At 62.8% G+C, this 230,686-nt stretch carries 178 protein-coding genes, 2 tRNA genes and 4 pseudogenes (1 of these 184 cut by a window edge); 71 read left to right on the top strand and 113 right to left on the bottom strand.

Features of this window, described 5'->3' with window-relative positions; all coding sequences use genetic code 11:
• Positions 1-441 carry the start of a PAS domain-containing sensor histidine kinase gene (locus tag L338_RS06315; protein ID WP_022697527.1) on the bottom strand. It extends 1,269 nt beyond the left edge of the window, so the window shows 441 of its 1,710 coding nt (coding positions 1-441); its start codon is at positions 439-441; the stop codon falls past the left edge of the window.
• Positions 442-641: 200 nt separating this feature from the next.
• Here L338_RS06315 and L338_RS06310 point away from each other — a divergent pair, with 200 nt between their 5' ends.
• From L338_RS06310 to L338_RS06300, 3 genes are all read left to right on the top strand, one after another.
• Complete coding sequence (locus L338_RS06310; protein WP_022697526.1) at positions 642-1,805, top strand: hypothetical protein; 1,164 nt, start codon at positions 642-644, stop codon at positions 1,803-1,805.
• Between the two features lie 139 nt (positions 1,806-1,944).
• Positions 1,945-2,229: a hypothetical protein gene (locus L338_RS06305; RefSeq protein WP_022697525.1), complete on the top strand. Its 285-nt coding sequence runs from the start codon at positions 1,945-1,947 to the stop codon at positions 2,227-2,229.
• 48 nt (positions 2,230-2,277) lie between these two features.
• The gene (locus L338_RS06300) at positions 2,278-2,715 is read left to right on the top strand and encodes a SufE family protein (RefSeq protein ID WP_022697524.1); all 438 of its coding nucleotides are present in this window, start codon (positions 2,278-2,280) and stop codon (positions 2,713-2,715) included.
• Here the strand turns inward: L338_RS06300 and L338_RS06295 are convergent.
• Positions 2,704-3,921, bottom strand: coding sequence for a DUF2336 domain-containing protein (locus L338_RS06295; protein ID WP_022697523.1), 1,218 nt, complete (start codon positions 3,919-3,921; stop codon positions 2,704-2,706). The genes L338_RS06300 and L338_RS06295 overlap by 12 nt on opposite strands.
• 192 nt (positions 3,922-4,113) lie before the next feature.
• Here L338_RS06295 and msrB point away from each other — a divergent pair, with 192 nt between their 5' ends.
• On the top strand, positions 4,114-4,527 hold the full coding sequence (gene msrB, locus L338_RS06290) for a peptide-methionine (R)-S-oxide reductase MsrB (protein WP_022697522.1): 414 nt from the start codon (positions 4,114-4,116) through the stop codon (positions 4,525-4,527).
• A gap of 88 nt (positions 4,528-4,615) precedes the next feature.
• Positions 4,616-6,766: a S9 family peptidase gene (locus tag L338_RS06285; protein WP_022697521.1), complete on the top strand. Its 2,151-nt coding sequence runs from the start codon at positions 4,616-4,618 to the stop codon at positions 6,764-6,766.
• Between the two features lie 54 nt (positions 6,767-6,820).
• Here L338_RS06285 and L338_RS06280 read toward each other — a convergent pair whose 3' ends face one another.
• From L338_RS06280 to L338_RS06245, 8 genes are all read right to left on the bottom strand, one after another.
• On the bottom strand, positions 6,821-8,236 hold the full coding sequence (locus L338_RS06280) for a tetratricopeptide repeat protein (protein WP_022697520.1): 1,416 nt from the start codon (positions 8,234-8,236) through the stop codon (positions 6,821-6,823).
• Between the two features lie 158 nt (positions 8,237-8,394).
• Complete coding sequence (locus L338_RS06275; protein ID WP_022697519.1) at positions 8,395-9,009, bottom strand: energy transducer TonB; 615 nt, start codon at positions 9,007-9,009, stop codon at positions 8,395-8,397.
• Between the two features lie 20 nt (positions 9,010-9,029).
• Entirely contained in the window at positions 9,030-9,431 is a 402-nt protein-coding gene (locus L338_RS06270) for an ExbD/TolR family protein (protein ID WP_022697518.1), read from the bottom strand.
• Between the two features lie 39 nt (positions 9,432-9,470).
• Positions 9,471-9,893, bottom strand: coding sequence for an ExbD/TolR family protein (locus L338_RS06265; RefSeq protein WP_022697517.1), 423 nt, complete (start codon positions 9,891-9,893; stop codon positions 9,471-9,473).
• A 16-nt stretch (positions 9,894-9,909) separates the two neighbouring features.
• Positions 9,910-10,440 carry a MotA/TolQ/ExbB proton channel family protein gene (locus L338_RS06260; protein WP_022697516.1) on the bottom strand — a complete coding sequence of 177 codons (531 nt, stop codon included), beginning with the start codon at positions 10,438-10,440 and terminating at the stop codon, positions 9,910-9,912.
• A 12-nt stretch (positions 10,441-10,452) separates the two neighbouring features.
• On the bottom strand, positions 10,453-11,844 hold the full coding sequence (locus L338_RS06255) for a MotA/TolQ/ExbB proton channel family protein (RefSeq protein ID WP_022697515.1): 1,392 nt from the start codon (positions 11,842-11,844) through the stop codon (positions 10,453-10,455).
• Positions 11,845-11,862: 18 nt separating this feature from the next.
• Positions 11,863-12,801, bottom strand: a complete 939-nt coding sequence (locus L338_RS06250; RefSeq protein WP_022697514.1) for a DUF3450 domain-containing protein — start codon at positions 12,799-12,801, stop codon at positions 11,863-11,865.
• A gap of 510 nt (positions 12,802-13,311) precedes the next feature.
• Positions 13,312-13,385 (bottom strand) — tRNA-Gln (locus L338_RS06245).
• A gap of 161 nt (positions 13,386-13,546) precedes the next feature.
• Between L338_RS06245 and L338_RS06240 the strand changes: the two genes are divergently transcribed.
• Positions 13,547-13,623: transfer RNA gene (locus L338_RS06240), tRNA-Pro, on the top strand.
• 136 nt (positions 13,624-13,759) lie between these two features.
• Positions 13,760-15,553, top strand: a complete 1,794-nt coding sequence (gene sppA, locus L338_RS06235) for a signal peptide peptidase SppA (protein WP_022697512.1) — start codon at positions 13,760-13,762, stop codon at positions 15,551-15,553.
• A 1,144-nt stretch (positions 15,554-16,697) separates the two neighbouring features.
• On the opposite strand, the gene L338_RS06230 is transcribed toward sppA, so the two are convergent.
• Positions 16,698-19,643 (bottom strand): TonB-dependent receptor plug domain-containing protein, encoded by a 2,946-nt coding sequence (locus tag L338_RS06230; RefSeq protein ID WP_022697511.1) that lies wholly within the window; start codon positions 19,641-19,643, stop codon positions 16,698-16,700.
• A 342-nt stretch (positions 19,644-19,985) separates the two neighbouring features.
• Here L338_RS06230 and L338_RS06225 point away from each other — a divergent pair, with 342 nt between their 5' ends.
• Positions 19,986-22,016, top strand: a complete 2,031-nt coding sequence (locus L338_RS06225; RefSeq protein WP_022697510.1) for an alpha/beta hydrolase family protein — start codon at positions 19,986-19,988, stop codon at positions 22,014-22,016.
• A gap of 82 nt (positions 22,017-22,098) precedes the next feature.
• Here L338_RS06225 and L338_RS06220 read toward each other — a convergent pair whose 3' ends face one another.
• The 7 genes from L338_RS06220 to L338_RS06190 form a co-directional block, all read right to left on the bottom strand.
• On the bottom strand, positions 22,099-23,292 hold the full coding sequence (locus L338_RS06220) for a DUF3667 domain-containing protein (RefSeq protein WP_022697509.1): 1,194 nt from the start codon (positions 23,290-23,292) through the stop codon (positions 22,099-22,101).
• A 49-nt stretch (positions 23,293-23,341) separates the two neighbouring features.
• Complete coding sequence (locus L338_RS06215) at positions 23,342-25,021, bottom strand: peptide ABC transporter substrate-binding protein (RefSeq protein WP_022697508.1); 1,680 nt, start codon at positions 25,019-25,021, stop codon at positions 23,342-23,344.
• 193 nt (positions 25,022-25,214) lie between these two features.
• On the bottom strand, positions 25,215-26,009 hold the full coding sequence (locus L338_RS06210) for a DUF1295 domain-containing protein (RefSeq protein ID WP_022697507.1): 795 nt from the start codon (positions 26,007-26,009) through the stop codon (positions 25,215-25,217).
• 28 nt (positions 26,010-26,037) lie between these two features.
• On the bottom strand, positions 26,038-26,799 hold the full coding sequence (locus L338_RS06205) for an SDR family oxidoreductase (protein ID WP_022697506.1): 762 nt from the start codon (positions 26,797-26,799) through the stop codon (positions 26,038-26,040).
• Positions 26,796-27,347 carry a nuclear transport factor 2 family protein gene (locus L338_RS06200; RefSeq protein WP_022697505.1) on the bottom strand — a complete coding sequence of 184 codons (552 nt, stop codon included), beginning with the start codon at positions 27,345-27,347 and terminating at the stop codon, positions 26,796-26,798. Before L338_RS06200 ends, L338_RS06205 begins: the two co-directional genes overlap by 4 nt.
• 9 nt (positions 27,348-27,356) lie before the next feature.
• Positions 27,357-29,219, bottom strand: coding sequence for an AMP-binding protein (locus L338_RS06195; protein ID WP_027068326.1), 1,863 nt, complete (start codon positions 29,217-29,219; stop codon positions 27,357-27,359).
• 121 nt (positions 29,220-29,340) lie between these two features.
• Positions 29,341-31,557, bottom strand: a complete 2,217-nt coding sequence (locus L338_RS06190) for a TonB-dependent receptor (RefSeq protein ID WP_022697503.1) — start codon at positions 31,555-31,557, stop codon at positions 29,341-29,343.
• A gap of 433 nt (positions 31,558-31,990) precedes the next feature.
• On the opposite strand from L338_RS06190, the gene L338_RS06180 reads away from it, so the two are divergent.
• The 6 genes from L338_RS06180 (at position 31,991) to L338_RS16430 (ending at position 40,152) form a co-directional block, all read left to right on the top strand.
• Positions 31,991-32,920: an NAD(P)H-dependent flavin oxidoreductase gene (locus L338_RS06180; protein ID WP_022697501.1), complete on the top strand. Its 930-nt coding sequence runs from the start codon at positions 31,991-31,993 to the stop codon at positions 32,918-32,920.
• A complete protein-coding gene (locus L338_RS06175) occupies positions 32,898-34,643 on the top strand; it encodes a class I adenylate-forming enzyme family protein (RefSeq protein ID WP_022697500.1) in 1,746 nt (581 codons plus the stop codon). The genes L338_RS06180 and L338_RS06175 overlap by 23 nt, the downstream gene beginning before the upstream one ends.
• Positions 34,643-35,239: a 2-hydroxychromene-2-carboxylate isomerase gene (locus L338_RS06170; protein WP_022697499.1), complete on the top strand. Its 597-nt coding sequence runs from the start codon at positions 34,643-34,645 to the stop codon at positions 35,237-35,239. Before L338_RS06175 ends, L338_RS06170 begins: the two co-directional genes overlap by 1 nt.
• A 17-nt stretch (positions 35,240-35,256) precedes the next feature.
• On the top strand, positions 35,257-36,495 hold the full coding sequence (locus tag L338_RS06165; protein WP_022697498.1) for an acetyl-CoA acetyltransferase: 1,239 nt from the start codon (positions 35,257-35,259) through the stop codon (positions 36,493-36,495).
• The gene (locus tag L338_RS06160) at positions 36,496-36,906 is read left to right on the top strand and encodes a nuclear transport factor 2 family protein (protein ID WP_022697497.1); all 411 of its coding nucleotides are present in this window, start codon (positions 36,496-36,498) and stop codon (positions 36,904-36,906) included.
• Between the two features lie 123 nt (positions 36,907-37,029).
• Entirely contained in the window at positions 37,030-40,152 is a 3,123-nt protein-coding gene (locus L338_RS16430; protein ID WP_051122715.1) for a beta strand repeat-containing protein, read from the top strand.
• 11 nt (positions 40,153-40,163) lie between these two features.
• Here L338_RS16430 and L338_RS06150 read toward each other — a convergent pair whose 3' ends face one another.
• Positions 40,164-41,042 (bottom strand): SDR family NAD(P)-dependent oxidoreductase, encoded by an 879-nt coding sequence (locus tag L338_RS06150; protein WP_022697495.1) that lies wholly within the window; start codon positions 41,040-41,042, stop codon positions 40,164-40,166.
• A gap of 80 nt (positions 41,043-41,122) precedes the next feature.
• Here L338_RS06150 and L338_RS06145 point away from each other — a divergent pair, with 80 nt between their 5' ends.
• Both L338_RS06145 and L338_RS06140 read left to right on the top strand, forming a co-directional pair.
• Positions 41,123-41,593, top strand: a complete 471-nt coding sequence (locus tag L338_RS06145; protein ID WP_022697494.1) for a limonene-1,2-epoxide hydrolase family protein — start codon at positions 41,123-41,125, stop codon at positions 41,591-41,593.
• Between the two features lie 49 nt (positions 41,594-41,642).
• Positions 41,643-42,950, top strand: a complete 1,308-nt coding sequence (locus L338_RS06140; protein WP_022697493.1) for an MFS transporter — start codon at positions 41,643-41,645, stop codon at positions 42,948-42,950.
• Here the strand turns inward: L338_RS06140 and L338_RS06135 are convergent.
• Entirely contained in the window at positions 42,947-43,372 is a 426-nt protein-coding gene (locus L338_RS06135) for a lipocalin-like domain-containing protein (RefSeq protein ID WP_022697492.1), read from the bottom strand. The two genes, L338_RS06140 and L338_RS06135, sit on opposite strands and share 4 nt — an antisense overlap.
• Positions 43,372-45,066: a phenylacetic acid degradation protein PaaN gene (gene paaN, locus L338_RS06130; protein ID WP_022697491.1), complete on the bottom strand. Its 1,695-nt coding sequence runs from the start codon at positions 45,064-45,066 to the stop codon at positions 43,372-43,374. Before paaN ends, L338_RS06135 begins: the two co-directional genes overlap by 1 nt.
• A gap of 444 nt (positions 45,067-45,510) precedes the next feature.
• On the opposite strand from paaN, the gene L338_RS17925 reads away from it, so the two are divergent.
• Positions 45,511-46,164 carry a TonB-dependent receptor plug domain-containing protein gene (locus L338_RS17925; RefSeq protein ID WP_152485828.1) on the top strand — a complete coding sequence of 218 codons (654 nt, stop codon included), beginning with the start codon at positions 45,511-45,513 and terminating at the stop codon, positions 46,162-46,164.
• Between the two features lie 115 nt (positions 46,165-46,279).
• Entirely contained in the window at positions 46,280-47,836 is a 1,557-nt protein-coding gene (locus L338_RS06120) for a TonB-dependent receptor (RefSeq protein ID WP_241762237.1), read from the top strand.
• A gap of 458 nt (positions 47,837-48,294) precedes the next feature.
• On the opposite strand, the gene L338_RS06115 is transcribed toward L338_RS06120, so the two are convergent.
• From L338_RS06115 to L338_RS06085, 7 genes are all read right to left on the bottom strand, one after another.
• A complete protein-coding gene (locus tag L338_RS06115) occupies positions 48,295-48,828 on the bottom strand; it encodes a nuclear transport factor 2 family protein (RefSeq protein ID WP_022697488.1) in 534 nt (177 codons plus the stop codon).
• Positions 48,825-50,330: a carotenoid oxygenase family protein gene (locus tag L338_RS06110; protein WP_022697487.1), complete on the bottom strand. Its 1,506-nt coding sequence runs from the start codon at positions 50,328-50,330 to the stop codon at positions 48,825-48,827. Before L338_RS06110 ends, L338_RS06115 begins: the two co-directional genes overlap by 4 nt.
• 27 nt (positions 50,331-50,357) lie before the next feature.
• Positions 50,358-51,098, bottom strand: a complete 741-nt coding sequence (locus L338_RS06105) for an SDR family oxidoreductase (protein WP_022697486.1) — start codon at positions 51,096-51,098, stop codon at positions 50,358-50,360.
• 9 nt (positions 51,099-51,107) lie between these two features.
• Positions 51,108-51,647 carry a nuclear transport factor 2 family protein gene (locus L338_RS06100; RefSeq protein ID WP_022697485.1) on the bottom strand — a complete coding sequence of 180 codons (540 nt, stop codon included), beginning with the start codon at positions 51,645-51,647 and terminating at the stop codon, positions 51,108-51,110.
• A gap of 3 nt (positions 51,648-51,650) precedes the next feature.
• Entirely contained in the window at positions 51,651-52,079 is a 429-nt protein-coding gene (locus L338_RS06095) for a nuclear transport factor 2 family protein (protein WP_022697484.1), read from the bottom strand.
• Positions 52,080-52,109: 30 nt separating this feature from the next.
• Positions 52,110-53,165 (bottom strand): NAD(P)H-dependent amine dehydrogenase family protein, encoded by a 1,056-nt coding sequence (locus tag L338_RS06090; RefSeq protein WP_022697483.1) that lies wholly within the window; start codon positions 53,163-53,165, stop codon positions 52,110-52,112.
• 148 nt (positions 53,166-53,313) lie between these two features.
• Positions 53,314-54,288, bottom strand: a complete 975-nt coding sequence (locus L338_RS06085) for a winged helix-turn-helix transcriptional regulator (RefSeq protein WP_022697482.1) — start codon at positions 54,286-54,288, stop codon at positions 53,314-53,316.
• A gap of 216 nt (positions 54,289-54,504) precedes the next feature.
• Between L338_RS06085 and L338_RS06080 the strand changes: the two genes are divergently transcribed.
• Complete coding sequence (locus L338_RS06080) at positions 54,505-55,701, top strand: acetyl-CoA C-acyltransferase (protein WP_022697481.1); 1,197 nt, start codon at positions 54,505-54,507, stop codon at positions 55,699-55,701.
• On the opposite strand, the gene L338_RS06075 is transcribed toward L338_RS06080, so the two are convergent.
• Genes L338_RS06075 through L338_RS06065 form a run of 3 tightly spaced genes read right to left on the bottom strand, consistent with a single transcriptional unit; the run spans position 55,698 to position 59,442 of the window.
• The gene (locus tag L338_RS06075; protein WP_022697480.1) at positions 55,698-57,011 is read right to left on the bottom strand and encodes a spinster family MFS transporter; all 1,314 of its coding nucleotides are present in this window, start codon (positions 57,009-57,011) and stop codon (positions 55,698-55,700) included. The genes L338_RS06080 and L338_RS06075 overlap by 4 nt on opposite strands.
• On the bottom strand, positions 57,008-57,985 hold the full coding sequence (locus L338_RS06070) for an SDR family NAD(P)-dependent oxidoreductase (RefSeq protein WP_022697479.1): 978 nt from the start codon (positions 57,983-57,985) through the stop codon (positions 57,008-57,010). Before L338_RS06070 ends, L338_RS06075 begins: the two co-directional genes overlap by 4 nt.
• Positions 57,982-59,442: a carotenoid oxygenase family protein gene (locus L338_RS06065; protein ID WP_022697478.1), complete on the bottom strand. Its 1,461-nt coding sequence runs from the start codon at positions 59,440-59,442 to the stop codon at positions 57,982-57,984. Before L338_RS06065 ends, L338_RS06070 begins: the two co-directional genes overlap by 4 nt.
• A 191-nt stretch (positions 59,443-59,633) precedes the next feature.
• On the opposite strand from L338_RS06065, the gene L338_RS06060 reads away from it, so the two are divergent.
• Positions 59,634-61,190 carry an amidohydrolase family protein gene (locus tag L338_RS06060; RefSeq protein ID WP_022697477.1) on the top strand — a complete coding sequence of 519 codons (1,557 nt, stop codon included), beginning with the start codon at positions 59,634-59,636 and terminating at the stop codon, positions 61,188-61,190.
• Here the strand turns inward: L338_RS06060 and bla are convergent.
• From bla to L338_RS06020, 8 genes are read right to left on the bottom strand one after another with little or no spacing between them, the layout of a single operon-like run.
• On the bottom strand, positions 61,187-62,194 hold the full coding sequence (bla, locus tag L338_RS06055; protein ID WP_022697476.1) for a class A beta-lactamase: 1,008 nt from the start codon (positions 62,192-62,194) through the stop codon (positions 61,187-61,189). The two genes, L338_RS06060 and bla, sit on opposite strands and share 4 nt — an antisense overlap.
• Positions 62,195-62,212: 18 nt before the next feature.
• A complete protein-coding gene (locus L338_RS06050; RefSeq protein ID WP_022697475.1) occupies positions 62,213-63,346 on the bottom strand; it encodes a YkvI family membrane protein in 1,134 nt (377 codons plus the stop codon).
• Entirely contained in the window at positions 63,343-64,365 is a 1,023-nt protein-coding gene (locus tag L338_RS06045) for an N-acetyltransferase DgcN family protein (protein ID WP_022697474.1), read from the bottom strand. The genes L338_RS06050 and L338_RS06045 overlap by 4 nt, the downstream gene beginning before the upstream one ends.
• On the bottom strand, positions 64,362-65,402 hold the full coding sequence (locus L338_RS06040) for a dipeptide epimerase (RefSeq protein WP_206740795.1): 1,041 nt from the start codon (positions 65,400-65,402) through the stop codon (positions 64,362-64,364). Before L338_RS06040 ends, L338_RS06045 begins: the two co-directional genes overlap by 4 nt.
• A gap of 18 nt (positions 65,403-65,420) precedes the next feature.
• Entirely contained in the window at positions 65,421-67,457 is a 2,037-nt protein-coding gene (locus L338_RS06035) for a serine hydrolase domain-containing protein (RefSeq protein ID WP_022697472.1), read from the bottom strand.
• A gap of 9 nt (positions 67,458-67,466) precedes the next feature.
• The gene (locus tag L338_RS06030; RefSeq protein ID WP_022697471.1) at positions 67,467-69,467 is read right to left on the bottom strand and encodes a serine hydrolase domain-containing protein; all 2,001 of its coding nucleotides are present in this window, start codon (positions 69,465-69,467) and stop codon (positions 67,467-67,469) included.
• Between the two features lie 41 nt (positions 69,468-69,508).
• On the bottom strand, positions 69,509-71,731 hold the full coding sequence (locus L338_RS06025; RefSeq protein ID WP_081639498.1) for a TonB-dependent receptor: 2,223 nt from the start codon (positions 71,729-71,731) through the stop codon (positions 69,509-69,511).
• A 46-nt stretch (positions 71,732-71,777) separates the two neighbouring features.
• Entirely contained in the window at positions 71,778-72,998 is a 1,221-nt protein-coding gene (locus L338_RS06020) for a dipeptidase (RefSeq protein WP_022697469.1), read from the bottom strand.
• Between the two features lie 278 nt (positions 72,999-73,276).
• On the opposite strand from L338_RS06020, the gene L338_RS06015 reads away from it, so the two are divergent.
• On the top strand, positions 73,277-73,939 hold the full coding sequence (locus L338_RS06015; RefSeq protein WP_022697468.1) for a helix-turn-helix domain-containing protein: 663 nt from the start codon (positions 73,277-73,279) through the stop codon (positions 73,937-73,939).
• On the opposite strand, the gene L338_RS06010 is transcribed toward L338_RS06015, so the two are convergent.
• Both L338_RS06010 and L338_RS06005 read right to left on the bottom strand, forming a co-directional pair.
• Positions 73,936-74,844, bottom strand: a complete 909-nt coding sequence (locus L338_RS06010) for an acyl-CoA thioesterase (RefSeq protein WP_081639497.1) — start codon at positions 74,842-74,844, stop codon at positions 73,936-73,938. The two genes, L338_RS06015 and L338_RS06010, sit on opposite strands and share 4 nt — an antisense overlap.
• Before the next feature lie 74 nt (positions 74,845-74,918).
• Entirely contained in the window at positions 74,919-76,349 is a 1,431-nt protein-coding gene (locus L338_RS06005; RefSeq protein WP_022697466.1) for a phospholipase D-like domain-containing protein, read from the bottom strand.
• A gap of 177 nt (positions 76,350-76,526) precedes the next feature.
• Here L338_RS06005 and L338_RS06000 point away from each other — a divergent pair, with 177 nt between their 5' ends.
• The 7 genes from L338_RS06000 to L338_RS05970 all read left to right on the top strand — a co-directional run bounded on the left by L338_RS06000 (position 76,527) and on the right by L338_RS05970 (position 86,161).
• Positions 76,527-77,411 (top strand): YihY/virulence factor BrkB family protein, encoded by an 885-nt coding sequence (locus L338_RS06000; RefSeq protein ID WP_022697465.1) that lies wholly within the window; start codon positions 76,527-76,529, stop codon positions 77,409-77,411.
• A gap of 138 nt (positions 77,412-77,549) precedes the next feature.
• A complete protein-coding gene (locus L338_RS05995; protein ID WP_022697464.1) occupies positions 77,550-79,727 on the top strand; it encodes a TonB-dependent receptor in 2,178 nt (725 codons plus the stop codon).
• 44 nt (positions 79,728-79,771) lie between these two features.
• A complete protein-coding gene (locus L338_RS05990) occupies positions 79,772-80,326 on the top strand; it encodes a hypothetical protein (protein WP_022697463.1) in 555 nt (184 codons plus the stop codon).
• Between the two features lie 13 nt (positions 80,327-80,339).
• Positions 80,340-81,758 (top strand): PepSY-associated TM helix domain-containing protein, encoded by a 1,419-nt coding sequence (locus L338_RS05985; RefSeq protein ID WP_022697462.1) that lies wholly within the window; start codon positions 80,340-80,342, stop codon positions 81,756-81,758.
• 145 nt (positions 81,759-81,903) lie between these two features.
• Entirely contained in the window at positions 81,904-83,802 is a 1,899-nt protein-coding gene (locus L338_RS05980; protein ID WP_022697461.1) for a TOL_0244 family TonB-dependent receptor, read from the top strand.
• Between the two features lie 50 nt (positions 83,803-83,852).
• Positions 83,853-84,383 carry a TOL_0243 family YfiR-like periplasmic protein gene (locus tag L338_RS05975; RefSeq protein WP_161624604.1) on the top strand — a complete coding sequence of 177 codons (531 nt, stop codon included), beginning with the start codon at positions 83,853-83,855 and terminating at the stop codon, positions 84,381-84,383.
• Positions 84,380-86,161 (top strand): ATP-binding protein, encoded by a 1,782-nt coding sequence (locus tag L338_RS05970; RefSeq protein WP_022697460.1) that lies wholly within the window; start codon positions 84,380-84,382, stop codon positions 86,159-86,161. Before L338_RS05975 ends, L338_RS05970 begins: the two co-directional genes overlap by 4 nt.
• Here the strand turns inward: L338_RS05970 and L338_RS05965 are convergent.
• Entirely contained in the window at positions 86,158-86,568 is a 411-nt protein-coding gene (locus L338_RS05965) for a response regulator (RefSeq protein WP_022697459.1), read from the bottom strand. The genes L338_RS05970 and L338_RS05965 overlap by 4 nt on opposite strands.
• A gap of 146 nt (positions 86,569-86,714) precedes the next feature.
• Between L338_RS05965 and L338_RS05960 the strand changes: the two genes are divergently transcribed.
• From L338_RS05960 to L338_RS05950, 3 genes are all read left to right on the top strand, one after another.
• Complete coding sequence (locus tag L338_RS05960; RefSeq protein ID WP_022697458.1) at positions 86,715-87,941, top strand: patatin-like phospholipase family protein; 1,227 nt, start codon at positions 86,715-86,717, stop codon at positions 87,939-87,941.
• Between the two features lie 61 nt (positions 87,942-88,002).
• A complete protein-coding gene (locus L338_RS05955; RefSeq protein ID WP_022697457.1) occupies positions 88,003-89,199 on the top strand; it encodes a BaiN/RdsA family NAD(P)/FAD-dependent oxidoreductase in 1,197 nt (398 codons plus the stop codon).
• A gap of 81 nt (positions 89,200-89,280) precedes the next feature.
• The gene (locus L338_RS05950; protein WP_033310648.1) at positions 89,281-89,907 is read left to right on the top strand and encodes a trimeric intracellular cation channel family protein; all 627 of its coding nucleotides are present in this window, start codon (positions 89,281-89,283) and stop codon (positions 89,905-89,907) included.
• A gap of 43 nt (positions 89,908-89,950) precedes the next feature.
• Here L338_RS05950 and L338_RS05945 read toward each other — a convergent pair whose 3' ends face one another.
• Genes L338_RS05945 through L338_RS05925 form a run of 5 tightly spaced genes read right to left on the bottom strand, consistent with a single transcriptional unit; the run spans position 89,951 to position 97,619 of the window.
• The gene (locus L338_RS05945; protein WP_022697456.1) at positions 89,951-90,652 is read right to left on the bottom strand and encodes a TetR/AcrR family transcriptional regulator; all 702 of its coding nucleotides are present in this window, start codon (positions 90,650-90,652) and stop codon (positions 89,951-89,953) included.
• 39 nt (positions 90,653-90,691) lie between these two features.
• On the bottom strand, positions 90,692-92,332 hold the full coding sequence (locus tag L338_RS05940; protein WP_051122714.1) for an AMP-binding protein: 1,641 nt from the start codon (positions 92,330-92,332) through the stop codon (positions 90,692-90,694).
• Positions 92,323-93,981: a carboxylesterase/lipase family protein gene (locus L338_RS05935; RefSeq protein ID WP_022697454.1), complete on the bottom strand. Its 1,659-nt coding sequence runs from the start codon at positions 93,979-93,981 to the stop codon at positions 92,323-92,325. The genes L338_RS05940 and L338_RS05935 overlap by 10 nt, the downstream gene beginning before the upstream one ends.
• On the bottom strand, positions 93,978-95,342 hold the full coding sequence (locus tag L338_RS05930; protein WP_022697453.1) for a spinster family MFS transporter: 1,365 nt from the start codon (positions 95,340-95,342) through the stop codon (positions 93,978-93,980). Before L338_RS05930 ends, L338_RS05935 begins: the two co-directional genes overlap by 4 nt.
• A 3-nt stretch (positions 95,343-95,345) precedes the next feature.
• Positions 95,346-97,619 carry a TonB-dependent receptor gene (locus L338_RS05925; protein ID WP_022697452.1) on the bottom strand — a complete coding sequence of 758 codons (2,274 nt, stop codon included), beginning with the start codon at positions 97,617-97,619 and terminating at the stop codon, positions 95,346-95,348.
• 278 nt (positions 97,620-97,897) lie between these two features.
• Here L338_RS05925 and L338_RS05920 point away from each other — a divergent pair, with 278 nt between their 5' ends.
• The 4 genes from L338_RS05920 (at position 97,898) to L338_RS05905 (ending at position 103,474) form a co-directional block, all read left to right on the top strand.
• Positions 97,898-98,593 carry a TetR/AcrR family transcriptional regulator gene (locus L338_RS05920; protein WP_022697451.1) on the top strand — a complete coding sequence of 232 codons (696 nt, stop codon included), beginning with the start codon at positions 97,898-97,900 and terminating at the stop codon, positions 98,591-98,593.
• 199 nt (positions 98,594-98,792) lie between these two features.
• Entirely contained in the window at positions 98,793-100,460 is a 1,668-nt protein-coding gene (locus L338_RS05915) for an MFS transporter (RefSeq protein ID WP_022697450.1), read from the top strand.
• Positions 100,453-101,781 carry a hypothetical protein gene (locus L338_RS05910; RefSeq protein WP_022697449.1) on the top strand — a complete coding sequence of 443 codons (1,329 nt, stop codon included), beginning with the start codon at positions 100,453-100,455 and terminating at the stop codon, positions 101,779-101,781. The genes L338_RS05915 and L338_RS05910 overlap by 8 nt, the downstream gene beginning before the upstream one ends.
• Before the next feature lies 1 nt (position 101,782).
• Complete coding sequence (locus L338_RS05905) at positions 101,783-103,474, top strand: carboxylesterase/lipase family protein (protein ID WP_022697448.1); 1,692 nt, start codon at positions 101,783-101,785, stop codon at positions 103,472-103,474.
• Positions 103,475-103,520: 46 nt separating this feature from the next.
• Here the strand turns inward: L338_RS05905 and L338_RS05900 are convergent, their stop codons facing one another.
• From L338_RS05900 to L338_RS05870, 7 genes are all read right to left on the bottom strand, one after another.
• Positions 103,521-104,837, bottom strand: coding sequence for a pepsin-like aspartyl protease (locus L338_RS05900; RefSeq protein ID WP_022697447.1), 1,317 nt, complete (start codon positions 104,835-104,837; stop codon positions 103,521-103,523).
• 25 nt (positions 104,838-104,862) lie between these two features.
• Positions 104,863-105,651 carry an avidin/streptavidin family protein gene (locus L338_RS05895; RefSeq protein ID WP_051122713.1) on the bottom strand — a complete coding sequence of 263 codons (789 nt, stop codon included), beginning with the start codon at positions 105,649-105,651 and terminating at the stop codon, positions 104,863-104,865.
• A 155-nt stretch (positions 105,652-105,806) separates the two neighbouring features.
• Entirely contained in the window at positions 105,807-107,084 is a 1,278-nt protein-coding gene (locus L338_RS05890) for a cytosine permease (protein ID WP_022697445.1), read from the bottom strand.
• A gap of 1 nt (position 107,085) precedes the next feature.
• Entirely contained in the window at positions 107,086-108,759 is a 1,674-nt protein-coding gene (locus L338_RS05885; protein WP_022697444.1) for a hydantoinase B/oxoprolinase family protein, read from the bottom strand.
• A complete protein-coding gene (locus tag L338_RS05880) occupies positions 108,756-110,849 on the bottom strand; it encodes a hydantoinase/oxoprolinase family protein (RefSeq protein ID WP_022697443.1) in 2,094 nt (697 codons plus the stop codon). Before L338_RS05880 ends, L338_RS05885 begins: the two co-directional genes overlap by 4 nt.
• 99 nt (positions 110,850-110,948) lie before the next feature.
• Entirely contained in the window at positions 110,949-113,144 is a 2,196-nt protein-coding gene (locus L338_RS05875; protein WP_199285738.1) for a TonB-dependent receptor, read from the bottom strand.
• A gap of 193 nt (positions 113,145-113,337) precedes the next feature.
• Complete coding sequence (locus tag L338_RS05870) at positions 113,338-116,076, bottom strand: helix-turn-helix transcriptional regulator (protein ID WP_022697441.1); 2,739 nt, start codon at positions 116,074-116,076, stop codon at positions 113,338-113,340.
• 93 nt (positions 116,077-116,169) lie between these two features.
• Here L338_RS05870 and L338_RS05865 point away from each other — a divergent pair, with 93 nt between their 5' ends.
• Complete coding sequence (locus L338_RS05865; protein ID WP_022697440.1) at positions 116,170-117,102, top strand: gliding motility protein GldB-related protein; 933 nt, start codon at positions 116,170-116,172, stop codon at positions 117,100-117,102.
• A gap of 47 nt (positions 117,103-117,149) precedes the next feature.
• Here the strand turns inward: L338_RS05865 and L338_RS05860 are convergent, their stop codons facing one another.
• From L338_RS05860 to L338_RS05850, 3 genes are all read right to left on the bottom strand, one after another.
• Entirely contained in the window at positions 117,150-118,694 is a 1,545-nt protein-coding gene (locus tag L338_RS05860) for a C69 family dipeptidase (RefSeq protein WP_022697439.1), read from the bottom strand.
• Between the two features lie 169 nt (positions 118,695-118,863).
• The gene (locus L338_RS05855) at positions 118,864-121,746 is read right to left on the bottom strand and encodes a TonB-dependent receptor domain-containing protein (protein WP_022697438.1); all 2,883 of its coding nucleotides are present in this window, start codon (positions 121,744-121,746) and stop codon (positions 118,864-118,866) included.
• Positions 121,747-122,129: 383 nt separating this feature from the next.
• Positions 122,130-122,600 (bottom strand): Lrp/AsnC family transcriptional regulator, encoded by a 471-nt coding sequence (locus tag L338_RS05850; protein WP_022697437.1) that lies wholly within the window; start codon positions 122,598-122,600, stop codon positions 122,130-122,132.
• A 187-nt stretch (positions 122,601-122,787) separates the two neighbouring features.
• Between L338_RS05850 and L338_RS05845 the strand changes: the two genes are divergently transcribed.
• Together L338_RS05845 and L338_RS05840 are read left to right on the top strand one after the other, a co-directional pair.
• A complete protein-coding gene (locus L338_RS05845; RefSeq protein WP_033310680.1) occupies positions 122,788-124,728 on the top strand; it encodes an isoaspartyl peptidase/L-asparaginase in 1,941 nt (646 codons plus the stop codon).
• A gap of 85 nt (positions 124,729-124,813) precedes the next feature.
• Positions 124,814-125,989, top strand: coding sequence for a cystathionine gamma-synthase family protein (locus L338_RS05840; RefSeq protein WP_027068312.1), 1,176 nt, complete (start codon positions 124,814-124,816; stop codon positions 125,987-125,989).
• Positions 125,990-126,114: 125 nt separating this feature from the next.
• Here L338_RS05840 and L338_RS05835 read toward each other — a convergent pair whose 3' ends face one another.
• The 3 genes from L338_RS05835 to L338_RS05825 form a co-directional block, all read right to left on the bottom strand.
• Entirely contained in the window at positions 126,115-128,586 is a 2,472-nt protein-coding gene (locus tag L338_RS05835; protein ID WP_022697434.1) for a TonB-dependent receptor plug domain-containing protein, read from the bottom strand.
• 209 nt (positions 128,587-128,795) lie between these two features.
• Positions 128,796-129,869 (bottom strand): membrane dipeptidase, encoded by a 1,074-nt coding sequence (locus L338_RS05830; RefSeq protein WP_081639491.1) that lies wholly within the window; start codon positions 129,867-129,869, stop codon positions 128,796-128,798.
• Positions 129,870-129,944: 75 nt separating this feature from the next.
• On the bottom strand, positions 129,945-130,568 hold the full coding sequence (locus L338_RS05825; protein ID WP_022697432.1) for a helix-turn-helix domain-containing protein: 624 nt from the start codon (positions 130,566-130,568) through the stop codon (positions 129,945-129,947).
• A gap of 380 nt (positions 130,569-130,948) precedes the next feature.
• Here L338_RS05825 and amaB point away from each other — a divergent pair, with 380 nt between their 5' ends.
• The 3 genes from amaB (at position 130,949) to L338_RS05810 (ending at position 134,511) form a co-directional block, all read left to right on the top strand.
• Entirely contained in the window at positions 130,949-132,478 is a 1,530-nt protein-coding gene (gene amaB / locus L338_RS05820) for an L-piperidine-6-carboxylate dehydrogenase (protein WP_033310678.1), read from the top strand.
• A 29-nt stretch (positions 132,479-132,507) separates the two neighbouring features.
• Positions 132,508-133,497: a tetratricopeptide repeat protein gene (locus L338_RS05815; protein WP_022697430.1), complete on the top strand. Its 990-nt coding sequence runs from the start codon at positions 132,508-132,510 to the stop codon at positions 133,495-133,497.
• Between the two features lie 87 nt (positions 133,498-133,584).
• Positions 133,585-134,511 carry a tetratricopeptide repeat protein gene (locus L338_RS05810; protein WP_022697429.1) on the top strand — a complete coding sequence of 309 codons (927 nt, stop codon included), beginning with the start codon at positions 133,585-133,587 and terminating at the stop codon, positions 134,509-134,511.
• 14 nt (positions 134,512-134,525) lie between these two features.
• Here the strand turns inward: L338_RS05810 and L338_RS17920 are convergent.
• The 8 genes and pseudogenes from L338_RS17920 to L338_RS05770 form a co-directional block, all read right to left on the bottom strand.
• A pseudogene (locus tag L338_RS17920) lies at positions 134,526-135,874 on the bottom strand (aminotransferase).
• 10 nt (positions 135,875-135,884) lie between these two features.
• Positions 135,885-137,099, bottom strand: a complete 1,215-nt coding sequence (locus L338_RS05800) for an MFS transporter (protein WP_022697428.1) — start codon at positions 137,097-137,099, stop codon at positions 135,885-135,887.
• Positions 137,096-139,243, bottom strand: a complete 2,148-nt coding sequence (locus L338_RS05795; protein WP_022697427.1) for a serine hydrolase domain-containing protein — start codon at positions 139,241-139,243, stop codon at positions 137,096-137,098. The genes L338_RS05800 and L338_RS05795 overlap by 4 nt, the downstream gene beginning before the upstream one ends.
• Positions 139,243-140,826, bottom strand: coding sequence for a tetratricopeptide repeat-containing sulfotransferase family protein (locus L338_RS05790; RefSeq protein WP_022697426.1), 1,584 nt, complete (start codon positions 140,824-140,826; stop codon positions 139,243-139,245). Before L338_RS05790 ends, L338_RS05795 begins: the two co-directional genes overlap by 1 nt.
• A 70-nt stretch (positions 140,827-140,896) precedes the next feature.
• Positions 140,897-143,275: a TonB-dependent receptor gene (locus L338_RS05785; protein ID WP_022697425.1), complete on the bottom strand. Its 2,379-nt coding sequence runs from the start codon at positions 143,273-143,275 to the stop codon at positions 140,897-140,899.
• Between the two features lie 16 nt (positions 143,276-143,291).
• Positions 143,292-144,212: a carbon-nitrogen hydrolase family protein gene (locus L338_RS05780; protein WP_022697424.1), complete on the bottom strand. Its 921-nt coding sequence runs from the start codon at positions 144,210-144,212 to the stop codon at positions 143,292-143,294.
• A gap of 87 nt (positions 144,213-144,299) precedes the next feature.
• A complete protein-coding gene (locus L338_RS05775) occupies positions 144,300-146,150 on the bottom strand; it encodes an aminotransferase-like domain-containing protein (RefSeq protein WP_051122718.1) in 1,851 nt (616 codons plus the stop codon).
• Positions 146,151-146,242: 92 nt separating this feature from the next.
• Positions 146,243-147,364: an NADH:flavin oxidoreductase/NADH oxidase gene (locus tag L338_RS05770; RefSeq protein WP_022697422.1), complete on the bottom strand. Its 1,122-nt coding sequence runs from the start codon at positions 147,362-147,364 to the stop codon at positions 146,243-146,245.
• Between the two features lie 138 nt (positions 147,365-147,502).
• On the opposite strand from L338_RS05770, the gene L338_RS05765 reads away from it, so the two are divergent.
• Positions 147,503-148,627: an NAD(P)/FAD-dependent oxidoreductase gene (locus L338_RS05765; RefSeq protein WP_022697421.1), complete on the top strand. Its 1,125-nt coding sequence runs from the start codon at positions 147,503-147,505 to the stop codon at positions 148,625-148,627.
• An 11-nt stretch (positions 148,628-148,638) separates the two neighbouring features.
• Here L338_RS05765 and L338_RS05760 read toward each other — a convergent pair whose 3' ends face one another.
• From L338_RS05760 to L338_RS05740, 5 genes are all read right to left on the bottom strand, one after another.
• Positions 148,639-149,376, bottom strand: coding sequence for an amino acid ABC transporter ATP-binding protein (locus L338_RS05760; protein ID WP_027068307.1), 738 nt, complete (start codon positions 149,374-149,376; stop codon positions 148,639-148,641).
• Entirely contained in the window at positions 149,354-150,043 is a 690-nt protein-coding gene (locus tag L338_RS05755) for an amino acid ABC transporter permease (protein ID WP_022697419.1), read from the bottom strand. Before L338_RS05755 ends, L338_RS05760 begins: the two co-directional genes overlap by 23 nt.
• Positions 150,043-150,717 (bottom strand): amino acid ABC transporter permease, encoded by a 675-nt coding sequence (locus L338_RS05750; protein WP_022697418.1) that lies wholly within the window; start codon positions 150,715-150,717, stop codon positions 150,043-150,045. The genes L338_RS05755 and L338_RS05750 overlap by 1 nt, the downstream gene beginning before the upstream one ends.
• Positions 150,718-150,761: 44 nt before the next feature.
• On the bottom strand, positions 150,762-151,571 hold the full coding sequence (locus tag L338_RS05745) for a transporter substrate-binding domain-containing protein (RefSeq protein WP_022697417.1): 810 nt from the start codon (positions 151,569-151,571) through the stop codon (positions 150,762-150,764).
• Positions 151,572-151,725: 154 nt separating this feature from the next.
• Positions 151,726-153,441 (bottom strand): FAD-dependent oxidoreductase, encoded by a 1,716-nt coding sequence (locus L338_RS05740; protein ID WP_022697416.1) that lies wholly within the window; start codon positions 153,439-153,441, stop codon positions 151,726-151,728.
• A 104-nt stretch (positions 153,442-153,545) separates the two neighbouring features.
• Between L338_RS05740 and L338_RS05735 the strand changes: the two genes are divergently transcribed.
• Positions 153,546-154,517, top strand: a complete 972-nt coding sequence (locus L338_RS05735) for a 3-hydroxyacyl-CoA dehydrogenase (RefSeq protein WP_022697415.1) — start codon at positions 153,546-153,548, stop codon at positions 154,515-154,517.
• Here L338_RS05735 and L338_RS05730 read toward each other — a convergent pair.
• Both L338_RS05730 and L338_RS05725 read right to left on the bottom strand, forming a co-directional pair.
• Positions 154,514-155,296 (bottom strand): IclR family transcriptional regulator domain-containing protein, encoded by a 783-nt coding sequence (locus L338_RS05730; RefSeq protein WP_022697414.1) that lies wholly within the window; start codon positions 155,294-155,296, stop codon positions 154,514-154,516. The two genes, L338_RS05735 and L338_RS05730, sit on opposite strands and share 4 nt — an antisense overlap.
• Positions 155,297-155,339: 43 nt before the next feature.
• Complete coding sequence (locus L338_RS05725) at positions 155,340-156,800, bottom strand: NAD-dependent succinate-semialdehyde dehydrogenase (protein WP_022697413.1); 1,461 nt, start codon at positions 156,798-156,800, stop codon at positions 155,340-155,342.
• Between the two features lie 194 nt (positions 156,801-156,994).
• On the opposite strand from L338_RS05725, the gene L338_RS05720 reads away from it, so the two are divergent.
• The gene (locus tag L338_RS05720) at positions 156,995-158,383 is read left to right on the top strand and encodes an aminotransferase (protein ID WP_022697412.1); all 1,389 of its coding nucleotides are present in this window, start codon (positions 156,995-156,997) and stop codon (positions 158,381-158,383) included.
• A 99-nt stretch (positions 158,384-158,482) separates the two neighbouring features.
• Here the strand turns inward: L338_RS05720 and gcvPB are convergent, their stop codons facing one another.
• Together gcvPB and gcvPA are read right to left on the bottom strand one after the other, a co-directional pair.
• Complete coding sequence (gene gcvPB / locus L338_RS05715) at positions 158,483-160,030, bottom strand: aminomethyl-transferring glycine dehydrogenase subunit GcvPB (protein ID WP_022697411.1); 1,548 nt, start codon at positions 160,028-160,030, stop codon at positions 158,483-158,485.
• Positions 160,027-161,436: an aminomethyl-transferring glycine dehydrogenase subunit GcvPA gene (gene gcvPA / locus L338_RS05710; RefSeq protein WP_027068305.1), complete on the bottom strand. Its 1,410-nt coding sequence runs from the start codon at positions 161,434-161,436 to the stop codon at positions 160,027-160,029. The genes gcvPB and gcvPA overlap by 4 nt, the downstream gene beginning before the upstream one ends.
• Positions 161,437-161,629: 193 nt before the next feature.
• Between gcvPA and L338_RS05705 the strand changes: the two genes are divergently transcribed.
• Together L338_RS05705 and L338_RS05700 are read left to right on the top strand one after the other, a co-directional pair.
• Positions 161,630-162,796 carry an ATP-NAD kinase family protein gene (locus tag L338_RS05705; protein WP_022697409.1) on the top strand — a complete coding sequence of 389 codons (1,167 nt, stop codon included), beginning with the start codon at positions 161,630-161,632 and terminating at the stop codon, positions 162,794-162,796.
• Positions 162,797-162,845: 49 nt separating this feature from the next.
• Positions 162,846-163,676, top strand: coding sequence for a 3-oxoadipate:acetyl-CoA acetyltransferase (locus tag L338_RS05700; protein WP_022697408.1), 831 nt, complete (start codon positions 162,846-162,848; stop codon positions 163,674-163,676).
• Positions 163,677-163,758: 82 nt separating this feature from the next.
• On the opposite strand, the gene L338_RS05695 is transcribed toward L338_RS05700, so the two are convergent.
• Positions 163,759-165,453: a DUF885 family protein gene (locus L338_RS05695; RefSeq protein WP_022697407.1), complete on the bottom strand. Its 1,695-nt coding sequence runs from the start codon at positions 165,451-165,453 to the stop codon at positions 163,759-163,761.
• Between the two features lie 84 nt (positions 165,454-165,537).
• Positions 165,538-168,432: a TonB-dependent receptor domain-containing protein gene (locus tag L338_RS05690; RefSeq protein ID WP_161624603.1), complete on the bottom strand. Its 2,895-nt coding sequence runs from the start codon at positions 168,430-168,432 to the stop codon at positions 165,538-165,540.
• 377 nt (positions 168,433-168,809) lie between these two features.
• Between L338_RS05690 and L338_RS05685 the strand changes: the two genes are divergently transcribed.
• The 5 genes from L338_RS05685 to L338_RS05665 all read left to right on the top strand — a co-directional run bounded on the left by L338_RS05685 (position 168,810) and on the right by L338_RS05665 (position 175,050).
• Positions 168,810-169,577, top strand: coding sequence for an SDR family NAD(P)-dependent oxidoreductase (locus tag L338_RS05685; protein WP_022697405.1), 768 nt, complete (start codon positions 168,810-168,812; stop codon positions 169,575-169,577).
• 178 nt (positions 169,578-169,755) lie between these two features.
• On the top strand, positions 169,756-170,700 hold the full coding sequence (locus tag L338_RS05680; RefSeq protein WP_022697404.1) for a dihydrodipicolinate synthase family protein: 945 nt from the start codon (positions 169,756-169,758) through the stop codon (positions 170,698-170,700).
• Between the two features lie 57 nt (positions 170,701-170,757).
• On the top strand, positions 170,758-172,404 hold the full coding sequence (locus tag L338_RS05675; protein ID WP_022697403.1) for a DUF885 family protein: 1,647 nt from the start codon (positions 170,758-170,760) through the stop codon (positions 172,402-172,404).
• On the top strand, positions 172,382-173,374 hold the full coding sequence (locus L338_RS05670; RefSeq protein ID WP_022697402.1) for a class I SAM-dependent methyltransferase: 993 nt from the start codon (positions 172,382-172,384) through the stop codon (positions 173,372-173,374). The genes L338_RS05675 and L338_RS05670 overlap by 23 nt, the downstream gene beginning before the upstream one ends.
• Positions 173,375-173,388: 14 nt before the next feature.
• Positions 173,389-175,050 (top strand): DUF885 family protein, encoded by a 1,662-nt coding sequence (locus L338_RS05665; protein WP_022697401.1) that lies wholly within the window; start codon positions 173,389-173,391, stop codon positions 175,048-175,050.
• A gap of 8 nt (positions 175,051-175,058) precedes the next feature.
• On the opposite strand, the gene L338_RS05660 is transcribed toward L338_RS05665, so the two are convergent.
• From L338_RS05660 to L338_RS05630, 7 genes are all read right to left on the bottom strand, one after another.
• Positions 175,059-175,958 carry a polysaccharide deacetylase family protein gene (locus tag L338_RS05660; RefSeq protein WP_022697400.1) on the bottom strand — a complete coding sequence of 300 codons (900 nt, stop codon included), beginning with the start codon at positions 175,956-175,958 and terminating at the stop codon, positions 175,059-175,061.
• 20 nt (positions 175,959-175,978) lie between these two features.
• Positions 175,979-177,331, bottom strand: coding sequence for a M24 family metallopeptidase (locus tag L338_RS05655; RefSeq protein WP_022697399.1), 1,353 nt, complete (start codon positions 177,329-177,331; stop codon positions 175,979-175,981).
• A gap of 37 nt (positions 177,332-177,368) precedes the next feature.
• The gene (locus tag L338_RS05650) at positions 177,369-178,976 is read right to left on the bottom strand and encodes a DUF885 family protein (RefSeq protein WP_022697398.1); all 1,608 of its coding nucleotides are present in this window, start codon (positions 178,974-178,976) and stop codon (positions 177,369-177,371) included.
• Positions 178,977-179,294: 318 nt separating this feature from the next.
• Positions 179,295-180,125: an alpha/beta fold hydrolase gene (locus L338_RS05645; RefSeq protein ID WP_022697397.1), complete on the bottom strand. Its 831-nt coding sequence runs from the start codon at positions 180,123-180,125 to the stop codon at positions 179,295-179,297.
• Between the two features lie 105 nt (positions 180,126-180,230).
• On the bottom strand, positions 180,231-181,031 hold the full coding sequence (locus L338_RS05640; protein ID WP_022697396.1) for an alpha/beta fold hydrolase: 801 nt from the start codon (positions 181,029-181,031) through the stop codon (positions 180,231-180,233).
• Positions 181,032-181,067: 36 nt separating this feature from the next.
• A complete protein-coding gene (locus L338_RS05635) occupies positions 181,068-181,847 on the bottom strand; it encodes an SDR family oxidoreductase (RefSeq protein WP_022697395.1) in 780 nt (259 codons plus the stop codon).
• Positions 181,844-182,167: a nuclear transport factor 2 family protein gene (locus L338_RS05630; protein WP_022697394.1), complete on the bottom strand. Its 324-nt coding sequence runs from the start codon at positions 182,165-182,167 to the stop codon at positions 181,844-181,846. Before L338_RS05630 ends, L338_RS05635 begins: the two co-directional genes overlap by 4 nt.
• A gap of 101 nt (positions 182,168-182,268) precedes the next feature.
• Between L338_RS05630 and L338_RS05625 the strand changes: the two are divergent.
• Both L338_RS05625 and L338_RS05620 read left to right on the top strand, forming a co-directional pair.
• Positions 182,269-183,174, top strand: a pseudogene (locus tag L338_RS05625) (LysR family transcriptional regulator).
• A 256-nt stretch (positions 183,175-183,430) separates the two neighbouring features.
• Entirely contained in the window at positions 183,431-184,177 is a 747-nt protein-coding gene (locus tag L338_RS05620; protein ID WP_022697393.1) for a hypothetical protein, read from the top strand.
• Positions 184,178-184,461: 284 nt separating this feature from the next.
• Here the strand turns inward: L338_RS05620 and L338_RS17565 are convergent, their stop codons facing one another.
• From L338_RS17565 to L338_RS05585, 8 genes and pseudogenes are all read right to left on the bottom strand, one after another.
• Positions 184,462-184,923 carry a protein-disulfide reductase DsbD domain-containing protein gene (locus L338_RS17565; protein ID WP_022697392.1) on the bottom strand — a complete coding sequence of 154 codons (462 nt, stop codon included), beginning with the start codon at positions 184,921-184,923 and terminating at the stop codon, positions 184,462-184,464.
• Between the two features lie 13 nt (positions 184,924-184,936).
• The gene (locus tag L338_RS17560) at positions 184,937-186,397 is read right to left on the bottom strand and encodes a thioredoxin family protein (protein WP_022697391.1); all 1,461 of its coding nucleotides are present in this window, start codon (positions 186,395-186,397) and stop codon (positions 184,937-184,939) included.
• 45 nt (positions 186,398-186,442) lie between these two features.
• Positions 186,443-189,178 carry a TonB-dependent receptor gene (locus L338_RS05605; protein ID WP_081639487.1) on the bottom strand — a complete coding sequence of 912 codons (2,736 nt, stop codon included), beginning with the start codon at positions 189,176-189,178 and terminating at the stop codon, positions 186,443-186,445.
• Between the two features lie 144 nt (positions 189,179-189,322).
• Positions 189,323-190,339: a FecR family protein gene (locus L338_RS16425; protein WP_161624602.1), complete on the bottom strand. Its 1,017-nt coding sequence runs from the start codon at positions 190,337-190,339 to the stop codon at positions 189,323-189,325.
• 33 nt (positions 190,340-190,372) lie between these two features.
• The gene (locus L338_RS05595) at positions 190,373-190,918 is read right to left on the bottom strand and encodes an RNA polymerase sigma factor (RefSeq protein ID WP_161624601.1); all 546 of its coding nucleotides are present in this window, start codon (positions 190,916-190,918) and stop codon (positions 190,373-190,375) included.
• A 472-nt stretch (positions 190,919-191,390) separates the two neighbouring features.
• The gene (locus tag L338_RS16945; RefSeq protein WP_081639485.1) at positions 191,391-191,612 is read right to left on the bottom strand and encodes an amidohydrolase family protein; all 222 of its coding nucleotides are present in this window, start codon (positions 191,610-191,612) and stop codon (positions 191,391-191,393) included.
• Positions 191,613-191,669: 57 nt separating this feature from the next.
• A pseudogene (locus L338_RS18190) lies at positions 191,670-192,342 on the bottom strand (IS6 family transposase).
• Positions 192,343-192,451: 109 nt separating this feature from the next.
• Positions 192,452-192,850, bottom strand: coding sequence for a GreA/GreB family elongation factor (locus tag L338_RS05585; RefSeq protein ID WP_022697387.1), 399 nt, complete (start codon positions 192,848-192,850; stop codon positions 192,452-192,454).
• 320 nt (positions 192,851-193,170) lie between these two features.
• On the opposite strand from L338_RS05585, the gene fdxA reads away from it, so the two are divergent.
• Complete coding sequence (gene fdxA / locus L338_RS05580) at positions 193,171-193,512, top strand: ferredoxin FdxA (RefSeq protein WP_022696366.1); 342 nt, start codon at positions 193,171-193,173, stop codon at positions 193,510-193,512.
• A 147-nt stretch (positions 193,513-193,659) separates the two neighbouring features.
• On the opposite strand, the gene L338_RS16940 is transcribed toward fdxA, so the two are convergent.
• A complete protein-coding gene (locus tag L338_RS16940; protein WP_241762232.1) occupies positions 193,660-194,055 on the bottom strand; it encodes an RrF2 family transcriptional regulator in 396 nt (131 codons plus the stop codon).
• Between the two features lie 24 nt (positions 194,056-194,079).
• Here L338_RS16940 and L338_RS05575 point away from each other — a divergent pair, with 24 nt between their 5' ends.
• Positions 194,080-194,637: a hypothetical protein gene (locus L338_RS05575; protein ID WP_161624600.1), complete on the top strand. Its 558-nt coding sequence runs from the start codon at positions 194,080-194,082 to the stop codon at positions 194,635-194,637.
• 748 nt (positions 194,638-195,385) lie between these two features.
• On the opposite strand, the gene ccoS is transcribed toward L338_RS05575, so the two are convergent.
• The 8 genes from ccoS to L338_RS05540 all read right to left on the bottom strand — a co-directional run bounded on the left by ccoS (position 195,386) and on the right by L338_RS05540 (position 203,779).
• Positions 195,386-195,586, bottom strand: a complete 201-nt coding sequence (gene ccoS, locus L338_RS16935; RefSeq protein ID WP_081639483.1) for a cbb3-type cytochrome oxidase assembly protein CcoS — start codon at positions 195,584-195,586, stop codon at positions 195,386-195,388.
• Positions 195,586-197,799, bottom strand: coding sequence for a heavy metal translocating P-type ATPase (locus L338_RS05570; RefSeq protein ID WP_152485825.1), 2,214 nt, complete (start codon positions 197,797-197,799; stop codon positions 195,586-195,588). Before L338_RS05570 ends, ccoS begins: the two co-directional genes overlap by 1 nt.
• A 60-nt stretch (positions 197,800-197,859) precedes the next feature.
• Positions 197,860-198,678: a DUF2189 domain-containing protein gene (locus tag L338_RS05565; protein WP_027068300.1), complete on the bottom strand. Its 819-nt coding sequence runs from the start codon at positions 198,676-198,678 to the stop codon at positions 197,860-197,862.
• Positions 198,679-198,887: 209 nt separating this feature from the next.
• Entirely contained in the window at positions 198,888-199,769 is an 882-nt protein-coding gene (gene ccoP, locus L338_RS05560) for a cytochrome-c oxidase, cbb3-type subunit III (protein ID WP_022697383.1), read from the bottom strand.
• Complete coding sequence (locus L338_RS05555; protein WP_022697382.1) at positions 199,760-199,930, bottom strand: CcoQ/FixQ family Cbb3-type cytochrome c oxidase assembly chaperone; 171 nt, start codon at positions 199,928-199,930, stop codon at positions 199,760-199,762. The genes ccoP and L338_RS05555 overlap by 10 nt, the downstream gene beginning before the upstream one ends.
• A 16-nt stretch (positions 199,931-199,946) precedes the next feature.
• On the bottom strand, positions 199,947-200,699 hold the full coding sequence (ccoO, locus tag L338_RS05550; protein WP_022697381.1) for a cytochrome-c oxidase, cbb3-type subunit II: 753 nt from the start codon (positions 200,697-200,699) through the stop codon (positions 199,947-199,949).
• A 5-nt stretch (positions 200,700-200,704) separates the two neighbouring features.
• Positions 200,705-202,348 (bottom strand): cytochrome-c oxidase, cbb3-type subunit I, encoded by a 1,644-nt coding sequence (gene ccoN, locus L338_RS05545; protein WP_022697380.1) that lies wholly within the window; start codon positions 202,346-202,348, stop codon positions 200,705-200,707.
• A gap of 204 nt (positions 202,349-202,552) precedes the next feature.
• Positions 202,553-203,779, bottom strand: a complete 1,227-nt coding sequence (locus L338_RS05540) for an NnrS family protein (RefSeq protein ID WP_206740790.1) — start codon at positions 203,777-203,779, stop codon at positions 202,553-202,555.
• 685 nt (positions 203,780-204,464) lie between these two features.
• Here L338_RS05540 and L338_RS05535 point away from each other — a divergent pair.
• From L338_RS05535 to L338_RS17905, 6 genes are all read left to right on the top strand, one after another.
• Positions 204,465-205,565 carry a PAS domain-containing sensor histidine kinase gene (locus L338_RS05535; protein WP_022697377.1) on the top strand — a complete coding sequence of 367 codons (1,101 nt, stop codon included), beginning with the start codon at positions 204,465-204,467 and terminating at the stop codon, positions 205,563-205,565.
• A 2-nt stretch (positions 205,566-205,567) separates the two neighbouring features.
• A complete protein-coding gene (locus tag L338_RS05530; protein WP_022697376.1) occupies positions 205,568-206,155 on the top strand; it encodes a response regulator transcription factor in 588 nt (195 codons plus the stop codon).
• Positions 206,156-206,203: 48 nt separating this feature from the next.
• On the top strand, positions 206,204-206,584 hold the full coding sequence (locus L338_RS05525) for a response regulator transcription factor (protein ID WP_022697375.1): 381 nt from the start codon (positions 206,204-206,206) through the stop codon (positions 206,582-206,584).
• A gap of 88 nt (positions 206,585-206,672) precedes the next feature.
• Entirely contained in the window at positions 206,673-207,239 is a 567-nt protein-coding gene (locus L338_RS05520) for a Crp/Fnr family transcriptional regulator (RefSeq protein WP_022697374.1), read from the top strand.
• 35 nt (positions 207,240-207,274) lie between these two features.
• Entirely contained in the window at positions 207,275-207,727 is a 453-nt protein-coding gene (locus tag L338_RS05515) for a group III truncated hemoglobin (RefSeq protein WP_022697373.1), read from the top strand.
• 109 nt (positions 207,728-207,836) lie between these two features.
• The gene (locus tag L338_RS17905; RefSeq protein WP_022697372.1) at positions 207,837-207,962 is read left to right on the top strand and encodes a hypothetical protein; all 126 of its coding nucleotides are present in this window, start codon (positions 207,837-207,839) and stop codon (positions 207,960-207,962) included.
• An 18-nt stretch (positions 207,963-207,980) separates the two neighbouring features.
• Here L338_RS17905 and L338_RS05510 read toward each other — a convergent pair whose 3' ends face one another.
• Both L338_RS05510 and L338_RS05505 read right to left on the bottom strand, forming a co-directional pair.
• Positions 207,981-208,682: an IS6 family transposase gene (locus tag L338_RS05510; protein ID WP_022697371.1), complete on the bottom strand. Its 702-nt coding sequence runs from the start codon at positions 208,680-208,682 to the stop codon at positions 207,981-207,983.
• A 153-nt stretch (positions 208,683-208,835) separates the two neighbouring features.
• Positions 208,836-209,225, bottom strand: a complete 390-nt coding sequence (locus L338_RS05505) for a hypothetical protein (protein ID WP_022697370.1) — start codon at positions 209,223-209,225, stop codon at positions 208,836-208,838.
• A 277-nt stretch (positions 209,226-209,502) separates the two neighbouring features.
• Between L338_RS05505 and L338_RS05500 the strand changes: the two genes are divergently transcribed.
• The 6 genes from L338_RS05500 (at position 209,503) to L338_RS05475 (ending at position 217,135) form a co-directional block, all read left to right on the top strand.
• Positions 209,503-210,444, top strand: coding sequence for a helix-turn-helix transcriptional regulator (locus L338_RS05500; RefSeq protein WP_022697369.1), 942 nt, complete (start codon positions 209,503-209,505; stop codon positions 210,442-210,444).
• Between the two features lie 119 nt (positions 210,445-210,563).
• Entirely contained in the window at positions 210,564-211,397 is an 834-nt protein-coding gene (locus L338_RS05495) for an SH3 domain-containing protein (RefSeq protein ID WP_027068297.1), read from the top strand.
• A gap of 12 nt (positions 211,398-211,409) precedes the next feature.
• Entirely contained in the window at positions 211,410-211,964 is a 555-nt protein-coding gene (locus L338_RS05490; protein ID WP_152485824.1) for a hypothetical protein, read from the top strand.
• A gap of 5 nt (positions 211,965-211,969) precedes the next feature.
• Positions 211,970-215,770 carry an Ig-like domain-containing domain gene (locus L338_RS05485; RefSeq protein ID WP_022697366.1) on the top strand — a complete coding sequence of 1,267 codons (3,801 nt, stop codon included), beginning with the start codon at positions 211,970-211,972 and terminating at the stop codon, positions 215,768-215,770.
• Between the two features lie 157 nt (positions 215,771-215,927).
• On the top strand, positions 215,928-216,626 hold the full coding sequence (locus L338_RS05480; RefSeq protein ID WP_022697365.1) for a cytochrome c oxidase assembly protein: 699 nt from the start codon (positions 215,928-215,930) through the stop codon (positions 216,624-216,626).
• Positions 216,623-217,135, top strand: a complete 513-nt coding sequence (locus tag L338_RS05475) for a CopD family protein (protein ID WP_027068296.1) — start codon at positions 216,623-216,625, stop codon at positions 217,133-217,135. The genes L338_RS05480 and L338_RS05475 overlap by 4 nt, the downstream gene beginning before the upstream one ends.
• Here L338_RS05475 and L338_RS05470 read toward each other — a convergent pair.
• On the bottom strand, positions 217,105-217,620 hold the full coding sequence (locus tag L338_RS05470; RefSeq protein WP_022697363.1) for a DUF2231 domain-containing protein: 516 nt from the start codon (positions 217,618-217,620) through the stop codon (positions 217,105-217,107). The two genes, L338_RS05475 and L338_RS05470, sit on opposite strands and share 31 nt — an antisense overlap.
• Positions 217,621-217,695: 75 nt before the next feature.
• Here L338_RS05470 and L338_RS05465 point away from each other — a divergent pair, with 75 nt between their 5' ends.
• The 4 genes from L338_RS05465 (at position 217,696) to L338_RS05450 (ending at position 221,580) form a co-directional block, all read left to right on the top strand.
• Complete coding sequence (locus L338_RS05465) at positions 217,696-218,304, top strand: cytochrome c oxidase subunit II (RefSeq protein ID WP_022697362.1); 609 nt, start codon at positions 217,696-217,698, stop codon at positions 218,302-218,304.
• Complete coding sequence (ctaD, locus tag L338_RS05460; RefSeq protein ID WP_022697361.1) at positions 218,301-220,787, top strand: cytochrome c oxidase subunit I; 2,487 nt, start codon at positions 218,301-218,303, stop codon at positions 220,785-220,787. Before L338_RS05465 ends, ctaD begins: the two co-directional genes overlap by 4 nt.
• Positions 220,784-221,116 (top strand): hypothetical protein, encoded by a 333-nt coding sequence (locus L338_RS05455; protein WP_022697360.1) that lies wholly within the window; start codon positions 220,784-220,786, stop codon positions 221,114-221,116. Before ctaD ends, L338_RS05455 begins: the two co-directional genes overlap by 4 nt.
• Positions 221,117-221,355: 239 nt before the next feature.
• On the top strand, positions 221,356-221,580 hold the full coding sequence (locus L338_RS05450; protein ID WP_152485823.1) for a hypothetical protein: 225 nt from the start codon (positions 221,356-221,358) through the stop codon (positions 221,578-221,580).
• A 235-nt stretch (positions 221,581-221,815) separates the two neighbouring features.
• Here L338_RS05450 and L338_RS05445 read toward each other — a convergent pair.
• The 7 genes and pseudogenes from L338_RS05445 to L338_RS17555 form a co-directional block, all read right to left on the bottom strand.
• A pseudogene (locus L338_RS05445) lies at positions 221,816-222,418 on the bottom strand (flavodoxin family protein); the annotation flags it as partial.
• Positions 222,419-222,679: 261 nt separating this feature from the next.
• Positions 222,680-223,849, bottom strand: coding sequence for a zinc-dependent alcohol dehydrogenase (locus L338_RS05440; RefSeq protein WP_022697357.1), 1,170 nt, complete (start codon positions 223,847-223,849; stop codon positions 222,680-222,682).
• Positions 223,850-224,168: 319 nt separating this feature from the next.
• On the bottom strand, positions 224,169-224,354 hold the full coding sequence (locus L338_RS05435) for a DUF3008 family protein (RefSeq protein WP_022697356.1): 186 nt from the start codon (positions 224,352-224,354) through the stop codon (positions 224,169-224,171).
• A 37-nt stretch (positions 224,355-224,391) separates the two neighbouring features.
• A complete protein-coding gene (locus L338_RS05430) occupies positions 224,392-225,243 on the bottom strand; it encodes a glucose 1-dehydrogenase (protein ID WP_022697355.1) in 852 nt (283 codons plus the stop codon).
• A gap of 298 nt (positions 225,244-225,541) precedes the next feature.
• On the bottom strand, positions 225,542-228,817 hold the full coding sequence (locus L338_RS05425; RefSeq protein WP_022697354.1) for an error-prone DNA polymerase: 3,276 nt from the start codon (positions 228,815-228,817) through the stop codon (positions 225,542-225,544).
• Complete coding sequence (locus tag L338_RS05420; RefSeq protein WP_161624599.1) at positions 228,814-230,334, bottom strand: DUF6504 family protein; 1,521 nt, start codon at positions 230,332-230,334, stop codon at positions 228,814-228,816. The genes L338_RS05425 and L338_RS05420 overlap by 4 nt, the downstream gene beginning before the upstream one ends.
• A gap of 72 nt (positions 230,335-230,406) precedes the next feature.
• Positions 230,407-230,686: hypothetical protein (locus L338_RS17555; RefSeq protein ID WP_033310640.1), on the bottom strand; the 280-nt coding region annotated here is incomplete at its 5' end.

Here is a 230,686-nt window from a genome sequence, read left to right as displayed (position 1 = left end):
GCCAACGCCCGCTACCGGCGACAGGGTGACGCCAAAGGCCTGCATCGCGCTCATCACGGCCAGTCCGATCAGGGACAGGGCCGAGGCTTCGCTGATCAGGGCGCGGCGCGGAAACGCCATCGCGGCGACAGCCGGGGCGACGAACCAGGCCGCCGCGCCGGAAACAACGCCGGTCACGAAAACCGCGCTCATCGCCAGTATCGTCCAGGAAAACACGGTCAGAAGCTGCGCCCATTCGCGGCGCGGCGCGGCCAGCGCCAGAACGCTTATAATGGCGGGGGCGACCCCGGCGGCGGCGATAACCGCGCTCTGGGGCCATGTCAGCAGCCCGGCAAGGCTTAATCCGCTCACCGCCAACGCCAGACTCGCGGCCCAGGCGAGCGGCGCCACGAGGCCGGTCCGCCAGGAGTCCGGACGGCGTTTATTTGCGGTTTCGTTCATTTGGCAATCAGCGATTTTTACCACGCCGGAGAATCGACTCGGCGCATTACTGAGTCTTCGCCTTCGCCGTTAACAAAGTCTGAATCGTTAACGCGCATATGTTCATATCTCATCGGAACATGATTTGTTTAATAGGTCCGGCTTTGTGCTTGCGTTATGTTCGCGCAAATAAAGCTAAAGGGGATGAGGAAACCACTTCCATGACGTTTTCCCGCTATCTAGCCGCTTTCGCACTTTTCGGCGCGGCGAATGCTTATGCCGCGCAAGCCGATGACTCCGCCGGGACCGCGCAAGCCGCGCCCGCCGAAACACCCGCCGCAGACGGTGAAGCAGCCGCCGCCGAAACGCCTGCCGCGCCGCTGCCGGCGCGCGCCGCCAATCCTATGGTGCAGGCCGCCGCCGATTATGCGCATTTCCGCGGCGATCTGGCCGTTGTTGGCCAGACGGAGCTTGTTTCCGGCGAATCCATGGACAGCGTGATGGACCGTCTGGCCTCTCACGAGCCGCAACGTCTGTCGCGCGCCTGGCTGGCCTATTCCGCCATGATCGCCACGCAACATGCCCCGTTCGTCGATCAGGTGAAGACGGTGGCCGATTTCTATGGCCGTGAAAACGTCATCAAGGGTCTGCTGAACGAGCCGGAATGGGCGATCACCTTCAAGAATTCCGCCGGCGCCGCAGACGCCGTGGCCGAAAGCGCGATGCAGGAATCCGATGACCTCTACACGCTGGGCCAGCGTTTCAAGCAGCAATCCTACGATCTGCAGCATTTCAGCTGGGCCAATGTGGTTACCGATCGCGGCGGCCGCCTGGACCTGATCGAGCTGCCGGAACGTCATGGCGACGCGCCGGAATCGCTGGTGGTGGCCTTGAGCGGCGCCGCCCCCGTTTCCTCGGCCGATACGGATATCGAATCCCAGACCAAGCGCGAGGCGCTGTGGGAAATCTTCGACCCGCTGCACGCCTCCATCACCGCGCAGGAGGAAGCGGCCACCGACGCCACGGTTCTGGGCAGCGAAGGGCAGGATGAGGCCGCCGGCCTGACCACCCCGCTGGAGGCGATCAGCCCCGCCACGGCCGAGGCCTTTTCCCAGCCGGTGCAAACCGTGGGCGCGGAAGAGGAAACGCTGGGCCGGATCCTGGCTCTGGCCGCGCTGGACGTTCTGGACGCCGGCGGCGACCGCCCCGACGCCATGATGACGATGATGACGTCGCAGCCCACCGAATCCTGTCTGGCCTGGGCGCATTCGCAGCTGAAAGTCTGCGTCGCCGCGGGTCATTTCAAATATGAGGACGCCTTCTGCATTTCGGAGCACCAGCTGACCGACACGGCGCAGTGTTTTGGCGCTCTGGTCGGGAACTGAGATTCAATAAAATTTGAATCGAATACGCCTCAAGCTTTCGTCTAATTGCGATTTCCGGCTTAGCGCAGCCTTATCCCAGCGCCGGTATGGTCCTTGCGAACTCGGGCGTAGAACCCGGCTTTGAAAAGGAACGCTACCGATGCGATTCATACTGAAAGCCATACTGTCACTCGTGATTGTAGGCGCTTTCATGCCCGCTGCGGATCATCGCGACTTTACGATTCCCGAACTGAATTGGGACGGCGGCGAAGCCGTGTCTCAAACCGGGAAGCTTTGCGAACGCTCTGAAAGCGTCTGTGACGCCGTCGCCGAAAGCGCCGTTCTGGCCGATATTGCGGGCTCCATCGCCCGCAACAGCCTGGACCGCGCCATTGAAGCCTATCGCGGCGAACAGGAAGAGGCCGAGGCCGCGACCGCCAGCTAGGGCGGTTCACGCCTTGCCGAACGGGCCAAGGCCCCTTAGGTCCTGCGCATGATGACTGCGCAGGACAGAATCCAGACTCTGGTCGATGAATTCGAGCTGCTCGACGATTGGGAAGAGCGGTATCGCTATGTGATCGAGCTCGGCCGTGAGCTGGAGCCCCTCGCCGAGTCCGAACATGACGAATCGCACCGCGTGCATGGCTGCGCCTCACAGGTCTGGCTGGTCGCCGAACCCTCCGGCGCCGCGCCCGGCGCGCTGAAATTCCGCGGCGACAGCGACGCCCATATCGTGCGCGGGCTGATCGCCATTCTGCTGCGGCTTTATAACGACCTTCCGGCTGAACAGATTCTGGATCTCGACCCGCGCGCGGTTTTCACGCGCATCGGCTTGTCGGAGCATCTTTCCAGCCAGCGTTCAAATGGCGTGAAGGCAATGACCCGGCGTATTCAGAAAGAAGCCGGGGCGGCCGCCGAGTCAGCGGTTTGAAAAGACCAGGGCCGCGGAGCGGGCCGCCTCTGACAGTGTTTCGTCATCAACGTCCGGCGTCTGCTGGATGGAATTCATCAGCGTGGACGACACCGCGGACGTCAGCGCCCAGTTCCAGTAGCGCAGCACGGTCTGGGCCTTGTCATTGGACAGGCTGTCATAGGTGCGCATGACGCGGTCGAACACCGCGTCGAATTCCTCGTCCGTATCCCGGCGCAGAGCGCGCCAGAGCTGCGCCAGCGCGGCGCGTTTCAGCCCGGTCGCCTTGCATAGAACGGCCAGTCCCTCGCCGCCCAGATCGGTGAATATCTGCGCGCCGGTCGCCGGCTTCACGCCGGACAGATAGCTGATCTCTTCCGCCACATCGCGCGTCATGCCGCTGACCTCCGCCGCCGCAATGGCGTCTTCAAGGCTGGCATAGGGGCTTTTATCGATCGCTTCGCGATTGCGCTGGCGGCGTTCGATGAATTGCAGGGCCTTTCGCGCGGGCGGATCGGCCCAGTCTTCCGGCTGCGCCATCTTGAAAATATCGCCCGCCGCCTCCTGCAACAGCGTGCGCGCCACGGCGAAGCGTTCCAGGATGCGCGCCCGTTCCTCCGGCCCGCACCACCAGAACATGGCCAGCGCCTGCGCCGGGCGCAGCTCCAGCCGGCGCATCAGCAAATGGCAATAGGTCGTGGTCTCGCGTGAGGAGGCGACCAGAATGTCCACCGCCCGATTGGACAGTTTCGCGCCATCGTTCAGCAGCATGGCGCGCACGACTTCGGCCTCGTCATGCTCGGCCAGGGCTTCGCTGACGATTTCGCCCACCGTGTCGCGCTGGGCGATCAGCTTGCGGTGCTGGGTCGTGGTGCTGCGCGCAATCTCAACCAGGTCGGCCTGGCTCAGCGCAACGCTGTTTTCCAGGATTGGCGCGGCGATCTCGAAACTGTCACGCGCCAGCATTTTCAGTAGCCGCGGCGGCGGATCGACCAGCTGGCTCAGCCGGCGCGCCACGCGCAGGCGCAGCGGCGGGTCGGCCTCGCGCAGCATCTCGTAAAGGACATCGCCGGCCATGTGCCGCTCCTGCGGCGTGATCTCGCTTGAGGGCAGACAGACAATATCGGCAATGCGCTTGGCCAGCGCGATCCGTGCGCGGGGCTCGCGCTCGGTTTCCGCATAATCCTCGGGGGCGGCGCTCTCGTCGGCCGCGTCCTCAGCCAGCATGGTCTTGGGCCGTTCCGTCGCTAGACACAGGGGTTCACCGTTCAGAATTTAACCATGACCGCCTTAACGCTTGGTGACCGCGCGCCCTTCAATGCGCGCAGCCTGGATGGAGCGCGGCGCCGCGAGGGGCGATGAAATTTGCCCCGGCTCCGCCTATATAGAGGCGCGTACGCCAACCGCAGGAGTTGCCCCATGGCCGAAGACCGGCCCGTCAGGAAAGACCTCACGCCCGAACAGCGCGCCATCGCGTTCGAGGAACAGACGGAACCGCCATTCTGCAGCGCCCTGAACCATGAAAAGCGGCCGGGCGTGTATCGCTGCGCGGTGTGCGGCGAAACGCTTTTCGTCTCGGACGCCAAATATGAGTCCGGGTCGGGCTGGCCCTCCTTCTTCCAGCCCGCCTCCGACACGGCGCTGGGCATGAAGATCGACCATCATCTGCGCATGCCGCGGACGGAGATTCACTGCAATAACTGCAAGGCGCATCTGGGCCATGTGTTTCCGGACGGCCCGCCGCCCGCGGGCAAACGCTATTGCGTCAATGGCGGCGTTCTGGACTTCGAACCGGCCGGCCCGCCGCCGGACGATCCTCCCGCCGCGGCTTGATAGCTTCGCCGGGCTTTCCTCTTTTTCAGACCATACTCACCATTGAAAACGGCCGCCCGGACAGGCGGCCGTCAGACTGGAAACCGCCATGACCGACACGATTTTTGACGCCGCGCGCGCCGCCGTCCCGCCCCGCGCCCGCAAGCAGCCGCTTCAGGCCGAGCAGCTGGGCCGCACGCGCACCGATGATTATGCCTGGCTGCGCGACGACAACTGGCAGGCCGTAATGAAGGACCCTTCCGTCCTGAAGCCGGAGATCCGCGAGCATCTGGACGCCGAGAACGCCTATCTGGACGCGGTCATGGCGCCCACCAGGGACCTCCAGAAAACCCTGTTTGAGGAAATGAAGGGCCGCATCAAGGAGGATGATTCCTCCACGCCCCTGCCCGACGGTCCGTTCGAATATTTCGTGCGCTACCGCGAAGGCGGCCAGTATCCGGTCTTTGCGCGCCGTCCCATCGATCCCGCCGCGCAAACCCCGTCCGGCGATGAGCAGATCCTGCTGGACTGCGACGCGGAGGCCGAGGGCGTTGAATATTTCGACACCGGCGATGTCTCGCACAGCCCCGATCACCGCTATCTGGCCTGGACCGTGGATACGCGCGGTTCGGAATATTACGAGCTGCGCATCCGCGACCTGGAGACCGGCAAGGACGTCGCCGTGCTGGCCGACGAGAGCGCCGGAGACCTCGTCTGGGCCAATGACAGCCAGACCCTGCTCTGGGTCTGGCGCGACGCTCACGGGCGGCCCAAGCGCGTCTATCGCGCGCGTCTGGGCGGCGGCGAGAGCGCGCTGGTCTATGAGGAGCCCGATGACGGCTTTTTCCTGCACCTGGGCAAGAGCGACGGCGATTCCTGGCTCATCATCGCTTCAGGCTCGCACACCACGTCGGAGCTGCGGCTGATCGACGCCAATGCCCCGGACAGCGACCCGGTTCTGGTGGCCGAACGCGAAACCGATGTCGAATATGACATTATCGAAGGTCCCGATTGCCTCTATTTCCTGACCAATGCCGGCGGCGCGACCGATTTCAAGATCGTCACCGCGCCAACCGCCGCGCCGGGCCGCGAGAACTGGCGCGACTATGTCCCGCACCGCCCGGGCGTTCTGGTGCTGGCCGTCGAAGGCTTCCGGGAATGGCAGGTGCGGCTGGAGCGTGAAAACGCCCTGCCCCGCATCGTCGTTCGCCGTTACGAAGACGGCGCCGAATACGAAATCGCCTTTGACGAGGAAGCCTATGCCCTGGGCATGACCGGCGGATACCAGTTCGACACCGACATGCTGCGCCTGTCTTACGAATCCCCGGCCACGCCGGAGGAGACCTACGACTTCAATATGGCGACGCGCGAGCGCACGCTGCGCAAGCGTCAGGAAGTGCCCTCGGGCCACGATCCGGCCGACTATGTCGTGCGCCGCATCATGGCGCCCGGCCATGACGGGGCGGATATCCCGGTCACGCTGCTCTACCGCAAGGGAACGCCGCTGGACGGCTCCGCGCCGCTGCTCCTCTATGGCTATGGCAGCTACGGCATCACCATTCCCGCCGCCTTCCGCATAAAGCCTTTATCGCTGGCTGATCGCGGCATGATCTTCGCGGTCGCGCATATTCGCGGCGGCAAGGCCAAGGGATATCAGTGGTATCTCGACGGCAAGCTGGACAAGAAGACCAACACGTTCCGCGATTTTGTCGCCGCAGGCGAGGCGCTGGCCGATCAGGGCTTCACCGGACGCGGCCGGATTGTCGCCATGGGCGGGTCAGCCGGCGGATTGCTGGTCGGAGCCGCGGTCAATATGGCGCCCGACCTGTTTGCCGGGGCCCTCGCGGCCGTGCCCTTCGTGGACGTGCTGAACACCATGTCGGACGAAACCCTGCCCCTGACGCCGCCGGAATGGCCGGAATGGGGCAACCCGCTGGAAGACGAAGCCGCCTATGACGCGATCGAGGAATACAGCCCCTATGACCGGGTCGCGCCGGGCCGCTATCCGCATATCCTAGCGACGGGCGGCCTGACCGATCCGCGCGTCACATACTGGGAGCCGGCCAAATGGGTCGCCCGCGTGCGTGACCGGCGGACCGATGACGGGCTGACCCTTCTGAAGATGGAAATGGGCGCCGGGCACGGCGGCAAGACTGGGCGTTTCGACGCGCTGTGGGATGACGCGCTGGAATACGCCTTTGCACTCTCCGCCGCAGGGGCTGGCCGCGCGCTAGCTCTTTGCCGTGCAAGCCTGCAATGAAAAAGGCCCCGGCGGATCCGCCGGGGCCTTTTCGTTTGGTTTGTGGAAGAACGGTCAGCCGCCCATATCCACGTATTTGGTGTATTCCTCGCAACGTTCCGGAATGGAGGAGACGCCTTCGCGGCCCTCGAGAACGTCGTCGCGGCGAATACGCTCGATCGTGATGATGCACTCTTCACGTTCGACCGTTTTCTGGAATTCGGCGCGCGCTTCCACGGCGCGTTCCTCTTCCCGGATAAAGCCGAGCCAGCCGCGCGCCGTCGATGCGGAATGCGAGAACTGGGTGCCGCGCTCAAACGCCTGCTTGGCGCCGGCAATGTCATCCCGCTCATAGCGCGAGTTGCCGATCAGGACCCAGCTATCGCCCGGGCGGCTCAGGCCGCCCTTATCAAGCCCGTTCAGACAGGCGCGTTCGGCCTTGGCATATTCGGCTTCGGAATAATACGCCTCGCAAAGCTGCTCATAGAGCTTGCCGTTGCCGGAATTGGACGCGGCCGTCTCCAGCGCCGGAATGGCCTCGTCATATTCCCGGGCCTGACGCCACAGATTGATCATCAGCTCCAGGTTTTTCTGGTTGCGCTCAACCCGGCCCGCATTCATCTCGCGCTCGAGAATCTGGGCGCCGCGATAGGGCACTTCGTAATAGCTGTAATACTGGACCAGGCGGATGATGTCGCTTTCCGTATCGAGCATGCCGTTGAGGTACATGATCTTGTTGACCTCGAACGCCTCCTCGTTGCGGTTGCCGTTGGCCAGCATCGAAACCCAGCCGTTCCAGAGATTCTTGTCGTCCGGCCAGCGGTTCAGCATCTGACGCAGAATGTCAGCCTGCTTCTCAGGCATGTCGAGCTGGGTGTAGATGAAGTTCAGCAGGTCGAAATGCTTGCGCTCTTTCGGGTCGGCAATCTCGAACGCCTGCTCCGCATGCGGCAGCGCCTGGCGGAACTGGTCGTTCTGCGCATAGGCCGAAGCCAGCAGGATCAGGATGTTTTCCTTGGGCGGGTTGTTCTGCAGCCAGCGCTCCAGAATCTGCGCGCCTTCCTGCACCCGGCCCTCGACGATCAGAAGCTGGCCGATATTGACCTGCAGGCTGGACGCCGCGTCCGCTTCCAGCATGCCGGTATTGATCGCGGCCTGCCAGTCATTGATCGCGCGCTGCGCCTGTTCGGTCTCGTAATAGGCCTGGCCGCGCATCTGCAGGATCACCGAACGCTCATAGTTCGACGGCTCCCGGTCCATGGCGCGGTTCAGCTGGTTGATCGCTTCCTGAGGATTTTCGTTCTGCAGGTTTTCCTGAGCTTTCAGAACGATCTCGCCAATATCGCTGGAGAAGGAGCGTTCCTCGCTCTCTTCTTCCTCGTCATCCTGGACAAGGGCGTGCGCGGGCGTGGCGGCGCCAAGGGCCAGCACGCTGACGGCCATCAGGCCGCCAATGCCCAGCAGGCGCCAGTCGCTGCGGAAGGATCCCATAAGTCTTAACACGTTCGTCTCCACACTCATCTTTCGCCGGACGCGCGCGGCTTTATTCGCCACCTTGCGCGCCTCGTAGCGCCATCCCGTCCCTCGCATCTTGATATAAGACAGCGAAAAGAGGTTTCAATTCAGACCGCTTGCGGCCCGCGCAGTGTCTAATCAGCCAGTTGATAGGTCAGCCGGGTCTGCACGCCGGAACGGGACACAGCCACGCCATCAACAATTTTCGGCGCGTATTTCCACTGCTCCACCGTACGGATGGAGGTGCGCTCGAAGATGCTGTTCGTGCAATTCGCGTTGATGTTGTACGGCGCGCCTTCCGGCGTCACGCCGAACTGCATGTCGCAAGACCCTTCAATACCCCGCTCGGCGGCGCGCGGCGGATAGGTCACGGCGACCCGCACCATCGGCTGCGCGTCCCGGTCGGACACGTTGAAGTTCACATCGCCCCGGCCGATGTCCGGCGTTTCAAATTCCGGAATCTGGCCGCCAATATTGGTCAGCGCCTCGCTCGGCTGTTGCGCCTTCTGCTTGGTCACCTGCGGCGGCGGGGGCGGGGGATCGACCTGCTGCACCTTGTCCGGCGTCATGTCGCGCTTGGCGACTTCGATATCCTCAACCTCCTGGTTGATCTCGATCTTGGTCGCCTCACGCTCCTCATCGAGTGGGATTTCGCCCATCGCGATGAGGGCCCGCATGAGGAGAAACAGGATAACCGCAACCACTGCGGCCAGCGGAATCCCAATAATGGCTCTGAGGATCAAAGGCATTGTTCTAAGTCTCCTCTTGCTTATTGCGGTTCAGTGTTCACGAAGACCGGAATCTGGAGAGAGGTAATAACCTCCTGCACTTCCAGAACGGTGCCAATCTTGGCTTCCTGGTCGCCCTGAAGAACAATTTCCAGTTCCGGATTCTGGTCTTTCAGACTTTGTAGAACCGGCTGGATGTTCTGAACCGTGTAGCTGGTCTTGTCGATCCAGACCTGATCGTTCGGCATGACGGCCACCAGCACGGACGGGTTACGCTCGTCGTCCTCGCTGATCAGCGGCTTTTCGATATCCACGCCTGGGCGCTTTACGAACACCGCTGTCACGATGAAGAAAATCAGGAGGATGAACACAACGTCCAGCATGGGCGTCATGTCCAGCTCGATCTCTTCCTCGTCCTGTATGGCCCGGCTTTTCGCTCTCATAGCTCTATTCGCTCACTAATATAGCACAAATGACCGGCTTTAGCCGCCCTGTTCGCCCTGCTCGCGCGGCTGAATGTTCACGCCGCGCGCGCCAACCTGGTTCGCCTGGTCCCAGACAGTGACCACGATACCGTGTTCAGCATCCGGATCAGGTTCGATCAGAACGGGGCTGTCCGGGTTCTCCGAACGGAAACGTTCGATCCGGGCGCCCACGCGCGCAATATCCGTTGCCTGCTGATTCACGAAGATCGTTCCGTTCTCCAGAATCTGCACCAGGATCAGCGGCGGCGGGTCTACCGGCGGCTCTTCCGAAGGCGGCGGCGGAACCAGATCGATGCCGCGCTCCCGGACGAATGTCGCGGTCACAATGAAGAAGATGAGAAGGATGAAGACGATGTCGAGCATGGGGGTCATGTTGACCCCGGCGTCATCGCCTCCAGCCTTCTTGAATCGTCTGCGCATTTGAGTTCCGCGCCCCTTAGCTTGTTCTGATGTCGAGCTTGTCGGCCAGCTTCGCGGTTTCCTTCTTCGCGCTGCTTTCGAAGCGATAGACGAAGAAGAGCCCCGACAAGGCCACGACCATGCCCGCCATGGTCGGAATGGTGGCGCGTGACACGCCCGCCGACATAGCGCGGGCGTCCGAAGAGCCCGAAATTGCCATGGCGTCGAACACAGTCACCATGCCCGTCACCGTTCCCAGGAGCCCCAGAAGGGGGGCCAAAGCGACCATGGTCTTGATGAACTCGACATTCTGATTGGTCTTCAGCTTCACCTCTGAGATCAGCTTGTCGCGAACCGCATGGGCATACCACGACTTGTGATCTGAGCGGTTGTCCCATTCACGGATTGCGCGCTGGACGTTACCCCGGTGCGCAAGTCCGTAATAGAGAAGCCGTTCCAGGATCAGCGCCCAGAGGACGAAGGTGGCAAATAGGATGACCACCAGGACAGGACCCCCCATTTCGAGGAACTGCTGTAGGCCATCCCATGCCGCATTGAGCCCTAGCATCGGCTCGCCTCCTTAACCCGCGGTCCGGCGCTCGGCGCGCTGCGCCACCAGGCCGGCCGCCTGCTCATCCAGAGTCTGCTGCGAAGAGCGCGCGGCGCTCGCGGCAAACGAATGGAGCAGAAGGATCGGAATGGCGGTCACAAGACCAAGCACGGTGGTGATCAAGGCTTCGGAGATACCGTCGGCCATGATCTGCGGGTCGCCGGTACCGAAGAGAGTAATTGCCTGGAAGGTCCGGATCATGCCGGTCACCGTACCGAGGAGACCCATAAGCGGGGCCACGGCGGCGATCAGCTTCAGGAAGTTCAGGCCCATCTCCAGCTTGGCGTTCTCGCGCAGGATCTGTTCGTCCAGCTTGAGCTCCAGCGTCTCGATGTCTTCGTCCTTGTTGTCCTCATAGACACGCAGGACACGGCCCAGCGGATTACCCTTCTTGGGGTTTTCCGGGTTGGACGCCTGGCTGCGGACAGCCATGGAGGTCATCAGAAGCATGATCAGGCGAAGCACGCCCAGCACCAGGCCGACAGCCAGCACCACAAGAATGATCTTGCCGATCACGCCGCCGGCATCGATACGCTCGGCTAGGGTCGGTACGTCTTTCTGGATAGCCAGCAGCGAACCGCGGGACGGATCTAGCGGACCCTTCACGATTTCGCCGGGCTCGGCATTGGCGACGCGCGAAGCAGCGCCCGTAATACGACCGGGAGGCTGACGCTCCAGAACAGACAGCAGATTATTGGAGCCGTCATATTTCAGGAATTGCGGGCCGCCCTGGGTGGTGAACAGGACAAACGGACCGACGCGATAGACCGGCGCTTCGCCGCCATCACCCAGGTTCGCAACCGAGCGATTGAAGACAACAGAATTGCCCTGCTCGATCATCTCGCGAAGCATGGTTTTCCACAGCGCGTCCAGCTCTTCGCGGGTCGGCAGCGTGGTGGAGTTGGACAGACGGTCCAGAACGCGGTGACGCCCCGGATACTGAGCCGAGACGGCGGAGCTGCGGATAGCGGCGGCAAATTCGCCGGCCGTCTGGCGGGCGACGCCAAACAGCTCGCCGAATTCACCCTGCGCTTCACGCAATTCGGCATCCAGTTCGTCAATCCGCGCCTGGTTGGCGTCGAACTGCGCCTGCAGCGAAGAGGCCTGGCCCTGGAGCGTGGAAAGCTCGGACCGCGCCTGATTCAGCAGCGCCTGCTGCTGACTGCGCGCTTGCTGGAATTCCTGCTCGCGCTGCTGGAAGGACTGGGAAGCCTCGCGGCTGTCCTGCTGCACGCGATTAAGCAGCTCGGACAGGGACGAAGCCGGTTCACGGTCAGGCTGGGCCGCGGCCGCGCCGGTGGCGACAAGGCCGATGGAAGCGGCAGCCATAACCAGGGTACGGGTAAAGTTCATCTTTTTCATTGCTCTAACGAACTCCGCTTACTGGTTGTCAGCGGCATCGCCGCCTTCAGTGTTTTCGGAAGCCTCAGCGCCTTCGGCGGACGCTTCGTTTGCGCCCTCCTCGGTGCCCTCTTCAGCCGGAGCGGCCGGAGGGGCGGACGGCGCAGGCGCGCTGGACTGCGGCGGAAGCGGCGCGGCGGCTTGATATTCAGCCTGAACTGGACCGGGCACCGGCGCCAGAAGGATTTCCGGGGCCGCGGCGTTACGCGCGATACGGAAAGCCTTGCTTAGCTCCAGACCGTAATTGCCCGGCAACGGCTGCCAGGAACCCGACTCGCGATCCCAATAGCCATATTCATCCGCGTCCTTGCGGCTATAAATCAGCATCAGGCGGCCAATGCGGAGAAAATCAACCACATCCTCGCCGCCCTCGGTCAGCGGACCTTCATAGGCGTTGATGCCGCGGCCGTAGGAGGCCTCGATCTCGTAAGCGTTCAGGATAACGCGATAACGCTCGGCGACGCTCACTTCGGCGTCGTCCAGATTGTCATACAGACGCTGCACGCGCTCCTGACGCTCAACCATGTTGAACGGCAAGTCCAGCTCAACAAAATTGGCCAGGTTATCGACCATTTCGCGCATCATCGGCAGCAGCTCGACTTTCACGTTCTCCACGCGGCCGATCTGGGCCTGCAGGGATTCGATCTCGTTCTGCTGGGAGCGCAGGAAGACGCGCTGCTGGTCCACGAACAGACGCTGACTTTCGATCTGCTGCAGAACCGCGCGATATTCGCGGGCCAGATCGGTGCGTGAATCGTCCAGTTGTTCCACGCGGTCTTGGGACTGCTGCCCGGCCTCGGTGGATTGCTGAGCGACCTGAACGGCGCGCTCAAGCTGCGCGTTGGCCGCTCCGCCCGCGGCCATGCCGGCCACCGCGCCGACCAGCCCCGCGCGAAGAAGGAATGAGAGTTTCGACATACTCGCCTCGCAAGATGCGACGCCGGATTTATTGGCTCCGGCGCCTTCCAAATCGATCAAACTTGTCCGCCACAATCATTAACGCCGCTATGCGCCTCGATTGTGGCGGCGGATAATTATTTCAGCTGGAGTGGTTGAACCCCTTCAACCCATCCCCGACTGCAGCCCGCGGCGGTTGGCCCGCCGTCTTCTCCGGGAACAATTATGATCCGTGACCGGACCCGTCCCTCTTGTTTCTGGAAATGACGCTAGCACCGGCTGTGCGAGGATAGCAACCTCGCAGACATGAAGATTGCGCCTTACTCGCCTGAGAGGCGATTCCTGAGCCAGATTCGCGAACAAGCGGTCCGCGCTGCGGCCTGCGGCGACCCCCTGACAGACGTTCCGGACGAATGTTCGCGAAACAAGGCGCGGCGGCGGTTTGCGAAGGATCGCGGCCCGCAGACCGCGCGTCCCGGCGGCCGCGCCGTGAACGCGTATCGTACGTCACTGCAATTTTTCTGGGAAGGGTGGCTGGGGCGCCAGGATTCGAACCTGGGATCACGGGATCAAAACCCGGTGCCTTACCGCTTGGCTACGCCCCAATAATCCGCCGCGCGGCGGAGAGCTTTGCGCGGGAGGCCGGGGCTATAGCGCGGCCCAACGGCCATTGCAACGCCCCCGCTACACTGCCTGTCACACACCCGACTACAGACGCGCCGTTGCGCTTGGCTTCAAGGCGGGCTATACGCCGCGGCCTTGCTTACGGAGTATAGCTCAGCCTGGTAGAGCACCGTCTTCGGGAGGCGGGGGTCGCAGGTTCAAATCCTGCTACTCCGACCAATAATTACAGATAGGCGCCGCGGCGAAATGTCATTTTCACCGTTGGCGCCTTTTCTTTATCGAAATTCGCATATATCTTATCGAATAACAGTAAGGTCAGGGCCGCAAGCGGTCCGCGAATTGCGAGTTTCAAATCATGAAGCAGTTTCTCTTTAGCGCGCTGGGCGCCTTCGTCGGCGTCTTCCTGTTCGTGCTTCTGTCTCTTTTCATGCTGGGCGCGCTGATTGCCGCGGCGGTCAATGCGGCCGGGGACAACTCCGCCGCCGAGCATTCGGTCGCCGGGGACAGCCTGGTGCTGGAACTCGACCTGCGCGAACCGATGCTGGATCAGCCCTCCGGCGCGCCTTTCGCATTTGGCGAAACGCCGTCCCTGACCACCACCATCGAAGCCCTCGCCCGCGCCGAGACCGACGAGAAGGTCAAAGGCGTCTTCATCCGGGCCAATGAATTTGGCATGCCGCCCGCCCAGGCCGAGGAGATTCGCGACGCGATTCTCGGCCTCCGCGGGGCCGGGAAATTCGTCATCACCCACAGCCAGGGCTTCAACTCCACCTCCGTGCTGCCCTATCTGGCGGTCAGCGCCTCTGACGAGCTGTGGCTGCAGGACACGGCCGGCTTCAGCGCGACAGGCCTGGCCAGCGAGACGCCGTTCTTCGGCGGCGCGCTGGAGAAGTACAACGCGCAGTCTCAGATCTTCAAAATCGCCGAGTACAAGACTGCGGCCAATTCCTATAACGAATCCGGCTACACCGACGCGCACCGCGAATCGCTGACGGCGATGCTGCAGTCCATCTATGATTCGTCGCTGACGCAGATCGCGCAGGATCGCGATCTGACGCCGCAACAGGCCCGCGCCATTCTGGACGCGGCCCCCTACTCCACCGAAGCGGTGGTCAGCACCAAGCTGGTCGACCGCATGGGACAGGTCTCCGAAGCCCGCAACGCGGCGCTGGAGCGCGCCGGCGGCGGCGACCTGGTCGCCCTCACCGATTATGCCGAAGCCCGCGGCAGCGCCTGGAAGAAAGGCCCGGTCATCGCGATGATTTCCGGCCAGGGCGCGGTTGTGACCGGCGAAACGCTGGACTATACCGGCCCATTCGGCGGCGGCGACTATATGGGCTCTGACACTATCGCCCTGGCCATCGACGAGGCGGCCAAGGATGAATCGGTCAAGGCCATCGTCTATCGCGTCGATTCGCCGGGCGGCTCCATTGTCGCCTCGGACCAGATCTGGGACGCCGTGGAACGCGCGCAGGAAGCCGGCAAGCCGGTCGTGATTTCCATGGGCACGCTGGCCGCTTCCGGCGGATACTATGTCTCCGCCGGGGCCGACCACATCGTCGCCAACCCGACCACGCTCACCGGCTCAATCGGCATCTTCGGCGGCAAGATCGTCGTCGACGGCACGCTGGAAATGGTCGGACTGAATGTCGAGCCGCTGGCTGTCGGCGGGGACTTCTCGGGCGCCTACACCGCGCAGCGCGTCTTCACCGAAAGTCAGGAAGCCGCCGTCCGCGCCTATCTGCAGGATGGCTATGACGAGTTCACCACCCGCGTCGCGGAGGGCCGCGAGATTCCGTTGCCGCAAGTGCTGGAAATCGCCAAAGGCCGCGTCTGGACGGGGCAGCAGGCCATGGAGCGCGGTCTGGTGGATGAGCTGGGCGGCCTTCGCACCGCCATCGACGCCGCCAAGCGGCTGGCCGAGATCGAACCGGACGCCAGCGTGACGCTCAAGCACTTCCCGCGGCCGCTGAAAGGCTTCGAGGCGCTGCAGGCCTTCTTCGGCGTCTCCAGCGAGGCGGCGCAGGCCATGATCACGCTGAACAATGTCGCCCAGTTGCCGGAAGTGCAGGCGGCTCTGCAGGCCCGTCAAGCCTCCGAACGCCGCGGTGAGATCCAGGCCCGCTCGGAGTTGCCGGACGTCCGGTAGCGATAGCAGACCTAACCGCAGAAAGAGCCGCGCCGGCGATCCGGCGCGGCTCTTTCTGTCTGGAAGCCATCGGCCGGAACGCTGAACGATATCCTCGCGCATGAGACGCGGCGGTCGCTTCTTCCCTCTCGCCCCCTGATAGGGGGAGAGAGCTTTGAGCGCCCATGGCGCGTGAGCGGCTTGGCTTTGCGCGAAAAGGGAGAGGGGAACCTCTCCGGATTGGCGCTTTGTTCTGAAGCCACCCCCTCTCCCATTCCGTCATCCAAAGCCCTTGCGGCCTTTGGGACGTCATTACCCTCTACCCCCTTTAAGGGGGCGAGGGTTTTCTCTTTCGCCCCCGCCTCTCTCAACCGTCATCCTCCGGCTTGACCGGAGGACCCAGGGATCGTGAGGCGCAAAGATTTCAACTGGGTCCTCCGATCTCCGCTTCGCTCCGTCGGAGGATGACGGGGTTGGTTGGGTTTTCGTTGCGCGTTTGGCTCCACGGCGCATCCGCCGCAGAGGTTGGGGAAAGCAAAAACACGAGGGTGGCGCGGCGCGTCTTTCGGGACGCCGGTTACCGTGTGTTTGTATGTTTCGCGTCTTTGAGACGCGCCGCGCGGTTCTTTTGCGGAGGGCGGGAGTCGCCTCGACCGGCCTCTCCATCCGCTGCCGCCAGAGTCTTAATAGCCAGGGCATTTCAGCCTCAGACTGGCGCCTGGCGGTGCGCCGGGACGTGAGCCCTCTGGTCAGAAGACCCCGTATCCCGGGAACCGCGTTCAACTCCGTCCCTCGGGCGACCGGATCCGAAGCCCCTCGCATGACGGCGAACAGGGACGAGCTTACGCCGTCCCGGAGGCCGGTCTGATATTTTCGGGGTTGTCCCTGTTTTCAGAGCCCTTCGAGACGCCGCGCCCTCGGCGCGGCTCCTCAGGGGAAGGGTGATGGAAGCGGGTGGAGAAACAATAGCTTCCCACCCCAGACCTTAGCCTGAGGAGCCCTTCAGGGCGTCTCGAAGGCGGCGGCCTGAGAGCGCGAATTTCCGAAGGACATTTGTCCCTGTTTCCATGACGAACGAAATGGCCCGGCGGAACCGTCAGTTTTGCCGCATAAAAAAAAGGCGGGTCCCGGAGGACCCGCCTTTCTTCTGTTTTGCAAGACCGTCTTAGAAGGTCTTGTTGACGCGCAGGAACGCGGTGCGGCCCAGGAGGCTGTACTGCGTGCCCGAGAGCGGCACGTTGCCACGGCGCGTGGCGCCGGCGCCGGTCGAGATGATCGGCGGCTCTTCGTCAAAGATGTTCTGGATGCCGAACGTGACGGCCAGCTTGTCACCCGACCAGCGGATGGACGGAGCGTGGTACCAGATCGCTTCGGTTTCGACCTGACGGAACGCCGCCCGGCCGAAATACGTGAAGTCGTCGTTCGCGAACGGCTCGTTCGAGGTGTGACCGATGAAGTCCATGAACCAGGAATAGGTCCAGTCGCCACGGTCAAAGCGCAGGTCGAGGTTCGCAACGACATCCGGGTCACCAATGGTGCGGTTGAAGTCGTTGTTGTCGAAGCTCGACGTCGCCGCCGGGTCGAACAGCTGCAGGACATCTTCCAGGGTCCAGGTCGCTTTACCGTCAACGGTCAGCGTACCGAAGTCGAACTCACGCTGATAACGCGCCGTGAGGTCGATGCCGCGGGTGGTCTGCTCGTTGATGTTGATGAAGCTGTCACGGATCTCGGTGATCGCGAACGGGCTGTTCACATCGCCACGGTCGAACAGGTTACAGAACTCGTTCGGGAAGTTCGTAGCGTTGTAGCAGCCGCTCAGGATGCCGCCGGCGCCAAGCTGGGCGATCTGATCGTTCACTTCGATTTCGAAGTAGTCGACCGCGACGCTCAGGTTGGTGAAGGACGGCGTCAGGATCACGCCGATCGTGGAGGCGTCAGACGTTTCCGGCTCCAGGACGCCAACACCGCCGCCGGTGATGATCGTGCCCGAAGAGGCGCCGCCCTGATAATCGGCCGGAATGCCTTCCGCCGCACAGTTCTGACGGATCAGCTCGTTGGAGCTGTTCTGATAATCCACGCACGGATCGTTCAGCTGATCGAAGAACGCGGTCTGGTTGCCCAGATACAGTTCATACAGCGCCGGCGAACGGTAGGACGTGCCCATCGTGCCGCGGAAGCGGACGGCCGGAACAACCTGCCAGTTGAAACCAACTTCCCACACTTCGCCGCTGCCGGTGCTCTTGTAGTCGAAAACACGACCAGCAGCCGAGAAGGTCAGCTCTTCAAAGCCCGGCAGGCCCGCAAGAACCGGAACTTCGATCTCGCCGAAGGCTTCCGCCACATTGTCGCTGCCCTCGGTAACCTGCGCGGAGGTGAAGCCCCACAGATTGCCATCCTGGGATTCCTGAGACGGCGTGTCTTCGATGGAGAAGTCACGATATTCCGCGCCCAGCACGACGCCGACATCGCCAGCCGGCAGGGTGAAGAGCGGGCCGGTCACGTAACCGGTCGCGGTCCACTGCTCGTAGATCGTGTTGCCAGTCACGTCGCCGCCGATGAGATCGTAGAAATCATCGCCGTAATTGCCGCTCAGGAATGCATTCGAGAACGGATCGTACATCGGAGCGTCGTCGTCGTAGCGCACATCGCCCGAAAGGTCGTTGAAGATCTGGTTCTTGTTCGTGTATTCGCCGTCCGAATAGGAGTAGACGCCGCTCAAGGTCCAGGTCCAGTCGCTCAGGAAGCCGGTGGAGCCGAAGCCGCCGTCCAGCTGCGAGGCGAAGTTGTAGTAATCAACCACGACTTCCGTGTCGCTCGGATACGGAGCAACCGGCTGCAGAACGCTGAGGAACGGGTTCTCGTAGGCCGGGTCGTTGTTATAAACATAACCCGTAAAGCCGCCGAACAGGTTCTCCGTGTTCGCGCCGCCAATCAGCGGGAAGAACTGACGGGAGCCTTCAGCCGTCGTTTCACGACGCGTGAAGAGGGCTTCGTTCACCCATTTCACACCGCCCAGGACGTCGAAATCGAAGTCGGCGACGCCATAGAGGCTGAAGCGTTCGTTGCGGTTGATCGCATCGGAACGGCCAACCAGCGGGTGATACAGCACGTCTTCATAGAAGGCCGGCACGCCATCGCCATCGTCATAGGTGCCGTTGGCGCGCGGACGGTAACCCGCCAGCGGGCCAACCGTCACGCCATCCGGCGACGGGATGTAACGGGTGCCGAACGCGGCGTCGATGATCGTGTTGTGGTACAGGCCCTGACAACCGCCATTCTTCGAACCCGCCAGGATCGACCGGTCTTCACGGTCAATGCGCTCGCCGGTGGAGGCGTCGTAGACATAGTCCTGCTGGCAACCCAGATATTCGCGGTCGCCCAGCGACAGGTCTTCCTGCAGGTTGTATTCGGCGGCCAGCGCGATGCTGCCCGTGTCGAAGTTCAGGCCATAGGCGCCATTGATGGAGAACTGTTCCCCGCCGCCTTCCAGAGGCTGGTTGTACTGGAAGTTCAGCTCAGGCTCTTCAACGGAGGTGCGGGTGATCACGTTGACCACGCCGGCGACGGCGTCAGAACCGTAAACCGAAGACGCGCCATCCTTCAGGATTTCAACGCGCTGGATGATGGAGGTCGGAATAACGTTTAGGTCGAACGCGCCAACCTGGCCGCGCGTGCCCGACGGGCCCGGACGACGGCCGTTCAGCAGCACCAGCGAGCGCTGGGCGCCAAGACCGCGCAGCGAGATCGAGTTGATGCCCGTGCCGCCTTCGACAACAAAGCCGCCGAACTGGTTGTTGAACTGGACGGAGCCGGCCGCGATGGACGAGCCCTGAATGATGTCCGCGGTGTCGATCAGGCCTTCCAGGGACGCGGATTCCGCGTTCAGGACCTGGATCGGCGAGGCCGAGGAAAATTCATCACGGCGCAGACGCGAACCGGTGACGATGATCGTGTCGTCGCCGGAAGCAGCGGCTTCAGCCGCCGGGCTTTCCTGCGTTTGCTCGACCTGGGCGTCGTCCTGCTCGTCCTGAGCAAGCGCAGCGCCTCCAATCATCGAAATCCCGGCAACGCTCGCGAGCAGAAGCCCGCGGCGGTTCATAGTTCTAATCATGTTGTAACCCCCAAAAAGGTCGACGAGGAATCCCCAAAGTTAACCAACCATACATTTCCCGGTTAGTTTCTCTCCGGTTTGTCACCTTTGTCGAACCGGGCCGCAAGGCGCCGGAGTGACGAAAATGTGATTTAAGCGGCTGTAATGTGGTCACTGTGTCCTGACAGTCACAATTTTGGTAATGTTGACGCACAGATTGCCGCACCCTGTCCGCGCCATTAACACCCGGACGCTTGTTTCTGTCCCGGCCTCGCTGTTAACTCCGCCCACAGAGACGGCGGACCGTTCAGGGACGCGGCGCGCGCCGTTTAAAAATCAAGGGTATAGGGGAGCTCATATAAAATGAGACTGCTAGGACGCATAGGCGCACTCATGGGCGGCGCCGCCGGACTGCTGGCCGTGACCAGCGCGAACGCCCAGATTCCGGTCGAGGATCTGGCGCGCACGCCGGCCGTGACAAATGTGACCATGTCGTCCGACGGATCGTATCTCGTCGGACTCATGACGCCCCCGGGCGATAAGGGCGAAGAGCTGGCGCTCGCCGTCTGGGACCTGGAAAATTCGCAAGGCCCGGTCATCACCCCGGGCAATGACCGCATGCGCTTCATCGCCGCTCAGGCGCTGAAAGCCGACAAGCTGTTCGCCGTCGGCCGTCAGGCCTGGACCGGCCCGGCCGGCCGTTGCGGCATTGAAGGCCGCAGCATCGGCAACACGCGGACCTTCCTGACCAAGCTCTACATGACCTCGACCGACATGGACGATTTCGAAGAGCCGTTCCAGAAGGCCCAGAACATGCTGGGCACCAGCGAGGCGACGCAGCTCTGCTTCGAGCTGACCGGCACCGCGGGCCTGCATCAGGATCTGCCGCTGGACCCCAATGACGTGATCGCGCAGCGCCTGAACACCGCCTCGCTCAACGCCGAATATATCCGCGTGGATCTTGAGAGCGGCCGTGAAGAGCTGATTTACCGCGAGAATTCGCGTGAAGCGGCCGGGCTGTTCGATTCCCGCACGGGCGAGCTTCTGACCCAGTCCCGCATCGAGCCGACGGGCGGCGGCGACTATGATTTCGAAATCCTGCTGAAAAACCCATCCACCGGCGCGTTCGAGGTCCATGACAAGCTGACCACGACGGCCTCCGGCCGCCACAGCGTCAGCATTGCCGGCCGCGACGAGGAAACCGGGAAATATTACGTCATCACCGACCTGATGTCGGACGATCTGGCGGAAGTCTATTTCTACGATCCGCAGACGCGCGAATTCGATGACGAGCCGATGTTCGCCACGCGCGATTTCAGCGCCACGGGCGTCATCCTCGGCTCGACCGAAGCGGACTTCAACCAGCTGCTGGGCTTCACCTATGGCGGCGCGGTTCAGAAGACCTACTACGTCGATCCGGAATGGGATTCGATCCAGAAGGGCCTGGAACAGGCTTTCCCGGGTCAAAATATCAGCTTCGGCAATTACACCGGCGACAAGTCGAAGATCATGTTCACGGTGTCCAGCTCCACCAACCCGCCGACCTATTATCTGCTGCGCGACAAGAGCCGCACGGATGTCATTGGCGCGGCGCGTCCGTGGATCAAGTCGGACCAGCTTCGCGCGACCGAACTGGTCAATTACCAGGCGCGTGACGGCATGAAGATCCCGGGCTTCCTGACCCTGCCCGCCGGCTGGGAAAAGAGCGACGGACCCCTGCCCAGCATCGTGCTGCCGCATGGCGGTCCCTGGGCGCGCGACAGCGCCGGCTGGGACAGCTCCGGCTGGCCGCAATTCCTCGCCTCCCGCGGCTATGCCGTGCTGCAGCCGCAATATCGCGGCAGCACCGGTTTCGGCCGCAAGCTGTGGATGGCCGGCGACGCCGAGTGGGGCCAGAAGATGCAGGACGACAAGGATGACGGCGCCCAGTGGCTCGTTGAGCAGGGCATCGCCGATCCGAACCGCATGGCGATCTTCGGGTACTCCTATGGCGGTTTCGCCGCCTTCGCCGCCACGGTCCGCGAAAACGGTCCGTTCCGCTGCGCCATCGCCGGCGCGGGCGTCGCGGATCTGGCCAAGCTGGACAACAGCTGGAGCGAGAACCGCCTGCAGCGCGCCCTTCAGGGCCGCACGGTGAAGGGCATGGATCCCATGAACAACACCAGCAAGGCGAATATCCCGATCCTGATCTATCACGGCGACCGCGACACCCGCGTGCCGCTGTTCCACTCTCAGGACTTCTACAACGCCGTTAAGGACAAGGTGAACGCGAAGCTGGTCGTCATCGACGACATGCCGCACAGCCTGCCCTGGTGGCCGGAACAGCACCGTGAATCGCTGAGCGAGATTGAAAGCTTCCTCGCCAGTGATTGCGGCATGAACCCGGCGGGCTGATCGCCGGTTCATCGCTGAAAAGAAAGCCCCGGAGCGAACGCTCCGGGGCTTTTTTCATGCGCGGTCAAAGACGGGGGGCGGCTCAGACGAAAGCCACGCCCAGGAAGAACAGGATGACCAGGGAAAGCGTCAGAACAATCATATAGACGAAATCCAGAACCAGCGTCCGCAACATGGAGGTCAGCCGTCCGTGGCGATAGACGCGGCGGTGCATGCGATAGATGTAGAAATTGCTCCAGATGATGAAAATCGTCGTCGTCAGGAAGCCGCCCAGACCGATGCCGGCGATGATCAATCCCGTCATCAGCAGGAAGAAAAAGGCGTGCGCGTGCAGCGACACGACCAGATGGTCGTAGAACACGAAATCCCGCCGCCAGAAATGCATCCCCGCCAGGATCAGCGCGTAAACCGGCAACAGGACGAACAGCAGGCGCGGCGCCCAGCGCTCCATGGCGTCGCCCAGCCGGGACGGATCGTCAATGATCCGGTTGATACGCGTGACCAGCCAGCGGCGCTGCTCCAGCGGCATGGACTCCGCGCCGCTGAAATTAAGGTCCGCGCCGTTTTCCTCGGCCTCCTGCAACTCCGACTCGCTGACGTCCTCCGGGGTCAGGGCCGCGCGCACGTCGCGCTTCCAGGTTTCCCGCGTCATGGTGTTCCCGATTTTCTCGGCGGTCTCGAGCTGGGTTTCGCTGTCCGCCATGGCGCGCTCGGTCGCCGCGCGCGTTGAAATCAGCATCCGTTCGGCGACGGCGATTCCCGCCGCTTCCTCGGCATTGCCGGATTCTTCAGCCCTCTCCCGCGCTTCCGACAGCTCCTGCGCCGCCTGATCGAATTCCGCCTGCGCTTGCTCGGTGTTCATCCGGTCGGCCGGATTCAGGCTGAAATCGCCAAACAGCGCCAGCATCACGAAGAAGATAAGACTGGCGATCAGATAGAGGCGGAACGGGGCGACGAAGCGCGCGCGTTCGCCGGCCAGATAGCGGGTCGTCACATGCCCCGGCCGCCACATCAGCGGGGGGATCGTGTTCAGGACACGGCCGTCCAGCGCGAAAAGCCCTTCGATAACCTCTCCGGCCAGGGCCCAGATCGGTCGCCGCAGATCGTCGTCATACTGGCCGCATGCAAAACAATACGGCCCCTCCAGCGGCGCCCCGCAATTGGCGCAGTGTTCGCCCACGCGGCTGCGGCCGCCCTTCAGCTCCGACCCTACGGCGTCCGCCGTGACGGCGGTCTGGGCCGCATTGGCCGCTTCTTCCAGTGCGTCACCGGTCATTCGCCCCTCCCCCGATTACAAGGCGCGCCGCGCGCGAAATGCCGGCGCGTCAGCCCCCGGCCGCGTCCGCTTCGGCCTCCGACACGGCGCCGGCGCCGGCCGGGGCGGCGTCTTCGAAGCACAGATAGCGCGAGCGGTGAATATCCACCACATTATCTTCCCAGCCGGTCACTTCCGGGCTGACCAGGTTCTTGGTCACGAAATACCACATCGGGATGATGGGCATGTCGTCCAGCATGATCTGCTCGGCCTCATGCAGCAGCTGCGCGCGCTGCTCCATGTCCAGCGTGCGGTTCGATTCCTCGATCAGCGCGTCATAGCGGGGATTGGAGTATTTTCCATAATTCATCTGCCCGGTCTTGGTCTCCAGCAGATAGAGGAAATTGATCGGATCGTTGAAATCCGACGCCCAGGCCGCATCGCCCACATCGAAATTTCCCGCGCGCAGATTGTCGTAATGGATCTGCGTCTCGACGCCGGTGATCTCCACGTCCACCCATTCGGCGATGTCCTCCCAGTCGGCCTGCACCACCGGGGCGACGCGGGGGTTATCGCTGGTATTTCGGTGGGTGTATTCGAAACGCAGGGGGTTTTCCGGGCCATAACCGGCCTCTTCCAGCAGCTCCCGCGCGCGCGCCTTGCGCTCGTCCATCGACATATCCCACCAGTCCACCTTGGCCCCGTCGCCGTAATTGGCGATTCCCGGCGGCACCAGGCCCGGCGCCGGAAGCTGACCGGTCTTCAGGATCTCGTCGACCATGAACTCGCGCCCCAGCGCCATGGCCAGCGCCTGGCGCACCCGCGCATCGTCGAAGGGCGGGCGCTGCACGTTATAGACGTAATAGACCGTCGCCAGGAACGGCGAGACCCGCACATAGCCCGGCAGCTGCTCGCGCAGCTCCTCGATCTTCTGTCCGGGAAACTCGCTGTTGATATGCAGCTCGCCCGCGCGAAGGCGGCGCACGGCGGCGTTATTGTCGTTGGTCGGGTAGTAGTAGATTTCGTTCAGGCAGACATTGTCCGCGTCATAGAACGTCTCGTTCTTGGCGACGTGAACATAGTCATTGGTGCGCCACTCGGTCAGTTTGAACGGTCCATTCACCACCACATTGCCGGGCTGGATCCAGGCCGCGCCATATTCGTCGATCACGTGCCGGGGCACGGGAAACGCCGTGTGATGGGTCAGCAGTCCGGGAAGATACGGGGCCGGATATTCCAGCTCGATCCGCAGGGTCTTCTCGTCCACCGCCGTCACGCCCAGCTGTTCGGGGTCCATCGCCCCTTCGTTCACCGGCTGCGCGTTCTTGATGACATAGAGAAGCGAGGCGTATTGCGACAGCGTGCTGGGGTCCATGATCCGGCGGAAGGCAAATTCGAAATCATTGGCCGTCACCGGCGTTCCGTCGGACCACTGCGCGTCGCGCAATGTGAAGGTCCAGGTCTTGCCGTCGCTGGAGACGGTATGATTCTCGGCCATGCCATAGATCGGCTCGGCCTGCGCATTGTCGGTATAAAGACCCACAAACATGTCGCCGATAATGGCGTCTTCCCATTTCCCCGCGGCCTTGTGCGGGTCCAGGGACAGAGGTTCGGCCGTATTGCCGCGATGCAGGATGCGTTTGTCCGCCGCCTGTTGAGCCAGCGTTTCTCCGGTGTCCTCGCCGCCGCCGCAGGCCGCCAGAAACAGCGCGCCGGCCGCCATGGCCAGTCCGAATGCATTCCTGTTCATCGTTTCCCTTTCTCCGCACATCCCAAGGGCGCCGCCGGCTTTGCGCCGGGAGCGTCGTCCAATGCTCTTCCCCGATTTGGGTGAAGATAACCCTAAGCAACGATCATGGCATAGTTCGGACAGATCTAAAGAAACGGCCCGGACAAAACCTGTCCGGGCCGTTGTCTGTGCCGTAAAACAGACCTGAAACCGGCTAGGCGTCTTTCAGCTTCTTGGGCGGCATGGGAATGAAGCCGCTGGTGCGCCGCACATATTCCTCATAGCCGGGGCGGGAGCGCTTGAGCTTGCGCTCCAGCAGCGGCACGCCGCTCCACTTGACCAGAAGATAGGTCAGCACCGCCGGACCGATCACGCTGAACAGGCCGGGCGTGGTCTCCGCCGCGATCAGGAACAGGCCCCACCACACGCAGGCGTCACCGAAATAGTTCGGGTGCCGCGTATAGCGCCACAGCCCCTTGTCCATGACCTGGCCCTGGCTGGCCGGATCGCTCTTGAACTTCGCCAGCTGCCAGTCCCCGACCGATTCGAAGATGATCCCGATGGCCGCCAGCGCCGCGCCGATCCAGGCCAGCCAGCCCAGCGCCGCGGGCTCCGCCGCCACCTGTCCCAGCTGCACCGGCAGCGACACCACCCACAGCAGGATGGCCTGCAGGCCGAACACCTTGGTCAGGCTGAACAGGTGCACATTGCCGGGCGCCTTGTTCAACAGGGCGACATAGCGCTTGTCCGCGCCTTCCTTGCGCCACCGCCAGAACAGGTAACCGCCCAGCCGAAGCCCCCACACGGCCGTCACCGCCAGCAGCAGCGCGGAGCGCGCGGCCGAGCCGTCGGCGATCAGATAGGTCGACCCCGCCATGACGATAAAACCGATCGCCCAGAAGGAATCGATGAAGCTGACGTCATTCAACGGAATGCTCAGCAGCCACAGCACGAACATGCACGCGCAGATGACGCCGAAATTGATGGCAAGAATGCTGACCGCTTCCATGACGGCTCCCCCTTGTTCCCTCGGTTTCCTACCGGCCCGTGCTGACCTTGCCGGCCTTCAGGCCGCGCGCCATCTGGCGCTCCAGCCATTTCGGATCGCGCTGGATATTGGCGCGGACCTGAACGGCCATGGCGTCGGTATCCAGTTCGTCCAGCTTGTGCTTGATCGCGGTCAGGCCGACCTTGGCGATATCTTCCGGCCGCTCCTTGGCGCCCTCGACATGCTCGGCCATGCGCGTATCCACCGACCCCACGATCAGCGCCGCGACATGCGTGCCCTGATCGGCCAACTCGGCCCGGATAATGGTGGAGGCCGCGCGCGCGGCGAACTTGGACGGGCTGTAGCCGCCCATGTTCGGCACCGCGACGATCCCGCCCGCGGAAAGCACGTTCACGATGGCGCCACCGCCATTGGCTTTCAGCACCGGCGCAAAGGCGCGGGACATGTTCAGGACGCCGAAATAATTGACCTCCATCTCCATCCGCGCCTTGGAAATATCGGGCGAGCCGATCAGCAGGCCGTGCAGGAACGCCCCGGCGTTGTTGATGACGATATTGACGTCCGTGGCTTCCTTCGCCGCTGCCTCGATCTGGCTTTCGTCGGTCACGTCCAGCTTCAGCGCCACAACCGCGCCACCGAATTCGTCGACCAGGTGTTTCGCATCGTCGGGATTGCGCGCGCCGCAATAGACCTTCGATGCGCCGGCCGCGACCAGCGTGCGAACAAACCCTTCGCCAATGCCCCGGTTACCCCCGGTGACCAGCGCGACAGACCCCTTGATGTCGGTCATCGGCCACCCCCCATCAGATAGAGAATATCCTCGGGCTTTTTCTGGCCGCGCACGACTTCCTCGGCTTTCGGGTCGGGCAGGATCATGCCGCCGGCCCAGCCTTCGTTGGAATCCATGTCGCGGTTCCATTCCCAGCTCATGCGCCGGGCCGCGATGCGCCAGTCGCCGTCGCGCTTCTCGAACCGGTCCACCGTGCGCGCGCAGGTCAGCGTGTCGGTCTTCTTTCCGTCCAGCTTCATGCGCGCAAAGGTCAGGATGTAGGATTCGACAATGGCGCTCTTGCCGTCGTCATTCAGCTCGACAATGCAATTGCACAACAGGTGAGTCATGCCCTTGGCCAGCGCCAGCCCGTCGGAAATCTTGTCCAGATAATCCGCCGCCGAACCGTCGAACGTGCCGCCGTGATGCTCGGTCGCGTCCGGGTGGTACATCGTGCGCAGAAGCTCCACGTCGGCGCGGTCAACGGCGCGGCTGTACAGCGCCATCTTTTCCTGGATCGCCTGCTTGTCGATGACGGCCTGGATGGCCTTCGGATCAATCTCTGACATCGGGTCTGCCTATTCGTCGGGTGTGATGATGTTCGCCGCCATCGGGTCGGCATAAAGCCGGTCGATGTCGTCGGCACGCAAATTCTTGGCGATGGCCTGGTTGACCGTGCCCTTGTCGGACAGCTCATGCGCCTCCGGGTCGGGCGGGCGGGTCAGGAACATCAGGCGTTTGACCTGGGCGCTCTTGCCCGGGTTTTCGTCATTATGGCTTTTCAGGCCCGCCGCGATGTGCGCGCTGACCGCCGGGTCATCCAGCAGGCTGGCCGCATCGGCGTCCGGCTTGCCGGCGATTTTCTGCAAGCCCTTGGCGTCCGGCCAGGCCAGGATCGCCACATAGTCGCGGTTCTCGCCGCAGATCACCGCATCGCTGACCGCCGGGGCCAGCGCCTTGACCAGCTGGGCGCGCAGGTTTCCGCCCGCCACCCAGGTCCCGGTCGCCAGCTTGAATTCCTCGGCCAGACGCCCGGCAAAGGCCAGGCCCTGCTTGGGATCGTTCTCGTCGATGAAGGTGACCGTGTCGCCGATCTTGTAGAAACCTTCCTCGTCGAAGATTTCCTTGTTCTTCTCCGGCTGGGCGTAATAGCCGGACATCACCATCGGACCCTTGAAGCGGATCTCGTAGCGGTCGTCCGCCGGGACCAGCTTGATCGTCAGGCCCGGCATGGGCAGGCCCACGCCCACCTTGTCGGTCGGCCAGTAGATCGCCATGCAGCCCGAAGCCGTTTCCGTCGCGCCATAGCCGGTGGTCATGAAGATGCGGTGGCCCGTGGTTTTCACCGCCAGGGTCTGCAGCCGGTCCAGCACCGGTTGCGGCAGGCCCGCCCCGCCATAGAGCATCATCCCCAGCTTGGAGAAGAACGTCTCCCGCAACTCGTCATCGGCCTCCAGCGCATCGACCAGCATGGCGTAGCCGGTCGGCACATTGGTGAAATATTTCAGCGGGATTTCCCGCAAATTCCGGACCGACTCGTCGAACAGGCCCGGCAAAGGCTTGCCGTCATCAATATAAAGCGTGCCGCCGAAAATCGCCGCGGCCATGGAGGTAAACGCCCCCGACACGTGGCTCCACGGCAGCCATTCCAGCAGCACGTCGTCCCAGCCCGAAGCCTTGCCCAGCGTCTGCCAGCCCTGGCTGAGATTGGTAATCAGCATGCGCTGGGTCTGCATCACCGCCTTGGGCCGTCCGGTCGAACCGGAGGTCAGCATGTAGGCGGTCGTCGCGTCCGGATCGATCGAGGCGATGGATTTCTCCACCGCATCGGTCACCGGCGTCGACAGAACCTCGTCATAGGCGACCGCGTCGCAATCCAGCGCGTCCGGATTGCGGCTGACCACCGTGACCCCGGACAGGTCCATCGCGTTCAGCGCGCCGTTCTGCGCCGCCCCGTCCTCGGCGAACACCACGGCCGGCTTCACCAGGTCGAAGACATATTGCAGCCGGTCATAGGAGCCGGGAATCCGGGAATAATTGATGCTGACCGGGCTGACCGGGACATGCGCGGCAAACGCGCCATAGCGCATGGTCGCGTGCGCGATGGAATTGCCCGACAGGATCATCACCGGGCGTTCGGCCGGAATGTTCTTGTCCAGCAGCCATTGCGCGACGGCGTCGCTATCGCGTTTGACTTGAGAAAAAGACCGCATCCGCCATGCGCGCTCGCTTCCGGCGCGCTCGGCGAGATGCGGTTTATCAGGCTGGAGGGAGGCCTGACGAGCCAGACCGGCCGGCACGGAGTCGGCCGCGATTTCGATGGGCGTGTTGTGGCGGATCAGAATCTCGCCATTGTCCCGGCGCTCGACGTCCAGATCGACATCCGGCAGCGGGACCGGGCGCAGCGGCGCGCTTTCCGGCGCCTTTACCTCTTCACTCACCATATCTCCTGACGGCTTCTTATTGCCGAGCCATTTTCAATATTGTCTGCGTCGCCTGAAAGATGTGCGGGGCCGGTCACTACCGGACAATGACCAGCCCCGTCTGAAAGAACGTGCCCGCCTAGAAGCGCGCGCTCAGCTCCACGCCATAGGTTGCCGGCGCGCCGTACCGCGAGAACTCATCCCCGGCGAAGGGAATGATGCCCAGACGGTACAATTCGTCGGTCACGTTCTTGCCCCAGATTGCGACTTCCCAGTTGCCATCCTGCGGACCGAAGGAAACCCGGCCGTTCAGCAGGCCATAGGAGTCCTCGAAATTGATGTTCTCCGGCAGCCAGAAGAACTCGTCCTGCCACGAATAGGTCGCCCGCGCGCCCACCATGTAGGTGTCGTTCACCGGCTGCTCGAAATCGAAACCGACCGTGTAGGAGAATTCAGGCGTCCGGTTGATCTGGTTGCCCGAAAGGTCCCGTCCCGTGGAGTCGATGAAGTTCTCGTACTCGGTGTCCAGGAAGGACGCCGTGCCGAACAGCTGAAGCTGCTGGACCGGCTGGAACACGGTCTCGAGCTCGACGCCGTTGATCTTGGCGTCCGCGGCGTTGGAGACCACCAGGGTCAGGCCGGTGTCGTCCAGAACCTCGACCTGCAGGTCGCTGAAGTCCGTCTTGAAGACAGAGGCGTTGAAGCGGAAGCGGCCATCGGCCCAGTCCGTTTTCACGCCCGCCTCATAGGTCCAGGCGGTTTCCGGGTTGTAGGACAGCAGCGCCGCGGTCTCGTTCGCCGGCTTGCCCTGCCAGCCGCCGCCCTTGAAGCCGCGCGTGGCGCTGGCATAGGCGAAGACGTTTTCCGTCGCGCGCCATTCGGCGGCGAATTTCGGCGTCAGCTCCGACCAGTCGTCCTCGGTCTGGATGTCGAACTGATCCTCGGCCGGGCCAAGCGGCGCCACGCAGAAGATCGCGCCGGGCGCGCCGTAATCCAGGCAGTTGACCTTGTTCTTCAGTTCCTTGTCGTCGACCGTGTAGCGCAGGCCGGCGGTCAGGGTGAACGCATCGGTCACGTCGTAATTGACCTCGCCGAACGCGGCCAGGTTCTGGGTCTTGGCGGACTGGGTGTAGATAGAGGTCCCGTCCAGGATATCCCCGGTCGTGCCCGGTCCGGCAAAGATGAAGGAAGACGCGCTGTTCGTGTCCTCGCGGTTCGTGGTCTCGTTGTAATAGTAGAGACCGCCGATCCAGTTGAGCGGACCGGACGAATTGGAGGTCAGGCGCAGCTCCTGCGTATAGGCGCTGTATTCCTCATACTGGCCCACGATCGAGTCCGTCAGCGAGGGCGGCGAGGCCAGGCCCGACTGCGAGAACTTGTCAGACGCATTGCCGTAGCGCCAGGCGCTCAGATAGGTCAGCGTCGCCCAGTCCATGTCGTAATCGAACCGCGCCGTCAGGCCGTAGGTCCGGGTCTTCTCGAACAGGTCGAACGGGTGGTTGGACGTGCGCACGTCGTCGGTCGCCGGACCGCCGAACCCGCGCACCGTGCCCGGTCCGTCAATGCTGACCGCGTCCACCGGATAGCGCGACTGGCCGTCATTCTCGGTATAGGACCACTCGCCGGTCAGCTGCAGGCTGGCGCGTTCGTTGAAATCAACGTCCACCGCGCCGCGCGCGCCCCACTGGTCCAGGTTCTCCAGCTCGTCGCCGGTCATGATGTTATCGGCATAGCCGTCGCGGCTGGACTGGAAGAAGGCCAGGCGGCCGGCGATGCCGTTGGCCAGCGGCCCGGTCACGTAACCGTCCGACTGGATCGCGTTGTAATTGCCGTAGGAGGCGGAAAGCGCGCCGCCAAACGTGTCTTCCGGGCGCGCCGTGATCAGGTTCACCGCGCCGCCGACCACGTTCTTGCCGTAGAGCGTGCCTTGCGGGCCGCGCAGGACTTCCACGCGCTGCAGGTCAAAGACCGGCGGCGTCGCCGTGCCGCGGCGGCCGATATAGACTTCGTCAATGAACAGGCCCACCGACGGGTCGGCGGAGGCGCTGTCCAGGCGGATCGTGCCGATGCCGCGGATGATCAGTTCCTGCTCGGTCGAGTCCGCTTTCTGGAAGGAGAAGCTGGGCGTGCGGTCCGCGATCTCGGAAAGATCCTGGATCCGGCCCTTCTCCAGTTCTTCGGACCCGAACGCGGTCACGGCCACCGGAATGGACTGGACGCTTTCGGAACGCTTGGTCGCGGTCACGACGATCTCGTCGATCTGGGCGCTGGCCGGCGCTGAAATCAGCGCGGCAGAGAATGCGATAGCGGCGGTGCTGACGCCGCGAAGTGCGATGGTTTTCGCCTGAGACTTCATATTTTCCTCCCCCGCCCGGATGGCTGCTTCGCCGGGCTCCCTATGGGTATTATTGTGCAACTCACGGAATTGATAAGCGGCATGCGCAAAGCCTGTCAATCGAGACATTTTCGCACCCTTGAGCTAAATATTTGATTTAACTGACATTAAATTTTCACAAGAAAGTTTTTTCTGAAATTTTCTGTGCAGCATCGCGGGTTTTTTCGGCAACCGCCTTATCCGGCGCGCGCGCCCTGAAGCCGGGAAGCGCCCCGCCGCGCGCCCTGCCGGCGCAGGTCTTTTGCGCCGGCCTCCGGGCGCTCCGCAATGGCCCGCCACGACAGGCGAAACGGAATTTTCTCCGGAACGCCGCCCGGGCCGGATACAGGTCCGGGCCTCTTGAAGGTTTTATTTTGCAAGCTACGATCCGCGTCCCATTACAGACGGAGCGCCCGTGTTCGACGTTCAATCCTTCAAGGCGAAACTTCGCTTGCCCGCCATTGCCGCCCCCATGTTTCTGGTGTCCGGCCCCGATCTCGTGATCGCCACCTGCAAGTCCGGCATGGTCGGATCCTTCCCCGCGCCCAATGCGCGCGACGTCTCCATCCTCGACGACTGGATGAGCCAGATTTCCAGCGCGCTGGACGGCGATGAGGACGCCGCCCCGTGGGCGCTGAACATGGTGGTTCATTCATCCTATGACCGGCTGGACGATGAACTGGCGCTGGTCAGCAAATACAAGCCGGGCGTGGTCATCACCGCGCTGGGCGGTCCGCAACGCGTGATTCCCGCCGTGCATGATTATGGCGGCGCGGTCTTCGCCGACGTGAACAGCCTGGCCTTCGCGAAAAAGGCCGCCGCGGCGGGCGCGGACGGTCTGGTCCTGGTCTCTTCCGGCGCCGGCGGCCATACCGGCGAGATGTCGGGCTTCGCCTTTGTCGACGCGGTGCGCCAGTTCTTTGACGGCCCCATCGTGCTCGCCGGCTCCATCGCCACGGGCCGCGCGGTGCGCGCCGCCGAAATCCTGGGCGCGGATCTGGCCTATGTCGGCACGCAGTTCATCGCCGCGGCCGAGAGCATCGCCGATCCCGCCTATAAGGAGATGCTGGTCTCCGCGACCATTGAGGATATCCAGCGGTCGGACGCCATCACCGGGGTCCCCGCCAACTGGCTGAAACCCAGCCTGAAAGCGGCCGGCATCGATCTGGATCAGCTGAAGGCGGCCAGCAAGGGCCCGAACTTCAAGGACGCCGGGAATCCAGCCAAGGCCTGGAAACATGTATGGTCGGCCGGACACGGCGTCGGACAGATCGATGCGATCCGGCCCGCCGCCGACATCATCGACCAACTCGCGAGGGAATATGACCACGCAAAAACCCTCTAGCTCCGGCGGCTTCCTGTCCGCCCTGTTCGGCGGCGGCAAGGCGAAGGGCGGCATACCGCTCAGCCCGCCCGCCCGCGTGAAGGACTATTACAAGCGCGGCTGGTGGACCGGCCGCACCGTTGACGACGTGTTCCGCGAGGCCGTCGCCGAAAGCGGCGATTATCCCGCCATTGTCGATCCGCTGAACCGCGCCGACCTGCTGGGCAGCGAGCCGCAGCGCTGGTCATTCGGCGAGCTGAACGGCCGGGTGAACGCGCTCTGCAAGTGGTTCGCGGCGCAAGGGCTGAAGCGCGGCGACCGCGTGGTCATGCAGCTTCCCAATATCGTGGAGGGCGTCGCCGTCTTCCTCGCCTGCGCCCGTTCCGGCCTGATCCTCAGCCCGGTCGCGGTGCAGTACCGCAAGCACGAGCTGGCCCAGATTCTGCCGCTGATCGAACCCAAGGCCTTCCTCACCGTCACCAGCTTCGCCGGCCACGCTTACGCGGAGGGCGCGCTGGCCGCCTGCGCCGCCCACGCGCCGGACGCGGTCGTCGCCTGCTGGGGCGATAACGCGCCGGACGGCGCGGTCAGCCTGGATTCTCTGGGGACCAGCAGCACGGACGCCGCCCCACTCGGCGGCAAGGACATCGACCCGAACGAGGTCCTGACCATTTGCTGGACGTCGGGCACGGAATCCGCGCCCAAGGGCGTGCCGCGCCATCACAATCACTGGGTCTTCAACGGCGAAATCATGCTGGAGGCCGCCACGGTGAAGAAGGGCGAGGCTTTCCTCAGCCCCTTCCCGATGATCAATATCGCCTCCATCGGCGGCATGGTCATGCCGTGGCTGATCGCCAAAGGCGTGCTGGTGCAGCATCACCCGTTCGATCTCGGCGTCTTCCTGCGCCAGATCGCGCAGGAAAAGGTCGTCTACACCCTGGTCCCGCCCGCGGTTCTGAACCAGCTCCTCAAAGCGCCGGAGATTCTGGAGAAGGCGGACATTTCCTCTGTCCGCCGCGTCGCCTCCGGCTCCGCCCCCCTCGCCCCCTGGATGGTGAAGGGCTGGCAGGAGGAGCACGGCGTCACCGTCATCAATGTGTTCGGCTCCAACGAGGGCGCCTCGCTGGTCACCACGGGCGAGATCGCCCCGGACCCGGAAACCCGCGCTGCCTATTTCCCGCGCTTTGGCGATTCCGATGTCTGGCCCAGCCGCGTCGGGACCAGCGTCCGCACAAGGCTGGTCGATCCGGAAACGGAAAAGGACATCAAGAAACCCGGCGAGAAGGGGGAGCTGCGCATCGACGGCGCCATGACCTTCGACGGCTACTGGCGCAAGGACGGCATCGACACCTCCTGCTTCGACAAGAAGGGCTATTTCCGCACGGGCGATTTGTTCGAGCTGGTGGACGACAAATTCTACCGCTTCGTCGGCCGCTCGAAGGAGATCATCATCCGCGGCGGCGTGAACATCTCCCCGGCGGAGGTCGAGGCCCTTGTCGAGAGCCACCCCGCCGTGCGCGAGGCCGCCTGCGCCTCCTATCCCGATGAGCGGCTGGGCGAGCGCGTCTGCGCCGTCGTCGCCCTGCATGAGGGCCAGTCCCTGACGCTGGAGGAGCTCACCGCCTTCCTCAAGGATAAGGAACTCGCCGTCTACAAGCTGCCCGAGAAACTCAAGACCGTGGACGCCCTGCCCCGCAACTCGCTGGGCAAGGTGGTCCGCCGCGAACTGAACGAGGCCCCGTAATGGCTGATCCCGTCCATTTCTATTTCGACTTCTCGTCGAGCTATTCCTATTTCGCCTATGACCGCATCGGCGCGGTCGCGGGCAAGCATATGCGCGACCTGGTGCACCGCCCCATCGCGCTGGGCGCGATCTTCAAGGAGCGCGGCCACGCCCCGGACATGCCGGGCACGGACAAGGGCTCATACATCTTCCATGACGTGGAGCGGCAGGCCGCCCTGCTGGGCAAGCCTTACGCCTGGCCCAAGCCCTTCCCTTACAATTCCATTCCCGCCGCGCGCGGCTTCTACTGGCTGGACGCCAACGCGCCGGACCTCGCCCAGCCCTATGTCGCCGCGGTTTTCGAGACCGTCTTCGGCAAGGGTCAGGCCGTCGATGATCCGGACACGCTGGCGGACGCCGCAAAATCGGTCGGCGCGGACGCCGCCGCCTTCAAGGACGGCATCGCCGAGCCCGCCATCAAGTCCCGCCTGATCGAGGAAACCGAGGCCGCCAAGGCCAAGGGCGTCTTCGGCGCCCCCAGCTTCACCGTCGGCGACGAGTTGTTCTGGGGCGCGGACCGCCTCGATTCCCTCGACGCATGGCTGGCGCAGAATTAGGCCAAAGGAGGCTTTAAATGACCCGTCCCGTTTACATTCTTGGCGGCTGGCAAAGCGATTTCAGCGAAAACTGGATGCGCCAGGACAAGGACATCATGGCCGCCTTCAAGGACGCCGTGGACCACGCGCTGGACGCCACCGGCATCGACCCGGCGGATGTCGAGACCGGCCATGTCGGCAATTTCGTGGGCGAGCTTTTCAACCATCAGGGCCTGATGGGCGGCTTCTTCGGCATGTGCCGGGAGGAATGGGCCGACCTGCCCACCGGACGCCACGAAGCGGCCTGCGCCTCGGGCAGCATCGCCCTTCTCGCCGCCTCGGCCGAGATCGAGGCCGGACGCTATGACCTCGCCTGCGTCGTCGGGCTGGAGCAGATGCGCAATGTCCCGGGCATCGAGGCCGCGGGTCATCTGGGCGCGGCCATCTGGTCGGGCCACGAGTTCGAGGGCGTGGCCATGCCCTGGCCGCACATCTTCGCCAAGCTGGGCGACGAATATGACCGCCGCTACGGCCTGAAGCATGAGCATCTGGCCGGCATCGCGAAAACCAATTTCGAGAACGCCCGCCGCAACCCGAACGCCCAGACCCGCAAATGGGAATTCACCGAGGCCAGCTTCACCACGGACGACGAGGCCAACCCGGTCATCGACGGGCGCATCCGCAAACAGGATTGCGGCCAGATCACCGATGGCGTCGCCGTCGCCTTCCTGGCATCCGAGGACAAGGCCCGCGCCTACGCCAAGCAGCGCGGCCTGAAGCTGGAGGACCTCGCCAAGATCGAGGGCTGGGGCCATCACTCCGCCCCCATCGCCTATCAGGCGAAGATCGATGCCGGCGGCAACAGCCCCTATATCTTCCCCCATATCCGCCAGACCGTGGTGGACGCCCAGTCGCGCGCGGGCACGACGCTGGACGCGGTGGACGTCATCGAAACCCATGACTGCTTCACCACCACCGAATACATGGCCATCGACCATTTCGGCCTGACCGCGCCGGGCGAAAGCTGGAAAGCGGTGGAGGACGGCGTTATCGCCATAGACGGCGAAAAGCCGATCAACCCGTCAGGCGGCCTGATCGGAACCGGCCACCCGGTCGGCGCGACCGGCGTGCGCATGGCGCTGGACGGTTTCAAACAGGTCACCCGTCAGGCGGGCGGCTATCAGGTGGACGGCGTGGAGCGCGTTCAGACCCTCAATATCGGCGGCAGCGCGACCACGGCGGTCAGCTTCGTCATCGGCCGCGGAGAGGCAGCTTAAATGGCGCATATCGACACCATCCAGACCGTCATCGATTGCTGGAAAAAAGGCGACCTCGACGGCGTTCTGGACCAGCTGCATGATGATGTCGTCTATCACTACCACGTCGGCTCCCGCCCGCTGGAGGGCAAGGACTGGGTGCGCCGTTTCCTGGAAAAATTCGGCGCCGGCCAGACCGAGATCCGCTGGTTTATCCGCCACTGGACCCAAGACGGCGACCGCGTGATGGTTGAAGGCGTGGACGATTATGTCGACGCCGAAGGCACGCGCATCCAGACCCCCTATATGGGCGTCTTCGAATTCGAGGACGGCAAGATCAAAAACTGGCGCGACTATGTCGATCTCGGCCTAGTCAAGATGATCAAGGACGGCGACGGCCTGCCCGAATGGGTGAAGCCGCTGGTCGGTTAAAGTGCAAACACAGGTGCGACAAATCGCGCACGGAATCATAGCGGGTATGCCTAACATCCGTTCTGTGTTTGTGACATTCTGCGGCGAAATTCCATCTTGTCATTTCAGCAGGTGCCGCCGCCCATGCTCTTTACTTTTCTTGAAACCGAACCCGGCCAGTTTCCTGTCCTCGACCGGATCCGCGACCGCATAAACGACCGCAAGGACGCCGCCGGCGTGAAAGCCCGGGACGACGCGCTGGACGCGGACGCCGACGCGGTGCTCAATGGCGACCTCTTCGCCGACAACGGCTCCGGCGCCGATAGCGAACAAACCATCGGCGACCTGGAGATTGCCTCGGTCAACGGGTCCTTTGCCGATGTTGGCGAGACCATCACGCTGGATTCCGGCGCGCTGCTGACCGTCTATGAAGACGGCACGTTTGATTACGACGCCAACGGCGCCTTTGACGATTTGACGGACGGCGAATTCGCTACCGAGACTTTCACCTATCAGGCCCGCAGCACGTCTTCGCCCTTCGCCATGGACCAGGCGACAGTGACAATCACGGTGGGCGGGGTGAACGGCGCTCCCGTGATCACCTCGGGCGGAACGGCCTCCTTGGCGGAGAACGAAACCGACACCGGTTACACGGCGACTGCCGATGACGACCCGGGCTCCGTCATAAGCTTCTCCATTACCGGCGGCGCGGACGCCGCCCTGTTTTCCATCGACTCCGATACGGGCGAGCTCACCTTCAACGTCGCCCCGGACTTCGAAAACCTCGGCGATGATGACGGCGACAATGCCTATGAGCTGGTCATCACCGCCACCGACGATGATGCGCTGAGCGGCAGCCAGAGCGTAACGGTGACCGTGACGAACGCCGACGAGACGCCGGTCATCACCTCCGGCGGCTCGGCCAGCGCGGCGGAAAACCAGACAGACGCCGGCTACACGGCGGCGGCGCAGCCCGACGCGGGCGACGATGTTGTCTTTTCCATCTCCGGCGGCGTGGACGCGGCGCTGTTCTCCATTGACGCGGACACCGGCGAACTGACCTTCAATGCCGCGCCGGATTTCGAGAATCCGGGCGATGACGACGGCGACAACGCCTACGAGGTCGAAATCACCGCCACCGATAATGGCGGGCTGACCGATGCGCAGGCGGTCACCATCAATGTGACCGATCAGAACGAGGCGCCGGTTCTGGCCGCGGGCGCGGCGGAGATCATCGACGTGGAAACCCTGTCGCCGCAGCAAGGTTTCATCCTGCGCGGTGATACGGCCTACGACATCTTCGGGATCAGCTCATCTTCGGCCGGAGATATCAATGGCGACGGGTTCGACGACATGATCGTCGGCGCCGCCTATGGCTATGACGGCGGCATCATCGCGGGCGAGGCCTATGTCGTGTTCGGCGGCGACAGCGGCTTTGGAACCGCTGACGGATCCGGCCGCAACGTCCTGGACATGACCAGTCTCGCGCCGGATGAGGGTTTCATCCTGCAGGGCGCGAACGGCTATGACATTACCGGGGCCTCGGTTTCCTCGGCGGGCGACATCAATGGCGACGGCATCGACGATATGATCGTCGGCGCGCCGTATCTGAACGGCTTCTTCGGCGCGGGACCCGGCAAGGCCTATGTGATCTTCGGCTCCACGGAGGCCCTGGGCGCGGTCGACGGCACGGGCCGCGCGGTGATTGACCTCGCGGACCTCGACGCGGAAGACGGATTCATCATCCAGGGCAGCGCGGATTATAACTCCACCGGGTTTTCGTCGGCTTCAGCCGGAGACGTCAACGGAGACGGCCTCGACGATGTCATCGTGGGCGCTTTCGGCGCCAATAATTCTGAGGGCGAGGCTTATGTTATTTTCGGCTCCGAGGACGGGTTCGGCGCGATCGGCGGATCCGGCGCGGACATTGTAAACGCCGCGACCCTGACCGCCGATCAGGGTTTCGTCATCAAGGGGGACGCGGCGGACGACTCGATGGGCTACTCGGTTTCCGGTGCCGGCGACATCAATGGCGATGGTCTGGCCGATGTGATCGTCGGCGCCGATTACGGCGGCGACGGCGGCGCGATGGCAGGCGAGGCTTATGTCATCTTCGGGTCTGACGGCGGATTTGGCTCCCCCGACGGCGACGGGCGGCAGGTCATAGATCTGACGAACCTGGCCCCTGAGGAGGGATTCATCATCCAGGGCGATGAGAGCCTTGACGGGCTGGGCCGGTCCGTTTCCAACGCCGGGGACATCGATGGCGACGGCTTCGACGACATCATCGTCGGGGCGCCCGCCGGCGGTGATGGCGGTTCTTACGCCGGCGAGGCCTATGTCCTGTTCGGCGGCGATCAGGGCTTTGGAACCGTGAACGGCACGGGCCGGTCGGTCGTGGACATGACGGGCCTTTCACCTGAAGCCGGCTTCGTGATCCAGGGCGTCGCGAACAACTATACCGGCATTGCGGTGTCCTCCGCCGGCGACATGAATGGCGACGGGTTCGATGATCTGATCATCGGGGCCGCGCTTCCCTTCGGCGGATCCATCGGCAAGGCCTATGTCCTGTTCGGCGGCGATAACGGCTTCGGCTCTGTGGACGGGACAGGCCGGCAAGTGGTCGATCTGGACAATCTGACCGGCGATCAGGGTTTCGTGATCGACAGCGATATTCTCGGCTCCTCGACCGGCTTCGCGGTTTCCGCGGCGGGCGACATCGATAATGACGGCTTCGACGACATCATTGTCCCGGCCCCGGGCGAGGGCGATGCCTATGTCATCTATGGCCGCGCCAATGTGGCCGCGGACGCCTATGTCTCGGTCGGCGAAGGTCAGACCGATACAGGCTATTCCGCCGCCGCCGCCGACCCAGATTCCACCGATACGCTGACCTACTCGATCACTGGCGGCGCGGACGCCGCCGCTTTCGTGATCGACGCGGCCACAGGCGCGCTCAGCTTCGCCTCGGCACCGGATTTCGAGACGCCGGGCGATGCGGACGGGTTCAACGATTATGAAGTTGAAATCTCGGTCACCGATAGCGGCGGTCTGACGGACAGCCAGCTTGTCGCGGTCACCGTTACCGACGTGAGTGAAGGCGCCGGCGCCGAAGCGGCCCTAGCCGCCCTGGCCCGGCCGGACGATCCGGAAGATGCGGGCGGCGGAGGCTTCGCAGGGGAAACGACCGCTGCGCCTCTGCCGGACTTTGCGGACGCGACCCTGTTTCATGCGCCACACGCCGATATGGACGCCTGGCTGTTCTGACGCGGCATGATCTAGAGCGTATTCAACAGTTCCAGGAAATCGTCCTGCGCCGTCCCGGCTGAATGGGTGGCGTCCTTGTGGGACGCTTCCTTCATGCCGGCGTCGGTTGCCTCGTCGCTGGCGTCGGCCGGGATGATCACCGCCTCCGAGGTCAGGAAGCGCGCCCGGCGCACGCGGTCCGCGCCGGCGATGAAGACTTCACCGTTCGCCGTGCAGGCGGGGCTGGCCAGCCATGTCGCGCACAGCGCCGCGCGCTCCGGCTCCACGCCGTGCTTGGCGTTGGGCGGCATGTAATCGTCCGTCATCTGGGTATGGGCGTAGGGCGCGATGGAATTGACCTTGACGCCCCGGCCATCGCCCTCGAACGCCAGCGCCCGGGTCAGGCCGTACAGCGCGGATTTGGAGCTGGAATAGGCCGCCATCCCCGGCGCGCCCAGTATCCCGGCGGTCGACATGGAAAACACGATGCGTCCCGCGCCGCTCTCTTCCAGATGCGGCAGCGCCGCCCGCGCCAGATCGGCGGCGGCAAAGAAGTTCAGCTCGAAAATATCGCGGAAAGTTTCTTCCGGCTGCTTGGTAAAACGTTTCGCCTCGCCCACGCCGGCGTTGGAAATCACATAGTCCAGCCGCCCGAACGCCTCGCGCGCCTGCTCCACCATCTTCGCCGCCGCGCCTTTTTCCATCGCATCGACATGGCTGATCTCTGCCTTGCCGCCAGCGCTGCGGATTTCCTCGACCACCGCGGCCGCGCTGTCGGGCGCGCCTTCCCGCACGCGGTTATTGACCAGCACGGCGGCGCCGCGTTTGGCCAGCGCCAGCGCATAAGCGCGGCCCAGACCCTTGCCCGCGCCCGTGATCAGGCCGGCTTTTCCATCGAGTTCGAGATTCATTTGTCGGTTCTTGCTTGACGGCGCACGGTATGTGCGGGAACTATGACTTGCATAAACAAACCTTATCGGGAGGAATTCCAATGCGCAATATTCTAGGCGGCGTCGCCGCCCTTGCCGTGCTCGCCATCGCCGCTCCGGCCTTTGCCGACACGGACGAAGAAAAGCTCGCCGTCGCCAATGAAATGATCCAGGCGTGGAACGATCAGGACTGGGACAAGGTCGTTGACCTGTTCGCCGAGGACGGCTCGCTTCACTCCATGATGGTCGAGCCGATCGTCGGCCGCGAGGCCATTGGCAACCGCATCGGCCACATGGCCGAGGGCATCGAGGAGATCGAGCTGAAGATCCAGAATCTCGGCGTGATCGACGGCGTGGTTTTCATGGAGCGCATCGACGACTTCACCTATAACGGCCACGCGGGCGAAGTGCCGGTCGTGGGCGTTGTCGAGATCGAGGACGGCAAGGTTCAGGAATGGCGCGAATATTATGACCGCGCCGAACTTCTGGAGGCCATGGGCGTCGAAACGGACTTTGATTCCGAAGCACGCTAGGCTTCAATTTCCGACCTGACTCACACAGACAAGAAGCGAACCGTCGCCCATGACCGAGACTGAGACCGCCGCGCGGGACGATTCCTATCCGCGCCCGATCATCGCATGGGCGACGGTCGCAATTCTTTTCTTCGCCTATATCTTTTCCTTCATCGACCGGATGATCATCAGCCTTCTGGTCGAACCCCTGAAGGCCGAATTCAACGTCACCGACACCCAGATCGGCCTCCTGATGGGGCCGGCATTCGCCCTGTTCTATACTATCGCCGGCCTGCCCATCGGCCGCCTGATCGACCGCACGCGCCGCTTGCGCGTGGCGGGCATCGGCGCCGCCATCTGGTGCGCCATGACCGCGGCCTCCGGCATGGCGGGCAGTTTCTGGCAGCTTTTCGCCGCCCGGATCGGCGTCGGCGTGGGCGAGGCCACGCTCTCCCCGGCCGCCTATTCCGTCATCTCCGACAGTTTCCCGAAAAAGCGCCTGGGCCTGGCCATGGGCGTCTACAGCCTCGGCTCCGCCACCGGCGCCGGGCTGGCCTTCCTGCTGGGCGGCATGGTGGTGGCGCTGGTCACGAACGCCGGCTCGTTCAGCCTGCCGCTGGTCGGACAGCTGGAGCCCTGGCGCGTCGTCTTCATCGCGGTCGGCCTGCCGGGTCTGCTGATCGCCGCCATGCTCTGGATGCTGCCCGAACCGGCGCGCAAGGGCGTCGTCACGGACGGCGACCACGCCACGCTGCGGGACCTGTTTGCCTTCCTGAAGTCGCGCGCCGGCTTCATCTCCATGCATTTCCTCGCCGTCGGCATGGTCAATCTGGCCGTGTTCGCCGCCGTCTCATGGACCGCCGTCCTGTTCGTGCGCGTGCACGGTTTCGGCGTTGCGGAGTCCGGCTATCTGACCGGCGCCGCGCTGATCGTCGGCGGCATGATCGGCCTGATCGGCGGCGGCTGGCTGTCGGACAAGGCCGGCGGCTCGGTGAAGGCCCGCATGGCGGTTTGCGGCGGCGCGGCCGTGGTCGGCGCGGTCTGCGCCGCGTTCTATTCGCTGGTCCCCAATCCCTGGCTGGCCGCCTTTATTTTCGTCTTCTTCTTCGCCGCCGGCGCCACGCCCATCGGGGTCGCCGCCGCCGCGCTGCAACAGATCGCGCCCAACCGCATGCGCGCCACCGTCTCGGCGGCCTATCTGTTCGTGGTGAATTTCGTCGGGCTGGTGATCGGCCCGCCGGCCGTCGCCGCGCTCGCCGACATGATGTTCCCGGGCGAGGAAGGCATCCGCTATTCCATCGCCATCATCTCGCCCGTCGGCTACGCGGTCGCCATCGTCTGTTTCTTCCTGGCCATGCGCTTCGCGGGCGAGGACTAGCGCCGCTTCCAGACCAGGGCGTGATGGCGGGCCTTGGCGCCCGTCCCCTCGTCCGCTGACAGGGTCAGCGTCTCCCCCTCCAGCAGCACGTCGCGCACCTGTGTCGTGCCGACGAAGTCGGGGTTCAGGGCCAGCGTCACCTCGTGCCGCACCTGATCGCCGTCCAGCGTCCAGCGCCCGGCGTATGAGAAATAGGAATCGTAAGCGGCGGCCCGCTCGCCCTCCGGCGCATTGCGGATATCGGCGCGCCCGAACAACGGCCGACCGCTACGCGCAATCGCCGCCGACATCGCCCCGTCCGCGGTATAGAGGATCATCCCCTCCGGCGCCTCGCCGAACGGATGCGTCTTGCGCCCGTCGGGATAGGAAATCGTCCAGCTGACCAGACGCCAGCTCCCGATCAGATCCTCTTCGCGCGCCATCACGCCGCCGCCGGTTCGCGGAACTGCACGATGCGGAACCGGTTGGCAACGAACGCCAGATCCGCCAGGCACGCATTGCCCGCCGGGTTTAGCCCCGTGACGTGATAATCGCTGTACGCGGCGGCGAAATTGATCGGCATGTTCGCCGGCATGTTGCACCAGAGCGAGGCCCCGGCGTCGGCAAACGCGTTCTGCGCTTTGCTGAGATAATCCGGCTGCGCCGAGTAAAGGTAGGAGCTGATCGCCCCCTTCTCCCGCGCCAGCCGCGCGGCGTTGGACAGCGCCGCATCCGCGTCCGCCTCCCGGATCAGGAAGGCGACCGGCGCGAAATGCTCCTCCGAATAAAGCTCGGAATGATCCGCATCGGTCTCGATCACCAGCGGCGTCGCGGTGCGCGCGTCCGGAAACTCCGGGTGGTCATAGGGGCGGCTGTCCAGCCGCACGCGACCGGCCTTCCCGGCCGCCCCGCGCAATTTCTCGATCAGCTCCAGCGAGGCTTCCGCCTGCACCGCCGCGCACAGCGCCGCGGCGCGCTTCGGATTGCCCGTCCGCTCGGCAATCGCCTCTGTCAGCCGGTCCGCGAAATCGTCGAACGTGATCCGCTCGCCGTCCGCGACAATCCCCTCCGCCGGCACATGAATGTTCTGCGGCGTCGTGCACATCTGGGCCGAGAACCCGCACAGCACATTGGCGAGGCCATTGATCAGCCCGTCGAGATCGTCCGTCGACTCGATCACCACGCCGTTGCATCCGGCCGTTTCCGTATAGACCAGCTTGTCGCGGCAATTCTGTTCGATCCACGTCCCGAAGCGCTGGCTGCCGGTATAGTCGATGATCGCGCAATCGGCGTGCTGGATCAGGTCGATCGTCGCCGGCGCCTCCCGCGTATCGGCGGCCAGCAGCACAAGGTTCGGGTCGAACCCGGCGCCCGCCAGAACCTCCCGGCACCGCTTCACCGCCATCGCCACCGGCAGGATGCCATTCGGGTGCGGTTTCAGGATCACCGGATTGCCGGTCATCAGGTTGGCGAAGATCGCCGGATAGGCGTTCCACATCGGAAAGGTCGCGCAGCAGATCACCACCGCCACGCCGCGCGGCCGCGTGCGATAGGTCTTTTTCAGGCGCACATCCCCGCCCGCGCCGAAATTCTTTTCCCATTCGGCTTCCTGCGGGATGTCCTTCAGCGCCTTGTAGCCATAGGCCAGCGCCTCCACCCCGCGGTCCAGCGCGTTCGCCCCGCTGCCGGAAAACGCCATCAGATAGGATTGCCCGGCCGTGTGCATGGTCGCGTGCGCGTTGGCGAAGGCCTGGTCTTCCAGCCGGAACGCCATCTCCAGGCACACCCCCGCGCGTTCCTCGGGCGTCAGGGCGTTCCAGCCCGGCATCGCCGCCCTGGCCGCCGCGAACAGCGCATCCGGGTCCGCTTTCGGATAATCGATGCCCAGCGGTTTCTGCGTATAGGGCGAAACCTCGTATCCGGTCCGCCCGATCTCCCCCGGCTGGTCCAGCTCGAAAGGCTTGCCCAGCATCGCCTCGAACGCCGCCTTGCCTTCGGCCGGCTTCTCATTGCCGTGAATCTTGCTGGAGGGCGACTCCTTGAACGGGCTCCAATAGGCGCGCGTGCGGCAGGCCTCCAGCGCCTTCTCCAGGGTGACGGCGTGCGTTTGCGCCAGATCGGCGGCCTGTTGGGTCATGGGGTCTGTCTCCTCGACAAGAAGGAACGATTTTTGTCGTCCTTGGTATCCGTTATGCAAGTCGCGTTAAAGCCCGTTGGCGCGGTGCGGCGCGGCAGTCGCGCAGGCATAAGCCCAGCCCCGCCAATGCCGCAAAGCACAATAAAAAATGTTGCATCGCAACAATATATACTGGCTTTCACTCAATAAAGTTGCCGTTAGGGTAAGAGGAAACCGTTGAACCGCAGCGATTTCAACCCTCGGGCGACGCTTTGCTTCGTGCATCCTTGCCACACCCCGCCCCTATCCTTGGGGCTTTTGACTTTTTCACTTGCATTTCCAAACCCTCTCTGATGACAATTGATTGACGCCGAGTCAGTGACTCGGCGCATCAATAACGCCGGGCCGGGCAAAACCGGCCAAGCCGCGGCAGTTACGCGGCCCGGCAACGGGGAGGAAAAATTCATGCGTTCCAGCATCACGCCGTCTCTCATTGCGCTTGCCGCCGCCCTGGCCGCCGCGCCGTCCGCCGCCATGGCGCAGGACCAGGGCCCGCCCGCCCAGGACCAGGCGCAATCAGGCTTCGCGCTGGACGAAATCATGGTCACCGCGCAACGCCGCGAAACCGGCCTTCAGAACACCTCCGTCGCCGTCGCCGCCGTGACCGGCGAAAATCTGGAGAACGACAATATCCAGTCCTATGAGGATCTGGCGCGCAGCGTCGCCTCGCTGTCCTTCACCGCGCTGACCCCGCTGGACAACGAATACAATATCCGCGGCATCACCAATACGCGCCTCGACTCGCCCTCGGCCGACCAGTCGATCGGCATTTTCATCCACAATGTCTATGTCGGCCGTTCCGGCCTTCTGAACACCGATTTCTTCGATATCGAGCGCGTCGGTCATTCGCGGGCCGCAAGGCGTGCTGCTGGGCCGCAACGTCGTCGGCGGCGCCATTTCCGTCATCACGCGCGAGCCGGAGTTCGAACCCGGCGGCGCGATCCGCGTCGGCTACGGCAATTACAGCTCCAAATTCATTTCCGGCCACTGGACCGGCCCGATCACCGACACGCTGGCGACGCGCCTCTCCGTCCAGTACCGCGACCGCGACGGCTATAACGAAGACATCCTCCACGGCCGCGACCTCGACGACCTGAAATCGGCGCAGTTCCGCGGCCAGCTCCTCTGGGAGTCTGACCAGAGCGACGCCCGCGCCCGTCTCGTCTTCGACTATATGAATGACGAATCCAACGGCTTCCATTCGGTTGGCCTGGACGACCCGAACCTGCCGGGCCAGGGACCGTGGAGCGCCACCCGCGCCCTGATCGACAGCGTGCGGGAGGGCGGTCTGGACCTGCGCGAAGGCCTGCCCGAACACCCGACCTACAAGGGCGATCTGGACCCCACCTCGCAAGGGCTGGAGCGCGAGGCCTTCGGCGTGACGCTGGGCATCGACGTTCCGGTCGCCAATAACAACGCGACCCTGTCCAGCATCACCGGCTATCGCGACGGCGAAGCCCACAATATCTACAGTCAGACCGGCCTTGGCCCGGACAGCCCGTTCGGCGTCGCCAGTCCGCTCACCTTCGAATTCCCGGTGAACGAGAAGGAGGCCATCGTTCAGTTCAGCCAGGAGCTCCGCCTGACATCGTCGCTGGGCGACAGCCCGTTCGACTGGATCGCGGGCGTGTATTTCCAGCACGACGACGTGAAGAAATACGACAAGTTCTGGGTGGAAAACCTTCTGGGCCTGCCGACGCTGAACGGCGAATCCCACTGGGACAACAAGGCGAACACCACCTCCTACGCCGCCTTCGGACAGGTGGGCTACACCTTCAACGACATGTTCCGCATCGTCGGCGGCCTGCGCTATTCGCACGACAAGAAGGAAGGCACGGTCACCGGCACCGCCGTCGAAACCGGCGACAAGTTCAACCCGGATGACCCGGTCGCGGCCACGCCGCTCGCCGCCACCTTCCTGGAGGGCGAGTCCTTCACCGCCGATTATGACGACAGCTGGTCGGAGCTGACCCCGCAGATCACGGCGGAGATCACCCCGACCGAGGACCTCTTCCTCTATCTCACCTATTCGCGCGGCTATAAGGGCGGCGGGTTCGAGGACGACCCGGCCAACGCCATCGCGGCCCAGACCTCCTACGACCCGGAAACGGTCAATAACTTCGAGGCCGGCGCCAAGTGGGACTTCTTTGACGGACGCGCGCGCCTGAACCTCGCGGGCTTCTTCATGGAGTACAAGGACCTGCAGGTCACCCAGACCGATGACGGGTGCCTGTGCAACATCACCGACAACGCCGCCGACGCCGAAATCCTCGGCTTCGAGGGCGAGTTCCAGCTGCAGGCGACCGAAAACCTCTTCCTGTTCGGCGCGGTGACCGTGCTCGACACCGAATATCTGGAGTTCATCGACTCCAACGGTCTCGACGCCTCCGGCAACAAGCTGCAGCGCACCCCGGAATACCAGTATAATATCGGGGCGGAGCTGACGCTGGACGCCGGCCAGTGGCGCGATGCGCTTACCGCCCGCGTGACCTACGCCCATCAGGGCGAGCTGTTCTGGTCGCCTGAAAACATTCAGAAAGAGGAAGCCTACGGCCTCCTGAACGCCAACCTCACCCTGTCTCCGCCGGATCAGCCCTGGGGCGTGTCCGTCTGGGGCCGCAACCTCACCGACGAGTTCCACCGCGTGAACCTCATTCCGTTCCTCGGCGACGAAATGTCCCGCCTCGGCGCCCCGCGCACCTATGGCGTGGAGCTGAGCTACCAGTTCTAGCGAACAGATCCGTAAAAGGATCTTTTGCGGGGGGACGACCGCAGGCCGCCAACGGCCTGCGGTCTTTTCTTTTGCGGGGAAGTTTCGCGGAGTTTGCCGGGAAGTTTGTGCTTTCTGGACCTCGCCTTCGAGACGCTGCTCCGCAGCTCCTCAGGCTAAGGTTTGGGGATTGAAAGCATTAATGGTCTAACCCCCGCTCCCATCACCCTCACCCTGAGGAGCCGCGCCAGAGCGCGGCGTCTCGAAGGGCCGTCACAAAGGCAACGCGCGCTCGCTATCACCCGGAGGATGACGGTGGAGGCTGGCGGTGGGCGAAAGAGAAAAACCCTCGCCCCTTAAGAAGGGGAGAGGGTAATGAAGTCCCAAAGGCCGCAAGGGCTTTGGATGACGGAATGGGAGAGGGGTGGTCAGGCGGCTACACGCAATCCTGCCAGCCCCCCGTAAAAGAAAAAAACCGCCTAAAACCGCGTATAGGTCAGGTCTTGTCCGTCGCGGCCCCACATATTCATCTTGGGGTCTTCGGGGTCGAACACCCCCAAGCACCAGCCCTCGGCGGAGGGCGCGTCGCGGTTCCAGTCGAAGGTCATCTTGCGGTGGGCGATCTTCCACTTGCCGTCGCGCTTTTCGAACTTGTCGAACAGCCGCCCGCCGGTCAGCGTGTCATAGGGTTCGCCGTCCTTTTCGAACCGCGCAAAGGTCAGGACATAGGTCTCGACGAAGGCGGTATCGCCGTCCCGCTCCACATGCGTGTTGCAGATATAGTGCGCCATCGGGTGCGGGTTCTTCTTCATCCGCGCCACCGCGCCGTCGATATAGGGGTGCGCCGGGCCGGCATAGGTGCTGCCGTGCTCTTCCTGCGCGTCCGCGTGATAGCAGCTTTTCAGCAGCTCGCCGTCCGCCCGGTCGATGCCGCGCGCATAGCGGGCCAGCACGTCGCGGATGTCTTCCTTGGCCAGCAGGTCTTCGGTCGTGTTCGGGGCGTCCAGGCTCATGCCGCCATCTCCCCGGCCGTGATGCCCAGCCGCGATTGCGTCTCGCGCAGGCGCGGGCCGTCAGCCCAGGTGGCGTGCGTGCCGCTGGAAATCCGGCGCGGCAGGATGATCCGGCACACCGGGCCATCCTCGATATTCTTGGCGTCGATCAGCACGCATTCCGAGCGGTTCTCGTTCATGTCGGTGATGAAGCTGACCAGATAGCCGTCATCCTCGTCCTGCGCATTCTGGCGCGGGGCGAACGGCGCCTCGCTGCCGAAGCGGTTGTCGCCAAAGCTTACGGACTGGGACTGGCCGGTCTCGAAATCATGCTTGACCACGCCGTCGAACAGGAACCAGCCCGGCTTGGTGGTGGTGGAATAGAGATAGCGTCCCTTGGTCCCGCCAATGTCCTGATTGAAGGAGCCGAACTCCAGAATGCGGTCGTCCAGATGCTCTTCCTTCGTCTCGCCCGTCTTCAGGTTGAAGCGCCAGCGATGAAGTTTCGGACGGAAGGAATGCTCGTCCAGGAACGCCATCATCTGCCCCAGCTCCGGGTGCATGTGCTCCAGCGGCTGCGGCTGCGGCTCCTCCTGGAAATAGCCGTCCAGGATAATCTCGTCGCCCTCCTCATAGGCGTTCATCCAGTGCAGCACATAGGTCGGGTCCGCCTCGAACCACTTGATGTCCTCCGGCTGGCCGTGGCGCGGGATGATCGCAAAGCGCGTCGGCAGATCGCGGAAGAAGCGGCTGGCGTGAAAACCCTTGGCCAGCGCGTCCGGGTCCCAGAACAGCGGCAGGTCGGCCAGGATGGAATAGTTTTCCGTATAGGCCATGTCATGCGGCAGGCGCGGCCCCGGCAGCTCGATCGGCACGTAGTGCGTCAGCTGGTTATCCTTGTCCACGACGCCGTAATGCATGTACGGCGCTTCCTTGGAGTAGTTGAAAAACATCAACTCCCCCGTCCGCTCGTCCACTTTGGGATGCGCCGAAATGCCATAATCGGACGGCACCCAGCTTTCGGGACCGGACTGATCCAGCGTGTACGGGTCCAGCCGGTAACCGTCGCCGCACTGATAGAAGGTGCTCAGCACCCGGCCGGCATGGACCACTACGTCGGTGGAGGACGAATCCTTCAGCCGGCCCTGCGCGCCCCAGCCTTCGCGCTTGGATTTTTTCGGGTTCTCGGCGATGCCGGCCCAGATGGCCCCGCCTTCCTTCATTTCCTCCTCGAACGCCTTGGTGCGGACGAAGCGGTTGCGGTAGAAGGCCTTGCCATCGCGGAACGACATGATGTGGATCATGCCATCGCCGTCGAACGGGTGATACGTGCCGATCGGCTTGTGGATCGGGTTTTCCGTGTTCCGCACATAGACCCCGTCAATGTCCTTCGGGATCTCGCCGATGACTTCCATGTCATGGGCGTCATATTCGTCGAAATTCGGCGTCCAGGCCCCGGTCATATAGGGGTGGTCGGTCGGCTCCAGCGTATGGGGCACGGTATTGATGAGGTGCGCAGTCATAATTCGCGTCCTGACCTCTCGTCTCGATTAGGAATTCAGCCGTTCGGCCATGTCGCGCTCCAGACCCTTGGGATCGCGGGCCAGCGCGGCGCGTATGGCGACGGCGTGTGGATCGGTGTCGTGCTCGTCAATGCCGGCGGCGATGGCTTGCAGCCCGGCTTTGGCGATGTCTTCCGGCGGCGTCTTGTGCCGCGTGACGTGGGAGGCCATGCGCGTATCCACGGCCCCGACGATCAGCGCGGTCACCTGCGTGCCCTGCGGCATCAGCTCGGCCCGGATGGAATTGGAGGCCGCCCGCGCGGCGAATTTGGACGGGCTGTATCCGCCCATGTCCGGCACGGCGATGATCCCGCCCGCGGACAGGACATTGATGATCGCCCCGCCGCCATTGGCGCCCAGCGTCTTCGCAAAGGCCCGGCACATGGCGACCAGACCGAAGAAATTGACTTCCATCTCCTGCCGAAGGCCGGACATGTCCTCCGCCCCGATCAGCCGCTTGTGCGCATAGGCGCCGGCATTGTTCACAAGGATGGAAACATCGGTGCAGCGCTCGGCCGCCGCGGCCACTTCGTCCGCGTTCGAAACATCCAGCTGGATGGGGACGATGCGGTCGTCCCCGCCCGCCGCCTCTTCCGCGTCGGACAGCTTGCGCGCGGCCAGATAGACCTTGGCGGCGCCCGCCTCCAGCATCTCGCGGACAAAGGCGTTTCCGATGCCGCGATTGCCGCCGGTGACCAGCCCCACAGCCCCTTTCACATTCATGCCCATGGCGGAACCCTAGCCTCCCATCTCGTAGAGAATGTCGTTCGGCTTCTTGCCGCCCCGGACAAGCGCGGACGGGTCGGGCGCGGTCTGGCCGCGGCTCCAGGTTTCCTTGGTCTCCATCTCGTGGCCCCATTCCCAGCACATGCGGCGATGGGCGATGGCCCATTTGCCGTCGCGCTTTTCGAACTTGTCGACGGCGCGGCAGCAGGAAAGATGGTCGAACGGCTCGCCATTTTCCTCGCGCCGGGAGAAGGCCAGGAAATAGCATTCGGTCAGCGCCTTGTCGGGGCCTTCCAGCTCGATGGCGATATTGGTGATCAGGTGCGTCATGCGCGGGGCGGTCGGGAAGACCTCCCGCAGCATGGCGACATATTCCTCGCCCGTGCCCAGGAACGTGCCGCCATGATCCTCGATCGCGCCGGGATGATAGGCGGCGGCGATCAGGTCCGCATCGCCGCGGTCGGCGCCGCGGCAATAGCTGACCAGCACTTCGTTGATGGCCTGCTTGTCCAGCAGCGCCTGAATCTCGGGATCGCGTTTCGTCTCGCTCATGACTTACACCGCCGGCTTGTCGAGAAGGGCTTTCGCGTAGTCCGGCAGTTCGTCATCGCCGGACATGTCGGCGACGCCGCGGTCGAAATAGTCGCGCCAGCTGCAGATCTTGTCGCCGCGGAATTCGTAGATGCCCATATAGGGCACCGCCACATGACCGCCTTCGGCCAGGTCAAACTCGTCCACGCCCTCGACCAGAAGCTGGTCGCCTTTTTCGGCGTAGTTGAAGATGCGCCAGTTCGGATTGCGAACCTTGGCCTTGTAGGCGTCCAGGAATTCCCTCGCCCCGTCCTTGCCGTGCTTGGGCGGCTTGGTGACGGCGGAATAGTGCCACTCGATATCGTCGGTCAGGAATTCCAGGACCGCGTCGATGTCCTGCGTCTCCCGCCACACATCGGTGAGGCGTTTCAGAATCTCGATTTTTTGACCCATCGTTTTTCTCCTCCCCAGGAGTTTTCTTCTTTATTTGAAGTGTTTGTGGTGCAGCGTGATCCCCGGCGCTTCCACGACGCCCGGCGGGGCGGCGCAGACCAGCGGAATGGAATTGAGCACGGAGCCCGCCACGCCGAACTGCTCGGCATGGGTGCGGGCCTGGATATGATCCGGCTTGGTCATGTCCAGACGGATGCGGATATCCGGCACGCCCGAAATCTCGACCTTCCACAGGCTCTCGTCCGGGTTCTGCAGGTGCGTGTCGTCCATCATCCAGTCGATGGCCAGCGTCACCAGCGTCTTGCCCTCCGACACGCCCAGCCAGCGCCAGCCGGTGTGGCTGACCGTTCCCGCCGGAATCGTGCCGGCCGCGGTGGGGACGTCCGTCTCGGCGGCGAACATCTCGTGCGCGGTCTGAACACGATCCAGCGGGCGGCCAAGGCGGTGCACCATCTGGGCGACCACCTCGGTGAACATGACATTGAGCATCTGCGCCGGCGGCCAGTCCGGATCGTTGGGATCCACCGCGCCCGGCGTGGAGCCGAAACCCAGCACGTCGAAAATATATTCCGGACTGGGAATGGAATTGCAGAGCACGGTCTCGCTGACCTTCACATGGTCAAGCTGCGTGCAGAGGCCGGTGGCCGCGGCCGCCATCTTTTCCATCGCCCACCCCGGGTTCAGGCCCGCGCCCAGCAGGCTGGTCCCGCCCTCCTTGCAGGCGTCCTCGAACGCCTTGAAGTGGCCCCCGCCCCAGTGCTGCGGCCAGGTATGGCCGTTGATGGATATGACATTCTTGCCCGACGCCAGAAGGCGCTGGATGTCGCCGTCATGGCTGCCGGCCGGCGGCGTGATGCGCGGCGCATGGATCACCACGTCGGCGTCCAGCTTCAGAATATCCTCGATATCCATCACGGCCTTGACGCCCGTGGGATCGCGGCGGGCGATATCGCCCGCATCCGCGCCAACCTTTTTCGGGTTGTAGACTTTCAGCCCGACCAGCTCGAGATCGGGATGATCGATGACGCCGCGCAGACAGGTCTTGCCCATCGCGCCCGTCGCCCACTGGATAACGCGATAGCCCATCAGCGCGCGCCGTCCCCGCCCCCGGCCGCGTTTCCGCGGGCGCAGGCGTCATAATTCGTATCTGTGTAAACCACCATCGGCCCGAGATTAACGACTCGGGTTCGATAATGAAAGTGACTTTTCTGACGCGTGCCGATGCGCCCCGGCTTCAGGACGCCTCGCGGATCGACTCATCTGCGTCGTCGCTGGCCCCGGCGGCTTCCTCGACCGTGAACTCGACATCCTTCGGATCGATCGGCTCGCCACAGGCCGAGCATGTCACTTCGGTCTGAAGTTCGTTGCCGCACGGACGATGCTGAAGGATCAGCGGCGGGCCTTCCGGCGCGGCGTACCAGGAATCGCCCCACTGCATCAGCATGAGCAGGACCGGATAATAATCGATGCCCTTCTCGGTCAGCCGGTACTCGAAACGCTGCGGCGAGGTGGAATAGGCATGCGGCTCCAGCACGTCCATATTGACCAGCCAGGACAGGCGCTCGGACAGGATATTGGTCGCGATGGCCGTATCCTTGCGGATCTCGTCGAACTTGCGCAGACCGGTGAAGACCGAGCGCAGGATCAGGCTGGACCAGCGATCGCCCGTAAGCTGCGCCACTTCATCCATCAGCGTCGTGCGCGCTTCCGATCCGCCCAGATCACGCTGCCGGCGGCGGCGGCTATAGGTGGCCGCCATCCAGCCCACGCCCGGACCTTCTTCCCAGTCCACGTCGCGGGCCACGACTTCGCCGTGGCAGGATTTGCAGCTGGGCGTCGGGTCGAACAGGTTTCCGCAGGTCTTGTGGCGCAGCACGATATTGATCTTGCCGTCGCGATTGCCCCAGCGGCGCTCCCACCGCAGCATCATCAGCGAGGTCCAGTAGAGCGCCCGGCCCTTCTGGGTCACCCGGTATTCGTAGCGCTTGGGCGAGTCCGAATACGGAACCTTCTTGAAGACCTTGGCCGCGACCAGTTGTTTCAGGCGGCTGGAAAGCAGCGCCTTCAGCAAGCCTGTCCGGCGGCGGAAATCGTCGAAGCGCCGCGCGCCCAGCCAGCTTGATTCGATAATCAGCAGCGTCGGCGTATCGCCCACCGTCTCCAGCGCGCGCCAGATGGAACAGGTACGGATGAATTTCTTTTCGGCCACGTAAAGCCTTTCGAATCGCTTGAGGGCCAGCGGGACTCAAACCCGCTTCGTTTATTAAACCCGCTAAAGCGAAAATTCAAAAGCCCGCATCGTCTGTGAGGGGAAAATATCCCCGCAAACCCCGTTTTTACGGAGATAGAAAGATTGACAAAGCCTCGCCCGGCGCAAACGGTATGGTATTGCAAGTGATGAAACAGGCTTGGGGGAGCGCGGCCTATGTCAGCCTTTATTTTCGACGCCATACGGACGCCGCGGGGCCAGGCCAAGGAGGGCGGCGCGCTGAATTCGGTGAAGCCGGTCGACCTTGTCGGCGGTTTGCTGAAGGCGCTTCCCGAACGCGCCGGGGCGAACCCCGAAACCATCGAGGAAGTTTTCCTGGGCTGTGTCACCCAGACCGGCGAACAGGGCGGCAATATCGCCAAGACGGCGCTGCTGCGCGCGGGCTGGCCCGAAGCCATTCCGGCCATGGCGGTCAATCGTTATTGCGCCTCCGCGCTGGATGCGTGCGTGACGGCGGCCAACGCCGTGGAAGCGGGCCAGGCGGCGCTGGCGCTGGGCGGAGGCGTGGAGAGCATGTCCCGTGTCGCCATCCTGTCCGATCAGGGGCCGTATTACGCGGATCGCGAAATCGCGGTCCAGACCAAATTCGTGCCGATGGGCGAAGCGGCAGATTACATCGCCACGCTGGAAGGCGTCAGCCGTGAAGAGGCGGACGCCTACGCCATCCAGTCGCAGCAGCGCGCCGCGCGGGCCCGCGATGACGGCCGCTTCAGGAGCATTATCCCCGTCCAGACGCCCGAGGGGAAAACGGTCGAACACGATCAGGCGATCCGGGGCAGCCTGACGGTGGAGAAACTGGGGACGCTGCCGCCGATCTTTCAGGAGCTGGGCGAGAAATGGGCCGATGCCTATTTCCTTGAAGCCTATCCGCAATTCGACGCCGTAAACCACATCCATCACGTCGGCAATTCCCCGGGCATGGTGGACGGCGCTTCGCTTGTGCTGATCGGATCCGAAGCGGCGGGGAAAGCCGGCGGCTTGACGCCGCGGGCGCGGATCGTGGCCAGCGCCTCGGCCGCCGCCGACTCCCTGACCGCTCTGACCGGCGGAACGCACGCGGCCCGAAAGGTCATGGAACGGGCCGGGCTGACCATGGACGATATCGATCTGGTCGAGGTGAACGAGGCGTTCGCTGCGCCAACCCTGTGCTTCATCCGCGATATCGGCGCTTCGCCCGAACAGGTGAACGTCAATGGCGGCGCCATTGCGCTGGGCCACCCGATGGGCGCCACGGGCGGCATGCTGATCGGCATGCTGATAGACGAGCTGGAGCGTCAGAATCTCAAGCGCGGCCTGGTCGCCATATCCGGCGCCGCCGGCGTTGGCACCGCCATGGTAATCGAACGCGTCTAGAGATCCTGATCGGGCGCGGCGGCCAGTTCCTCAGTGATCGTGCGCGACGCCATCCAGTAGATAAACGCCGCCACGACAAAGCCCAGCGTCGTCAGGGCCAGCGACAGGCGCAGCCCTTCCGCCGGGCCGTGGGCGGCCAGCATCAGATCGCTGAGGATGCCCGCCACCAGCGGCCCCATGCCCGCCCCGCCGATATTGACGATCAGCAGGAACAGCGCCACGGCGAAGGCCCGCAGGCGCACCGGCGCCAGATTCTGGATGGAGGCGAAAACCGGGCCGGCATATAGCCCGGCGAGAATATAGCCCGCGGCCAGCCACAGGAACGAGGCCAGGCTGGTCTCCGCATAAATCGCCAGCATGATCAGCGGGAAGGCCAGAAGGAATCCGGCCGCCGGTATCCACATATAGTAACGCGAATCCTTCGGCCCGAACCGGTCGCCCAGCTGTCCGCCGATGAAGATGCCCGCCGCCATGCCGCCGCCGATGATGAAGCCCAGCGGCGTGGTGATCTGCAGGAAGCCGATTTCGTGCACGCGGACATAGAAATCCACTACCCATGTCGCCAGCGCGAAGGCCGACATGGAGGCGATGGCCGAGGCGACAGACAGCAGCACGTAGGATTTCAGGGAAAGCAGCAGCTTGATGCTTTCCATGAAGGGCGGCGCGGCCTCCAGCCCGCTGGCCGAGGCGCCGCGCGGCGGCTCCTTTACCGTCAGTTTCAGAATAACGGCCAGCAGCAGGCCCGGCAGGCCCACCGCCACGAATGTCCAGCGCCAGCCCAGGGCATTGGCCAGCACCCCGCCGGCGAGGAAGGCGAACATGACGCCCAGCGGTATGCCCATGGAAAACACGGCCAGCGCCGTAGAGCGGCGCTTGCGCGAGAAATAATCGGAGATCAGCGAGTGCGATGGCGGCGCGCAGCCCGCCTCCCCGATGCCCACGGCAAAGCGCGCGGCGGCCAGCTGTATGAAGTTCGCGGCCAGGCCGGACATCGCGGTGAAAACGCTCCACAAAGTCAGGGATATGGTGACGATATTCACCCGGTTGCGGCGGTCCGCCAGACGCGCAATGGGCAGGCCCAGAATCGAGTAGAGCAGCGCGAAGGCCAGCCCCTTGAGAAGCCCGAGCTGGGTGTCGGAAACGCCCAGATCGGCCTTGATGGCCGGCGACAGGATGGCGATGACCTGCCGGTCGATGAAATTGAAAATATAGACCAGCAGCAAAAGCAGCAGGACATAGTTCCGGTACCAGGGCTTGAAGCCCGCGCCGGGATGGGTTTCCGCCGCTTCCTGCGGAGTGTCCGCGCTCACGAAGCCGCCGCGCGGCTGGCGCCGGCCTTGGCCAGATCCTCGTCCAGACGCTCCAGCAGCCGCTCCGGCGTGATCGCCGGGGTGCGCGTGCGGTCATAAACATGCGCACCGCGCATCTTGCGGTCGAACCAGACCGTGTCCGGTTCGGTCGGCGGGCGGTTGGCGGCCAGCCAGATAATGGTGTCCGCGCCTTCCGCCTCGTTGCGAAGGACCAGTTGCAGATTCTTGCGGAATTTCGGCATGGAGCCTTTGACCCCGCCCGTATCGGCCCAGCCCGGATGCATGGCGTAGGAAGAAACGCCGCCCTCCGTCGGATCGTCATCCCAGTGATCGGTCAGGGTCAGCTGGGCGCGCTTGTGCGTGGCGTACGCGAAAACGCCGGAGAATTTCTCCTCCGGGCGGTCGAGCATCGCCTCGTTCAGCGGCGCGTTATAGAGGCCGCCGGAGGTGACATTGATGATCGCCGCTTTCTCTGTCAGGGCGCGGCCCGCCAGCAGTTTCTCGGTCAGCAGGAAATGGCCCAGAACATTGGTTGCGTAGGACGTCTCGAATCCTTCCGGCGTCTTCGCATACTGGCGCGCCAGTATGCCGACATTATTGACCAGAACGTCGATTTTCCGCCCGTCCCGCGCCAGGGCGTCGGCCATCGGCCCGACCTCGCCCATTACGGACAGGTCGCAGCGGACGGTCTCGATAGCCCCCTTCGCATCGGCAGGCAGTTCGGCCTTCAGCGCGGCGAGCTTTTCCTCGCTCCGCGCCACGGCGATCACATGCGCGCCCCGCTCCGCCGCGCCCAGCGTCGCGGCGCGCCCGATGCCCCCGCTGGCGCCGGTAACCACCCAGGTCTGGCCGGAGAAGTCCGCCTTGACCGGCTGGAAGGCCAGCCCGCGCAGCCAGAAGCCGGTGCGCGAGAAGGTGGGCAGGAAACGGCCATAGAAATTGACCAGCTTGGCGAACCCGGTGAGCCCGCTCATGCCGCCGCCCCGCTGGCGTCCATCCAGCAGGCATGGAAGCCGACCGGGATTCGTTGCGGGATTTCCGCGCGGGCGATCGGGCCGTCCGAAACATTCTCGGGATCGAAGATGTGAAGCTCCGTCCTGCCGCCCTCATTATGGTCGGAGACGAAATTCATCACATAGCCGTCCGTTTCGTGCTTCGCGCCGATGCGCGGCGCGAACACCGGCTCCGAGCCATAGACGCCCGCGCCATAGTGATATCCGTCGCGCTTGTTGGTCTCGGCGTCGAAATGCACCAGGCCGCCAAGGCGCAGCGTTTCGCCCTGCGGGATATAGCCGTGCCAGGAATGGCGCGTCTTTTGGCCCTGATACGTCTGGTTGATCGTCGGGAACTCGATGAACTGGTCGTCCACCGCGTGCTCGCGCGTCTCGCCCGTCTTCATGTTGAAGCGATAGCGGTAATGCTGGGCGTCCATGTTCGCCCAGGCGACCAGCGCGGCGTAAGGCCCGCCGCGGATCTTGCTTTCGTCCGGCGCCGGGGTGCGCATGCGGCAGACGTCGAGGACCACCTCGTCGCCCTCCTCCCAGCAATTGATGACGTGATAGATATAGGCCGGGTCCGCCTCGAACCATTTGATGTCGGCATTCCCGCCATGGCGCGGCAGGATGGCGAAGCGGGACGGCATGTCCTCGTGGAACTCGACCTTGTGGATGTCGCGCTCCAGCAGGCTCTCGTTCCAGAACAGCGGCAGATCCATCAGCACCGAATATGTCGGCGTGATCGCCATGTCGTGCGGCAGGCGCGGCCCGGGCAATTCGATATCGGTGAAATGCGCCAGCTTCCCGTCCGCGTCCAGCACGCCATAGGTCATGTAGGGCGCGGTGACATTGTAATCGAAGAACATGAATTCGCCGGTCGAAAGATCGGTGCGCGAATGCGCCGAGACCTGGCGGATTTTCAGACCCTCCACGTCCATCGGGCCTTCGGTTTCCAGCGTGGCGGCGTCGATGATGTAGGGCACGCCGCACTGGTAATAGGTGGTCAGCAGGCGGCCGTTATGCGGGACGATGTCGGTATTGGCCGCATCCTTCAGCCAGTGGTGCGAACCCCAGCCCCTTGGCAAATCGCGGTCCGGCATTTCCATCAGGCCCGGCCAGATCGACTTGCCCTCGCGGCGCTCCGCCTCAAACCCTTCGGTGCGGATCCAGCGATTGCGGTAGGTCACCTTGCCATCGGCCAGCGTGGCGCTGTGCAGCATGCCGTCGCCGTCGAACAGGTGATAGCGGCCGCGCGGCTGGAAGCGCGGGTTCGGCCCGTTGCGCACATAGGTCCCGGCAATGTCCGCCGGCATGTCGCCCGTGGTCTTCAGGTCGCCCGCCTCGATTTCCCGTTCGACCGGCGCGTAGCCGCCCTCCAGCAACGGATTGCCTTCGGAATCGATATTGATGTCGGTCTGGCTGAGTATGTTGGTCATAGGAGGATCCTTGCGCCGGGCGCGAAACTTTACTTGCATAACCATACTTTTGTGAGCGGCGGATTCAAGCATGGAAACGCGAACGCCCATGTTCTCGCCAGCGCAAAAAATCGCAAGCCCCGACATTGCCGCGACCCTTCAGGCACGATATTTTCTTTTTAGAAAATTATTCTACTCGGGGAGAATTTATCATGAAACGAACATTCGCTCTGGCCGCGGCGGCCAGCGCCCTTCTGGGCGGCGCCGCCATGGCGCAGGACGCGTCATACGATCTGGTGATCGAGAATGGCCGCCTGATCGATCCGGCCAGCGGCACGGACGGGGTTCGCAGCATCGGCATCAGCGACGGCAAGGTGGCCGAGATTTCCGAAGGCGCGCTGGACGGCGAACGGGTGATCGACGCCACGGGCCGCATTGTCGCCCCGGGTTTTATCGACCTACACGGCCACGGCCAGTCCATCCCGGCCGGACGCATGCAGGCGCTGGACGGCGTGACCACGACGCTGGAGCTGGAAGCCGGCATCCTGCCGATCAATGATTTCTATGACAGCGCGGGCGCCGAAGGCCGGCCAATCAATTATGGCAGCGCCGTCAGCTGGGCGCACGCCCGCATCGCCACGATCGAGGAGGACGAACCTTCCGCCGACGTCGACTGGTTCTTCTCCCACTTCAAGGATCCGGACTGGCAGGAAGATGTCGCCACGGACGAAGAGCTGGAAGAAATTCTGGGCCGGGTGAGCGAGGGTCTGGACCAGGGCGGTCTGGGCGTCGGCATACTGGTTGGCTATGCGCCGGGATCGGGCCGCAAGGAATATTATGCGGTCAACGAACTGGCCGCCGAGCGCGGCGTCCCCACCTGGACCCATGCCCGCTTCCTCAGCACGACCGAGCCCGACAGCTCCTTCGAGGGGTATGAGGAAATGGTGGCCGTGGCCGCCGCGACCGGCGCGCACATGCATATCAGCCACCTCAACTCCATCAGCCTGACCGATATCAACGCCATCGCCGACATGATCTCCGGCGCGCAGGACAATGGCGTCAACATTACGGTCGAAGCCTATCCCTATGGCGCGGGCGCGACCGGCATCGGCGCGGCGATGTTCCGCGGCGAAGGCTGGCGGGACCGCATGGGCGGCATCGACTATTCCGCCTTCACCGTGAACGGCGAGCCGCTGGACAAGGCGCGCTTTGATGATCTGCAGGCCAATGCGCCGGGCACGGGCATCATCGTCCATTTCCTGAATCCGGACGAGAACGAGGCCGATCAGGGCTATCTGGACCGCTCGATCCTGTATCCGGGCGGGGCCATCGCCTCCGACGGCGGCGACTGGGAAACCGAAGACGGCATGGTTACGGGCCAGACGTGGCCGATCCCGGAAGAGGCGCAATCGCATCCGCGCAGCGCCGGCACGTTCAGCCGCTTCCTGCGCATCTATGTGCGCGAGCGCGGCGTGATCGACTGGCCGGAAGCCATTGCCAAGACCAGCTATTATCCGGCGAAAATCCTGGAGACATCGGTCCCGCAAATGCGCACGCGCGGCCGTATTCAGCCGGGCGCGGACGCCGATATCGTGGTCTTCGATCCGGAAACGGTGGCCGACAAGGCGACCTTCGCCAAGCCGGCGCAGGCCTCTGTGGGCTATGACTATGTGCTGGTCGGCGGTGTGCCGGTCGTGGATGGCGGCGAAATGAACACCGCCGTCCTGCCCGGCGTCGCAATCCGCGGCACGGTCGCCAGTCAGGACTAGTTGAACAGGAAATAGTCGTAGGCGGTGCGGGCGATCTCGGCGATCGTCCGCTCCCGCGCTTCCGCCGGGGCCGGGCTGGCCTTGACGAAGACCGCGATCACCACCTGACGCCCGCCGGGCAGGGTCATGACGCCGACATCGTTCACCGTGCCGCCGACCGTTCCGGTCTTGTGCGCCACCGTAACGCCTTCCGGCAGCAGGCCTTTCAGCCGCCCCTCGCCAGTGCGGCACCGCTCCATCACCCCGACAAGAAATTCCGTGCTGTCCGCGCCCAGCGCCTCGCCCTGCACGATCCGGGTCAGCAGGTCGGCCATCGCGTCCGGCGTGGAGGTGTCCTTCGGGTCGTTATAGAAGGCTTCGCGCGGCGTCAGGCCGTCATCGAAAAAGCCCGGATCCTCGGCCAGGGCGGCGGCGGCCGTCTGGGCCAGCGGCCCCTCCGGCAACTGGAAGAAATCGCGCAGCAAGCCGGCGGTGTCCCGGTCCACGCGCTGGCCTTCGACGCCAATGGACGCCAGCCAGCCGGTCACCGCCGCCGGCCCGCCCGCCAGTTCGGTCAGAACATCCGTGGCGGTATTGTCGCTCTGGGTCAGCATCAGCTCCATCAGGTTCGCGACAGACAGGGAAACGCCCGGATGGATGAAGCGGTCGGCGATGATTTCCGACGGCACATGCATGTCCGGGTCGACCGTGACCATCTGTTCCAGCGTCAGCTCGCCTGAGTCCACCTGCTCCAGAATGGCCCCGGCCACCGCGATCTTGAACGTGCTGGCCATCGGGAACGCCTCATCGGCGTTCAGCCCGAACGCCGCGCCGCTGGAGAGATCGCGGATGGAGACGCCGACGACGCCGTCCAGATTCCCGGCGATACGCGCCAGATGATGCTCCAGGCTCCGGTCCCGCGCCTCCGCCGCCGGGGCCTGAGCCGCCATGGCCTCATGGGCGGGCGCGCCCGCGCCGAGCGCAGCGGCGATCAGCGCGGCGTATAACAGGTTTCTGGCGGCCATGACGGCTCCCCTTCTTTTTCAGGAGTTTGCGGAATCTTGCACCGGGCTTGCGGCTTTCCCACGCTTCGACCAGCGCCACAGCTTCCACACGCCCAGCGTCAGAAGCGGCAGCACATAGGTCAGCAGGATCATGTAGGCGAGCGCCCGGTAGCCCTTGGCGATCAGATCGATCAGGCCAAAACGCTGCGCAAGGAACATCGCGAACACTACGATCACCGCGGCGATGGCCAGCCGCGCGCCATGCCCCAGCGGCCGCCTGGTGACGCCGTCGATCCGCTCGTTCACCGCATGCACGGCGCTGACGCTGGTTTCCAGCAGGGCCACGAAGATCATGAACTGGAAAGCGATCTGGAAAACCGGGGAGCCCAGCCGCTCCAGGATATAGTTGGAGGGCAGCGCCTCCCCGCCGATCTGCGGGTAGAAAGCCAGCATGCAGAGGAAGAAGAGTATGGCCGGCAGCATGGCCAGCGGCCCGGCCAGCAGGCCCGCCGTGACGGCGTCGCGATTGCTGGTCAGGTGGCGCAGGATCGGCAGGATGATGACCGCGCCGACGATATTATATCCCGCATAGGTCAGACCGCCGGAGAACCAGGCGCCGTTTATCGCTGCGCCGTTCAGCGTGTCGATGATGTCGCCGCCGAACTGGCTGAAGCTCATCGCCACGAAGATCACATAGACCGAATAGAGGAAGATCGAGGCGTATTTGAACAATCGCTCGATCGTGTCCGTGCCGAGCGCGGCAAAGAACAGGATGCCGGCGGCGAGGAAGACGGACCCGGCCCAGAGCGGCAGACCGAACACCGCCGCCCCGATCTCCCCGGCCGCGGCCCCGAAGACGGACAGGATCAGGAACAGGAAACAGACATAGGCAAATTCGAACGCCGGCCAGAACGGCCCCAGGAGGTGACGAAAGAAGACCCGGTAGTCGTCCGAATGGGTGGCCCGCGCGAACAGGAAAGTGACCGCGCAGACCAGGCTCCACACGCCCATCGCCAGAAGAAGGCCCAGCAGCCCGCCCGCCGGACCGGCGGGGAAGAAGAACTCCGCCAGCTCCCGCCCCGTGGCGTAGCCCCCGCCGATGACGACCGCCTTGAAGGCGAGCCCCGGCAACAGGAAACGCTGGAAGAGGCTGGGACCGGCGGCGTTGCTCATGGGTTAAGGCAGGAATCGACCAGCCGGGCGAACGCCGCCCCGCCCCGGATCGGATCGGCGCAGGGCAGGCCCGTGCGCTCCGAATATTCGGCGATGGCTTTCGCCGCCGCTTCATCGTCCAGGCTTGCGGTGTTCAGGCTTATCCCGGCGCAGCGCGCTTCGCGGTTCACCCGGCGTGCGTGATAGAGATTGATCTCGATCGTCTCCTCGACAGAAGGCAGCGGATAGGTCTCGCCCATGCCCAGAACATGGTCGCGCCCGATCTGGTGACAGACAACCAGAACATCGGGCTGACTGCCATGCAGCAGGCCCAGCGACACCCCGGCATAGGCCGGATGGAACAGCGATCCCTGGCCTTCCACGATGTCCCAGTGATCGGGCGCGGCGTCCGGGCTGAGCACTTCGGCCGCCCCGGCCAGGAAATCAGCAACCACTGAATCCATCGGTATGCCGCCGCCCGCGATGATCACGCCGGTCTGGCCCGTGGCGCGGAAATCGGTCGCCACGCCCCGTTTCCGGAACGCCTCCGCGATGGCGAGCGCGGTGTATTTCTTGCCCAGCGCGCAATCGGTCCCGACGGTCAGCAGGCGTTTCCCGGCGCGCTTTTTGCCGTTGGCGATGGGCAGGCCCGCGGGCGGCCGGCGCACATCGATCAGGCGGCGGCCCAGCCGTTCGGCGGTTTCCTTCAGCGCCGGCACGCCGGCCAGCGGCGCGTGCATGCCGCTGATGATGTCCAGCCCGGCCTCCAGCGCCTCGACCAGCGGCGCGACCCAGCCATTATTCAGCCCCCCGCCCATCGGGGCGACCCCGATGACAACGGCCCGCGCGCCTTTTTCATAGGCTTCGGCGGGGCTCAGCACAGGCAGGCCCAGCGTGAAATCGCCCTTGGGCAGACCATATTCGCCCACGCACTGGTCCGGCGCCCAGTCACGCAGGCCGGCCGCCGTCTTGGCGTAGGCGACCTCCGTCACATCGCCGAGGAAGACCAGATAGGGCTGGGGCAAATCAAGCGGCGTCATGGGGCAGTCCCTGGTGTTGGGGTTTGGGAGGACGGACCGCCCCAGACGCCTGGCGGGCATTCCACATACCCGTTTTCGTAAACGACGCCGGGGTCGCGGTCAGCGGCCAGAAGCCACGGACCGTCCAGATCGACGACATCGCAAAGCTGTCCGACAAGGAAAGACGGAGCGGCGGACCATGACGTGCCCATCATGTTGCCAACCATCACGTCCAGGCCCAGCCGCCGCGCCTCGCGCGCCATGGCCAGGCCTTCGGTCAGGCCGCCGCACTTGTCCAGCTTGATATTGATGACATCAAAAAGCGATTTCAGCGGCGCGATATCGGCCAGCGTCAGCGCGCTTTCATCGGCCGCCAGCGGCATGGGCGCATCCAGCCCGGCCAGCGATTCCTCGTCACCCCGCCGGCAGGGCTGCTCGACCAGCGCGACATCATTTTCGACCATATGCGGGATCAATTTTTCCAGAGACGCGCGGTCAAAGCCCTGATTGCCGTCCACGCCCAGCCAGACATCCGGGCGCGCCTTGCGCACCGCGCTCACGCGGGCCGCATCGGCGCCGTCGCCGGTGAGTTTCAGCTTCAGGGCGCGGGCATAGGGGATTTCCGCCGCGCGTTTGCCCATCACGTCCGGCTCGTCCGCGCCCAGCGTGAAGGTTGTCAGCAGCGGTTTTGGCTCCTCCAGACCGGCCAGTTTCCAGACCGGGGTTCCGGATTTTTTCGCTTCCAGCTCCCACATCGCGCAGTCCAGCGCATTGCGCGCGCCGCCCGCCGGGACGCGCGCCTGCAATGCTTCGCGCGTCAGACCCGCCTCGATCTCGGGCCGCAATTCTTCCAGCTGCGACACGATCCCCTCGGGCGTGTCGTCCAGATAGAAAACGCCGCAGGCCTCCCCCCGGGCCGTGAAACCACCCTGCCGCAGCGTCACCACGACAAGGGGAATCTCGTGAAAGGTGAAGCCGGTAATGCGGAAGGGCGATTTCATCGGCCAGGTTTCAAGCGAAACCTCCATGGCCAGCGCGCCGCCGGTGTCGTGAGCCAAGTTCTTCTCCATTCCCGGTCAGGCCCAGGGGAACAGACCGCCGCGGGCGATCAGCACGATGGCGAAAATCAGATAGACGGGCGGCGTCACGCTGTAGCGAAGCTTGCGCCACAGGCTCCAGCCCCCGGCAGACCGGCCGCTCCACACACAGACCGTCAGACCGGCCATGACCACCGCGCCAATGGACGCCAGCAGCGCCAGCGTGGAGGCCAGCGGCAACGGCCCGTTCGGCCAGTCATACATCAGGCCCTCGCTGTCGCTGGCGCCTTGCGCCCACAGCAGGAACATCACGGCGGCCAGCACCCACAGCCCGGCCGTCGCCAGCGAAGCGATGCTGGCCCAGCGCTGGCAGGGCGTGGGCGCGACAGGCCGGCCCAGCCGGGTCAGCGCGCCGATCAGGGTGGCCGCGGCGGCGATCATCGTCAGGGCGAAGAAAACCGTCAGCAGCCCGGGTTTCAGCAGAAAGGGCGCGCGCTGATACATCAGCGTGCCGAGCGGGCCGATAAAGGCGACCGCCTTGCCGCTTTCATCCGTCTCGAAAGTCAGGACCTCGGCGCTGTTTGCGGACAGGAAGCGCCCCGGCTGATCGGTGGGAACCCAGGCGTGACTGCCGGGGCCGGAGCCGACCACCAGATAGCCTTCGCTGCTGGCGCTGACGGTCTGCACGCCGTTCATGAGCATCACGAATTTCTCGAGGCCCGAATAGGCGCGCCGCGTCGGCGTATATTGCCCGGTATAGAGATCCGCCGTCTCGAGAAACGCCTCATCGCCAGGCCGCCAGGCCGGCGTGTCTTCATCCAGATAGAAACGCTCGATGATCAGGCTGGGCAGGCGCAGGCCGAGCGAGCGGCCCGTATTGGTGTTGACCGAGACATAGACGCCCAGATCCAGCTCCGGCACCACGACCAGATAGGTGCGGAACCACATCGTCGCGCCGCCATGGCCATAGCCCTCATAGCCGCCGGGAAAGGTGCTGACGATGAAGCCGTGCGCCCAGCCATTGGCCGTGTCGGGCGTGTCGATGATCGGGGTGCGGAACGCCTCGGCCGTATCCGGCGAATAGATGCGCACGCCGTCCAGTTCGCCATCGTTCAGCAACAGCTTCATATAGGCCGCCATGTCCGCGGCGCTGGCGGAAACCGAGCCGGCGGCGGCGACCTGTGTGGCGTATTCATATTTGCGCGGCTGGAAGACTCCGCCCTTCCACTCGAACCCCGTCGCCGCATCGCCGGCGATATCCTCGTCCATCGGCGCGGGCAGGTCGTCGCGCGGGGCGTAAGGCTCGCGGAACGTGGTGCGGGTCAGGCCCAGCGGGTCGAAGATTTGCTCGTCGATCACGGTCGGGAAATCGGCTCCATAGACCTCGGCGATGATCCGTCCGGCAAGCAGGACCCCATAATTGGAATAGGTGGAGAACTGCCCCGGCTCGCGCACGCGGTCCGGGCGGTGCGCCGCCTCATAGGCCTCCGGCGACATGATGTCGTCCTCGCGTCCCGCGAAGAGATGACCCAGCGCGCTGTCCTCGAAACCCGGCGCATGGCTCATCAGGTCGATCACGCGGATCGGCCCATAGCCCTCGTCCGGAACCTGCAAATCCTCCGGCAGATAGTCATTCACCGGGGCTTCCAGGTCGACCAGCCCGTCTTCGACCGCCTGCATCAGGGCGATCCAGGTGAAGGTCTTGGACAGCGAGCCGATGCGGAACAGGCTGCGCTGCGGATCGACCTCCCGATAGGGCTCGAGGCTCGCCGCGCCATAGCCTTTCAGAAGGCGGGTCTCGCCGCCTTCCACCACGGCCACATGCACGCCGGCATAATGCTCCGCCTCCATCGCGTCCCGCACAAGGCCGTCCACAAAGGCTTCCAGCTGATCGGCGGGAAGGCGGGATGGCGCGGCGGCCGGCTCTTCCAGCGGCGGTTCCGCAGGCGCGCCGGTTTCCGGCGCCGTTTCCTGCGCCCCCGCGTCTTGCGGCGCTTCGGTTTCCGGCGTCTGCGCGAGCGCCGGCTGGAGAGCGAGGCCCGCAGCCAGGCAGGCAAGGCTGATAAGGCGGAGCATGCGAGCCTCCTAGAACTGCAGGGTGAAACTGAAGAGATTACCGGCGCTGGCGAACCAGATGACGATAAGGAAGGCCACGACCAGGACCACGCTCCACAGCTTGCCGAACCAGCTGGACGCGCCGGTCCAGACCTGGAAAGCGTTCCACAGCGACAGGACAAGCCCGCCCAGCGGAATGATCATGGCAAACTGCAACAGGCGCAGCGGCAGATGCGTGGCGTCCGTCAGGCGCGTGAAATCCGACATCAGGAAGATGATCAGGAACGCCCACAGCCCCAGATAGACCAGCGTCAGTCCGCTGACCGCGCGCACCGCGCGATAGGCCGCCGCCGTGCGTCCCTCCAGCGGGAACGGCGAACGGTAGCGCCAGCGCACGATGGCGCGGACGGGCCAAAGCAGGGCGGTCAGCGCCAGCGCGATCAGCGCCACGACCAGAAGCGGCATCAGCAGGCCCGAAGATTTCCACCACGGCACGGGCAAAAGGGCCATGATCGGGGAGACCGGCTCCATGGTCAGGGCGACCACCTCGCCGTCCTCCATTTTCGCGGTCAGGCGATCCTGACCATTGACCGCCTGCCAGACAAACGGCTCCACCTCGCGCCAGCGCGTCGGGGCGCCGCTGGTTTCGGTGATCAGCGGGGCGATCAGCTCGTTATCCTCGTTCATGCTGACTTTCAGCTGCCCGACCAGGGACAGCGAGGTCAGAAAATTGTGGAAAGAGCCGCGCGAGCTTTCATACAGCCCCGCCACCATGGCGCCGTGCTCGGCGGCCGTGTCCAGCGTGGGCGCATCCTGTTCATCCTCATCCGGGAAATACCGGTCGGCGAAGGCTTCATAGAGGGCGGACCGGATCTTGCCGGACGCGCCCTCCGCCCCGGCGCTGTTCATGGAGATATACAGGCCCACGCCCTCATCCAGGAACAGGCTGAGATCGGAGTGGAAGGCGATCGTGTCGCCGCCATGCCCGATCACCGAATAGCCGTTGCGGTCCTGTTCGTAGAAGCCCAGCATCATGGCGTTCAGCGGCGGGAATTTACGGTCCGCCGTGGTGTGCATCTGTTCGGCCGTGGCGCTGTCCAGCAGCGCGCCCCCGCCCTGCAGATGCGCGATCATGAAGCGGCCCATATCCTCGCCCGTGGCGGACAGGGATCCGGCCGGGGCCGGTGTGACCAGCTCGAATTCGCGGGGCTCGCCGTCGGAGGCCGTCATGTAGCCTTTCGACATTTCCGCATCGAGATCGTCCGGAATCGGCTGACGGAAGGTGGAGCGCGTCATGCCCAGCGGGTCGAAGATATTGGCGTCCAGATAGTCGTCGAAAGAGACCCCGGAGACCTGGGCGACGATATAGCCGGCCAGCGCGGTGGCGTAGTTGGAATAGGCCGGCATCGTCCCGGAATCGAAGACGCGCGGCGGCAGGTTTTCCTTCAGATACGTCTCGAGATCGGGGAATTGCTCCAGATCCTCAAGCAGGATCCATTTCGCCGTTTCCTCGAAACCGGCGGTATGGGTCATGACATGACGCAGCGTGATCGGCCCGCCTTCATGCTCGGGAATTTCAAAATCCAGATAGGCGTTGACGTCCTCGTCCAGACTGACGTCGCCGCTCTGGACCAGCTGCATCACCGCCGTCCAGGTGAACAGCTTGGAGATGGAGCCCGGCCGGAACAGGGTGCGGGCCGGATCGACCGGCGCGCGGGTTTCCAGATCGGAATAGCCATAGCCCTTGCTGAGGAGGATTTCGCCGTCCTCGACCACGGTGACCACCGCCCCGGCAATGTCCCCCTCGCTCAGCGCATAGGGAACAAAGCCGTCGAGGAAGCCTTCCACGTCGTCCCGCGTCAGACCGCCTTCTGCCGGCTCGATCTCCGGCATGTCCGTTTCGGACGCCGCAGGTTCGGGCGTCAGCGGCTGGGTCTCGCTCTGCGCCCAAGCGGCCGAAAAACCGGCAAGGCCAAGACTCGCGCCGATCAGAGCCGGAACGGCGAAACGCCGGCGGATACGGTCAAACATGAATACTCCCCCTCTTATATTTGCGGCGTCAGGGCCGCCCGCTAGAAGCGGGCGTCCAGGCTGACCCCGATTGTACGCGGTTGCAGGACGAAGCCCTGAAGCTCCACGGGTCCGCCCAGCCCGTCCTCGACAAAGCCGACATTGAGGAAGTCGTCTTCGTTGGTGACGTTCTTGACGTAGGCGCGCAGCGTCCAGGTGTCGTTCGCAATCTGGGCGTGAAGGTCCAGCGCCCCATAGCTGTCGATCACGACATTGCGGAAGTCGGCCGGGAAATTCGTATTCCGCTCGCCGACAAAACGCACGCCGCCGCCCGCGCTGGCGTCCCAGTCCTGCATGACTGGCCAGGTGTAATCGGCGGTAAGCGAGGCGTTGTATTCCGGCACGCCCGGAAGCGAGTCGCCGTCCACGCCCTGAAGGTCGGGCACGTCCTCTGTCAGCTCGGAATCGGTATAGGCGGCGTTTGCGCCCAGACGCAGGCCATCGACCGGCGAGAACACCGATGAAAATTCGACGCCCCGGCTGCGCGCCATGCCGCCATTGGTAAGGAAGCTGATGCCGCCGGAGCTGGACGTGATCTGGATGTCTTCCCAGTCGATCCAGAAGACCGTGGCCTCGACCAGGGCGCGGCCATCCCAGAATTCGGATTTCACGCCGGCCTCGTAGTTCACCAGCGTATCGGAATCCACGGTCGGCGGAACGCCCGGCAGGGCGACATTGGGCCCGCCCGGACGATAGCCGCTGGCGACCCGGGCATAGATCATGGTCTGATCCATCAGGTCATAGCTGGCGTTCGCCATGTAGGTGAAAACGGTTTCCGAGGATTCGCCCGGAACAACCTGATCGCCGCCGATGATCGCGCCGCTGCTGATCTGGGTGTAGTCCTGATTATTGTGCGCCACGCGGCCGCCCACAGTGACATCCAGACGGTCCGTGAAATTATAGGTCAGATTGCCGAAGGCCGCGTATTCCTCATACGTCGTCGGCAGCGCGACCGTGGCCAGCGGATCCAGGCCCGGAATGGGAACGCCGTTATTGTCAGAGGCGCCGGCGAGCTGCCGGTTGGTGCTGTCCTCATGGGTGTAGAAAGCCCCCGCGAGCCATTCCAGCCGGCTTTCGCCGGATGAGGCCAGACGGAATTCCTGCGTGTACTTGTCCAGATCCAGCTGGATGGTGAACAGGGACTGCCCCGCCGGAACGGCGCCGCCCGTCAGCAGCGGGAACAGCACGCCGAAGATCGGCGTGGCGTCCTGCGTCTGTAGCTGTTCGGTGCGCGAAAAGCTGCTGACCGAAGTAAAATCGGCCCAGCCCAGATCCCAGGCCACCCGGCCGGAGAAGAACTGGACGTCTTTCTCGAACGGCTGGTCCAGCACGCGGGAAGACGTCAGCCCCTCGCCCCCGACCGGTTCCTGGGTCACCGTATCCAGAGAGACATAGGCGTTATTTTCGGACTCGATGCTCTGGATCATGGCGTTGAGATCAACGGTCACGTCCGCGTTCGGCGCCCAGCGCAGGGCGAAGCGCCCGCCGCTCTGGCGGACCTCGTTCTCATCGTCATTGCCGTTGAGCGCATTGTCGATATAGCCCGGCGTGTACTGGTGATAGATGCTGGCCTGAACGCCCAGCTTGTCGGTCACCAGCGGCGCGTTCACCTGCGCGCGGGCGCCCATGCCCAGGCGCTTGGCGTCCTCGATGGTCAGGAATTCCAGACCGGCGCGAACCTCGGTTTCGCTGAGATTGGGTTTCTTGGAGACGTATTTCAGAAGGCCGCCCATCGTGCTTGCGCCGTAGAGCGTGCCCTGCGGCCCGCGCAGCAATTCGACCTGCTGGATATCGTAAGGGAAGAGGTCCAGCGCGAAGGCCGAAGCGCGCGCGTAATTGGCGCTGGAGCCCAGCGGCGCGTCGTCGATATAGGTGCCCACCGTGGAGCCCGGCCCGATTGGCGCGACGCCCCGCAGCGTCAATGACGCCTGCCCCGGACTGCCCCCGCCATCGACATTGAAGCCCGGCGCATAGGCGGCGTAATCGGTCAGCGACTTGGCCGCCAGATTTTCCAGTTGAGCGCCCCCGATCACGCTGATCGAGGCCGGTATGTCCTGAATGGTTTCCTCGCGCTTCTGCGCGGTGACGACGATGACGTCGCGAACGCGCGAAGCCTGCGGTTCGTCCTCGCTGGCCGAGGCCTCCTGCGCCATCGCCGCCCCGGCCGCCATGGCCAGGCCAGCCGCCCCGCAGAACAGGCTGTTACGCAAAGTCCGGATAGTCATGTTCAATCTCCCCCATCGAGATTTCAGAAAAAGGCGTCCGACGCCGCTACTCCCCGTCGCCGCTGGCCTTTTCGGCTTCTTTCGCGGCTTTCTTTTCCAGATACGCGTCGTGATCGGACCAGATTTCCGTGAGCAGCCTCTGGAAGTTGCCGCCCATGATCAGAAGGACATCATCGTCCCCGTAGCCCCGGCGCAGCAGCGCCTCGGTCAGGTGGTAGAATTTCGCGGGATCGTCGAAGCCGTCCGTGTCCAGCTTGTCGCGGAAGGCGTAGGACCCCTTGTAGGAAGCGCGGAGCATCTTGTTCATCTCCGGGCTCATATCGTCATAGCCGTTGAGATCGGTGTCCGTGCCAACGCCCACATGCTCGACCCCCGTCAGCTGCGCGACATGGTCGATGTGGTCGACAATATGCTCGACGCTCGTGGGCTCCTCGCCGCGCACGAAATTGCGCACCCCGGTAATGCCCATCACGCCGCCCTTGGCGGCCAGCTTGCGGATCGCCTCGTCGGTCTTCAGGCGCGGGTGATCGTTCAGCGCCCGGCAATTGGAATGGGTTATGGCGATGGGACGCTCTGAAATCTCGATCGCGTCCAGCGTGGTCTGGTCGCCGCAATGGGAGACATCGACCAGCATCCCGATCTCGTTCATTTTCGCGATGATGGAGGCGCCGAAATCGCTGACCCCGCCATCCACGCGGTCCGTGCTGCCGGAGCCCAGCCGGTTCTGGGAATTATAGGTCAGCTGGGATACGCGCTGGCCCAGATCGTAGAACAGCTCGACATCGTCCGCGGTGCGGAAATGAGAGGAGTTCTGCACGCCCATGATGACGGCGATCTTGCCCGAATCCTTGGCGGCCTGAATGTCTTCGGCGCGGTCGACCAGCGTGAACAAGCCGGCATTGCGCGCCACGAAGCCGTTCCAGGCGGCCATGTATTGCAGCACGCTCTGGTGCGCGTCCGGTCCGCCCACGCCATAGGAATTGTGAAAGGCGGTGACGCCGGAGGTTCTGAATTCCTCGGCCTCTTCCGGGGTCAGGGCGTCGCGGAAAGCATCAGAGGTGAAATCCAGGCTGAGCGGGCCGAGCATGTCGATCACCACCGCCCGGTCCATCAGGGCCTTGGCCGGACCGGAAACATCGGCCAGCAGCGCCTGCTGCGCCCAGGCCATGCCCGGGGCGGAAACCAGGGCGGCGGCGCCAAATCCCTTCAGCAGACCGCGCCGGGACGGCGATGCGATCCCCCGGCCTTTTGCGGCAAACGCGCCCATTGGCTTCCCCTCTTTTCCTTCGTCTCTCCCGTTAACCGCACAGAATGATCCCGATCAGAAAATTGTCAACCAAGTTTCTCTAATATGATAATTTTAGCTGTTACAGGACGTTTTGAGTCGCGCCCCGCGGGCCTGAAGCGCCCGGCGCAGCCCCCTGACTTCAAAGGGTTTTTGCAAAGCCCGGCCGGGGCGATTAGGTTTGATCCTGTTCGGGTCAGGATTTTCCAATCGGGAAATCGGGGTCCGGCCAGACGAGCCGTTTCGAGTGGAGAGTTCGGATGAGTGAAGACGGGGAGTCGCGCGCCACGCTGGGCACGGTCGTACGCGACATACGCAAGCGCAACGGCTGGACGCTCAAGGAGATGAGCGCGCAATCGGGCATCCCGCTATCCACGCTGTCCAAGATCGAACACGACCGCCTGACGCTGACCTACGACAAGCTGCAACAGCTCAGCCAGCGCCTGTCGATTCCCATGTCGGACCTGTTCAGCACCCCGCCGGAAAGCGCCGCCAACGGCGCCATCACGGGCCGCAAGAGCAAGGGCACGATGGACGACGCCCTGCGCGTCGAAACCCCGAACTACGATTACTATTATCTGTGCACGGACCTTCGTAAGAAGCGCATGATTCCGATCATGACCAAGGTCCGCGCCAAGTCGATCGAGGAATTTGGCGAGCTGGTCCGCCACGCCGGCGAGGAATATATTTTCGTGCTGGAAGGCGTGGTCGAGGTTCATACCGAATTCTACGATCCGGTGATCCTGCGCAAATGGGAGTCCTTCTATATCGACTCCAATATGGGCCACGCCTACATCGTCGGCGAGGGCGAGGAAGCGATGATCATGGGCGTGTGCGGCGGCAGCGGCGACATCCATCTCGAGACGCTGCTGCAGGCCCGCCGGATGGAAGCCGAACGCAAGGCCGAGCCGGTCTCCGACTAGTCCTTCAGGCGGATCAGGGCTTCCTGCGCGGTGCTGGCGACCAGCCGCCCGTCACGGGTGAATATCTGGCCGCGATTGAAGCCGCGCCCGCCGCCCGACCACGGGCTGTCGGTCGCGTAGAGCAGCCACTCATCGGCCCGGAAATCGTCATGCAGCCAGACGGCGTGATCCAGGCTGGCCGTCTGCATCCGGTCGGTCAGCCAGCTCACCCCGTGCGGCTGCATGCAGGCCCCCATCAGCGCCATGTCCGAGGCGTAGGACAGCACGGCGCGGTGCATTTTCGGATCATCGCCCAGCGGCCCGGCGGCGCGGAACCACAGGCGGCGGCGGGGCTCCCCCTTCCGCGGACTGGCCAGAGTCCATTCATCCGCGTGGCGCACTTCGATCGGCCTGCGGCGCGTGATGAATTCGACAAAGGGCTCGGGCAGCCGGTCGCGGTGGCGCAACACCACCTCGCTCTCGGTGGGCAGCGTGTCCGGGTCCGGCGCCTCCGGCATGTCGAACTGGTGCGACAGGCCCGTCTCCGGCCGCTGGAACGACGCCGCCATGTTCAGGATCGGCTTGCCGTTCTGGATGGCGATGATGCGCCGCGTGGCGAAGCTGCCGCCGTCATGGTCGCGCTCCACGCGGTAGATGATGGGCAACTGCTCGTCCCCGGGCCGCATGAAATAGGCGTGCAGGGAATGGGCGACCTTGTCGTCCTCGATGGAGCCGGTCGCGGCCATCAGCGCCTGGCCGATCACCTGCCCGCCAAACACGCGGCCCTGCCCGCCGGGATTGCGCGGACCGCGATAGAGATCGGTGTCCAGCGTCTCGACCTGCAGCAGCCGGACCAGCCGCGCGGCCAGATCCTCGCTGCTGGGCATATCCGATGCGCTCTGGTTGTCTCCGGACTGGTCACTCATCGCTGAAACCCCGTTCTTGCCGCTTCTCTAGCTGGCGCATCGGGGCGGCGAGAGCAAGATGACGCGACCGGCAATCAGAGGCCGATACGCCGGCGAATGGCGCGCCGCAGCGAGAAGGGCCGGATCGGATCCAGCATTTCCTGTTCGGACATTACCTCGTCCGCCGCGTCCAGCTGCCGGATGGGCAGCGGCTCCAGATGCCGGCCTTCGCGGCCGGAATCGATCACCGCGATGATGGAGCCGTCCGCCTCTTCCAGCCGCTTTTCCACGTCTTCCACGCTGAGGCCCAGATGCTCGGCCAGAAGGTCATTCCGGACCCCGGTTATGGTCCGCTGCAAGTGTCCGTCTTCCGCCCCCGCCTCCAGCGAGATGTCGCATTCGGTGTCGTATCCCATGGAGCGGTTGTTCAGATTGGCGGACCCGATCTTCAACAGCCGGTCGTCCACCGCCATGATCTTGGCGTGGACATAGACCGGCGTCCCCTTCGCGGTCACCGGATAAAAGATGCGGAAGCGGTCATGCGGATCGGATTTCTCGACCAGGCTCAGCAGCTTGGCGCGGGCCGACCCCATGGTCTTTTCCTCCAGCCAGCCCGCCTGCGACTCGGGCGTCACCACCACGATTTCCGGTCCATCCTCCTCCTGAAGGCGCTCGATCATCGCCTCGGCGATGCGGCGGGAGGCAAAATACTGGCTCTCGATATAAAGGGTCTTCCTCGCCTCGCGGATCGCCTTGAGGGTCAGCGTCTCGATCTCCAGCGTCTCGGGATATTTGTCGAACGAGCCCATGGTCCGGGATATGCCCAGCTCCACCCCGGTCAGGGTGGGTTCGATATCCTCGGGCCACAGCGTGTGCTTGCTTTCCGGGGCCGTAAGCTCCTCGCCGGTGGCCCGCTTCCAGCGGATCCGCCCCAGATCGCCCAGCGCCTTGGCGGCTTCGCCATCGACGCAGGTCGTCGCGTCATGCCACGGGCCCAGCGGCGCGCCGCGGCCCGACCGGCGGGACGGGTTGCGGTCCAGGTGTTCGCGCGTGTCCCAGCGGCCCTTGGTCAAATCGATGCCGCCGCAAAAGGCCAGCGCATCGTCGATCACAACGAATTTCTGGTGATGGCTGGCCGCCGGGGGATGCGCCGCGTCCAGCCGGATATGAACTTCCTCGCCCATCATCCAGCGCAACAGGAATAGCGGGGTCTCGCCGCGTTTCAGCGCCTCCCACAGCCCCAGATTCCAGCGCAGCAAACGGACTTCCAGATCCGGCCGCGTCTCTGTCAGCCAGTTCAGGAACGGGCCCAGCTTGTTGGGGCCTTCCAGGGTTTTTCCCTCGGGCTCGAACTCGATCCGCGTATCGAAGTCCCAGCCGATCATCAGGACCTGCTCCCGCGCCTGGAGAATGCAGCGTTTCAGGGCGCGGTAATAATCGCACCCGTCGATCAGCACGGAGAACTTGCCGGCCTGCTCGACCCGCCAGCATGTCTGGCCCGGTATCAGAAAACGGGAGTCATCCATGAGCGGATTTCCGCACGCGGTGTCTTGCCATCGCTATGGTCCTGCAACTCTTTCTGGACGGGACGCGATTGCAACGCCGCCGCGCCGGAATGGTTTCAAGGTCTGCGCTTTGCCAGATTGGCTGTCAAAGTGTCGCGCGCCGGGAACCCGGCGCGCCAATGAATCGCTATTGCGCCCATGACGCACGCAAAACCGCTGGCCCGCGCCCGGGCCGGGCTTCGGATCGCATTTTCCATCGGACGGCAGGTCATGGACCGCGTCGGCCGGAACAATCTGGGGCTTCTGGCGGCGGGCGTCGCCTTTTTCGGTTTTCTGGCGGTGTTTCCGGCGCTGGGCGCGGCCCTGACCATCTGGGGATTCTTCGCCGACCCGGAGGCGGTTTTCCGCCAGATGCAGATCCTGCAAACCCTGATGCCGCCGGACGCCTATTCCATCATCTCCGACCAGCTTGAATCCATAGCCTCCGCCGACAAGGCCGGCGCCGGGTTTGGCGCGATTCTGGCGCTGGCCTTCGCGTTCTGGGCCTCGTCCAAGGGCGCGCGGGCGCTGATCGCGGCGCTGAATGTCGCCTATGAGGTGGAGGAGACGCGCGGCATGGTGAAACATTACATCATGTCTCTGGGCTTCACCGTGGGCGGGGTGATCTTCGCCCTTCTTTCGGTGACCGCCATCGCTGCCATCCCGCCCGTGCTGGAGGCGCTGCGGATCGGCACGCTCAGCGAAATCCTGATCCATCTGGCGCGCTGGGCGGGCGTGATCCTGCTGTTCATGACCGCGGTCGCCGCGCTTTATCAGTGGGCGCCGGCGCACAAGCGGGACCGCCGTTTCAAATGGTTCACCCCCGGCGCCCTGTTCGCCGCCATTGTCTGGATCGCCGCCTCGGGGCTGTTCTCGATCTACGCGGCCGATTTCGCCAATTACAACAAAACCTTCGGGTCGCTGGGCGCGGTGGCCGCGCTGCTGATGTGGATGTGGGTGTCGTCCTATGTCATCTGCCTCGGCGCGCAGCTCAACGCCGTCATGCGGGCGCGCCGCAAGGCCCGGCTCCGCGCCGCTGGCTGACGCCGGGCCGCCGCAACGCTTCCCCCCGTGACCGGACGCCGCGCGCGACTTGCACGTCGCTGTCTTGCACCGCACAAACAATAATGCGAATTACTCGCAATCTCATTGAATGGCGGCAGGGTTCGCGGGGGCAAAATCATGAAATTCCTTATCACCACCGTTTCGGCGATGGCGCTGGCGGGCGCGGCGGGCTTGGGCGCGCAGGCGCAGGATGCGGAGAATGCGGAAACGCAGACCGCGGCGCTCGACACCATCATCGTGCTGGGCGACGGCTCCCAGGTCGGCCTTCTGAACGAATATGAAGGCGGTCAGGTGGCGCGCGGCGGACGCGCGGGCATGCTGGGCAATGTCGATTTCATGGACCTGCCGTTCAACGCCACCGCCTACACCGAAAAGCTGATCCGCGACCAGCAGGCCGAAAGCGTGGCCGATGTCCTCCAGAACGATCCGGTCGTGCGCGTGGCGCGCGGCTTCGGCAATTTTCAGGAGCTTTATGTCATCCGCGGCTTCCCGGTCTATTCGGACGACATGACCTATAACGGCGTCTACGGCATCCTGCCGCGCCAGTTCGTGGCCGCCGAGATGCTGGAGCGCGTGGAGGTCTTCCGCGGCGCCAATTCCTTCCTGAACGGCGCCGCGCCCGGCGGCAGCGGCGTGGGCGGCGCCTTCAACCTTGTGCCCAAGCGCGCCCCGGACGATCCCCTCACCCGCCTGACCGTTGGTTATGGCAACCAGGGACAGGGCTATGGCGCGCTGGATATCGGCCGCCGCTTCGGCGCCGATGACGCGCTGGGCCTGCGCGTGAACGCCGTGCGCCGCGACGGCGAGACCGCCGTGGACAATCAGGACCGGGAGCTGACGGTGCTGTCCGCCGGAGCCGATTATCAGGGCCCGCGCTTCCGCTTCTCCGCCGATATCGGCTTTCAGGACCACCGCATCGACGCCCCGCGCCCCAGCGTCACCCCGCTGGGCGAGATCCCGGAGCCGCCGGACGCCAGCGTCAATTTCGCCCAGCCCTGGACCTATACGGACGAGCGCCAGCTGTTCGGCGCGGTGCGCGGCGAATTCGACCTGACGGACAATGTCACCGTCTGGGCTGCGGCCGGCGCGCGCAATGGCGAAGAGGACAATGTGCTGGCCAATCCCAGCGCCCAGGCGGACGGGGTCACCACCGCCTATCGCTTCGACAATGTGCGGGAGGACAATATCCTCTCCGCCGACGCCGGCGTGCGGGCGGAGTTCGAAACCGGCGCCATCGGCCACCGCCTGATCGCGTCCGGCTCCGCCATTTCGTCGGAATCTGAAAATGCCTACGCCTTTTCCAGTTTCGCCGGTTTCGCGGGCGATCTCTATGACCCGTTCGCGGTCGCCCCGCCGGCCCCGGATTTCTTTGTCGGCGGCGATCTGTCCGATCCGCTGGTGACCGAGGAAGTGGATAATTCCAGCCTCGCCATCGCCGATATCGTGTCGCTGTTCGACGGCCGCCTGCTGGCGACGCTGGGCGCGCGCTATCAGAATATCGAGACCGCCTCCTTTGATTATAATACCGGCGCGGAGCTTTCGCGGTATGAGGATGACGCGATCACCCCGGCTTTCGCGCTGGTCTATCGCGCCAGCGACCGGGTTTCGCTCTACGCCAACTATGCCGAGGCGCTGATCCCCGGCCAGACCGCCCCGGCCACCAGCGGCGGCGCGCCGGTGGAGAATGCCGGCGAGGTCTTCGCCCCCTTCACCGCCGAGCAGTATGAGGCCGGGATCAAGGTGGACTGGGACGGATTCGGCGGCACGCTGAGCGCGTTTTCGACCACGCTGCCCAGCGCCTTTGTCGAAAACAATGTCTTCTCGGTCGCCGGAGAGCAGGAAAACACCGGGATCGAGTTGAGCGTGTTCGGCGAACTGGCCGAAAATGTCCGTCTTCTAGGCGGCCTGACGCTTCTGGACGCGGAGCTTTCGCGCACCCAGAACGGCCAGTTCGACGGCAAGACCGCCATCGGCGTGCCCGAGGTTCAGGCCAATCTGAACGCCGAATGGGACGTTCCGGCCGTGCCCGGCCTGACCCTTGATGGCCGCATCATCTATACCGGCGAGCAGGAAACCAATCAGGCGAACACGATCCAGCTGGATTCCTGGACCCGTCTGGACGCCGGCGTGCGCTATGAGACCACGCTCTATGACCGCGGCGTGACCTTCCGGGCGCGCATGGAGAACCTCACCGACGAGTCCTACTGGGCTTCGGCGGGCGGCTTTCCGGGCGCGAATTACCTGGTGCTGAGCGCGCCGCGCAGCGTCTTCGTGTCGGTTTCGGCCGATTTCTAGGCGGAAACGGAGCCTTTCTTGACTGATTTCGACCCAAAAACCGCATGATCTGGGCCGGGTTCGCAGCCGTTCTGAGCGCCATTGCGGGCGTGTTCTGCCTGCATTTTGCCTGGAAACGGCGGCCCAAACCGGGCCGCACCCTGCCGGTTATCGCCGGCTGGGCGCTGATCGCGGCCTCCCTGCCGCTCTGGATCGCCGCCTCGGGCCCCGAATACGGGACGGCTTACGCCCTTCTGACGATGGGCTTTTTGGCTTGGATCGCGGTGCTCCCCCGCGCCAAATTCAGCCGCGCCCGTGTTGAAAGGAAGCCTTCCGGGCCGGTGCACGCCACGCGCGGGCGCATGAATCGCCTGGTCCGGCACGGCCTTCTTTTCCTGATTTCGACCCCGGTTGCGGCGGTGTCCTCCGCGCTTTTCACCATCGCGGCGCTGAAGCTGCTGCCCGGAAGCGCGGCAAACCGCATGGCGTTTTCCTTCCTTCTGATCCCGGTGGTGTGGGGAATCGCCGCTTACTGGACCATTGCCGACACGAAACTGGTCCGTCCGGCGGCCGCCATTATTGCCGCCGGGGCCGCTGGCGCCGCGCTGATCTATCTGTAAAACGCGCCCTTCGATGAAATTTTCCCTTCCTTCCGGCTTCGTAAAGCGCTCCCTGGCCAGCCATTCCTGGCTGGGCCTGATGACCGGCGCGCTGATGTATCTGATCTGCCTGTCGGGAACGCTGGCGGTTTTTGGTCAGGAATTGCAGCAATGGGAGCAGCCGCGCGGCGACACTTTCACCGAATTCGACCCGCAGGCGTTGGAGACCACCTATAACGAACTGACCGCCAGCGGGGTGGAAGTCACCCACCACATGTTCGTCATGCTGCCGACGGAGAAGCGTCCGCGCCTGACGATTTCATCGGAAAACCAGACCTGGCTGGTGCATCCGGACGGCACGCTGGGCGCGGAAGTGGCGCATGAATGGACCGATATGCTGGTCAATCTGCACCTTTACCTGCACCTGCCGCGCAATATCGGGATGATTTTCGTCAGCGCGTTCGGGGCGATCCTTTGCGGGCTGATCGTTTCCGGCTTCTTCGCCCATCCCCGTATCCTCAAGGATGCGTTCAATCTGCGGCTGGGCGGATCGCGGCAGCTGGAACAGACCGACATCCATAACCGGCTGAGCGTCTGGAGCGCGCCGTTTCACCTTGTGATCGCCGTGACAGGCGCGTTTTTCGGCTTCTTCGGGCTGGTGATGGGGCCGCTTTCGCAGACCTATTTTGACGGCGACCGGACACAGGCCATGGCCGCGCTCTATGGCGCGGAACCCGCGCTGGCGCAGGACATGGAGCCGGTCGGCCTCAGCGCCGCCCTGACCCGGATGGACGAAATAGCGCCGCAGGCCGAACCCTTCTATCTGACCATCGAGGACGCCGGCACGCCGCAGCAATACATGATTATCGGCGCCACCCATCCGGGCCGCCTGATCTATGCCGAACAATACCGCTTCGACGCAGCCGGAAACTATCTAGGCCCGGCCGGTTTCGCCGACGGCGAGGCCGGGCAACAGGTCATTTTCTCCGTCTATCAGGCACATTTCGGCCAGTTTGGCGGGATGCTTTCGAAGGTTTTCTACGGGATTTTCGGGCTCGCGCTGAGCGTGGTTTCGGTGACCGGGATCAATATCTGGCTGGCCAAGCGCGGCAAGAAGGACGTCATCAACAGGCTGTGGTCCGGCTTTGTCTGGGGCGCGCCGGTGGCGCTGGCCCTGTCGGCCATTGCGGCGCTGGCCCTGCCGCTATCTCCGGCGGGCTGTTTCTGGGCGGTCATGGCGGCGGCGGCCGGTCTTTCCCTGTTTATGAATCAGGACCGGACCGTGCGGATCCTGATGCTGGCGTCCGCGGCGGCGCTGGCGGGCGTTGCGCTGTGTCACGCCATCCTTTTCGGAGCTTATGCGGCGCAAGATGCGGCGCTGGCGGTCAATCTGGCCGCCGTCCTCCTCGCCGCCGGGTTCCTGGCCGCCGGGCTGACGCGAAAAGCCGCCTGACGGAACGCTTTCCCGGCGCAGGCGCCATTGCGCAGGAACCTTCCCCGCCGCGACACGTATAGGCTTACGGTCAGTTTTATCCGCATTTCCAGATCGCGGGTAATCAAGGTTCTTAAGGGGAGCGCGGGACCGTGGGGGGAAGCGTATGATTTTCCGGGCAAATCGCCTGCACCGCAAAGCGATGTGCGCGCTGTCCGCCGCCATGACCGCGACGTTTCTTTCCCCCGCCCCGGCAGCGGCGGCGGCGGCGCAGGTTGAGGATCTCCGCGATTATTCCATCGAGGAACTGGCCCGGCTGGAAATTTTCTCCGTCTCCCGGCGCCGCGAGCCGATCAGCGAAGCCCCGTCCGCGATTTATGTCATCACGCCCGAGGAAATACGCCGCTCCGGCGTGACCAGCCTTCCCGAAGCGTTGCGCCTGGCCCCGAACCTTCACGTCGCGCGGGACAGCGCCTCGCAATACGCCATCTCCGCGCGCGGGTTCAATTCGGTTGAAACCGCGAACAAGCTGCTGGTCGTGATCGATGGGCGCAGCGTCTATGCGCCGCTTCATTCCGGGGTCTTCTGGGACGAAGAACACGTGCTGCTGGAGGACGTGCGCCGCATCGAGGTGATCAGCGGCCCCGGCGGCGCGACATGGGGCGCGAACGCGGTCAATGGCGTGATCAGCGTCATCACCAAGAATTCCGCCGACACGCAGGGCTGGGCCGCGCGCGGCACTTACGGGTCGCTGGACCGCACCGCGACCGCCCGTTTTGGCGGCAAGGTTGGCGAAAACGCCTCGTTCCGCGTCTATGCAAACGCTTTCAATCGCGAGCATACGCTGGCGCCGGGGGGCGGCGACGCGATGGACGGCTATGACGGCGTGACCGGCGGATTCCGCACCGACTGGCAGGCCGGCTCCAACCGCTTCACCTTCCAGGGCGATTTCTTCGACGACAATATCGGCGCGGGCGATCTCAGCGGCGGCAATCTTCTGGGCCGCTGGACGCACGATCTGGATAATGGCGGCTGGACCATGATCCGCGCCTATTACGACACCTCCACGCGGGAGGATGTCGCGCTCTATGACGAGACGGAAACCGCGGACATCTTCTTCCAGAACGCGCTGGCGCCGCTGGGCCGTCACCAGCTGAACTGGGGCGGCGGCTATCGCTATATCCACGATATTTTCCGCGCCCCCGGCGCCTTCACCCTGGATCCGGAACAGGATCATCAGGAGCTGGCCAATCTCTTCCTGCAGGACGAGATCAGCCTGAAAGAAACGCTGACCCTGACGCTGGGCGTGAAATTCGAATACAGCTCCTATTCCGATTTCGACTATCTGCCGAGCGCGCGGCTGGCCTGGACGCCCAATGACAGAACGCTTCTGTGGGCCGCCGCATCCCGCGCGATCCGGACGCCGGTGCGGGTGGACCGGGACCTTGTGGCGGAGGGAATATTCCTGGGCGGGCCGAATTTCGGCAGCGAGGAATTGATCGCCTATGAGGCCGGTTATCGCGGCCGGCCCACGCAAAACACTTCCGTTTCCGTATCGGTCTTCCTCAATGACTATGACGATCTGCGCAACACCGCCCTGTCCGCAGACGGCGGTTTTCCCGCGCAATTCCTCAACCAGCTTCACGGCCAGACCTATGGCGTGGAAGTCTGGGGCGACTGGCAGGCAACGGACTGGTGGCGGCTGAGCGCCGGCCTGACCACGCTGGAAAAGGATTTCGATCTGGAGCCGGGCGCGACCAATATCGCCAGCCCGCCTTCCACCGGCAACGATCCGTCCTGGCAGGCGAAAATCCATTCCCGCATGGATATCAATGAACGCCTGCGTCTGGACGCGGACCTGCGCTGGATTGATGACCTGCCCAACCCGGCCATTCCCGGTTATGTGGAACTGGATGCGCGCATAGGATGGATGGTGACCGACGACGTGGAGCTGACCCTGGCCGGTATCAATCTGCTTGACGAAAGCCATCCGGAAACCGACGCCGCCAATTTCGCGCAGGAGGCGCGCCGCGGGGTTCATGTGGGTCTGAGGTGGGGTTTCTAGAGGTGCTGACAGGCGCATCCCCGGTCAGGCTGGCGGTCAAAGGCCTGGCTTTGCTTGCGATCGTCCTGGCGGCCGCCTCCCCGCAGGCCGCGGCGCAGGATAGCGGCGAGTCGCTGGAAGCGCCGATCAAGGCGACCTTCCTCTATCGCTTCGCGGATTTCATTTCATGGCCCGCCGAGGCCTTTCCCAGCCCTGCCACGCCCGTTCGCATCTGCATTATCGGCGAGGATCCGTTCGGCGTGTTGCTGGACAGGATGGTCGAGGAACAGACCGCCGCCGGACGGCCGCTTTCCGTCCATCGCCTGCACCGCATCGGGCGCGATTCAGGGTGTCACGTCGCCTATCTGTCCGGCTCCGGCTATCAGAGCGTCGCTGACGGGCTGGCCGCCAGCGGGGAGACGCCCGTGCTGACCGTGACTGACAGCGCGGCCGGAGACGAGGCGCGGGGCGTCATCCATTTCGAGGTCATAGACAATCGGGTGCGGTTTCATGTCGACGACATGCAGGCGACCCGGCACGGGCTGAAAGTCAGTTCGCGCCTGCTGGGCATCGCGGTGAGCGTCCGGAGGACCGATACATGACCCAGGCGCCGGCCCGGCCGCGTTCGCGCCTGTGGCGCGTTCCCGAGATCGCCGCCCTCAGCGCGGCGTTCCTGCTGCTGATCGGCGGTCTGGCGACGGTGATCTATAGCGAACGTTTCTATGAGCAGCAGAAGCTGAAAGAAGTCCGGGTGCAGGTCGAGATCCTGGCCGACAGCCTGAGCGCGCCGCTGGCGTTCGACGACAACCAGACCGCCCAGGACTATGTGAACGCGCTGCGCGCCAATCCCGATATCGAGGCGTCCGCGGTCTATGACGAAACCGGCATGATGGTGGCGTCCTATACGTCCGGCCCGAACGTGGAGCTGCCGACCACCAATATTATCCGCGCCGCCCCGCATCTCGAGAACGGGCGCGCCGTGGCGGCCGCGCCGGTGAGACGCGGGGAAAGCGTTTTTGGCGCTGTCTATCTGCGCGTGGTGACGATTCCGCTGATCAGCCGCCTGATCCGGTATGGCGTCATGGCGATGCTGGTCTTCATGGCGGCGCTGGTGGTCGTGGTTCTGGGCATCGCCCACACCGCGCTTCGGCGGGCCAACGCCAATCTGGATTTGCGCGCGCGGGAGCTGGCCGCCGCAAACGATGCGCTGCGCGTGCAGATCGATGAACGCGAGCGGGCCGAACAGGCGCTGCGGCAGAGCCAGAAAATGGAGGCGATGGGCCAGCTGGTGGGCGGCGTGGCGCATGATTTCAACAATCTTCTGATGACCGTCTCCAGCGGGTTGCGGCTGCTGGAGAAAAGCGCCGACGGCGAGCGCCGCAACATGATCCTGGAGAGCATCGAAAAGGCGGTGGACAGGGGCGCGGGCCTGACACGGCAATTGCTGGCGTTCGCGCGGCGTCAGAAACTCAAGCCGCAGGTGATCCATCCCGGCAAGCAGGTCGAAGGGATGCGCGAGCTGCTGGAGCGATCCCTGCGCGAGGATATCAGCGTCACCCTGCGGACACCGGAAACGCTGTGGCCCATCAAGGTGGATTCAGGACAATTCGAACTGGTCATTCTGAATCTCGCGGTGAATGCGCGCGACGCCATGCCCAATGGCGGCGCCCTGACCATCGAAGGCGAGAATATCATTCATGCCGAGGACGGCCGCGACCGGGAAATGGTGCGCCTGTCCGTCACCGATACCGGGGCCGGCATGTCGGAAGAAACCGTGGCACGGGCGTTTGAGCCCTTCTTCACGACAAAGGACGTGGACAAGGGAACGGGTCTGGGTCTGTCGCAAGTCTATGGTTTTGCGTCCCAGTCCGGCGGCTGGGCGGAGATCGACAGCGCCCTGGACCAGGGCACGACGATCAGCCTGATCCTGCCGCGTTCGAAGGAAGCGCCGGCTGACGACGGCCAGCGGGACGAAACCCCGGCCCCGTCGGCCGCGCATGGGGCGGCGCGGGTGCTGCTGGTCGAGGACGACGACAATGTCGCGCGCATGGTTTGCGAACTGGTCGAGCTTCTGGGCCATGACTGCCGCCGCGTTTCCTCCGCCGCCGAGGCGCTGACGGCGCTGGAGGAAAACCGTGATTTCGACATCATGTTTTCCGACATCGTCATGCCGGGCGGAATGAACGGTCTGGAACTGGCCGAACGCGTGCGCGAAACCTGGCCGGACCTGCCGATCATCCTGACCACGGGATATAGCGAGGACGAGCTGACCCTGACCGCCGATTTCACGATCCTGAGAAAACCCTATGCGATGGAGGATCTGGATCGCGCCCTGGCGCGGCGCCTGAAACCCTCACCAAACGGCAATGGCGGAGCCTAGACCGCCGAAGGCCGGTCCAGAAGCAGGCGTAATACGGCCACAACGTCCTGCGGGCTGAACGGCTTTTGCAAGACGGGACGATCAGCGAAAGGGCGCGGCAGATTATCGGCGGCCCATCCGGTCGCGAAGGCGAATGGAATATCGCGCTCCGCCAGAAGTCCGGCGATCTCGTCCACGGGCCGACCGTCCAGATTGACGTCCAGAAGCGCGGCGTCCAGCGCCGCGCCGTCGATCAATTCTCTCGCCTGGTCGACGGATTCAGCCGGTCCCGCGACAGCGCATCCGGCGTCGGTCAGGCTCTGTTCGAGCTCCAGCCCGATCAGAAGCTCATCCTCAACGACAAGGACCCGTTTCCCCGTCAGGTCGACGGACTTGCCGCCCTCTTCAACATCGATATCGGCCATCATAAAACCCGCCGTCCGGTCCGGAAAAATCACGGTTTTATTGCCGGCGGCGTGACTATTTTAAGGCCGGATATGCGTCAGACAAGCTTGTCCCCGCCCCTTGGCGGTGCTGTTTTAAGGGCGGACGCCCGATGAGACGAGCAGCCTTCATGCGTATCTGGATTCTCGCCGCGTTTATGGGCGCCAGCCTGCTGGCCGGCTGCGCCGCGCCGATCAGAACCGCCGTGCCGGAGGCGCTGGCCGACAGCGCGCAAGTGCCCGGCTTTGACGAGATCCGCTACTGGGGCGACGCCGCGCCGCCGCGGATCGAGGAATCGGCGGCGGAAAACCTGCGCCATATCCGCACCCGCAACGCCGAGCGCATCGCGCGCGGCGAAACGGTGGAGATCGATTTCCTGGCGCTGTCGGGCGGCGGCGGCAATGGCGCGTTCGGGGCGGGCCTGCTGAATGGCTGGACGAAAACCGGGACGCGCCCGGAATTCCAGATTGTCACAGGCGTCAGCACGGGCGCCATCATTGCGCCGCTGGCGTTTCTGGGGACCGGCTATGACGCCGAACTGAAGGAAGCCTATACCGAAATCGGGCCGTCCGACGTCTATCAGGCGGCGGTCCTGCCCAACATGATCAACGGTCCGGCGCTGGCCGACGCCGCGCCGCTGCGCGCGCTGGTCAATCGCTATGCCACGCCGCAATTGATGAGAGACGTCGCCCGCGAGCACCGGAAGGGCCGCCGTCTTCTGGTCGCCACCACCAATCTGGACGCCGGGCGGCCCGTGGTCTGGGATCTCGGCGCGATCGCCGTCAGCGGCCGCCCGGATTCCCTGCAATTGTTCCGGGACGTATTGCTGGCCTCTTCCGCCATTCCCGGCCTGTTTCCGCCGGTGGCGATCCGGGTGCGCGCCAATGGCGAAACCTATACCGAGCTGCACGCCGATGGCGGGGTGACGTCACAGGTCTTTGCCTACCAGCCGCAGGTGCAGCTGGGGCAGTTGCTGGACGCCGCCGATTTCGAAGTGGGCCTGGATATCTATGTCATCCGCAATGGCCGGGGACTGCCGGATTATGACCCGCCGAGACCGGTCTGGTACCGCCTGACCAACCGGTCTCTGGAGGTGCTGCTGAGCTATCAGGCGATGTCCGACATTACCCGCATCTATTATCTGGCGCAGCGCGACGGCTTCAATTTTCATCTCGCCCTGATCCCCGAGACGTTCAAATGCGACGCCGCGAAACCTTTCCAGCAGCAATATCTGCGCACGCTCTACGATTACGCCGAGAGGCTGGGCGAAGCGGGACCGCCCTGGCTGGAGACGCCTTTCGAGGATGCGGGCGGCGCAACCGCGCCGGCGCCGCCCACCTGCCCGGACGGGAAATAGCGGCGCCGCGTGCGCGCTGCGCCGTCGACATTTCGGGGGCTTTCAGCCAAGTCCTGTTCCCATGACAGCCCGCGAGACATCTTTCGATACCGTCGTGATCGGCGCCGGGGCCGCCGGCCTGTTCCACGGCGCGCTGGCCGGCCAGCGCGGGCGGCGCGTTCTGGTCATCGACCACGCCGCCAAGCCGGCGGAGAAGGTGCGTATTTCCGGCGGCGGACGCTGCAACTTCACCAATATCCATACGCGGCCCGAACGCTTTCTGTCGCAAAACCCGCATTTCGCGAAATCGGCGCTGGCGCGCTACACGCCGCAGGATTTTCTGGACCTGATGGCGCGGCACGGCATTGGCTGGCACGAGAAAACGCTGGGCCAGCTTTTCTGCGACGAACGCTCCGGCGCGATTATCCAGATGCTGCTGGACGAACTGGCCGCCGCGGGCGGCGAGCTGCGGCTTTCCACACCTATCAGCGCTGTCGAGAAGACGCCGGAGGGGTTCCGGCTGCAGACGCCGGACGGGCCGCTGGACGCCGGACGCTTGGTGGTCGCCACCGGCGGGCTTTCCATCCCGAAAATGGGCGCAACCGGCTTTGCCTACGACCTCGCGGAGCAACTCGGCCACCGTATCGTCAAACCCGTTGCGGGCCTTGTCCCCTTTACCTTCGAGGGCGCGGACAAGGAGGCCTTCGCCGCGATCTCCGGCGTGGCCTGTCCGGTGCGCGCGCAGGCGGGCGGGACGAGCTTCGACGAAGCCATGCTGTTCACCCATCGCGGCCTGTCCGGCCCGGCCATCCTGCAGGTTTCCTCCTATTGGAGGCCCGGGGAGCCGGTCTCAATCGACCTGTTCGGCGGCGGCGACGGCGCGGCGGCCCTGCGGGACCTGAAGGCGCAACACCCGATGAAATCGCTGAGCGGCGCGCTGGAGGCGCTTCTGCCCAAGCGCCTGGCGGAGTGCCTGAAGGCGCGCGGCGTGGTGAAGGACGCGCCGCGCATGGCCGATCTCTCCCATGCGCATCTGGACGCGGTCGCGGCGGATTTGTCGGACTGGCGCCTGCAGCCCTCCGGCACGGAAGGCTGGCGCACGGCGGAGGTCACGGTCGGGGGCCTCGATACCGATCAGCTCTCGTCAAAGACCATGGAGAGCCGCCTTGTCTCCGGCCTCTATTTCATCGGCGAGTGCGTGGACGTGACCGGCTGGCTGGGCGGTTATAATTTCCAGTGGGCGTGGGCCAGCGCCGCCGCGGCGGCGGAGGCGGACTAGGCGCGCGCGATTGCGCCGGGCCGCGCGCCTGACCTAGAACCAGTCCCGGTTCCCCTTTCCTCTCCACAAGCGAGCGCGCCCGTGAGCACCCTGAACGTCTTGGAAATCCTGAATATCTTCGGACTGTTCGTTTTCGCGATTTCCGGCGCGCTGCGGGCGCTGCGCCAGGACATGGATTTCTTCGGCGTGGCCCTGCTGGCCTTTGTCACCGGCGTCGGCGGCGGCACGATCCGCGACGTGTTGCTGGGCTTCTTCCCGGTCTGGTGGATCGAGAATATATCGGCGGTGTTCATCTGCCTAGCCGGCGCCATCGTGGCTACGCTGGCCCAGTCGGTTCTGGATTCCCGCATCAAGGCGCTGATCTGGGCCGATGCGCTGGGCCTGTCCGCCTTCGCCATTCTGGGCGCGCAATCGGCGCTGGGCGCGGGCGCGCATCCGGTGATCGCGATATTCATGGGCGCGGTCACCGCTACGTTCGGCGGGGTGGTGCGCGACGTGCTGCTGAACGAACCGCCGCTGATCCTGAAGCAGGATATCTACGCCACCGCCGCCATGCTGGGCGCGGCCGCCTATATCGGGCTGCTGGAGCTTGGCCTCGCCGCCGCCGCGGCGGCGCCGCTGGCGGCCCTGATCACGTTCGCCATTCGCGGGGCGTCTATCCTGTTCAACATCCCCTCCCCCAAGTTCGGCCACCCGCCCCGGCAATAGGACTCAGACCGCACCATATCCCCGGTTTCGCGGCTGGCGCTTTTCAGGTCGCTCGGTCTGATTTCCGCTCTTCACAGACGGCGTGGAATCCGGCCGCCATGAACTCGGCCATGCGTTCCTTGACGGCCGGGAAGTCATCGGAGTCGCAGACGCCGCCGGAGAGTTTGTCGATCCGGCCCGTGCGCGCCAGCGTCAGCATGAGCGCGCCGGTCACGAAGTGATAGCCCCAGAAAATGTCTTCCTCCGAACAGTCGGGGAGCGCTTTCTTGAGAATATCGATCAGGCGCAAGACCACGGAATCGAAGTGCTTTTCCATCAGCTCGGCCCCCCATTCGGGGGTGTTCGCCACTTGCGCGGCGACGGCGAGCGCGTTCTTCCACGCCTTTCCGCCCTCGATATAGAGATCGAAATCGGTATCCAGAAAGGCGTGCAGCGCGCCTTCCACGGTCGGCTTGCCGTTCGCCGACTTTTCGTATTCGTCCAGCGCCTTCATCCGGCGCTCTCTCGAGACCGGGGCGCGGCGGGAAAACACCGCGTCGAACAGGGCTTTCTTGTCGTCGAAATAATAATGGATCAGCGTGTGATGAACATCGGCGTGCTTGGCGATGTCCTTCAGCGTAACGCCATAAAAACCGCGCCTGGAGAACAGGGCCTCGGCTGAATCGAGGATAAGCTCTATGGATTCAGCGCGGCGCTCCGCCCTTGTCTGGGGCTTGCGCCCGGATTTCGCATCATCAGAAGACAAAACTTGAGCTTTTCCGTCACCGATCAAGAGCAATGCCGCTCAGGAAACCGCCCGCTTGCCGGAAAACTGACCCTCGGCGCTGGACGCGTCCCTGTAGTCTGACCTCAGGCGAAGCTTGTCAATTTTGCCCGTCGGTCCCAGCGGCATGTTGTCCAGCCGCATGACCGCATCGGGAAGCCACCAAGACGCCACGCGGCCACGCAACGGCTCCAGCAATTCGTCATCGGTCACGGACTGGTTCTCCGCCAGCTCGACCAGAAGGATTGGACGCTCGCCCCATTTTTCGTCCGACCGGCCGATGACGGCGGCCTGCGAAACCTGCGGCAGGGCGCCGACAATGGCCTCGATCTCTGACGGATTTATCCACTCGCCGCCCGACTTGATCAGATCCTTGGCGCGGCCCGTGATGATAAGGTTTCCGCGGGTGTCTATCCGGGCGAGGTCGCCGGTATCGAACCAGTCCTCTTCGTCGGTCGCCGCTTCATCATGGCCGAAATAACGCTCTATCGCGGCGGAGCCCCTCACCCGCAGATGCCCCTCCGCGGCGCGCTGATCCGCCAGAGGCTCCCCTTCCGCGTCGGTCAGCAGGAGGTCCACGCCGACGGCTGGTCGGCCGGACATCCAGGCCTTGCGGTCGCTGTCGCCGGGCGCCGCGCTGACGCCCAGCGGCGAAAGTTCGGTCATGCCCCAGCTGGTCTGAACGGTCACGCCCAGCCGCCGCTCTATCCGGTCCATCAGGGCGGGCGCCAGGGCGGCGCCGCCCACCATGATCCGCCTGAGCGTCGGCAGGTCGCCGCCGGTTGCCTCGACATGCTCCAGCAGACCAAGCCAGACAGTGGGCACGCCGACGGCCATCGTCACGCCTTCGGATTCGATCAGCCGCGCCAGACTGGCGCCATCCGCCATACGGCCGGGAAGCACCAGTTTCGCCCCCGCCGCGGGCGCGGCGAAAGGCAGGCCCCAGGCATTGGCGTGGAACATCGGCACCACGGTCAGGACGGCATCGGCGGCGGTGAGCCCCATGACGTCGGCCTGTAGTTGCCGCAGCGTATGAAGATAACCGGAGCGGTGAGTATAGGTGACGCCCTTCGGCGACCCTGTCGTGCCGGAAGTGAAACACAGGCCGGAAGGCGAGGTCTCGTCGAAATCGCCCCAGACGACATGACCGTCAGCCCCGGCGAGGGCGTCTTCCAGCGTGGAGACGGACAAGTCCGGGTCTTCGCCGCGCCAGTCCGGCGCCGGACCATCGATCACCAGAATTTGTGAAACGGAGGCGGCCTCCGCCACGATCTTGCGGGCCAGCGGGGCGAGGTCGGCGCTGACGATCAGCACGCGCGCCTCTGACTGGTTCAGCATGGCGGCCAGCTGCGCGGCGGTCAGGCGGGGATTGAGCGTGTGGCAAACCGCCCCCATCCCCATGATGGCGTACCAGGCCTCGACATGAGCCTGGGTATTCCAGGCCAGCGTTGCAACGCGGTCGCCGAACAGGACGCCGCGCCCGGCCAGAGCCGCGGAAACCCGCAAAGCCCGCGCCTTCAGCGCCGCATATCCTGTCCGGTCGACCGCGTCCCCCCCGCGCCCGGTCACGACTTCCGCCTCCGGATGCCATTTGGCGGCGTGCTCGATGAACTTGTTGAGGGTCAGCGCATAGGGCTGCATCGCCCCGTCGGTCACTGGCATTCGGGAACCTGCGGAGGCAATGGCGGCGCGATGACGCCGACATTCCACGTCCATCCGACATCGGCCGCGCGGCGGCGGCACATCACCTCTTCATGCAGTTCGAACATGCCCGGCAGAAGATCGGTGTCCGCGCCGTGAGGCGCATCCGCGAAATACATATAGGCTTCGTCCGCGCCATAAGGCCGCCATGCGGGCTGGTCCGCCGCGGCGGGCGCGCCATCGCGCGCGAAAGACGTCCAGTAGCCGATCATCGCTTCGGAGAGCGCACGCTCCTCCGCCGTATCGGGGGGCGCCGGCCAGAACTCTGAAATGCGGTCGAGATTGCCGAACATGTAGGGCAGTTCGCTGGCGTGGAAGGCGTTGAGCCCGTTCTGGTCCGCCGCGGGATAGCCGTGATCGAAGATGTAGAGGAAACCGGGCTGACCGATATCCCCCTGCTTGCGAACAAGGCGCTCCGCCGTCCAGCCATACATGGCGTCGCGGGTCGCAGCGAGCATGGCCTCGTCGATGTCCCGTGAGGGATAGTGTTCCAGGGCGGCGCCGGCGAGATCGCCATAGCCTTTCCGGATTGCCGCTTCATAGTCTTCGGCGTTCGACGGCGCCTTGGGCAGGAGGAAGCGCAAAGACCGGATTTCACCGCTATTGAAGCCGGCCATGACCGGGACCGGCGCCTGTTGGCCTTCATCGAAGACGTTCACGGGCTGCCCCGGAAGCGTAAGACCGTCGACCGTGCCCCAGGGAATATAGCCAGCCTGCGCCGCCTTCTCGATCAGGGTCTGCGGCTCCATCGCGCGGAGCGCCGCAAGGTCTTCCGCCCCGACTTTTCCGGCGACATAAGCGCCCGTGGTTTCCGCGGAAGGCGCGCCGAAGCTCGCCTCCTTGAGTTCGGGCGTGGAGAGCATGTAGGCGCTCTGCGCAATCGCTTTGTCGAACAGGCCGCGCGCCGCCGGTGCGGTCATCAGATAGGTGACGCTGAGGGCGCCTGCCGACTCGCCGGCAATTGTCACATTGTCCGGGTCGCCGCCGAACGCGGCGATATTGTCCTCCACCCATTCCAGCGCGGCGATCTGGTCCAGGAGGCCGTAATTGCCGGAGACGCCGTCCGGCGATTCCGCGCTGAGTTCGGGATGGGCCAGATAGCCCAGAACGCCGAGGCGATAATTGATCGAGACATAGACGATGCCGCGCTTGGCGAACTCGGCGCCGTTATAGAGGGACTGGCTGCCCGCGCCGCTGGTCAGCGACCCGCCGTGAATCCAGACAAAAACCGGCGCGTTCGCGGCGTTTTCCGGGGCCCAGACATTCAGATTCAGGCAATCCTCGCTCGTGTCGGGCAGCGATGAATCGGCATAGATGCTGAAGCCGCGCCGGCGGGGCTGCATGCAGGCATTGCCGAATTCGCTGGCGTCGAGCGCATCATCCCACGCGGGAGCCGGCGCAGGCGGCGTCCAGCGCGCATCCCCGGTGGGCGGCGCGGCGAAGGGGATGCCCTTGAAAATCTTCAGGCCGTCCCGGGCCACGCCCCGGACCGGTCCCGATGCGGTGTCGACAACAGCATCGCCGCTTTCGGCGGTGCTGGCGCAGGCGGCGGTCGCCGCAACTAGAATGGCCGCCGACAGGGCAGGCGCGATACGGGATAGCAGGGTCATCGGGAGCGTCCTCCGGCTTCGGTTTCGCGGCTCAGAATGCGGCCCAACCAGAGGAAGAGCGCAATCGCGAGAAAATAGAACGGGATGAGCGTATAGAAGGCGATCTGCAGTGAATTGTCAGGGTGGCTGTCGCGGAAGAAATCGCTGGCCGCCCCGAGATAGGTCGGCCCCAGGCCAAGGCCGATCAAATTCATCACCAGCAGCAAAAGCGCCCCCGACAGCACGCGCTGGTTCGGCTTGACCTCTTCCTGGACCAGCGCCACGGCGGGCGACAGGTAGAAATAATTCAGAACCGTCGGCACGGTGAGGAACGCCATGGCGAGGGGCCATGTGGGCGCCCAGACAAAGCCGATGAAAAACGGCACCGCGACCACGAGGCCCGCCGCCGGGACATAGGCGTAGGCCGCTTTCGTGCGCCGCGACAGCCAGTCGACCAGCCGCCCGGACACATACATGCCGGCGCTGACGCCCAGCCCCAGCAACAACGCGTAATAGATGGCGATTTCGCCCAGCGTCATGCCCTTTTCACGCATCAGGAAGAGCGTGGTGAAATTGATCACGGCATAGGTCACGAACTGTGTGGCGCCGCTGGCGAACGCGATGAGCCGTAGCGAGGGATGCGCAAAGAACATCTTGCAGGTCGCGCGAAAGCTTTCCTGCGGCGGCGCGGCGGCCGGCGCCGGCGCGGGAGCGGGCGTATCGGCAACCGGTCCGGCGTCGAGGCCGCCGCGTTTGGGCTCGCGCACGAAGACCAGAACCGCCAGCGCGGTCACCACGCCGACAATGCCGATCGAGACGAACGCGTCGCGCCAGCTGAACGCCGCCGCGATGGAGGCGCCGAAAGCCACCCCGAGGGCGGCGCCGATCGGCGGCCCCATATTATAAATACCGAGCGCCCGCCCCCGCATGCCGGAGGGGAAATAATCCGAAATAATGGCGTAGGACGGCGGCACGCCGCCCGCCTCCCCGATGCCGACCGTCATACGGGCGATGACAAGCTGCGGATAGTTTCGCGACAGTCCACAGGCAATGGTCGCCGCGCTCCACAGGAAGCAGGCAAAGCCCAGAACGCGGACGCGATTGGTCTTGTCCGCCAGCCAGCCGACCGGAATGGCGATCAGGCAATAGAAGAGCGCAAAATACAGACCGCCGATCAGGCCCAGCTGACCGTCCGTGACGCCCAGATCGTCCTGGATCGGTTTGGCCAGGATCGACAGGAGCTGGCGGTCAAGAAAGTTCAGGACATAGACGAAGCACAACATGCCCAGCGTCCACCAGGCGCGCCCGCCCGGCCGCGCCGTCGCGGCGGGGCCTGAGGCGGGCGTATCGGCGGCTTCTATCGATGGCGAGCGCGCCGTCATCGATCAGTATTTATAGTTCAGCCGGACGCCGAATGTGCGCGGCCGCAGGGTGCTGAACCGGGCGTCGGCAAAGCCTTCCGGATGGGAATAGATCAGCGAGTGATCGTCGAAGGCGTTCTCAACATACAAGGTCGCCTTGAAGTGATCGCCGAAATCGGCCCCGGCCGACATGTTCACGGTCTCATAGGCTTCGGTCGGCGCGTATGTGGGCGATTGCACGCCCGGTTGACCCGGCACGTTGGGGAACTGGTTCGGATATCCCTGAACGTGACGCGCATTGACTGAAAGGAAACCGTCCACGGTCGCCGTGAGCGGTCTGGTATAGGTCAGGTAAGCCCCGCCCTGAAACTCCGGGAAGGCCAGCTGGATGCCCTTCACGGCGCCGGAAATCGCCGCCTCTTCAGGGGTCAGGTCCGTGACTTCGGAATCGTTGAACGAGCCGTTCAGACCGATGCTCAGCCCATCGACCGGCCTAGCGGTCATCTCGAACTCTATGCCCTTGCTGGTGGCGCCGCCGATATTGGTGGCGAATTGCACCTGGTCGGACACGCGGTTGGCCTGAACCTGAATATTGCTCCAGTCGATATAATAGGCGGCGAGGTTGGCCGACAGCTTGCCGTTGAACCAGTTCCCCTTCACGCCGATTTCGTAGTTCTTCAGATCATCCGAAGAGGCCCCGTCGGGAATGATGATGTCGTTCGGGTCGACGGAGCTGGGAAGGCCGGCGCGCGCATTGACCGCCGGCGCGCGGAAACCGGTCGAATAAGTCGCATAGGTCGTGACATTGTCGACCGGTTTGAATGATGCGCTCAGCTTGTAGGAGAAGCCCTTTTCGGTGCCCTTTTCCCCCGTCGCCGGCTGGATCTGGGTAACCGTGAGCGGGCCGGGAATGCCGAAGAGCGCATTCGTCAGATAGTTGCTGTTATAGCCGCCCTCGGCAAAGCTCTGGACGTCCAGAGAGCCGTAGCGCAAGCCGCCCGTGAGCCAGAAGCGGTCGCTGAAATTATAGGTCGCCTCGCCAAAGGCGGCGATCTCTTCCGAATTCGTGTGGTTGAAGGCGCGCTGGTAATATTCGTCCGGCAGGCCGGTCATCCCGAATGCGTCAAGGAAGGCGGGGTCGGAGCGGTAGAAAAGGTCCGTGTCCCGCCGCTTGTAATAATAGAACCCGCCCACGATCCATTGCAGACGGCTGTCCCCGCTGGAAACCAGCCGCGCCTCCTCGACGAACGCCTTGTCATAGGCGAAAGCGTCGAGAGCAAAGGGAATCGCGCCGCCGAAGGTGGCGTCCAGATCGATGATGAAGGATTGCGCGTAGTAGGAGTATGTCGTCGAGCTGGTGAAATTCGCGAAGCCCAGATCGTACTCGAACGTGGCGTTATAGGAGTCGAGATCCCCGCCAAAGACGTCCGGGCGGCGCGTGTTCCGCGTTTCGCGGTCCGGGTCGAGATTCGGGTTTATGAGCTGTGAGTCTTCGGGCTCGCTTTTCTCATGCAGAGCCATCAGGCGCACCGAGGCCTTGCTGGTCGGCTCCCACAGCAGGACTGCGCGGCCGCCCCAGTTCTCCAGCGTATTCGCATTATCCTCGCCGGTGCCGATATTCTCGACCCAGCCTTCCTCGTTCCGGTAGAAACCGACGACGCGGAGCGCCAGCTTGTCCTCGACCAGCGGCAGATTGACCATTCCGTTATAGCGTTGACGGAACGAGTCGCCGTCCGTCAGGCCGAAATCGACCAGCGCCTGGGCGTCAAAATCATTCAGATCCGGGCTTTTGGTGATGATGCGAACCGCGCCGGCCAGCGAGCCTGAGCCGAACAGCGTGCCCTGCGGACCGCGAAGGAATTCCACCCGTTCAACGTCGAACAGCGTCGAGTCCAGCTGGGTGGAGTTGCCGTTCGCCGAGATCGGCAATTCGTCGATATAGACCGCGACCGAATTCTGCAGGTTCGCCTGGTAGCCGTTCGTGGCGATGCCGCGCACGGAGAATGTATTGAAGTTCGCGGTCGGTTTGTTGAGGACCGCGCCCGGCGTTTCGAGCGCCAGCCCCTCATAGCCGACAATCCCCTTGGTGGTCAGCTCTTCCTGCGTGAAGGCGGTCACGCTGAGCGGCACGTCCTGAAGGTTCATTTCACGGCGGGTCGCCGTCACGACAATTTCGTCCGCCGCGCCCGTTTGTGTCCGGATTTCACCGGACTGGTCCGGCGCGGTCTGCGCCATAACGGCGGCTGGCGAAGCAAGAAACGCGACCGCAGACGCGGACGCAAACAGCACGTTTTTCATAACCTTATCCTCCCCATTAGCCGGTCTGTTGCCGACTATTCCCGGCACGCTACTGAAAATAATATTCACTGACAAGAGTGTGAATGACTTGCGCCCCTCCAAGCCGGGAGCTATCCCCGAAAGGATGGTTTCTGAATTTACCAGCGCGAATGAAGCGTTCTATCCGGTGCCTGGGGCGGAACACGCGGCCTGTCCGGTTGCGGTTAAAATTCAACTGTTTATGAACAATGCGGTAGCCTTCGCTCCCGTAAAGCAAAGGCGGCGGGAAAGGGGTTATCTTGCCAGCAAATCCTAATCCGCAGCGCAAACGCCAGACCAAGGCGGAGAAACGCGCCGAAACCATCGAGCAAATTCTCGATGTGGCGGAATACCTGTTTTCAAGGAATGGCTTGCACGGCGTCACGCTTAAGGACGTCGCCAAGCGCGTGGGCGTTCACCACACGCTTCTGAACTATTATTTCGACGACAAGCAGAAATTGTTCGATGCGGTTTTCGCGCGCCGCGCCGCGGTGACCAGCGAGCGCCGCATGAAGGCGCTGGACGCCTATGACGCGGAGACCGGCGGCAAGCCCACGGTCGAGGGCGCGCTTCACGCCTTCCTGGATACCGACCTCGATCTCTATATCGAAGGGGGCGAGGGATGGCGCAATTACGGCGCGTTGAGCGCCCAAGTCGCCAACACGCCGGAATGGGGCGCAGACATGATGGATCAGCATTTCGATCCAGTGGTCCTGCGCCTTATCGAGCTGTTGAAACAGGCCCTGCCGGACGCCGCGGAAGAAGATATTTTCTGGAGCTACCACTTCGTGTCCGGCGCGCTGATGCTGACGCTGGCGCGCACGGGGCGGATCGACAAGCTGTCCGGCGGATTGTGCAAATCCAGCGACTACGCGGCCGTCAAGGCGCGCATGGCGCATTTCATGGCCGCGGGCTTCTACAGGATTTGCGGCAAGCCGGAACAGGAAACCGGCTGATCGAATGAACCCGGACCGCGACGGCTTGGCGCACGTCGCGTTTCATGCATTAACTCACAAGAGAGCGAACGAATAATATTTCACGAAACGACGCGGATCGAGGCGCATCCATGAAACAGGGATCATAAGCAAGACCGCGGCAATCAAGGTCTGAAAGCCGGCGCAAGACCGGCCAGGCCATAAATGGGGAGGAACGCTTATGGCTGTCGGGGAAAACGCGGCGCCGGCCACTCATGACCCGAAGCAGAGCAAGGTCATGGTTATCCTGGCGTCGTCGCTGGGGACCATGTTCGAGTGGTTTGATTTTTATCTCTACGGCCTGCTGGCCGGGTATATTTCCACGCAATTCTTTTCCGGCGTCAACGAAACGACAGCCTTCATCCTGGCGCTGGCCGCCTTCGCCGCCGGTTTCGCCGTCCGGCCGTTCGGCTCCATCGTCTTCGGGCGCGTGGGCGACATCGTCGGGCGCAAATACACGTTTCTGGTCACGATGGGATTGATGGGCCTGTCGACCTTCGCGGTCGGCTTCCTGCCCAGCTATGACTCCATCGGCATTGCCGCGCCGATCATCCTTGTCGCGCTGCGCCTGCTGCAAGGCCTGGCCGTCGGCGGGGAATATGGCGGCGCCGCGACCTATGTGGCCGAGCACGCGCCAAAGGGCCGGCGGGGCTTTTTCACCAGCTTCATCCAGACCACCGCGACCATCGGGCTTTTCACCGCCCTGCTTCTGGTGATCGGCCTGCGCACGGTGATGGGGGAAGGGGCGTTCGCCGACTGGGGCTGGCGGATCCCGTTCCTGCTCTCGATCTTTCTCCTGGCGATTTCGCTCTGGATCCGGCTGCAACTGGCCGAGAGTCCGGTTTTCCAGAAGATGAAAGACGAAGGCTCGACCTCCAAGACGCCCTTGAGGGAAGCCTTCGGACGCTGGTCCAACCTGAAATTCGTGCTGATCGCCCTTTTCGGGGCCGTCGCCGGGCAGGGCGACATTGGCTATACGGGGCAGTTCTATACGCTGTTCTATCTGGAGCGCATCGCGGACGTCGATCCGGCGACATCCAATATCCTGCTGGTCATCGCGCTGATCATCGCCACGCCGACCTTCGTGTTCTTCGGCTGGTTGAGCGACAAGATCGGGCGCAAGAAAATCGTCATGACGGCGTGCGTTCTCGCCGCCCTGACCCTGTTCCCGCTCTTCAAGGCGCTGACCAACGCGGCCAATCCGGATTTCGCCCGGGCGGTGCGGGATGCGCCGGTCACCGTGGTCGCCCATGCAGATGAGTGTTCTTTCCAGTTCGACCCGGTCGGGAAGAACACGTTTGACGAGACCAGCTGCGATATCGCGAAAGCCTATCTGGCCCGCAACGGCATCAATTATTCCAATGCGGACGCGCCGGCCAGAACACCGGCGCAGGTGGGGATCGGCGAGACGGTCATCCCCGTTCCCGACCCCGCCAGCCAGGGCGAAACCGAACTGGCGGCGGAGATCGAGAATTTCCAGAGCCGGATCAGCGAACAACTGATCGCGGCGGGATATCCGAGCGAGGCCGATCCGCAGAAAATCAACCGGCCGCTGGTTATCGCGATCATCGTGACAATCATGCTGATGGTGACCGCGTCCTACGCGCCGCTGGCCGCGATGCTGGTGGAGCTTTTCCCGGCGCGCATCCGCTACACCTCGATGTCGTTGCCCTATCATATCGGCAATGGCTGGTTCGGCGGCTTCCTGCCGACCACCGCCTTCGCGCTGGTCGCCGCAACGGGCAATATTCATTATGGCCTGTGGTACCCGGTGCTGGTCGCGGGGATGACCGCGGTGGTCGGCATCGTCTTCCTTCCAGAAACATTCCGGAGGAATATCGATGACTGATCAGACACGCCGCGCCGAAGAAGGGACGACGACGCGCCGACGCTTTCTGGCCGCCTCGGCCGCCACGCCCCTGATCGCCGGGGGCAATCTGGCCGCAGCCGCGCCGGACCATGCCGGCGCCGTCGCCGCCGATTTGCAGCGATATATCGGGTTTGGCGGCAAACAATCGGGCGGTCCGGGCGATGAGGCCTGCGGCGCGTGGCTGGAAGCCGAACTTGCCAGGGCGGGCTTTAAAACAGACCGCCAATATTTCTCCGCGCCCTGGTTTGAAGCCGAACAGGCAGACCTTGCCGCCGGTGACGCGCGAGCCGCGCTGTGGCCGCAACCGATTGTGCAGACCACCCCGGCGGAGGGGATAACCGCCCCCATCGTGCGAGTGGACGCGCAGGGACTCGCCGCACAGCCGCTGCAAGGCGCCATTGCGCTGATCGACCCGCCCGCCGGCCGCTGGTCATCCATGTTCTGGGAGCCGGTCCGCAAACCCGTGGACGCCGCTTTCGCCGGGGGCGCGGCCGCTTGCGTGATCGTCACCAACGGGCCGACCGGCAAGGTCATCGCGCTGAACACCGATGGCCGTGAGCCGCTTCATCCAAAACCCATGGCTTTGCTGGCGCCCGAAGACGCCGCGCCTTTCTTCGCCGCGGCCATGGAAGGCCGGGAAGCCACCCTGAGACTGACCGGACAAGGCGGGCGCAGACAGGCCTTCAATCTGGTCGGGAAGCTGGACCGCGGCCATGGCCGCTGGCTGGTCGTCTCCACCCCGCGCTCGGGCTGGTTCACCTGCGCGGGGGAGCGCGGCGGGGGCATCGCCGCATGGCTTCACCTGGCCCGCTGGGCGGGCCGCGCGGCGCCGGGTTACGACCTCGCCTTCGTGTGCAATAGCGGTCACGAATACCAGTATCTGGGCGCCGAGGAATTGCTGCACAATGTGGCGCCGCCACCGGAAAAGACCGCGTTCTGGCTCCATCTGGGAGCCAATCTCGCCTCGCGCGACTGGCATGACGGGGTCGGGTCGCGCAGCCCGCTGCCCGGCGCGGATTCCCAACGCTATCTGGTGGTCAGCCCCGGACTTCTTCCCGCCGCGAGAAAGGAATTTTCCGGCCTGGCGGGACTGGAGGCGCCTTATGGAAGCGATCAGCTTTCGGCCGGCGAGCTGACCAATATCATCGAAGCGGGCTATGCCCCGGTCGCCGGCGTTTTCGGAGTTCACCGTTTTCATCACGTGGCGGAGGACGATGAACGCTGTGTGTCCGGCGAGAATGTCGCGGCGACCGTTACGGCGTTCCAGCGCCTGCTGGAGCGCGCTCTACAGGGAGGCTGACATGTCTGGACTGCCCGGATTGACCCTCGTGTTTCGCGCGGCTCGCGCGATCTGCCCCGTCCTTGTCCTGCCTGCCCTTGCCGCCTGTGCGGCGGGGGCCGCGGCGGAAGCGCCGGCGGCCAACCCGGTTGTTGCAACGGCCCAAGGCCGCGTTGAAGGCGTCCAGAAAGACGGACTGACGGTCTTTAAGAACATTCCCTACGCGGCGGCGCCCGTCGGCCCGTTGCGCTGGCGCGCCCCGCAAGCCGCACCGCCCTGGGAGGGCGTGCGCGATGCCTCGGCGTTCGGGCCCAGCTGTATCCAGCCGGCGATTCCGCGAACCAGCATTTATTACGACCCGCCGGAGGCCGCGTCAGAGGATTGCCTGAGCCTGAATGTCTGGGCGCCGGAAGACGCGGAAAACGCGCCCGTCATCGTCTGGATACATGGCGGATCCCTGCGCATTGGGGGCGCCGCCGAGCCGCTCTATGACGGGGCGGAGCTGGCGAGCCGTGGAATTGTGCTCGTCTCGATCAATTACCGCCTCGGGGTTCTGGGGTGGCTGGCGCACCCCGGTTTGAGCGCGGAGTCGCCGAACGCCGCATCGGGCAATTATGGCCTGCTGGACCAGATCGCGGCGCTGCGCTGGGTCCAGAAGAACGCCGCCGCGTTCGGCGGTAATGCGGACAATGTCACGATCATGGGGGAATCCGCCGGGGCGCTGAGCGTCACCTATCTGATGAGCAGCCCGCTGGCCCGCGGCCTGTTTCACAAGGCCATCGCGCAAAGTCCAAATATCCGGGCCGTGCCGCACCTCACCCGCTCCGCCCATGGCTTGCCGTCAGCGGAGGCGATCGGCGCGAAGCTGGCCGCCGGTCTTGGCCATCCCGGCGTTGAAGAGCTGCGCGCGATGGATGCGCAAACCCTGACGGACGCCGCCGCCAGGAAGCGTTTCCCCAGTCAGGGGACCATCGACGGCTGGTCGCTTCCCCGACAAGTGATCGAGGCGTTCGAGGACGAGGCGCAGGCCAGCACGCCTTTACTGGCCGGGTTCAATAGCGGCGAACTGCGCTCCCAGAGGATTTTTCTGCCGCCGGCGCCGGAGGACGCGGCGGCCTATGAAACCGCCATTCGCTGCGGTTATGGCGATCTGGCTGACGCATTTCTGGACCTTTATCCGGCATCCAACATCGGACAATCGATACTGGATACGCTGCGCGACGCCATTTATGGCTGGGCCGTGGAGCGCATGATCCGCGAACAGTCTTCAGACGGCCTGCCCGCCTATCTCTATATCTTCGACCATTGCTACCCGGCGGCCCGGGCGCGTGATCTCTGCGCCTTCCACGCCAGCGAATTGCCCTTTGTTTTCGGCAAGACGGGCAATGAGGCGGCGTTCCCGCCCAACTGGCCGGTTCCGGAGGGCGATGGGGAAGCGGCGCTTTCTTCGGCGATGATGGATTACTGGGCGTCTTTCGCCAGAACCGGAATGCCGGAGAGCCGGAACGGCCCGCACTGGCGTCCCTATTCCGACGGTCAGTCCTATCTGCATATCGCCGACATGCCCGCCGCCGCCCGCGACCCGCTGCCCGGCATGTTCGAGATGCAGGACGAACTTGTCCAACGCCGCCGGGAGGCGGGGCAACAATGGTTCGTCAATGTGGGCGTCAACGCCGCGCCAGGCTGCGATACCGGGACGGCCTCCCCGCAGTGAGATGTCCCATACTCAACCGCCCCGGTATCGCGCGCTGGCGGCGCTTTCAGGAATCGGAACCCCGCCGGGCCAGCTCCTCGGCCGGCACGGCCTCGCCCGTATCGGTATAGATGCAGGTATAGGTCTTGGGCTGCGCGCCGCCGCTCTTCCGGTAGAGATACATATCGCTCTGGATCAATTGCCCCTCCGGCGCGAGGCCGTATGTGAAGCGGGAATAGACCAGGTCCATGAAGGTCGACCCGACCAGCAGGCCGCCCACCCCGTCAAGCCGGTGGAAAGCCAGCGCCCATTTCCCCGCCTGGTCGCCTTCCTGCACATAGTAGGAATATTGCTCCGGCGAGAGGGTGATCTGAAGCTGGTAGGCTGAATAACCGTAGCAGGTTTCGCCCATGTTCAGTGTCACGTCCGGCAACTGGTAATCGGAGGGTCCGCCTTTGGTGTAATAAAGACCCGTCCAGTTGCCGTTCTCGTCATAGGTGCGCGTAAAGATCGGCTGTCCGTCAGGCCCCGTCATCTGCGAGAGCGGAGTCATGATCGGATAGAGATATTGCGCATCGCCCTTGAACCGGGACGAGCCGGAATCGAGGAAGAAGGTCTGCCCCTGAAGCGCGGGAAGCGGCGTGCCCCCCAGGAAGACGTTCGCCAGCTCGGTTCCCCAGAGATAACCGATCGCCGCCTTTTTCGGGGCCAGCCGCGCCTCGGTTTGCTGGACATATTGAGAGGGATCCCCCGGCCCGCCCAGATAGGTATAGCCCATCCCCGTCGAGGGTTCGGTCACCATGGCAAACTCCGGCTGGGCCAGAACGCCGGATTTGAACAGTTCGCCCATCAGGAAGCCTGATCCCTGTTCCACCCAGGTGGAGGTCGAAGGCATGCCGATTCCGCCGCCCCAGGCGAGATATTCAAACTTCGGCCCCTCATACTGGACCGAAGCAAAGAAATTGCTCGCCTGGTATGAAACGCCATTGATCCCGACCGGGACCGAACCGGTCCAGGTATACATGTCGCCCCACGGTCCGAACGAGCGCTTGGTCGAGCTGGTATCAATCCAGGTGAAGCCGGGCTGCGTGGTGTTCACCTTCAGATGCGCGTTGCAGGCCGTGGTCTGGCACTTGTCTGACGTGGCCCAGAAAAAATTCGCGCCGCTGTCGATCGCCAGATGCATGGGGCTGGAGCCCAGCGTGATCGCATCGGTGTACCAGGGCGTCGCGCCGTAATCGGCCATCTGGCCGAGTTTCATGGGCACGGTCAGCATGGCGCCCGTATCCGGCGGAGCCTCGCCCCCCGTCGCGCAGGCCGCCGGCAGCAACGCCGAAACCGCCGCCGCGAGAAAAGCTGCTTTCCTGTTAAATTGATGGGTCATGTCCCTCGCCTCCCCTGCGGTGGAATCAATCGTCGGATGATTTGGTAAAGGTCCACTGAGAGACCTGTGTCTGGGTATAGATCGTGTCGGCGGACGTGCCGCGGCTGGCATAGACCGTGAGGGTCATCACCCCGGTCGAGAAATCCAGGCTGCCCGCCATGCTCATACAGACGCCGGCGTCGCCGACCCCGACGCTGACCGAGAGACCCTGACGGGCGATGCCGCCCGACTGTGCGTCCACATCGGTAAACCCGACCAGAACATAGCGCCCCGCCGCGCTGGCCAGATCGCCCGTGACATAGCCGGTGCTGGGGCCGCTGACGCTCAGCTGCATGATCGTGCCGGGCTCCTCGTTACAGACCCAGACGCCGCTGATCGGGTCGGTTCCGTTCGCGCCCTCGCTGAGCGCGTCCTTGATGGAGCTATCCGTCTCACCCTGTTTGGGCGTGTAGATCAGCTTGTCGATATAGGTGCCGACATTGGCGACGTTCGGGAAATTGTCCGTCGCGACCATGGCGTGCATCAGATAGAGCGTCGGCTGAGAGCCGCTGGTGTTCAACTGGCCGCTGAGGCCGGAAACCCAGTGCCAGCTAGGGTCGCCCTGCCCGCCCGTATAGGACCGCCAGTAGATGGAGAGCGCCGCGCTCTGGCCCAGCGAGGGCGTGGGGTCGGATGGTCCGGCCATCCCGGCGACATAGTATTTTCCGGTGGACCCGGTTGAGGATGAATAGGTTCCGGCGATCAGACCGCCGGCAAACTGGCTCAAATTCATCACCGAACCGTAGCTGTTCGACCAAACTCCCGTCAGGCTCATCGATCTTTCCTCCCCTTAAGGCGCGATGTCAGTTCACGGGCGAGTCTTGCGCGTCTCAGGCGAATTCCGCCATCAGCGTTTCGGATAGACTCAAAGGAGATCGGTATAGTCCGGGGGTTCGCCCCCCTACCCTTTCGGGTAGTCGCCCGCGCGCTTCAGGCGGCCCGGCCGGAGCGCCGCGCGGCGGCGCGGCGGGCATAGCCCAGCCCGGCATAGATCAAGAAGGCGGCGAGGATGGAATCCAGCGCCGCGACGCCGGTGAAGCTCGCCCGCTCCGAATAGGCCGCGTATCCGGCCGCCACTGCGCCGCCCCATGCGGCGAAGGCCGGCCAGCTGATCGCGGACTCCGTTTTCAGGGCCTCAAGCGAGAACGCGTCCCGGAACAGCAGCGCTTCGGACGCATAGATGCTGGCGATCGGGGGCAGCGCGATGCCCAGAAGAATGAGGTAGCGGGTGAGGTAATCCTGCGCGTGCAGCATCGCCAGCGCCGTCCCGGCGGTCCCCGCCGCCAGAAGGATCGTCCGCAAATCCACCCGCTTCAATATGGTCGCCACCGAAAGCCCGGCGGAATACAGGCACAGAACATTTGAGGACCAGGAGGCGAGCAGCAGCAGGATGAAGGCCGGAACGCCGATGCCCAGCCCCAGCATGATCAGGAACAGGTCCGACTGCCCCATGGCGACGCTGGGAATGGCCGCCAGCAAGAGCACCACGGGAAAACTGACGCCCAGCGCGATCACGGCGGACCATATGGCGTGCGGCCTGTTGCGCGCGAACCGGGCATAGTCCGGCTGGATGATCACGCCGGCGATATAGCTGCCGATTACGGCCGAAACGGCGGAGGAAAAGCTGAGCGTGCGCTGGTCCGCGGGCAGGCTCCAGCCATCGATTTTGCCGATGGAAAGCGCGGCGGCGTAGATCAGGAAAAGCGCCATGAGCGGGACCAGCGCCAGGGCCAGCTTGTCGATTCCCTTGAAGCCGGAAATCGTGACTCCGACGATCAGCAGGCTGCCGATAACGGCATAGATCTCGGCCGGGATCGACAGGCCGAGCGTCTGGCTCACAAGCAAATCCGCAGCTTGCGCGAAAATATTGGATATCACGCCGAACCAGCCGATCAGGGACAGCGCGACGGCCAGGTTCGCCGCCGCGGCGCCGCGGCGGCCAAATGCGAATTCGGCCAGCATATAGGCGGAAAACCGCGATTTCACGCCGGCCCAGGCGGTCATCGCGCCCAGGACGGCCAGCGTCAGGCAACCCAGTATGAACGCGGCGGCGGCATGGGCCACGCCCAGCCCGTCGCCAATCGCCGCCGCCATGAGGAAGCCGGGAATGGATATGGTTCCCCCGACCACCACCATGGCGATATGGAATCCGCCCACGCGCCGGTCCTGAGGCACCGGAACGCGGGCGAAATCATCCTTTACAGGCACGTCAGCCCGTGACGCCGTAGTGACGCTCCGCCTGTTCGGGCGTGATGTAACCGTTCTTCAGATCGGACAGCACGTATTCCCGCGGCCGCGCCGCCGGTTCGCCATAACCCCCGCCCGTGGCGCTGATCATACGGAACGTTTCGCCTTTCCTGGCGCGGACCGCCGTCGCCATCGTATAGCGCTCGCGTGTTCCATCTTTCCGGATATGCCAGGCCGCGTTGGTGGAGCCTTCCTCGCCGCCGTCCATCGCCCAGGGGCGCGTCGTGGTGCGGGTGGCGGAATAGGTCAGGAACGCTTCCTCCGCCGTTATACGATAGTCCAGAACCACGCCTTTCCCGCCGCGGAATTCGCCTTCGCCTCCATCCTCGTTATGGAAGGCGTACTGGTCGATCTCGAAGCCATAACGGCTTTCGGCAAGCTCGACGGGGATATTGAACGTTTCGCCGTTCGCACAGCAGAATTGTCCGTTATCCCCGTCCAGCCCGGCAGAGGCCCCCCAGCCGCCAAGCAAGGGCTCCCCCATCACGAACAGTTCGCCCGTATCGGGATGCGGTCCGGAAATGAACGTGGCGCCCACGGTTCGCTGGTGACCTGCGGGCAGTTTCTCGGGCATATGCGGCGCCAGCGCCTTCCACATGACCTCGATCGCGGCGATCAGCGCCTCGTAATAGATCGAGACCGGCGCCGGCGATTCCGCGGAAATCAGGGTGCCCGGCGGGCAAACCACCTCCAGCGCGCGGAAACATCCGCCATTGGCCGGAATTTCCGTATTGGTGACCGCCTTGAAGGCGCAGCGCGCGCCCGTGACCAGCCCCGTATAGCTGCAATTGATCGGACCGTTGACCTGCGGGTCCGTACCGGTGAAGTCCGCGACCATGCGGCCGCCGTCAATCGTCACCTTGACCTTGATGCGGAACGGCCCGTTCCCGTGGCCGTCCTCCTCTACGATATCCTCCGCCTCGAACACGCCCTGGGGCAGTTTCTTCAGCTCGGCCAGCGTCATGCGCTCGCCGTAATCGAGCAGGCCGGTCATGGCGGAAAGCACGGCGCTCTCGCCGTATTTGGAAACCAGGTCCAGAATCCGCTTCGCGCCCACCTTGCAGGCGGCGACGCCGGCGTACATGTCGCCGATCGTGCTGTCGGGCAGGCGGACATTGTCGCGGATCATGCTGACCAGTGACTGGTTCAGGCGGCCTTCGTCATAGAGTTTCAGGAAGCGGAAATGCAGGCCCTCCTGATAGATCTCCGTCGCCTCTGTCGAGACGCTGCCGGCGTGGGAGCCGCCAACCTCTGTCCAGTGGGCCTTGTTCACGGTCCAGGCGATCAGCCGGTCATCGTGAAACACCGGATAGACAATTACGACGTCCGACAGATGCGTGCCGCCGCCCTCATAGGGCGAATTGGTGATGAAGATATCGCCGGGCCGGACATCGTCTTCACCGGGATAATGTTCCAGCGTGCTCTGCACCGCCGTGTCCAGCGTGGCGAGAAAGGCGGTCACGCCATTGCCCTGAGCCAGAAGATTTCCCGCCGCGTCCGTGGCGCCGACCGCGAAATCGGTCGTTTCATAGATGATCGGACTCATCGAGGTGCGGATCATGGCGTTGAACATTTCCTCGCCCACCGCGACGAGGGAGTCCTTGATGATTTCGAGCGTGAAGACGTCCTGTTTCATTGCCCTGACTCCTTGGCGCTGATCTGAATGCGGTAATTGCCAAACTTGTCGACGCTCAGCCGCTTGCCGGGCGGGATGACCAGGGTCACGGCCGGTTCCTGAACCACCGCCGGGCCGGTCAGCGTCATGCCCGGCTCCATTTTCAGGCCGTTATAGATGTCCGCCTCGACCACGCCGCCACTGTCGAAATCGACCTCGCGGCGGGTGATATGGGCGTCCTCTATCTTGCGGCCCGTGACCGCCTTTTCCGCCAGATCGGGCTTATCGACCGGCGCGAAGGCGGCCAGATGGAAATTGACAATCTGGATGGGCGCGTCGAGGCGATAGGTGAAGCGCTGTTCGTGGAGTTCGTGAAACCGCTCCGCCGCGGCCGCCATGTCCGGCCCGCCATCGCCATTGGGCGGCAGATCCACTTTCACCGTGTGCTCCTGCCCCTGATAGCGCATGTCCGCCAGGTAATTGAATTTCAGGTCGCTGCAGTCGCCGACTTCGCCCGTGAAATCCACGCAGGCGCGGTCGCGCATTTTCGAAAAGGCGCGTGCGATGTCATTGCGGAAATCGGCGTGCAGCGGGGTCGGCCGGGTGCGCACATAGTCACGGCGCAGATCGGTCAGCAGCATGCCCCAGGCGGAAAACACCGCCGAATTTACCGGCACGATAACCTCCGGCACGTTCAGCTCTTCGGCCAGCGACACGGCGTGCATGGCGCCCCCGCCCCCGAACGCGATCAGGGAGAAGTCGCGCGGATCGTGTCCTTTATTGGTTGAGACCAGCCGCAACGCATTGACCATGTTGGCGTTGGCGATGCGCACAACCCCGCGGGCCACGTCCTCCACCGACAGTTTCAGACGTTCGGACAAGGCGCCGAAAGCGTCCTTCACGGCGCGCCAGTCCGGCTCGACTTCGCCGCCGACAAAGCTTTTGGGGTCGATCCGGCCCAGCAGCAGATTGGCGTCTGTTGTCGTCGCCTTGCTGCCGCCCCGTCCGTAGGCGGCGGGGCCGGGCGAGGCGCCGGCCGATTGCGGCCCGACATGCAGCTTGCCGCCCTCGTCCACCCAGGCGATGGAGCCGCCGCCATTGCCGATCTCGACAATATCCACGACCGGAGTCTGGATGGGATAGCCCGGATTCTGCGGCGTCCGCTCGATATAATAATCGGTGGATATTTTCACTTTGCCGTTTTCGACCAGCGCGCACTTGGCCGTCGTGCCGCCAATATCCAGAACGATCAGGTTTTCCTTGCCGATGGCGCGACCCATATAGGCGGCGGCGTAAATGCCGCTGGCCGGGCCGGATTCCACCATGGCCACGGGATTGGCCTTGGCCGCCTCCGCGCCTGTGATGCCGCCATTGGACTGCATCATGTAGGGATCACGCTCGAACCCGTGCTGGCGCAGCCGGCCCTCCAGCCGCTCGATATATTTCTTCGCGGCCGGGTGGACATAGGCGGAAAGCACGGTGGTGTTCGTGCGCTCATATTCCCGCCATTCGCGGCTGATTTCATGCGACGCCAGAACCGAAACTTCCGGCCACTGATCCCGGATCGCGGCGAGCGTCTTGCGCTCATTTTCCGGCGCCAGATAGGCATGCAGGAACGCGATGGCGATCGCCTCCACGCCCTCCTTGCGGAAATAGTCCAGGATCTCTGGCAGCTCTGACAGCTCCACGTCCCGCACCGTCTCGCCCTTGTGGTTCGCCCGTTCGGTCAGTTCGGCCCGCAGATGGCGCTCCACGAAGGGGGCCGGCTTCCTGAAATTGAAGTTGAAAAGGTCGGGCCGGTTTCCGCGCGCGATTTCCAGCACGTCGCGGAAGCCCCGCGTGGTGATCAGCGCGGTGCGCGCGCCTTTCCGCTCGGTCAGCGCGTTGATCACCACCGTGGAGCCGTGCGCGAAGAAATCGAGGCTGGCGGGATCGACGTTCGCCTTCTCCATCACGTTCATGACGCCGCGTTCGAACTCCGGCGGCGTGGTGTCGGACTTGGCGGCGCGGATCGCCCCGGGCCTGCCCGTTTCCGGGTCAACTTCGTAATAAACAAGATCGGTGAATGTGCCGCCGACATCGGTGGCTGCGCGCTTGCGCCTGGATTGCATGGGTTCGCCCTTTTTTCGCGTATTTGCCGGAAGGCGTTCAGACCCGCGTCAGCGGGCGCCAGACGCGGGCCGGCTTTCCGCCAGCCCGCGCTGAAAGGCCTAGAACTCTTTCCGCAGATCGATCCGCCATTGCGTCGGCTGGGCGGGGTGGGCGAACCCGCCAAGCACGTATTCGGAATTATAGGCTTCGTCGAAGACGTTGTTCCATGTGCCGATCAGGCTCCAGCCGCCTTCCTGATGCTCGATCCCGAAACGCAGATCGACCAGATCGAAAGCCGAGCGGGCGGTGGAGTTTTCCGGGTCCCAGAACTGGTCGCCGCGATGTTCGTAATCCACGCGGCCGAACAGGTTCAGCCCGTTCCAGTAAGGCGCGGTCCGGTATTGCACGCCCGCATTGAACGTCATGTCCGGCACATAGGGCGCCTTGTTGCCGACCGCGGCCGGGTTCAGGGCGTATTCCTCGACCTCGCTGTCGGTCACGCCGACGGAGGCGTAGGCGTCCAGCCCCTCGGCCAGATTGGCCGCCAGTTCCAGTTCGCCGCCCTGAAGGCTGACTTCGTCGATATTGACCAGCACCTGCGCGCCGACCGCCCCGACAAAGACGAAATATTGCTGCCCCTCGACCGTGGTGTCGAACACCGCGCCGCTAAGGCGAAGCCGGTCGCCGAGACGGCCCTTGAAGCCCAGTTCGTAGGTCTCCGTGATTTCCTCATCGACCACGTCCTCGACCCCGACCAGGCCGGCGGCGGCTGCCGCCGCGCCAACGCCGTTCTGGTTGAACTGGCCGCTGCGGAAGCCCTCGCCCCAGGAGGCATAGACGTTGAAATCCGGGGTAATCTGGTAACGCGCCGTCAGCTTCGGCTGCAGCTTGTCGTAAGTGGCGGTGTTGACCGCGCCGGGCACGCCGCCGGTGTTCAGCGGGGAAACGGTCTGCTCGCGCTCGTCCTCGTCATAGCGCAGGGCCGCTGACAGTTCGAGCCGGTCTGTGACGTCGAAATCGACATTGCCGAACAGCGCCCAGGCCGTGTTGTCATTATCGTCCGCGAAATAGGTGAGCGTCGGGTTGGCCGGGTCGGAGAAGAGCGGTTCCCGCTCGACACGCGTGATGCCCTGGCCGAGATCCGAGCCGGTGGTGGAGGAGATGAAGCGGTCAGTCTCCAGATAATAGACGCCCGCCATCCAGCGCAGCCGCTGGTCGGCCGGAGAAATGATCCGGAACTCCTGGCTCCAGGCCTCGATATCAACGAACTGGGTCTGGGTGCCGTCGCCAAGCGGCGCGGCGCCGGGACTGATTGTTGTCGCCGCGGTGTAGGGGAACTGGTCGCCCTGCAGATATTCCTGGAGATCATTGTAGGAGCTGACCGAGCGCAGCGTGACCCCGCCCAGATCATAGTCCATCTTCAGCGCGAACTCGTTGATATCACGCTCGTTAAAGCCCGGATTGTTCGAATAGATGATCCGGCTGACCTCGTCCGCGTCGCCGCGGGTGAAATCCAGCGCGATCGGTTTTCCGTCCGGCCCCACGATGGCGGGCTGATAGACATAGTTCAGGCCGCCGCCTTCGGCGCGGGAAACGCTGGCGCGCAGGTCCGCCTCGAAATTCCCGGTCGGACGCCACAGCAGCTTGCCGCGCAGCGTGATGTCTTCCAGATCGCCGACACGCTCTCCCAGCGTCTCGTTGATCAGGCTGCCGCCATAATCGCTGTAGCGCGCCGCGGCGCGGAACAGCAGCTTGTCTTCCACAATCGGGCCGCTGACCGCGCCCTGGAGAAGATGCTCGTTTCGGCCGATGCCCGCGCGCACATGGCCTTCCAGGACATTGGAAGGGTCCTTCGTGGTGATCAGGATGGCCCCGCCGGTGGCGTTGCGGCCGTACAGCGCGCCCTGCGGCCCCCGCAGCACTTCGATCCGCTCCACATCAACCAGTTCCTGCGTGAACTGACGGGAATTGATCTGCAGCACGCCATCCACGACCGTCGCCACCGGCGGCTCGCCGTTCCGCACCTGCGTCACGCCGCGGATCGTCAGGGCCGACAGCCCGACATTCTGCGCTTCGTCGATGGTGACATTAGGCGTCAGGGTGATGAAGTCGCCCACCCGGTCGATGCGCGCGTCCTCGATCTCCTCCTCATTGTAGGCGGTGACCGAGATCGGCACTTCCAGCGCGGTTTCTATCCGTCCGCGCGCGCCGGTGACGACGATCTCATCGGTAATCGCGGTTTCCGATACAGCCGTGTCAGGCGAAACGTCCTGCGCCAGACCGGCCCCCGCCGGCGCGGCGATTGCGGTAGACATCAGAAAAAGACGGATTCGACGGTTCATGCTCTTTCCCCCGTATTGCACCCGGCGAGGCCGGGCGTTTCTGCGCCTCTCCCGCACGGAAAAATCACCGCATAGAGTTTTGAAAAACCGGCGCAGGCGCAACGCCCGCCAAGTGTAGAAATTCAACTTTCCCGGGTAGGTCGGGTCCTGACGGCAGAATCACAGCCTACCCGTTCGGGTAGGTTTCTCCGCGCCCTTCAAGATCCCGGATGCGCGCCACCGCTTGCGTGCGCCGCTCCACGCCCAGCTTCTTGAAAATATTCTTCAGATGAAACTTCACGGTATGCTCGGTCAGATCCAGCGCGCGGGCGATTTCCTTGTTGGCGGATCCGTTGGCCAGCTCCTGCACGACTTCCTGCTCCCGCGCGCTGAGGCCCAGCGCCTCCAGCGCGCCGGTGGGATCGTCGTTCACGCTGCGAACTTCCAGACACTCGCTGATGAAGTCCAGAAGCACGATATCCATGGCCTCGTTTCGCGCCTTTTTACGCACCGCGGCCAGAAGCGATCCCGATATCAGCGGGTTTCGGAAAGGCCGGCGCAGGCGCTCGGGGGCGGCAAGCAGCAGCGCGTCCAGCAGCGTTGCCAGCGCGCCTTCCCGGTTCCCCGCCTTGTCCAGAACGCCCGCCTTCATGGCCATCGCCTGAACCGTGTAGAGCTCAGCGCCAATGGAGCGGGCGCAGGCTTCCATATCCTCCAGTATGGCGATCGATCTGGAGCGGTCCGCCTGTGCATGATGCAGCGCCAGCGCCGCCCCGGCCGCCTGATATGGCCGCCACGCAAAGATATTCTCTTTCCATATCCCCTTGGGGAAGTCGGCCTCCAGGCGCTCGGCCAGCGCCGCCCCGGCGGCGGCCTCCCCCTTCAGGGCCAGAAGCCACAGGCGATGCGCTCTCGAAATATCGGTCAGGCGCCGGATGCCGCGTTCGGCGGCGGTCTGCTCGGCCCGGCGGATCGCTTCTTCGGCGGCCGCGAAAGATTGCTGGTCCAGCGCCGCGGCGACCTCCACGTCCAGCGCCTGGGCGTAGATCTCGAACCAGCCGTCATAGGTTTCCACATGCGCAACGGCGCGGCGGAATTCGCTGTGATCGCCCGCCTTCCACTCGTCACGCCAGTGCAACAGGGCGCTCAGCAGAAGATCGGCCAGCGACCGCAAGCCGCTATCCGCGCCAAAATTGTCCTCGGCCATCTGCCGCGCCTGACGGAAATTGGCTTCCGCTTTTTGCAGCCGCCCCTGATACAGCGACGCGCCGCCGGCATGGAGAAAACAGTAATTCAGACCCAGCACGGACCCCGCGGCCCGCATGGCCCGCATGGCCTCCCGGCTGCGGTCCTCCGCGATGCGGATATTGCCGTTCGCCATGCTGACCAGCGCGAACGCACAGATCAGAACCCCGGTCGTCAAACCATCCGATGACGGGGTCTGGTCCAGCAATTGTTCCAGACGGGCCGCTTTGCGGGAATCGTATCGCTGATCCTCGTACATATCCGCTAGGGCGCAGATATTGACGAAATCGCGCGCCAGCGGCGCGTCATAGGGTTCCAGCGGGTCAATGCCTCCGCAGGTCTCCCGCACCTGATTCAGCAACATGCGGGCGTCCGGCAGATTGCCTTCCTTCAGCGCCAGATAAGCGAACGCTATCTGAACCCGCGGATAGGCGGCCGCTTCCCGGAGCGGAATATTGCGCAGCAAATTGCGCAGATAACCGATCCCGCCATAAAGGATCAGCTCCCACCCGCCGGCGTCCTCGATCAGCTTGGCGCAGCGGTCCAGATCGCCGCCGAGCCGGGCATGGCGCACCGCGTCGGAAATATAACCCTGCTTGGCGTACCAGACGCTGGCGCGCATATGCAGGCCGGGAATGGCGTCCGGCATGCGTCGCTGCAAAAGGCCCTGAAGATGCTCCGCGAACAGATGATGATAACGGTACCAGTCCGAGGGCTCCTCCAGCGGCACCAGCAGGCTCTGAAGCGGCTGCAGGCGATCGAGAACATCCCAGGCGTCGCTGCGCTGACACACCGCATTGGCGAGCGGCGCATTGAACCGGTCGAGTATCGCCGTCTGAATAAGAAAGTCCGGCAGGTCTTCAGGCAGCTGGTCCAGCACCTGATCGGCCAGATAGGCGGCCAGATGACCGCCATGCCCGGCCAGCCCCTCCAGCGCCGCATCGATGGGGCGATCCCCGTCGATGGCCAGACGCGCCAGCTGCACCGCCACGCCCCAGCCCTCCGTCCGCTGGAACACCGCGCCCAGTTGATCGTCGGTCAGGTCGGGACGAATGACGGCGCGTGTTTCCTCTGCGGAAAAGCGCAGCATTTCGCCATCGATCTCCGCCGCCTGACCCGCCGCGACCCGCCTACCCAGAGACAGTTCGGGCCTCAGGCGCGTGGAAACAATCAGCGAGAAATTCGGCGGCAACGCATCGATCATGCGCTCCAGCGCCTCATCGGTGTCCGGGTTCATGATGCGGTGATAGTCGTCAAGAACGAGGACGACCTGTCCGATATGGCCCGCAGCCGCCTGCAGCAACGCGCCGAAGGCGGAATCGATGGAGATTTCAGTCAGGCCCTGCTCCGCCAGCGCCTCCAGCCGGCCGGTATTCACGCCGGCCTCGCTCAACGCAAAGATCAGATAGGAGAGAAACTGCCGCAGATCCGCATCGTCTTCGTCCAGGCTCAGCCAAGCCACCGATGCGCCGACGGCGGCGCATTGCTCCCGCCATTGCGCGATCAGCGTGGTCTTTCCAAACCCCGCCGGGGCGACCACCACGCATAAGGGGCGCCGCACGGCTTCATCGAGAACCGAGACAAGACGCTGTCTCGCCAAAAGGGAAACTTGCTGGCGCGGGGCGTCCAGCTTGGCGCGGACAAACCAGCGGCGCGGATTATTGGCGGTCAGTTCGTTCATCGTCGCGTCAACACAACTGACTGGTTTGTCTTTATCGCGCAAGTTTGATGCTTTAGCTCTCTGCCCGAAACAGAGAGTACTTGCGGAAATATTATGCCCGGGATTTTGAGACTGACCCGCGCCATTGTCTTGATGGCCCTTGCCGCAGCAGCGAACCCTGATGCCTTCGCGGAGACTTTGGAGCCGGTTATCGAGACCGGCGATGTCGACCGTTTCTATGAAATTTATGATGCGGCGGACGGACAACCATCAGCGGAAACCCTGCAGGAAGACTATCTGGAAAAGGGATCGGACGGGTTGCTGAGTCTTGCCCGGCTGAGACAGGTGACGGGCGAACGCATCGCCACGGCCATTCAGGAGCGGCCGGAGCTGTACGAGGATGCACGGGAATGCGCCAGAACGCTTCCCCGGGTCAGATCCCGCCTGAAGGCGGCGTTGCGTAAGCTGAACGAACTCTACCCGGATGCTCGCAACCCGGCCGTCACGATCGCTGTCGGCCGCGGGAAGCCCGTCGGGATCGGCTATCCGGATACCGGCGTCCAGATCGGGCTGGAGGCCCTTTGCTACGCCGCGTTCCTCAATCCCGACGTCGAGGACCGGTTCGTCTATGTCATCGCCCACGAATATATCCACGTGGTGCAATCCCCTGAATTGGTCGAAAGCACCGAGGAAAACCCGACGGTTCTTGATATCTCGCTTGTGGAGGGAGCCGCGGAATTCGTCGGCGAGCTGATTTCGGGCGATGTCGCCTATGGCGGTCTGCGCGGCAATGTCGAGGGCCGGGAGACTGAGATCGAGCGCGCTTTCCTTGCCGACAAGGACAAGACCGACCTGTCGGACTGGGTCTATAACTCAACCCCCGATCAGCCGGGCGATCTGGGCTATTGGGTCGGCTATCGTATCGTCAAAGCCTATTACCAGAACAGCGGCGACAAGCGCCGCGCTCTCAGAGAAATACTGGAAATGACCGATCCGGACGCCTTTCTGGAGGCAAGCGGCTGGCGCCCCGGAATCGCGCTCGAATAAGGCGTCCAAGATAGCTGACTTCGAAATACTCCGGGCGCGTCCGCAAGCTATCGCGCCGGCGCGTCCGGGTCCCCGTCCGCCAGACAGTTCACGGTCGGGTCCAGCGTGTTGATCTCCGTCCCTTCCGGCCGCGCCTGCCCGCTGACAAGGCGCGTATATCCGTCCAGCCAGCCGATCATGTCCTCACCCAGATCCAGCGCCTCCATGGCGCGGCTGTTGGCGTAATAGGTCATCAGCGCCTGCGCGGCCGCGCGGTCATCATTCTCGATCAGGGTCAGGGCGGACCGCTCCACCCACTCCAGATCGCCGCGCGTTTCCGCCTCGAACGCCGTCAGCATGTCTGTCACGGCGGGCAGCAGCGCATCAGGCGCGGAACAGGCGTAATACATGACGCGCTTGAAGGTGCGGCCGGCGAACTGTGTCGCCTCCTGCGCCTGAAAGTCGGGATGCAGGAAGGTCGAAGCCGCGTCCTTGGTCAGGTAGCGGTGCTGGCCATATTCCATCGGCACGTCCTGAACGCCCAGCCACCAGACATTGAACGGCGCCGTCACCGAGCCGGTCGGCGCAGCCCACATGCGGATCAGATCGGGATCGCGCAGCGCCTGATGCAGGCTGACCACCTGCCCGTAGCCTGAATCATCGTCCACCACGCGCGGGTCGCGCACCCGCTCCATCAGGTCGGCCTCGGTGACCGGGGCCATGGCGCGCGTCGCCTCTTCCATGTCGGCGGGGGAGACGAACTTGATGCCCGGATTGCGGAAATCCTCGACGCTCTGGTCGCCATAGATTTTCGCCGCATGGAACGCCCCGCCGGAGGCGCGGTCGTACCAGCCCTGTTCTTCCGCGAAGGTGATGAAGTTTTCAGAGGCGAGGAAGTCCGGATCGTTCGCAATATCGAGCGGAACTTCCCCAATTCCGCCGGGATAGAGCACGCGCACTTCATCCGGGCCCAGACGTTCCGCGACCCAGAGGCCCTGTCCGCCCGCCAGCTCCCAGACCACCCAGCCCTCATTCGGGTCGGCGATCAGGTGCGTGTTGCCGCCATAGGTCGCATAACCGTGTTCTGCGATCAGCGCGCCGATGATCTCCACGCCTTCGCGGGCGGTCGTGGCGCGCTCCATGACGATGCGAGCGAGATCGGAATATTGCAGGCCGCGCTGGGGCGTCGGCGTCATGTCGACCAGCTCTTCGCGGCTGGGCGCCCAGACATCGCGCACCGCGACCTGGTGCTCGTTCACGCCGCCATTGGTCAGAGGCGGGGGGAAGCCCTCAAAATCGGTATAGGACATCTGCATGTAGCGGAAGGTATGGGCCACCTGCGGGATCTCGATCAGCTCGCCCGGGATCGTGGCGTCGGCCGTGACGCCGACCTTGATCATCGCGCCGTCCGGGTGATCCCGCGCGGGAATGATCTCCAGCCAGTGGCTGGACACTTCCTCGCCCGTTCCGCCGATCATGACCGCGCCGTTGGCGGTCAGGTTCCGGCCCACATAATAGGCGTAGCTGGCCTGTGCGGAGGGCGCGAAAACGAATGTCCACAGCGCCAGACAGAGTCCGAACAGACCGCGGCGGGCCGGGATTCTCAAGAACACGGATTGCTTCTCCCTCTCAGCGTCAGGAAATCATTTGCCGCCAGCCGGGCGGGGTCAATGCGGGCATCGTTCCGCCTGCCGCCCAAAAGCGCCGCCCCGGAACGGCGCCAGGGGAATCTGGGCCGCGCCGGGGCGGGACAAGGCAAGGTTCAGCAAGCGGCTGCCCCGATCAGAGGGCTTCACCGCCGAACTTGTAGCTCAGCTGCACATAGAACTCCCGGCCCACGCTGTCGTACCAGGACGAGTTGTAATACGGGTAGCTGGCATGGGTCGGGTCCTCGACCGGATTGCTGTCCAGCAGATTATTGATCGAGACGCTGAGCCGGGCCCGGTCCGTCACCTGGTACTGCGCGGACAGATAGAACCAGTAACTGTCGTCGATCTTGTCGTCCCAGTTCCAGTTGGTCATCTCGCCCGTGTAGAGCGTGGTCAGCGTCGTGGAGAACGGACCCGTGCTCCAGGTGAGATAGGCCTTGCCCTTCTCGCGGGGAATTTCATAACCCTCCGCCGGCTCGAACTGGTCGATCACCGGGTCGCCCGGATATTGCTGGATCGTGTGATCGAACACGTAGGTATAGGCCGCGCCCATGGAGAGGTCGCCATACTCGCCCAGCGAGAAGCCGCCATTCACCTCGACATCGATGCCGTCGGTGAATTCCTCCGCCACATTGATCGGCAAGACGTCGACATACTGGATTTCGCCGGCCAGCGCGCCGCTGGCATAGCGGTCGACTCGTTCCAGCGCATCGATACAGGTCGGCGTGGAGGCGTCCACCGGGGTTCCATCGAACGTCTGGCCCAGCCGGCAATCGGCCTCGTCCCGCAGAAGCTGGTCGACGCTCAGGTTCAAGACCTGGTCTTCCATCTCGATGCGGAAATAGTCGACCGAGATGTCGAAATTATCGAACGGCGCCCAGACAAAGCCCGCGCTGATCGATTCCGCCGTTTCGGGCAACAGGTCAGGGTTTCCGCCGCGCTGATTGACGAACCCCTCATAGTAATCGTTCACGCAATCGGTGGGCTCGGGCGCGCTCTCGGAGGTGCGGCAGGTATAATAGTCCGCTCCGCTGCCGTTCACCGTGCCCTGGCCGCGATAGACATAGTGCAGGTCCGGCGCGCGGAAGCCGGTGCCGATGGCGGCGCGCAGCAGCAGCGTGTCGGTCGGGCGCAGTTCGGCGCCGAGATTATAGGTGAATTCCCCGAAATCATTGTCGGCGTAGCTGTAATGGTCGTAGCGGCCCGCCGCGTTGATATCCAGGAAGTCGAAGACCGGGATCAGAAGCTCCCCGCCGACGCCGTAATGCTCGCGCTCGCCCTCGCCGTCGGAATCGCGGATACCGACATAGTATTGCGTCAGCGCCTTCGGATCGGGGTTGATCTCGTAGCCCTGCGTGCTGGCCTCCGCGACGGCGGCAAAGCCCATCGGGCCGGCCGGCAGTTCGAACAGGTCCATCGTGCTGACGCTGGCCTGAACATTGTGCACCCAGGTTTCCGGCTCATAGATCGTGTCGGCGGAAATCTGGCGGTATTCGGCCGGGGTCAGCGGCGTGTAGAGCCGCGCCGGGTCGGCGTCGAAACGCTGATAGCCGGTCGTGTTGTTGGGATCGTCCACCGGCGCGCCCAGGAAAAAGTCATTAGCCGCATCGATGACGATTTCCGGCCACGCCATCTCCGAGATGTAGCGCGCGTGGTTGTAATAGACCTCGTAGTTCCAGGAATTCCCCTCGCCGAAATGGCCCCGGATGCCCGGCGTCACGTTCAGCGTATAGGACCGGTTGGTGATGGTGCCGTTCTCGAACCCGCCAATCTCCTCGGGCGTAAACAGGCGGTACCAGTTGTCCAGCTGCAGCCAGCTATAGGTCTCGTACAGGCCGATATGGTTCGGGTTGAAGAAGGTGCCTTCCTCGTTCCCGTCCGGGGCCACGTAGTACCAGCTCTTGAAGCCGTTGAAGACCTGGGTGTCGAAATAGCCGCCCTGGAAATCCAGGAACAGTTCCACCTGGCTGTTGATCTCGTAGGTGGACGAAGAGAACAGATTGATCCCTTCCCAGTCGGACTGGATCATTCCGTAGCCCATGGCTTGGTTGCTGCCGCAGAAATAGCCGGTGGTGTAGTCGCCCGCGTCCACGTCCCAGCCGAACCCGTCGCGGCTGGCGTAGAAGGTGGAGCCTTCATTGAGCTGGGAAAGCCCCGCGCAGGTCGCCGCGCCGGGGTCGAGATAGCTGTAATATTCGTCCGTCCGCAGGAAATTGCGCAGCGCCACGGGTTCATCCGTGGTCGGATTGTCCGCGGCGGAGTCCTGGATCTCGCGCTCATAGCCCCAGATCGGCTCCTGATTGCGGTATTCCGCCCCGAACAGCGTGGTAAATTTACCTGAATCAGAGTTCCAGCCGGTCGTGAGTGACGCCCGCTGGTAAGCGCCGCCGCCCCGCTCCGTGCCGCCGATCTGCAGGTCGACACGCGTGCCGTCGGCCTTTTCTTTCAGCTGGAAGTTCACGACCCCGGAAATCGCGTCGGACCCGTAAATCGCCGACGCCGCGCCGCTCAGCACCTCGACCCGTTCGATCAGCCCGATCGGAATGTTGGAGATATCGGCGACATTGCTGTTGCCGCTATAGGGCATCGGGAAGTCGGCGACGCGGCGGCCGTTCACCAGCACCAGCGTATGGTTCGGGCCGAGCCCCCGCAGGTCGACCTGTTTTGCGCCGGGCGTGAAGGTGTTGGCGCCATAGCTCTGCGTGCTCTGGGTAGAGCCAACATTCTGCGTCAAAGAGCGCATCAGCGCCGGAATATCCTCATAACCCTGTTTGAGGATGTCATCCGCCGTGATCGTCGTGACGGGGGCGGGACCCTCGACCTGCGTGCGCGGAATGCGCGACCCGAGCACGACAATCTGGTCAGTCACTGACTCCGCCGCCGGCGTACTGGCATCGGTAACGCCGGCGTTTTCCTCTGGAGTGTTGTCCAGCTCGTCAGCCTGTTGAGCCAACGCCGGAACGGCGGCGAGAAGACTGAACCCCGAAACCGCAGCGGCCAGAACGTGACGACGCATATATCCCCCTTGATATGCTAGGCGGCCGCGGCCGCCGGTTCTCATTTCCCAGGCATGAAGGTCCCGAGGGATGCTTGCCCCCGCCAACCGGTGGTTGTCCTGCGCCGACGGCTGAACGTCAGCGCCGATACGGCGTGGCGCGTGACCTTGAAGTGCGCGCCGCTCCCCGCTCGCCCGATTGGCCGCCCGCGATATCCGTCTTATCGAGACCCCGGCCTGCCAGAATGAAACTATAGCAGCTGGGTAGGGCGAACTTTGTCAAAAGTTGCGAAACTCGCGTCAAATTCTGTCGTTATAAAAATATATAAGCGGATTTTCAGCACTTACGGCAAATTTCCGACCGAAGAGCGCCTCAAGACTCATTCACTCTCCCGCTGCTTGGTTTACGGCTCCAGAACCGGAACTGCCGCGCCCAGCTTGAGAGGCTTCATGATCATGCATGTCTTGAAATTCTTGATCCTGTGGCGGTCATAGAAAAATTCGCGCGTGAATTCGTCATATTCGTCCATGTTCCGCGCCACGATGGTGAGGGCGAAATCCGAATCGCCGGCAATATAGAAGCCTTGCATGATCTGGGGCGTGACGCGGATATCCTGCTCGAACCGGTCGATGACGTTCCGGTCCTCGCGCTCCAGCGACACCATGACGATCGCCATGATGTTATAGCCAAGCGCCTTGGGCGACACGACGGCCACCTCTTTCTCGATCACTCCATCAGCGCGGAGACGCTTCAAACGCTTGAGCGCGGCGGTCGGCGACAGGCCGCAGGCATGGCCCAGCTGTTCAGCGGTCAAACGGGCATCCTGCTGAATGACCGTAAGCAGTTTTCTGTCGATTGAATCCAGCTTCTTCATTTGTCCTCTCTTCCCGGTTCGGCGACAGAACACGCCCCGGACGCAGAAATAAAGACAATTTTCGTTCTTAATATCTGCAAAACTGCAATCTGACGACCATCCGGTTATGCGCCAGAATGCCTTTCACAAGCGGCGTTTCCGGCTGAGCGGAAAATGCGCCCGGGGCCGGATAGAGGGGGATAATCAGATGCGCTGGATAACAATTCTTGTCGCCGGGCTGATGCTCGCAACAGGTTCGGGCCAGGCCCGCGCCGAAACGGACACGGCTCAAGGCTACCGCTATTACGTCAGCGGCGACGTTTCAGCGCCCGCCCCGGCTTCCCCATCTCTGGGCCTGATGCTGATCGGCGGTTCGGACTGGAGCCCGGACGCGTGGCGCTGGTTTGCGGGCAAAGCCGGCAACGGACATATTGTCATCATTCGCGCCTCTTCCGACGGCGCGGACGGCGACTGGATCCTGAACGAAATCGGCGGCGTGGCCTCTGTCCAGACGCTTGTCTTCTCGGACCGCAAAGCCGCGTCCGATCCGCGCGTGGAGGAAATCCTTTCCCATGCCGATGGCGTTTTCATCGCCGGCGGCGACCAGTCGAACTATGTTCGCTTCTGGAAAGACACGCCGGTCTCCGAAGCCCTGAACGCTCATGTCGCCGCGGGACGCCCCATTGGCGGCACCAGCGCGGGACTGGCGATTCTGGGCGGCGCCGGCTACGGCGCGATGGCGGAGGAAGCGGTCGATTCCGCGGAGGCGCTCGCCGACCCGCACGGGCCGAAAGTGACGCTGGTGCGTGATTTTCTGGAAATGCCCTTCCTGAAACACGTCATAACCGACACGCATTTTACCGAGCGTGACCGTCTTGGCCGTCTTGTCGCCTTCCTGGCGCAGGCCCGCTCAGACACCGATCCGGAGGCGGTCGGGCTGGGCATCGACGAGGACAGCGCGCTGACCATCGAGGCCGACGGGACGGGGCGCCTTTACACGCTCAGCGATGGACATGCCTGGCTGGTGCAGCCGGAGGGCGGGCCGGCCTTTGGCCCTGATGGCGCGCTCAACTGGAGGGCGGTCCGCCTAACCGGGATTGGCCCGGAAAGCACAATTGATTTCAATACGATGCAGGTCAGCAACCCGGCGTTCTCCGGCGTCGCCAGCGTGGACAACGGCGAATTGTCGGGCGTGCCGGCTGCCCCGGATGCGGGCTGGACGCTGGCCATTCATGGCGGCTCCGGCGTTATCGCGCGCGGCGACCTGACCCCTGAGACGGATCGCGCCTATCGCGCGAGCCTTGAAGCCGCCCTGAATACCGGCGCGGCGATTCTGAAAGACGGCGGGTCGAGCCTGGATGCGGTGGAAGCCACGCTTCGCGTGCTGGAAGACGATCCGCTGTTCAATGCCGGCCGCGGCGCGGTGTTCGACGCGGAGGGCCGCAACCAGCTGGACGCGGCCATCATGGACGGCGCCACGCTGCAGGCCGGCGCGGTCGCCGCGGTCAGCACCACGCGCAACCCGATCACGCTTGCCCGCGCGGTCATGGAGCAATCGCGCCATGTGCTGCTGTCCGGCGACGGCGCGGACGAGTTTGCGCGGTTGAAGAATATCGAACAGGTCGACCCGGCCTATTTCCGGACCGAGCACCGCTGGCAGCAGCACCTTGAATGGAAGCGCGACCAGCAGGCCGCCCTGGACCCGACGCACCGCTTCGGCACCGTCGGCGCAGTGGCGCGCGATACGCACGGCCACCTCGCCGCCGCCACATCCACGGGCGGGCTGACCGGCAAGGAATGGGGCCGCATTGGCGACTCCCCGATCATCGGGGCCGGCACCTACGCCGCGGACGGCAAATGCGCCGTATCGGGCACGGGCACCGGCGAATATTTCATCCGGGAAAGCGCGGGCCGGCAGGTCTGCGACCGCGTCGCCTGGAAGGGCGAGACCATTCAGCAGGCGGCCGATGGCGCGATTGCCTCCATTGGCGCGCTGGGCGGCGATGGCGGGCTGATCGCCATCGACGGAAACGGCCGGATCGCTTTTTCGATGAATACCGAGGGCATGTATCGCGGCGCGGTGACGGACACGCTTCCCGCCACGGCGGCGATCTATGCCGACGAGACCGTCCAGCGCGACGAACCCTAATCCAGCACAACACGACCTTCCTCCCCCACGCAGACAGGGACACAGGAAGCGCTCACTTATTTTCGGGGAGGAAAACCCAGTGTCGATATCAAACCAGAAACCTTCAACGATTGCGGTCTGGGCCGGCGAGGAGAACCCGCTGGCCTTCGGCGCCGCGCAGGTTCCAATCGTGCAGAGCGCCCCGTTCGCCTATGACGACATGGACGAATGGGCCGCCGCCGCGCTGGGCCAGGCGCCGGGATACATATACAGCCGCAACACCAACCCGACCGTCGGCGTCTTCGAGGAGAAATGCCGCATTCTGGAAGGCGGCGAGAAGGCCATCGCCTTCGCCAGCGGCATGGCCGCCATCTCCGACACGCTGCTGACGCACCTGTATCCGGGCGACCGCATCGTTTCCATCAAGGACACCTATGGCGGCACCAGCCGGATATTCCTGGACCTGCTGCCGCGCTTCGGGATCGAGGTCGATCTGATCGAGACCAGCGATGGCGACGCCATCGAGGCGGCCATCGGCAAGGGCTGCAAGCTGGTCTATCTGGAAACGCCCACGAACCCGACGCTGAAGATCATCGACCTCAAGCGCGCTATCGCCGCGGCCCGCCAGCAAGGCGCGATCACGGTGGTCGACAATACATTTGCCACCCCGATCAACCAGAAGCCGCTCGCCATCGGCGCCGACATGGTGCTGCATTCCGCGACCAAATATCTCGGCGGCCACGACGACGCCATGGGCGGCGTGCTGATCGGCAGGCAGGATCTTGTTCAGGCGGTCTATGAGCATCGCGAGATTTGCGGCGCCGTCCTGTCGGCCTTCTCCGCCTATCTTCTTCTGCGCGGCATGAAGACTCTGGATTTGCGGGTGCGCAAGCAGAACGAGACGGGCCTTGCCGTCGCGCAATTCCTCAAGGGCCACCCCAGGGTGGAGAGCGTCTTCTATCCGGGGCTGGAGAGCCACGACAAACACGATATCGCCAAGACCCAGATGGCCGGGTTCGGCGGCATGCTGAGCTTTTCCATCGATGGCGATTTCGACGCGCTCAAGAAATTCGTCGGCCATCTGCACTATGTCCACCGCGCGGCCAGCCTGGGCTCGGTCAACACGCTGATCGGACCGCCTTCGGTCACCAGCCATGTGGAGTGCAGCGCCGAACAGCGCGCCGCCCTCGGCATCTCCGAAACGCTGCTGAGATATTCCTGCGGCGTCGAGGATGCTGAAGACCTCATAACGCAACTGGATGAGGCGCTGGCGGCCCTCTGACCCGTTGCGGCGGCGCAACCGCAAGCATCGGCCAGACCCGCCGCCCGCCTTACCCTTCACGACAAAGAAAAAGGCCCCGCGCATCTGCGCGGGGCCTGCTCGGTTCGTGGAGGGTTTGAGCCGAGTTAGAACTGATAATCCAGGCTGAGATAGTAGTAACCGCCGCTGAGTCCGAAGACCGAGTGGTTGTCGTACTTCACGCCAAAGGATTCATAGATCGGACGGCGCGGCGGCGGGTAATCGTTTTCCAGATTCCGCGCCCCGGCCGCGATCGTGAAGTTGTCGAAGCCCTTATAGGCGATCTCGGCATCGAAGATGACCTGCGGGTCCCGGGTGCGGATATAGTCGAGATCCACCCGCGTCCATTCACCGTAATAGGTCGCCCGGCCCAGAAGCTGGAAGTCGCCGATATGGTGCGTCAGGGTGAGATTGCCGCGCCAGCCCGGAATGCCTTCTTCAAACTCCAGCACCTTGCCCGGCGTGAACACGCCAGCCGGATCACTGCGCAGGATCTGCTCGTTATAGCTCACCGCCAGGCTGACATCGGTGGCGTTGGCTGCGTCCCACTGATGTCCGTAGGTGGCGACAAAGTCGGCGCCGCGGACCCGCGTGTCCAGCTTGTTCTGGAAGAAGCGGACGGTCTGCACGCCCTGGCCATTCGGGTAGCCGATGGCGGCCAGCGCCGCACGCTGCTCCGGCGTTGTCGCGATCTGGTCGGACAGGAGCAGCCGGTCATCCACGTCGATCTGGTAGAAGTCCAGCGTCGCCGTGAAATTGTCGAACGACAGCACGATCCCCGCGGACAGGTTTTCCGAGGTTTCCGGGGTCAGCGGATCGGATCCGAAGATCTCGGCCGCCGGCGAACCCGGAACCAGAACCGCATCGAGGATGAAATCGCCGTTCGGCGCGATCTGGGACGTCTGGGAGGTTGCGAAAAGCTGACCGGCCGCAGGCGCGCGGAAGCCGGTGCTGGTGGCGCCGCGAACCGCGAAATTGTCATTGAAGTCGAAGCGCGTCGCGACCTTGTAGCTGAAATTGTCGCCGAACGCTTCGTAGTCCTCATAACGGCCAGCGGCTGAAATGGTCCACTGATCGGTGATGTCCGTTTCGACTTCGAGATAGCCGGCATAGCTGTCGGTCTCGAATTCGCCGGCAATGTCCGGGCTGTAACCCTGGAAGCCGTTGGAGCCAACGGGCAGGTCGCGAAGCGGACCGGCAATGTAGGAATCCCGTTCGCCCGCGCCGATCGTGTATTGTTCGTTGCGGTAGCTCACGCCCCCGAAGAAGAACAGATCGCTGGCCAGGCCATCCACCGGAATGGATTTATAAGCCTCCAGATTCAGCTCGTACTCGCGCTGGGCAAGAGAGCCGGGATCGAAGGAGGTCGGCGATTCCACGCCGAGCGACGGATTGATCGTGTTCCAGATGCTGTACTCGATCTCGTTCTGGCCCCAGCGGAAGGATGCATCCCAGCCAAACGATTCCGTTTCGTCCTGACGCACGCCCAGAACGGTGCTGAAATCGGTCTGATCGCCGCCGAATTGCGGGGTGTAACCGCCCGGATAAATGGCCGCCAGGTCGAAATCCTGCGGATGGGCGTCCGTGCCCTCGAAGATCGAGTCGGCATAAGTGGCGTGCTGGCCCAGTCCGCCGGCCGCCTGTGACTGACGGTAGAAGAAGCCGATCTCGCTTTCCGAGACCATGAAGTTACCGAAGGCGTAGGCTTCGCGGCCTCCGCCAAGGTCCAGTCCGGCATTCCACGCGGTCTTGATCGCCATATATTCCGGATCGCCGGTATTGATGGCCGGATCGGGAACATCGGGCACGCCCATATCGCGCAGGGCCTGGGCGCCGACATGGACGCCGTCCCGCACCGTCTTCTGCTGGGTGATGTACTGACCGCTGAGATTGATGAAGCCCGCATCGGTCAGCGGCAGGCCCAGATTGGCCTGGACGTCGAACGTCTCGCCGCCGCCGTCAAAATACTGACCGACCTCGGTATTGATGCTGCCGCCCTCGCTATCGCTCTTCAGCGTGAGGTTGATCACGCCGGCAATGGCGTCGGAGCCGTACTGGGCCGAGGCGCCGTCGCGCAGAACCTCGATGGAATCGAGCGCGATCGGCGGAATGACGTTGAAGTCCTGCCCCTGAGAGCCGGACGTCGTCGCGTGGCCGGTGCCGATCTGCACCGTGGCGGAACGATGCCGGCGCTTGCCGTTCATCAGCAACAGGACATGGTCCGCCGGCGAGCTACGCAGCGTGGCGGGACGCACGAAGGACGACCCGTCATTCAGGGGAAGACGCTTGACGTTGAAAGCCGGGACGAGGGTCCGCAGCGCATCATTGAGGTCCGAATAGCCGGTGCTGCTGATGACTTCGGGCTGGATGACGTCGACCGGGACAACGCTCTCGGTGTCGGAGCGGCCCTTACGGCGCGAACCGATAACGACCAGATTGTCGGCTTCGGCGGCGGCGCCGGGCGCAATGCCTCCGGACGCCTCTGAACTCTGTTCCGCACTCGATTCCTGTGCGGTTGCGGCCGTCGCTGCAAGCGCCAGCGGCGCGGCGGCGATGGATGCCAAAAGAAGGTTTCTCATTTTCTCCCCCTGCGTGAAAGTGGCGGGCGCGCGGCGGCAGGCCCCGCACATCTACGAAATATATTTTCCTATAATAAAAAAGTTTGAAAATTGACACAAGTAGGAAATTTTATGATCGGACAGTTTGGTTTCGTTTAGGATAAACCCTTGAAACAAAAAGGCCGGCGCTGACGCCGGCCTTTAAACGCTGCAAATTGGCAATCCCGGCGCTATCCGACCACGTCGCGATAGACCCGCAGAACATTGCCCCCCATGATCTTTTCAATGTCGGCCTGGGCATAGCCCCGCTTCTCGAGGCCGGCCAGGATAACCTCCATACGGCGCGGCCCGTTCAGTTCGTCGATGAAGAGCGGCCACTCGTCCGGATTGAAATTCTCGCCTTCCTCGGCTTTCAGCTCCGCAAGATATTCGTCCGTCATGGTTATGACGCGATGATCCCTGTCGCTGCCGATCGCCACATGTTCGACCCCGGCCACCTTCACCGCCTGGTCGATATGACGGAAATAATCCTCCAGCGCGCCTTCTCTGCCGTGCGTCAGGAAGGGACGAATCTGGCAAACGCCGACAAAGCCACCGTTTTCCGCAACGGCGCGAAGGTTTTCATCGGTTGTGTTCCGCTCATTCTCGAAAACGCTCATGATCCCGGTGTGGGAGATGCAGACCGGTGATTTCGAAACCGCAATCGTATCGGCCATTGTCGTCATTCCTGAGTGGGAAAGATCGATCAACATCCCGGTTTCATTCATTTTTTCAACAAGTTCGCCGCCAAAACGGCTCAGGCCGCCATCGCGCTTTTCCTTGCAGCCCGCGCCCGCCCAGTTCTGGTAGTTATAAGTGATCTGGCTGGAGCGGACGCCGAGCGAATAGAACATGTCCACAAGGTCGAGATCCTTCTGGAACTGAACGCTGTTCTGGTAGAGATAGAAAACGGCGATCTGCCCCGCGGCCCGCGCGCGCTCAATGTCTTCAACGCGCGTCGCCTTCAGGAACCATTCCGGGTGCGCCTTGATATGCTGGTCATGCGCCAGCACCGCATCAATCGCTTCATCGGTCGCCCGCTGCCCGCTCACCTTCGGATCGGTCAGGGTCACCGTGATCGCGTTCAGGCCGCTGGCCTTGATCTGTTTGATAAGGTCGCCGTCATACTCCAGACGCATCTCCCCCATCGCATCGAAGATCAGAGGTCCGGCGGCGCCTTGCGCCGCGGCGCGCCCTATGCCGCTGAGCGCCATGCCCCCGGTTGCCAATGCGCCCGCAAGAAATGTTCGACGATCTGGAGACATGCGCCCCTCCTGAATGAAAGATTTTTCGTTTAGGAAAAATCTATTCCGAAACAGGAAGACGATGCAAGGGGCGGATTAGCCGGTATTGATCCAGAGGACGACCGCGTCTTCTTCGCTCACCGAAATGCAGCCATGGTGCATGCCGCTATCGAAATAGATGGAATCGCCCGGACCAAGCCGTTCCGGCTCATAATGCTCGGTATAGAACAATACCTCGCCCTCAAGGACATAGACGAATTCTTCGCCCTTGTGCCCCTTCAGCTCCTTGAAGTCGTCGAAAGAGCGGGCCTTGATGCGCGTGACAAACGGCAGAATCCGTTTCTGCACCAGCTCGGAGGCCAGAAGCTTGTGTGCGTAAACCGGCGTTTCCATGCCGCGTCCATCGCCGGCGCGGGTCACGCTGCGCCGGCCGCTGGGCCGTTCGCCGGCCGAAGAGGCAAACAATTCCGTGATATCGATCTCAAGACCTTCGGCCAGACGCTGAACCGCGTCGAAAGTGGGCGACATATGGTCATTTTCGATCTTTGAAAGCGTTGATGCGGCCAGACCTGTCCGGCGGGCCGCCTCCTCCAGCGTCCAGTTTTTCGACCGGCGTATGGCGCGGACCCGTTCACCCAGGTCAGCGGTGCTTTGGCGTTTGAAACTGCTGCCGCGCGCGCTCGACAATAGCTTGGTGAAATCTTCGAAATCGTCCGACATCTGGCAGGGTCCGGTCCGCTGGGATGATTTTGTTATGACAAAGGAAAAATAAATTTTCCGATACGACAGGTTCGCCCTGTAAGACGATCCCGTCAATCTGCGCAAGTCCAAATCTCTTTTTTCAACGTCATGCCGGGTTCGCCGGCAACGGCCGCGGCCAGGCGCAACGCCCGCGCTCGGTTGACGATAAAATTTTTTGCCTATACGAAATTTTCTTCGATCAAGCGGCGGTCCGGGGTCCACCGATCATGGCCCGCCCGGCTTTTACAATCACTCCGGCCTGGCTGCGCCGGATTTCACAAACAAGATGCGGGGGACGCCGACCGATTATGACAATTCGCGCAGGACTGAAACACGATAACGCGAACGATCCGGCCTCAATGGAGGAAAGCGGCCTTGCCGCGGAGATAACCGAACTCTTTGAAGGAATCGGCCTGAAGCCGCCTGCGGAGCAGGAAGGCACGCTGATCGCCGTGTCACCGATCGATGGTTCGAAGCTGGCCAGCTTCCGCCGGGCGACGCCGGCCATGGCGGACGAAGCCATCAAGCGCGCCCAGACCGCCTTTCTTGAGTGGCGGGAGACTCCCGCGCCGCGGCGCGGAGAGCTGATCCGCCAATATGGCGACCTGGTGCGGGACAATAAGGAACCGCTTTCGCGGATTCTCTCCATTGATTGCGGGAAATCGCTGGCCGAAGCGCGCGGAGAAATTCAGGAAGTCATCGATATCTGTGAATACGCCGTCGGCCTGTCGCGGCAGCTTTTCGGCCTGCAGATCGCCTGTGAGCGCCCGGGGCACCGCATGGCGGAGGCCTGGCATCCGGTCGGCGTCTTCGCCCAGATCTCGGCGTTCAATTTCCCGGCCGCCGTCTGGTCCTGGGGCACTATGGTCGCGCTGGTCTGTGGCAACGCCGCCATCTGGAAACCCTCCGAGAAAGCGCCGCTTACGGCGCTGGCGTGCGGCGGCCTTCTTGACCAGGTGATCAATCGTTTCGAGGACGCGCCTGCCAATCTTTCACAGGTCATGCTGGGGGATGGCGCCATCGGCCGCGTGCTGGCTGATGACCGTCGCATCGCGGTGATCAGCGCCACCGGCTCCACCACGATGGGGCGCGACGTGGCCGGCCGCGTGGCGGCGCGGCTTGGCCGCTCCATTCTTGAACTCGGCGGCAATAACGCCGCCATCGTCACCCCCAATGCGGACATGGATCTGGCGATTGAAGGCTGCGTGTTCGGCGCGGCCGGCACCGCCGGACAGCGTTGCACCACCATGCGGCGCCTTATCGTCCACGAAGACATTCACGATGAATTTCTTGACCGCATGCGGCAGGGCTACGGCCAGCTCCGCGTTGGATCGCCGCTTGACGAGAGCGCCCATGTCGGCCCGCTCATCGACCAGGCCGCGTTCGAGGGCATGCAGGCCGCGCTGGACGCGGCCCGCGAGCAGGGCGGCCAGATCTGGGGCGGGGAACGGGTTCTGGAGGATGCGTTTCCCGGCGCGTTTTATGCGCGGCCGGCCATCGCCGCCATGCCCGGCCAGACTCCGATCGTCCTGACGGAGACCTTCGCGCCAATCCTCTACGTGATGAAATATCGCGACCTTGAAGAAGCCATCGCCCTCAACAACGCGGCGCCTCAGGGGCTGTCCTCGTCGATCTTCTCCACCGACATGCGGGAGACGGAGCTTTTCCTCTCCCATGCCGGCAGCGACTGCGGCATCGCCAACGTCAATATCGGCACCAGCGGCGCGGAAATCGGCGGCGCTTTCGGCGGTGAAAAGGATACGGGCGGCGGCCGCGCATCGGGTTCGGATACGTGGAAGAATTACATGCGCCGCTCCACCAACACCATCAACTACTCCTCGCAACTCAATCTCGCCCAGGGGCTCAAATTCGGCGCCAGCGCCGCCTGAGCCATTACGGACAAAGGAAGGAATTCACCATGTCAGTCCTGAAAACACTCAGCATCGCCGCCCTGTCGGCGTGCCTCAGCGCGGCGGCGTTTGCCCAGCCGCAAGGGGACACCTATCAGACGGATTCGCTGTTCGGCGAAAAGCTTCATTCCGAGGCCAGCGCCTCCAAAAACCTCACCGATGCGGAAACCTTCGCCCGCGTCACCGCCGACGCGAAGGCCGCCTATGACGCCGAAATCACGCCGGACACCGCCACCTGGTACGGCCGCGTGCTTTCCTATCAGGGCTATTACAAGGAAGCGGTCGACATCTATTCCAAGGGAATCGAGAAATTCCCCGACTCGGCCAAGCTGCGCCGTCATCGCGCGCACCGCTATTTCACCCTGCGCCAGTTCGACAAGTCTATCGAAGAGGGCCTGCGGTCCGCGGAGCTGTATGAAGGCAAGCCGCTGGAGCGCGAAAAGCTCGGCCCGGACTATTTCCCGAGCACGCCGGACGTCGTCCAGTTCTATCTCTACTACCATCTTGGCCAGGCCTATTTCGCCAAAGGCGAATACAGCGAGGCCGCCAAATGGTTTGAACGTTCGCTGGACGTTTCGCGCTGGGTCAATGACGCGCCGGGCATCACGGCGGGCGTTTACTGGACCTATATCTCGCTTGGCCGTGCAGGCGAATTCGACGCCGCGCTGGAGCTTCTGAACGGCTATGACATGGCGCTGGCGGAGCTGAGCGATAATATCGAAAGCAACTACTATTTCGACGGCATCCAGCTGTTCAAGGGGCACCGCGAACCCGGTTCCTTCTTCAGCAATGTCGACACGGGCAAGGCGTTCTCCAACGCCTCCGGCACCGCCTCCTCCACCGCTTTCACTCTGGCCAATTTCTATCTCTTCGACGGCCAGCGCGAAGAAGCGAAGGAATGGTTCCGCCGCTCCATCAATGTCGATGGCTGGAGCTATTTTGCCCGTATTCAGTCTGAAGCGGACTGGCGTGATCTCTACCCCGGAGAAACTCCCTAGGCGCCAATCCGCGCAAACCCGGTCCGTCATGGCTGCTTTCCCCAGACATGGCGGACCGGTTTTTTCTCCAGATCACAGGAACCGGTCATGAAACGTCTTGTCCTCCTCGCACTCGCCGCCAGCGCCCTCATCGCCGCGCCCGCGGACTCCGCCCACAGCGCACAAGCCGAGGGCCAGACTCTTCTGGGCACCGCCCTGCGCGACCCCGGTTTCCCGGCGGAGGTCCAGGAACGTCTGGAGACGGATCTTGAGATCGCCCGTGCGCGCATGGAAATCGCGCCCGATCGGGAGGATTCCTTTATCTGGCTGGGCCGCCGCCTCGGTTATCTGGGCCGTTATGAAGAGGCTGTCGCGGTATTCTCCGAAGGGCTGGAACAGTTTCCGGAGAGCTATAAACTGCGACGTTTCCGGGGCCGCCACCTCGCCCGCAGCCGGCAGTTCGAGGCCTCTGTCGCCGATTACCGCGAGGCGCTCGCCCTGATGGAGGGCGTGCCGGACAGTTTCGAACCCGACGGCATCATAAATTCCCGCGCACAACCGCTCGGCACGTATCGCTCCAACCTTCATTACTATCTGGCGCAGACAAGCTTCGCGACGGGCGATTTCGAGCAGATGAACGCCGGCATGCAAGCCGCTCTCGATACGCCCATCATGTGCTATAAGGACGATCTGGTCGTGCCGGTCGCCTACTGGCGTTACATCGCCTTGATGAAGCTCGGCCGCGCCGATAAGGCCGCGGCCGTCGTGGACGCCGTCCCGGCCGATCTGGAGCTGATCGAGAACCACGCCTATTACGAAGGCCTGAAAATCCTGCAGGGCGCGCTGTCGCCGGAGGATGCGGGAAGCGGCGCGTTACAGCGTTTCGCCCACGCCATACAGCTGGTCTTTGACGGTCAGGACGCCGAGGCGGAGACCATCCTGATCGACATCGTCGAATCCAGCCCGCTCGGCTTCTGGCCCGCCGAGATAGAAGTTCTGCGCATCAGGGACCGCGCCGCCGCCTCCGGAGACTGAAGGCCTGGCGCGCGCTATACGGTCACCCGGTCCAGCGCGCGTCCGAAGCGGGCAAACATTTCTTCCATCTCGTCTTCGGTTATCACCAGCGGCGGGCAGAAGGCGATGGAATCGCCGATCGCCCGGATGATCAGCCCTTCTTCCATACACGCCTTGTAACAGGCCATGCCGACGCCCTGTTTCGGATCGAAGGGGGTTTTCGCCGCCTTGTCCGCCACCAGCTCCAGCGCGCCGACCAGGCCGACGCCGCGCGCCTCGCCCACCAGCGGATGATCGGAAAACCCGCGCAGCCGCGCCTGGAATTTCGGGGCCAGCGCGCGGACATGGTCCATCACCGCCCATTCTTCCATCAGCTCGATCGTCTTCAGCGCCACCGCACAGCTGACCGGGTGGCCGGAATAGGTGAAGCCGTGGCCGAACGCGCCATTGGCCGCGCTCGGCTCGATCATCGCCTCATACATCCAGTCAGGGACCAGAACCGCGCTGATCGGCATGTAGGCGGAGGACAGCCCCTTGGCGAGCGTCATCGTGTCGGCCTGCATGCCATAGGTCACCGCGCCGAACGTCTCCCCCGTACGTCCGAACCCGCAGATCACTTCATCATCGATGAAAATGATGTCGTGACGATCCAGCACTTCCTTCACGCGCTGGAAATAGGTCTTCGGCGGCGTGATTACGCCCCCGCCCCCATCACCGGCTCGGCAATGAAAGCGGCGACGGTCTCCGGACCCTCGCTCAGGATCATCTCTTCCAGCTGCCCGGCCAGGCGCGCCGCGTAATCCTCTTCGCTCTCGCCCGGTTCGGCGTTGCGGTAATGGTGCGGGGTTTCGGTGTGCAGGACGCCGTCCATCGGCAGATCGAAAAGGGCGTGATTGACCGGCAGACCGGTCAGGCTGGCGCTGGCCAGCGTGACCCCGTGATAGCCCTTCTTGCGGCTGATGATCTTCTTTTTCTCGGGCCGGCCGACCGCATTATTGTAATAGCGGATCAGCTTGATCTGCGTGTCGTTGGCGTCAGAGCCGGAGCAGCCGAACAAGACCTTGCCGGTGTCCAGCGGCGACAACTCCTTCAGTTTCTCCGCCAGGTTGATCGCCGGTTCATGGCTGCGTCCGCCGAACATGTGGGTATAGGCGACCGTTTCCATCTGCTGGCGCGCCGCCTCGGCCAGCTCCTTCACGCCGTGACCCAGCGACGTGCACCAGAGGCCGGCCAGCCCCTCGATATATTCCTTGCCCTGATTGTCCTTTACGAAAACGCCCCTGCCCTGCGTCATGACCAGCGGACCGTCGGCGTTCAGGGCCTTGAAATTGGTGGCCGGGTGCAGGACCGAGGCGATGTGCCGCGCCTCGATCGAATTGGGAATGGCGGTCATGTCAGTCTCCTGAAAGGTTTGGCGTCTGGCGTCGCGCGCGATCCAGCGCACGCGCCGGAATAAGCATGAAGACCGCGCTGAGCGCGAGACCCAGAAACGTGAAATTTATGAGGCCAGAAAAGCCGCCGCCGTGCCCCAGAAGGTAACCGGCGGCAAACGGCCCGCTGGCCAGACCCATCTTGGAGACGAACCCGCCCAGCGCGGCGGTGCGCCCCGCCTTGTCGAACTGGGCGCTCATCCCGAAGAGATAGGCGATGACCATTCCCCAGGTGATGCCGGTGCAGCAATTGGCCACCATATAGGCAACCGGATTGCCGCTGAGATGGAACAGCCCGATTCCGGCCAGCGTCAAAGCCATGCCGGCGGCCAGCGGCCAGAAGCGCCCGAACTTGAGGCCCAGCACCATGACAACCAGCGGCCCGGCCAGCGCCACCCATGTGGCCAGACCCAGCGCCAGGCTGACATAGTTCCGGTCCAGTCCGTAATCGATGCCCAGCCGGATGACATAGGCCAGCAGCGCCATGTTCGCGGCCTGAAAGAAAAAGATGCCCGCCAGATTCAGGCTGAGCGGCAGCCACGCGATCCGTGCATCGGAGACTTGCGCTTTCTCTCCCCGCTCCGGCGGATATTTCGCCAAAAACGGCACCATGATCAGGGTCGCAAGGCTGAACAGCGCCAGCGCTATGAACAGCGCCTGCGCGCCATAGACCGGCACCAGCCGGGGCAGCGTCATGACGCCCAGCCCGCCAAGGCCGAACTGCACGAACAGCAACATGCCGAAGGTCCGGTCCGGATTCTTCGTCCGCGCGATCACGGCAAACCCGGTCCCGACCAGAAGCCCGCCAATGATCCCGTGCGCCAGCCGCACGATCAGTAACAGGTCGCCGGAACTTATGAGCGTCGAAGCCAGATCAATTGCGATCAGCGCCATGAGACAGGCAACGGCCAGCGGCCGCCACGGCGCACGCTTGACCACCAGCACCGCCATAAGCGCCCCCAGCGCGGCGCCATAGATGTTCACCGCGCCGATATTCCCGGCCTGGCTGTCGGTCAGCCCCAGCCCCGCGACCAGACCGTCAACAATGGCGGCCATGATATTCACGTAGAACAGTCCCGCCGTCGCCAGAAAGGCCAGCAGCGCGGCGGCGATCAGCCCGTCCGGGGGCGCGGTGGGCAGCAGCCGGCTGGACGGGGACGGCAGGTTTGTTTCAGTCATGACTCGCACATTGGCCGGATGGCGTGAGCGGCCTCGGCGGCGTTGCGCCAGGCGAAGTCGTAACCGTCGCTCACATAGTAATAGACCGTGTCGTTCGGGAAGAGCGCGACGCTGAGCCCGCCAAATCCCGACAGGAAGGGAATCCACAAATCCCCCCGGCAACCGAGCGCGGATCCCGCGTTCCAGGCCCAGAAGCCGTTATTGTAGCGGTAGATCTCCGCGCCGGCCTGCAGCCCGCGGTCATCCGCATCGCGCTGCAGCGCCGCGTCCAGCATCGCCCGGTCCACAAGATCGCGCGCATCTGTCTGGATGAAACGGGCCATGCGGGCGAGGTCATCGCGATGCAGCGTCAAACCCCAGCCGGTGAAAGGCTGGGCGACGTCATCATAGGTGCGGCGGGTCTGGTCCAGAAGCGGGCTGAGGCCCAGCGGCGACCAGAGCGGCGCGTGGATCAGGTCGCGATAAAGATCGGCATCCGGCCCGGCTTTTTCGCGCAGGTAATCCTGCATCGCGGCGCCCAGAATATAGGTGTCGCTGGTGTGATAGGCCCAGACGGTTCCCGGCTCCGCCTTGCGCGGAAACGCGCTGCAGGCCAGTTCGATTTTCGATTCATGGTCCTCGAACCGGAAGAACGGGATCAGCGTCTCGCTGCGCTCATCGGCGTCATAGGCCGTTTCGCCATATATCCCGGTCGCCATGTCCAGCGCGTCCTCGAACGTCACGCCTGTCCAGTCCGGGTTGGCGGCGCAGGCGGGAACGTGGCTGGAAATCGGCGCGTCCTTCGCGCCCGGATACAGCTTTTCCAGCCGCATCAGGGCCAGCCCGCCAACCAGCGATTTGGCCAGCGAATAGGACGGAATATCCAGAACATCGCAATACGGGTATTCCCCCCGCCGCGTCTGGCAGCCCCCCGCCCAGTGAACGCCGTCCGCGATGAAGCCATAGGCGGTCATGTCCGCCGGATCGACTTCATCAGCCGCGCCGAAATCACCCGGCGATATGGACGGATAGACGCTGGTGATGTCTTCGATGGAACGCACAGGCAGGCGCGCGGCCGTCTCTTCCCGGTAGGCCGTCCGCAACGCATCAGCGGACGGCAAAGCGTCCGGCGTGAAGCTCAGCGGCGCCGCGCCCCACAGGTCCAGTTTGAAATAGGCGCAGGTCTCGCCGGTGATCTGGAACAGGCCGTTGGAAACCGCGCCGTCATCGCCGAACAGAAAGCTCAGCACGCCATTATGCACGCAGTTGGCGTTGCGCTCCTGAAGCGCCACGGGCAGGACCGCGCGCGTCCAGCCATCCTCGCCCGGCTCATCCCAGATCGCGCCGGGTTCGACGATCCATTCCCAGTCGGGGTGATCGGCGGGAATGGGGCCGCGGCGGTCCGGGATCAGCGCCGATCCATCCGTTATAAGCCCGATGGAGAGCGCGGGCGGCGCGGCGAAAGAGTCGTCGTCGTCCGCATAGCCCCAGTCATTATTGAAAATCTCGAAATCGGTCTCGCCGTCCGCCGGATCGAAGGTGAGAACGCCCTCCAGCATGCGGGAAGCCGGTTCGGCGTCCGGTCCCGGCGCGAAGGCCGCCAAGACCGCCGGCGCTTCGAGCGCGCCGCCGGACAGGAAGCTGTCGGCCGCGATGCGGCCAGATACCGCGCCGCCCGCCGCCACGCCATGGGCGCGGATATTGTCGGCCCAGCACGTGTCGTCATCCCTGTTGCCGGCGATGCTCACACGGACATAGACGGGGTCGGCGTCATCGGCGGCGGGAACGGCGCCGCGGACGGCGTGCAGAGTGACGGCGTCGTCCTGCCCATCCCCGATACGGCCAATCTCCGTCCAGCTGACGCCCCGGTCGGCGCTGACTTCCAGAAGGCATGCCTCGCCGCGTTCCAGACTGTCGGCGGCGAAACTGGCCGAAACCGTCACGCCCTCAAAACCGGCCGCCGAGAAAGCCGTGACCGCTTGGGCGGTCTTTTGCAAACGCATGGAGATGTTGCCTTCATAGGCGGTCAGACGCAGATCGCCCTCCCCCCGCGGCAGCCATCCATCGGCTTCGCCATCCTGAAAATCATCGTTCAGCAAGGTCTCGGCCTGCGCAGTCCCGCAGACGAGAAACAGCGCCGCCGCCGCGGTAAGAACCCGGCACATCACAGCCTCACCCCTTCGCGCCGCAGCGTCTCGGCCAGGGGCTGAAGCCGGGTTTCGTATTCGCGCCACAGATCGCGCGCGTGGCGATAAACGGGCTGACGCACCTGGGCGGCGCTGGCGGTGGCGCTGGGCGCGGCGCTGCGGTGGAAATCCAGACAGGTCGGGTCCCAGTCCAGTCCGCAATGATCGACGATATTCCGGCTCACCGTCTCGGCGTCATCCACCAGAGATTCGTAATCGACATCGATGAAACGGTCCGGGAAAACCGCGCGCCAGTGATCCATCAGGCGGCGATAGGCGGCATAGTAGCGGCCAATATCGCCAAGGTCGTAGGAGAACGGATAGCCCATGCGGAACAGTGTCTTGAACATCGCGTAACCGCTGGCCATCGGGTGGCGGCGCAGATGCACGATCTTCGCGTTGGGCAGCGCCTTCGCGATAATGCCCAGATAGAGAAAATTCAGCGGCGTCTTGTCGATCACCATCGCGCCGCCGGCCCCGTAACCTTCGATCGCCCGCCAGTATTCGCGGCCAATCCGCCGCGGGTCGGCGCTGGCGACCTTTTCGATCAGCGCCGTGCGATCCGCCGCCGGGCCGCCCGCGCGCGTCACGGTCAGCGCCATGTCCTGCACCTCGCCCACGCTGGCAACTTCCGAATGGGCCGACAGGATGCGTTCGGTCAGCGTGGTGCCGGAGCGCGGCAGGCCCATCACGAAGACGGGCGCGGCCTCTTCGAATCCGGCCTCGTCCTTCGCCGCCCATTCGGCGCCGAATATCCTGGCGATCTCGTCCATCGCCGCGATGTCGGTTTCCACGCGATAGCTCATCAGCCGCCGCCGCGCGGCCGCGCCTTTGACGAAATGATCAAACGCCCGCGCGTAATCGCCGGTATCCTCGAACGTCTTGCCCAGCGCGTAGCGGACAGGCGTTTCCGCGCCCGGCCGCGCGCGGCTGGCCTCCAGCGCCCGGACCAGCGCGCCGCTGTCCAGATCATTCTTCGTCTGCCGCCGGATGGTCGCCCGGTTGTACCAGGCGTCAAACGCCGCCGGGTTCCGCGCCAGAACGGCATCCAGCCGCTGCTCCGCCTCCTCGAACCGGCCCAGCGCGATCAGGGACGCCGCCAGCGCCTGTTCCGCTTCATCGTCCTGTCCCTTCAGCTCCAGACCCTTGTCCGCGCAGCGGGCGGCGTCCGCATGCTGGCCGCAATGGGTGTGAATGGCGGCCAGCCGCAGCCATAGCGCCGGGTCATCCCGCGCCGAATCTTCCAGCGCGCTCAGTTCTTTTCGCGCTTCCGCCACCTCGCCAGCGTGAAACAGCGCCTCGATCAGAATGAAACGGGGCAGCGTCTTACCGGGTTCGAGACGGGCGGCCCTGCGCGCGGCGTCCAGCATGGCGGGGAAATCCGCCTGTTTCTGGCGCAGCCGAGCGGTCAGCATCCAGCCTTCTGGCAGGTCGGGCTGATCGTCCGTCAGGGCGCGGCACAGCGTATCGGCCTCGGCATAACGTCCCTCGCGCAGCAGGGCGTCGATGCGGCGCACGCGCGCGACGGCCGGCGGGTCATCCTGCCTTAGCTGAGCCTGCACGCGGAGCGCCTCCAGATGCCGGAAAAAGGGAAAGAGGCCGCCAATGTATCCCGGCGGCCTCGCAACCCGGTCAGAAGTTGTAGTTGAACGATACGCCCACGGTGCGCGGCAGGGAAATCAGCTCTTTCGAACCATTTCCGAAATAACCCGCCGCCGGAAGCGAGCCCATATAGGCTTCCGTAAAGACGCCGGTGACGCCCTTCTCGTCAAACACGTTCTTGACCCAGAGGGAGACGTCCCACTCCTCAGCCGCCAGCGTCGCGGTCAGGTCCCAGATCTGGAAGCCGTCCAGTTCCTGGGCGAAGGTCGGCGAGGAACTGATCGCGTTCTGGGTTTCTGACTGATAATAGCCGTCGACCCGTCCGATGAAGTCATATTCGGCGGTCAGCGGGCGCTGGTAATCCAGCGCGAAGTTCAACATGTGCTCGGGCACGCCCGGCAGCGTGAAGCCATCGTCCACGATCGGCGTGCCGATAGGTGAGAACAGATCCTCGTTCAGCGCCGCGTCCACATAGGCGTAGCCAAAGGCATAGGCCAGCTCGTCCGTAAAGTTGCCGTTCAGCTGGAATTCCAGGCCCTTGATGTCGGCCTGCGCGCCGTTCTGCACGGCAAAGAAGCCCCAGTTGGGTGTCGCCGTGTTGAACTGGGCGTCGTCCCATTCGATATAGAACGCCGCCGCGTCATAGCGCACGCCATTGAACGTGCCCTTTACCCCGGCTTCGTAGTTCTGCACCCCGTCCGAGCCGTAAATCTGCCAGCGCGGGTCCTCCGCAAACGGGCCGTTCAGCGGCACGGCGTTGGAGCCGCCGCGGCGGTAGCCTTCCGAATAGGTCGCGTAGAACAGATCGTCGTCCGCGAAATCATAGGCTAGGTTGAACTTGAACAGCGTGTCGCTCTCACTGCTTGAGAACGTCGCATTCGTCGGCTGGAACAGCCCGGCGTAAAGCGGCAGGTCGATCAGGGTGTCATTATTCGACTCGTTGTCGAAATAACGAATGCCCCCGGTCAGGGCCAGGCGCTCCGTGGCGTGCCAGGTCAGCTCGCCGAACAGGGCGAAATCCTCGAACGTCTCGTCGCGCACATAGTTGAAATCCTGATCCCCGGTCACAGCCGAGGCGGCCGAGGGCAGGAAGGCGTCCCACCAGCGCTTGAAGCCGACCAGATAGCTTTCCTGCGTCGCCTGCCGTTCCTGGTCCTGATAATAGGCGCCGACGACATAATCGAACGGGCCGTCCGTATTGGAGACCAGGCGGATTTCCTGAATGAAGGCCTCGTCGGCGTAACCGCGCACGGCCGACGCCATCGGGCGCGGATAATAATAATAGAAGCCCAGGAAGCCGGCCTGCGCGTAGAAGCCGGTATTCTCGCTGACGCTGCTTCCCTCATGGTCGTAGTAAGAGCTGGAGGAAGTCAGCGTGGCGAAGCCGAGATCCACCGTCGCCTCGAGAGACGCCAGGTGCACTTCGCGCTCCGACGGCTCCAGCTGGATCGAGCCGTTCTCGAACTCGTCATAGGGATTGCCGAACCCGTCCGACCCCAGCGTCTGCTGGCGGCGGCCGCCGACTTCGTCTTCCTGATAGAGATAGTTGAAGTTCAGGCGGAATTTGTCGTTCGGCTCATAAAGCGCGCCGATGCGGCCATACCAGATATCCACCGTGTCGGCGTCTTCCTCCACCCGGTAGGACGCCTCGTCGGACAGAACTCCGCCCGGCGCGACCGGGACGCCGTTATCGTCCAGCTCATACAGATTCACATAATCCGTGATGCCCGGATAGTCGGCGCGCGACAGGTTGAAGCGCAGGGCGAACGTCTCGGCCACCGGCACGTTCAGGGTGAGGTCGCCGGTCCAGCCGACGCTGTCCGACCCGTTCACGTGACTGGCCGACCCGCCGATCTTGCCGCTGAATTCCGACGGATCGGGATCGTTCAACAGATAGCGCACCGTGCCGCCGAGCGAACCGGAGCCATAGAGCGTGCCCTGCGGGCCGCGCAGCACTTCCACCCGGCTGAGGTCCTTCAGCAGGAAGTTCGCAAAGACCGGCGTGTCGTTCACATAAGTCGACACGGTGGAGACCGCCGAAACCGCGTAATCGCCCAGCGCCGAGCTGTCGACGTTCAGGCCGCGAATACGAATGCCGTTGAGCGTCGCCGCATTCCGCTGGCCGCGATCCACCACGCTGACGCCGGGGATGGAGCGCAGAAGCTCCGCATTATCCAGCGTCTGCGAGGCTTCAATCTCCGCTCCCGACACCGCCGAGATATTATAGGGAACATCCAGAATGCTCTGTTCCCGGCGCTGCGCCGTAACAACGATTTCGTCGGACGCCGCGTCGGCGGTTGCTTCCTGCGCGAAAGCCGCGCCGGCGGTTCCAAGGGCGGTGCCGCTCATAAGCGCCGCCACAAGGGCCGTCTTCACGCTTGTCTGCTTGATCTGGGCTTGTCTGGTCATGTCCTTGTCTCCCCGTTCAGTTGTCGCCGGCGCTTTTGCGAAACGCCACGGCCGGCCGCGGCTCCCCCTGCGAAGTGTCTTCGCTTGCAATCTTTTCGGGCTTTTCCAGCGGTCCCAGCGCCGCCAGAGGGGCGGTCTTGCGCTGGCCTTCCGCGTGAACCGGGAACGGCGCTTCGCTGTCCCGGAAACTCTTCATCATCTGGCCAAGGCCGTGCCATCCGCGGCGGCGCACATGGTCCGCCTGCGCAAGGTCGATCTCGAAGGCCAGAATGTCCCGGCCCGTTTCGGCCCGGTAAATTACTTCGCCGCCCGGTCCATAGAGGCCGGACCGGCCATTGCCGAGCGCCCCGGCGGTGTTGATGTCCAGGAAATAACTCTGCGTGATCGCCGCGTTGGTTCGCGCGATGGAAAGCTCGACCTCCCGGTCGACCGTATTGGTCAGGCTGGGATGAATGATCGCCTGCGCGCCCATGGCCGCCAGCGTGCGCGTGGTTTCGGGAAACCACATGTCGTAGCAGATCGACAGGCCGAACCGCCCCGCGCCCGGCACGTCGAAAACGACATATTCAGACCCCGCCGAGACGCCTTCTTCATAGGGCAGGAATGGAAACATCTTGGCGTAGCGGGCGACGATCTCGCCGTCGGGGCTGATCACCGGGGCCACGTTGAAGACTTCGCCCCCGCGCTTCTGGAACATGGTCCCCGGTATCAGCCAGACGCCGCATTCGCGCGCCAGAGCCTGAAAACGCTGCTCGGTCTCGCCGCCTTCAGGCTCGGCGTTTTTCGGATCCGGGCCATGCACGGCCAGTTCCGGCGCCACCACCATCTGGATCCAGCCGAAACGCTTGGCCAGAGCGCGCGTCTCACGCTCGATCAGGCCCAGATTGCCTGATTTCTGCAGATCGAGCTGCAGACCTGCGATGGCGAATTGCGCCATGCGCGCCCTCCCCGGCGGCTTGTTTTCCCGTTGCAAAGGAATGATGACAGGGGCCGGAGGACACCCTTAGGACCAGATTGACCCGATCTATGGCGCCAGAATGGCGGAGTCGACGCGCCGGCCTTCCTCATTGAGGTAAAACAGGCGTTCACCCTCGATTTGCAGGCGGTAACCCGCCGGTTCCCCGTAGGCCCAATGCTTCCACTGGCGGAACCATAGGTCGTTTTCGACCCACCAGCGGCCCTCATCCCGGTCCTCGCTGGCATAGCCCGCGCGCCCGGTCATCGCGCCGCCTTCATGTAGCTCGATCGTGCACGGCTCGCCATAAACCGTCTTGTAGAGCAGCGTCGCCCCGCCCAGCGCCTTGATGATCGACTCGCCCTCAAGGGTTTCGGGACCGGCGATTTCAGCATGATCGCCCGTCAGCTCCCTCATGGTTTCGGCCAGCAGCGCAACGCCCTTGCGGATGCGCTCCGCCGGGATGCTGGTCACCCCCATGCGAAAGACATTCTGCGGCACGTTTCCGCCCGCATAATAATCGCTCGCCGGTTCGATCAGCACCCCGCGCGCCGCCGCCGCATGCGCCAGCGTTTCCGCGTTCAGACCCTCCGGCCCGCGCACCCAGACGGTCGTGCCGCCGGTCACCGGGGCCATGTCCACCGATTGCGGCAGGGCGTGCGCCAGCGATTGCGGCAGATAATGATTCAGCGCATCGCGCAGGGCCAGAAGACGCGCCTCGAACTCCCGCCCCAGCCGCATAACCATGGCGTCGTAATGGCCCAGAGACAGGAAATGCGCCGCGGCGCGCTGATTATTGGGCGGGGGACGGCGCGTCATCAGATCGCGCAGGCGGCGCGCCTCAGCGATGACCTCCGGCGGCGCCGTCATGAAACCCAGCCGAACGCCCGGCGCCAATACCTTGGAAAGACTGGCGACATAGACCACCCGTTCGCCGCCCTCCATCGCGCGGAGCGCCGGCGCGGGCTTGCCCAGGAACGTCACCTCATTCTCGAAATCATCCTCGATGATGATGAAATCCTTCTCGCGCGCCCGGTCCAGAAGCGCGCGGCGGCGGTCCACCGGCATGGTGACGGCCGTGGGCCGCTGGCGCGACGGCGTGACATGCACAAGATCGCAATCGTCCAGGCGCTCATCCACGACCAGGCCGCCATTATCGACCGGCTGGCGCATCACCCGCGCATCGCGCAGCTGGAACAGCTCGGCGATTTCCGGCAGGCCCGGCTCCTCCATCGCCGCAGTCAGGCCGCGCCGCAGGAACAGCTCCGCCGCCAGATGCAGCGCCTGCTGCTCGCCCACGGTGATCAGGATTTCATCTCTTCCCGCCTGAATGCCGCGGCGGGGCAGCAGCTTGGTACGGATCTCCTCGATCAGCATCTCGTCATCGGTCTCGCCGGAATCGACCGACCACTGCTCGACCTCCTGAACGGCCAGCGCCAGACGGCTGGCTTCCCGCCATTCCGCCACCGGGAACAGCGACCGGTCAAAGCGCCCCTCGATGAAGGGATAGGGATGGGTCTGCCAGTCGGGCGGGCAACGGAAGGCGCGTTCCGAAGGCATGCGCGCCCCCATCCGCGCCGCCAGCGTGGAGGGCTCGGCCGCCGCGCCGCGTCCGGCCACCGGAATGTGCCCGGCGCGATAACGCCGCGTCTCGTCGCTGACATAGACCCCGCTGCGCGTGCGGGCGGCCAGATGACCTTCCGCGATCAGCTGCTGGTAAGTCAGGAAAACCGTATTGCGCGAAACGCCCAGATTGCTCGCCAGCGCCCGTGATGAGGGCAAGCGTCCGCCCGGCGGAAACACGCCTGCCTCGATCGCGGCCACAAGCTGCCGGCGCAATTGCGCCTGCAGGCTGAGCCCGGCCTGCGGATCAAGAAAGAAAAGCGGCGGCGCGCCAGCGCGCCGGGAGCGTTCCGACATGGCCGATTCCATAGACCGAAAACAACGCCCGCCGCAAAGGTCGGGACATTGCCCTCAGGCAAGCGCGAAAGCGTCTCCCCTATGGTTTGAGTTTAGCGTGCTCTGAGAACCATCCCGTATGAGTCCGGCAGCAGGCTCTCGGGATCGGGATGCCCCAGCTCTTCAGCCGCGTGATAGGCAAAGGACGGGTCGTAGAGATGATGCCGCGCGATGGCGACGAAATCCGCCTCGCCCGAGGCGATGACGTCATTGGCCTTTTCCGCCGAGACGATCACGCCCACCGCCATGGTCAGGATTTCCGCCTCCCGCTTCACCTGTGCGGAATAATCCACCAGATAACCCGGATAGGGTTCGGAAAATGACTTTCCGGAGGCGCCGGTAATGCCGCCGGACGAACAGTCGATCACGTCCACGCCGGCCGCCTTCAGGCGCTGCGCCAGCAACACTGTATCGTCGGCGGCCAGCCCGCCATCCAGACCGTCCACCACCGATGCGCGATAGAAAAGCGGCATGTTTTCCGGGATGACCTTGCGGACGGCTTTGACGATTTCCAGCGGGAAGCGCATCCGGCCTTCAAGGTCGCCGCCCCAGCGATCGGTTCGCTGATTGGCCAGCGGGGACATGAAGCTGTGGATCAGATAGCCGTGCGCACCGTGGATCTCGACATAGTCGAACCCGGCGCGGATCGCCCGCTTCGCAGCGTCGACGAAAGCCTGAATCAGGTCCTCGATTTCCGCTTCGGTGAGCGCCTTTGGCGTTGGCCAGCCATCGCGCAGCGGAATGGCGCTGGGCGCGACCGTTTCCCAGGCCTGCTCCGGCCCGGCGCTGGACAATGGTTTTCCGCCTTCAGCGGGCGGGGTGGAGCTTCCCTTGCGGCCGCTGTGCGACAACTGGATGCCAACCGGCACGCCCTGCGCGTGATAGATATCGGCAATCGCGGACAGCCCCTTCTCCTGAGTCTCGTTCCAGAGGCCCATACAGACCGGGGTGATGCGGCCATCGCGCGTGACGCCCGTCGACTCGACCATGGCGCCGCCAAGACCACCCAGCGCGAAACGCGAATGGTGCGCCGAATGCCACGGCGTCGGCGCGCCTTCATCGGAGGCGTACTGGCACATCGGCGACAGAAAAACCCGGTTGCGGAAACTTGTCCCGCGCACCTGAATAGGTTGAAACAGCGGCGGAATTGTTTCGTTGTTACCGGGCTTTTCCACGTCGTCTCCTTGAATGGTTCGCGCCCGCGAAGGACTGAAAAATAGTTCACGGGCGCGCTATTGGATTTTGCGAACTTTCGTTAACATAGCGAACATTTTGGAACAATCAGCCCCCGGATCTCTAATTTTCCATTCTCCATGACATACGACGTCATCATCATTGGCGGCGGGCTGACCGGCAGCGCCGCGGCGCATTATCTGGCGCTGGACGGCGTCCCTTCGCTGCTGCTGGAACAGGCGGATCTGAACAGCGCCGCATCGGGCTTCAACGCAGGAAGCCTGCATCTCCAGATTCCCCATGATCCCTTCATGGAACTTGGCGATGACTGGGCGCGGCGCTTTTCCGCGATCATCCCGCTCTTGCAGGATTCCATCGCGCTATGGGAGCGCGCGGGCGAAGAAACCGGAGAAGACTTGGAAATCCGCACGCCGGGCGGAATCCTGATTGCGGATACGGACGCGCAGATGCGCGACCTGGACCGCAAGGCGCGGATCGAGCGCGCGGCCGGGCTGGACCCCGAAATCCTCAGCCCCGCGGACCTGCGGGACCGCATGCCTTATCTCTCGACCCGGCTGGCGGGCGGGTTGTTCTGCGCCGGAGAAGGCAAGGCCAATCCCCTGATCAGCGGCCCCGCCTTCGCGCGGTCCGCCGCGCGCAACGGGGCGGATATACGGCGCGGCGTACGCGTCAGGCATATCGAACGGGAGGGCGGCCAGTACGCCGTCCATACAGACCATGACGTGTTCCGGACGCGCCATCTGATCAATGCGGCCGGCGCGGCGGTCTCCGACATATCCGAAATGCTGGGCATGCGTCTGGATGTCCAGAAATTCCCGATCCAGCTGAGCGTGACCGAACCCGCCGAACCTTTCATCCATCACCTGGTCTATTCCGCCGGTCAGAAGCTGACCCTGAAACAGACCCCGCTGGGGACCGTGTTGATTGGCGGCGGCTGGGAAGCCGACCTGGACAGCCAGGGGCGCCCGGTCGTCAATCCGGATTCATTGGCGCGCAATCTGGGGGTGGCGCTGAGCGCGGTGCCCGATCTCGGTTCGCTGAACCTGATCCGCACATGGGCGGCGTTCGTGAACGGCAACGCCAGCTGGATGCCGATTATCGGCGAACCGGCGCCGGGATATTACGTGTCCTACGTGCCCTGGATCGGGTTCACCGCTGGCCCCATGGCCGGCCGCATCGCCGCCGACATGGCGCAGGGCAAGGCCACCGAAACCCGCGCAGACCTCAGTCTTTTCCGTCCATAAGCCCCGCGCTTCTAGTGGCGCAGGATCTTGCCGACAAAGTCGCGGGTGCGCTGTTCTTTCGGGGCGTCAAAAATCTGCTCCGGCGGGCCGACCTCCACCACGCTGCCCGCGTCCATCATGGCCACCCGGGTGGAGACTTCCTTCACGAAGGACATCTCGTGAGAGACGATCAGCATGGTGATGCCGTCACGGGTCAGGTCGCGGATCACGTCCAGAACCTCGTTCACCCGTTCCGGGTCCAGCGCCGAAGTCACCTCGTCCAGAAGCAGTATCTCCGGAGCCAGCGCCAGAGCGCGTGCAATCGCCACGCGCTGCTGCTGGCCGCCTGAAAGCTCGTCCGGATAGGCCTGGTGCTTGTCGCCGATGCCCACCCGGTCCAGCAATTCGGTCGCGGTTTTTTCCACCGCGCCCTTGTCGCGCTTCTTGATCTTCAGGGGAGCGACCGTGACGTTCCGGAACACGTTCATGTTCTGGAACAGATTATATTGCTGGAACACGATCGCCATCTTGTCGCGGAGATGCCGCAGGCTCTGGCGGTTGCGATAATTGATCTCCTCGCCGTCCAGCTCGACCGTGCCCATGCGTGGCGGCGTCAGGCCGATGAGCGAGCGCAGAAGCGTGCTCTTTCCCGAGCCCGACGGCCCGATCAGGCTCACCACCTCGCCCCGGTCGACCGACAGGTCCACCGATTTCAGGATATCGTCCGCCCCGTAGGAGCAGTGAAGATTACGTATTTCGAGATGTCCCAAGGCGGGTCTCCAGATGCGCGCCCAGCCGGCTCAGCGGATAGGACAGAATGAAATAGGCGGCGAGGATCGCGCCGAAGCCCAGTAGCGGCGAGAATCCCTTATTGACCAGAATCTTGCCTGCATAGGTCAGCTCCACCACGCCCAGCTGCGAGGCGAGCGAGGTGTCCTTCACGAACATCACCACGAAGGCGACGGCCGGGGGCAGGATCACTTTCCAGGCCTGCGGCAGGATCACCCAGGCCAGGGTCTGGCCGGGGTGGAAGTTCAGCACTTCAGCGCTTTCCATTTGCTGGCGCGGCACCGATTCCAGCCCCGCGCGGATGATCTCCGACAGGAAGGCCGTGGACATCAGGCAGACCGCAACGGTCGCAATCGCCAGCAGGGACGCGCCGGAATAGATCGGCTGTATGAAATACAGAACGATGAACAGCACGACGAGAAACGGGATCCGGCGGAACGTCTCGACATAAAGAATGGCCGCGTAGCGTGCGGGGCGCAGCCAGGCCGCGCTGGTCCGCCGCAGAACGGCCAGGCCAAGGCCAACCGTGAAACCGATGGAGCAGCCCACCAGCGTCATCAGCAGCGTCCGCCACATCGCGCCCAGCACGAACATCAGATTGTAATAGGTAAAGAACCGCGGCGCTTCCTCGATAATCCTCTCGAACATCACATCACCTTCGCTTTCACCCGGAACACGGTCCGGCCGATGAAGGAGAGGAAGAGGCTGGCGATGATGGTGAGCAGGATATAGATGCTCGCCGTCACCACGAAGGTCTCGATCGTCCGCAGATTGCTGGTGCTGATATTGATTGCGCGGCCGGTCAGCTCCTCGACCGCGAACAGCGCCGCGATGGAGCTGCCCAGCATCAACCAGACAAAGAAGTTGGAGAGCGGCGCGAACAGCGTCTTCGCGACATGCGGCAGCATGACATAGCTGAGCACCTGCAGCGGCCGCATGCCGATGGTCAGCGCAGCCTCGATCTCCGCCTTGCGCACGGAAATGATGCCGGCGCGCAGGATGTCGGTCAGATAGGCCGCCGAGTTCAGCACCATGCCGATCAGCACCGCGGTCAGCGGGTTCAGGACGATTCCCGCTTCAGGCAGCGCGTAGAACAGGAAAAAGATCTGCACCAGCGCCGGCGTATTGGTGAAAAACACCACATAGGCGCCAATCGCGCCGCGGGCGATGGCCCCGCCGTAAACTTTGCCAATCGCGCCAAAGATGCCGAGGAACGCGCCGCCCCAGAATGCGATGAACGCGATCTGGATGGTCAGCCACGCGCCGCCCAGAAGATAGGGAAGCTCCGTGAAAACCTTGGCGAACTGAAAATCGTATTCCATGCGCGAACCGCCCTCCCCGCCGGTTTCCGCCGCTCAGCGAACGGCTAGCCGGCCAGATCTTCGGGCTTGATCGGAACGGTCATCTCCCCGCCATACCATTGCTCCCACGTGGCGTTCACCACGCCGCTGGAATGCAATTCGCGCAGGACTTCGTTGACCTCCTGACGCAGCGCGTCATTGCCCTTGGCAACGCCCACGGCGCAGAACTCGACCAGGATCGGATCGTCCAGGACGACCCAGTCTATATTCTTGTAATTCTTGGTGAAACCGATGAAGAAATCGACATTCTCCACCATCGCGTCGGCGCGGCCCTGCGCGATGGCGCGCACCACATCCGCATTGCCGTCGACCAGCAGTTTTCGCGCCTTTGGCAGCCTCTCTTCCAGCACCGCGACCGAATTATTGCCGCGCATATTGGATAGCGTCACGTCCTCGCGATTGAGATCCTCATAGGAGTCGACGTCCAGCTCCGCGGTCGTCAGCACGCCCATCGCTTCGGTATGCAGCGGTATGGTGAAATCGATCACTTCCTGGCGTTCGGGCGTGCGCGTCAGCGCGCCAAGCGACAGGTCGATCCGTCCCGATGTCAGGAACGGCACGCGCTGCGCCGCTTCGGTGGGCACCAGCTCCAGCTCCCGCCCCATCCGGTCGGCGATGGCCTGCGCGATATCCACGTCGAAGCCCTGAAGCTGGTTCTGGTCGCCGTAATAGCTCATCGGCGGGAAGTTCGGATTGACGCCGACGCGCAGAACTTCCGCGCCATTTTCGCCCGTGGAATCGCCCGGGTCAGAGCAGGCCGCCGCAAACAGAGCGAGGCTCAACGCCGCCAGTCCCGCAATCAATCGAACGACCATGTTTCCGCCACTCCCCATTCCAGCCCCGTGCCGCAAATTCCCGGATTTGCGCTTGCCGGATTTTATCAACCCGTTGCAGGGGAGACTGGAAAATGCCCCCGTCAGGGTCAAGTAAAAAGTTCACAGTGCGAACGATTGGTCGCAAATATGCGCGCTAATCTGATTTTGCGATCTGCCGGATGGGAACGGGCTTGAACGGGGCCCGCGGGGCGAAGTGCTGGCGGTCATCGCGTTCGGCGGGCGCCGCGCCCCGGTTCCTCATTTCCGCGATCACCCCGGCGCAATAGCGCCCCTGACAGCGTCCCATCCCGGCCCGCGTGGCCTGCTTGAAGGCGCCCGGCCCCGAATTGCCTTCTTCAATCGATTCCGCCAGACGCCCGCGGCTGACTTCCTCGCACCGGCAGATCAATGTGTCGTCCTTGGCCAGCTGGTCAGTGATGACCGGCGCGGCGTAAAGCGTCCACAAGGCGTTCTGGAAGCGGCGGTGACGGTTCAGAACCCGGCGCGCCGCGGCAAGCGCCGCCCCGTCCACCGGCCTGTCCAGCGCCGCGGCGGCGTCCGCCCCGGCGAGGAAGCCCTGGCTCAGCGCCACGCGCGCGCCCCCCAGCCCGCCGCCATCGCCAACCACATAGACGCCGTCGACGGACGTCGCCCCGTTATCTTCCCGCCTCACGGTCAGCGCCTTGCGCACCGGGTCATAGTCGTGCGCGCAGCCCAGAGAGCGCGCCAGCTCGCTCTGCGGCAGGAAGCCATAGCCCAGGCACAAAGCGTCCACGTCATGCCAGGTCTCAGGCCCCGCCTGCCGGCCATCGGCGCCGATCGGCGCGATAGCGGCGCGCTCTACGCGCCCTTCGCCTTCGGCGCGGACCACGGCGGACCGATAGATCATCGGCACGCCGGCCAGGCGCAGCGCCGCCACATGGCCCAGCCCCTCGCGCATCAGGCCGGGGGCGGCCGCGGCCATGGCCGCCACCTGCCCGACATCGCCAATACCCGGCGCCGCAGCGGTTTCCACGACCGCCACGACATCGGCCCCCGCCCGCGTAAGCTCCCGCGCCAGCTGGACATTCAGCGGCCCGTTGCCGGCCACCAGAACACGCCGCCCCGGCGAGACCTGCGCGGATCGCAACAGCGTCTGCGCCGCCCCCGTGGTGATGACGCCCGGCATCGTCCAGCCCGGAAACGGCGCGCTGCGCTCATAGGCGCCCGGCGCCAGGATCAGCTTTTTCGCCGCGATGCGGTAGCTGGCTTCCGGCGCCGCAACGGCGACATCGCCCGGTCCGAATATGCCCCAGACCGTGCCGTCAAACAGGAAGGTTACGCCCGCGGCTTCCGTGTCGCGGAACAGCGCCCGGCCTTCCCGGAACTGCTTGTCCAGCTGCGCTTCGTCGACGCCAAATCCCGATCCCGGCTGCTTGAAATATTGTCCGCCCGCCTTGGCCCGCTCATCCACCACCAGCACCTGCAAACCGGCTTCGGCGGCGGTCTTCGCCGCCATCAATCCCGCCGGTCCGGCGCCGATGACAAGAAGGTCGGCAGCGGTTTCGCGGTGATCCGGCGCGGCGGCGTCCGCCCCGCGCGGCGCGCGCGCCTTGGGCTGTGCGCGGCGTATATCGGCGCCGTCCCGCACCGGCTCCAGACAGGCGCGTTTCAACACGCCATCGATCTCCACCAGGCAGTCGCCACAGACGCCCATGCCGCAGAACGGGCCGCGGTCCTCGCCGCCGCGAGTCGAGCGGAAACGCCATTCACCGGCTGCGATCATGGCCGCGGCCACGGTCTCGCCGGGATAGGCGGCCAGCGCCGCGCCCTCGAAAGAGAGCGCAACGGTCTTTTCACCGCGATCAACGCCATCCAGCCTGACGCGCATCTGAAATGATCTCCCTGTCCCGCGAACGGCTGATTTGCCGCCCCGCAAACTCTTTACACAGAGTACATAAGGTCGCACACCGAACAAAACGATCTCGGGAGCCTATGACAGTGCAACAGGACGCCAGCCCGGAACACCGCCCCGCCGCCATTATTGGCGGCGGCAGCATCGGCGTATCCTTCGCCGTATCCCTGCTGTCCTCCGGCCGGTCCGTACAGCTTCAGGATCCGGACGCGGCGCGGCTGAAACAGGTTCCGGCGGAAACCCGCGCGCGGCTGGAAACACTCCGCGATGCCGGCCTGACCACGGCTGACCCCGATGCCGCGCTTGAGCGCCTGTCCCTGTTCACCGACCTGGAAAAGGCCGCCGAAGGCGTCTCGCTGGTCATCGAATGCGCGCCGGAAAAGCTTGCGCTGAAGCAACAGATATTCAGGACGCTGGGCGAATACGCGCCGGACGACGCCGTTCTGGCCAGCGCCTCTTCCGCCCTTCTGGCCAGCGAAATCGCCGCGGACCTGCCGCACCGCGACCGCTGCCTGATCTTGCACCCGGTCAATCCGCCCCACGTCATTCCGGTTCTGGAGGTCGCCCCGGCGGAATTCACCTCCGCCGCGGCGACCGATTCCGCCATGCGCCAGATGGCGGCCGCGGGATTCCAGCCGGTCCTGATCGGGAAGGAAGCCAACGGGCTGGTCTTCAACCGCCTTCAGGGCGCAATCCTTCGCGAGGCCTATTGCCTTGTCCGCGACGGGGTCGCGACGCCCGAGGCCATAGATGAAGTGGTCAGGGATGCGCTGGGCATGCGCTGGTCAGTCAGCGGGCCGTTCGAGACCGTGGACCTGAACACCCGGGGCGGCATCGCCTCCCACGCCGAAAAGATGGGTCCGGCCTATCTGAAAATGGGCCGCGAACGCGGACAGGACGATCCCTGGACGCCCGAGATGGTCAAAACGGTTGAGACCGCCCGAAGGCGGCAATTGCCGATGGAAGAATGGGAGTCCCGCGTGCGCTGGCGGGAGAACGCCCTGATGCGGCTGGCCGCGTTCCGGCGCCGGGACGCCGGCGCGGACGGTTAGCGCATAAGGCCGGCGGTGATCTGGTTCGACGCGGTCATCAACTCGGTCAGAACGCGGGTGCGCATCTCGTCGAACGAGATACGGGCGCTGGGGCACGGCATGTTGAGCGCCGCCACGACCCGGCCCGTCGCATCCTTGATGGGCACGGAAATGGAGCGAAGCCCGATTTCCAGCTCCTGGTCGACAATCGCCCAGCCGTCCAGCCGGGTCTGGTCGATCTCGCTCTTCAGCTTGACCTTGGAGGTGATCGTGTTGGGCGTGTACTTCACCAGTTCGGCTTCATCGAGATATTTCAGAAGCTCTTCTTCCGACAATGCCGCCAGAAGCACCCGGCCGGAGGATACCGTGTGCGCGGGCACCCGGCTGCCGACGCTGATGCCGACGCTGACATAGCGGTTGGAGGTGGCGCGCGCGGTGTAGATCACCGAATGCTCCTGCAGCACCACGGCGAAGCAGCATTCCTGCAGCTTGTCGGCCAGTTGCTGCATGATCGGCTGCGCAACGTCCCAGATTTCCATTGAAGACAGCACAGAATAGCCAAGATCCAGGATCTTCGGCCGCAGCATGAAGTGCTTGTTATCGGATTCCATGTAACCCTCTTGAACAAGGGTCAGCAGGAACCGGCGCGCGGTCGCGCGCGTCATGTCGGTCGCCTTGGCGACCTCGCTCAGCGTCATTCTCGGCTTTGCGCGTGTAAAAACACGAATGACTTCCAGGCCGCGCGCAAACGAATTCACGTAATCGCGGCTGCTGGTCTCTTCTTTGGTTTTTGTTGGCATTATTTTTTGGGCTCGAACTGCATGCTTGCAAACATGCGTTCGCCTAGCTTCCTATCTCACCTATGCAGAGGTACTTAGTCTCCAGGAACTCGTCAATGCCATGCCGCGACCCCTCGCGGCCCACCCCCGAGGCCTTCATTCCGCCAAAGGGCGCGCCCTCGTAAGAGACAATCCCTGTGTTTACGCCCACCACGCCGAACTCCAGCCCCTCGCCAACGCGCCACTGGCGCGCCGCATCGCGGGTAAACAGATAAGCCGCCAGTCCGTATTCCGTGTCGTTCGCCAGCTGAATCGCTTCTGTTTCACAGGAAAACCGGAATAGCGGCGCAACCGGGCCGAACGTCTCCTCGTGCGCGATCAGCATGGACTGAATCGCGCCGGTCAAAACCGTGGGTTCGTAATAGGTGCCGCCCAGCGCGTGCCTTTGCCCTCCGGCGGCGACCGTTCCGCCCTTGTCGACGCAATCGCTGACATGCTCCTCCACCTTCTCCAGTGCCGCCTCGTCGATCATCGGGCCAATCTCCGTGCCCGCCTCCCTTCCGGGGCCGACTTTCATGGCTTTTACGGCCCTGGTGAAGGCCTCGCTGAACCGGTCATAGATCGCATCGTGAACATAAATCCGGTTAGCGCATACACAGGTCTGGCCGGCATTGCGGAACTTGGACGCAATCGCGCCCCGCACGGCGACATCTATATCGGCGTCTTCAAAGACAAGAACCGGCGCGTTGCCGCCCAGCTCCAGCGACAATTTCTTGATGTTGCCGGCCGCCCGCGACATCAGGGTGCGGCCGACATCGGTGGAGCCCGTGAAGGTGATCTTCCGCACGGCGTCACTGGCGACCAGCGTATCGCCCACCGTGGAGGCCGGCCCCGGAACAATGCTGAAAACCCCGTCCGGCACGCCCGCCCGGCGCGCCAGCTCGCCCAGCGCCAGCGCCGATAGCGGCGTCGACGTTGCAGGCTTCAAAACCATCGTGCAGCCCGCCGCCAGCGCCGGGGCGGCCTTGCGCGCAATCATGGCCATCGGGAAGTTCCACGGCGTGATCGCCGCGCAAACTCCGATCGGTTGGCGCAGAACCAGCAAACGCTGGCCGCGATTGGGCGTGGGAATCGTCTCGCCATAAACCCGCTTGGCTTCCTCGGCGTACCATTCGAAAAACGCCGCGCCATAAAGGATTTCCCCGCGCGCCTCAGCCAGGGGTTTGCCCTGTTCGGCGGTCAGGATCTGCGCCAGATCGTCCGCGTTTTCGACAATCAGATGATAGAATTTTCCAAGAATGCCGGCGCGTTCCTTGGCCGGGCGCGCCGCCCAGTCGTCTTGCGCCGCCTCTGCCGCGGCGACGGCCGCCTCGGCATCTTCCGCGCCTCCCTTGGCGCACTCGGCGATAATCTCGCCCGTCGCCGGATCAGTGACGGCGAATGTCTCCCCCGTGCTTGCCTCGCGCCACGCGCCGCCCATGAAAAGACCGGTCTGAAGCAGGGATTTGTCTTGTAGCTCGATCATCGCCAATTCCGTTCGCTATATATTTTAATGTTCTTATAGCGAACATAATGACGACGCCTCAACCTCGTTTTTCTTCCGCTTTCCGGCCATCAGCGCCTCAAAAACCCTATATCGCAAAGCAAATTGAAAAGGCGCCGGACATCTGCGAACATACGTTCGAAAATAATTTACGGTATCAGACAGGAGACGCCGCAATGCCGGGACGTTTGGCGGAGCTAGACAAGAGCTATCTGTTTCACCCCTTCACAGCGCTGGGCGACCATGAGCGGGACGGACCGAAACTGGTCATCCGCGAAGGTTCGGGCGTGCGCCTGACAGACGATGCGGGTGACAGCTTCATCGACGCGATGGCCGGGTTGTGGTGCGTGAACGCCGGCTATGGCCGCGCCGAAATCGCCGACGCCATGGCCGATCAGGCCAAGCGGCTCAGCTATTATCACTCTTTCTCGTCCATGGCCTGCGAAACCCCGATCCTGCTCGCCCAGCGGCTGATCGAAAGCGCCCCGGCGAACATGTCCAAGGTGTTTTTCGGCAATTCCGGCTCGGACGCCAACGACACCCAGGTCAAGCTGGCCTGGTATTACAATAATGCGCGCGGCCTCCCGAAGAAAAAGAAGATCATCGCCCGCACCCGCGGCTATCATGGCGTCACGGTGATGTCGGGCGGCATGACAGGCCTGCCGGGCCTGCATTCCGGTTTCGATCTGCCGCTGCCCTTCGTCAAACACACCACCGCCCCGCACCGGCTCTGGGAGGGTTTCGGCCTCAGCGATGCGGAATTCGTCGACAAGCTGATGGACGATCTGGAATCCCTGATCCGGGATGAAGGCGCGGATACGATCGCGGCGATGATCGTCGAGCCGATCATGGGCGCCGGCGGCGTTATCGAGCCCCCGGCGGGCTATTACGCCGCGCTTCAGGATGTCCTGAAAAAACATGACATTCTTCTGATCGCGGACGAGGTGATTTGCGGCTTCGGGCGGCTGGGCCAGACCTACGGATCGGATGTTTTTGGCATCGAACCGGACATGATGACCGTCGCGAAAGGCATCACGTCCGCCTATATCCCGCTCTCAGCGTGCCTGGTTTCCGAGAAAGTCTGGCGCACGATCATCGAGGGCGGCAGCCAGTATGGCGCCTTCGGACACGGCTATACCTACACCGCCCACCCCGTCGCGGCGGCCGCGGCGATGGCCAATCTGGACCTGATCGAGAATGAAAACCTGACCCAGGCGTGCGCGGATCGGGGCGAAACGCTGCACAATGCCCTGCAGAATGCGTTCGCCGATCACCCTCTGACGGGCGAAATCCGAGGCCGGGCGCTGATCGGCGCGGTCGAATTCGTGGCCAGAAAGGACGCGCCGGAGGCGTTTGACCCGGCGCTGAAGGTCGGTCCGCGGATCGTACAGGCGATGCTGGAACGCGGCGTTATCAGCCGCGCCCTGCCCAATGGCGACTCCATTGCCTTCTCTCCGCCCTTCATCATCAGCGACGAAGACATCAAAACAGTGGTGAATGCAGCGCGTGAATCGGCCGATCAGGTGGCGGGCGAGCTGCAGAAAGAGGGCGTCTGGACGCCCTGAACGGGGCTCGATACGCACAAAAAACGGCGTCAGAACCCCTGAAACAGGCCAGTTCTGACGCCGTCTTTGTATATTTAAGGCTTCAAAAAGAGGCGCTTTCTACACGCCCCATTTGCGCTTATAGGCCCGCCACGTGGTCGCCCAGCGCTCCGGATCGTCCAGGGTTTCGCCTTTCAGCTTCGCCTTTGCCTGATTATGCGGCGCGCTTTTGACCTTTTCCGGGTCGCTATAGGCCTCGTCGCTGATCTGCGCCAGGACGTCGATCCAGTAATCGATGTCCTCTTTCGACCACATCTCGCCCGCTTCCGGGGTGAAAGGCTCCGGCACCACCCAGGGTTCGTGGCTCAGCCAGAAGGCGTCCACGCCGAAATCCACCATGCGATTCTGTACGTCGAAGACCGTAACCCCGGTGTCTTCGAACAGTTTTCCGAGGCTGTAGCGCGTCATTTCCATGCGCCACGCCTCGCCTTCCGGATGCGAACGGGTCACGCCGCGGATCTTCAGCAGGCGCTTTTCCATATAGTTGTTCAGCAGAACGGAGATGTTGCAGGCCTCGTCCAGCCCTTCCGCGCCCATGGCGCGCGTCCAGGCATAGGCTTTTATGACCTGATGGACATTGCCCAGATACTCCCGAACCCGCCCGGTCGAGACGTCTGAACTGTCGTCCAGGCTGTAATGGCCGTCCTTTTCGGTCACCAGCGGGCCCGGCATGAACGGGGCCAGCTCCGCCGTGCAGCCATAGGCGCCGACAGCCGGTCCGCCGCCGCCCTTGGGCACGCCGAAAGTCTTGTGCAGCATGAACATGCAGGCGTCGAAACCCAGTTCGCGCGCACGGATCTTACCCATTACCCCGTTGAAATTGGCGTGATCGTAGAAGCAGAGCCCGCCGGCCTCATGGACCACGCGCACCCACTCCTTAATCTCCGGATTATAGACGCCCATATCGTCCGGGTTGTTGATCATCAGGGCGGCCGTGCGGTCCGAAACGGCCGCTTTCAGGGCGTCGAGGGACGGGTATCCATCCTCTTCCAGCGGCAGGGTTATCACCTCGAACCCCGCCGCCGCGGCCGTCGCCGGATTGCAGGGGTGTGACTGGATGCTGGTAATGATCTGATTTCGCTGGGAAAGCTCGCCTTTCGCAGCGAAATAGGCCCGCGTCACGCAGGCCTGCGTATAGGCCGCATCGGCCCCGCCGGCAGCCTGAAACACGAACTGATCCATGCCCGACAGCTCGCGCATGATGGCGTCGAAGCGATGAATCACCTCCAGCGCGCCCTGCATCGTGTCTTCGTGCTGGTCCGGGTGAATATCCGCCACATAAGGGCGTGCCGTGATCTTCTCGCTGACCCGCGGATTATATTTCATCGTGCAGGTGCCAAAGAGGTTCACCCCCATCATGCCCAGCGTCTCCTGCGACAGATGCAGATAGTGGCGCAGGACGTCGGGTTCCGAATTTTCCGGAAGGGCGGGCGCGGACTTCCGCTGCATGCCTTTTGGCACAAGGCTCTCCGTGGTTCCGGCGCTGGCGAAAGCGCCTTCTCCGGCCGGGAACAACTGCCCCCGGCGGCCCGGCGCGCCGGTTTCCATGATGACGGGTTCGTCCCAGACCGGCGCCTGATAGCGGCGCATTTTCGTGCTCGTGGTCATTGCGCGCAAACCTCCTTCAGGGCCGTGGCCAGGTGTTGAATATCGTCCTCAGTGTGCATTTCGGTGACGCAGTAGAGCGCGCTCTCGCCGAGTTCCGGGAAGGCGCCGGAAAGGTCCAGCCCGCCGAATACGCCGCGCCGGCGCAAGCCTTCATTGATCGCGGAAACGCTCTTCCCGCTCCCGTCGAAATTGACCGTGAATTCCTTGAACCAGCCGGAATGGCTGACTTCGACACCCGGGATTTCGGCCAGCTGCGCGGCGCAGTAATGCGCGCGCTGCAGGATAGTCTCCCCAAGCTCGCGAAAACCCTCCGGACCCAGCAGCGACATATAGACGGCGCTTCCGATGGCCCAGAGATAGACCGAGTTGCCGGTCCAGTCCTTGCCCTCTTCCCTTGAGCCGTAGGAACACTGGGCGAACAGGCTGTTGCCGAAGGCGACTTCGCCCTCGCGCTCGGTCTCGGCGATACTGATCATCAGGGTGGGGTATTCGCGGGCGTAGCGCTCCTCGTCGCGGGAGGCGATAAAGCCGCCCAGGCCGCCGCCGCAATACATGCGGATGCCCAGCGGCTGGATAGAGCCGACAACTATGTCCGCGCCATAGTCTGAAGGCGGGGCGAGAACGCCGAGGCTGACCGGGTCCACGCCGACGATCAGTTCCGCGCCGGCCTGATGGGCGAGATCGCCGATGGCGGCGGCATTCTGTTCGATTACGCCAAGAAAGCCGGGATTTTCCAGATAGATAGCGGCCGTGCGGTCAGAGAGTTTGTCCTTGATGTCCGCCAGATCCGCGCAGCCCGTATCCGGATCGACGCCGAATTCGACGACGCGGATGGCGGAGGGCATTTCCTCCGGCTCGCAATAATTCTCGATAACCGAGCGGCGCTCCGGCGACATGTAGCGGGGGACCAGAACCTCGAAACGCTCGGTCATGCGGCTGGCCATGCGGATCGCGTGGCCCGCCGCGCAGCCCCAGCTATAGACAGGCAGCCCGACCATATCGAGCGCCAGAAGCTCGCCCAGCTGGCTCTGGAATTCGAACCAGGCCTGATTGCGTCCGACATCCGATGACGGCGTACCCCAGACCGAGGTCAGGAACTCGCTGCGGCCCATGACTTCCTCGCAGACCGCCGGGACGTAATGGCGCCAGCACCCCCCGCCGAGAAAGCTGACCGCGTCTTCGCACGAGACATTTTTCGACAGGATTTCGTGCATGTGACGCGACAGCGAGACCTCGCTGGTCAGGGCCGGCGGAAGGTCAATCGACGCGCTGATGCGGTGATCGGCCGGAATCTGCTGGAAAAGCGATTCCATCGACTTCACGCCCGTTTCGGACATCAGTTCGTCGTGCGCGGCCCTGTTGGAATTGGGCATGTAGGGATGCGCGCGGACTGGCCTGTTCGTCATATTCATCCTTCCCCCGTTGTTTCCGAAATTGTTGGAAAACCCGGACTCGCTGTCAACGCAGTTGTTCGTTCTGCGGACTTTTGTATCATACTGACAAGGCGCGGCGGGAGTCCCGGAAGATGCAATTCCCTTTATTTTTAACAAATTTCAGGAATAGCCATCTTTCAGATTGGGCAGGTGCGCGTCTGAAATAATGAACATTCGTGCGAATATCACCGCATCCGGCGCCCTGAAGATCGGCCTGATTATAAATCCGGTCGCCGGGCTGGGCGGTCCGTTGGGGCTCAAGGGCACCGATGGCGATATCGCCGCGCGGGCGCTGGCGGCCGGCGCCGCGCCGCGGGCGGGCGAACGCGCCCTGATCGCGCTGAAGGCGCTGGCGCCGCTTCGGGAACGCCTGACGATACTGACCGGACCGGGAGAAATGGGCGAACGGGTTGTTCGGGAAGCGGGTTTTCAGCCTGCGGTTCCGGATGGGTCCGGAAACGCCACGGCCACCAGCGCGGCAGACACGACACGGCTCGCCGCCGGGATGGCGCCGGAGGCCGCATTGCTGATGTTCGCGGGCGGCGACGGCACAGCGCATGACGTGATGCGCGCGATTGGCGAAGCCACCCCTGCCCTGGGCGTTCCGGCGGGCGTGAAAATGCATTCCGGCGTCTTCGCAACCACCCCGCAAACGGCCGGCCAGGCGGCGCTGAACTTCCTGACCCTGCCGCCCGAAAGGCGCGAGACCGAACCGGGCGAGGTTCTGGATCGCGCGGCGGATCCCGCCGGCGGTTACAGCATGGTGTTCCACGGCGTGTTGCAGACGCCCAGATCCGGCGCACTGACCCAGAACCCCAAGGCGATGGCGGCGGTGGGCGACGAGGCGGCGCTGGACAGCGCCTGCGCGCGGGCCGCCGAAATGACGGCGGACGGACGCCTGACGATTGTCGGCCCGGGCTCGACCATGCGCCGGGTGAAGCGGCGGCTGGGCGATGAGGGCGCGCTTCTGGGCGTCGATGTTTACCGCAATGGCAAACTGGCCGCCGGCGATGTCGGCGAAGCCGACCTTCTGAACCTAGCCCGCGAACCGGCCCGCATCATTGTCAGCCCGATTGGCGGGCAAGGATTCCTGTTCGGGCGAGGCAACCAGCAGATCAGCGCCGAAGTGATCCGGCGCGTCGGCGTGGACAATATCGTCATCGTCGCATCCGAGGAAAAACTGGTCGCGCTGGGCGGCCAGCCGCTTATCACCGACACGGGCGATGCGGCGCTGGACGCCATGCTGGCCGGTTACCGCCAGATTCTCACCGGCCGCAACCGGAAGACGGTCTTCCGGATCGGCCACGCACAGATCGAAGGCGGGGCCGCATGAGCCCCGCCCGTTTCAATCCACCAAACCATAAAACTGGGAGGCGTCCGTCATGAGCGACCCTTGTATCATCACCGTGGCCATTACCGGGTCCGTGCCGCGCAAGAAGGACAATCCGGCGATTCCGATCACCGTTTCCGAACAGATCGAGTCGACCCATGAGGCGTTCGAGGCGGGGGCGACGGTCGTACACGTCCATGTGCGGAACGAGGACGAAACCCCGACCGCCGCGCCGGAGCGTTTCGCCGCCTATCTGGAGGGCGTGCGCAAGGCCTGCCCGGAGATGATCGTGCAATATTCGACCGGCGGCCGCTCCGGCAAGGGCGATGAGCGCGGAGGCATGCTGTCCCAGAAGCCGGACATGGCGTCGCTTGCGACCGGGTCCTGCAACTTCCCCACGATTATCTATGAGAATTCGCCGGCCCTGATCGAGGACCTGGCGGACAAGATGAAGACTTACGGCATCAAGCCGGAGATCGAGGTCTTCGACCTCGCCATGCTGTTCAACGCGGTCAACATGACCAAGGCCGGGCTGCTGGACAGCCCGCTGCACGTTCAGTTCGTGATGGGCGTCAAGAACGCCCTGCCCGCGCGCCGGGATGTTCTGGAATTCGAGATCAACATGCTGCGGGAACTGGCGCCGGACGCCACCTGGGTCGCCGCCGGAATCGGACGCCATCAGGAAGAGGTCAATCGCTGGTGCCTGGAGCTGGGCGGGCATTGCCGGACCGGGCTGGAGGACAATATCCGCATGGACCGCGACACGCTGGCGCCCAGCAACGCCGCGCTGGTGAAGAAGGTGGCCGATATGTGCGGCGAGTATGACCGCCGCCCCGCCACGCCGGCCGAAGCGCGAGAGATCCTGTCCCTGCCCGCGGCCTGATCGCCTTTTCAAAACCCACAAACAAAAGAGCCGGCTCGATTATCGAGCCGGCTCTTTCATTGTACGCCCCATCGATAAGGACTTATTGCGGCAGCGGCTCCCGCGCCCAGAATTGCTGGACCTCGTCTTCGAGACCCGTCATTTCCCAGCGAACCAGAACCATCGGCAAACGGCCGGTGTCCATGAAGGTGTCGTGGAATTCCTTGAGGTTGAAATCCTCGCCCAGTTGACGCTTGCGGTCGGCCAGAAGCTTTTGCATCTGGACCATGCCGGTCATGTAGCCAAGGCCATAGCCCGGCGGACGGCGGAGATAGATTTCCGCATCCACGCGCGCCACGTTGGCGTCGAGATACGGCGTTTGCTCGCGCCACAGATCGACGACTTCATTGACCGTCATCTTGTTGTGCTGAAGCCAGACATCAGCAGGCATACGGGCCGCGCGGAAGATGCCGAACGCATAGATCAGCTCACGCACGCGCGGCTTGTCCTCGAACAGGCCGAGATGCTGCATGCCCTCTTCCAGATAGACGCCCCAGCCTTCGGTGCGAACACCGTCCGTCAGGCGGCCGCGGATCGGATCGTCATTGTGGTCCTCGACAACGCCGTCAAAACGGTGCCCGGGGATCACAGCGTGCAGGTGGTCAGGGCTGGGATCGCGATACTGGATCTCTTCCCAGAAATTGCGCCCTTGAGGCCGGACGATCCACGGCACGTTGGTGCCCAGAACGGCGGCGTATTCCGGGATTGTGATGACCTCCTCTTCAACGAGGAATTCACGGATATCCTTGTCGGTCTGCTGAATCTTCTGCTCGTATTCCTCGGCTGAAGAGGCCGGGGCGAGCTCAGGAAGGTCACGGTTGCGGTGACGCTCCAGCGCATACATCGCCCAGAGACGATCCAGCTCCCGGTTGCCCAGCGTGACAATGTCACGGGAATCGTAGGGCAGCAGCTTCACCTGCTTGAGATACCAGTCGAAATTCTCCTGCCCGACGCCGGCGTCCGCGGTCATCTGCGGACGGTTTTCGGTCAGCCAGCTATGGAAGTCCTCGACGGCGGCCTTGGCCGCTTCGACATCGTCGCGCAGTTCAGGCTGCTGATCGAGGCGGCTTTCAAGGTCCTCGTACCAGCCGATGACGCCGGCGGGGGGAGTTTCACGATAAGGGTGGCCGTGGCCCACGCCGTCCGCGTTGGTCAGGTTGTGCAACGCCAGATCAGCGTAATCGGCCGCGACATTGTCGAGATTATTCTTCGCCTCGCGCACCAGGACCGGGACCGCGCGCAGATCGCGGTGCAGCTTCTCCAGCGCCTCGCCTTCCAGCGGCAGCTCGGCGAACGGCACGGTCAGCATCTGGTCGACATAGAAGCCGGGATCGCGTTCCCAGGGCTTCGATACGTTCAGCAGGAAATTGTGCTCGTCCAGCTTGGCGCGAACCGCCAGATAATCAGCCTGCTGCGGTTGATCCCAGGCGGCGACATTCATGTCCATCATGCGGGCCATGAGAGAGTCGAGCTGCTCACGGCGCTCCGCGACGGCCTCGTCGCTGTAATCGGCGACCCCGCTCCAGGGTTCGCTGTCGGCGATTTCGCCAACGATCGGCGCGTCGTCTTTCCACTCCAGGAACTCGTCATAGAGCGAAACCAGGTCCTGGTAGGAACCGGCCCCGGAGGGCGGGCCTGCAAGCTCGGCCTGGTCCATGGAGGGTTGCGCGGCAACGGCGAGCGGCGCAAACGCCACGGCGGCCGCCACGCACAGGGTTTTTCCAAATGAGATCGGCATTTTTCAAGGTACTCCCTATCAGGGAAAAAAGAATGAGGGCCGGCGGGAAATCCAGAAAGAGCGCCGGCCCTCGGGGAGGAAGATCTAGAAGGAGAGCTTGGCTCCCGCGAAGAAGCGGCGGCCCAGAACATCATAAAGCTGCATCTGGGTGTTCGAGTCGCCCCCGGCCCGGAAGCCGATAATCGGGGGCTGCTTGTCGAAGACATTGTTCACGCCGGCGAACAGCTGGACATTGTCGGTGATCTGATAATCGCCCACCAGATCGACATAGTAGTGCCGGTCGATCTTGTCCTTCTGAAGCTGGAACGCCTGATCGGAAAGATCCACATCGCCGATGATCTGGACCTCGCCCCGCAGCGAGACCGGCCCGCTGCTCCAGTTGGCGGTGACCAGGCCACGATAGTCCGGCGTGATCCGGGTGCCGTTGCTGGAGCAAGGCCCGCCGAAGAAACCGGCGCATTCGACTTCAGGCAGACCTTCCAGCGGGACGGTCGTGTCATCGAACTGCCAGGTTGAGACGAAGCGCAGGTCCAGCGCCGCCCCTTCATTGGGAAGGGCGAACATATCCGGCAGGTCCATCGAGTAACCGACGCCCAGATCGATGCCCGAGACGGCGCGGCTGGCCACGTTCAGCAATGGCGCATTCACGCTGTTGATGTTGCCGCCCGAGAAGCGGGTGATCGACTGACAGGCCGTGCTGTTGGCGTCCAGCGTATCGAAACAGGTATCGACCAGCACCTGGGCGCTGACCTGCGCGATGGCGTCTTCAACGGTGATGTCGAAATAGTCGGCGGTGATCGAAAGCCCCGGCACCATGGGCGGCAGAAGAACGAAGCCGGCCGTATAGGTGTCGGATTTTTCTTCCGACAGATTGGGGTTGCCGCCGGAGAAGACGTCGAAGCCCTGGCTGGTGCCGACTTCAAGCGTATCGATGACCTCCGCGGGCACGCCCTGTTGCAGGCAAAGCTGCTTTTGCGCGTCCGTGGGGTTGTTGGCGGCGACGCAAGGATCGACCCCGCCCGTAAAGCCGCGGCCGGGCGCTGCGAACAGTTCGTTCAGGTTGGGCGCGCGGATGGCGCGGTTATAGGAACCGCGCGCGCGGACCCAGTCCGTAATCTCCCAGTCCACGCCGGCTTTCCAGGTGAATACGCCGCCGACCGTGGAATAATCCGAATAACGGGCAGCCGCCTCTACAGCCAGCGATTCAACCGCGGGCAGGCCCTGCAGCAGCGGGACGCGCACCTCGGCGAAAATCTCCGCCACGTCCAGTTCGCCGCCATTGATGGTCGGGGCGACGCCGCCCTGATCGGTCAGGTCGCCGGCCAGCGCAATCTGGTCGGGACGGGTGTCGAACGTCTCTTTCCGCCACTCGGCGCCGAAAGCGGTCGCAACCGGACCGGCGGGGAGGTCAAACAGCTCGCCTGAGACGGACGCGCCCGCCACCTGACGGGTGAACTTGTCTTCGCGGCCCGTTCCCACGCTCAGGAAATCGGCCATTTCAGGCGTCAGCGCGTCCGTGCCGAACAGATTGACCGGAACGCAGCCAAGGATCTGGTTGCGGCACTGAACCTGACCATCGACCACGATCGTATCCAGACCCAGCGTGGTGCGGGACACCGACAGACGGCCGGTCTGGTTCACGATGACGTCGGACTGCTGGTACTGATAGTAAGCATCCCAGCGCCACGGATTGTCCATGAAGTCAAAATCGCCGCGCAGGCCGCCCGTCAGGTTGAAGGATTCAGCCACGATGTTGGAGTTCCGCGGACCGAATTCCTCAAAACGGCGCCCGGTATTGCGCACCAGGAAGGTGCCATCGCCATCGGCGTCAAAATAGGAGCGGTTGGCCGCAAAGAAATCGCGCAAGACCTGCGGATAGAGCGGGTTCGTATCAGCGTTCGGAATGGCGATCGTGCCCGATTCCTGACCCGAGCTGGTCGGCGTCACCGCCTCCGGGGCCTGCTGATAGGAGTTTTCCTTGTTGGTGTAGAACATCTGGCCATAGGCTTCGATATTGTCGGTAATCTTGTAGAAGCCCGACGTCGTCGCCTGATAGCGCTCGAACGGCCGCAGCAGGAAATTGTCCGCCGCGTAATTATACTGATCGGTGATGCGGCAGAACGGCAGCGGCTCGCTGCCCGCGCCAAACCGGATGCCCTGAATGCTGCTGCCCTGGCAGTCCGCCGCCGCCGCGTTCAGATCCAGACCGTTGATCTGGTCGAAATCCGACGACGGAACGCTGATGAGGCCGCCCGGGATGTTGCCCGAGCCGAAGGGCTGGAATTCACCATTGGCGTCCGCAAGGAAGGGCTGCGAGGAAAATTCCCGGTCGCCCATAAACACCGGATCGCGCTTGGTGTACGCGGCGTGCGCCACGATATTGCCGCGGCCGTCCGGCGCGTTCACGCCCAGGAGGAAGTCCAGCTTGTGGGTCTGTCCGTCGCCCTCGCCGGTTTCGCCATACTGGTAGCGCGCCTCGGCGCCTTCAAAATCATCCTTGAGGATAAAGTTCACCGCGCCGGAAATGGCGTCGGAGCCGTAAACGGCGGATGCGCCGCCCGTGATGATTTCCACCCGGTCAATCAGCAGATCAGGGACCGTGGCCAGGTCGACCAGGCCCGTTTCGTCCGCCGGAATGAACCGGCGGCCATCGACGAGAACCAGAGTGCGCACCGCGCCAAGACCGCGAAGATCGGCGCTGAGAACCCCTGTCCCGCCTGACTGGTTGGTCGTGCTGGTATTGTCCGGATTGAGCTGAGGAAATTCGTTCAGCGTCTGCTCTAGCGTGACAGAGCCGGATTTCTCGATCTGCGCCTGATCAACGGTGGTGACCGGGCTGGGCGCGACGAGGTCGCGGCGAACCAGCCGCGAACCGGTAACCACGATAAGATCAGTCGGCTCTGCCTGCGCCTCGTCGCCGGCGGTTTGCGCAACCGCCGCGCCGCCGGTCAGAACCGCCGCGCTCAGGGCCGTGCTCATGAACAATGTCAGAAATTTTGAACGCTTGTCTGTGCCGAATTTGCCAACTGATGACTTCATCAGATCCCCCAATAGTCGATTGAGGACCGTCAGAATTCACGCCGGCACAGCAAATAGCGCCACACCGGCGACAAAACCGCGGTCCATTTTGCCGCCCTCTCAGATCCCACCACGAGATCCCGATAAACGACTTGTCCCACTAGCCAGCGTGAACAGATGACTTTTTAATGTCAACTAAATTTGGGCGCTTACCGAACTTTTTTTGCTGTGCGTACGTTTTGATTTTGCTAGGCGCTATCTTCAGGCTTCACTGAAGAGAATATTCAGCGCCGGATTGATCGTACGCACGCCAGCGCGCCAACCATATAGAGAGCATCATGACCGATCTGAAAAACAAAACGATTCTGGTAACCGGAGCCTCCAAGGGCATTGGCCGCGCAATCGTTGAAAGGCTCGGCCAGTCCGGCGCATATGTGATTGCGCATTACGGATCCGACCGCGCCGGCGCGGAGGAGGCAACCAGCGATATCCCGGACGAGCGCAAGCTGCTTGTGGGCGCGGATCTCAACGACCTGGATTCGGTGGAGGCGCTCTGGGACGAGGCCGAGCGCTGGCGCGGCAAGGTGGATATTTTCGTCAACAACGCCGCAACGATGATGTGGAACGGGGGCTTCGACGCCCCGCTGGAGGACTGGGACAAGGTCTGGCGCGACACGCTGAACATCAATGTTCTCGGGCCTGTCCGCCTGCTTCGCCGCGCCGTGCGGCATTATCGGGAAACCGGCGGCGGCGTGATCATCACGCTTTCCAGCTGGGCGGCGCAACGCGGCGTCGGCAACCCCGACACGATCGCCTATGGCGCCTCCAAGGCAGCCGTGGCCGCGGCCACGCAATCAATTGCCCGCGCCTACGCCAGGGAAAACATCCTCGCCTATATCATTGCTCCGGGCGTTGTCCGCACGCGCCTGTCCGAAGATTTTGCCAGAAGTCAGGGCGGAGAAGAAAAAGTCACACAGAGCCTCGCCATGGGCGAATGGGTTTCACCCGCCGAACTGGCGAACCTTGTAAATTTCCTTTCCACGGGGGAAGTCCGGCAGCTCAGCGGCGCCACGCTGGACGTGAATGGCGCCAGCTATATCCGCTAAATCGGCGCCGCCCGCCACCGCAAACTGAGCGAGAATAGTTGCCGAATAAATTTTGACCGCTATGCTAACTTTTGTTCGCTAGACGATCATTTTTTGGTCTATAATTCGGGCAACAAATGTAGATTTGCGAGTCGGCGCCATCAAATCGACGTGGGGCGGATCATAGGAGGGGGCGTGCATGACAAAACAATTCCGGGGTAGTTACACGGTCGCCATTACGCCGTTCACCGAGAACGGCGACGCGGTGTGCGTAAAATCTCTCAAACGCTTTATCGACTGGCAGATAGAATCCAGAGCGCCCGGAATTATTATCCTTGGCACGACAGGCGAATTTCTCGCCCTCTCCGAAGACGAACGCAATCTGATCATCGAGACGACCGTGGCGCACGCTGACGGGCGGCTGGACGTTCTGGTCGGCTCAATGGATGCGTACACGCCCAAGGCCGTGCGCTTCAGCCGTCAGGCCGAAGAGTTGGGCGCCGACGGGCTGATGATCATTCCGCCTTATTATTACACCCCGACCGAGGACGAGATTCACGCCTATTACAAAGCGATCTCCGAAGCGGTCTCCGTGCCGATCATGCTCTATAACAACCCGGTGACGTCGAATGTCGACATGTCGGCCGATCTCATCGCGCGCCTGACCCGTGATTTCGACAATGTCCGCTATATCAAGGAAGCGAGCATGGATGTCGGGCGGGTCTACGACATTGTGGAGCGCACCGAGGGCGTAATGAACGTCTTTGCCGGGGAACGGCCGGTCGAAAGCTATCTTCTGGGCGCGGTTGGCTACGTTAATCCCTACGGCAATTACCTGCCCTATTCGACCTCGCGTCTGTGGGACTTCCTGGTCGAAGGACATATCGAACCGGCGCGGAAGATTGCGGCCCTGCTGGCCGAAATGGACGAAATCGTTTCCGAGGGCCACCCGACCTATGGTCACCAGTGCTATTCCAAGGCGCTGGCCGAGGCCGCCGGTTACCCGGTCGGCGATGTCCGCCCGCCGCTGACCCGCTTTGCGGAGCTGGGGGCGGAGGGCGTGGAGCGCCGCGACAAGCTGTTTGCCGTGATGAAAAAAATTGAAGGGCTGGCCGCAAGGTTTGAGGCGGAACTCGCCGCCTAGCGCCCCGGCCAGCACCGCGCGGCCGGACCGGCCGCGCCTGACGCGTGGGGGAAAATCATGAAATTTCGTTCCATATGCGGGGCGCTGGCGCTCCAGCTTGTGCTTGTTGGCTCCGGCCTGACGCAGGAGCCGGCGCCCGCTGCGCCGCCGCCGGGCTATGAAGAGCTGACCGGTCTTTTCGACCGTTTCCGCGCCATCGCCGAGCCGCAAATCGTCAACGGCGTCCCCGATTACAGCGCCGCCGCCATGACCGATCAGCACGCGCAGGTCCGCGCGATGCTGGCCGAGCTTGAGCAGATCGACGACAGCGCATGGCCGATCCCGCGCCGGGTCGATTACATGCTGGTTCTGGCCGAGCTGCGGGGACTGGATTTCCAGCATCGCGTTGTACGCCCGTGGGCGCGCGACCCGGGCTTTTATTCCACCACCAATCTGGGCTTTGGACCGAAAATGGCGGGCGCGATGCCCGCCCCGTCAGCGCCTGTCCCGGCGGACGAGCGCAATGCGCTGATCGGAAAACTGAATGCGGTTCCAGCAATTCTGGCGCAGGCGCGTAGCAACCTGACCGATGCGCGGGGCGATCTGGCGCGGCTGGCTATTCAGCAGAAAAACATCGAACAGAATGTTTATGCCGAACTGGCCCGCAAGACGGCGCAGGACGACCCCGAACTGGCGCAGGCGGCGGATAGCGCGCGCGCGGCCACGGCTGAATTCATTGCCTGGCTTGAGAGCGTGGAAGCATCCCTTCCGGCCTATGGCGGCGTCGGCCGCGAAAATTACGACTGGTATCTGAAGCACGTTCTGCTCTTCCCCTATTCCTGGGAGGAGATGCGCATCCTGGCCCAGCGCGAGTATGAGCGCTCCATGACATTCCTGAAAATCGAGGAGCACGAACACAAGGGCCTGCCGATGATCGAACCGGCGGAAACGCTTGAAGAGTTCGAGCGCCGCCGCAACGCGGCCGATCACGACATTCTGGAATATTTCCGCGAGAAGGACGTGATGACCGTTCCGGACTGGCTGGAGCCGCCGGTCGGCGAAGGCCCGTACGTTCTGCCGGGCGACCGTGATCCCGAAAAGGGCGGCCCGTTCGAGGCGCCGATCCGCCGGCATTTCTTCCGTCAGGCCGAGGACCGCAATCCGCACGCCCTGCGCGCGCATAACCTGCCGGGGCATTTGTTCGACCAGATGATGGGCGCGCGCGATACGCGCCCGATCCGCAGCGCGGACCGGCTGTATTTCATCGATGGGCCGCGCATCGAAGGCTGGGCCTTTTATCTGGAGGAATTCATCCTGCAGGCGGGTTTGTTGGACAGCCGCCCGAACGCCCGGATCATTACCTATATTCTTCAGGTCAAGCGCGCCGCGCGCGTCCTGCCGGAGCTGAAACTGCACAGCAATGAGTGGACCTATGACGAGGCGCTGGCCTCGCTGACCACGCGCACGCCGAAATGGATGGGGCCGCAGGATTCCATCGCGCGTTTCGATCTGGAGCTTTATCTGCGCCAGCCGGGCTATGGCATCGGCTATTATATGGGCAAGGTGCATCTGGAGGCGCTTCTGTCCGAACGTGCGCAGCAGCTGGGCGATGATTTCGACCTCAAGGAATTCCATGACGCATTTCACGCCAGCGGTCTCATCCCGATCTCTCTCATCCGCTGGGAAATGACCGGACGTGGAGATGAAATCGCCGAAATGCGATAGCGTGCCGGGCTTGAGTCCAGACGCGCCGCGCCGCGACAGCAACGAGCTATGGGGCGAATACTGGGGCCGCGCCCCGGCGGACGCCTGCACGGCGGAACTGCCCCCCGCCGTTCGGGAGGCCATTAGCGTTGGCTGGCGCGAGGCCTTCGCCGCTCTGGACGACGGCGCTTGCGTTCTGGACATCGCAACCGGCAAGGGCGCGGTTCTGGAGACCGGCCGGCGCGCGATCAAACCGGGCCGCGCCGCAAACCTGACCGGGCTGGACCGCGCCAATCCTCCGCCCGGGCGCCACGGCGCGGTCTTTCAATCCGGCGCCGCGAAATTCATCGGCGGGGCGGACGCCGCCCGCCTGCCCCTTCCCGATCTGTCGCAGGACCTGGTCACAAGCCAGTTCGGTGTTGAATACGCCGGCTTGCAGGCGGCCGCCACAGAGGCCGCGCGCGTCTGCCGCGGGCGGATCCTGTTTCTTGTCCATGCCGCCGATGGCGCGGTCGTGCGCCAGAACAGCGCCCAGTCGGAGCAGATTGGATGGGCGCTGGATGAGCTGGGGTTTGCAGCGGCGCTTCAAAATTTCTTCAAGGCGCGCTCGACCGAAACAGCCGGACAAATGGACCAAATTCTGAAGGCCATGCGGGCGCGGGCGGAGCGGGAAGAGAACCCGAACCTTATTTCCGGGCTGATCGGCAATGCGCTGGAATTGCAGACCCTGGCCGACCATACGCCGCTGCCCGAAATCTCCCGCATGATCGAGGCGATGGAAACGCGAATGAGGGATCACGCCGCGCGTATGGACGCCCTCGCCCGCGCCGCGCCGACGGCGGACGCCCTGGAGGCCGAGGGCCGCCGGCTTCGAACAGCCGGGTTTGGCGATCTGGCCATCAGCCCTCTGACCGGAACCAGCGGTGAGATTGCGGGCCGGTGGATTTCGGCGCGGCGGGAATCCGGCATTGGCCGAAAATTGACCAGATAGAAGAGGAAAGATTGATGAGACGATTTCTGAAGCCAGGCGGCGTCCTGACCGCCGCTTTCATGGCGGCTCTGGCGATATGCGCCAATGTCCCGGCCGCAACAGCCCAAGAGTCCGGAACAATGACCGATTACGAAACCCTCCTCGCCCTGTTTGAAGACTGGCGTGATTTTGAAACGCCGGAGATGACGGACGGCGCGCCCGATTACAGCGACGCGGCCATGGCCGAAAAACAGGCCGGTCTGGAAACTTATCGCGCGCGGCTTGAAGCGATCGATCCGAACGGCTGGCCCGTGCCCCGGCAGGTCGACTATCAGATCGTCCGGGCCGAGATGAACGGTCTGGATTTCAATATCCGCGTGTTGCGCCCGTGGGCGCGGGACCCCGCCTTCTACAAATCCGTCTGGACCTATGAGAGCGACACGCCGGGACATGAAGGCCCGACGCATCACGCCGTCACGGAACTGTGGACCTATGATTTTCCGCTGACCGCCGCCGAGGAGGCGCGCCTGACCAAGGACCTGTCCGTCATTCCCCCGCTGAACGAACAGGCGCGGGAAAATCTGGACGGAAATGCCCGGGATCTGTGGACCGCCGGCATCTTCACGATCGAGGAACAGGCCGGCGTGCTCGAGGATCTGGCAAAGCGCACGGAAGACGCCGGCCCGGAGCTTCGCGCGGCGGTCGATGAGGCCCTGACATCGACGCGGGCCTTCGCCGAATGGCTGGAAGCGGAAGCGGATTCCAAGACCGGACCGTCCGGCGTCGGGAAGGAGAACTACACCTGGTATCTCCAGAATGTTCACCTGATCCCGATGACCTGGGAGGACGAGGTGATGCTGATGAAGCGCGAACTGAAGCGCGCCATCACCTCTCTGAAGCTGGAAGAACACCGCAACCGCGACCTGCCGCCGCTGGAGCCGGTATCAAGCGCCGAGGAATACGAGGCGCTGGCCAAGGATCGCGTGCGCAAATACATGGCCTTCATGGAGGACGGCGAAATCGTCCATGTGAAGGATTACATGGAGCCGGCCCTGATGGAGAAGATCGGCGTCTATGCGCCGCCGGAAACCCGGAACTTCTTCGCGCAGGCGACCCATCGCGAGCCGATGACGCTGTGGACGCATTTCTATCACTGGTGGGACCTGGCCCGGATCAAGCAGCACCCGACGCAGAGCCCCGTCCGGCAGGGCGCGCTGCTCTATAATATCTTCGACAGCCGCGCCGAGGGCGTGGCCACCGCGGTCGAGGAAATGTTCATGCATGCGGGCCTGTATGACGATAATCCGCGGGCGCGGGAGATCGTCTGGATCATGCAGGCGGCGCGCGCGGCGCGGGGCCTTGCCTCGCTCTACGCTCAAGCCAATGAATTCACCATGCAGGAAGCCTCCGACTTCCATGTGGAATGGACCCCGCGCAACTGGATGCGGCGGGATCTGGACCTTCTGGGATCGGAGCAACAGCTCTATCTGCGGCAGCCGGGCTACGGCACCAGCTACATCACCGGCAAGCATCTGGTGGAAGAGCTGATGGCCGATTACGCCATGCAGGAAGGCGAGGATTTCGTGCTCGCCGATTTCCTTGAAGACATGGATGGCCGCGGCGTGATTCCGGTGTCCCTGCTGCGCTGGGAAATGACCGGCGAAGGCGATCAGATCGAAAAGCTGACCGCCAACTAGATGCAAGCTCAGGGCGCGGGATTTTCCCGCGCCCATCGCGCCACTTCGGCATGCGTGCCGAACCATATATCGCCCTTCTCCCGGGCGTGTTCGATCAGCGCATCCAGCATCCAGATGCGTGAGCGATAGCCGATTACGAAGGGATGCATCACCAACTGGAACAGACCGCCCTCTTCCCAGGCCGCGTCCAGTTCCCGCTTGAAGATCGCATAGACATCGTCCGGCGGGGTCCAGGGGCGCGTGGCGGGCGAGCGGTTGAACATCAGATAGACCGCATCGTCGCGCAGCCACTCCACCGGGACCTCCACCACGCCTGTCGGCTCCCCATCGCAGACCAGTTCGTAACAGGACTCGTCAGCCATCAGCGAGCTGTCATATTCCAGCCCCATCTCTTTCACGATGCCGATCGTGTTGGGGCTGAGGTCCCAGTTGGCCGAGCGGAACCCGACAGGCGCGCGGCCCATCGTCTTTTCCAGAACATCGCGCGCGCGAAGGGTCAGCTCGCGTTCGGTCGCCTCATCCAGCAGGGAATTATTCTCGTGGATCCAGCCATGCAGGCCGACCTCATGCCCGGCGTCCACGATGCGGCGGGTCTCGTCCGGGTCGATCTGCGCGCAGACAGCCGGCATGAAAAAGCTGGCCGGAACGTCATGACGGGCAAGCGAGGCCAGAATGCGCGGCACGCCGACCCGGCGGCCGAACTCGCCCCAGGCCAGACGCCCCGTCGCCGTCCCGCCGCCGCCCAGTTCAAACGTTTCGTGATCGCAGTCAAAGGACAACGCGACAGCGCAACGCGCCCCGCCGGGCCACGCGGCGGGCTTCAACGCCCTGCCGGCCCGCACGCGGCCGATCAGACGCCGCCATTCTTCTTCCTGCAACGTCCAGGGTTCGGAGATACGCTCGCTCATCAAGGCTCCAGAGGCGGGTGTTATTCTTGCGCAGACGCGCCAATCAGATGGAACCGGTCCTGACGGCCATCGAGATAGCGCACCGTCTGACCGTCGAAATAGGCGTCCTCTTCCAGCATGAAGCGCACCGTCTGGCCGCCCCATTCGGGGACGTCGTATTGCGCGTTCAGCTCTATCGACCAGGCGGTGTCGGGACGGACCAGATATTCGCCCTTGCCCGGCACCGGCGCCTGACGCTCCCACATGCCGATCCACGGCCCGGCCCCGTGACCGTGATAGCCGATGGGGTGGGTGTAGATTGTCGGGTTGAGGCCTTGCGCCAGCGCTGTTGCGCGGGACGCCATCAAAACTTCGTTGCCGGTGCGCCCGGCCCTGAATTCCGCCGTCAGCGCATCCTGCACCGCGTTGGCCGCGGCCAGTCCCGCCTTCAGGCCGTCCGGCGCGTCCGTTTCGCCCTCTTTCAGGACATAGGCATGGTGCTGGGTGTCGGTCTTCAGGCCCAGATAGTCGATGCCGAAATCGACATGCAGCAGGTCGCCGCGCTGAATGGTGTTTGCGCGTTCAATGCCCATCGTCTCGATCGCGAAAGTCTCCGCGCCCGGGCGCTGGATATTGACGCTGGGGTGGAACCATGTGTCCAGCTTCAGTCCCGCGATGCGTTCGCGATACCACCAGACAAGGTCCTCCGCCGTTGTCTCGCCTGGCGTGACCACGGCATCAGAAAAACCTTCGCCAATGATGGCGTGGGCGATGCGGACAATGGTTGGATAGACCTCCATTTCCGCTTCAGTGCGCGTTTCCAGCCAGCCGATTCCCAGCCGGTCATTGCGCACGATCCGGTCAGCATAATCGCCTAGCGCGGTCTCCAGCGCCTCGCCCTCGCCCATCGACAGGCCGTCGGCCAGCGCGACATGCTCGGAAACATTCACGGCGATGGTTTCGGGATCGCGTTCCTCGATGATCTCGCGTATGCGCCGCCACTGGTCGGGCTCGGCGTCGGCGTCCCAGGCGGAGGGGAACGGGCCAACCGGGTAGCGCGCGACGGCCAGACGTTCGACGCCCGCCCCGCCCCGGTCGTGGAAGATCAGGACTGTCCGCCGCCGCGCCGCCAGCCATGTCGCCGGCAGCATCGTCTTGACGACCGGGTCTTCATTATATTCGCGCGCGACCAGCATCCACATATCCACGCCTTCGCGGCGCATGAGCTGCGGGATGACCGTGTCGAGCCGGTTTTCCAGCCAGGCGTCTTCCAGCGCGGCCCGTTCGGCCAAGGGCAGGATTTTGGGAAGCGCGGGATTTAAGGCTTCCTGGGCGGCGGCGGGGCCGGCCGTCAGGACCCCGGTCAAGAACAGGCCGGCCGCCATCTTTCGCATACGATGTCTCTCCTGATTGGACGAATGCGTCCAGCGTCTAGTCGAGCACGTCTTCCAGCGGAGTGCGATTCCAGAATTTCTCCACATCGCCTTCATAGCCGGTCATTTCGTAGCGGATCAGCGCCATGGAAATGCGGCCGCGCATGATGAAGTCGTCGTGGAATTCCTCCAGCACGAAGTCCTCTCCCAGCTGCCGCTTGCGGTCCGCCAGCAGGCGGAACATCTGGATATTGCCGATCGTGTACTCCAGCCCATGCCCCGGCGAAGGACGCAGATAGGCGTATTTGCGCGCGACATTGCGATCCAGAAGCGGGGTCTGGCTGATCCAGTAATCCACCGACTCTTCCGAATTCATCTCGTTCAGCTGATGTCGAATGTCCCCGACGCTGCGGGCGGCCCGCCAGATGCCAAAGATATAGATGAGTTCGCGCGTGCGCGGATCATCCTCGAAGAACCCCGCCTGAAGCGGCCCTTCTTCCAGATAAACGGCCCAACCCTGCCAGCGCGCCCCGAAACTGACCTCCCGGCGGATGGGATTGTCCAGTTCGCTCGCGACGCGGTCATCGAAACGGTGACCGGGAATGACAGCATGAAGATGATCGGGCGAGGGGTTACGGTACTGGACCTGCTCCCAGAAATTGGGTGGGGTCGCGCGCTCGATCCACGGCACGTTATAGCCCATCTCTTGCCAGTCCTCGGGAATGAAATCCGGGATCGTGATGAAGTCTTCCTCCACCAGCCAGCGCCGGACTTTTTCGTCGGTCTCGGCGACACGTTGCTGATACTCGGCCGCAGACTCGGGAAGCGTTATTTCGGGCAAGCCGCGATTGCGATGCCGCTCCAGTGCATAGAAGGCCCAAAGGCGGTCCAGCTCGCGCTCTGACAGCACCAGCATTTCCTCGGCGGTGTAGGGCATCAGCAGCGCATTCTGGACGAACCAGTTCAACGCCTCTTCGCCCACGCCGTTCGGGGCGTCCATTTCCGGGCGCTTTTCGACCAGCCAGGCATGGAAATCCTCAATGCTGGCCAGGGCGGCCTCGATATCGGGCACGAGCGCCGGCTGCTCGGTCTTCGCGCGGCCCAGAATATCCTCGTACCAGCCAATCAGGCCCGCCGGGATCGGGTCGCGGGGCGGATAATCCTGCTCAACGCCATCGGATTCGGTGAGATAGGAGATCGCCAGATCCGCGTAATCCGCCGCGCCTTCGGTCAGGTTCGACTTTGCCTGCGCCGTGAGGTCCGGCACCATGCGCATCTGGGCCGTCAGCTCCTCCAGCGCCGCACCTTCCACCGGCAATTCGGTAAATGCCGGCGTCAGCATTTTCGCGACATAGAAGGCCGGATCGCGCGTCCAGGGGCGCGTAACGCGGAAAATGAACTCTTGTTCGTCGATTTGAGCGCGAACAGTCAGGTAATCGGACTTCTGGGACGGGGTCCATCCAGACGGATCGATTGCCGCCAGATCCGCCTGCAGAGTTTCAATTCCATCCAGGCGCGCGGCAACCGTCCCGGGCCGGAAATCAAGGCTTTGGCTATTGTTTTCCTTCCAGTTCTGGAAATCCGCAAATACGTCTGTCAGTTCGGAATAATCCGTGGATTGCGCATTCGCAGCCCCAATCAGTAAGCTGAAAATGACTGTCGCCAACCAGGCGGATACACCAATTCTTGAATTTCGAGACATGCCCACACCCCAATAAAATGTTCCCATAACGAACGAACGTTCATTATATCGACTTATTGGCGTATTGCCACCGTAAATCGGACGCTATTTGAAAACAGGGCTTTGTCAGGCGAATGCGTCCCGGCTCCATAAAGCGGAAATGGCCCAGCTTTCAGGCTGCGCTGAAGCATCAGCGGAAGGCGATTACCTCCGCTGATGCCTTGAAATACGAAAGCGTTGGTTCGCCGGGACTCGTTAATCGCTCAAGCGCGTTTCCTCCGGCAAAGCCAGAATGGCGCGCCGCTACGCGTTGATGAAAGCGAGGAGATCCCGATTCACCACATCCGGGTTGATCGTGCACATTCCATGACCCAGCCCTTCGTATGTCTTCAGCGTCCCATGCTTCAAAAGCTCGACCGAAAGCGGCGCGGAGTCGGCATACGGCACAATCTGGTCGTCATCGCCGTGCATCACGAGGGTGGGAACATCGATCGCCCTTAGATCCTCGGTAAAATCGGTTTCGGAAAAGGCCTTGATGCAATCATAATGGGCCTTCGCGCCGCCCATCATGCCCTGTCGCCACCAGTTCCAGATCACGCCCTGATCGACTTTCGCGCCCGGCCGGTTGAAGCCGTAGAACGGCCCGCTCGGCACATCGAGAAAGAACTGCGCACGGTTGGCAACCAGCGCGTCCCGAAAACCGTCGAACACTTCAATCGGCAGCCCGCCCGGATTAGCGGCGGTCTTGACCATGATGGGCGGAACGGCGCCGATGAGAACGGCCTTGGCCACCCGTCCCGGCCTTGCGCGGGCGACGTACCGGGCGACCTCCCCGCCGCCGGTGGAGTGGCCGATATGGACAGCCTCTTTCAGGTCGAGATGATCTGCCAGCGCCGCGACATCCGCGGCGTAGGTATCCATCTCGTTGCCTTCCCATGTCTGGGTCGACCGGCCATGGCCGCGTCGGTCATGGGCGATGACCCGGTACCCTTCGCCGAGAAAATACATCATCTGATTGTCCCAATCATCGGCGCTCAGGGGCCAGCCGTGATGGAACACGATGGGCTGCGCATCCCGCGCCCCCCAGTCCTTGAAGAAAATCTCCGTACGGTCCTGTGTTTTCACAAAGCTCATGATCCAAGCTCCTCTTGCTGATGTTATCGGGAATGCTGGAACTGCGGACGGCGGCGGCCGCGCGCCTCGTCGGCCGCCCGGGCAAAGCGGCGCACGAACGCCGTCCTACTCATTCACGGCCACTGTCGAGACCTGGCGCGCCGCCTGGTCGATTACTTCGGCGACGGCGTGCGGCTGGGTGATAAAGGGCACATGGCTTGCCTCGACTTCCGTGATCTCGGCGCCGGCGCGTTCAGCCTGCTGGCGCAGCAGACGCGGATCGATCGCGTGGTCCTCCGTCGCCACGATCGCCCAGCTCGGCTTGTGACGCCATGCCGCCTGCGTCAGCCGCTCGCCGAATATCTCCATATTGATGGGAACCTGAGCGTCCCGCAGGAAAGCCGCATCCGCGTCAGTCGTGTCGCCGGCGAAGCCTGCCTTGAACAGTTCCAAATTCACGAAGCCGAAGCCGTCGGGACCGGTCTCGATCACGAATTCCGGAGGCGCCGGTATCTCCGCGAACTGGTCCCCCGTGCTTTCACCCGCATCGGGGGCGAGCGCGGAAACGTAAACAAGACCAGCGACGTTCTCTCCGGTCCCGGCCTCGGTGATGACCGATCCGCCATAAGAGTGGCCGACAAGAATGCTGGGCCCGTCCTGCCGCGCCAGGATACGGCGCGTCGCCTGCACGTCGTCACCGAACGAGGTAAGAGGGTTCTGCACAATCGTGACGCGATAGCCGCGCGCGACGAGATCGTCATAAACGCCGCGCCAGCCCGAACCGTCGGCAAAGGCGCCGTGGACCAGCACGACGTTCCGCACCGATTGATCTTCTGGGATGCGCGCGTTCGTTTCCGCGTCCGCGGCGACGGATATTGCCGCGATTGTTGCCGCAGCCATTGCAGTGTTTCGGATACCGGAGATCATTGTCTTGTTCCTTGGGGTTAGAGGGGGGTGAAGGCGCTAGACTGTGGGGATCGTCCCGCCATCAATGACGTACTCCGCGCCGGTAATGGAGGCGGCGCGGTCCGATGCGAGAAAGGCGATAAGATTGGCCACCTCGTCAGGCTTCGAGGGGCGGCCGGCTGGAATGCCGCCCAGCGAATCCATGACGATTTTCTTGCCGCCTTCGCGGTCGACTCCGGCGCTCTTTGCGACCCGTTCGATCATGCTGATCGCCGCCTCCGTCTCGATCCAGCCGGGTGATACGCGCAGGACGCGCACGCCATGGGGCGAAACCTCCTTCGACAGGCTTTTGCTGTAGGTGGAGAGCGCAGCCTTCGCAGCCGCATAGGCAGTTGTCGCCTCCGGCAGCGGAAGTCTGCTCTGGATTGATGTCACGTGAATGACGGCGCCGCGCCCGCGCGCCACCATGTCAGGAACCAGGGCGCGGTCCAGACGAACGGCGGGCATCAAATTGAGATCAAGCTCCCTTGCCCATTCGGCGTCGCCTAGCACCGAGAATCCGCCAGCCGGCGCAGAGGACCCGCCCAGCATGTGAATAAGCACATCGACCCCGCCAAGGCGGTCCCGCGCGGCGGCGGCAAGGTCGGCGCAACCGCGCGCCGTTGTAAGATCGGCGGAAACGAAAATGTCCTCGGGCGTCGCATCAGGCCGTGTCCGCGCCGCTGTCAGCACATGGGCGCCAAGCTCACGGAACAGGGCGACTGTCGCAGCGCCCGCGCCGCGCGTTCCCCCTGTAATCAGAACGCGCGTGTCCTGGAGTTGCAGGAAGCCGCTCATGCCCCGATTTCCAGTTGTGAGATTCTTCCGTCTTCAAGCAGGAAGGAAAAAGCCAGCCGGGCCGGACTCCCGGGGAAATTTCCCGAGACCAATGCACGGACGATCGTTCGGCCCTCATTGTCCAGGACCTCCTGCGGTTCCGCGGTATGTTGGTATCGCGCCTTGGCTGCTTGCCACCACTGGGCGATCTCGCGGCGCCCGACATGGATTTTTCCTTCATCCTTGACGGACGCGTCCGCCGCAAAGGCGCTGACCGGCGCGGGCCCCCGAGGGACCTGATCGGCGTCGAAGAATTGTTTGACAGGGGCGGGCAGTTTCATGGCGATCTCCTGCGGTTTCAGGGTTCGCCAGCCATCTAGGCGTGGACACACGCGACAACAATCGGGATAAAACGGGACCTGCCATTGCGGATTTCGGGACAATGTTTCGAACGGGGCTCAACGAACTCGACGCCGTCATCGCCATTGCGCGCGAGCGGTCGTTCCGCGCCGCCGCGCGCATCCTTGGCGTATCGACAACCGCATTGAGCAATGCCGTGGCCAAGCTTGAGGGGGATCTCGGCGTGCGGTTGTTCAACAGAACGACCTGAAGCGTCTCGCTCACGGATGCGGGCCGGGCCTTTATCGAACAGATGAGTCCCGCCCTGCAGGATATCCACGCCGCCATGGAGGCGGTCCGCTCGCAGCAAACCACGCCAACCGGCACTCTGCGTATAAACGCTTTCGCCGCCGGGGCCCGTGAAATCCTGTCTCCGCTGGTTCTGGAATTCCTGCGCCGCTACCCGGAGGTACAGATCGATATCGTTACCGAGGAAAGACTGGTCGATATCGTCGCTGAAGGGTTCGATCTGGGCCTGCGCCGGGCGGATATGGTGCCAGCCGACATGATCGCTGTCCCGCTTGGAAGGCCGCAACGCTACGCCATCGTCGGATCAGCGAAATATTTTGAAACCCATGACGCGCCGAAAACGCCCCAAGACCTTTTCAACCATCGCTGCATCCGCGCCCGTTTGCCGAACGGAATCCTGTTCCGCTGGCGCTTCGAGAAGGACGGCGAAATCGCGCTGATAGACGCGCCGGGATCACTGACTCTGGATGAGGCCAGCCTGATGCGCACCGCTGTTCTTGAAGGCGTCGGCATAGGGTTGCTGCTTGAACAGGATATTCGCGAAGACATCCAGGAGAAGCGCGTCGTGCGCGTGCTCGAGGACTGGACGCCGCCATTCGCGGATCTGGCGCTGTATTATCCCAGCCGGCGCAATCCCTCCGCCGCGTTCAAGGCATTCATAGATCTGGCGCGCCAGACCGGTAAGGCGGCGACGGCATAGGGCGAGATTACGGACAGAGAGAAGATTGTTCGCAGAGCGATGGCGGTGCTTTCAGTCTGATGCGAACCGGTCTCCGTAGAGCCAAGGAAGCACCCGCCCCTGTCCAGCCAGAAGCTGGCCATTCGAGGGTGTCCAATACTTTGTCTGCCCGCTAAAATCCTGTCAGCTTAGCGCGGCCGAACTTTCTGCCGAGTCGTCCGACTCGTTTCGGAGGTCGGTTCGTCCAATATAAATCCAAGCGCGACGGGGGTAGGAAATGACCACGAAGAGTGCCGACCCCAAATTCGCCACCCTGCCGATTGATGCATTGGCTGAAGACCTGTTCGGTCTCAATCTGAGGGGGCTGCGGTCAGTGCGGGTGCTCTGGGTCCGCCCGAAACGCTATTTTTCAGCCGCCAGGACGCTCGACTGGAACGACACATATACGCCGTCGATCCGACTCTGGCTTTCCTTCTTCGCGCTGTATTCCTTGCTGCAGGTTTGGTGGATTGGCGAGAATGCCGGCATGATCAGCGCTTATGCCGCAGGCTTCGCCCAAGCCGGTTTGCTCCTGCCCGAAGGCATGACCTATGAAGACGTCGGCAAGGAGACTGTACTGTGGGTCTTCGGGCTCGTGCCTGTTCTTCACATCGTCAGCATGGTCGCGCTGTCGCTGGTCTATCCATTCTGGGGAGAGCCCACGACAACAGCGCTCCGGCAGCGCTACCTGTTTGCGACGATTGTGCCGAGCGCAAGCTTGATGCCGGTCTTCATGACAATAATGCTGTTCGTACCGGGCGACTGGCTTGTGGGATATGGCGTCGTGATCGCAATGGTCTCGTTCCTTATACACTTCCAAACCGGCTATCGCGGAGCGTATGCAGGCGTGTCGGGACTTTCCAAAGTGTGGCGCGCCGGGCTGCTCGCTGTGATCGTTGTCGCTTTGAATACTGCCTGCAGCATCGTGGCCCAGATTGCTGGTATTCTCGTAACCTCCCAGAAATACGGAGTAGTTACAGGCTGAACCCTTGCCTGAGTGGCTCTTGGTCCGCGATTCTGGGAATGCGAACCGGTCTCCGTAGAGCCGAGTTATCGACCTGAGACCGCACCGAGCTGAGCCATTCGGCAAAGACAGCGGCGCGATCTACTTTTAGCGTTGAGCGGCGAAGGCATCACCGCCAACCAGATCACCTCAAGTGGTGTATTGAATGGCAGAATCGGTTGGCCATTCGGAGACGGTATTGATGTCACGGGCACGGCTCAAACCGGTTTCCTCTGGCATACCCATTTCTGCTAGCTCCGCCGTCCTCACTCCACCTCGATCACGAGAGCGAGCTTGTCGCGCTGCGGCGGGAGGCAGAGGGTCGGCTTGCAGAACTGGTACTGAACTTGCCCTTGCAATCTGTATGTGCCCGGCATGGCGTCCGCGCCGGCCCTTACCTTGATCCGGGCCGTTGCCTGCGGTCCCTCATACACTTCGTACCGGCCCATATTGACCGGGCGCGGGTAGTCAGGCTGTGAGACAGCAAAACCCTCGGGCGCATCGAGAGAGACGGCGAGACCAACCACGCCGATTGCGTCGTTGAGTGAAGACGGCGCATACATCTGCCAGGGCGAATTGATATCGAAGACAAGTTCCAGGCTGGCGATCTCGCCGGGAGCCATCCTATCCGGCGCCTCGATGCGCCAGCCGCCGGGATCTTCCGGGGCGGCGGCCGCACTCTGGAAAACTGCGAACAGGCAAGCCAGGGCCGTTTTTAATCGTGTCATGGCAAGCCCCTCTTCAAAGCTTTTCACGAAGCGATGAGAGCGCTTCCTCATAGTCGGCGAGCGCGTCCTGGTTGGCGGCGAAGCGGACTTTTGAAACGGCTTCCTCATAGAGAGATATGGCATCGGGGTAGTTCGCCATGGCCGCATAGACCGCGCCCTTGCTGGCCAGGGCCTCCGCCTCCATCGTCTCATCGAACGCCTCGGCATAGGCACGGTCGGCAGACCACAGGAGCAGCCCGTAATCCGGCGTTTCCTGGTAGCGAAGCCCGTCTTCGACATAGCGAACCCAATTCACCCGCGGCGCTTCCTTGGTGAGGACCGATTTCAGGAAATTACTTGCTATTTCATCGTCGACGCCCGCCCACTGCCTGAACTGTAAGAAGGCAAGTTCAGCCTCGTAACGCCGGCGGTCCAGGATATCGCCCTCAGCCTCGCTTATGGCCAAAGCCTTCTTCAAAACTTCGGCGGCCTTCTCTATGTCGCGCTTGTCGTCAGGCTGCTGCGCATCGTGGCGTGCGAGATAGATCTTCGCCTTCCAAGACAAAAGCGAGGCCACGGCCAGGTCCCACCTGGCGCGAGCAATCGCCTTGTCAGCCGTTCTGAGTGACAGCGCAAAATTCGGCTCCTCCGGGAAGAGATAGGTCATCGGCACGAGATGATCCCAATCGAACCCTTCCGGATCCGCCTCGATCAGTTGCTCCAGAAAGCCGTCCGCCGCCTCCTGCTGTCCAGAATCGAGAAGAATCTGGTATTTCATGAAGTAGAGTGAGCTTTCGTGAGGATGGCTGGCGATAAGCTCCTCAGCGATTGCAAGCGCTCCGTCAAAATCCTCTTCCATGGCCGCGGTCCGCGCGGCTCCTTTTTTGGCGTCGTAGGCCTCCTGCTGTTTCAGCGCGGCCTCCGGGTCGAATGTGCCGGCGCGCACTTGCTCCAGCACCGGTTCAAGCCAGGTCGGATCGCCGGTCCAGGCAATTTCGCCATCAATCACCAGATAGGCGCTTGGAAACGCATATATGCCCCATTGGTCGCCCATCTCACGACCAGGTCCGTCAACACCGACAGACATATCTGTGGCGCCTCCCACAGCTTCCAGGAGTGAGCGAACCTTCTCCATCGAGGCGAGCCCCTCGGGGTCGTTTGGCACAGGCAATTCGTGGGCGAAGACATTCACGATCGGAACATCCTGTCCGTATGCCTGCGACAGCTCGCCGAGATAAGGCAGCGACTTACGGCAGGAAGGGCAGGCCGTGATGTGGAATACGACCACGTAGGGCGTATCCGGATTCGCCGTATCGACCGCAGGCCCGCTTGCCCATCGGTCAATCGACAAGGGCGGGGCCTCATCCCCCACCGCCAGAGGCGCCCGCATCTCATTGCCGGACACACTGTCCTGCGCCAGGGCCGGAGCGCTCAGGGGCGCCGCCAGGACCAAGGCAACGGCAATCGCGGCAAACATAAATCCGCGTGTTTTCATGAGTTATCCTCCTGGTATCCGGTCATGTGGGGCAACACGCCAGCCTCACCATTCCTTGGTGAGACTGACCCTGAACACACGGCCGAAGGGATCATGATTGCTGGCATCGTAATTTGTCCCGGCCAGCGTCACGGCAAACCGGTCGTCAAAGGACCTGACGAATGGCGGGTCCTCATTAAAAAGATTCTGGACGTTGAACCCGAGGCGGGTCCCCTCCAGGACGCCCCCGCCCTCCGTGGAAAAGCTGTAGGACGCCACCAGGTCGAGCGTGGTCCAGCTGTCGATCTTCTCCACTGGCGAAACAGAAGTATTCTTGTAGCTGTCGACGTAGTTGAGGATCAGACGTCCCGACCAGCCGTTCCGCGTCAGACCGGCATAGGCCCGCCCCCGCAGGTCGACAGGATAGGTAATCGTGTCGGCGCGCGCGACGACGGGCGATCCGGCCGTGGCCTGTTGATCATTCTTGAAGATGAAGGTCGCGTTCAAACCGACATCAAAATCGGTTTCTCCGACAGCGCCCCTGTACTCGGCCGACAGGTCCATGCCGGACGTTTCCTGGGAGGCGATATTTCTCAGCCCGTTGCGGATGACATATGTCACGTCGGCGGCGATGGCCTCGGCGTCCGGTGTAGGCGTATAGGTCATGTCCCGGTAGTCGAAGACGCCAAGGGAATCAGACAGGAAGTCCAGGATCTCCTGATCATTGACCTTGGGACTGATCAGCTCGGCATAACCTTCCGGGTCGGCCGCAATCTCTTGTTCCTGAGGCGCCAGGGCGATCCGGTCAGTATAGTCGATATGGAAATAGGTTCCCGATAGTGAAAAGCCTTCAAAATAAGACGATTGATAGTCGAATCCGGCCGTGAAGGCTGTCGAGGTTTCGGGGTCGAGATCCGGATTCATGTATTCCCCGGCAACGAAATAGACAGTCGAGCGGTCCGGTGAGAATGGGTCGGGAAATTCGCCCGCAGCCGAGGTTACAGGCAGGATGGCATAGCCCTGCGGCGCATCGACCAACTGGGGCAGTTCCGGCGCCCTGAAGGCCTCCCCCCAGGTTGTCCGCAGCGAGAAATCGTCATTCAAGCGCCAGAAGACCCCGACTTTCGGATCGAAGCTTTCGCCGAAATCGGACGTATCGGTATACCGTCCGGAAAGGTTGACCTCGAGCGCCTGGACTAGCGGCAAGGCCTGTCCGTCGCCGATGACCGGAATGAGCAGTTCGCCGAAGGCGTAGGTCGTGTCCCTGTCCAAATTCATTCTGGCGAGCGACATATCCTGCTTCAGGTACCCGCCGCCGAGCGCGAAAAGAAAATCCCGGTTCGCGAAGCGAAGCAGCGTTCCATCAAGCTTTCCGGTGATGTCGAGGGAATCGAAGACTTGCTTGCTTGCAAATTCAGAAAAGCCAGAATTCGTACTCTGAGCGATTTGCAGCGTGTCCTTGTTCGACCCATAGGTGCCGACCAGTTCGAATCTGATGTCCTTCAGAATATCGGCCTGGAAACCAAGCGTGCCGACGACCTGCTGAGTATCCCCATGCGTGACATAATCCGTCCCCGGCGTATCGCTGGCCATCGACTTGGTGTTCCGGTTGGAAACCAGAGCATCGGCAAACAGTTCAATGCGGTCGGTGATATCCTGATGCGCCGAGACAAAAGCTGAATAACGCTGATCCAGCGGCGCGAGGGTGGTCTCATCCAAATCATTGAAATCGACATCAGCGGCGTTGAAGGGGCTGGATGAGCGCGCCGAAAGCGAGGCGACTACCCCACCGCTATCCCAGCTTGCGCCAAGCGTCTGATCAAGCTGGCTGGAGACGTAACCACCCTCTCCGCGCACGGCAAAATTGGCGGATGTTAGTGCACCCTCATAGTCATCGCGCAGGACGAAGTTCACCACCCCGCCTACGGCGTCCGCGCCGTAAATGGACGAGGCGCCATCGGTAAGCACCTCCACCCTTTCAACGGCCCCGAGCGGCACAAGGGACACGTCCGCGGCGCGGCCCACATTGGCAAGCGGCAGACGGCGGCCATTGATCAGGCTGAGAGTCGCCCCGGCGCCAAGGCCGCGCAGGTCTGGCGCGTTGATATTCCGCGCGTTGGGAACACGCGTCACGGTATTGGCGCTGAGCGAAGTGGTGGAATTGATATTTTGTGGAATGGCCGAAAGAAGCCCCTCCACGTTCGAAATGCCAAGCCGCTCGAAATCATCCCGGTCATAGATGTCGAGTGGGGAGCTATTGGGGATGACGCCCCGGATACTCGTGCCAGTGACAATGATAGTGTCGCGGCCATTGGCCACGCCATCATCGCCTTCCTCTTGATCCTTGTCGCTGACCGGAAGACCGGCTGCCGTTGCCTGCCCCTCAGCGTCCTGGTTCATCCGGGCGAGGCGAAAAGGGACGTCACGCCGCGCCTTCTTTGCTGGAGGCGTCTTTGGCGCCGCAACCGTGCCCACCAGTATGGTGCCCAGCTCATTGGTGCGGGAGTCCAGCCCGCTTCCGTCCAGCAGCGCGACAAGCGCCTCATCCGGAGTATATGCGCCATCGATCGGCGTCGCCGTCTTGCCGGCGGTTTCCGCCTCGACAAAAATAATCTCCTGCCCGCTCTGGATAGCGAACTCGTTCAGCGCATCACCCAGATCGTCCGCTTCAATATTGAAGCTTACCTCCGCCGGTTGCGCGTTCGCCATCGCCCCCGCAAGCGCGAACCACGCCACACCGGCGAGCGCAGCGCTCCGGCAGTGACGGTTTTTTCCAATTTTCGTGGACCGTGTCGGATTCATGTCTCCCCCTCGCAATACCTTGTCGCAAATTCAGGCCGAGCCTGTTTGCAGCCCTTCCGATAAGACAGACGAAAGCCGGAGAGACTTCCTCACGGATTTTTCAAAATAAATTTTTCGCTTGGCTCCGAATGCAGCCGCTCTGCGCTATTCGCGCCACGTCAATTCGGTCTCGCCGCCGGGCGTCTTGCGGGCCTCGATGCTGTGCACACTCGTGACGGCCAGAACAAAAGATTCCAGCCGGCCGACATTGAAAACTCCGCTCACCGTAATCTCTTCAAGACGCGGATCATCAACCAGCTGTAGCTTTGAAGTCGTATAGCGGTTGACCTCCGCGACCGCCTCGGCCAGCGGTTCGCCCCGGAATATGAGCCGGCCGTTTCGCCAGCTTGTCGCATCCTCGACATCCGCAGGTCTGATCTTGCGCCCCTCAGTGGTGCTGGCGACCAGCCTCTCCCCAGCAGACATTTCTATCCGCTTTTCAGGAACCTGCTCCAGAACCGTCTTCGATGGCAGTGGCTCGACTTCATCAACCGCAACGCGGCCTTCAACAAGCACGACGCTGATTTCCGCCTGTGTATCGAACCGTACATCGAAACGAGTTCCGATCGCTGTGATCTGCTGGTTGCCAGCCTTTACGACGAACGGCCGCGAGGCATCCTTGGCGACCTCGAAGAAAGCCTGTCCATTCTCCAGCTCTACAGCCCGACGGTCCTCCGCGAAGCCAACCCTGATGCGCGAATTCGTATTCAGCGTGACAACCGACCCGTCCGGCAACGTCACCGTGGAACGCTCGCCGACTGCTGTTTCGTACATGGTCTGCGCCATCATGGTCGAGTCGGGGGCCGGGGCGACGCCCACCCCTGTGAGCAAATGCGCGGACAGGCCCGCGACCAGGAGAACCGCAGCAGCAAGACCGGCCGCAAGCCAGCGCCGCGGCGCTGGCTGTTTCGGGGCGGTTTCCTCAAGAACCTGCCGGCTCATCGCCTCAAGTTCGGGATGTCCCATATGTCTGTCGACGGTCCGCAAGGCCCGTTCGGTTCGTTCAAAAATGGCCGCGCGCGCCGGATGCTCATCACGCCAGGCTATAAAAGCCGCACGGTCAGCCGGGCCGCAATCTTCCGAGGCGAGCCGCATCGCCCAATAGGCTGCGGTTTCCTTCACCGCCCGTTCGGAATGGGGGGTATCATCTTTCATTCACTGGTCTCCCAACCAGTCGGCCAGATGAGCGATCGACTTCATCATCTCCTTCTCGACGAGGCTGACAGAGATGCCGAGCCGCTTTGCCACCTCTTTCTGAGACATGCCCTCGAAACGCCGAAGAAAGAACACATGCCGGGTACGTTTGTCTAAAGCCTTCAGGGCTTCCAGCACCTGGCTTATCGCTTCCCTGCCTTCATAGACGCGGTCGGGAGAAATTTCCTCACCGCCATGTCTGGGATCCTCATATTCAACATGGGCATTGTGAGCGCGGCTTTTCATTCTGCGTCCGTGGTCCTTCCAGACCGATGACGCCGTCCGCATCAGATAGGCCTCGGCGTTTTCGATCGGCGTTGCCGCCGCGCGTCCGGACAGGCGCACGAACACGTCCTGAGCCAGATCTTCCGCGATATCCGGAAGCGCTCCACACCGCAAGAAATAGCGTATCAGTATCTTTGAATAGCGCCGGTTCAGCTCGGCGAGTTTATCCTGCGTCAGCAGGCCGCCAACCGCCGCGCTTTCCAAACCCTTGTTGCTGCCCACCGTCCGACCCCTGTGACCCGTCACACAAGTGAGGTCCCATCGCCACGCCTTGTCAAGGAAACCGTCGATCGGGCGGATGCCGTCGGTCTGATGCGTACTGGTCTGCGTAAAGAAAGGATGCCTCCGGCCCTATCCAGCCAGAAACTGAGGCCATTCAGAGAAAGCGGCGCCTCTTCGTGATTTGAAGCTATGGCGGCGGTTGATGTGACGATCGACCTCCCGGCGGCCGACATTTCCAATCGCCTTAATCGCCGCAAGAGGAATGATCACTTGCGACGTTTTGAAATAGCGGAGTGGATTTCGGGGTATCCAGTGACTCTAGCCGACCCGGCATACCCGCTCAATCACACGGTTCTCCTGACAATTCCCGGAAACTTCGGCGGGAATTCCATAAATTGTGGGAATGGGAATTTTCCGAGTGACTGGATGGCGGTGCATTCGGTCCTCACTAACAAAGGTCGCGAAATAACCGTCACTCCGCTGTTTCACTTTGTTCGACAACCACCTTTCCGCGCTGCAACACGAAGACCGGATCCAAGACAGTGCGGCTATCGGTTAGGGGATTGCCGGGCACGGCGACGATATCCGCCCGTTTGCCGGGCTCCAATGTTCCGATTTTCTTATCCAGACCCAGTAGTTTCGCCGCCTCCCGCGTTCCGGCCAGAAGGGCGGTTTCCGGTGCTGTCTTGCAAATGCGAGCCGGTCTCCGTAGAGCCCGGAAACTTCGGCCTCAGGCCGCACCGAGTTGCCGTCACCCGGCTAGCGCGGCGGCACGGTATTCCTTGAAGGCTGAGCGGCGGTTGATATGGCGGTCGTGGTTGAAGTGGTTGAAGACGGAGGAGTGGACAGAGGCGAACTTCTGCAGACTTCGCATGCGCCGGAAACGCTGCATGACCCGTTCCCGTTTTCATAATGGAAGATGTGAGTTTTCGGCCCGATTATCTAGCCAGCGGCCCGTCTCATGGTGGCCGTTCAGACCCAGCTCGCAGCGCCGTAAGACCGAAGCTTGTCCGTAACGATCGAGCGCGGCTCACCGTATCGCCTCATCGCCTTGCGCAGAAACCGAAGGCCGCCTCGCGATCCCGCGTCTTCGAGACATAAGCCTCCAGAACCTCGCCCTCGTGATCGACCGCTCTCCAGAGATAGTGCGTTTCACCGCGTATCCTCACGAACATCTCGTCCAGATGCCAACGCCACTGCGGGAAAGATCGCATCTGCTGGGCCCGCTTTCGCCGGATTTCGCTGGCGAACATCGGACCGAACCGATTCCACCAGCAACGGACCGTCTCATGACTGACATCGATGCCGACCTCGTGGAGAATATCCTCCACATTTCGCAGGGACAGCGGAAAGCGGACATACATCATAACCGCAAGGCGGATAACCTCCGGCGATGTCTTGAAGTAGCGGAACGGGTTGGCCATGCGGAGACGCTATTGGCGCCAAGGCCCCGGCTCAAGCCGGTTTCCTCTGACAATGCCTCCAGGATGACTGGCGGCGGACAGAATAAGACTCTACTTCAAATTTGGTCCTTTAAACTTTCATGGGCGCGATCGACAAAATTTCCAGTTGGTGCAGACGATCAGAGTCGTCCACCCATTCAAATCGATCGCCTTCTTTTAGCCCTAGCAACGCCGCGCCAACCGGAGAGAGTACGGAGACCTTGCCCGAATCCGCGTTGGCTTCCTTAGGAAGCGTCAGAAATACGGTTCTTGTTCGACCCGAGGAACGGTCTTTAAAACAGACTTTCGAATTAAGCATGACGAAAACGTCGCCGTTTTCGACCGACACGATCTCTGCTCTATCCAATTCGTCCGCGAAGAGACGGACACCAATCGAATGAGCCTCGTTCGCTGGCACGAGCTTCTCCAGAAGATCGTAATCCCCAGCAGTTACGAATATTTCTGGCTTATGTATTTCCTGGATACCCACGGGTCATGCTCCTTGAGACAGATACGCGCATTCACGCGCTGAGAAATATCCGGTTTGAAAGTAGGTCTGCCCCGATCACGCCGCTAAATGGCGATCGGGGGTCAGTCTCCTGTCAGGAGTAGCCCGAGAGCGTGTCTCGCTTGGACGCGAATTGATTGTATTGCTCGCATATGGCGATGTTCTGCCTCGTTGCAGGCGAAGTCAATCACCACCATTCATTTTGTGCGACGGCATCTGCAGTTGAACCCTAAAATCGATATTTTATATGCTACTTATGGTGCCGTGTTGCCCTGCGTCGCAAAGCGTAGCCCATTTTTCCGATGACCTATATCGTCACTGACGCCTGCATTCGCTGCAAATATACCGACTGTGTCGAAGTCTGCCCCGTCGACTGCTTCTATGAGGGCGAGAACATGCTGGTCATCCATCCCGACGAGTGCATTGATTGCGGCGTGTGCGAGCCGGAATGCCCCGTCGAGGCGATCAAGCCCGACACCGAGGACGACCCGGACAACAAGTGGCTGGAGGTCAACACGGTCTACGCCAATAAATGGCCGAACATCACCGTGCGGAAAGACCCGCCCGAAGACGCCGAGAAGTTCGATACCGAAACCGGAAAATACGAACGTTTGTTCTCTGAAAAGCCCGGAACCGGCGACTAATTCGCTGATTCTCTACGTATGTTTGATGAAGTGAACGTCTAGATCGAAGATATTCAAGCTTTAGTAGCAACGCCCCTTCACAGGTCGCCGGGTTATTCACAAGGGGGCGTACGACCTACGCCGCTCTGCCAATTCAGCGGAGACTCTTTATTCTTTCAGTCCGAGCTGCGCTCGAAGAGCGCGATTGTCTTCAATCAGGTCCCGAAGTGTGAATTTATTGAGTTCGTCTAGAAAGGCCTCCAGCGCATTCGCTAGAATCTTTTGCAATTTGCAAGAAGTCGTAATCGGGCAACAATTGCTGTTTGGCGAAAAGCATTCAACCAAAGCTAGATTTTTTTCAGCACCACGCACCACATCACCGAGCCGAATTTCTCTAGGCTCTTTAGCTAACAGAAATCCCCCGCCCCGACCCCGTGATGCGACTATTAGACCTTCTTTTGCGAGTCGTTGGGCAACCTTCATAAGATGATTCTTTGAAATGCCGTATACGCCGGCCGCCTGATCCAGCGATACTCGGTCGGGACCAGCGGCGGCCAACATCATGAGAAGCCTAAACGCGAAATCAGTGTGACGGGTAAGGTGCATCAGTTTGTCGCTCTAAAACCAGTAATTTATATATATCTTTTTGAGGGCCGACCGGGTATCAATTTTTCAACCTGGTCAAATGACTGCACGACAGAGACAGAAAAAATGACGAGTTCATTGTCACTGATGTTCTTTAGCACGCTGTGGCTGGGGGTCCTGATCGGGGTTTCATTTGTGGCCACCCCAGCAAAGTTTAATGCAGAATCGCTAAGCTTGATTGAAGCTTTAGATGTAGGCCAACACACATTTTCTACGTTCCGTTGGATTGAAGGTTCATTCTGTGCAGCCCTCTTGGCGCATCTGCTTTGGCTCAAAGACATCCGCTTTTTCGCACCGATTGTCCTTGTTCTAGTTAGCTTGGTCGCTGTGCAAGTTTTTGTTTTATTGCCGACGCTTGGTGTGCGTATTGACGCATATCTCAGCGGCACGCCTCCACCTCCGTCGTCAGACCATTTCACATATGCGTTGATTGAGATAGCAAAAGTCGTGGTGTTGGTGGCGCTAATTGTCGCGACCGCAATAAATGTTTCCAAGGATTGAGACGTGATATTGGAGACCTAATCTTGCACTTCTATAGGGGAGAGGCCTCAAGTAAATAATCACAAACTGTACGTAAACGTTGCCCAAAGAAAATAGCACTTATGAATGATTTGCGGTGCTGATCATAATTGCTACTTATCAATTTAATATCATTTTTAAATCTAGCTTTAGGGAGATATAATAATGAGAGGCAGCTTAGCCGTTACAATCATCATGTTAGTTTTATTGACAGCAAGTATTATAGTTGCCACATGGATTTGGACCAGCATCGGAGATGCAGAAATTTCGGCACATGGCTGGGCTGCGTTAACCGCAGGAGCCATTCTGACAGTTGTAATTGGAGGGGGCCTTATGGTCCTCGTTTTTGTCAGCTCACGCCGAGGGTATGATGACGAGGTTCGTTAAAAGATGCGAGCAGCAAGTAATACAACGCGCCAATACTGGGCATGTTTTTAGGAAGCGCTTTATAAAGTTTTCTCTTAAATTTTAGTTTTTATATTCACGCCGCCTTCCCGCCAATCTCGCGTCGTTGGCGCTAAATCAAAATATCTTTACAGCGACAGCATATAAGCTCGTGGTAAGAGCGATGATGCTTGGAATCACCACAGCAGCACCGAAAAACAGCGCCAGCATTCCTGTCGTGTCTCGTGGAGTATTAACACTTTTTAGCATGGGCCTGGGTTCGTTCTGGGCTTTGTGGTCCCAAGTATGCAACGTACGGCGACTGCCAATGTTTCACAGGGGGGGGTCATGTTTTCCGATTGTTTTCGGTGACGGTCGATTCTGACTCATCAATAATTGGGCGATCTTCCTGTTGGTCAAGCAGGACTCGTTCTGCCGCCCCGTCCAAATCTTCGTACTGACCGCTACGCATCGACCAGAGAAAAGCACAGAGGGCGACTGATCCCATACCTAGTGCGATTGGTATTAACCAAACCAGTATGGACACTATGCGGCCTCCGGTGATCGGTATTCACCCTTTTGGAACGCGTTGCCCGATCCGCGAGAACTCTTCCGCTGCTTCGTCAATCTGAGAGCATTTGCGACGACGAGCATAGACGAGAGAGACATGGCGAGGGCCGCCATCAGTGGTGTCACGAAGCCCAACAGAGCGACAGGGATTACTAACAGATTATACAAAACAGCAAGCACCAGGTTTTGACGAATCAGATCACGCGCTTGCCTGGCAACGTCTAGGGCTTCAGGCACGGCCATCAGCGAACTTTCGAAAAAGACGAGATCCGCCGCAGCCCGGCCTATATCAGCCGCGTTGGCCGGAGCCATAGAGACATGGGCGGCGGATAAGGCAGGCGCATCGTTCAACCCATCCCCGACCATGAGAACCTTCTTGCCGGCTCGGACGATTTCCTCAAGCCGAGCAATTTTGTCTTCTGGTAAAAGCCCGGCGCGGTAGGCTGCAATTTCGAGTGAATTGGCCATCGCGTCCACTGTTTTATCGCGATCCCCGGAAAGCATTTCGACCTCGTGCCCCTTGCGACGCAGGGCGTCAATCGCTTCAAAGCTTTGCGGGCGAATTGCATCTGTCGCTGCGAAGAACCCCACTGCAACGCCATCCCGCGACAAAGCCGCACCTGTGGATGCACTAACTTCAGACACATTGCTGGGTGAATTTAGCGCCCACTCCGGTCTACCGAGACGATATAAGTTGCCGGTTACACGCCCCTCGATCCCCTGGCCAGGGTGCTCAACAAACTCTTCGATCTCGACTTGATCAGGTGACGCGTCCAATGCCGCCACCGCGCGCGCCACCGGATGCCGCGATCGCGCCGACAGCGCTATGGCGGCTTGCAAGTCCGCTCCGGCAACACCGCTGTCAGTGATCTGGAGCTCGCCTAAAGTCAGCGTGCCCGTCTTGTCGAAAACGACGGTGTCTACCTCGGCGAGTCGTTCCAGCGCGCTTCCCTCCTTAAGGGCAATGCCCCGCTCGAACAGTCTGCGCGCTGCCATCACCTGAACCATGGGAACGGCCAAGCCAAGAGCGCACGGACAAGTTATTATCAACACTGAAATCGCGACCGTTAACGAATGATGCCAGTCTCCGGTAATCATCATCCAGCTACCGAAAGCCACTGCGGCAAGCGAGTGCACAACGGGCGAATACAAAGCTGCCGCCCGATCCGCGAGCTGTCTATAGCGCGCGCGGCCGCGCTCCGCCTCTTCCATCAGCCGGACCATGCCAGATATGAAAGACCCGCTGTTCGTTCGCGTTACTTTCACCTTCAATAAACCGTTTAGGTTCAACATGCCAGACAGCACCGGTGCCCCCGCGCACACCGAAACCGGCGCCGCCTCGCCATTAACCAGCGCCGTGTCCACATCAGCTGCGCCTGACAATACAATCCCGTCCAGTGGAATCCGGTCTCCGGCGGCGACGAGGACGATTTCATCCTCTTCTATGGTTTCGATGGGTACGCGCTGCTGTCCTCCAGCTCGCAAGACCATGGCAAGGCGGGGCGTCAATCGGGCAAGTCCCAATACTGCCGTCCTCGCTTTGCGTCGCATCATGTGGTCGAGAGTGCGTCCGATCAGCAGGATGAATATCAAGGATACGACTGCGTCGAAGTAAGCGTGCGGCCCGTTCCGGAATGTGTCGTGAAGGCTAAGAGCAAGCGTGAGAAGGATGCCGACCGAGATCGGTACATCCATATTGGTTCTGCCGACACGCACGGCGAACCAGGCAGACTGGAAAAAAATGCGCCCTGAATACGCCACGGCTGGTACCGCAAGTAGCGCTGAGATAAGGTGAAAAGCGCGCCGCGTATCTGCTTCCGCGCCAGCCCAAACTGACACAGACAGAAGCATGATATTCATCACTGCAAAGCCTGCTACTGCAGTCGCGCGAACAAGTTTCCCCATCTCAGGATCCGTGTCGGTATCCTCGGCTGAGGAAAGCGTCGCTTTATAGCCGGCCCTTTGGAGCGCCCGAATGAATGGCGGCAGGGGAAGGCTCTTGCGCCACCTCACGCTGACGCGGCGCGTAGAAAGGTTCAGGCGGGCGGAAACGACCCCTTCAAGCTTTGTCAGCGCGCCTTCCACGGATGCGATGCATCCGCCGCAATGCGCCTTGGGAACGGAAAATTCCGTTTGAACAAGGTCATCGTTAAGGGACCTGCTGGCATAGAGGACTTCCTCCCGGGACATTTCCCCCTCGCCTGACGCCGCAAAGCCGGCGTCGGTATCGGCCGCGCAGCAGCTCAATTCCTACTCCTTTCCAGAGGTCACCGTACTGTAAGCGTGCCATGTGGCGTGACCCAGTAAGGGGAAAATAACGATCAGGCCCAGTAGACCCGTACCGATGCAAACGAGAAAAAGAGCCAGAACAGTCGCTCCCCAAATAAACATGGGACTAATGTTATTCCAGACCAGGGCCATGCTCGTACCCATAGCCGTCAGAGCGTCGACACGCCTATCAAGCAGCATGGGGATGGAGAATACGCTGATTGCGAAAGCAAACGCGGCGAAAAGCCCCCCAACTAAAGTCCCGACGAGCAGCATCGCCCAGCCAATGGGCTCCGAGATCAAGAGTGGAAGTACCTGGTCAAGTCCAGGAAACGGACGCACGCCAAAAAAGAGCGCGTAGATGAGAACCGCTGCCCGCATCCACAAAAGCATAAGCAGACACAGAAGAAGTCCGGTGAAGTAGACCTGCGCGCCTGCACGGGGCCTGACAAACAGAATGCTGCGGAGGGTCGATTTACGGCCTTCCTCGATTGCGCGGCTCTTTTCGTAAAGCCCAATCGCCAGAATCGGGGCGACGATCATAAATCCGGCCAGAGCCGGGAACAGGATATAGTCCCGTCCTGTGGCAGCGACCAGCCAGACCAGAGCACTGGAGATGAGGAAAATTCCAAACCCATACGCAAGGCTTTGCGCGGGCTTGGCGGAAAAATCTCTCCATCCGGCGCGCAACCATCGGATGCTGACGCCGAGCGGAAGATGTCGCTGCCAGCGCGGGTCGCGGGTCTCCTCAATGCCCGAGGTTTCACTCAGCAACCCGTAGGAATCGTGCACGTCGCCCATCATAAAAACCTCTCAACAAGCCGATTTCGCCGCTCTGAATGCGCCATCCTCTCCCTTGGCCTCTTTCAAATGAGGGACGCAGTCCGGCTGTGAATTGAACGCGACATAAACGAAGTGGCCATTGGCGGCCACGAACAACAGAAGCGCCGCCGAGACCAAAGCCCACACAAGGAGTTGCGTCCTGCGGACCCTTATTCGTCGACCGCCGTTCATGGATCCTCGACCTGGAGCGAGTTGACATAAAGGGTGAGGATTTTGATTTCAGCTTCGGTAAGACGCTCGTCCCACGTGGGCATGTGACCCTGTCGACCGCCATGGACAGAAGTAACAATGGTCTGGAGGTCGCCCCCATAAATCCAGTATTGATCGGTCAGATTGGGCGCGCCTACCCGCTGACTTCCCCTCGCGTCTTCACCGTGACATGAGGCGCAACTCGACAGGTACACGTTACGTCCCGTTGCGATACGATCAATGTTGTCGGCCGTGGAATAATCTGGATTACTCAACGAGTAGACGTAAGCTGCCGCACTTCGGACCTGGTCGCGATCAAGTATGCCATCCCGTCCAAATGAAGGCATAATCGCGAATTGAGCTTCAGGATGGTCGGTATTGATACCGACCCGCATGGTGTTGGCGATCGCGTCCAGACTGCCCCCCCAGAGCCAGTCTTCATCTGTCAGATCGGGATAATTTGCACGCCCCTTGCCATCGACGCCGTGACATGCAGCACAATTGTCCCCGAATAATTGGTGCCCAGTGCTGTTTACTATCGACATCAGCTGCTCGTCCGCCTGTATCTCTTTGAGAGTGGCCGACTCTATCCGCTCCATCCAAGACGCTCGCTCGGCAGCAGCACGAACAAGCTTTTCTTCGACAATCTCCCGCTGGTCGGTTTCCAGGATTCCTTTTGTAAAAGTGCTCCCCAGCGGCCATGCGGGCAATAGAAACCAACAAATGACAGCAAAAACATGAGTGACAATCAGAAATATCAACACGCCCCGCGGCACAGGCGTATCCAGTTCCTTAATGCCGTTCCATTCATGGCCGGTTGTCTTGCGTCCGCTGACCGGGTCGCGTTCCTCTATTCCCATGGTTCATCGCCTTGGTCGAGAATGCTTTTTTTAGCCTTGTCGAATTTCTTCCGGTTTGACGGCCAGAAAGTGTAGATCAGCACACAGATCGTAAATGCGATGAGGTAAAACAGGCCCCAGCTCTTGGCAAAAGCGACAAGGGATTCGTGATCAATATTCATACTGGCTCCGCCGTTGTCATTCGATGGGCTCCGGAGCCTCTTCCGGCGCGGCGGTGTCTTCGAACGCTGCGTCCGTGAGCCTGCCGAGAACTTGCAGATAAGCCACCAAGGCGTCCATTTCGGTCACGCGTGTCGCGACGCCATCAAACGCTCTGATCTGCGTATCCTCGCCATATCTGTCGACAACGCCCGAAGCGTGTTCACTGTTCGGAGAGGCCTGCCCGTAGGCGTCACGGGAAGCATTCTCGATCATCTCGTCAGTATAGGGCACTCCGACAGCGCGCTGCGCCCTGAGATGCTGGGCCAAGTCGTCCATATCCAGCCCATTCCGCGCCAACCAGGGATAAGCGGGCATGTTCGACTGCGGCACGACTTCGCGCGGGTTCGTCAGATGAGCAACTTGCCAAAAGTCGCTATACTTGCCACCGACGCGCGCGAGATCCGGTCCGGTTCGTTTCGAGCCCCATAGCATGGGGTGGTCATACTGGGACTCGACAGCGAGTGAATAAGGTCCGTAGCGCTCAACCTCATCCCGCAGCGTCCGGACCATCTGGCTATGACAGGCATAACACCCCTCGCGGAGATAGATGTTGCGTCCAGCCAGCTCCAGAGGCGTGTACACGCGCATATCCGGTGCCTCTTCAACAGTCTGATCGATCGTAAAAAGCGGCGCAATTTCGACAATGCCGCCAACACTGGCCGCAGCTATGATCGCAAGCACAAAACCGATCGCCGAACGCTCAAGCTTACGGTGAAATAATTCCGCCATGACCTCTATTCCCCCGGAACCGCGACAGCATCTGAATACGGAACATCGCTCTTGCGAGGAACCGCAAGCGGAGCGGCTTTGATCGTCATCCAGATGTTATATGCCCCGACAATCGTGCCGAGCAGGAACAGTAAGCCTCCGAATGCCCGGGCGATGTAGTAGGGATACATGGCTACAAGTGAATCGAGGAAGGAATACGCAAGCGAACCTTCCTCGGTATAAGTTCGCCACATTAAACCCTGAATAATTCCGGAATTCCACATAGCAAAGACGTAGACGAGAGTGCCGGCAAGCGCGAGCCAGAAGTGAACCTCGACCAATGCGGCGGAATACATGCGTTCTCTTCGCCATAGCGATGGAACCAGTGTGTAGAATGCTCCGAAAGTAATCATGGCCACCCACCCGAGCGCGCCGCCGTGTACATGACCGACCGTCCAGTCTGTGTAGTGAGACAAAGCATTCACGGGCCGTATAGCCATAAACGAACCCTCAAAGGTTGAAAGTCCGTAGAAAACAGCTGCGATCATTATGAAACGTAAGGTCGCGTCATCCCGCACGCGCCCCCAAGCACCATTAAGCGTCATCAATGCGTTGCCCGCCGAAGCCCAGGACGGGACCAAGAGCATGACAGAAAATGTCATGCCCAGTGTCTGAACCCAGTGTGGCAATGCCGTATAGTGCAAATGATGGGAGCCGGCCCACATGTAAAAGAATGTAATGCCCCAGAAACTTAGAATGGAAAGCCGGTAGGAAAAAATCGGCCGCTGCGCCCTCACAGGAAGATAGTAGTACAGCATGCCGAGAAATCCGGCCGTCAAGAAAAACGCAACCGCATTGTGGCCGTACCACCATTGCACCATGGCGTCCTGTACGCCGGCCCATGCCGTATAGCTCTTGGCATGACCAAGCGACACCGGAATCGCGATATTATTGACGACATGAAGGATGGCCACCACGAGAATGAAGGCCATGTAATACCAGTTGGCCACATAAATATGCGGCTCCTTCCGGCGCGCGATCGTTCTTAGATAGAGTACAAAATATGTTACCCACACAATTACGAGAAGTATGTCTGCATACCACTCTGGTTCGGCATATTCCTTTGATTGGGTAATGCCAATGAAATAACCGGTCACCGCCAATATGCAGAAAAGATTGTAGCCCACGAGCACAAACCAGGGAGAGAGTTGATCAGGCAGGCGGGCGCGCGACGTCCGTTGAACCACATGAAAAGAGGTGGCGATCAAGGCGTTGCCGCCAAATCCGAAAATTACCCCTGTTGTGTGGACCGGCCGAAGGCGACCGAAGCTTGACCAGGCCCCCTCAAACGCGAGATTCGGCCAAGCAAGTTGTGACGCAACCCAAACGCCCATGAACATGGCGAAAACCGCCCAAGCCATTGAGAGCACTACCCCGGCTTTGATGGGCTCGTCATAATAGTAAGATAGCCGTTCTTCAGTGGGCTCTGGCTTATAAAGAGCGTCTGCGGTAAAGAAAAAACCGGCGATCCCCACGGCAATGATAATGAACCCGTGCACGCTGAGCGGATCGTTCCCTCCAGCCGCGGCCAGAAAGACGCCAAACGCAAAAATGATGATCGAGATAAAGTTTGCGAACTGACGCTCATTCCTTGTCAAGGTAACGCTCATTATAAAGGGTCTCTTTCAATCGGTTTATTGCTTGATGACGTTAGCGCTTTCGAGGAATTCTAGACGAAAGTCGAACGTCCAAGAAAAATCCACACTGCGCGAACTCCCATCCGTGGCGACTGAACATCTCTAGCTTTCCGTCATCTCACCATGCGGACGCCGCTCCCCGCAAGGCGTTGCTAAAATTGCAATCGACCGGCCCATCTACGCTTGCCGCGGCGTGCTTAGAACGTAACCAAATCGCGCCACGAATCCTGCGAATGCCAGCGCCCAAAGAGCTGCTGAGTACGAGATCACTTGATCATAGTTCTCAGGAACAGTGATTGGTCCGAACGTTCGAACTATCGCGGCAGTCAAGACCAAAATATAGATTGTTACGATCCACCGATCCGCGGTCCGCGCGCGACCGGTATGACCGAGGCTGGCGCGCGTCATCACGGCCAAGGTCATGGTGCCCATCGCACCAGCAGTGAGAGCGTGCAACGCTGCGGAAGGCTGTACATGTTTAGAAGCAAGTATGGCTGCTGCCATCAGGACGAGGGCGGTCGGCAACCAGAAATAGCCGAGATGGAGAATCGTCACGAGCGGCTCGGCGAGCGTGCGCCACCCTTTCCAGCCAGCCAGTCGCCAGAAATGCAGAATTGCGGCGGAGGCCAGCAACCCGGCCGTGACAATGTCGTCCGGCCGGACAAGCCACGCAATGAGACCAGCGACAAGCACAATAAGCGCGATCCAGTCGAAGCGTGTGGAAACAACCGGCAGCGGCGAAAGGCCGGATTGGGCCATCCAGTTGCGCGTGAAGCTCGGTACGATACGCCCCCCGATGATCGAAATCATTATGGTGAGGACAGCGATCGCCGCGTTTTGTGCGAAATGTGGGTCATCACCAGCCAGCAACGCGCCATGGAAGGCAATATTCGCAAGCGCAAGAACTGATGCCAAAAAACAGATCGGCGCGTTTTTCCAGTTTCTACCGATAAGGACCTCTTTCCACGCGAACAAGGCGAGCGCGATCAGAAAAGCCGCATCCACCAGAGCCGCTGCAATGCCCATGGATTCATATACAAGCATGGCTCCACGCCCCGCGCCCCACAGACCGCTCAGAAGCATCAAACGAATACCCAGCACCGGTAACCTACTTGTCCAGTTCGGAATTGCGGTTAGCATGAACCCGGCGACAATCGCCGACAGAAAGCCGAACAGCATTTCGTGCGTATGCCAGTAGAGCGCCGACAAACCGCCGACGTCACCACGTCCCGTCGCGAAAAATAGGGCCCAGATTGGAACAATGATTGCTGACCAGGCTGCGCCGAACAGAAAAAACGGCCGGAATCCGTAACTGAAAAGCGCCGGCCCCGCATATTCACGGCGCTGAGCGAGCGGATCGAACGCCCGCCGACGTCGCTTCAGGAATTTGTCAAACTGCAACAAAATGAATCTCAAACTCTCTATGCAGCCTGCACGGACCTGGCTCGAGTATTTGGTTCATGACTGATCGCTGGACCAAAACTTGAACGGCATTTTCCATGTGTCATCCTGGTCCATGAAACACGTATCGATTGATTTCGGTTTGATTTCGATCAAGGAAGCCGCTGCGACAATCACCCTAGGCGATTGGTGGTGATGAAGACTCTAGATCAATGTCTTGAACGCACCTTCTGGGTCAGTGCCCTATCGGCGTCTGGGGCAGGTGTTTTGATCTCTTGTGGCGCAACGTCTGGTTCAGCCATGTCCGCGCTGTGCTTGTCCACGCCTCAGCTCCAGACAGCCAGCCATTGCGGCCTCTGTTTTGCAGCTGGCGGGCTGATCCTTGGGATAGTGGCCTATCTGTTTTGCGAATCACATTGGCTCAGCCAATCGCCGGTTCGTTAAACTGGTGAGGCGTGCTCACCCTGCAAATGAGCATAAAAGCCGCATGCGCGGCTCCTCCTAGAATTTCGAATTGGTGATCATCGCTTGGCCGTCAATCAAGACAACGTTGTCGTCGACCCGCCACGCCCAGTCACGCAACGTGCTGTCCATCCCGTCTCGATCGACGCGCGTAATAGTGTTTTGAATCGCCCATATTTTGCAGCAAACGTAAAGCGGCGGTGTTAGAATCGGAAATCTGTTCAGAATGACCCGAACCTACGCGCAAGAACAACTACAGGCGCTGGTGCAGACCGCTGTCGACGGCATCATGTCGATCGACCGGCACGGCGTGGTGAACCTGTACAATCCAGCCTGCGAGAAGATCTTCGGATGGACCGAGGCCGAAGTGCTCGGCCACAACGTCTCGATGCTGATGCCGTCACATTATTCGCATCAGCACGATCGCTATATCGACCGCTACCTGAACACTGGCGAGAAACGGATTATCGGCATCGGTCGCGAGGTCGAGGGACTGCGTAACGACGGATCAGTCTTTCCGATGGACCTCAGCGTCGGCGCTTTTACGCACGAGGGCGAGCCGCGCTTTGTCGGAATCGTCCGCGATTTGACCGAGCGCGTCTCGGCCGAGCAGCGCTTGCGCGAGTTGCAGTCCCAGCTGATTCATATGGGCCGGGTCAGCGCCATGGCGGAGATGGGCTCGTCCCTGGCCCATGAGCTGAACCAGCCGCTGACAGCGATTTCCCTGTTTCTCGCCGCGGCGGAACGCTCCCTCGAGAACGACCCGGATAAGGCAAGGGGACTGTTTCAGCGCGTCCAGATCGAGGCGAACCGTGCCGGGGACATCGTCCGCCGGATCCGGCAGATGGTGGAGCAGGGCGACCAGGAAAAATCCTTCATTCCGGTCAGGGACGTGATCGAGGCCGCCGTCGAGCTCTGCAGCGTTTCCGAAGTGGACAGGTCCGCGGAAATCGATACGAGCCGGGCTGATGACGCGGCGGAGATTTTTGCCGACGAAACCCAGATCCGCCAAGTCATGGTCAATCTGATCAAGAATGCGCTGGACGCCACCCACGGTCAGGTCCACCGAAAAATTCGCGTGCGGACAGAAGTCGATGACGAATTCCTGTCCGTCATCGTCGACGATAACGGCCCCGGAATCGATGCGGAGATTGCCGCGCGCCTGTTTTCGCCATTTGTCACCAGCAAGCCGAACGGGCTGGGGATCGGGCTTTCCATCTGCCGCAATATTGCCGAGTCGCACGGCGGCAATCTGGAACTGGCCGACGCTGATGCATCCGATAGTCTTGGCGGCGCGCGATTTAGGCTCAGCCTTCCGGTAAACTGATCATGACGGACTCCATGAAGACGATCGCGATTGTCGATGACGACGACGCCGTGCGCGAGAGCCTCGCCGCGGCGCTGGAGGGCCCCGGCCGCGAAATCGCGCTCTACCCGCACGGCCTGGCTTTCCTGCAAAGCCTAGATGATGGCGCGCCGGACCTTGCCTTTCTCGACCTGAAAATGCCGCAGCTCTCCGGGCTGGACGTGCTGCGCCGGCTCAAGCCGCAGGGTTTTCCGGTCATCATGATCAGCGCCCACGGCGACATTTCCGCGGCCGTTCAGGCCGTGAAGCTGGGCGCGTTCGATTTCATCGAGAAGCCCTTTACGCCAGCCATGCTGGACGCTGCGGTCGCCGGGGCGCTCTATAAGGCGGGCGAAAACGGTTCAGGCGTAGCCCTGGAAGCCCTCACCGAGCGGGAGCGCGAGGTCGCCCGCGCCCTGAATGAAGGTCTTACCAACAAGGAGATCGCCCGAGAGCTGGAAGTGAGCCCGCGCACGATCGAGATCCACCGCTCCCGCGTCTTCAGCAAGCTGGGCGTGCGCAACGTCGCGGGGCTAGTGAAGCTTTTGTCAGACCGTTCGGCGAAAATTTGATCCGAAGCAAAGCGCGGCCCGCCGGGCTGCGCCACGGTCGGTGCCATCATGCCGACGCGCCATATCCATCTTGTCGAGACAGACGCCGCTGTCCGGGAGGCGTTCGAGGCGTTCGCCAATGCCTATGGATTTCCCGTGCGGACCTATGCCGATCTCGACCTCTTCATGGGCGAAGCCGCCCCGGATGCTGTTGATCTGGTCGTGATTGACCTGCCGGCCCCGGGCGCCTTGCAACGTCTGGAACCCTGGCTGGCGCATCTGCCCCGCCAGCCGCGCCTGATGGTCTTTTCAGGCCTGGGCAGTGAATGTTTCGACCGGGCGCTGAAAGGCCATGAGGGCGCGGTGGCGTTTCGCAAGCCGCTGAATCCGGAGCATCTTCTTGAAAGCATCATCGGGTCGAACCAGGCCGCGCCGCCTGCGGTGGGCTGACATACGGGAAATTACGTACGCGCTGATCCGGATTTTTTTATTGACTGGAAAGCGCGAGAAAGGCCCCTCCATTTTGCGGAGCATTCAAATGCGCGATCTCAAGACCAGACAGTTTGCCAAAGCCGAACCGATCTATTTCGCCGGCGATACCGGGGTGCGCCTGATGAAAGTGCTCAGCGGCGCGGTGATGGTCTTCCAGATCTTCGAGGATGGACGTCGCCAGATCACCGACTTCGTGACGCCTGGCGAGCTGCTGCACTTCGATTTCGACGGCGCGGTGGATCATTACGCCGAAGCGCTGACCGAGGTGTCGCTTGTCCAGATAGACGCCAGCGCCGCGCTCGCTGACCCCGACTGGGCAGACTACATCTTCAAGCAGATGCGTGAGCGTCTGGGGCGCGAGCGCAAGCATGTGACGCTTCTGGGCTGCAAATCCGCCGCCGAGCGCCTAGCCGAATTCCTGATCATCGTTTCCGAGCGTCTGATCTCTCCGGTGGGAGATCTGGAGCTGCCCATGACGCGGCAGCAGGTCGCCGACTATACCGGCCTGACGATCGAGACCGTCTCCCGCCTCTTCTCACGCTGGACGCGCGAACGCCGTCTGGTTCCCACAGGCCGCCGCACCTATCGTATCGAAGGCGTGCTTTCGGCCTGAAGCACCAAGTGGACCGGATTGACCGGCCAAAGCCAATGACTGATTCCGAAATCCCGGTTGTCCCGGCGCGCAGCGATCGCCGCGCGCCGCTTCACCCAGACATTACCGAGGCGCTGATCCAGCGCGTGGTTCACCATTTTTATGCCCGCGTGCGCGTCGATGAGCGCCTTGGGCCGGTTTTCGAACGGCGCATCGGCGATCACTGGGCGTCTCATCTGGAGCGGATGTGCGATTTCTGGTCCTCAGTGTTGTGCATGACGGGCCGCTACAAGGGCCGTCCCATGCCCGCGCACATGAAGCTGAAAGAAACCCGGCCCGACGATTTCGAGCGCTGGCTGACCCTGTTCCGCGAGACCGCGCGGGAGGAGTGTGCGCCTGATGTCGCCGCGCTTTTCATCGACCGCGCCGAGCGCATCGCGGGCAGCCTCCGTCTGGCGGTGTTTTTCGATCCCGCGCGCACAGCGCCTTCGGAAAATTCCCGCGTATAAGGGAAACCACGTACGCGCTCACCAGAATTTTGCGGGGGCCCGGCCGCTGATACTTCCCCTCGCATCGGAGACCGGCCCGCGAGACGGGTTGAACACAGAAACAAGAACCATGACCGAACCTTTCATCGACCTCAGCGTCCACCACAAACCCGCTGGCCTGCGCGACCGTGTCGCCTATGGCTTCGTGAAGGCGCTGCGCCGGTGCTGTCAGGCGAATGCGAACGGGTCTCCGTAAAGCCGGAACGCGCCAGTCTCAGGCCAAGCCGAGCTGACGCCACTCGACAAGGGCGGCGTCGCGATGATGCTTGAAAGCTGTGCGGCGATTGATGTGGCGGTCGTGATTGAAGTGATTGAAGATGGAGGAGTGGACAGAGGCGAACTTCTGCAGACTTCGCATGCGCCGGAAGCGCTGCATCGCCCGCTCCCTTCGTCGTAATGAAAGATGTGAGTTTTCGGCCCGATTATTGAGCCAGCGGCCCGTCTCCTGCCGGCCGTCCAGCCCCAGCTTCCGCAAGGCCGCGCCATAGGATCTCAGCTTGTCGGTGACGATGGATCTCGGTTCGCCGTAGCGCTTCATCGCTTTCCGCAAGAACCGCAGCGCCGCCTCGCGATCCCGCGTCTTCGATACATAGGCCTCCAGTAGCTCGCCCTCGTGATCGACCGCCCGCCATAAATAATGCGTCTCGCCGCGGATCTTCACGAACATCTCGTCGAGATGCCATCGCCACTGCGGGAACGACCGCATCTGCTGAGCCCGCTTTTGCCGGATCTCGCCAGCGAACATCGGGCCAAAGCGGTTCCACCAGCATCGCACCGTCTCGTGGCTGACATCGATGCCGCGCTCGTGGAGCAGGTCTTCCACGTTCCGGAGCGAGAGCGGGAAGCGGACATAGAGCATCACCGCCAGACGGATCACCTCCGGCGATGTCTTGAAATAACGGAACGGTTTGGCCATCCGGAAACGCTAGGCGGACCGGGCCAGCCGCTCAAGCCTGGTTCCTCTGACAATACCCTCCAGCTTCTTTCCCTCGTGATCGGCCGCGCGCCAGAGATAGTGGGTCGCCGCGGAATTTCATGGGCATCCCGTCCAGATGGCAGCCACTTTCGTCTAACCACACTCCGCGGTAAGTTTCATGACCTTATCATTTGCGCCATGAACGGAACTCAACAGAGCTTCAACGCGAATCGATTCTCCCCACTCGATGATAATGGGCTCGCTGGGCTGACCTTTATCCATCCAGCTTTCGCCAATCATCAGCCGGCTCGCCGTCCAGTTCTTATTGTTCCTGATCAAGCTGATCGACTGCATGTGGTCGGCCCGAACAAGATTAAGCGTCAGGTCCGTTTCCTCGATCAGAAGACGAGCGGGCATACTGCCTTCAGCTTTCATCGCGCACGCTGCAATTTCGTGGGTGGTTGTTTCGCCATCAATCGTCAATTGAGCCGATCCGAGGGAAAGGGCCGCAGCAAGAGACGTAGAAAGTGCGAGTGGCATCATCAGTGGCTCCCTGAGAAATAGAATAGCGTCAGCCTGTAAAATCGTCTGCGCGAGGAAAATAGTGCAATTGTCCTATGGAAGATGAATTGGAACGGTGCTGTCCGGCGAATTACCTCGGGAGATGTCCTGAAATAGCGAAATGGATTGGACGGCTGGAGACACGGCTGACGCAGGTCGAGGGTCTCAATCCAATTTCTTGTGACGGCGCCTTGAATAAGATTCACCCACAAGCGAGCATTGCTAGAGTGTCTTCCGCGTGAACAGCAGGAACTCCGCCATGGTGCAATCAGGCGAAAACAATGATTTTCTGCTGGAGCTTTATCACGACTCCATGTCATGCGAGCCTGATGCGTTACGTCTGCGGACGCTGAGAAACCTGCAACAGATTCTTCCATTCAATTTTGCGGTCTGGGGCGGCGGCCGGGCTGACGACCGGATGGTTACCGATCTCGCCGTTCTGGACCAGTCGGACGCTGTCCTGGGTGATTGGGAGGCCGTAGCCCATGATGACGCATTCTGCGATTTGACCCTTACCCGACTTGGCCAGACAGCACGTTTCGATGACGTGGCGAACTATCGCCGCAGCTTTGCCTATAACGATCACTGGCGCAGGTTCGACGCGTCTCACATGATGGCGACGATCACGGCCGAGAAGTCGGACGGATATGTCAGTTTTGTCGGCTTGTGCGCCGATGGACAGCGGCACGCATTCTCCGACACGGAACGCGCTTTCAAGCAGGCGCTAATGCCGCACCTGTCGCAAGCCCTTCGCATCAACCGCGACCTGTGGACCGGCCGCGCGGCGATTAACAGCGAAGCCGTGGCCATGATAGACCGACAAGGCTGGATTCTGTCCCGCCAAGGCCGCTTCGATGAAATTGCAACGGAGGAGTGGGGCGCCCGCCTCTGCGCCATCCCGCCGGACGTCATGCGAACCCTGACTGGCCATGGAGTATGGCACGGACGAACAGGCTCGGCCCGGCTTTCGACTTTCGGAAACGCCTGTTTCATTCATCTCGCCTCTCAGCCGGGGCTGTCGCTACTGACGCCGCGAGAGCGGGAAGTGGCCAAACTTTATGCTGCGGACCTTACCCACAGGCAGGTTGCCGCGGCGCTCGGCACATCGCCTTCAACGGTTAGGAACCAGCTCGCGCGCGTCTACGACAAGCTCGAAATATCGAGCAAGACGGCTCTGGCGGCGCTTTTTCGCCATCCTTGAACTATTGGGGCAGCCGGCATGGGCCAGATGCACTATTCCATCCCCTCCGCAGCCGGCTAGGTTTGCGCGGATCATACCCTGGTGACCGACCGCCGTGCCGGGCAGCTGATTGGGACGACATGAACAAACATCCGCCGCCGTGGGATGCTGGCCGACAGCGTTTCCTCATGTTTTTGATCGGTTTGCTGGCCGTTCTTCTGCCGCCCCTATCCGCTCATGCGGACATAGACGGTCATGGACCGGACGCCTGGCGGGTTGTGGGAGTGGCGGAGAATGATGTTCTCAATGCGCGCATGGGGCCGGGAGCCGATTATCCGGTGATCGAGACATTTGCACACGATGCCCGCAGCCTGAAACAGATCACCTGCGTGCCGTATTATACGCCCGCGCACTATTTCAAACTGAGCGAAGCCGAGCATGAAGCCCTGCCAGCGCGCTGGTGCCTGATGCAGACGGCCGACCTCGGCAAGGCCGGGTGGGTAGCTCAGCGTTATCTGAAGCCGGATTACACAGCCTCTGCCCCAATCGCCAACACGTCCGAGTCAGCAACGCCCGGAAGCGACGCGTTGATCATGCGCGCCCGGGACCTCGTGCGGACCTTGTACGAGTGGGCGGAACAGGCCCCCGCGGGCGGGCCGCATCCTTTGGACCCCGCGCATGCGGGCCAGTTCTTTTCCGTCGGCGTGGTGGAGGCGATGAAGGCCCGTCCGCCCGGCGCCAGCCCGCTCTATGGCGCACAGGACTTCGACGGCAGTGTCTCCGAACCGGTTCCCGATCCGGATCAACCCATGCTCCGCGGCATGATCACTCTGCATGTGGACATCGTGAATTTCGGCCAGACCCGCCGCGCGATCTTCAGGCTGCGCGCAGACCCCGCCCGACCCGGGGCGCCCCTGCGAGTCTTCCGCATCGAACACGAGGACTGGGCATTCCCCGAGACCTCATCAAACTAAGGAAATATCATCATGAAATTATCTCCGATGCGCCTTCTGTGCGCGGCCGGTCTTTTTGGCCTGTGCGCGGCTGTCCCGCTTTCCGCATTGGCCCGGGTCCAGACTTCGCCCATTGGCACGGTCAAAGCGGTGATCGACGGCAAGGATTATGCGGGCGAGACGCTCGCGGTCCCATCAGAGGATTCGGCCACTGCGCATTTCAGAACGTTCGGCCCGGTGACAAATCTCGCCATTCAGGCTCAGGACCCCGAAGCTGAACGCCGGATGCACAATGTCCTGACGCTGGATATCAGCGTCATGGGAGAAGGCGCGGGCGCACAAATAACCGCCAGTTCGGCGTCCTATTGGCCCGATGGCATGAACGCGCAGTTCTATACAAGCGAAGAAGGCGCGGGCGGTGCCTCGATCACGCTGGAAGCCTTCTCGCTGGAGAGCGGCGCGGCACAGGCTGCGGGGAGTTTCGAAGCTACGCTGTGCGCCAAGGAAAGCTACTTCGCAGAGATTGATCTCGAAGATTGCCTGCCGGTCGAAGGCGTCTTCGATACCGCCTTGCGCAAGGCGGACTGAAGTCCGTGACCGGCCGCCCCCACGCGCTTCCGCTGATATGTCTCGCTGCGCTTCTCGCGCCGCTTCAGGCCCACGCTCAACCGAGAGACAGCAACGCCCCCTTCCAGGACGGCTACAATGCGCTCTATGGCGATGATCTTGTCGGTGAATGGGAAGGGACGGTCAGCGGAAGCACGGTCAGCCAGGCCGACGGACGGGTTGGGGGTCAGGCCGTATTCGTCAAACGCGGCTATGAGAATCGGGAGGACTTCGGCCTGGTCCTGCACGATCAGCTTAATCGCAGGGGACGCGACTTTTCCGAGATCCGCATAGGCATGATCCCGTGTGGACCGGAAGGGCGGCGGACGCGCCTCGTGCACGGGCTGGAGTTGCGCGACGCGCCGCCCGGTTCGGGGACGCTGTCCTTCCAGAACACCGTCGCGGACACCGGGCGGGACGACATGATGGTCCAGCCCGGATACGGGCCGGCGCTTGAAAATCCCGCCATTCTCCAGACCGAATGGACCGATGAATCCTTCACGCTCACGGTCTCTGGGCAGCTCAAATCCGCCGTCCTGCCCATGCGGAACGGCGTGCTCGACTATGAAAGCGACCAGAAAGGCTGGATCGAGCAACTGGGCCTGAACCTGCAATTCGAGCTGCCGCGCACGCCTGAAACCGAGGAGCTCTTCCAGTCGACGCTCTGCCGGCAAGCGGCGAACTTCAACGTCGTGGAAACGCGGCCCGTCAACGGGAAGGAGAATGTGGTCCTCTCCGGCGCGGAATTCGATGTCGAGTTCAGCGAAGACCTTTATCAGGGCAGCTTCGACTCTTCGACAATCATGTTGACGACCCTCGATCCGGACGGCGGCTATATCTACGTGGATGCCGATTATTCGCTGGAGACCCCCACGACGCTTCGGATCACCCCGCGCGAGAGGCTGCGGCCGGGAACGATCTACGACATTACCCTGACGGGCGGTGACGATGGCATCGTTGGAGCCGACGGCCAGACCCTGGAGGAGGACTATGAATTCACCTTCTCAACACTCGTGGAGCCGGACAATGTGCGGCTCGACATCTACCAGGTTTCGCGGAACGCCACGCTGGTGAACGACAAACCCGCCGCCGCGCGCATCTATGTGGACTGGGAAGAGCTTGAGGATATTCACCCGGACCGACAGGTGACCAGCTATCCGGTCCAGGTGGAGGTCCGGGATACGCGTGACAAAGTTATCTTTCCGATGCGTGAAAGACGGGCAATGCGTCCGGACCAATTCACCGACGAGGACAGACGGTTTGGCGATGACAGTCTCAACCTGTTCGGCTGGACCCCGACATCGGGAAGTCAGCCGGCGACCTTCGTGGCCGAGGTTCTGCCCGATGAATACTATCCGGCTGATCCCGAACGCGAGCCGGACAAGATTGAGCGTGAAATGGAGTATGCCGGTCAACATGTGAGCCGGCTGACCGTCGATTATTTTATCGCCGCGCATTCCGAATGGCTGCCGGGCGGGCCCGAAGAGGAGGCCATCCAGCAGATCATCAGGTCGGCGCACCGGGAGAGGGCCTTCGCCAACCAGATCCTGCCCGTGGCCGATGTCACCGCGCACTATCGCGGCGTCTACAATGTGATGGACACGATTTGCGGCATTCCGGGCATCGAGTGGGTGATGTGCGGCGACGGCTTCAACAACTGGTCCGGAGATCACCCGGTCGCGGCGGTCGAGGCGGAGGGCAACTGGGCCCACCTCCTGCGCCTGTTCGAGGAGCACGTGGCGGCGAGGTCGAGCGCCGACATACTGGTTTCCTATCACCCGCCAAGCTTGTCCGGCGGGCAGACCAACTCGCCTTTCGAGCAGCCGCCCTCGCTCCCGCTCGACCCCACGGCGCCGGACCCGGCTCTCACCGACATGATGCGCGTGGATGGCGCGTCGCGGAACGTGATCACAATGGGAACCAGCGGCTATGGCGGTCAGGGCGCGCCGGCGATCCTGCGCTCGCCCCTCGTCGTGCATGAGTTCGGCCACGTCTTCGCCCTGCCGCACATTCCCTTCGCCAACGGCCCGGCGCACCGCAAGGAAGTCTGCAAAGCCGGATACAAGACGACGGCAGCGAATATCGACGGCATGCGTATCGCGCTCAACGGCCAGAGCGGGGCTGTCAAATCCAGCGAAAACGGCAACGCGGAGACAACGGCGCCGCTACTCAACCTGATGTTCCCCTGCCTGTGGGAGCCGCGCCGCGATTACTGGATCGATGGTCAGCAGTATGAGTGGCTGGTGGAGCGCATGCCGGACATGCTGCGGATCAACCGCGCCACCCGCGCAGCGTACCTACAAGGGCGCGCGGAGACCCGCCGCGCCGGGCGGTTGCCGGCCGCCGGCAACCGCCCGGCGCGGCAGGCATCGTTTAGCTGGACTGCTGGAACGGCACCCGAGGCCCGGCTCTGGCGCGCCTCCTACAGCCAACCCGCGGCCCTCAGGCCTGAAGAGGAGGCAGTAGCCCGGGACTGGATCATGATATCGGGCCTCGCGGACGGCGAAAATTCGGGTCTGCTGCCCGCCATCACCGTTCGCGGCCCGCGTGATCGCCTCTCCGCCGAGGACGGGGCCTATGAAATTCGGATCGAAGACGCCGATGGCCGCGTGATTGCGCGTTCCTCGGCAGGCCCGGGTCTGGAAAGCGGCGGGAAAGGCGCCTGGCCCTTCTCGGTCACCCTGCCGGTTTCCGGAGAACCCGCGCGGATTGTCTTTTCCCGCGGCAGCGAGATTCTGGCCGAGCGCCGGACCGCGGAATCCCTGCGACCTCCCGAACTAATTTCTCATATACGCGGGGGCGTCTATCGGGCGGGCGAGAGGCTGGAATGGCGTGCTGAATCGGGTGATCCGAACCTGACATATACGGTGAGATTCGCCCCCGATGGAGAAACCTGGTCGACGCTAGCAATGTTTCTGACCGACACGGGTTTCACGCCGGACCCGCAGATCTTGAGACCCGGCGCGGCGGCCGCCTTCGAGATCATCGCACATGACGGCGTCCGTGAGAGATCGACACGTCTGCCGGTGAAGGTCGACGTTCCGTTGAAGCCTTTACTGGCGTCCCCGTCGGCCGATGCATTAACAGCAGAGCCAGGTGCGGGAGAACTTGTTTTCAATGCGCCACTCGACCCCGCCTCGTTGAACGCCGTTCACCTCAGCGACGAAACCGGACTAGCGGTCCCGTCGATAGTTGATCTGGAGGGTGGGGGAATGATCCTTACGGTCGTCCCCGCCGAGCCGGAACCTGATACCGTCTATAAGGTCATCGCCGGAAGGCAGCTCAGAACCAAGGACGGCCGTACACTTGGCTCCGAAGTAAGCTGGCAATTCAGGACATCTGAAGCGATAGACCGCGCCGCGCCGACGCTCGAGCCGTCCGCCGTTTCTGCTGTGGGGCCAGTCAGCGATAATGTGGAGCCGGCGAACGCCGTTCACGAGAATCCGGGCCAGACGGGGGCGGGCGAGGTAACGCTTGAATTCGGGCGGGAGATGAAGCTGGCGGCCGAGATTCTGACCTGTAGTGCGAACGCTTCGGGTAAATCGGTCGAAGCCGTTTTTGAGATAGAGCCAGGCACGCGACAAATGATCCGGTTGGAGGAAGCCGCGAGAGGAGTGTTCCGGGCGACGCTGGATCAGGGCAAGGGGGTGGCCGCGGAAAGCAGAGGCCGAGCGGGGGAAAACTGGGCGCTTGATGTGTCAGGCGGTCATGTGTCTGGCAGCGGCATCCTCAAAAATGATGGCATGAGGGCAAATTTTGCGATCCGCGGTTTGTGTCCTGGCGCGTAGAACAGGCATCACCGCCAAGCGGACCACTTAGGCCGCCTACCACTCCGAGCAGAAGAGATTTTAGCGTCCGCCCAGGCTCACAATACGCCGCAGCTGTGATACGGAATATAGGTTCGCATCAATCTGGTTCACGGAGGGGCGAGTCAACGCTGATCAAATGGGCACGATCTATTGCGGACCTCCCCCGATCCCGGTCCAGCTTTGGACAAGCTGGAATCTCGATCCCTGGCTTCTTGGCGCGCTGGCGATTTTAACGATTGCGTTCCGGCGCAATAAAATCGGGCTCGCGGCTGTCGCCGTATTGATCCTGGCTTTCCTGTCGCCGCTATGCGCGCTGTCGTCAGCCCTGTTCTCGGCCAGGGCGGCGCATCATGTGATCCTCGTCGCCATCGCCGCGCCGCTGCTCGCACAAGCCCTTCCAGCGCGGCGCGCCCGCGCCCTGACGCCGGCTTTCCTGACATCGACCGTCATTCTCTGGATCTGGCACGTCCCGGCCGCCTATGACCTGGCCTTGTCGAATGTCGCCATATACTGGCTGATGCAGCTTACCCTTCTGGCCTCCGCCACCGGGTTCTGGCGCGCCATTTTCGCCAAACCAGGCTCTCTGATCGACCGGATAGCGTTCATCGTCGCCTCCTTCGCTCAGATGGGAATGCTGGGCGCCATTCTGACTTTCGCGCCCCAGGCGGTTTACGCGGCTCACGCCGTCGCGCCCTATGCTTGGGGGCTGACTCCGCTGGAGGATCAGCAACTGGCAGGATTGATCATGTGGGTGCCGGCGGCAATTCCCTATGCCGGCGCCGCTGCGTTCATGGCCCGGCGGAACTGGCCCCGCATTGCGAGCGGCGCTCCGTGATGGACTGGCTCGTCTCTTTTATTCCTGTTTTTAAAGGGGTTCATATCGCGGCGATGGCAATCTGGTGCGGCGGTCTGATCGCCCTGCCCTTTATGCTGGGGCGTCACGACCCGGCGATTGTGACGGCTGATTATCGCCTGATCCGCCGGGCCACGCATCTCACCTATACTATGTGCGTCACCCCCGCGGCCGTGATCGCCGTAATCGCGGGCACGTGGCTTATCTTTCTCCGTGAGACCTTCTTCCCCTGGCTGTACGCGAAACTTGTTCTTGTCGCCCTTCTGGTCGCCGTCCATGCCTGGATAGGCCGCACCCTGGTCAAGACGGCCGAGGAACCCGGGCGGCACAAACCGCCGGAGCCTTATTTTCCGATGGCCGCCGTGCTCGGCCTGGTCGTCGGGATCGCGGCTCTCGTTCTTGCCAAGCCCGCCCTTCCCTGGCTCGATTTTCCGGACTGGCTGCTGGAGCCGCGGGACGGTCAGTTGCTCTTTGACGTTCCCAGCCGATAGTCGAACACAAGCTTTCCGCCATGCCAGCCAGTAAACGCCACCATCGCCACGCAAACCGCCGAGAGCAGAATGCCATAGGGCAGAACCGCATCTTCGTAGCCGTAGAGCCGATGGCCCCAGTTTGCGCCGAGAAGGGCAAGAAGAGTCACAGCGATGATGAAATGCGTCCAGGCCGGCGCCCGCGCCCGGATGCCGGAGACGAGCAGCAATTCCGCCGTGCCGGAGAATCCGGCGAACATGCCAAAGAGAAAGCCCGTTCCCGCGGCCCACATGGCGGCGCGCGCCCAGAACGCATCCCCCGTCCACCAGTAAAGCGCATCAGCGCCAAAAGCACAGAAGGTGAGCGCAACCGGAAAGGCGACGCTCATCGCATGGATGGGATGACCCAGCAGCGATATCCGCGATTCCGTTTCATCGAATCCCGGACTCTGACTGATGGGGTCGATCAGCTCTTCGTCTTCGCCTTCGACCGTCTCCGTCGTCATATCGCACCGATTCTGGCTTGTGTTTCTCTCATAACGCTTCCCGCCCTTGCCGGTTGCGAAGGCGATCTGTCCACCGTGGCGCCCGCGGGACCGGCCGCGCGCTCCATCGCCACGCTTTGGTGGGTAATGCTGATAGGCGCGGTCCTGATATTCGGCCTCGTCATGATCCTTCTCGGGCTATCCTTCCGCCGGCGCGGCGCGGCGGCGGACGAGGCGCGCCATATCCGGGTCTGGATTATCAGCCTTGGACTCGCCTTTCCCGCGGCGGTTCTGCTCCTGCTGCTCGCATACGGTCTGGTAATCGGCGAGCAGTTATTGCCGCGAAACAACCCGGAAGCGGTGAGCGTGCAAGCCGAAGCCCGGCGCTGGGCGTGGACATTTTCCTATGATGCCCGGCCGGAAAGGACGACGCAAAATGTCCTCCATATTCCCGCCGGTCGCCCGGTCGATGTCGCTGTCACGTCGGAAGACGTGATTCACAGCTTCTGGGTTCCGCGCCTCGCCGGAAAGATCGACGCGATACCGGGACACGTCAATATCCTGCGGATCGAGGCGGATCAGCCCGGAACCTATGCCGGGCGCAGCGCCGAATTCAGCGGCGGCGGCTATGACGGATTCAGTTTTACCGTCATCGCCCATGACGCCGCCGGGTGGGACGCCTTTCTGATGGACGGGACCGAATGAGCATTCTTGAACGGCACCGCAAGCTCACGGCGATCTGGTCATCCGAGCCGGGCTTCAAGGGATGGTTCTCGACCGTGAACCACACCGATCTGGGCCGGATGTTCCTCGTCACCGCATTCTTCTTTTTCCTGGTCGGCGGCGTGCTGGCGATGCTGATCCGGGCGCAGCTCGCAACGCCGGATTCGGCCTTCATGGGGCCGGAGATCTACAATCAGGTCTTCACGATGCACGGGACCATCATGATGTTCCTGTTCGCCATTCCCATGTTCGAGGGACTGGCGATCTATCTGCTGCCCAAGCTGCTGGGAACCCGCGACCTCGCGTTTCCGCGCCTCACCGCCTATGGCTACTGGTGCTACGTCTTTGGCGGGACCATGCTGCTGGTCTCGATGTTTCTTGGCATCGCGCCGGACGGGGGCTGGTTCATGTATCCGCCGCTGACCGGGGCAATCTATTCGCCCGGCATCAATACCGATTTCTGGCTGATCGGCATCACCTTCGTCGAAATCTCGGCGATCGCCGCGGCTGTCGAGATCACCGTCTCTGTCCTGAAATTCCGGGCGCCGGGCATGTCGCTCGACAAGATGCCGATCTTCGCCTGGTATGCGCTTGTCACCGCGCTGATGATCCTGACCGGGTTTCCGCCGCTTATTCTCGGCTCCGTCCTGCTGGAACTCGAACGCGCCTTCGGTCTGCCCTTCTTTCAGGCCGAACTCGGCGGCGACAGCCTGTTATGGCAGCACCTGTTCTGGTTATTCGGCCACCCCGAAGTCTATATCATCTTCCTGCCGGCGGCCGGCATTATCTCGACCGTTCTGCCCGTGATGTGCCGCACAACGCTGCTCGGCTATGGCTGGATCGTTGCGGCGATCGTGGCGCTGGCCTTCCTGTCGTTCGGCCTCTGGGTCCATCACATGTTCACGACGGGAATCCCGCATATGGGGCTCGCCTTTTTCTCCGCCGCCTCGACGCTGGTGGCGGTTCCGACAGGCGTGCAGATATTCGCGTGGATCGGCACGATGTGGAAAGGGCGCCCGGAACTGCGCCTGCCGATGTTGCACATACTGGGTTTCTTCGTGACGTTTGTGATCGGCGGCCTGACCGGCGTCATGGTCGCCGTCGTGCCATTCGACTGGCAAGCGCACGACACCGCGTTCATCACCGCCCATCTGCACTATGTGCTTTTCGGCGGGTTTGTCTTTCCCATTCTTGCCGGGCTCTATTACTGGCTGCCCCATTTCACAGGACGAAAGCGTTTCTTCCGGCTGGGAGAGGTCGCCTTTGCGCTCATCTTCACCGGCTTCCACGTGACATTCCTGGCCATGCACTGGGTCGGACTGCTGGGCCAGCGCCGGCGCATCTCAACGTATCAGGCGGAGGACGGCTGGACGGCAATCAACCTGATTTCATCAATCGGCGGATTCGTTCTGGCGATCGGCATCGCGATTGTTGTCATCGAAGTGGCGCTTCATGCCGTGACGGCCAATCGCGGAAAACGCAATCCGTGGAAGGCCACCACGCTGGAATGGGCGATGATGACGCCAGCGCCCGCATATAATTTCGCTAGCCTGCCGCACATATCCAGCCGCGAACCGCTCAACGATGACCCTGACTTGGCGGTCCGCCTGGCGCGGGGCGAAGGTTATCTTGGCGACTCCGGCCCCGGCGGGCGCCGGGAAACCCTGACCGTGAACGCCTCGTCCGGCCAGCCGGATTATCATGTCATCTATCCCGGCAATACGCGCCTTCCGGTCTTCATGGCGGCTGTTACGGGGCTCTTTTTCCTGTCGCTTCTGTTGAAATTTTACTGGATTACGCCGCTTGCCGTTTCCGGGGTCGCTTTCCTTGCCTGTCGCTGGGTCTGGACGCTCGGCCACAGGGGGGATTTGCCGGATCAGCCTGTCGGTCATGGCGTGGCGCTGCCCAATTCCATAGCTGTCGACCACGGGTCAGGTTGGTGGGGGTCGCTCTTTCTGCTGACGGCCAACGCAACCTTTTTCGGATCCTTGTTGTTTGGTTTTGCTTTCCTCTGGACAGTCGCGCCCGGCTGGCCGCCCCCGGCCCTGTTCGAGCCCTCATTGCTCGAGATGGCCGCAGGCCTTGCGGCGGCGGCGGCGAGCACCGCCGCTATCCGGCGCGCCATACGGGCCAACCGAAACGGCCAGACTGTTATGCCATCGCTCGTCCTGGCCATTGCCGGCGCTCTCGTCTTGGGGGCCGTCATTGGATCACTGATGTTGCGCACGCCCGGTCCAAGCGCGCACGCCTACGGTGCCACCCTTCTGGTTCTCGGAGGTTACGGCCTCTTTCACGCCGCGCTTGGCGCACTCATGGCCGGATTCCTCGCAATGCGGGTGCGCCGGGGTTTCACTTCTCCCGTAAGACGGGCGGAATTTCCCATCGTGAGGCTGTGGATCGATTATCTTGCTGTTGTCGGGATGCTTGTCCTGCTGGCCGCCCATGTGCCCGGATTCCTCACATGAAGGACATCCTGCGCATTATTATCGCGCCGCTGGTCTGGCTTGTGACTTTCACGCTCGTATACGGCCTTCACGGCGTTCTCTGCGGGCATGACCTGACAACGCTGATGATTGGAAAAATTCCGGTGGCGCGGGTTCTGCTGATCGCAGCATACGTGTTTGCAGCCCTTGTACAGCTCGCCCTGCTCGCTGCGCTTCATGCGCCGCGCCTCGCATCCCGTTACAGTTTTGTGCGCTTTGTCAGCCGAGCTACAGGGTGGGTCGGACTCGGCGCTACGCTCTGGACGCTTTTCCCTGTGGTCACCACGTCTTCTTGCGGCCTCGCCATGTAGGAAAGGCCGCTCGTAGCGCTTGGAACGGCGTAATCAGACCAGCTCTCACCCGGCAGGGAAGGAGCACCATAAACGCTCTTATGCGATGGTAGTCAGTCGGTAATATCACTGGCGCATTGTTGGCTATTGATGCAGGTTCGCCTGCCAGTGCCCGCTACGCCATTTATGGATTTAGTCAGCAGCAGTTAGAATAGCCCTAGGCGCGGTTACATCGCCCTAGGCTTATAGAAGGAACTCAAATGCCAGATCGAACTATCAAGATGCTGGAAGATCATATGAGCCACCTTCAAAAGACGATCGAGCTTATGAGGGCTGGAAAAATGAAGACCCAATCTTTCAAAGACGGAAAATACGTCGATACCACCGACGAAGATATCAAAGATCGTGAGGCATTGATTATACAAGCCACCCAATCCATCGAAGAGATCGAGCGGATGAAACTGGCCGTCTCTTCGGGAAAGTAACCATCGGTAGCGGAAGATATAGAAGGAACCTTGGGTGCGGTCTCACACAAGGTCCAGCACCATTCCATCGTCTGTCTCCAGACCGCCAGACCGGCTATAAGTATCAGCCGCGTTCTTCCGGATCGTCGTCAACAGCTTCTGCCATCGGCGCTTTCATCGCCGATTGCGCTGCCTTTGACAGTCCATCGAATGGACCGTCTTCTTCAGGTTCTTCGGGACCGACGCTCTGGGCGTCCTGACCAGGATAAGCGTAGCGCTGGAGAAGGGCAGCGAGATGGGCGGTGTTACGCGCCAGCAGTGACGCAGCTGAATCCACCACTTCCGGTACCTCCTCCAGGTCCTTGAAGTCGGTCTTTTGCATGGCTTCGCCCACCCAGTAGCAGACTGCGTTGGGAGCCAGGGTAAACCCGACATCGTTCAGTCCCTGATAAAGTTCCGCGCTAACATGGTGGGCTCCGTCTTCATTGCCCACCACACAGACGCCTCCGACGGCTCCATAGGACGGCATGTGCCCCGCATCGTCCTTCTCTCCAAGAAACGCATTGAGGCGTTCGAGCACGCGCTTGGAGACACTAGACGGCTGACCCAGCCATACCGGTGAGCCGAGCAAAAAGATGTCGGCGTCCAGAATGCGCCGCCGCAACTGCGGCCAGTCATCATCCTTCCCCTCATCAGAAGTGACCCCGGGCTTGATATTGAGTTCAGCGGCGCGAACGATTTCGCCATACGCTCCCAGTGGCTTCAGCTTTTCCAGAACCAGAGAGAGCATCTTTTCGGTCGAAGACGTCTCTTCCGCCGCCTTCAGTGTGCAATTCAGCGCAAGAACCTTCAGTCCCATCGTCTTTCCTCCGGAGAGTTTATCGAGCGGCAAGTCAGATAGCGCGATGATCCTTATCTGGTTCCGCCAGCCGAGATTTTTGGCGCCTGATTAATAGGGCAGCGCCAATCGATCTCCGCCCCTATAGACAGCACATAATGGGCAGTGCGACGGTGTCTAGCCCACCAAATAGAAGTGCAGTGGCTTGCGACCTTCCCTCCCAAAATTGGAGAAACGAACCAGGCGGCAGGTCTTTCCGCCGCCCGATTGCTGATGGGGGTTTTATGGGGTCAAGAAGACCTTGATGCAGCCATCGTCCTTGTCCCGGAAGGTCTTGTAGAGACGTTCGCCATCTTTCAGTTCGCCTCGGTGGGTAATGATGTCATCCAGGATCACCTCACCGTTCTGAACACGATCCAGCAGCGGGGAGAGGTATTTCTGCATATGAGTCTGGCCCATCTTCAGGGTCAGTCCCTTGTTCATCGCTGCGCCGAATGGAAGGGTCAATTCCTTGGCATAAACCCCGGGTATAGAGACAGTGCCTCCCTTGCGGCAAACGGTCAGCGCATCTGAAAGCGCGGTTCCGTTATCGGCTTTGTCTCCCGGTTTCTTCGCCCCCTCCGGTTTAACCGCGCCGCACGTCTCATGACCGTGCGCCTCGGCGCCCACTGCATCGATGCATCTATCCGGCCCGCGTCCTTTCGTCATTTCCTTGAGGCGCTCGATCACATTGTCGTTGGAATAGTCAATGGTCTCGGCCTTGCTGCGCTCTTCAGCCATTTCCAGCCGTTCGGGCACGCAGTCGATGGCGATAACGTGTTCAGCGCCCATCAGATAGGCGCTGCGAATGGCGAACTGACCAACCGGGCCACAGCCCCAAATTGCAACTGTATCGCCCTCTTCGATGCCGCAATTTTCCGCCGCCATCCATCCAGTGGGAAAGATGTCGGATAGGAACAGCACTTGGTCGTCGCGGAGATCGGAGTCGACCTTTACCGGCCCCACATCGCCATACGGTACACGAACATATTCCGCTTGCCCGCCGGCATAGCCACCTGTCAGGTGTGAATAGCCAAAGAGACCAGCCGGAGCATGACCCATGGCCTCAGCGGCCAGGTCGGCCTTTCGATTGGAGTTGTCGCAGGCTGAATAGAGTCCTTTCTCGCAGAAGAAGCATTCGCCGCAGGAGATGGTGAATGGTACCACCACACGGTCGCCTTTCTTCAGATTGCCGACACCAGACCCCGTCTCGACGACCTCCCCCATGAATTCGTGGCCAAGAATGTCGCCTTCCCGCATTTCCGGAATGACGCCGTTCATCAAGTGGAGATCGGAACCGCAGATAGCGGTGGAAGTGACCTTTACGATGATGTCCCGATCATCCTCGATTATCGGGTCTTCGACTGTGTCGTAGCGAATATCACCGACGGCATGCCAAACTAGTGCGCGCATGATAGAAATGTTCCTTAGTGGTCCTAGGACGGCCCGATAAGGCGAACCCATCGCTCATCATTATGTTCCGCCCATTAAGCTGAAAGCGAATCCGCGCAGATATCTGTTAAGCAAAATCGATCGTGACTGGAGAGCGAGGCCGAGAGCCTCTGGTCAAATAGAGATTGGGTTCTAGCTATTTGATGGATCCGGCGGTCTGATCGCTGCTTTGCGCCGGGTCGGCCCAGGGGGTTGGATACTAGATTATCCTTGATGCCGTGAACGGAAAGCGGCGAACAAAGAGCCCGCAAGGAATTGAAGGCAGCCCGAGAACAAATTTTTATTCGCCTTTGTGTTCAGGTTTGCCCTTTCGGTCGGTGTCGGCGAAGTCTTCCAATTCCGCCTCGCTCATGGATTCATACATCTCTTTGGATGCGCCCTGCAGCTCGCTCTTTTCGATCTCGCCACGTTTCGCAGAAAGTGCCGCGCCGGCTGCCTTTTGCTGGTCTTTGGATTTGGCTGGCATAACTGATCTCCATTGCTTGCTATTTTGGAAGTCGGCTTCAGCCGCCGACAATATCCCCGCCATTGGGGTGAAGGACTTGCCCAGTCATGTAACTGGAATCCTCACACGCTAGGAAAAGGAAAGCTGGTGCGATTTCATTCGGCTGTCCTGGTCGGCCGAGGAGCGTATCCTCGCCAAAATTCTCGAGCATTTCTTTTGTAGCGCCGCCGCTTGGGTTAAGCGGGGTCCAGACAGGGCCCGGCGCCACGGCGTTCACACGAATGTCCTGATCCGCAAGATTGATCGCAAGACTGCGCGTAAAAGCAGTGATCGCGCCCTTCGTACTCGAATAGTCAAGAAGAGGCGGCGCACCCTTGTACATCGTTACGCTGGTGCAGTTGATGATGACGCCGCCTTTATCCAAGTGCGCCATTGCCGCCTGAACCAGAAAAAACATCGCGAAAATATTTGTCTGAAAAGTGCGCCGAAGCTGGTCTTCCGTAATGTCGGTAATATTTTTATCGGGATGTTGCTCGCCCGCATTATTGACCAGCACATCGAGCTTGCCGAACTTGTCGATCACTTTCGTGATGACCTTTTTGCAGAACTCTGGATCGCCGAGGTCGCCTTCAATCGCGAGCGCCTTGCGACCCTCGCTTTCGATAATGGATGCGGTTTTCTTGGCGTCCTCGCCTTCCTTGAGATAGACGATCGCCACATCAGCCCCTTCTCGGGCGAACAATGCTGCGGTCGCGCGCCCAATCCCACTGTCGCCGCCTGTGATTATCGCTACCTTGTCTTGCAGTCGACCCGAGCTTCTAAAGCGCGCCCGCCACTCTGGTTTGGGCTCAAGCGCCGCTTCACTTCCAGGCAAACCATCTTCGTGAATCTGCTTTTGTTGGAGACTCATCGGGAGCGTCCTTGTTTAATTACACGGAGCTTAAAGCCTCCAGCCTCTGTCCTCGTTCCATATGGAAGTGACATTGAAAAAAAATCGTAGGTCTCGATGCCGTTTGGTGTTTTCACGTCCGATACCTGTAATCTGGTTTCGGCGCACGCTGATCCAGGAGGTGACAGTCGAATTTCTCTGGCGCACCCGAAAGACGCTGTCCCCTTAAGCTCTCAATTCGCTCATAATGAGTCGGAGCAAACTAGGTCATTCCGAAAGCGGATGCCGAAGCAGCGTCCGGAGAGGTGATCGCGGCCCCCTACCGGAAATCCCGCGACTTCGGTAGCGACGCCACATCGCCGGAGCGGCGTATTCGGTCCGCGCGGCGGCGGGCAGTGATTTCCCGCGGATCCTCACAGGTCCCGTACTTTACTTCATCGGCGCGGGAGAGGTGACCTTCCCCAAAGTCGCCGTCGCCTTCGCCGTCGCGCAGTGTCTCCAGGCGCCAGCTTTCATCAACCAGCCGGTCGCAGACGATATGAATGACTTGGCCTTCGCGCTGGAGCTGGCCGTCGATCCGCAGTAGCCGCGCGCCCAGCACGGCGCGGCGATAGCGCTCCAGGATCTTCGGCCAGACAATGAGATTGGCGACCCCCGTCTCATCCTCCAGCGTGATGAAGACCACGCCATGCGCAGAGCCTGGGCGCTGGCGGATTAGAACCACTCCCGCAACGCTCAGGTGCCTTCCATCCTTCCTGTCCTTCAGATCCGCACACCGGACCACGCGCTCCTGCTCATACCGCTCGCGGAAAAAGCTCATCGGGTGCGCCTTCAGGCTGAGCCCCAGCGACTGGTAATCGCGGAAGACCTGTTCGCGAAGCGGCATGTGGGGGAGGTCAGGCGCGCGCTCCCGCACGCCCTCGCCTTTTTCGAACAGCGGCATCGGCGCGGAGGAAAGACCCGAGGCGGACCAGGCGGCCCGGCGGCGGTCCTCTCCGATCGAGCGGAAGGCGTCTCCCCGCGCAAGCTGGTCGATGGATTGACGGGTCAGACAGGCCCGCCGCAGCACATCCTCGACGCTCCCGAACTTACCCCCCGCCTGGCGCGCCGCCGAGAGTCTGGCGGCGGCCGCCTCGGAAAGTCCTTTCACCAGCCGCAGGCCGAGGCGAACCGCGTAGCGCGCTCCCCCTTCCTCGGTGAGCCCGGCGCCGTCGCCCGGCACCAGAGGCTCCAGCGTGCAGTCCCAGTCTGAATGATTCACGTCGGGCGGGCGCACGGCGACGCCGTGACGCTTTGCGTCGAGATAGAGCTGGGCCGGAGCGTAAAAGCCCATGGGCTGGGAATTGAGGATCGCGGCGCAGAAAACGTCCGGATAGTGCCGCTTCACCCAGGCCGAGACATAGACCAGCAGCGCGAAGCTTGCCGCATGGCTTTCCGGGAAGCCGTATTCCCCGAATCCCTCGATCTGCCTGAAGCAGCGCTCGGCAAAGTCCCGGTCATAGCCGTTGGCGACCATCCCGGTGATCAGGCGCATTCCGAACTCGTGGATGACGCCGGCGTTGCGAAAGGTCGCCATGGCGCGGCGCAGCCGGTCGGCCTCGGAAGGCGTGAACCCGGCGGCGACCACCGCGATCTTCATCGCCTGCTCCTGGAAAAGCGGCACACCGAGCGTCTTGTGCAGGACTTCCTTCAGCGCTTTCGAAGGATAGGAGACCGACTCCTTGCCGTCGCGCCTGCGCAGATAGGGGTGCACCATGTCTCCCTGGATCGGCCCGGGGCGCACGATGGCGACCTCGATCACCAGGTCGTAGAACGCGCGGGGGCGCAGCCGCGGCAGCATGGACATCTGCGCCCGGCTCTCGATCTGGAAGACGCCGACCGTGTCAGCCTCGCAGATCATGTCATAGACGCGCGGGTCCTCGTCCTGGAGGCTGGCGAGGGTCTCGCGCCGGCCGTAATGCGACTCCATCAACGCGAACGCCTTGGCGAGCACGCTCAGCATCCCCAGCCCCAGCACGTCGACCTTCATCAGGCCGAGCGCCTCGATGTCCTCCTTGTCCCACTCGATACAGGTGCGGTCCGCCATCGCCGCGTTCATGACTGGCACAATCTCGTCCAGCCGGTCGCGCGTGATGACGAAGCCGCCCGGATGCTGGGAGAGATGGCGTGGAAACCCCATCAGGTCGCGCGTGAGCTTGAGCGTCTGTTTGAGGCGCGGGGAGTCGGGATCAAGCGAGAGTTCGCGAATCCGGTCCTCCGGAATGCCGTCGGGCGACCAGCCCCAGACCGAGCGCGCGAGCGCATCGACCATGTCCAGAGACAGACCCATCGCCTTGCCGACCTCGCGTACCGCCCCCTTGGCGCGATAGGTGTTGACCGTCGCGGTCATGCCGGCGCGGTGGCGGCCGTATTTCTCATAGACGTACTGGATCACCTCCTCGCGCCGCTCGTGCTCGAAATCGACGTCAATGTCGGGCGGCTCGCCGCGCTCGGCGGAGACGAAACGCTCGAAGAGAAGATCGATGGTCGCCGGATCGACCGAAGTGACGCCCAGGCAGTAGCAGACCGAGGAATTGGCCGCCGAACCCCGCCCCTGGCAGAGAATGCCCTGGCTCCGTGCATAGCGGACCAGATCGTGGACGGTCAGGAAATAGGCCGGGTAGTTCAGCTCTTCGATCAGGGCGAGCTCATACTCGACCGCGCTGCTCACCTTATCGGGGGCACCCTCCGGATAGCGCTGCTCCAGCCCCTCACGGGTCAGGCGGGTCAGCGTCTCCATGGGCGCCTCGCCCGGCTCCATCACCTCCTCGGGATACTGGTAGGCGATCTCGTCGAGCGAGAATTTGAGCCGGTCGGCGACCGCAAGGCTGCGCTCGACTGCGGCGCGATAGTCCGGGAGAAGGCGCGCCATCTCGTCGCCGTCCTTGAGGTGGCGTTCGGCGTTGCGCTCCAGCAGATAGCCGGCGGCGTCGATCGTGGTCTTTTCGCGGATACAGGTGATGACGTCCTGCAGCGCCCGGCGGTTCGGGGAGTGATAGAGCGCGTCCGTCGCCGCCACAGCCGGGGCATCGGCTTCCTCGGCCAACGCGGCGGCGCGATGCAGCCGCTCGCCATCCCGGCCGTCGAAATGACGGACCAGGGCGATATGGCATGCGTTCTCCGGCGCAGCCGCGATGAAATGAAACGCCTCGGCCGCCCAGTCTTCCGAAAAGTCCGCCGGCGGAACGAGGAGAAAGACCTGCCCCTCGGCGTGATCGAGAATGTCCGGGATCTCCAGATGGCACTCGCCCTTCGGTGCTCGCCGCTTGCCGAGCGTCAGCAACCGCGTCAGCCGGCCATAGGCGGCAAGGTCGGTCGGATAGGCCGCAGCCTCAAAGCCGCATTGCGTGACCAGCCGAACGCCGGGATGAAAGCGCATCTCCATCTCCTTTGCCGCCCGGTGCGCCCGCACAACCCCGGCCAGAGAGTTGCGGTCGCAGACGCCGATAGCCCGAAGGCCGAGGGCCCTGGCGGTAGCGATCATCTCGTCGGGATGGCTCGCCCCGCGCAGGAAGGAGAAATTCGTGGCGGCGAGAAGCTCGGCGTAAGGCGTCATGACGCGCCATGGAGGAACCAGCGCGGAGCCTCCGTGTCCCGGTAGTAGAGGCCGTCGCGATAGAGCCAGAAGCGCCGCCCCTCGGCAGTCTCCACCCGGAAATAATCGCGCGTGGCTTCGCCCCCGCTCTCCCGCCACCATTCCGGCGCGATCCGCTCGGGGCCTTCCGCGCGGGCGATGCGGTGGCGGAGCCGGCGCCAGATGAAGGCGCGCGGCGGGCCGTCCGGCACTTCGGCCACCGCCTCCACCGGCTCAGACCGGTCCATGACCAGGAGCGGGCGGTCCAGCGCTGGACGGGGCGCATAGGCACCCTGATCCGCCGGCGCCCAGCCACTGGCGCGCTCGGGAATCCAGCTTTCGCGCGAGGCCGCGCGGCGAACCCCGTCCTCGCCCAGACGCGCAATCAACCGGTCAGCGAGCTGATCAGCGTCGGTCGCTGCGCTCTCGCGCTCCAGGTCGCCCTGGCGGTCCGCCACCGGCGCGGTCTTCGGCGCGGTCAGGGTCAGCTTTTCTATTCCGAAGCCGAGATCGATTTCGACCCGCTCCAGGCGTTCATCGAGAATACGCTTGAGATGCGCCGCGTCCCGGCTCGGCGCGGCCGTGCCCGCCTCGACGTCAAAAGTCCGCCCGTCGACCCGCTGGAGCGTGAGGCACAGTCGTCGCACGCCGCGGCCCGCCCGGTCGAGCTGGCCGCAGAGCCTTTCCAGGAGCGCCGGGCCGGCCGCGCGGATCGGATCGAGATGCATAAGCGGCTCGACGAACCGGCTTTCACTGCGAAAGGCGCGCGCCGGGAGAAGCGGGTCGAGCGCCTCGCCCTCGATCCCCCGCGCCTGGTCGATACGCTGGGGCAGCGCCAGTCCGAACCGGCGGGCCAGCGCCGCCCGCGGCTGGCGCATAACCGCTTCCACTTTCATGAGCCCGAGCGCCCGCAGCCGCTCGTTCGTATCATCGGTCAGCCGCAGGGCTTCCACCGGCAACGCCGCGAGACGCCGGGGCGCGGCGTCCGCGCCGACGCTCAAGGGCCCGCGCGCCGCATCCGGGTCGAAGCGCGCCAGACCCCATGCCAGGCCAAGGCTCGGCGCTGCGGCCAGGCGCGCCGTGAGACCGAGCTCCCGGAACTGCGCCGCCATGTCGCCGAGAAGTTTCTCCTCGCCGTCAAACAGGCGTTGGCAGCCCGTGATCTCGATAAAGACGCCATCGCGGCCGGGCTCGCGGGGGTCGGCGGCGGTCCAGGGCGACCAGCGCCCGCACCAGCGGGCGAGCGCTTTAAGCGCAGCCCGGTCAGCCTCGGGCGCGGCGGGCCGGGTCAGAAGTCCCGGGACAAGCGCGCGGGCGTCGGCGACGCTCATGCCGCACCGGAGTCCCAGGGCTTGCGCGCCTTTGTCCAGCGCATAGAGGCGCTGCCCGCCGGACGCGGCATGGGTCAGGGCAAGGGGCTGCCCGCGCTCATCCGGCGCGGCGCTTCTTCTGCGGTCGGTCCGCGTCAGCCGTTCGGTCGGCCAGAGGCTGAGGCTCACGGAAACAAAGCGCCTGTTCATTCCACTCGACTTCCCGGGCCGCACCGTCCTGAGCGCGGCCCCGTTCTTCCACTACCGTCCATCGCGGCGCCCCGGGCGCCGGCAGACCCGCCGCGCCCCGCCAGGGCGAACGCCGCTTTCTTCAAGAAAACGCTCGCGCCGCTCATCCAGTTCGGATTTGGCGGCGTCTATTTCTTCCTGCATGGCGGTGACTTCCGCCGTGGTGGCCGTGTGGATGGCGCCGGCGAGACGGTCATAATCGGCCTGCGCCTCCGTCTGAATGCAGCCCAGATGCGCCATTACGGCCTCCAGATAGGAGGCGTGGCGGTCCACCGCCTCGTTATATTCGTCC

The sequence above is a fragment of the Euryhalocaulis caribicus genome, assembly GCF_000412185.1.
GTDB classification, from domain to species: Bacteria; Pseudomonadota; Alphaproteobacteria; order Caulobacterales; family Maricaulaceae; genus Euryhalocaulis; species Euryhalocaulis caribicus.
This window is presented reverse-complemented; position numbering and strand designations above follow the sequence as displayed.

What these genes read in the sequence shown, in the direction of transcription:
- L338_RS06310 (WP_022697526.1), top strand. Translation starts at nt 642, where the DNA reads ATGACGTTTTCCCGCTATCTAGCCGCTTTCGCACTTTTCGGCGCGGCG.
- L338_RS06305 (WP_022697525.1), top strand. Translation starts at nt 1,945, where the DNA reads ATGCGATTCATACTGAAAGCCATACTGTCACTCGTGATTGTAGGCGCT.
- L338_RS06300 (WP_022697524.1), top strand. Translation starts at nt 2,278, where the DNA reads ATGATGACTGCGCAGGACAGAATCCAGACTCTGGTCGATGAATTCGAG.
- L338_RS06295 (WP_022697523.1), bottom strand. Translation starts at nt 3,921, where the DNA reads ATGCTGGCTGAGGACGCGGCCGACGAGAGCGCCGCCCCCGAGGATTAT.
- msrB (WP_022697522.1), top strand. Translation starts at nt 4,114, where the DNA reads ATGGCCGAAGACCGGCCCGTCAGGAAAGACCTCACGCCCGAACAGCGC.
- L338_RS06285 (WP_022697521.1), top strand. Translation starts at nt 4,616, where the DNA reads ATGACCGACACGATTTTTGACGCCGCGCGCGCCGCCGTCCCGCCCCGC.
- L338_RS06280 (WP_022697520.1), bottom strand. Translation starts at nt 8,236, where the DNA reads ATGGGATCCTTCCGCAGCGACTGGCGCCTGCTGGGCATTGGCGGCCTG.
- L338_RS06275 (WP_022697519.1), bottom strand. Translation starts at nt 9,009, where the DNA reads ATGCCTTTGATCCTCAGAGCCATTATTGGGATTCCGCTGGCCGCAGTG.
- L338_RS06270 (WP_022697518.1), bottom strand. Translation starts at nt 9,431, where the DNA reads ATGAGAGCGAAAAGCCGGGCCATACAGGACGAGGAAGAGATCGAGCTG.
- L338_RS06265 (WP_022697517.1), bottom strand. Translation starts at nt 9,893, where the DNA reads ATGCGCAGACGATTCAAGAAGGCTGGAGGCGATGACGCCGGGGTCAAC.
- L338_RS06260 (WP_022697516.1), bottom strand. Translation starts at nt 10,440, where the DNA reads ATGCTAGGGCTCAATGCGGCATGGGATGGCCTACAGCAGTTCCTCGAA.
- L338_RS06255 (WP_022697515.1), bottom strand. Translation starts at nt 11,844, where the DNA reads ATGAAAAAGATGAACTTTACCCGTACCCTGGTTATGGCTGCCGCTTCC.
- L338_RS06250 (WP_022697514.1), bottom strand. Translation starts at nt 12,801, where the DNA reads ATGTCGAAACTCTCATTCCTTCTTCGCGCGGGGCTGGTCGGCGCGGTG.
- sppA (WP_022697512.1), top strand. Translation starts at nt 13,760, where the DNA reads ATGAAGCAGTTTCTCTTTAGCGCGCTGGGCGCCTTCGTCGGCGTCTTC.
- L338_RS06230 (WP_022697511.1), bottom strand. Translation starts at nt 19,643, where the DNA reads ATGATTAGAACTATGAACCGCCGCGGGCTTCTGCTCGCGAGCGTTGCC.
- L338_RS06225 (WP_022697510.1), top strand. Translation starts at nt 19,986, where the DNA reads ATGAGACTGCTAGGACGCATAGGCGCACTCATGGGCGGCGCCGCCGGA.
- L338_RS06220 (WP_022697509.1), bottom strand. Translation starts at nt 23,292, where the DNA reads ATGACCGGTGACGCACTGGAAGAAGCGGCCAATGCGGCCCAGACCGCC.
- L338_RS06215 (WP_022697508.1), bottom strand. Translation starts at nt 25,021, where the DNA reads ATGAACAGGAATGCATTCGGACTGGCCATGGCGGCCGGCGCGCTGTTT.
- L338_RS06210 (WP_022697507.1), bottom strand. Translation starts at nt 26,009, where the DNA reads ATGGAAGCGGTCAGCATTCTTGCCATCAATTTCGGCGTCATCTGCGCG.
- L338_RS06205 (WP_022697506.1), bottom strand. Translation starts at nt 26,799, where the DNA reads ATGACCGACATCAAGGGGTCTGTCGCGCTGGTCACCGGGGGTAACCGG.
- L338_RS06200 (WP_022697505.1), bottom strand. Translation starts at nt 27,347, where the DNA reads ATGTCAGAGATTGATCCGAAGGCCATCCAGGCCGTCATCGACAAGCAG.
- L338_RS06190 (WP_022697503.1), bottom strand. Translation starts at nt 31,557, where the DNA reads ATGAAGTCTCAGGCGAAAACCATCGCACTTCGCGGCGTCAGCACCGCC.
- L338_RS06175 (WP_022697500.1), top strand. Translation starts at nt 32,898, where the DNA reads ATGACCACGCAAAAACCCTCTAGCTCCGGCGGCTTCCTGTCCGCCCTG.
- L338_RS06170 (WP_022697499.1), top strand. Translation starts at nt 34,643, where the DNA reads ATGGCTGATCCCGTCCATTTCTATTTCGACTTCTCGTCGAGCTATTCC.
- L338_RS06165 (WP_022697498.1), top strand. Translation starts at nt 35,257, where the DNA reads ATGACCCGTCCCGTTTACATTCTTGGCGGCTGGCAAAGCGATTTCAGC.
- L338_RS06160 (WP_022697497.1), top strand. Translation starts at nt 36,496, where the DNA reads ATGGCGCATATCGACACCATCCAGACCGTCATCGATTGCTGGAAAAAA.
- L338_RS16430 (WP_051122715.1), top strand. Translation starts at nt 37,030, where the DNA reads ATGCTCTTTACTTTTCTTGAAACCGAACCCGGCCAGTTTCCTGTCCTC.
- L338_RS06150 (WP_022697495.1), bottom strand. Translation starts at nt 41,042, where the DNA reads ATGAATCTCGAACTCGATGGAAAAGCCGGCCTGATCACGGGCGCGGGC.
- L338_RS06145 (WP_022697494.1), top strand. Translation starts at nt 41,123, where the DNA reads ATGCGCAATATTCTAGGCGGCGTCGCCGCCCTTGCCGTGCTCGCCATC.
- L338_RS06140 (WP_022697493.1), top strand. Translation starts at nt 41,643, where the DNA reads ATGACCGAGACTGAGACCGCCGCGCGGGACGATTCCTATCCGCGCCCG.
- L338_RS06135 (WP_022697492.1), bottom strand. Translation starts at nt 43,372, where the DNA reads ATGGCGCGCGAAGAGGATCTGATCGGGAGCTGGCGTCTGGTCAGCTGG.
- paaN (WP_022697491.1), bottom strand. Translation starts at nt 45,066, where the DNA reads ATGACCCAACAGGCCGCCGATCTGGCGCAAACGCACGCCGTCACCCTG.
- L338_RS17925 (WP_152485828.1), top strand. Translation starts at nt 45,511, where the DNA reads ATGCGTTCCAGCATCACGCCGTCTCTCATTGCGCTTGCCGCCGCCCTG.
- L338_RS06120 (WP_241762237.1), top strand. Translation starts at nt 46,280, where the DNA reads ATGAATGACGAATCCAACGGCTTCCATTCGGTTGGCCTGGACGACCCG.
- L338_RS06115 (WP_022697488.1), bottom strand. Translation starts at nt 48,828, where the DNA reads ATGAGCCTGGACGCCCCGAACACGACCGAAGACCTGCTGGCCAAGGAA.
- L338_RS06110 (WP_022697487.1), bottom strand. Translation starts at nt 50,330, where the DNA reads ATGACTGCGCACCTCATCAATACCGTGCCCCATACGCTGGAGCCGACC.
- L338_RS06105 (WP_022697486.1), bottom strand. Translation starts at nt 51,098, where the DNA reads ATGGGCATGAATGTGAAAGGGGCTGTGGGGCTGGTCACCGGCGGCAAT.
- L338_RS06100 (WP_022697485.1), bottom strand. Translation starts at nt 51,647, where the DNA reads ATGAGCGAGACGAAACGCGATCCCGAGATTCAGGCGCTGCTGGACAAG.
- L338_RS06095 (WP_022697484.1), bottom strand. Translation starts at nt 52,079, where the DNA reads ATGGGTCAAAAAATCGAGATTCTGAAACGCCTCACCGATGTGTGGCGG.
- L338_RS06090 (WP_022697483.1), bottom strand. Translation starts at nt 53,165, where the DNA reads ATGGGCTATCGCGTTATCCAGTGGGCGACGGGCGCGATGGGCAAGACC.
- L338_RS06080 (WP_022697481.1), top strand. Translation starts at nt 54,505, where the DNA reads ATGTCAGCCTTTATTTTCGACGCCATACGGACGCCGCGGGGCCAGGCC.
- L338_RS06070 (WP_022697479.1), bottom strand. Translation starts at nt 57,985, where the DNA reads ATGAGCGGGCTCACCGGGTTCGCCAAGCTGGTCAATTTCTATGGCCGT.
- L338_RS06065 (WP_022697478.1), bottom strand. Translation starts at nt 59,442, where the DNA reads ATGACCAACATACTCAGCCAGACCGACATCAATATCGATTCCGAAGGC.
- L338_RS06060 (WP_022697477.1), top strand. Translation starts at nt 59,634, where the DNA reads ATGAAACGAACATTCGCTCTGGCCGCGGCGGCCAGCGCCCTTCTGGGC.
- bla (WP_022697476.1), bottom strand. Translation starts at nt 62,194, where the DNA reads ATGGCCGCCAGAAACCTGTTATACGCCGCGCTGATCGCCGCTGCGCTC.
- L338_RS06050 (WP_022697475.1), bottom strand. Translation starts at nt 63,346, where the DNA reads ATGAGCAACGCCGCCGGTCCCAGCCTCTTCCAGCGTTTCCTGTTGCCG.
- L338_RS06045 (WP_022697474.1), bottom strand. Translation starts at nt 64,365, where the DNA reads ATGACGCCGCTTGATTTGCCCCAGCCCTATCTGGTCTTCCTCGGCGAT.
- L338_RS06035 (WP_022697472.1), bottom strand. Translation starts at nt 67,457, where the DNA reads ATGCTCCGCCTTATCAGCCTTGCCTGCCTGGCTGCGGGCCTCGCTCTC.
- L338_RS06030 (WP_022697471.1), bottom strand. Translation starts at nt 69,467, where the DNA reads ATGTTTGACCGTATCCGCCGGCGTTTCGCCGTTCCGGCTCTGATCGGC.
- L338_RS06025 (WP_081639498.1), bottom strand. Translation starts at nt 71,731, where the DNA reads ATGACTATCCGGACTTTGCGTAACAGCCTGTTCTGCGGGGCGGCTGGC.
- L338_RS06020 (WP_022697469.1), bottom strand. Translation starts at nt 72,998, where the DNA reads ATGGGCGCGTTTGCCGCAAAAGGCCGGGGGATCGCATCGCCGTCCCGG.
- L338_RS06015 (WP_022697468.1), top strand. Translation starts at nt 73,277, where the DNA reads ATGAGTGAAGACGGGGAGTCGCGCGCCACGCTGGGCACGGTCGTACGC.
- L338_RS06010 (WP_081639497.1), bottom strand. Translation starts at nt 74,844, where the DNA reads ATGAGTGACCAGTCCGGAGACAACCAGAGCGCATCGGATATGCCCAGC.
- L338_RS06005 (WP_022697466.1), bottom strand. Translation starts at nt 76,349, where the DNA reads ATGGATGACTCCCGTTTTCTGATACCGGGCCAGACATGCTGGCGGGTC.
- L338_RS06000 (WP_022697465.1), top strand. Translation starts at nt 76,527, where the DNA reads ATGACGCACGCAAAACCGCTGGCCCGCGCCCGGGCCGGGCTTCGGATC.
- L338_RS05995 (WP_022697464.1), top strand. Translation starts at nt 77,550, where the DNA reads ATGAAATTCCTTATCACCACCGTTTCGGCGATGGCGCTGGCGGGCGCG.
- L338_RS05990 (WP_022697463.1), top strand. Translation starts at nt 79,772, where the DNA reads ATGATCTGGGCCGGGTTCGCAGCCGTTCTGAGCGCCATTGCGGGCGTG.
- L338_RS05985 (WP_022697462.1), top strand. Translation starts at nt 80,340, where the DNA reads ATGAAATTTTCCCTTCCTTCCGGCTTCGTAAAGCGCTCCCTGGCCAGC.
- L338_RS05980 (WP_022697461.1), top strand. Translation starts at nt 81,904, where the DNA reads ATGATTTTCCGGGCAAATCGCCTGCACCGCAAAGCGATGTGCGCGCTG.
- L338_RS05970 (WP_022697460.1), top strand. Translation starts at nt 84,380, where the DNA reads ATGACCCAGGCGCCGGCCCGGCCGCGTTCGCGCCTGTGGCGCGTTCCC.
- L338_RS05965 (WP_022697459.1), bottom strand. Translation starts at nt 86,568, where the DNA reads ATGATGGCCGATATCGATGTTGAAGAGGGCGGCAAGTCCGTCGACCTG.
- L338_RS05960 (WP_022697458.1), top strand. Translation starts at nt 86,715, where the DNA reads ATGCGTATCTGGATTCTCGCCGCGTTTATGGGCGCCAGCCTGCTGGCC.
- L338_RS05955 (WP_022697457.1), top strand. Translation starts at nt 88,003, where the DNA reads ATGACAGCCCGCGAGACATCTTTCGATACCGTCGTGATCGGCGCCGGG.
- L338_RS05940 (WP_051122714.1), bottom strand. Translation starts at nt 92,332, where the DNA reads ATGCCAGTGACCGACGGGGCGATGCAGCCCTATGCGCTGACCCTCAAC.
- L338_RS05935 (WP_022697454.1), bottom strand. Translation starts at nt 93,981, where the DNA reads ATGACCCTGCTATCCCGTATCGCGCCTGCCCTGTCGGCGGCCATTCTA.
- L338_RS05930 (WP_022697453.1), bottom strand. Translation starts at nt 95,342, where the DNA reads ATGACGGCGCGCTCGCCATCGATAGAAGCCGCCGATACGCCCGCCTCA.
- L338_RS05925 (WP_022697452.1), bottom strand. Translation starts at nt 97,619, where the DNA reads ATGAAAAACGTGCTGTTTGCGTCCGCGTCTGCGGTCGCGTTTCTTGCT.
- L338_RS05915 (WP_022697450.1), top strand. Translation starts at nt 98,793, where the DNA reads ATGGCTGTCGGGGAAAACGCGGCGCCGGCCACTCATGACCCGAAGCAG.
- L338_RS05910 (WP_022697449.1), top strand. Translation starts at nt 100,453, where the DNA reads ATGACTGATCAGACACGCCGCGCCGAAGAAGGGACGACGACGCGCCGA.
- L338_RS05905 (WP_022697448.1), top strand. Translation starts at nt 101,783, where the DNA reads ATGTCTGGACTGCCCGGATTGACCCTCGTGTTTCGCGCGGCTCGCGCG.
- L338_RS05900 (WP_022697447.1), bottom strand. Translation starts at nt 104,837, where the DNA reads ATGACCCATCAATTTAACAGGAAAGCAGCTTTTCTCGCGGCGGCGGTT.
- L338_RS05895 (WP_051122713.1), bottom strand. Translation starts at nt 105,651, where the DNA reads ATGAGCCTGACGGGAGTTTGGTCGAACAGCTACGGTTCGGTGATGAAT.
- L338_RS05885 (WP_022697444.1), bottom strand. Translation starts at nt 108,759, where the DNA reads ATGAAACAGGACGTCTTCACGCTCGAAATCATCAAGGACTCCCTCGTC.
- L338_RS05880 (WP_022697443.1), bottom strand. Translation starts at nt 110,849, where the DNA reads ATGCAATCCAGGCGCAAGCGCGCAGCCACCGATGTCGGCGGCACATTC.
- L338_RS05875 (WP_199285738.1), bottom strand. Translation starts at nt 113,144, where the DNA reads ATGTCTACCGCAATCGCCGCGCCGGCGGGGGCCGGTCTGGCGCAGGAC.
- L338_RS05870 (WP_022697441.1), bottom strand. Translation starts at nt 116,076, where the DNA reads ATGAACGAACTGACCGCCAATAATCCGCGCCGCTGGTTTGTCCGCGCC.
- L338_RS05865 (WP_022697440.1), top strand. Translation starts at nt 116,170, where the DNA reads ATGCCCGGGATTTTGAGACTGACCCGCGCCATTGTCTTGATGGCCCTT.
- L338_RS05855 (WP_022697438.1), bottom strand. Translation starts at nt 121,746, where the DNA reads ATGCGTCGTCACGTTCTGGCCGCTGCGGTTTCGGGGTTCAGTCTTCTC.
- L338_RS05850 (WP_022697437.1), bottom strand. Translation starts at nt 122,600, where the DNA reads ATGAAGAAGCTGGATTCAATCGACAGAAAACTGCTTACGGTCATTCAG.
- L338_RS05845 (WP_033310680.1), top strand. Translation starts at nt 122,788, where the DNA reads ATGCGCTGGATAACAATTCTTGTCGCCGGGCTGATGCTCGCAACAGGT.
- L338_RS05835 (WP_022697434.1), bottom strand. Translation starts at nt 128,586, where the DNA reads ATGAGAAACCTTCTTTTGGCATCCATCGCCGCCGCGCCGCTGGCGCTT.
- L338_RS05830 (WP_081639491.1), bottom strand. Translation starts at nt 129,869, where the DNA reads ATGTCTCCAGATCGTCGAACATTTCTTGCGGGCGCATTGGCAACCGGG.
- L338_RS05825 (WP_022697432.1), bottom strand. Translation starts at nt 130,568, where the DNA reads ATGTCGGACGATTTCGAAGATTTCACCAAGCTATTGTCGAGCGCGCGC.
- amaB (WP_033310678.1), top strand. Translation starts at nt 130,949, where the DNA reads ATGGAGGAAAGCGGCCTTGCCGCGGAGATAACCGAACTCTTTGAAGGA.
- L338_RS05815 (WP_022697430.1), top strand. Translation starts at nt 132,508, where the DNA reads ATGTCAGTCCTGAAAACACTCAGCATCGCCGCCCTGTCGGCGTGCCTC.
- L338_RS05810 (WP_022697429.1), top strand. Translation starts at nt 133,585, where the DNA reads ATGAAACGTCTTGTCCTCCTCGCACTCGCCGCCAGCGCCCTCATCGCC.
- L338_RS05800 (WP_022697428.1), bottom strand. Translation starts at nt 137,099, where the DNA reads ATGACTGAAACAAACCTGCCGTCCCCGTCCAGCCGGCTGCTGCCCACC.
- L338_RS05795 (WP_022697427.1), bottom strand. Translation starts at nt 139,243, where the DNA reads ATGTGCCGGGTTCTTACCGCGGCGGCGGCGCTGTTTCTCGTCTGCGGG.
- L338_RS05785 (WP_022697425.1), bottom strand. Translation starts at nt 143,275, where the DNA reads ATGACCAGACAAGCCCAGATCAAGCAGACAAGCGTGAAGACGGCCCTT.
- L338_RS05780 (WP_022697424.1), bottom strand. Translation starts at nt 144,212, where the DNA reads ATGGCGCAATTCGCCATCGCAGGTCTGCAGCTCGATCTGCAGAAATCA.
- L338_RS05775 (WP_051122718.1), bottom strand. Translation starts at nt 146,150, where the DNA reads ATGTCGGAACGCTCCCGGCGCGCTGGCGCGCCGCCGCTTTTCTTTCTT.
- L338_RS05765 (WP_022697421.1), top strand. Translation starts at nt 147,503, where the DNA reads ATGACATACGACGTCATCATCATTGGCGGCGGGCTGACCGGCAGCGCC.
- L338_RS05755 (WP_022697419.1), bottom strand. Translation starts at nt 150,043, where the DNA reads ATGTTCGAGAGGATTATCGAGGAAGCGCCGCGGTTCTTTACCTATTAC.
- L338_RS05750 (WP_022697418.1), bottom strand. Translation starts at nt 150,717, where the DNA reads ATGGAATACGATTTTCAGTTCGCCAAGGTTTTCACGGAGCTTCCCTAT.
- L338_RS05745 (WP_022697417.1), bottom strand. Translation starts at nt 151,571, where the DNA reads ATGGTCGTTCGATTGATTGCGGGACTGGCGGCGTTGAGCCTCGCTCTG.
- L338_RS05740 (WP_022697416.1), bottom strand. Translation starts at nt 153,441, where the DNA reads ATGCGCGTCAGGCTGGATGGCGTTGATCGCGGTGAAAAGACCGTTGCG.
- L338_RS05735 (WP_022697415.1), top strand. Translation starts at nt 153,546, where the DNA reads ATGACAGTGCAACAGGACGCCAGCCCGGAACACCGCCCCGCCGCCATT.
- L338_RS05730 (WP_022697414.1), bottom strand. Translation starts at nt 155,296, where the DNA reads ATGCCAACAAAAACCAAAGAAGAGACCAGCAGCCGCGATTACGTGAAT.
- L338_RS05725 (WP_022697413.1), bottom strand. Translation starts at nt 156,800, where the DNA reads ATGATCGAGCTACAAGACAAATCCCTGCTTCAGACCGGTCTTTTCATG.
- L338_RS05720 (WP_022697412.1), top strand. Translation starts at nt 156,995, where the DNA reads ATGCCGGGACGTTTGGCGGAGCTAGACAAGAGCTATCTGTTTCACCCC.
- gcvPB (WP_022697411.1), bottom strand. Translation starts at nt 160,030, where the DNA reads ATGACCACGAGCACGAAAATGCGCCGCTATCAGGCGCCGGTCTGGGAC.
- gcvPA (WP_027068305.1), bottom strand. Translation starts at nt 161,436, where the DNA reads ATGACGAACAGGCCAGTCCGCGCGCATCCCTACATGCCCAATTCCAAC.
- L338_RS05705 (WP_022697409.1), top strand. Translation starts at nt 161,630, where the DNA reads ATGAACATTCGTGCGAATATCACCGCATCCGGCGCCCTGAAGATCGGC.
- L338_RS05700 (WP_022697408.1), top strand. Translation starts at nt 162,846, where the DNA reads ATGAGCGACCCTTGTATCATCACCGTGGCCATTACCGGGTCCGTGCCG.
- L338_RS05695 (WP_022697407.1), bottom strand. Translation starts at nt 165,453, where the DNA reads ATGCCGATCTCATTTGGAAAAACCCTGTGCGTGGCGGCCGCCGTGGCG.
- L338_RS05690 (WP_161624603.1), bottom strand. Translation starts at nt 168,432, where the DNA reads ATGAGCACGGCCCTGAGCGCGGCGGTTCTGACCGGCGGCGCGGCGGTT.
- L338_RS05685 (WP_022697405.1), top strand. Translation starts at nt 168,810, where the DNA reads ATGACCGATCTGAAAAACAAAACGATTCTGGTAACCGGAGCCTCCAAG.
- L338_RS05680 (WP_022697404.1), top strand. Translation starts at nt 169,756, where the DNA reads ATGACAAAACAATTCCGGGGTAGTTACACGGTCGCCATTACGCCGTTC.
- L338_RS05675 (WP_022697403.1), top strand. Translation starts at nt 170,758, where the DNA reads ATGAAATTTCGTTCCATATGCGGGGCGCTGGCGCTCCAGCTTGTGCTT.
- L338_RS05670 (WP_022697402.1), top strand. Translation starts at nt 172,382, where the DNA reads ATGAAATCGCCGAAATGCGATAGCGTGCCGGGCTTGAGTCCAGACGCG.
- L338_RS05665 (WP_022697401.1), top strand. Translation starts at nt 173,389, where the DNA reads ATGAGACGATTTCTGAAGCCAGGCGGCGTCCTGACCGCCGCTTTCATG.
- L338_RS05660 (WP_022697400.1), bottom strand. Translation starts at nt 175,958, where the DNA reads ATGAGCGAGCGTATCTCCGAACCCTGGACGTTGCAGGAAGAAGAATGG.
- L338_RS05655 (WP_022697399.1), bottom strand. Translation starts at nt 177,331, where the DNA reads ATGCGAAAGATGGCGGCCGGCCTGTTCTTGACCGGGGTCCTGACGGCC.
- L338_RS05645 (WP_022697397.1), bottom strand. Translation starts at nt 180,125, where the DNA reads ATGAGCTTTGTGAAAACACAGGACCGTACGGAGATTTTCTTCAAGGAC.
- L338_RS05640 (WP_022697396.1), bottom strand. Translation starts at nt 181,031, where the DNA reads ATGATCTCCGGTATCCGAAACACTGCAATGGCTGCGGCAACAATCGCG.
- L338_RS05635 (WP_022697395.1), bottom strand. Translation starts at nt 181,847, where the DNA reads ATGAGCGGCTTCCTGCAACTCCAGGACACGCGCGTTCTGATTACAGGG.
- L338_RS05630 (WP_022697394.1), bottom strand. Translation starts at nt 182,167, where the DNA reads ATGAAACTGCCCGCCCCTGTCAAACAATTCTTCGACGCCGATCAGGTC.
- L338_RS05620 (WP_022697393.1), top strand. Translation starts at nt 183,431, where the DNA reads ATGACCACGAAGAGTGCCGACCCCAAATTCGCCACCCTGCCGATTGAT.
- L338_RS17565 (WP_022697392.1), bottom strand. Translation starts at nt 184,923, where the DNA reads ATGACACGATTAAAAACGGCCCTGGCTTGCCTGTTCGCAGTTTTCCAG.
- L338_RS17560 (WP_022697391.1), bottom strand. Translation starts at nt 186,397, where the DNA reads ATGAAAACACGCGGATTTATGTTTGCCGCGATTGCCGTTGCCTTGGTC.
- L338_RS05605 (WP_081639487.1), bottom strand. Translation starts at nt 189,178, where the DNA reads ATGAATCCGACACGGTCCACGAAAATTGGAAAAAACCGTCACTGCCGG.
- fdxA (WP_022696366.1), top strand. Translation starts at nt 193,171, where the DNA reads ATGACCTATATCGTCACTGACGCCTGCATTCGCTGCAAATATACCGAC.
- L338_RS16940 (WP_241762232.1), bottom strand. Translation starts at nt 194,055, where the DNA reads ATGATGTTGGCCGCCGCTGGTCCCGACCGAGTATCGCTGGATCAGGCG.
- L338_RS05570 (WP_152485825.1), bottom strand. Translation starts at nt 197,799, where the DNA reads ATGTCCCGGGAGGAAGTCCTCTATGCCAGCAGGTCCCTTAACGATGAC.
- L338_RS05565 (WP_027068300.1), bottom strand. Translation starts at nt 198,678, where the DNA reads ATGGGCGACGTGCACGATTCCTACGGGTTGCTGAGTGAAACCTCGGGC.
- ccoP (WP_022697383.1), bottom strand. Translation starts at nt 199,769, where the DNA reads ATGGGAATAGAGGAACGCGACCCGGTCAGCGGACGCAAGACAACCGGC.
- L338_RS05555 (WP_022697382.1), bottom strand. Translation starts at nt 199,930, where the DNA reads ATGAATATTGATCACGAATCCCTTGTCGCTTTTGCCAAGAGCTGGGGC.
- ccoO (WP_022697381.1), bottom strand. Translation starts at nt 200,699, where the DNA reads ATGGCGGAATTATTTCACCGTAAGCTTGAGCGTTCGGCGATCGGTTTT.
- ccoN (WP_022697380.1), bottom strand. Translation starts at nt 202,348, where the DNA reads ATGAGCGTTACCTTGACAAGGAATGAGCGTCAGTTCGCAAACTTTATC.
- L338_RS05535 (WP_022697377.1), top strand. Translation starts at nt 204,465, where the DNA reads ATGACCCGAACCTACGCGCAAGAACAACTACAGGCGCTGGTGCAGACC.
- L338_RS05530 (WP_022697376.1), top strand. Translation starts at nt 205,568, where the DNA reads ATGACGGACTCCATGAAGACGATCGCGATTGTCGATGACGACGACGCC.
- L338_RS05525 (WP_022697375.1), top strand. Translation starts at nt 206,204, where the DNA reads ATGCCGACGCGCCATATCCATCTTGTCGAGACAGACGCCGCTGTCCGG.
- L338_RS05520 (WP_022697374.1), top strand. Translation starts at nt 206,673, where the DNA reads ATGCGCGATCTCAAGACCAGACAGTTTGCCAAAGCCGAACCGATCTAT.
- L338_RS05515 (WP_022697373.1), top strand. Translation starts at nt 207,275, where the DNA reads ATGACTGATTCCGAAATCCCGGTTGTCCCGGCGCGCAGCGATCGCCGC.
- L338_RS17905 (WP_022697372.1), top strand. Translation starts at nt 207,837, where the DNA reads ATGACCGAACCTTTCATCGACCTCAGCGTCCACCACAAACCCGCTGGC.
- L338_RS05510 (WP_022697371.1), bottom strand. Translation starts at nt 208,682, where the DNA reads ATGGCCAAACCGTTCCGTTATTTCAAGACATCGCCGGAGGTGATCCGT.
- L338_RS05505 (WP_022697370.1), bottom strand. Translation starts at nt 209,225, where the DNA reads ATGATGCCACTCGCACTTTCTACGTCTCTTGCTGCGGCCCTTTCCCTC.
- L338_RS05500 (WP_022697369.1), top strand. Translation starts at nt 209,503, where the DNA reads ATGGTGCAATCAGGCGAAAACAATGATTTTCTGCTGGAGCTTTATCAC.
- L338_RS05495 (WP_027068297.1), top strand. Translation starts at nt 210,564, where the DNA reads ATGAACAAACATCCGCCGCCGTGGGATGCTGGCCGACAGCGTTTCCTC.
- L338_RS05490 (WP_152485824.1), top strand. Translation starts at nt 211,410, where the DNA reads ATGAAATTATCTCCGATGCGCCTTCTGTGCGCGGCCGGTCTTTTTGGC.
- L338_RS05480 (WP_022697365.1), top strand. Translation starts at nt 215,928, where the DNA reads ATGGGCACGATCTATTGCGGACCTCCCCCGATCCCGGTCCAGCTTTGG.
- L338_RS05470 (WP_022697363.1), bottom strand. Translation starts at nt 217,620, where the DNA reads ATGACGACGGAGACGGTCGAAGGCGAAGACGAAGAGCTGATCGACCCC.
- ctaD (WP_022697361.1), top strand. Translation starts at nt 218,301, where the DNA reads ATGAGCATTCTTGAACGGCACCGCAAGCTCACGGCGATCTGGTCATCC.
- L338_RS05455 (WP_022697360.1), top strand. Translation starts at nt 220,784, where the DNA reads ATGAAGGACATCCTGCGCATTATTATCGCGCCGCTGGTCTGGCTTGTG.
- L338_RS05450 (WP_152485823.1), top strand. Translation starts at nt 221,356, where the DNA reads ATGCCAGATCGAACTATCAAGATGCTGGAAGATCATATGAGCCACCTT.
- L338_RS05440 (WP_022697357.1), bottom strand. Translation starts at nt 223,849, where the DNA reads ATGCGCGCACTAGTTTGGCATGCCGTCGGTGATATTCGCTACGACACA.
- L338_RS05435 (WP_022697356.1), bottom strand. Translation starts at nt 224,354, where the DNA reads ATGCCAGCCAAATCCAAAGACCAGCAAAAGGCAGCCGGCGCGGCACTT.
- L338_RS05430 (WP_022697355.1), bottom strand. Translation starts at nt 225,243, where the DNA reads ATGAGTCTCCAACAAAAGCAGATTCACGAAGATGGTTTGCCTGGAAGT.
- L338_RS05425 (WP_022697354.1), bottom strand. Translation starts at nt 228,817, where the DNA reads ATGACGCCTTACGCCGAGCTTCTCGCCGCCACGAATTTCTCCTTCCTG.